Origin of the sequence: Qaidamihabitans albus (genome assembly GCF_016464705.1) — a bacterium.
In the GTDB taxonomy this organism is placed as follows: Bacteria; Actinomycetota; Actinomycetes; order Mycobacteriales; family Pseudonocardiaceae; genus Qaidamihabitans; species Qaidamihabitans albus.
Window position 1 is genome coordinate 225,153 of the sequence record NZ_JAEHOB010000003.1, and the last position, 221,854, is coordinate 447,006.

Sequence of the window (221,854 nt, forward strand, 5' to 3'; positions counted from 1 at the left end):
TCGTGGTTCGGCGTCGGCTCGCTCATCACGCGGCCTCCCTCTCCGCCTCGGCCACCTCGGTAGGTGCCTCGGCAAGCTCGGTGGTCGGTGTGGGCAGTGAGGCGGTCACCGGCTCACCGGCGGCCTGGTCTGCCTCGGTGAGGTGGTGCTCGGCGCGCAGCGCGTCGGCCACGCCCTTGCTGGTGCCGCGCCCGCAGTCGGTGACCGAGCGCACCCACGCCGGGGAGATCTCCACGTCGGGTGTCCACGCGGCGCGGGCCTCGGCCACGTAGTCGGCGAGCAGCTTGCGCCGTACCGGGCCCCGTTGCGCGGGCTTGCTGGCCGGTGTGCGGCGAGCAGAACGGGTCTCCCGCGCCGGTACCGAGGCGGTGGCGGCGGTGTTCGCGGCCTCCTTGTTGGCAGGCGCCTCGCCCGTGTCCGCAGCGGTGTTCGTCGGATGCTCGGCGGGCGCCGTCGCCGGGGTGGTGTGCGTGGTGCCGGTGAACGCCTCGGTGGCGGCGGCGTGAACGGCCTCGGTGAGCCGGTCCCGTAGCCACGGCGCGGTCTCGGCCAGGCACAGCACCGCGAACGGCGGCACCGAGTGCAGCACGATCCCCGCCGCATCCCACGCGGCCCAGGACTGCCAGGTGTTCATCGTGTAGGTGGCGGCGAAGGTGAACCACTTCGTGCGCGCCGCCCACGGCACCGGTGCCACCTGGTAGCGGGCGGTGATTTGCTCGGCCCGCAGCACCGCAATCAACGCGAGGCTGACCATCGGGTCGAGCAGCCACGCGGCCAGCCACGGCAGCGACCACACGGCCGCCCCGGCGGCGGCGAAGGTCTGGACGTTGACCATCGTGAACGCCAACCCCAGCAGGATTGCCGCCCACACGGCCGCATCGACCTGCGTGCGCACCTTTTCCACGCGCAGGGCGATCACATCCGGGTGGTTCGATAACGCGCGGACCTCGGCCGCCTGCTCGGCGTCCTGCCGCAGCCGGTCGGCCCGCGACAGCGGGACATGCGTGGCGTCCGTGCTCATCGGAGGCCTCCTTCGCGGCCGGTGGTGCCGTAGAGGAACTGGAACAACGCCTGCCGCAGCTCCACGAGGTCGACCCCGGTGGCCTCGGCCATCGGGTAGCCGTGCCGGGCGAGCACGTCGACCAGCAGGCCGAAGGTGAACCGGGCATCGGATTCCGGCGGTGGCAGGGGAAACACCCGCTCGCTCATGCCGCCACCCCCGTCGTGTCGGCGGTCTCGGCGTCGAAGCAGTCCCAGCACTGCCGCGTCGAGGTCGGCACGCAATAGGACATCTCCCGCGCGCAGTCCACACACACCCGCCGGGCGCGCAGCGCGAACGACAGCGCCCGCCGCTGCGCAGGCGTAGGTGTGCGGCGCGGAGCCGCACGCTCCACCGAGAACAGCTCGGCCACCGTCTCCCGCCGATACGGGCGGTGGTGTCGGAACACCAGCAGCGCCACCGGGTCCTGTCCGTTGGGCCGCATATCGACTGCGCGAAGCTGGGAGCGGGTCAGCAGCGTCGGCGGAGCCTCGCCCCACCCGAACACCGGCAGCCTCTCCCGATAGCCCCGGCACAACGCCACGAGGTAGCTACGGCCGTCGAACACGGTCACCACGGATTGCTTGCGGTTGCGCGGGTTCATCGGCCCTCACCCGCCTCGATCGCGGCGGCACGGGACGCGAATCGGCCCTCCTCGCCGCCGAGCGCGGCATAGATTCGCAGGGCGTCGTTGTAGGCGGGATCGCATACCACGTCGTCGGCCTCAGCGCTGCCGACTCGCTTCTCGGCGCCCTGGCGAATTAGGTCGAGCCAGTCACCGACGGCGTGTGAGGCCATGCGCCACTCCCGCAGCGCGCGCTGCCGCACTTCCGCGACCTCGGGTACGTGAGTGTCGCCTACCATGAGATTCCTTCCTGACTGGTCAGCTGGCTGGTCGGGTCGGCCCGCACCGGCGGCGACGTTCTTGGCGGAAGGTGCCGCCGGTGCGGGAGCCTCGGACTCGTCGATGTGCAGGCGGGCGGTCATCGGCGACCACTCCCCACGAGCACCGGCGCACCGTTGCCCTGGCCGGGCATCCCGGCGAGCAACGCGGCGGCGTGCCGTCGAGCGACCTCGGCATGACCGGCCGCCTTGCGGCTGCCCTCGGCGGCCAGGTGCGCCAGCACCTCAGCCTTGCGCTCGTACCAGGCCGCCACCGTCGCCACCGGCGCATCCGGCGCCGGGTGCATGAGCCGGAGGTCTTGCAGCTCGGAAACCGTGTTCGGCGCGGCCATCACGCGGCCTCCCCGCCCAGCTCGGCGGCCTCGGCCACGTCCAGCCGCGTCGGCAGCGCCCGCAGCACCTCACGCCCAGCTCGCCGCGAGGCGCGACGCGCCCTGCGCTGATCGGTGAACTCCCGCGACAGCCGCCACGCCTCCGTGCGCGCCTCGGCCGCCAACTCGCGGTCCACCTCAGCGATGATCTGATCGATCTCGGCGCGTTCCGCGTGCATCTCTTCCTCCCTCTGAACTGCGGAAATGTCGGGGTCGGTGGCCAGGTCCAGCAGTTCGCGCGCCTGGCGGCCGGTCGTCGTTTCGGTCCTCATAACTTCCTTCCTGCTACGATAACGCAGCTTAACGTAAGTCAGGTTGAGTCAACGTGTCGTTCCGCTGTCCGGGTGAACTAAGTCAGTAGTGGTCATCCCCGGCTATGCTCGGCTTCGTGATGAGCGAAGAGCCGGGCCTTGCGCGCTACGAACAGGTAGCCGAGTCCATCCGTCGAGCTGTCCGCAGTGGCAAGCTCAAGCCGGGGGAGCAGCTGCCGCCCAGCAGGGAGCTGGCGAAGGAATACGACGTCGCAATCAACACCGCACAGCGAGCCGTGAGCACCCTTCGCGACGAGGGCTGGCTCGTCGTCCGGCCGACCGTCGGTGCCTTCGTCAGCAACACCATTCCTGACCCGCCACACAACCTTCGTGAGACAGTCGCGGGGCTACAGGAAACCGTCGATGAGCTGCAGCGTCGGCTCTCCAATGTCGAAGCGGCCATCGGAACTAGAATGCCTGACGAATGAAGCTGACGAATCCGTCGATGATGTCCGAGCCGGTACCCACGAGCGCCCTCACCCAAGTTGCTGCGTCGCTCGGAAACTTCACAACGATCACCACCAATGCGATCGCGACCGCGATTCCAACGAGCTTCCGCACGGTGCCACCGCCGTTGCCGACAAGGGCCTGCAGCGGGTCCTCTTACCCATCCGTGCCTCCTCCTCTGATCCTGTCGTTCGGCTTGTTGCCGTTGAGTTCAAGAGTCGTCGGAAGCGAGCACGCCAGGTAGATGAGCCGGGGGTGAGCCGGTCGCGTACCTATCGGCTCACCCCTAGCTGACCAGGCAATATGCAGCATCGGAGGTGCTGTGGGCGAGGAAGAGCAGACGAAGCTCAGGCGTGCCCGTGCGGCCAAGGGTTGGTCGCAGAACGACGTGTGCGCGCGCCTGGCGCGTGCTCGGAGAGCGCGCGGTCAGATGCCGCCGAAGCCCGAGAGCGTGCTACGCCAGTATCGGTGGTGGGAGCAGGGGAAGAAGAAGGCGACCGAGTGGCAAGACGAGCTGTGTGAAGTCTTCGAGATGTCACCGCGGGCCCTCGGCCTGACCGAGGCGCCAGCGCCGTCACCGCTGATTGTGCCGACTGCCCCGCCAGTGGCCATCGAGTACGGCAATACCTCGTATCTTGAGTCAGCACAGGCCTATCTCAGACACCTGGTCGCGCTGGACAATCGTTTCGGTGCCGCCGACATCGTGCGAATGTCGGTCCGGTTCTTCAAGTCGCTACAGAACCTACTCGGGACTGGAGCATACGAGCCAGCTATAGAGCACGACCTCAATGCGATTACGGGCGAGGTAGCTGAGCTGTCCGGTTGGCTGGCCTACGATGCTGAGAAGCATGATCTGGTTCGCAGGATGAATCAGGAATCGCTCTACTACACGCGCTTGGCAGGCGATCGGAACATCGAACTACTCACGCTGCAGAACGCAAGTATGCATGCGGGAGCGATGGGTAGGCCCAACGAAGCCTTGCAGATCGCCAGGTCGGTACTTGAAGGCAACTACGAACTTTCCCCACGGATCCGAGCGCTTTTCCTGACAAGGAAGGCCAGGGCCCTCGCGCAGGGCGGCGATGAGTCCGCCACTTCCTTGTTCGGAGAGATTGAGTCTCTGTATCTCGAAGGTGTGTGGTCCGATGATCCGGACTGGGCTTGGTGGATAGACGAGCGTGAACTGGCTTGGCATAAGGCGATGGCTACCCAATCCTTGCAACGAGATAGCCTCGCGATAGCCGAGTTCGAACACTCGGTGGAAGCTACTGCGCCGACTGAGACGCGAAGCCAGTACCTGCATCGTGCCTACCTGCTTCAAGCTCAGATTGACCTTGGAACGTGGAACGACGCGGAGGCGACCTTAAAGTCGCTCCTGCCGCTGATTCCCGAGGTCGAATCAACCCGCACCAAGGTTCTGCTGCGTAACGCCATAGCTAAGGTCGCGATACGCCAGCAGGTCCCAGCCAATATCGAGAGCGGAATTGCTCAGCTTGGTATAGCGTTGGACGATGCAGACATGACGGAGGCCTGGTGAACAACGACGAACTGAGCGTGCTGGCGGATCCGATGTTCGAGCAGTACTTCCTGATTTCCCGTGAGAAGCTGACGCTACTTTTCGAAGCGGCAGGGATCCGGCCCGACGACACTGTGCTCGAAGTCGGCGCAGGGGCGGGCACGGTCGCTCGCAACATGCCGCCCTGTAAGAGCCTGACCGTGGCCGAACTCGATACGCGGCTGATCGACACGCTGCGCCGCCAGGTGCCCCACGCGACGGTCGTCCAGGGCGACGCGCTGCGGTTGGTTAAGGAGCTTCCGTACGACGTGCTGATCGGCAACCTACCGAACGTTGTCACGGAAGAGCTGGTCGACGTGCTGCCGGAGCTGACCTTCCGGACTGCAGTGCTCGCAGCAGGACAGCACACGGACTTCGACCGTCTGCGCGACACGTTCGACATCACTGAGGTCACGACCATCACTGGCAGCGACTTCGCGCCACCGCAGCCAAGCGTGTCGCGGATCGTGAGGCTTGTCCGCCGCAATGCTGGCTGTTCTGGACGCCGGATGAGGGAGCGCAACTCGTAAGGAGGAGCCCACAGTAGGCCGCGTCGGGTCCCTTGAACCGGCTCAGTCCAACCGAGGGCGTGACTGCGCCTGGCCACCCGGCAACGCGTCGTCCTGGTCGTGTTCCAGCAGTGGCATCGCCTTGGTAGCGTCGGTCTCCTCGCCGTCGACCGCGACCAGGCGCGGGCGGTCGAGAAAGCGCTGCGGATCGGGGCAGTTCTGTTCGAACCACTTGGTCAAGTATGCCTCTTCAGGGGTTGCCCACCAAGCCAAGTGCCATTGGCTATCTCGATAGAAGAATGCCACAAGCCGAACCTCCTCCTCTTCGGATGGGCCGCCGGACTCACTCATCCAGCCAGCGAAACTTGCTACGCGTCCAAGGCCTTCAAGACCTTCACGGAGCGAGTTCACATTGTCGCTCGAGTCTTGGTCGAGTGGCACGAATGCAGAAACAGTAATGAGATCACCGACCTCGAAATTGACTTGAACTAGCGCATCGCGATCGTTGCCACGGGCACGGGCTGTCCGTTCCTTAATCCATGAAATCAAACTGCTAGCGGCCTCCTCGCCCAAGCGCTTCAGGAAGCTTCCCGAGAACGCAGCAGCACCCCACGCCACAGGTACAGACAGAAGCCAGATCAGCGGGGGAAGGCTGGAACGAGCCGCTCGCTCGGTCAATGGCAGAGGCGCGTCCTCGTGAAGCGTAGCCCACTCTGCCGGCTCGAAGTTCCGCGGCTCAATGCCAATTGACGCGTCCGAAATGGTCGACGGTCCCTCGGGAGCGTCATCGGGAGCGTTCTGCAAAACGCTATCCTGGGCGCGTCGGAGTTCGAGGTAGTGTCCGTACATGACTAGTTCGGAGTGTCCTTCAGCGTCGTCTTCCACTTCGGCGCGATGCCAGAGGCCGATCGGAGGCAAGAAGGACAAGTGCTCAACGTTCATTACGATGAATCCGTCGCGAACCTCCTGGGCCGCTCCAACCAGCGCTTCGCGCGTGAAGCGTTCGAGGTGTCCTGCGCCTCGGACTCTCTGAGGGCGCGTTGATAAGCCTCCGCGAGCAACGAACTCATCTCTGACGTTCACCATGATTGGGGCCTCCGTTCTGAGGGGATGCGGTATTAGCTCGGTTCAACGTAGCCGCCAATGTCTTTGACGACGCCATTCGGATCTATGACCAATCGCTGAACATGGAGAACTCCTGCCAATGGCAGGCGGATGGGCAGACCAGTGACAGCGTGTGACTTCCCATCATGTCCAGGTAACCATCGTAGGTACCCTAGATGCCCGTGGGCGTCTCGCACGACCCATCGATCACCGTCGCGCTCAGCCTGAAGCCGATCACCAATCCGGACATCGGCAACACGGGCAGACGGAGCGGGCTTCTTGGCAAGGCCGTGCACGGGTGGAGTACCGGCGGCATATAAGTCTTGAGCCAGCGGACCCGCGATGCCGATCAGCCGATCACCGTTCTTGCGTCGTGAGATTACTGGGTACGTCTCGCTCACGGGCATGTGATCGCAGGTTGGGCGGCGAACGTAACAGTGTTGGAGGTCGACGCGCTGCCCGTGGGGACGGTCTACGTATGCTCCCGCTTGAGCCTGGCCGACAGGCTGCTCAGGTCGAGTTCTCCGTGCTCACGTGGTCTCATTCCTGGTCTCATTCGCCGCCGTACGCGACTGTCCGGGGAGGTTCGCCAGCGTGGTCAGGACGGTCGCGGACGTTGCGAGAGATGGCTACGCACGGCTTGAAAGCGAGCGTCCCGCGAGGGACCGGGGGTTCAAATCCCTCCGCTTCCGCGCCTCTGACCGGGGCGAACCGCGTAGCAACGGTTTGCCCTGGTCTCATTTGGTCTCGCTAGCTCGCGTCCGGCGGCTCCTCCGGCCGGTCCTTGGCCTCCGCTGCTCCTACGGACGGGCCTCTATGGACCCGGGGCCATCGCGAGTCGATCAGGATTCAAGAAGCCCCGGCGCTGGAAAGGCTTAACGTCACAAGCACCACACACTGATCAACGAAGGGGGAGGAACAGCGATGAGTGCCAGGTCCGACCATAAGACCAGCGGCTTCTCCGAGCAGGAGCGTGCAGCCATGAAGCAACGCGCTGCCGAGGTGAGGAAGGAGGCAAGCCGTGGTCGGGGCAACAAGGCAGCCGCCAACGAAGCCGACGTGCTGTCGAAGATCGAACAGATGGCCGAACCCGACCGTGCGGTAGCCGAACGCATCCACGCGATCGTCACCGGTAACGCCCCGGAGCTCTCGCCGAAGCTGTGGTACGGCCAGCCCGCGTACGCGAGGAAAGGAAAGGTCGTGTGCTTCTTCCGCAGCGGTCACGATGACAAAGAGCGCTACTCGACCTCGGGTTCAGCCCCGAAGCCGACCTCGACGACGACAGCGGTTTCTGGCCGACCTCGTACGCCGTGACCGAGCTGAGCGACAAGGCTGGGGAAACCATCGCCGCGCTCGTCAAGAAAGCCGTGCGCTGACAACATTCTCTGCCTACGGGCTGGGCAGCCGTTCTGTGGTGCCCCTGGTCAGCGAACGGCCGAGCTTGCGGCGTTGACCGGCAGGCTGAGCACGCACGGCGGCTGCGTCGCGTTCGCCGGGTCGAGCGCGTTGACGACGTACTGCTCGGCGCGCCGATCGAACGAGATGCCCAGGTGGTCGGTGGCGTTGAGCTTGCAGCCGTCCTGCAACAGCACGTTCGTGACGTCGGGGCCTTCCAGGAACGCCGAGGTGTAGGGCGTGACGACCTCGTCGTACTTCGTCTGGATGACGGTGTACTCCACGCCCGGCACGGTGTCGCCGCCCGCGTTGAGGTCGGTCAGGAAATCCGAGCCCCGAATCTGGTCGCGCACCGAATCGCCGAGCCCGGCGCTCAGCAGTTCGGGCACCCCGGGCAGCCGTGCCAGACCGTGGACATCGGTGCCGTGGTTGGAAGGTGACAACGCCACCAGGTGGTTCACCTCGTCCGCGCCGCCGAGGTTCTTCAGGTAGTAGCGCGGCATCATCCCGCCCTGCGAGTGTCCGACGATGTCGACCTCGTCGCTGCCGGTGGCTTCGAGCACCCTGTCCACGAACCGCGCGAGCTCCGCCGCCGACTTCGGCACCGCGGCCGAGCCTCCGGTGGGGTAGGCGCCGGGCAGTCCGACCCCGAGCCCCGAGTCCTGGCCGTAGTTCAGCGCGAAGACGCAGTAGCCCTCGTTGGCCAGGCGCGGCGACATCGAGAACCAGTTGTAGGTCATGTTCTCGACGGTGCCGTGCACGAGGACGACGGGTCGCGGGTGTTCGGCGGAGGGCCGGCAGGAGAAGTCGTTGGCGCCCGCGGGCGCCGTTCCGGGGCGCACGGTGGCGTTGGCCAGCGCCGCGACCCCCGAGTTGATCACCGGATACGTGCCCGTGTCCGCCGCCTCCGCGTTCGCCGGTGTCACCGCACCCGTGGTCAGCGCGGCAGCGGCGGCCACCGCGGCGGCGAGCCCCTTGCGCCGTGCTCGCTTCGTTCGCGCGGGATCGCTGCCTTCCTGGTTCACCATCGAACCCACCACCTCTTCCGGCGACGTCGCACAGATTCGGTGGACTCTATCGGCACCGGACCTCGTGCCGCATCCGCCACGGACGGCAGTCTCGGAACCTGGCGCCGGGCCTGCACGTGTCGAGCGGGCGATCGAGACCGGGCTCGCCCAGCGGTAGCCGGCCCGCTATCCGCCCGTGTGGGCCACCTGCCGCCGCCACTTGTTCGTGCAGCGGCGCACGACGGTGCGGGAGCCGGTGGCGTTCATGCGCCAGCGCGCCATGCGCTCGCTGACGCGGAAGTACCGTGCCACGGAGACGTCCGTCCAGCGCCGGAACGCGGCCATGCGCGCGGCCTGACAGGGAATCAGGAGCTCACCGGACAGCTCCGCCGCCTCGTGCTCGACGGTGGCGGACGACGTGCGGCAGCCGTGATCGTCGGTGAACAGCAGGCCGAACTCGTGTTCAAGCAGGACGTGGGCCATCTCGTGCGCGATGGTCGAGCGGCGCCGCGCCGGGTCGTGCACGTGGTTCTCGATGATCACGCTGCCGGTGCCGACGGCGACCAGCGCGGCGGAGAACGAGTCGGGCCGTTCGCCGGTGAAGTGCCGCACTGCCTCCGTCGGCAGCGACGGGTCACGCAGGTCGTGCACCTCGATGCCGTAGAGCTCGGCCAGCGCGTAGGGATCCAGCGGAGTGAAGACCCCGATCCCCAGCTCGTCCCGGACTTCCAGTGCCAGCCTTCTCGCCTCTGCCTTGAAACCGTGCCGTAAGGACACTCATCTCTCCCGCCGGTCCGCCCTGATCCTTCGCATCGTCGCCTCGACTATGTCGAGTAGGTACTCCTTGTCGGCATCCCCGAGATCGGTACGCGCCCTGAGCAGGAGCGCGAGCTGCGCCTCCAGCGTCGGCTCGGCCCGCTCACGCGGCCGCTCGCCGGGCCACACCATGAACTCCTCCGCAGGCGAGCCGAGCCACTGCACCAGCGCGATGAAGCCGTCGAGATCCGGCCGCTGGTCGTTTCCCATCCGGCTGAGCAAGGACGGGCTGACCCCGGCCTCGTGCGCAAGCTGTCGCCAGGAAAGCCCCCGTGCCCGTCGCTGGGCCTCGAGCGCGTCGTAGAGCCGGCGCGCGTCCATCCGGCCGTTCATGTGCTGCCTCCGGTAGTCGCGGGTATTTCACTATCACAGGGGTGTGTCAATCCTGCCACCGGTCGCGGTGCTGCTACGTTGTTGCAGTATTGGAACGCCGGTGCTGGGGAGGAATCGATCGTGATCCGCAGGCGCTACCTCGTACGTTTCCTGGTTTCGCCGGACTCGCTCACGTGGCTGGTCGAGCACGAGGGCCACCTGCTGTCCCGGCACTGCCGCAAGCGCGACGCCGTGCGGGAGGGCGCACGTCAGGCGCGGACGGGCGCCCCGAGCATCCTCGTGGTCGAGCGGATGGACGGCACCCGGCAGAGTGCGCGGAGGTACGGTCGTGAACCGAGGGGCCGGTAGTTGCTTTCAGGCGGGCTAGCGGACGGTGGTGCTCTGGCGCGCGAGTCGTTCGCTGAGCGGAGTCACCGGGAACGACCGCAGACCACGCTTCAGTTCGGCGAAGCCGGGCCAGTGGGCCAGCGTCACGATCGAGTCCCACAGGCGCAAGGCGTCGTCGCCGGCCGGCGCGGCGTCGATCACGGGGCCGAAGAAGGCGGGGCCGTCCGGCGGGGAGAAGGACAGGATCGGCGTGCCGACCTCGCCGCCGGCCCGCTCGACCGCGCCCGTCGTCTCGGCCCGTAGCGCCTCGTCCCGGCTGTCGTCCGCGGCGGCGTCCGCGAGCGCGCGGTCCAGCCCGGCCCGCTCCAGGATCGGTCCGAGGTCACGGCCCCGCCCCGTGCTGGCCAGAATCGCCTCGAAACTCGCCTCCGCGGGCGCGGGCTCGTGCCACACGGCCTCGCCCATCGCCGCGTACAGGTCGCCGAGCACCGCGTCGCCGTCTGCCTGCCTGGCCGCGTCCACCACGCGCAGCATCTCCAGCCCGCGCTGATGTGCCTCCGGGTAGCCGGGCGGGCGGTGGTCGTAGCCGATCGGCTCGTTGAGCAGCCGCAGCGACAGTGGCCGCCACGTGACCTCGACCGGCCGGTGCCGCTGGACCTCGCGCACCCACTGCGAGGTCACCCAGCAGAACGGGCATACCGGGTCGAAGTAGAACTCGAGCTCGACGGTGCTCATCACGATTTCCCGACGGCGTACGGTTGGCTCCCGATGAACCGCTTGCTGCTGACGATCACGCTCGCCTCCCTGCTGGTGGCCTGTAGCGCGCCCGCCGAACCGGGCAACGAGCCCGGGAACGAGGCCGACGCTTCCTCAACGATGCCAGCACCGTCCACCACGGCGCCGACCACCACGCCGCCTGCGACGGCGGCTGGTGATCCGTCCTGCGAATCTGTCGTGGCCGACCTCAGCACCCGCGAACAGCTCGCGCAACTGGTGGTCGTCGGCGTCGAAGGGGGCGACCCGACGGCCACCGCCGCACTCGTGCGCGACGAGCGGATCGGCGGCATCTTCATCGGTGGCAACGAGACCGCGCTGCTCACCGGCGACGCCCTCGACCAGGTGCAGCAGGCGGCGGACGTGCCGGTGTCGGTGGCGGTGGACGACGAGGGTGGCCGGGTCCAGCGGCTCGACATGCTCGACGGTGACCTGCCCAGCGCGCGCGAGATGGCGCGCACCATGACTCCCGAGCAGGTGCGCGCGCTCGCCGAGAAGCGCGGGCAGCAGCTCCGCGCGCGGGGAGTCACCGTCGACTACGCGCCCATCCTCGATGTCACCGAAGGGCCGGCGGACGGCGTGATCGGCGACCGTTCCTTCAGCGGTGACCCGGCCGTGGCCAGGGAGTACGCCCTCGCGTTCGCGAACGGACTCACCGGCGCGGGGGTGCAGCCCGTGCTGAAACACTTCCCCGGGCACGGCCGCGCGGCAGGCGACTCGCACGCCTCGCTCGTGCGGACCCCGCCCTTGGCCGAGCTGCGGGAGCACGACCTGGTGCCCTACGACCGGATCGAGGAGTACGGCGACGCCGCCGTGATGATCGGGCATCTGGACGTGCCGGGGCTGACCGGCGGCGAGGCGGCGTCGCTGTCCCCGGCCACGTACCGGCTGCTGCGCGAGGACTTCGGGTTCGCCGGTCCGGCCGTCACCGACGACCTCGGTGCGATGCGTGCCGTCACCGATCGCTACCCGTTGCCCGAGGCCGTGCTGGCGGCGCTGCGGGCAGGCGCCGACCAGGCGCTGTGGTCCTCTGGCGGGCCGGTCGGCCCGGTGCTCGATCGGCTGGAAGAGGCCGTGGCATCCGGCGAGCTCCCGGCGGAGCGTGTCCGGGAGTCCCTCGACCGGGTACTGCTCGCCAAGGGCGTCTGCGACTAGGAGCCGCTCACCGGGTGCCTATGGTGTCGCCGTGGTGAGCACCGCGATGACGGTGTCCAGGTCGAGATGGTCGCTCTCCGTGCCGGGCGGGACCAGCTCGAGGGTCGCGCCGACGAAACGCAGCACGTCGCTGCGGCGCAGCTCGACCACGGCATAGCCGTCCGGTGACTCGAGTTCGAGCACGAGGATGTCGTCGTCGAGGGAGAGGTCCGGACGTACCCGGATGTCACCGATGCCTGCGGCCTCGTGCAGTCCGCGGACGAGCAGGTCGCGGGCGAACTCCCATTCCACCCATTCCCCCGGCTCGACCCGGAACGCGAGCGCCACCGTGAACGGCTCGCTCGTCACATAGGAAAGGCGGGACAGCACGCGTGATCCGCTGCCGTTCAGGGACACGAACTGACTCTGGTGTACGGCGTCGTCGCTCACCGGCCCACTCCTGTCTGTCCTCGCTGCCGCCCGCTTTGGCGCGTGCGACCTCTTCGTAGGAGAGACGCGCGTCCGGCATCGTCGTGATGCGCCATTCGGGCGAATCGTGGCCCCCAAGGTCGTAGGTCAACTCGGAGTAGAGCCCGCATCCTGGTCTACGCCCGGACGGGTGGCCCGGGTTCGGCGAGACTTTGCGGTGAATCGTTCAACGAGCTGGTGCGCGTTTTTGGTTCACTCCATCGAGTCGTTTCGCCCGTAAAGCCGGTGTGGGCTAGTGACAAGGGTGTGCCGGACCGGTAAACAGCCAGGTGGTTCGGCCGCACCTGCGGCCGATGATTCTGGGGAAACTTCGAAACACCGGTGCAGGGCGGAGTTCGCCGTTCGCCGGCGCGTTGTTCGTCGATGGAGGGACCTGATGGCGCCCACGGTTCTGCGTAGCACGCCGCACGATGCCGAGCTGCTCGACCGTACCGGCATCATCGCCGCCAGCCTTTCCGACGAGCGCGTGCCCCACCAGCGCCGCTGGGATACGGCGGCGGACGCCACGGGGCTGTCCGCGGGGAGTGATCCCGAGGCCGTCGAGCCGCCGGTCCGCCGCGGGTTGCACCGTTCGGGCGTCGCGAGTGCGGCTGCCGCGGTACTGATGCTGGTCGTCGCCTTCGGCGGCGTGCTGAGTGCTCAGCGCGAGGCCGCGCCGCCGATGGACGTGGCGGGTGGCGTCGTCGAGCGGCAAGCGCCGCCGGAGCCCCCCAAGATGCCCGCGCCGAAGCCGCCTGCCGAGCCACGACCGGAGCCCGAGCCCCGACCTCGGCCCGAACCGGCGCCGGAGCCTGAACCGGAGCCCGAACCCGTCGTCGTCGCGGCCCCGGAAACGGAACCGGAGCCCGTGTCCGTGCCGGAGGCCGGCGGGGTCCCGGAGCCGATCGAGACTCCAGAGGCACGGATGGACCTGCCCGAGCCGGATCCGGCCACCGACCTGCGGGAGCAGGTGCGGCGACTGGTCGAGCCGATGCTCGAGCGCTACGAGGAGTCCAAGCCCGCCGGTTCGCACGGGTACCGCTGGTCCGACCTCGAAGATCAGTACTCCGTGCAGTTCGGGGACTGGTAGCGACCGCCAAAGTATGTGAAACTGACTCGCGTTTCCGGTCTCGACGGAAGGCGGGTCCATGCGGCGCGGCCTGGCTTTGCTCGGTGTCACGACTCTGACGCTTGCGGCCGTCGTCGGTGGCCCCGCGCGAGCCCAGGAGCCCCCGTCGCCGGACTGTCCCTGGGTCGGCTCCGACGCGCCGGTGGCGGACCGCGTCAGCCAGGTCCTGGAGCGGATGACGCGGGACGAGAAGCTGAGCATGGTGCACGGCTCGGCCGGCGCGTTCGAGTTCGTCGGTCCCGTCTACGCCGGGCTCGTCCCCGCCATTCCGCGCCTTTGCATCCCTCAACTCGGGCTCTCCGACGGCCCCGCCGGTGTCGGCAACGGGCAGACCGGGGTCACGCAGCTTCCCGCGCCGCTCGCCCTCGCCGCCGGCTGGAGCCGCGACCTGTCGGCCAGGTACGGGGACGTCCTCGCCGCCGAGGTTCGCGGGAAGGGCGCCGACGTCGCGCTCTCGCCGAGTGTCGACCTGCTCCGCGATCCGCGGGCAGGCCGGGGCTTCGAGACCTTCGGGGAGGACCCGCACCTGATCGGCGCGCTGGCCGGCGCCCAGATCGAGGCGATCCAGGCCCGTGGGGTGCTGGCGCAGGCCAAGCACCTCGCGGCGTACAACCAGGAGACCTTCCGCAACACCGCGCTCGACAACGCCGTCGTCGACGAGCGCACGTTGCAGGAGATCTACCTGGCTCCGTTCGAGGACGCCGTCAGGGCCGGGGTGGCGTCGGTGATGTGCGGCTACAACTACGTCAACGGCGTGCACGCCTGCAACAACACCTACCTGCTCAGCCAGGTCCTGAAAGGACAGTTCGGCTTCGAGGGGTTCACCACCTCCGACTGGTTCGCGCTGCACGCGAGCCATGCCGCAGCCAACGCCGGGCTGGACATGCAGATGCCCGGCGGCTGCCACTTCGGGCCACGGTTGCGTGCGGGCCTCGACTCCGGTGCGGTGGCCGGTTCCCGGCTCGACGACATGGTCGGCCGCATCCTGGGGCAGATGTTCCGGCACGGGCTGTTCGAAAGTTCCGGCACCGGCTCGCCGGACCAGGTGGTGACCACGCCGGAGCACGTCGCGGCGGCGAGGCAGGTCGCCGAGCAGGGAACCGTGCTGCTGAAGAACGACCGCTCGGTGCTGCCGCTGGCCGCCACCGGCTCGGTCGCCGTGATCGGCGAGGCCGCGGGCGCCGGTGTGCTCGGCTCCGGTGGTGGCAGCGCGCACGTGATCGCGCCGTCGATCGTGACGCCCTACGACGGCATCGCGCAGCGCGCCGCCGAGTCCGGGGCCGAGGTGCGCTTCGACGACGGCGGTGACCGGGCACGCGCGGCGCGGGTGGCGGAGAACGCCGACACCGCCGTGGTGTTCGTGAGCCAGTGGTCGACGGAGTCCAAGGACCACACCGGTATCGCGCTGTCCGATGCGGACAACCGGCTGATCGCCGACGTCGCCGCCGCGAACCCGCGGACGGTGGTCGTGCTGAACACCGGCGGACCGGTCACGATGCCGTGGCTCGACGACGTCGCGGGCGTGCTGGCCGCCTGGTACCCGGGGCAGGAGTACGGGAACGCGATCGCCGGGCTGCTGTTCGGAGACGTCAACCCCTCCGGCAAGCTTCCGGTCACGTTCCCGAAAGGGCTCGACCAGGTGCCGGCGAGCGACCTGGCCCGCTTCCCGGGCGGGAAGTACGGCGAAGGGCTCGGCGTCGGCTACCGCTGGTACGACCGGCAGGGCATCGAGCCGCTGTTCCCGTTCGGGTTCGGCCTGTCCTACAGCACGTTCTCCTATGCCGGCCTCGAGGTCGTGGGCGAGGACGGCACGGTCACCGTCACGGCGAACGTGACCAACACCGGCGACCGTGGCGGCGCGGAGGTGGCCCAGCTGTACCTGACCCACCCGGAGGCGGACGAGGAGCCGCCGCGCGTGCTGAAGGGCTTCGCCAAGGTCGAGCTGGAACCGGGCGAGACCCGGCAGGTGGAGTTCGTCCTCGACGCGCGGTCGTTCTCGCACTGGGACGCCGAGCGGCACCAGTGGATCCGCAGCGCGGGCGACTACACCGTCGCGGTGGGTGGCTCCTCGCGTGACCTGCCGCTCACGGCGGAGGTGCGGGTGCCCAGCACGATCGCCACGAGTGAGCCCACCCCCGCACCACCGCCGGACGCGCCCGAGGGCGGGGACGACGCGCTGACCAGGCTGGCGAACCTGGTGACCTGCCCGGCGGAGGCGCTGTTCGCCGGGGCGATCGGGGCTGTCTCAGTGACCGGGCTGCCCGCCGCCGACCAGGCCGAGACGCCGCCGCGGAACCCGCCCACGGAGGGCTGAGCGCCCGGTGCGGGCGGACCTGCCACGCGTTCAGGAACCGGTGGTGAATCGGATCTCGCCATCGGGCAACTCGGCGAACCGCAGCAACCGCCCGCCCTCGGCGGTCAGCGCTGATATGTCCTTTCTGGACAGCTTGCCGAACGGCGTGATCTCCAGCATCGCCCGGTTGCCGCTGCGGTCGATCCTCCACCGCCCGCTCACGACGCCGTCGACCAGGATCACCGCAGGCTGGATCCCGTTCGGCGTCGTCATTCGCCTGCGGTCGGCGTCGTCGATCACCCGCGTTCGGTCGGCGTGGGAGAGCAGCAGGTTGTCGTACTCCGGCAGGAACCGGGCAGGCGCCGGGATGTCCGGGTCCGGTCGCGGCGCGTCCGGCAGGTCGAACAGCTCCCTGCCCTGTTTGGAGCGGAAGGTGCGCAGCCGTGGCCGCAGCCGTTCGACGAGCTCGCCGAGCCGGGTCAGCCCGCACCAGGTCTGCACGTCCTGCACCGTGGCGGGGCCGAAGGCCGCGAGGTAGCGCAGGATCATCCGCTCGGGATCGGGCTGTCCGAGCGGCCTGCCGAGCCAGTCCTCGACGGTGGCGTAGGTGGGCCGGCCGCTGCGGCCCCATACCGCGCGGGGCGGCACCTGCACGAGTGGCAGGAGGTTGCGGGCCGCGTAGACGAGCGCCTTGGGGTCCCGCTCGGGCCAGCGTTCACCGAGGAGCCTGGCGAACTCGGTGTTGCCGCGCGGTCGCTCGGTGAGGAGCGCCCGCGCCGCCTCCGCCACCTCGTCCAGGTCCATGCCGGCGAGTTTCGGGCTGTTGGTGGTGTTACCGCGCAGGTCGCGGTCCATGATCGGCTGCGTGAGCGGCCGCAGCAGGGTGGCGTCGGCCGCGGACACCAGATGGACGGTGCCGCGCATGACGACGATGCGGACCACCTCGCGGTCGAGCAGCAGCCTGGAGAGCTCACCGGGCTCGAACCCACGCAGGCGCGTCCAGAGTCCGTAGTAGGGCGGGAACGGTGCCTGCGCCTGCATACCGACCAGGTGCTCGATCATCTCGATCGCGGGCCCGGCCTGCCTGCTCAGCAGGGACTGACGGGCGAGCAGGGCGCGGTTGAGCGCACGACCGCTGAGAGCACTCATACGTGATTCATACCCGAGAAAGCGGTCAGGATACGTCCGGATTAGCACAGTTGATTACTCTCATTGAGACGTAGCTCACATGCCGGGGGCTTACCGATTGGTAGGCCATAAGAGTGGGTGCCGGGTCGGTTCAACGTCTCTCCGCTTCCCCTTTCGCTGGCCCGCTGGAGGAAAAGCAAGTGGCCACGCTCGATTCGCGCGAAGTGGCCGTGGTCGCCGGTCTCGGCGGCTGGTTGCCCCCGCGCGTGGTGGACAACAGCGAACTCTCCCGGCGGCTGGACACGACCGACGAGTGGATCCGCAGCAGGACCGGGATCGGCCGGCGGCATGTCGTCGACCCTGGCATGTCCACAGTGGACATGGCGGTGGAGGCAGGCAGGCGGGCGCTGAGCTCGGCGGGGTCGACCGGGGCCGACGCGGTGGTGCTCGCCACCTCGACGCCCGACCAGGTGTGTCCCGCGAGCGCGCCGCAGGTCGCGAGCCGCCTCGGGCTCGGCGGCGCGGCGGCGTTCGACGTCAACGCCGTGTGCAGCGGTTTCGTCTACGCACTGGCGACCGCGGCCGGGCTGATCTCGGCGGGAGCGTCGCGCGAGGTACTGCTCGTCGGCGCCGACGCGTTCAGCACGCTGGTCGACCCGGAGGACCGGGGCACGGTGCCGATCTTCGGCGACGGCGCGGGCGCGGTCGTGCTCCGCGCAGGGCACCCCGGGGAGGCCGGCGCGCTTGGCCCGTTCGACCTGCACAGCGACGGCGAGCTCGCGGACCTGCTGGTGGTGCCCGCGGGCGGTTCCCGGAAGCGTATGTCGGACGAGCCCGGCGACTACTACCTGTCCATGCGGGGGCCCGCGGTCTTCCGGCACGCCACCGCGCGGATGGCCGAGTCGTCACGGGCGGTGCTGGAGCGGGCGGGCTGGACGGTCGGCGACGTCGACCGGTTCGTCGGGCACCAGGCCAACGTGCGGATCCTGCAGACGGTCGCCAAGCAGCTCGGTCTGCCCGTGGACAGCCTCGTGCTCAACATCGAGCACACCGGCAACACCAGCGCCGCCTCGATCCCGCTGGCGCTGGCCGACGCGGCCACCGACGGCACGTTGCACGCGGGTGACCGGGTGTTGATCAGCGCGTTCGGCGCGGGTCTCACCTGGGGCTCGACCGTGCTCCGCTGGCCGGCCGTCACACCCGGCTGACTCAGAACGCCGGCTCAGGACTCGTGAGTGCCTACACGAGTTAGAACTCGCGTAGCCACTCACGAGTCATTCGGCCAGGTCGGCCCAGGTGCTGGTCGGCAGCTCCCTGCCGCGCAGGTGCACGGTCTCGTGGCGGCACCAGCGCTCCCGCTCCGAAGGCGCGCACGCGGCCAGCACCGCCTCGCTGGCCAGGACGCGGCCCTCGACGTGCTTGGCGTGCTCGGTGAGCCGGGCAGCCTCGTTCACCGCGTCGCCGATCACCGTGTACTCGAACCGGCTGCTCGTGCCGAGCTGCCCGGCGAACGCGGGCCCGCGCGCGACGCCGATGCCGAGGTCGAGCTCGCCGGTGGAGGTCACCGCGTCGCGGATCGTCCGCGCCACCCGCAGTGCCGAGGTCGCCGGGTCGGCATGCCGCGTCGGCGCGCCGAAGATGCACAGCGCGGCGTCGCCCTGGAACTTGTTCACCAGGCCACCGTGGGTGCTCACCGCGTCCACCACGCTGGTGAACAGGCGGTTCAGCTTGCGCACCAGTTCCTCCGGCGGCAGCCGGGCGGCGAGGGCGGTCGAGTCCACCACGTCGACGAACAGCGCGGTCACCTCACGTACGTCACCCGAGAGCGACGCTCCGAACTCCAGGGCGTGCCTGGCGACGTCCGCGCCGACGTGCCTGCCGAAGAGGTCCCGCATCCGCTCCTGCTCACGCAGGCCGGTCGCCAGGTCGTTGACCGACGCCTGGAGGGTGCCGATCTCGCTGGAGTCGTCCACCCCCACCGAGACGTCGGTGCGCCCTCTGGCGATGTCGTCGAGCGCGAGCCGGAGCCGGTGCAGCGGTGCCGCGACCGCGCGGGCGAGCAGCGCCGTCGCGAGGGCGCCGACGACGAGACCGATGACCGACAGCGAGACCAGCGCGTACCGTGGGTCCGCGTCACCGAGGTCCGGTGGCAGCACGACCAACAGCACTCCCAGCAACGGCACGCCGCTGGCCAGCGTCCAGGTCAGCACCAGCCGGGTCAGCACGGTCGTGGGCAGCCTGCCGCGTGGCGGGGCGACGTCCAGCGCGGCCTTCATCACCGGCCGCGACACCCACTCGGCGGCCAGGTAGGTGAGCCCGACGGTGGTCAGCCCGCCGAGCAGGATGGTCAGCGCGACGCCGAACGCGTCCGCGACCGAGCCGAGGGCCGCCGCGAGCACCCCGAGCACCACGGTGCCGCCGGCCCAGAGAGTGCCGCTGACCACCGCGAGGTCGACCGGCAGCCGTAGTGCCAGGCTCGCCTCGGCGGGCGTCGGCGCGCGGCCGAGGACGAACCAGACGACCGTGCGGCGCTGCAGCAACCCGGCCCACACGGTGCCGATGAGCAGCGACAACGCCACGTACCCCGCGGCGCACACCGCGAGAATCCACTCCCGGCCCGCCATGTGCTGCGGGATGCCCTGCAGGGTGAGCAGCAGGAAGACCACGCCGGCGCCGCAGAAGCTCGAGCCGAAGCCCAGCGCGGCGAAACCGAGGCTGGTGCGCAGGACGGTCCGGAACCTCGTCGACAGGCCCGGAGCTGGCATCCCGTGATCGTATTGCCGCCGGTATGTCTCGTGAGTGCGTACCCGAGTTCTAACTCGTCTGCGCACTCACGAGGCTCGCCTGCGCTCCGGCTCCCTCGCCTCACGGACCGCCTCCTCCAGCTGCGCCCGCGTCATCTTCGAACGGCCCTTGATGTCCAGCTCACGGGCCATCTTGTCCAGATCGCCCTTGCTGAGCTCGGAGAGGTCCGGCTCGGTGCGCCGCCGCTCCTGCCGGCCGCCGCGTTTGCGCTTGCGGCCCTCGACACTGCGGGAGAGCGCGTCGAAGAGATCCACCACCCTGGTGGCCTCCGGCGGCTCCTCCGCAGGCGAGATCGTGCGCCCGGCCCGCTTGTCCTCGATGAGTTGCTTCACCCTTTCGGTGTAGGTGTCGCGGTACTCCTCGGGCTGCCATTCGTCGGTCATGGAGTCGATCAGGCTCACCGCCATGTCGACCTCCTTCCCGCGGACCTTCGTCTCCGCGGGGAGCTTGCGGATCTCCTTGGCCGGATCACGGACGTCTTCGGCGAAGTGCAGCGTCTCCAGCGCCAGCACGCCGCCGCCCGCCCGGACCGCCGCGATGTACTCCTTGCCGCGCATCACGAATCGGGCGATCCCGGCGCGGTTCGTCTTGCTCATCGCCTCGATCAGGAGGCTGTACGCTCGTGCGAACTCCTCCTTGGAGGGCGCGAGCCAGTACGTCTTCTGGAAGTAGATCGGATCGATCTCGTCCAGGTCGACGAATGCGTCGATGTCGATCGTCCGGGAGCGACCGGGGGCGATCTGCTCCAGCTCCTCGGGCTCGATCAGGACGTACTCGCCGTCCTCCAGCTCGTAGCCCTTGACGATCTCCTCGTAGGGCACCTCCTCGCCGGTGCGCTCGTTGACGCGCCGGTACCGGATGCGGTCCGAGGTGTCCCGCTGAAACTGCCGGAAGTGGATCGTATGGTCCTCGGTCGCGCTGTAGAGCTCGACGGGCACCGTCACCAGGCCGAAGTTGAGGGCCCCGCTCCAGATCGCTCGTGCCATGGCCTCCCCTAACGCGTCTCCCGTACCACCTCGGTCGCCGGTTTGTCGTTGCGCAGCCCCGTGAACCGAGGGTGACGCAGCTTCCCGTCGCCCGTCCACTCGGAGAAGCGCACCTGCACGACGAGCTCCGGGCGGACCCAGTGGGCCCCCGGTTCCCGCACCCGTTCGGCGAACGGCGACGACGGCTGCTCCAGCCGGTCCATCCGCTCGCGCAGCAGGCGCAGCATCGCCTGGTCGTAGCCGGTGCCAACTTTGCCCGCGTAGCGGAGTCCGCCGCCGTCGTCGTGGTAGCCGAGCAGCAGCGCCCGGAACCCGGCACGGGAACCGGGCGGATCGGAGAATCCGCCGATCACGAACTCCTGCTCCTTGACGCACTTGAACTTCAGCCAGTCGCGCGTACGGCCGCGGCCGTACGGGGCGTCCGCGCGCTTGGCGATCAGGCCCTCCCAGCCTCGCTCGCACGCGTGCCGGAGGAAGCGCTCGCCCTCGGTGTTGCGGTGGGTGGAGAGCCGGAGCGGGTCGTCGAAGTCGAAAGCCCGCCGCAGCAGGTCCTTGCGCCGGCGCAGCGGCAGCCGGGTGGCGTCCGTGCCGCCGTACTCCAGCAGGTCGAACAGGTAGTAGAAGACCGGGATGCCGGTGGCTCGGGCGCGCTGCGGGTCCCCGAGGTGGATGCGCGGCTGGAGCCTGGCGAAACTGGTCTGGTTGCCGTCGAAGGCGACGATCTCGCCGTCCACGACGAAGCTGTCACCACCCTGGGCGGCCACCGCCTCGGCGATCTCCGGATAGCTGCTGTCCATGAGCCTGCGGTTGCGCGACCACAGCCGCGGCCGCTGCCCGTCCTCGCGGACGCACACGCACCGCACGCCGTCGAGCTTGCGTTCGAACAGCCAGTTCTCGTCGGAGAAGTAGCGGTCGGTGAGCGTGGCGAGCATGGGTTCGTGCCACCTCGGGCCAGGCTCACCGGACATACCGCCTCGGCTACCCGCGGCGGAACGAACTGAAACGATCGTGCCGCCGAACGCTCAGGCGTCCTTCGCGTCCTCGACCAGCCCTTCGCGCAACGCGTCCAGCGTGCGCGCCAGCAGGCGGGAGACGTGCATCTGGGAGATGCCGATCCGCTCCGCGATCTGGGTCTGCGTCATGTTGTGCACGAAGCGCAGCGCGAGGATCCTGCGCTCCCGCTCCGGCAACTCCTTCACCAGCGGCTGCAGCGTCTCGTGGTTCTCCACGCCCTCGAGGGCCGCGTCGTCCTCGCCGAGAGTGTCCCCGAGCGCCAGGTTCTCGGTGTCACCGGAGAGCACCTCGTCCAGCGACATCGAGTGGTAGGCGTTGCCCGCTTCCAGGCCCTCGTAGACCTCCTCGGGGCTCAGACCCAGGTGCGCGGCGATCTCGCTCGGTGTGGGCGCGCGGCCAAGTCGCTGGGAGAGCTGTGTGCTCGCGTTGTTGATCGACAGATGCAGTTCCTTGAGCCTGCGCGGCACGCGGATCACCCAGCCGGTGTCCCGGAAGTGCCGCCGGACCTCGCCCATCACCGTGGGCACCGCGAACGAGAGGAAGTCCGAACCGCGCGCCGGATCGAACCGGTCCACGGCGTTGATCAGGCCCACCCTGGCGACCTGGACCAGGTCCTCCTTCGCCACGCCGCGGCCGGAGAAGCGCTGCGCGATGTGCTCGGCCAGCGGCAGGTGGCCGGTGACCAGCTCATCGCGCAGCTCGGTGCGGCGCGGGTCGTCCTCCTCGAGCGTCGCGAACTCCTCGAAAAGGGGGCCGAGGTGCTCGTAATCGTCCGAGGTGTTGCGCGATCCTTTGGTTCTGGATTCGGTCACGTAGGCGTTGGCTTCCGCTTCGTCAGCTCGATGTGGATCAGGTTGGCGTGCCCGTTCATCGTGCTCGGTTCCACCCAGGAGTCGGCCGCGTCGGCCAGCGTCGTGAGCACTCGCCAGCCGAACGAGCCGGTGCTCGGAGCCTCGTCGCCGTCCGACGTGACGGTACCGGTGAACCGCAGCTCGTGGGCGTTGATCGTGAACCGGCAGACCATCGTGCTCTCCGGTGCCGAGCGGGTGATCAGCGTGGAGCACGCCTCATCCACGGCAAGCCGCAGATCGGCGATCGCGTCCAGGTCGAAGTCGGCTCTGATCGCGATGTTGGCGGCCACGGAGCGGATGATGGGCAAGTGGACCAGGCTCGCGCCCAGTCGCAGCTCGATGTCGTCCTGTACACCCACGTCGTGTGACGGCGGGTCGTTCTCGGTCACGTTCACCTCAGTGTCTTGCCAGCCATTCAACGGGTCCCGCCTACAGTAGACACCAATGCCGCCGCCTTCTCAGTCGTGGCGAAGAATCGCGCCGAACCCCTCGGCGAGGTCGAGTTCGTCACCGGTGTGGACGATCGTCGCCCTGGCGGCGATCGCAGCCAGCGCCAGCGCCTCGTCGGCCCGCCGACTGTTGGGCTGCTCGACACCATAGGCCTTCAGCTCGGCTTCCTGCATGCTCAGTTGTGTGGGTTCGGGGCCGGTGAAGACGTCCGCGTCGCCCGGGCGGCCCGCGAGCAACGTCTCGACATTGGCGTCCTGCAGCGCGGTGGTGGTGGCCTCCAGGCCCTGCACTGCGAGGCCGGTCCGCTGGCCGAGCGAACCGCGGAAGCGCTCGATCTCCCGGGCGCGGCGCTGCCGCTTGAACTCCACCAGCAGGTCGCCGACCTGCTGCTGGAGCTCGTCGTTCGCGGCGCCCTGATGACGGCCGCCGCTGTTCAGCTCGACCACGTACTGCTGGACCTGCTCCGGAAGCGCCTCGTAGAGCGCCTTGCGGGCCTGCATCTCGCCCGCGACCACCACCAGCGTCGCGCCGTTGCCCTTGGCGGACTTGGCGACGTCCTCGGCCACCTGGTCGATGTTGTGCCGGACGGTCTCCTCGGTGTGCGCCTGCATGTCGCGGTGCGCGAAGCCGCCGCCGCGAACCTTGTGCACGGGGTGTTCGGCGCCCTCGGTGGTGTGCTCGTCGACGACCCGGCCGCGAGCGTCGACGACGGTGAGGTCGGCGCCGACGTGATCGACGATCACGATGACGTGCGGCGGCGGCAGCTCGCCGTACTCCGCCAGCGGGAGCACGTAGGGCAGGTCGGACACCCTGGCCACGGAGGTGGCAGGCGGTTCGTCGAGCCGGTGGTCCACCAGCACCCGGTCGCCCGCCGCGATCAGGCCGCGGCCGCTGCGGCCCACCGGCGGTGCGCTGTCCCGGACGGCGGTCTCCAGCGCGTCCAGCGTCGGCTGAGGCGCACCCTGTCCGGCCAGGTCCTCGCGAAGCTCGCGCCACGTGAGGTCGAGGATCTTCGCGGCGTCGGCGGTGGCGTGCGTGTCCTCGAAGTAGACCGAGGCGAACGGGCCGTCGGTGGTGACCAGCTCGCGCAACCTCGTGGTGTCCACTCGTAACCTCCCTCGTACGGTTTCGGTCGTGGCTACCCCGTGCGGCAGCGGTGAAACGTCGTACGCGGCAGCGTGATACTGAACACTGTATACGCGCCTCGGCGCGTGCGCTGGTTTGCCGTTACCTAGGGTCCGACTCGTGAACGCTCAACGAGTGCTGGTGTAGCGGCCGATGGTCTGGTGGCACGCCGTCCTGATCGCCGCCACCGGTATCTGGGCGGGCATGATCAACACGGTGGTCGGCTCGGGGACGCTCGTCACCTTCCCGACCCTGGTGGCGCTCGGCTACCCGCCGTTGACGGCGACCACGTCGAACGCCATCGGCCTGGCGCCAGGCACCATCAGCGGTGCGATCGGCTACCGGCACGAAATCCGCGGCCAGGCGCGGCGGTTGCTGACCTTCGGTATCGCCTCCTTCGCAGGCGCGCTCGGCGGCACCGCGCTGCTGCTGTCGCTGCCGCCGGACGCGTTCGAGACGGTGGTCCCCGGCCTGGTCGGGCTCGCCGTGGTGCTGGTGCTGGTGCAGCCGAGGGTGTCGACCTGGGTGCTCAGCCGTCGCGAGATCAAGGAGCAGAAGGGCAAGCGGACCCACCGGAGCGGGCCGCTGCTGTTCTTCCTGGTCTTCCTGGTGGGCGTGTACGGCGGCTACTTCACCGCGGCGCAGGGCGTGCTGCTGATGGCGATCATGGGCATGCTGCTGAGCGAGCCGATCCAGCGCCTCAACGGCATCAAGAACGTGCTGGCGGCCGTGGTCAACGTCGTCGCGGGCACGGTGTACGCGTTCATCGCCCCGATCAGCTGGCCGGTGGTCGGCCTGCTTGCGGGTGGCTCGGTGCTGGGCGGCCTGCTCGGCGCCCGCATCGGCCGCAAGCTGAGCCCGCTGGTCCTGCGCATCGTCATCGTGGTGGTCGGTGTCGCGGCGATCGTCCAGCTGATCGTGCGCCAGCTCTGACTCACGCCGCGGGGAAGCTGCGCGCGGCCTCCAGGAACACGTCGTTCTCCTCCGGTGTGCCGATCGTGACCCGCACGCCCTCACCCGCGAACGGCCGCACCACCACCTTGTGCTCCATCGCGTGCTCGGCGAACAGCGTGCTCTGCTCGCCGAGTGGCAGCCACACGAAGTTCGCCTGCGTCTCCGGCACGGCGTAGCCTGCCGCCAGCAGCGCGTCGTACACCCTCGTCCGTTCGAGCGCGATGTCGGCGCACCGGGCGAGCAGCTCGTCGGCGACGTCGAGCGAGGCCATCGCCGCCGCCTGCGCCACCGAGTTGACGCTGAACGCCACGTACACCTTGCGCACGGCGCGGGTCACCTCCTCCGGCGCGACCCCGTACCCCACCCGCAGGCCGGCCAGCCCGTACGCCTTGGAGAACGTGCGCAGCACGGCCACGTTCGGCCGGGTGCGGGCGAATTCGAGGCCGTCCGGCACGTTGGCGTCGGTGACGAACTCGCGGTAGGCCTCGTCGAGCACCACGAGCACGTCCGGCGGCACCGCGTCGAGGAAGCGGGCCAGCTCCTCGCGGCGCACGGCGGTGCCCGTCGGGTTGTTCGGGTTGCACACGAACACCAGCCGTGTCCTCGGCGTGATGGCGGCGAGCATGGCGTCCAGGTCGTGCCGGTGGTCCTTGTCCAGCGGCACCGTGATGTGCCGCGCGTTGGCCACCTGCGTGATGATCGGGTAGGCCTCGAACGAACGCCACGCGAAGAGCACCTCGTCGCCCGGCTCGCACAGCCCTTGGACGAGCTGCTGGCACAGCGACACCGAGCCGCAACCGACGGATACCCGGTCGGCGGGCACGTCCAGCTCCTGGGCGAGCCGGTCGACCAGCGCCCATGCGCCCATGTCCGGATAGCGGTTCGCGTCGGCGGCCGCCCGCGCGATCGCGTCGGCGACACTCGGCAGGGGGCCACCCGGAACCTCGTTGCTGGCGAGCTTGATCGCGCCGGGCACCGTGCGCCCCGGCACGTAGGACGGCAGCGACTCGAGATCGGCCCGCGTCGGGATGGCGGAGGACATGGCTGGCGCTCCTCGTCGGTCGGAAGAACTTCTGCTCGCCCAACCTATCTCGCGAAATATCTTCCAGCTCACGTTGACTCGGGTCGCGTACCCAGTGGTTGAGTAGGTCTATGACGAAGACGTACACCCAGGACTACCACCGGTCCGACGGGCGTGCACTCCGGGTCACATTCGCCGAGCCGGAGAACGTCGTGCGCGGAGGGCTCGTCGTGCTGCACGAGGCCGAGGGCGTGACCGATGGGGTGCGGCTGCTCGTCTCCAGTCTCGCGGACGAGGGCTGGCTTGCCGTCGCGCCGCACATCTACGAGATCCGTGGACGGCTCAGCGGCGAGGACGTGCTCACGGCCACCGACATCACGCTCGCCTGGCTGGTCGACCGTGGGATACGGGGTGACCTGCTCGGCGTGGTGGGCTTCGACCTCGGTGGCACGGCGGCGCTCGTCGTGGCCTCCAGCCGCAAGCTCGGCGCCGCGGTGAGCGTCGGTGGCCAGGGCATCAGCGAGCCGGTGTCCGACGACCTGCCCGCGCTTGTCGACATCGCGGGCAGGCTGACCAGCCCGTGGCTCGGGATCTACGGCGACGCGGGTGACGAGGCAGGCGGTACCGAGGTCGAGCGGCTGCGGGAGGCTGCTTCGGCGGCGGACGTGGCGACCAACGTGGTCCGCTACCCCGGCGCCAACCATCGCTTCGACGCCGATCCCGGTGCCGCGGAGGAGGCGTGGCAGCGCACGTTGAGTTGGTTCGACGCGCACCTGCGCTGATCCGGTGGATCTGGAACGAAACGGTCATGCTCGGCGTCCCAGCGCAGTACAGTGCTGGGCTGCAAGTCGCTGACCGGGTGGGGTGATCGTCGTGGCCGACGTCGGGGAACCGGCGCTGTCTCCTGGCGCGGCCTTCGCGGCAGGCGCCGCCGCCGCGCTGGCGCCGGTGGCCAAGGAGCTGGAGGTCGTGCACGAGCGCGTGCGGACGGGTGACCTGCGGCTGGACGAGGACGCGGCCCGCAGGCTGCTCGCCTCGATCGCCGCCGTCCAGGCTAGGGTGCACAACCTGATCGCAGACAGCGGCGAGGGCATCGACCGGCCGTTGCGCCTCGGGGACAACTTCGTCGCGCAGGCCATGAGCGAGCGGTTGCGCGCCGCGGCCTCCGGCGGCCCGGACGCGGCCATTCCGGTGCTCGAGGAGTTCAGTGACCAGCTGGAGATGTTCGAGTCGATCGTGCGCAGGGCCGCCGGCATCCTCGCCGACACGGACGAGGAGGCAGGCGAGCTGATCGCCCGCGCGGGCGAAGGCGGGGAGGACCGATGACAGCGCAGCGGCCGTATCCGACCCACTGCCTGCCCTATCCCTGGCCGCAGCCGGAACCCGAACCGGAGGACATCGGCGAGGACGTCGACTGGATGACCTACTCGCACCGCGAGCTGTACCAGATGGCCACCAGCGGCCTCGATCTCGAAGGCGCGACGGACGTCGCCGCGGGGTGGTCGAGGCTGGGCAACGAGCTGGAGGACGTCGGTCGGGAGCTGCGGCAGGCGATCGAGGCGGCCGCGGACGGCTGGCAGGGGGCGGCCGCGGACCAGGCACGGGACACGGTGAACCGGCTTGCCGGCTGGACGGAGGAGACCGCGGACGGCAGCAACGCCGTCTCCGGCTGTGTCAGCGAGCAGGCGGCGCTGGCGAGCCGGGCGCAGCGCGGCATGCCGGAACCGCCACTGGTGTTCCAGCCGGCGGCGCCGGGGTCCGACTCGCGCCCGGGGCCGTCGGAGGGCACGACGCCGATGTCGGCGGGCGGCTTCTGGACCGGGCCCGAGCTTCTGGTCGATCCCGAGCAGGACCGTCAGCGCGTGCGGGAGCTGCACCGGCAGGCAGCCGAGGTGATGGAGCAGTACCAGCGCGAGTCCCGTGACCTGCACGGCAGGGTGCCCAGCTTCACCAGCCCGGTGCGGCGGCCACTGCTCGTCCCGGACGAGCCGCCGTCCGAGCCTCCCGGCGAGGAGCCGCCGGACGACGAGACCTCGGCGAGCGGCGTCACCCCGGGTGGGCCGGGTGCTCCCGGCGCGCCGGGAGGCGCGGGCGTGCCCGGCGGGGCCGCGACCGGGGCCGGGCAGCCGGCGATGCCACCGTCCGGCGCCGCCGCCGGTGAGCAGTACGGAGCGGGCGCCCGCACGGGAGTCGGCCCCGGCCAGGCGGGGATGCCCGCGGCGAGCGGTCCCGCGGCCGCGTCCGGTGCCGCTCGCGGCATGGGCGGACCGGCCGGAATGCCCATGGGTGGCGCCGCCGCGGCGCGGCCGGGAGGTGACGACACGGAGCACGCGACGCCGAGCTACCTGCAGGAGGACGACGACGTGTGGGGCTCGCAGGTGCCCGTGGTGCCGCCGGTGCTCGGGGCGGACGACCCGCGCGGGGGCCACTAGTGCGCGACGGCGAGTCCGGGTGGATCATGTTGCATCCCGGCGAGCTCTACTTCGTCTGGTCGGCGCTCGGACTCGGGGATCTCCCGGCGGTACTGGAGATCCCGCATGCCGGGCGGACGGCCGCCGCACGGGCCGAGCTCATCGGTGTCGCCGACCGGGCATTGGCCGAACGTGGCCTCGGGACGGTCGCGGAGCCCGCCGCGGACCTGGCGGCGATGCTGCGGGCGCTCGCCGCGCCGGAACTGCGGCTCGACCTGCAAACCAGCAGTGTGGACGGGTCCTTCCGGGCGATCGGTGCGGCCGGGCCCGGTGGAGTCGTCGCGGCCGGGGTCGCGGACGCCGACGTGCGCCTCGGTCCGCTGCGGCGGCCCCAGCTCGTACCCGCCATGTTCGACGCACTCGCCCCGTTGCCCGCGGGCGTCGGGAGTCCGGGCAACGTGCGGTCGGCCGACTACACGCGGGCGTGCCGCCACGGTGAGGTCGACGGGGCGGCCGGCTTCCTCGGTGTGCTGCGGAACGCCGGCGTGCGCCCGCCGGAGGCGAACACGCTGCTACGGGCGCTGACGAAGCGATCGGGCGGCGGGTGGTTCGGGGCGAGCGTGGCCGGCCGGAACGGGCAGTGGCTGCGCGCGCCGAGCACGGTGAACTGGGTGGATACCGACGAGGGGCGGTACGCGCTGCGGCGGGGCGGTGACTGGGTGACGGTCACGCCGGTCGATCCACCGCGGCTGCTGTCGATGGCCGAGGAAATGGTTGCCTCGCTGGCCTAGGCTCGCGCCATGACTGCTGACGCTCCCGAAGTCCTGTGGCGCCCGGACGCAGGCCGGATCGCCGACACCAAGATCGAAGGTTTCCGCCAGTGGCTGCGCAGTGAACGGGATGTGCACGTCACCGACTACGCCGAGCTGTGGGAGTTCTCGACCCGTTCGCTGCCGGAGTTCTGGTCCGCCGTCACCGAGTACCTCGGTGTGCGCTGGCACGACCGGCCCGGCCAGGTCCTTTCGGGCACCGAGATGCCGGGCGCGCGGTGGTTCGAGGGCGGGACGCTGAACTACGCCGAGCACGCGCTGACCGGTGGGGTCGCCGGTGCGGCCAAGGCCGACGACGATCCCGCGGTGATCTTCCAGCGCGAGGACGGGCTCACCGAGGAGCTGACGTACGGGCGGCTGCGCTCGCAGGTGGCGGCCGCGCGGGCCACGCTGCGCGCACTCGGTGTCGAGAAGGGCGACCGGGTGGTGGCGCTCGCGCCGAACTGCCCGCAGACGCTGGTGGCCTTCCTCGCCGCGGCGAGCCTCGGTGCGACCTGGTCGTCGTGTTCGCCTGACTTCGGTGTGCGCGCGGTTGCCGACCGGTTCGTCCAGATCGAGCCGAAGGTGCTCATCGCCGTCAACGGTTATGTCTACAACGGGCGCTCGTTCGACACGCGGCCGACCGTGGAGGAGTTGCGTTCGACGTTGCCGGGGCTGGCGGCGACCCTGCTGGTCGACTACGCGGGCGGCGGCACCGTGCCGGGCGCGCTCGACTGGGACACGGTGCTGGCGGAACACGCCGGTGCGCCGCTGGAGTTCGACCCGGTGGAGTTCGACCACCCGCTGTGGGTGCTGTACTCGTCGGGGACGACTGGGTTGCCGAAGGGCATCGTGCAGGGGCACGGCGGGATCACCGTGGAGCATCTCAAGGCGCTCGCGTTGCAGAGCGACCTCGGGCCGGGGGAGCGGTTCTTCTGGTTCACCACGACCGGCTGGATGATGTGGAACTTCCTGGTCTCCGGCCTGCTGGTCGGATCGGCGATCGTGCTGTTCGACGGCAGCCCCGGCTACCCGGACCTGAACGTGCTGTGGCGGCTGGCGGAGAAGCACCGGGTCACCTACTTCGGCACGTCGGCGCCGTTCGTGCAGACCTGCCTGAAGGCGCATCTGCGGCCGGCGGCGGAATACGACCTGTCCGCGATGCGGGCGCTCGGCTCCACCGGGGCGCCGCTGAGCGTGGAGGGGTTCCGCTGGATCGCCGACGAGGTCGGCGAGCACGTGCAGATCTGTTCCGTTTCCGGCGGGACGGACCTGTGCACGGCGTTCGTCGGCTCGGCGCCGGACGTGCCGGTGTGGCTGGGGGAGCTGTCGTGCCGGTGTCTCGGTGCGGCCGTGGAGGCCTACGACGAGGCCGGGAATCCGGTGATCGACCAGGTCGGCGAGCTGATGATCACCAAGCCGATGCCCTCGATGCCGGTGTTCTTCTGGAACGACCCGGAAGGCTCGCGGCTGCGGGAGGCATACTTCGAGGACTATCCGGGCAAGTGGCGGCACGGTGACTGGATCAAGATCACGGAGCGCGGCTCGGCGATCATCTACGGGCGCAGCGACTCGACGCTCAACCGCGGTGGCGTGCGGATGGGTACGGCGGAGTTCTACCGGGTCGTCGAGGCGCACGACGAGATCGCCGACTCGCTGGTGATCGACACCTCCTCGCAGGAGGAGGGCGAGCTCCTGTGCTTCCTGGTGCTCGCGCCGGGGACGAAGCTGGAGGAGCTGGAGCCGACGCTGCGCAAGGAGCTGCGGAGCGCGCTGTCGCCGCGGCACGTGCCGGACCGGTTCATCGTGGTCGACGAGGTGCCGCGAACGCTGAACGGGAAGAAGTGCGAGGTGCCGGTCAAGAAGATCCTGACCGGGGTCGCCCCCGAGCGTGCGGTCAGCCGCGACGCGCTGGCGAACCCGGAGTCGCTGACGCCGTTCGTGCGGTTCGCCACGGCGGAGTGAGGTCGACGCGGCCGCGCCCCGGTCCGTCGTCGCTGCTCAGCGGACGGACCGGGGGGTGCTTTGCCCGGGATCGAGCGGGCTGTGTACGCTATCTCAGCAGTGGTCGCGACCTGGGAGGCTTCGCCTAGTCTGGTCTATGGCGCCGCACTGCTAATGCGGTTGGGGGTAACCCCCCCTCCCGGGTTCAAATCCCGGAGCCTCCGCTGGGGCTCGGTCCGCCGAGCACCAACCGACTACGGTCGGAACAACTGAACACTGCGCCCGTAGCTCAACGGATAGAGCATCTGACTACGGATCAGAAGGTTAGGGGTTCGAATCCCTTCGGGCGCGCGTCTGGTTGAGACGGCGGAAACCCCCAGCTGAGCTGGGGGTTTCTTCTTTGCCCGGCTGGAGCTGACCCGACTGTTCGTGGCGAAGCCGGGCATCAGCGTGCCACGCGATCCGAGCTCGCTCACACGCCGTTACAGCTGTCTGGTCGCGGATCTGTGGTTCAGACGCAGCTGACGGAGTTGCGGTGTTACTCGGCGACCGTGCGGTTGGTGTCCCGTAGATGGCTGGGTCGGCGCCCGCTTCAGGGACGGCGAACGGTCCGAACCACCGCCGGTCTGTTCAGCCTTCATTCTTGATCCGGCTTCGTGACCAAGCACTGGCTCCTCGGGTGTAGGCAGTGATGACGACGCTGAGCAGGCACGCTGTGCCGGCGGCCAGCCAGTGCGGATCTGGGGCTTCGATTCGTCCCAGCGGGATGATGACTTGTGCGGCCGCAGGCGCGAGATTCTGGACGAGGCAGGCGCCGAGGAACACCAGCAGGGTGAGCACCGCGCCCGTGGTGGCGCCGAGCAGCGAGGCCAGTGCAAAGGCGACTGCCGTGATGGTCACGACGTTGGCGGGCACGAATTCCCAGGGCACGCGGTCGGGCAGACGAGTGGTGGCAAGGAGAACGGGAAGTACTGCTATGGCTGTGGTGGTGAATGTCAGCATTCCGCACAGCAGGCCCACCCGACGGATGGCCAAGCGCTCCCACTCGTACATGCGTGGCCGGAGCAGACCCGCCACGATGCACGCGATGACGATGGGAACGAACTCGATGATCGGAATGTCTCGAGCCTCGTCGAACCGTGCATAGTCCACCGGAATGGCGCGTCGGGCGAACAGCAGCGAGACGAGAGTCGCCAGCACCCATAGGGCGCTGATCGGTAGTGCCGCCCGCGCGCTGAGGAAGAGCCGCAACCCGCCCACTACACGGTCCCCTGCAGCGGCTCACAGTCTGCGAGTTGCTGTCGATGGGCGGCGAGCCAGGACCGTACTTGGGCGGTGTCCGCTCCGTCGAAAAACTCACCTGCTGACGCTGGAACCGGTTCACCGGCCACCACGCGGGCACGCTGGCGCAGCCAGGTCGCAAGCGCGTAGCGCTCGGCGGAGCGCACTTCGTACTCGTGGACGCTGATTCTGCCGGAACTCAATGCCGTACGACACGGCCCGAGCCCTGCGAGATGACCCGACACGCTCAACGCTATCGATCTTTCCAGTGGCCCTGTGGTGTACGGCGTGAACTCCGCCGTCGTTTTGTTATCCGGCGCATTCAGGCTGGACTCATAAGCAGCGGCCAGGTATTCGGGGCGGCTACCGTATGCTTCAACGAGCGTGCGCACGATGGGCACGGCGGTCTCCAGCATCTGTTGGTGTCCTTGGTGCAGGCAGACCTCCACGCCTTCCACTGACCGGCAAGCTTTGGGTGGGGCGTCTTCGGCGAGGACAGCACGAGGTGGATTGGCCAGCGGCACTGCGAGCAGGAGGACGACAGCACACAGTGCACCCGCAGTGCGCCAGCTGACAAACTCGCTCGGCTGGGTTCGTCGCGCCACCAGGCCTGCCAGGCCGAGGGCGAACGCGGTGAGCACCAGCATGGCCACGAGTCGGTACGCAACAAGAACCGGGTTCTCAGTGTGTCCCAACGCCATGGGATGGCCGAGCGTCGGCACGAACGCTGCCGCTGCGGGGTCGGCCACGTTCGGCAGCTGGAAGAGCAAGAACACCAGCACGGCGGCCGCCGGGGCCAGTACGGGATATGGCAGCACCGTTCCCAGGGCACAACCCAGCGCGACAGCTAAGCCCATGCCTGTCGGGCCGGCGAGCGCGGCAAAAACATCGATGCTTCCGTAGGTCGCTGTCGCGGTCATGTACACGAACAGCGGAACGAACGGCAGCAGATACGCCGAGAGCATCCATGTCAACAGGAGCGTGAAGCTGCGCAGCACTGATACGTACCCAACGCGCGGTGCAGTGGGCAGCGCCAGCAACGCCCTGCGTCCGGCCAAGTTCGAGCAGTAGAAGTAGGACGCCATGGCGGCGATCGGTCCGGCCAAAAGTAGTTGCTCGTGCACGGCCGCCGACACGCGTGGCCACTCAACCGGTCTGTCGAACAGCCCCACCAGCCCGAATGCCACCACCGCCGTAATCGCGATGGCCGGTAACACCACACTCAGCAGCGGCATCGGCCACGCGGCGCCTCCACGGCCCCGTCTCATCCTTCGGGCCACCCGTGCCGGAGGAAGTGATCGTAGGCACGTTCCAGCTTCGACCCGCGAGCGCTGTCACTGGGAGCGTTGTCGATCATCGATGTCAGTTTGTGTGCCGGACCGGAGAACTGCATCTGTCCGTCATCGATAATTGCCACCTCATCGCACAGGTGTGCCACGTCCTCAACCAGATGCGTGGACAGCACCACGGTACGGTCACGACTGATCTCGTGGATCATCTCGCGCAACTGGAGGCGTTGGCTCGGATCGAGACCGACGGTCGGCTCGTCCATGATCACGACAGCTGGATCGTGTGCCAACGCCGCCGCGATCCCGAGTCGTTGGCGCATACCACCGGACAACGCGCAAACTCTGGAACGTTCGCGTTCGGCGAGCCCGACGCGAGCAAGGGTACACCGCGCGACATGGAAAAACTCCGCGTACGGCACGCCGTTGAGCCAGGCCGCATACGCCACCGTGTCGCACACTCGCATGCCGGCAACCAACGAGAACCGCTCGGGCAGGTAGCCGATGACCCGACGCGCCGCCTGACGCCCCGCGGGGCTGCTCAAGTCACTGTCGCCAACCAGCACCGTCCCCGTGCGCACCGGTTCATCGTGACGAGCAGCGACAACAGAGTTGTCTTGCCCGCCCCGTTCGGCCCCAGCAGACCTGTGATGCCCGGGCGCACATGCCACGTCAAACCTGACAGGACCTGCCGTGTCCCGTACGAGTAGCTAACACGCTCTACCCGGATATCCACGCGTGTTCCTCCAGCGCGGGCCGAGCTGACCGCAGATCAGCGGAGACCATACCGTCCTGACTCGTCATACTGGTTCGTTGACGACGTCGCCGCCGCAAGGCCGCTTCAGGGTCGGTCGATGGCTGCGAGGCCCATCTGCCCCAGCCAGGTGGGGACCTGACTGCACACTGATTTCGGCCCGGTCACGGTGAGCAGGTCGCCCTTCAGCGCCTGCGACCAGGAGCGGTCGCCGCGCCAGATTTCGATGAGGGTGCGCAGGCTGGTGGCCACGGTCGCGGTGACGTCGAAACCCGGGTCGTAGTCGCAGACGTCGGCGTCGTCGCCGGCCACGCAGAGCCACCACCGGGCAGCGCGGGGTGCCACGTCGTTGAACTCGAAGGCGACGACGGTCCGGCCACGCGGCCAGGCAGCGATGGAGATCGTGCGGCGGATGTCCCACATCAGCAGGTGCGGGTCGAGGTCCTCGTCCCCGAGTTGGGCGATCCAACGCACACTCCAGGCTCCGAGGCCGTTGACGATGCCGCGGAGTTCTTCACCGCAGGGCGTCAACGTATAGCGGCTGCGGCCGTCGTCGACGGTGCGGCGGACGACACCGGCCCGTTCCAGGGTGCGCAGCCGCTTGGCCAGCAGCGCCGGCGACATTTTCGGGTTGCCGCGGCGGAGGTCGTTGAAGCGCACGCTGCCGGCGAGCAGTTCGCGAACAACGAGCAGGGTCCAGCGCTCGTCCAGTAACTCCATCGCCTTGGCGACCGGGCAGAACTGACCGTAGGACGACATGGGCGCGCCTCCTTGACCAGCCCCTTCAGTCAGTAGACACCCCGGCCACACGCGCGCGCCAGTACAGATCCTGAACCGCAGGCGGTTCAGATCCATGACTGGAGCAGGCCACCCGGACCAGGCGACCCTGGACGGACCAGCCAGCAAGGAGATCATCATGACCGCTCACGCGATTGATCCCACAGACATCAAGGCCAAGCACCGCGCCATGTGGGCTCTGGGCGACTACCCGTCGGTGGCCGCGGACGTCATCCCCGCGCTCGGCCCGGCCCTGGTCGAGGCCTGCCGGATCAAACCGGGCGACCGGGTCCTCGATGTCGCGGCAGGCTCCGGCAACGCGGCCATCCCCGCCGCCATTGCCGGTGCCGAGGTCGTCGCCTCGGACCTGACTCCGGAGCTGCTCACATCCGGGCGACGGTTGGCCGAGAACCTGGGCCTTTCGCTTGACTGGCGTGCGGCCGACGCCGAGGCGCTACCCTTCGCCGACGACGAGTTCGACGCCGTGATCTCCTGTGTCGGCGTGATGTTCGCGCCGCACCACCAAGCCAGCGCCGACGAACTCGTTCGTGTCGTACGCCCAGGCGGCCGGATCGGCCTGATCAACTGGACCCCCGAGGGATTCATCGGCCAGATGTTCGCGACGATGAAGCCCTACGCTCCGCCGCCCCCGGTTGGTGCACAGCCCCCGCCGCTGTGGGGTCGCGAGGACCACGTGCGTTTACTGCTGGGCGACCGCGTCACCGATATCGTCGCTCGCCGCGAGCAACTCACCGTCGACTGCTTCGGCACCCCGGAGGAGTTCCGCGACTTCTTCAAAGCCTGCTACGGCCCGACCATCGCCGTCTACCGGGCGATCGCCGACACCCCGGACCACGTGCAGGAGCTGGACCGCGAACTCGTCGAGCTGGCCCGTCGCCACGGCCACGGCAACGGGACGATGGAGTGGGAGTACCTGCTGTTCTCGGCCAGCAAGCGTCGATGAGCGAAGGCCGTGCCGTCGTGCTACCGGGTGTCTTGCCGGCGCTCAGTACAGCGGCGCCTCCTCGGCAGGGATGCCGCGCTGGTGGGCTTCGCGGGTGAGGTGGCATCCCGTGCTGAGGCTGAGCGTGGTGTTGACGGCGGTGCCGAAGAGCAGCTCGGCGCCGTACTCGTCCTTGAGGGAGACTTCGTGGTCGCCGGGGCGGTCGACGACGACCTGGGGCTCGCCGAATCCATGCCTGCCGGCCAGGTCGGCGACGACTTCCACCGCGCGTGGCCAGTCAGCGTCGGCGATGTTGCCGGGCGACGTGCCCGAGCTGTAGCGACGGATCTCGCCGTCGGCGCCGAGTTTCGCGTACTGGCCGACGCAGGCCGACCCGCTGACGGGTTCGCCGTCTTGCGTCCAGCGTTCGATACCGATGTCCGCGACAAGCTTGTCCCTGATCCTGGCGAGCAGGTCCTGATAGTCGGCCTCGGCCGTCTGGATGTCCGGTCGTTGCATCAACTCGGTGAACAAGGTGTTCATGTTGGCATCCTTCGACGGGTCGGAGCCGCAGCCGGCCACGGTGAGTGCCAGGGCGACCATCAAGGTCGCCATCGCTTGTCGCAAGGTCATCAGTAGGTTCCCGGGATCGGCCAGCTGAGCACGTCGGTCACGCCACGGTCGTTGCCGCTGACCATCTTGTCCGACATACCGCCGATGGTCACACTCATGTTGTACTGACTGGTACTGCCGTCCCGCAGGTATGCGCTGTGCCCCGTGACGCCCGCGAGCGTCCGGCCGCTGTCCGCCGGATGTTGCGCCTCGGCCGACGATCCGTGCTGCATCCCGTCAAGGTGGCTCGGGTCGATACCGAAGTGGCCGAGATCGCCGACTCCGTCCCACTTCGCTTCGATGTAGGTGGCATGGCCGTCGGGCACGTTGATCTCGTTCAGGTGATCGGTGCCCAGACCGGGCGAGCCGAAGAACACGGCATCATCGACGCCGGTGTTTTGCTGCAGCGCCAAGCCGGTGGTGGTGGAACCGTAGGAGTGCCCGAGGGCGGTCAGGTGCGCGTCGGTGTCGCGAGCGGTGTCGATGCCCTGCAGGAAGGGGGCCAGTTTCTCGGCGCCTTTCCTGGCGGCGTGGTCCTCGGTTACGGAGTTCTCATCGATGATCGTTTCGCTCCATTGTGGCGCCTGGTAGCCGATCCAGGTGACCGTGGCGACCGATGGGTCCTCGCCGTATCGACGGAGTTCTTCCTCGGTACGGAACTGCAACTGGTCCATGTTGCCGTCATAGCCCTGCATGCTGTCGGGCACGTTCGAGGTGAGGCCCGGCGTGAAGACCGCGACATGGTCGGCGGTGTCGACGTTGCCGTTGGAGATGGCCGCCTCGGCGCGTTCGTTGGTCAGGTCGAGCAGCAGAAGCTGGCGCTCGCCCGGCTTCGCGAGCGTCCCTTCGATGGTGCGAATTGCTTCGAGCTTCTCTCTGACCTGGTCGAGTCGGGCGTCGTCGTTGGTGAACAGGCCGCCGAACATGTTGTCGTCGAGGTCGGCCTCCAGCCGGCGGGCTTCCTCCTGCAGCCGAGCCCTCTCGGTGCCCAGCAAGGCGCGGTTAGCGTGGTCGCGCGCCGTATAGGGGACGCCGTCCCGGTTGCCGATCCACTCGGGATTCTCGTTGATGATGCGTCTCTGTTCGGCTTTCGACAGGGTGTCCCACCAGCCGGCGTTGTCCCCGGGCGTTCCCCTACCGCTGGGTGGCTCGAGCACCGACAGATCACCCTGGCCGGCGCCGGCGGTCGCGGCGCTGGCCAGGTCCGTAGCGCCGTCGTCACCGATCTCTCCGTTCGCGACCCTGCCGAGGACGGTGGCAAGGTCGTTGTCGATATCGGCGGCTCGCCGCATGATCTGTTCCACCCGGTCGGAGAGCTCGGCCTGGATTCGTGCCCGCTCTCGGCTGACGTCGTCGGCATGCTCGGCCGGCACGTCCGACGGCGGAGCCACATCCCGGATCGCGCCGTCGGCGTCGATGGCGAAACCCTGTGAGGCGGCCAGGCCATCGGCCTCCGCGACGCCGTGCTTGAGCCCGACGATCGCGTCCGCGGCATTCCGCAGCGCGGAGCGCGCCGCCGCTACGCCTGCGACGATGTGCTCCATCCGATCGCTGACCCGCGTGCGGCGCCGGCGGGCGAACTCGGCCGCGTCACCCGCCCAGCAAGCGGGCGTCCCCATCGCCGCGAACTCATCCGCCAACCCGAGCAGCTTCTCCGACCGGCCCTTGAGTTGGTGCTCGGCCTGGTCCAGCGGCTCCGGCTGCCACCGGCGAACCTTCGCGAAATCGACCATTACCCGACCCGTGGAGTCTCGTCGCCATGGGCAGGCAGGGCGCGCTCGGCAGCATCGTCGTTGACTTCGTAGTTGTGGGCAGCGGTGGAGAGCGCGTCGGCATACCCGTCAGCTCGTGCGACCCAGCTGGCGAGGTCCCTACGCCACGCCTCGCCCAAGGTCGACAGCGAGCCGACGCTGCGGGCGCCAGGTATACCGGCACCTGCGCCCGCGACCGCCCCCGCGAGGTCGATCTCCGACACCTGCTCGCTCGCCGAACGTGCCGCCTTTGCCGCCGCCCGCAGAGCGTCGATTCGTGCTTCGTATCCGCTCATGCGATCCCCTCGCCGACGTGCGGAACTACCGACTGTGATCGGCCTGCGACGAGATCATGACATGTTCGGCCGGGAATCGCAGAGACATCGTGAAAATGGACCGTCGGCGGGCGTCGGCTTCGTACCCGAACAGGGGTCTTTCCGGCTCTGCCGGAACCACTCGGCCCACGGCTCGTGTCAGACTCCGGTCGTGTGTAGTCGCGTGCCTACCGGATGTTCGAGGTTGGCGCGGCTCCCGCTCATCGCGGCCGTCCTGGGAATTCTCGCCGCCTGCAACGGTCCTTCGGGAGGGGACGCGGGCGAACGGCTTCGGCGTCTTCGCCGACAAACCGGATGCGGTGTTCGCCGAGCACAGGAAGAACGGCTACCGGATAAGCATGAACGCGGATGTGAATGGCGTCCTGTTCCTTGGCGTCAGCTCACCCTGTGTCTGGCCGAACGGGACACCTGAGCCGCAGTGAACCTCAGGGCGCTATCTCCTTCCGGCCCTGGCCAGCTCCGGATATCTTTGCGAGAAAGACGAACGGAGCGAGCGATGCCGGACGACGAACAGTTTCTCCGCAGGGCGATCAAGCTGGCCGGCTCGGCGCGGGAGGACGGGAACCCACCGTTCGGATCGCTGCTGGTGGGACCGGACGGCGGCGTGCTCGTCGAGGCCCGCAACAGCTCCATCACCGACGCCGACATCACCGCTCATCCCGAGCTGAAGCTGGCCAGGTGGGCGGCCCGCGAGCTCGAAGCCGCGACCGCGGCCGCCACCACCATGTACACGAGCTGCCAGCCCTGCCCCATGTGCACGGGCGCCATCGAACGCTCGGGGCTCGGGCGCGTCGTCTTCGCCCTCTCCACCGAACAGCTCGCGACCCTCAAACCACCCAACGGCCTGCCGGGCGTGCAGCTCGACGGTCCGGCGCTGTTCGAGGAGGCACGCGTCCCGGTGGACGGCTACTACGTCTGACCAGTCGCACTGTTTCCGCAGGTCACCGCTCGTGAGTGAGGAGCCGTGTTCTAACTCGGCTGCGCACTCACGAGAGGTGTTCAGTCCGGCCCGGAGAGGCGCACCGGCGGCAGCGCGGTCAGCCGGCCGTCACGCGCCTGCTCCAGGAACGCGACCGCCTCCGAACCGCGCACGTCGATGGTCGCGATCGCATTGCCGAAATGCGGTCCGGAGACGCGCCGCCAGCGCACCGGCAGCCGCGGCACGCCCGCCCAGGTCGCCCACCGCCTGCTCACCGCCGCCATCGGCCGCCACCAGCCGATGGTGAACGCCAACCTCGACAGGCGGGAGGCCGAGTTGTGCACCGGCGAGCAGGTGACCTGGTGCACGCGCGAGCGAAGCTGTTCCGGATACGCGGCCTCGGCGACGTAGGCGTGGTGCACGTCCCCGGAAAGCACCGCGATCGTGGTCGGCGCATCCTCGCTTGCCGCCACGGACCGGACCAGCCGCGCCAGCCGGTCGAATGACGAACGGAACGCGGCCCAGTGTCCGAGGTCGAGCCACTGGCGGAGCCACTCGGCCAACCAGCCTCGGAGGCCGCGACGGCGGCACGCGCGTTCGTTCACCGATTCCATGTGCGAGATCGCCTCCGGAAGCAGCCAGGGCAGAGTCGAGGCGATCAGCAGGTGGTCCTGCTCGCCCCGAGCGTGGCCCTCGATCCACTCGAACTCCGCTTCGCTGACCATCGACCGCCTGCCGCCGGCGAGTATCCGGCCTGCCCTGGTGTCGACCGCCAGCAGCCGCACCCGGCCGAAGTTGCGGCAGTACGACCAGCGCGCGGACTTGTGCCCGTCCGCCTCGTCGTCGGCGATGTCGGCGAACTCGCGCAACGTGTCCGCGTTGTCCACACCGGACCGCGTGACTCGCTGGAAGAGTGGGTCCCGAGCGAGTTCGTCCGGCCCAAGGTTGCCGATGTGCTGGTAGATCCAGTACGAGATGAACCCGCCCCGCAGCCGTTCGCGCCACCAGCTCTTGCGTCGCATCTTTTCCTGCCAGGCTCGGGAGATGTTCCAGTCGTCGCGCACATCGTGGTCGTCGAACAGCATCGACACCGGAACGGTCGACATCAGCCAGCGCAGCAACGGGTCCGACCAGGACTCGTAGTAGAGATGGCAGTACTCCTCGAAGTCCGCCACCTCGGTCCCCGGGGGCAGGCGGATGTCGCGGCGGGTGGCGAGCCACCGCTGGATCTCCGTGGTGGTCTCGTCGGCGTAGACCTGGTCTCCCGCCAGCAGCAGGGACTGCGGCCAGTGGCTTTCCGGCTGCTTCACGAGCCTGCCGGCGTAGACGGCGAGCGCGTCCGTGCCGTGCGCGCGGTCGTGCCGCGGCTGATGGCACGACCCGAACACCAGCCGGAACGGCGCATCCGGGGCGAGCGTGCGGATCCGGCTGGGCGGCAGGTCGGAGCCCGGTTCCGGCCACACTGTGCGGCCGTCGAGGCGCACGTCGTACTCCGTGCTCGTACCCGGTGCCAGGCCGGTCAGCACCACCAGCGCGTAGTGGTGGCCCGCCACCTCGAAGGTCCGCGCCGACCGGCCCGCGACGGTGACCTCACAGGCACGGCTGGTCTCCACCCACACCGTCGCGGACGTCTCGCCGACGTGACGGAGCAGAGGCCCGAGCAGCAACTGGGTCATCGCCGTGCCGAAGACTGCACCCCGGGGATCTCGCCGTTGCGGAAGGCGTTGACGAACAGCCGGTGGTCTTCCCTTGTCTGCACGGCGTAGCGCATCCCGAACTCCACCAGTGAGCGCACGAACTCGGTCTCGTCGGGGCCGATCGCGGCGACGATCGCGTCCTCGCTCTGGAACTCCACCAGCGTCTGCTCGGAGTCCGCGTCGGCGACGCAGTGCATCTTCGCGGTCGCCCTGCCGAGGTACTCCAGCACCGGCGCCATGTCCGCGGGTTCGGTCAGGTCCGTCCAGTCCAGGTCGCTGACGTAGGGGGACAGCTCCGAGACCACGAACCCGGTGCCGTTCATCTCCGTGTGACCGAGCCACGGGTCGGCGTGCGCCTGTAGCGCGCGCTGCGACACCGCGGTCCGGTGTCCGTGGTGCAGGAAGTACTGGTGGATCCGCTCGTCGTGCACGACGCGGCTCGGCGCGGCGACGTTGCCCTGCTTCATCGACAGCACGACATCGTTCTCCAGAGCCTGCGTCCGCCCCTCGACGAGGACGTTGTACGCGGGCAGCCCGGCCGATCCGATGCCGAACCCCTTCCGGCCGACGATGCTCTTCACGACGTAGGTGATGCTCTCGAAGCGCTTGTTGGCGGGGATGGTTTCCAGGTAGCGCTCGAACGCCGCGCGCGCGGCGGCGTGTTCCCGGTCGTCGAGCTCCCGCACGCCGGGGCCGAGCCGGAACCGGCGCTCGTAGTCCTGGATGGACGTTGTCTTGTCGAGCAGCTCCACCCTGGTGTTCATCCTGGCGCGCAGCAGGACGTCGTGGATCAGTCCGTCGGTGGTGTCGAGTTGCAGCCTGAACTTCTCGTCGCCGGGATGGTCGGCGAAATGGCGCACCTGCCGGACGTACGCGCGGACGTAGGTCTCGATCAGCTGCTCGATGTCCGCGTCGGAGATCGCCTTGGTCCACGCGATCAGGGCGACACTGGCCACCAGCCGCTTGAGGTCCCAGGTGAAGCTGCCGAGGTAGGCCTCGTCGAAGTCGTTGACGTCGAACACCAGCACACCGGAGGAGTCCATGTAGGTGCCGAAGTTCTCCGCGTGCAGGTCTCCCTGGATCCACACCCGGCTGGTGCGCTCGTCGGCCCAGGGATCGTCCGTGCCGGCCATGTCGTTGTAGAACAGGCAGGCCGCGCCCCGGTAGAAGCGGAACGGGTCGGCGGCCATCTTGCGGAACTTCTTGCGGAATGCGGACGCGTCCGCGCGCATCAGCTCGTCGAAGGCGTCCACCAGCACGTCGACGATCTCGGCCCGCCGCTGCTCACCGCTGCGTTCGCGGACCTGCGTCATCGGATCGCTCATCGGGTCGACCTCGTTTCCGCGCTCCGGCTCAGCGGTAGCGCTTGCTCGGCGCTGGACGGTCGCGGCGGACCGTCGCTTTCTTTCCCTTGATGTGGCTGCGTTGCAGGGCGCTGATCACGTCGTCGGCGGCCGACTGCGGCACCTCGACCAGCGAGAACTTGTCGGTGATCTCGATCGCCCCGATGTTGCCACCGCTGAGGCCCGCCTCGCCGGCGATCGCGCCCACCAGGTCCTGCGGCCGGATGCCGGCCCGGCGCCCGACGCTGAAGAACAGCCGCGTCATCCCGCTCGCGGTCGTCCGGCTCCGCCGGTCACCGCCGTGGCCCTCGCCCGTCCGGGCCGCGGCGACCTGCGGGATCTCCTGCTCGTCGGTCGTGCCGCCGGTGGCCTCGTGTGCCAGCTTCACCGCGGCGAGGGCCATGTCCATGACGTCGAACTCCTCGGCGAGCGACTCGGCCACCGCGCGGTAGGGCTCCAGGTCGTCGGTGAGCAGGGTCTCCCGCAGCGTCGCGCGGGCGAGTTCGAGGCGGCGCTCGTGCAGGTCCGCGACGGTCGGCACCTTCTCGACCGCGATCCGCTGCCCGGTGACCCGCTCGATCGCCTTGAGCATCCGGTGCTCGCGCGGCTCGGCAAGGGTGATCGCCACGCCCTCGCGGCCGGCCCGGCCGACCCGGCCGATGCGGTGCACGTACGACTCCGGTGCCGACGGCACGTCGTAGTTGACGACGTGGGTGAGCTGCTCGATGTCCAGCCCGCGGGCGGCGACGTCGGTGGCGACCAGCAGCTCCGCGGTACCGCCGCGCAGCCGCGCCATCACCCGGTCGCGCTGTTCCTGGTTCATCCCGCCGTGCAGCGCCTCGGCGCGGTAGCCGCGCCCGTTCAGCGTCTCGGTGAGCTGGTCGACCTCCTGCCGCGTGCGGCAGAAGACGAGGGCAGCCGAGGGCGCCTCCACGTCGAGCACCCGGCCGAGCGCCGCGGGCTTGTGCGCGCGGGCGACCAGGTAGGCGTTCTGCCGCACCAGCGGCGCCTCGCCGGGTGCCGGTGCCTCACGGCCGATCTCGATCTTGACCGCGTCGCGGAGGTGGCGGCGGGCGATGGCGTCGATGCGCGCCGGGATGGTGGCCGAGAACAGCAGCGTCTGCCGGTCACCGGGCGTCTTCTCCAGCACCGCCTCGATGTCCTCGGCGAAGCCCATGTCGAGCATCTCGTCCGCCTCGTCGAGCACGACCGTCGCCACCTCGTGCAGCTTGAGCGTGCCGCGGCTGAGGTGGTCGAGCGCGCGGCCGGGGGTTGCGACCACGACGTCCACCCCGCGTTGCAGCGCCTGCAGCTGCCGCCCGATCGGCGCGCCGCCGTAGATGGGCAGCACCCGGGTGCCCAGCTCTCGGCCGTAGCGATGGAACGCCTCCGAGACCTGCACGGCGAGCTCGCGCGTCGGTACGAGCACGAGCGCCACCGGTGCGGTCCCGCCCGAGCGGGCCGTGCGCTGCAGCACGGGCAGGGCGAACGCCGCGGTCTTGCCCGTGCCGGTCGCCGCCTGCCCGCGCAGATCGCGGCCGGCCAGCAGCGGCGGGATCGCCTCCCGCTGGATCGGCGTCGGCTCCTCGTAACCGAGACCGGACAGCGCGCGCAGCAGCTCGGGCCGGAGCTCCAGGTCGGCGAAGGTGCCCGCACCGTCGGGTTCGTTGAGGGTCATTCGTCGGCTCCTTGTCCCAGGACTTACTGCCTCCGGGCGAACCAGGGCAAGAACGTCACGGTATCCGACTACCCCTCGGCCTGCGGAGTCACGCCGAAGCGGCGAGCGCGATCCGCTCGACCACCTGCGCAATGTGCTCGACGAACCGGCCGACCGGGACATCGAGCCCCCGTTCGAGCCACGCCTGGTACAGGTAGGCTAGTGAGCCGAACACCGCCAGTGCGTTGAGCTCGATGTCGGTGTCGTCCGCCTCGCCAGGGCCGAGCAGGCCCTCCCGCAGCGTCCGGGCGATGGGCCGGGTGAACTCCCCGACCAGTTCCGCGCCCCGCCGGGTGAGCTCGGGAGCGGCCAGGGACTCGACGAACATGATCCGGCCTCGCCGCGGATCGGCCACGACGAACTCGGTGAACGCGCGCACCACGTGCCGGACCAGGCGAGCGGGCTCGGCCGGGGCGCTCTCCAGCGCGGCGAGCACCTCGTCGCGCGCCGCCAGCGCCACCGACTCCAGCACGGCCACCAGCAGGGCCTCCCGGTTGGGAAAACTCTCGTAGAAGTAGCGCTCGGTCAGCCCGGCCTGCCGGGAGATGCCGCGCATCGAGACCGCCGCGGCTCCGTCCGTGCCCATCAGCTCCGTCCCGGCTTCGATGAGCCGGCTACGGCGCCGTGCCCGGCGGTCGTCCGGTTCCTGTCCGCGCCAGCGGCGCTGTGGGGTCTCCGGGGTCTCGGCGCTGCTCACCACCCCATCCTGGCATGCACCGACAAGTTGACATCAGCTGATGTTGACAGCATGTGATGTCTAAATTAGCTTCCGAACCATGACGCCGCCCCCACTGGGACCCGAATCGCTCACCTGGCGCCGCTTCGGCGACCTGCGCACGGCCCTGCTGATCGGCTGGGCCGGCACGCTGCAGGCCATGCATCCGGTGATCAGCACGGCACTGGTGCAGCACTCCGACGTCTTCGGCAACCCGGTCAACCGGCTGCTGCGCTCGGCGGGCCCGATCGTCGAGGTCGTCTACCGGGGCCGCCCGGCGGGAACCCGGGTGCGCGACCTGCACCACGGGATCGAGGGCAGCCACGCCGACGGCCGCCGCTACCACGCGCTCAACCCGGAGCCGTACTTCTGGGCCCACGCCACGTTCCTCGCCACGCAGTACGTCGTCGCGGAACGCTTCGGCGATCCGCTCTCCGAGGCCGAGAAGGAACGGCTCTACCAGGAGTCGATCCGGTGGTACGCCCACTACGGCATGTCGACGCGCGTGGCGCCGCCGGACTACCGCGCCTTCCGCGCGTACTGGGAGCGCATGGTGTCCGAGGTGCTGGTCCGCTCGGCGGCGATCGAGCGCTCGCCGCTGCATCGTGGAGAGCGCACGCCGTCGCCCTTTCCCTGGCTGCCCGCACCCGTCTGGGCCGTGCTCGGTCCGGTCTTCTCCGGACTGCAGATGTGGCTGGCGCGCGGGCTGCTTCCCCCGGCGGCCCGCGAGACCCTCGGGTGGGACTGGTCCGCCGGCGACGAACGCCGCCTGCGCGTCTTCGCGTTCGCCGTCCGCACCGTCTTCCGGCTGGTGCCCGCGCCCTACCGTCTCGCACCCGCCGCGCGCCGCGCCTACCGCGAGGCCGCGCGCCGCGAGATCTGATCTAGCGGCGGCTCGCCGACATCTCGCGCCTCCCGGGTGAGCGAGAGGAGGCCGCCCGATGACACCCGACGAATCCCCGTTGCGAATCGCGGTGCTCATCGGCAGCACCCGGGAGGGCCGTGCCGGGCTAGAGGTGGGCGAGTGGTTCACCGAGCGGGCGAGTCGGCGGGCGGATGTCGAAGCGAGCGTGCTCGACCTCGCGGGATACGGCTTTCCCGACCGCTACCCCGGTACGGCGACCGCGGAGATGACGGACTTCACCGCCCGCATCGGGGCGGCCGAGGGCTTCGTCGTGGTGACCCCGGAGTACAACCGCAGCTTCCCGGCCTCGCTCAAGCAGGCGATCGACTACGCCTACGACGAGTGGCACGCGAAGCCGGTCGGCTTCGTCTCCTACGGCTGCCGGTCGGCGGGGCTGTTCGCGGTCGAGCAACTGCGCGTGGTCTTCACCGAACTGCACACCGTGACCGTGCGCGACACCGTCAGCTTCAACCTGTTCGACGAGCGTGGCACGGACGCGGTCGCCCTGTCCGTCGACAACATGCTCGACCAGCTCACCTGGTGGGGCCGGGCGCTGCGGGTCGCCCGCGCGAGCCACCCCTACGTCTCCTGAAAGGAAGCGGAACATGACCGAATCGACAGATCTGGCGATCGAGACTTCCGGGCTCGTGAAGGTCTTCGGCAAGACCCGCGCGGTGGACGGGGTCGACCTCGCCGTACCCGCGGGCACCGTCTACGGCGTGCTCGGCCCCAACGGCGCGGGCAAGACCACCGCCGTCAAGATGCTGGCCACCCTGCTGCGCCCGGACGGCGGCGAGGCCCGTGTCTTCGGCCACGACGTGCTGCGCGAGGCCGACGCCGTGCGCAGCCGGGTCAGCCTCACCGGGCAGTACGCCTCGATCGACGACGACCTGACCGGGATGGAGAACCTGGTCCTGCTCGGCAGGCTGCTCGGCCACCGCAAACCCGCCGCGAGGGACCGCGCCGCGCGGCTGCTGGACGCCTTCGGGCTCAGCGATGCCGCCGACCGCTCGGTCAAGGGCTACTCGGGCGGTATGCGCCGGCGCATCGACATCGCCGCCAGCATCATCAAGACCCCGGACGTGCTCTTCCTGGACGAGCCGACCACGGGCCTGGACCCGCGCAGTCGCAACCAGGTCTGGGACATCGTGCGGATCATCGTCGCCCAGGGCACGACGGTCATGCTGACCACGCAGTACCTGGACGAGGCCGATCACCTCGCATCCCGGATCGCCGTGATCGACCAGGGCAAGGTGATCGCCGAGGGCACGCCGGGAGAGCTGAAGGCCTCGGTCGGCGCGGGGTCGATCCACGTGCGGCTGCGGGACGCGAACCAGCGGGCGGATGCTCAGCGGGTGATGGCGCGCGCGCTGGGCGGCGAGGTGCAGCTGGATGCCGACCCGGTGGCGCTGACCGCCCGCATCTCCGGCGACGAGTCGGACGCCGGTGCCGCCGACCGGGCCGCCACCGCACTCGCCGAGCTGGCCGGGGCCCGGATCACCGTCGACGACTTCTCCCTCGGCCAGCCCAGCCTGGACGAGGTCTTCCTCGCTCTCACCGACCACCCGACCGAACAGGAGGCCGCGGCATGAGCACCGCGACGACAAGCGAGACAAGACCGTCCACTTCGTACACACCGGCCGCCGACAGCCTCGGTGCCGTCCTCGCTTCGGGGGAGCAGCCGTCCCGGCCCAGCGCGCTGTCCGCATCCGTCACCTTCGGCTGGCGGGCGATGCTGAAGATCAAGCACGTGCCGGAGCAACTCTTCGACGTGACCGCGTTCCCGATCATGATGACGCTGATGTTCACCTACCTGTTCGGCGGCGCGCTCGCCGGATCGACTGGGGACTACCTGCAGTTCCTGCTCCCGGGCATCCTGGTGATGAGCGTCGTGATGATCACGATGTACACCGGCGTCGGGGTGAACACCGACATCGAGAAGGGCGTGTTCGACCGCTTCCGCACGCTGCCGATCTGGCGGCCGGCCGCGCTGGTCGGCGCCGTGCTCGGGGACGTCTTCCGCTACGCGATGGCCTCGACGGTCATCCTGGTGCTCGGCCTGATCCTGGGCTTCCGGCCCGGTGGCGGGCTCGCCGGAGTGCTGACGGCCGTGCTGTTGCTGATGGCGTTCTCCTTCGCCTTCTCCTGGATCTGGACCATGTTCGGTCTGCTGCTGCGCACCGAGAAGTCGGTGATGGGCGTCAGCATGCTGGTGCTGTTCCCGATGACGTTCCTCAGCAACGTCTTCGTCAACCCGGAGACCATGCCCGGCTGGCTGCAGGCCTTCGTGGACGTCAACCCGATCGCGCACCTCGTCGCCGCCGTGCGCGGGCTGATGGAGGGAAACCCGGAAGCCGGTGAGATCACCTGGACCCTGGTGTCCGGCGGGGTGATCCTCGCGGTCTTCGGAACGCTGACCATGCGGTTGTACAACCGCAAATGACTGGGGGTCGGGATCTCCTGGCGTGCTGTGTCATCTTCGAAACGACCTTCCCAGGTCACAGTCGCCAGGAGGTCCCGCGTTCGGGCTGGTATCGGCAGCTGGAACCGGTGGACACGCTCGCCCGCAGGTGGGCTGCCAGCTCAGGATGCCGCTCGTCCAGCTTGCGCAGCGTGTCCCGGATCCGGGCGGTCACCGTCTTGCGGGCGCGCTCGGCCTCGTCGCCCAGCCTGCGGGTGCGCCCGCCGAGACCGGCGGCGGTCCGCAGCTCGGTCAGCAGCGCGGCCCGTTCGCGGTCGAGTTCCGCGGCCCGGCCGTCGGAGCCGCGTTCGACGGCCGTGTCGATCTCCTCGTCCAGCTCGGCGAGGCGGGTCCGGTAGCGGGCCTTGGCCTCGTCGTCGAGGACATCGTCACCGCCCATCGCCCTGGCGGCGACCACCACCTCGCCGCCCTCGGGATCGAGCAGCCGCACGGCGGGAACGTCCGTGCCCGGCCTGCTGAGCAGGTAGTGCAGATCGCGCAGTCCCTTGGCTGCGGGTACGTGCACCGTGCGGCCGGCCATCGTGAGCCGCCACACGCCGTCGGTGAACCGGAACTCGTTGGTGGCCGCGGTGGATACCTGCGTCGTGGTGGAGCCTGCCACCCGTACCCGCTCGGCGATGTGCGCCATCCCGAGCTCGTCGGCCTCCCGCTCCACCTCGGACAGCAGCGTGCGTGCCGTGGCCGTGTCACCGGCCGCGCCGCGGGAGAGCAGTGCCTCGGCCAGCCCGGCGCGTGCCTGCACCGACCACGGCCGGGCGCCGAGCAGGTCGGCCGACCGGCGTGCGGCGGTGAACCGCTCGATCGCCTCGTCCCAGCGGCCCTGTGCCGCGTCGAGCCCGGCCAGCCACAGTGCCGCGGGCCCGCTGATGTCGCAGCCGAACAGCGCCACCATCCACTGGTCGGCGTACGGCGCCAGCTCCTTTCGTGCGCGCTCGCACAGCTCCGGGTCGCGGGAAGCCGCCGCGGCCTGTGCCTGGAACCGCAGCCACAGCGGGGCGAACATCCGGGGGAACTGCTCGCCGGTGGCGTGCACGGCGGCGAGGTATCGCAGCGCGGGGTCCCGGTCGCCCCGCAGCAGCGCCGTGCTGGCCGCGAGCATGCGGTGGTACGGGTGCCCGCACTCGTCGAGTTTCCGGTGCAGCTCCGCCAGCTCGTCGAACCGCCCCTGTAGTTGCAGCATCGTCCAGCGCACGTGCTGGGCCATGAACGAGAAGTGCGGGTGTTCGTCGGCGGGCACGCTCATCGCCTCGTCGAACCGTGCCGCGGCCTCGGCGAAGCGGCCCTGGAACGCGGCGATGATGCTCTGGTCGACCAGCGCGCCGATCCGCATCCGGGTGCGGCCGTCACCCTCGGTCAGCGCGACGAAGGCGTGCAGCGGCTCCACATAGCGGGGATCGCCCTGTTCCAGCAGCGCCACCCAGCGCAGCGAGGTCGCGTACTGCTCCATCTCGACGTCCGCCGTGCGGCGGGCCACGTGCACCATCTCCTCGGTGAGTGCGACCCGCTCGTCCGCCGTGCCGAGACCCCAGATGGTGTCGTGCAGGGTCCACAGGCTGAAGCCGAGGGCCTCGTCGTCGCCGCCGCGCCGGGCGAGCATGCCGATGTGGACGGTGAGCTCCCTGGCGAGCTGGTCGAGGGACGGGTGCTCACCCGAGCCGGTGCCCACGCCCAGCTCACGGTGGGCCTCGGCGACCAGCTCCGCCTTCACCTCGCGGTGCTCCTCGGGCGGGCCGGTGCGGTAGACGGTGAGCGCCACGCGTGCCAGCAGCTCGGGGTTGTCGAGCCTGCGAGCCAGGGTGGCGGCACCGGAGAGCACCGCCCAGCCCTCTTCGTCGGACTCACCGCAGTGGTGGTGCAGCTCCCGGCCCAGTTCCAGGGCGAGCACGACGCGTTTGCGCGGTTCGTCCCGCTCGGCGAGCTCGAGGGCACGGCGGTAGTGCCCGATAGCCTCCTCGAACGCCATCCGGGTGCTTGCCTCCCGCGCGGCGGTGCGCAGCAGCCCCACCGCGCGGCCGGGATCGAGGTCCTCGCCTGCCAGGTAGGCGTGGCGGGCCAGCTCGCCGGGCACCATCCGGTCCGCGAGCGAGGCCGAGCCGTCGAGTGCCCGGACGACGTCCGCGTGCCGCGTGCGGCGCTCGCTGTCGGCGAGCGCGTCGTAGAGCGTCTCGCGGACCAGGTCGTGCACGAAGGCGAACCGGCCCGCACCTCGCGACACCACGAGCCGGGCGGCCGCGGCCTGCGCCAGCAGCCGGTCGACCTCGGGAACCGGAGCGGCCACCGTGGCGGCGAGCACCTGCCGGTGGAACTCCCGGCCGAGCACGGAGGCGCCGGAGAGCAGCTCGGCTACCGCCGCGGGCAGCAGCGCGAGCCTGCGCCGGACGGCGTCACGCACTCCGGGGGCGATCGCGCTGACCGCCCCGCCGCCGTGCCACAGCCGGGCGGTCTGCTCGACGAAGAACGGGTTGCCGCCGGTGCGCCGGTGCACCTCGGTGACCAGGTCCTCGTCCGGTTCCTCGCCCACGGTCCTGGCCAGCAGCCTGCCGACCTCGCCCGGATCGAGGCCGGTCAGGGTCACCGTGCGCGCACGGGCGAGCAGCGGCGTGAGGAGGGGGCGCAGCGGGTGCTCCACGGTCTCCACCTCGGCGTCCCGGTAGGTACCCACCAGCAGCACCCGCTCGAACCAGGTGTGCTGCGTGGCGAACTCCAGCAGCCTGAGTGAAGCCGGGTCGGCCCAGTGCAGGTCGTCCAGCACGAGCACGACGGGACGGCTCTGCGAGACCGACACCAGCGCGGTGGTGACGGCGTCGTACAGCCGGAACGCCTCGTCCCCCTCGTCCGCGGGCGTCTCGCCGAGCAGCACCGCCAGGCCGTTGCCCGAGGCCTGCTCGGCAGCCGACCACTCCCCGGGCGTCGCGCTCCGGCGCAGCGCGCGGACCAGTTGTACCCATGGCCAGTAGCCCGGCGCGTTGTCGGAGTGCCAGCACGAGCCGCCGAGGACGAGCGCCCCGCGCTGCCTCGCCTCCTCCGCCGCGCCGGTCACGAGGGTGGTCTTGCCGATCCCCGCCTCGCCGGTGACGAGCACGAGGCCGCCGTGACTCTCCACCACTCGGTCGATCTCGGCGCGCAGGATTCCGGCAGGGTGATCTCGCCCGATGACGACCGGAGCCGTGCCGGGCGCGCTGCTGATGACCTGTGCGCTCATGACACCGTGAAAATACGGCAAACCACCGACAGTGGGTCGCCGTTCGCCGCTAGAGCGCCCTGGCGACCGCGTCGGCCCGGCGTTCGAGCAGGACGGTGTCGTGCCACGTGCCGTGCAGTTCGGCGATGCGCTCCCGGATGCCCACGGTGCGGTAACCCGCCGAATGGTGCAGCCCGATGCTCGCCCGGTTCTCGGTGAACACCGACGTCTGCAACGTCCACAGCCCTGCCCGGTCGGCCTCGCAGACCTGCGCGCGGATCAGTGCCTTGCCGACGCCGCGCCCGCGGAAGTCCTCGCCGACGTAAATCGAGCTCTCGGCGACGCCGGAGTAGCACTCGCGGGAGGATACCGGGCTGAGCGCGGCCCAGCCCGCCACCTTCCCGCCGATCTCGGCGACCCAGCGGTGGCCGGGCAGCCACCGGGCATCGAGGGTGGCGCGGCCGGGCACCACCGTCTCGAAGGTCGCGACACCGGTGGCGATGCCCTCGCCGTAGATGCGGCGGACGGCGGGCCAGTCCTCCTCCCGCAGCGCGCGGACACGGACCTCGGCGGGCGGTTCCTCCGGGCAGCACGGGGCCGGCGCGAGCATGCCCATCACCACGTCGGCGGCGTGCGGCAGGCCGGTGCAGCACGCCGCGTTGATCCGCACGCGCGTCGCGGTGCCCTCCTTGTGCAGGTTCAGGAACCCGACCTCCGCGAGCTTGCGCACGTGATGCGAGCAGGTGGACTGGCTGATCCCGAGCTGCTCGGTGAGCGCGCCGACGGTGATGTCGCCCGACGTCGCCACCGCGTGCAGCAGCCGCACCCGGGTTGGTTCGGCCAGGCAGGCGAACCACTCGGCGTAGGTGGTGGCCTCCTGGTCGGGCAGGAGCCGTGCGTCGGCCGATGCGGTCGTCATCGCCCCATTATCGACAGAAATCGATGGTTGCGTCAATCGACTGCGATCGATACATTCGGCGCCAGACTCAATCGAAATGGATCGATGAAAGGTGGTCGGGCGATGAACGAGTGGCCTGTTGTCGTGGTCGGTGCGGGACCGGTGGGGCTGGCCGCGGCGGCCGAGCTGGTGGAGCGGGGGATCGAGCCGCTGGTGCTGGAACGCGGCAGCGGGGCCGGTGCGGGGGTGGCGGAGTGGAACCACGTTCGCCTGTTCTCGCAGTGGTCGGAGCTGGTGGCCCCGGCCGCGCGCCGCCTGCTGGAGCCGACCGGCTGGCAGCCGCCTGCCGCGGAGTCGTACCCGACCGGGCAGGAGTGGGTGCGCGGCTACCTGCGGCCACTCGCGGCGGCGCTGGGCGAGCGGGTGCGGTTCGGTGCCGAGGTGGTGGGTGTCGCGCGGCGGGGCCGTGACCGCGTGGTGGACGCGCGCCGGGAGGACGAGCCGCTGACCGTGCACGTCCGGCACGCCGGAGGCGAGGAGCGGATCACCGCCCGCGCCCTGATCGACGCCTCGGGAACCTGGGGCACGCCGAACCCGCTCGGTGGTGACGGCCTGCCCGCGCTGGGCGAGCACGCCGCGGCCGACCGCATCACCTACCGCGTGCCGGACCTGGCCGACCCGGCGGTGCGTGCCAGGTATGCGGGCAGGCACTTGGCGGTGGCCGGCAGCGGGCACTCCGCGCTGACCGCGCTGGTGGCGCTCGCCGGGCTCGCCGAAGAGGACCCCGCGACGCGGATCAGCTGGGTGCTGCGCCGCGGCGCGGTGGGTGACGCCTTCGGCGGCGGGGAGGCCGACCAGCTTCCGGCAAGGGGCGCGCTCGGCCTGCGCGCCCAGCAGGCAGTCGCCGCCGGTGCCGTCCGGGTGGTGCCGGGCTTCCGGACCGAGGCCGTCGAGCGCGCGCCGGACGGTCTGCTGACGCTGGTGTCGTCGGCGGGCGGCCGGGTGGATGCCGTCGACGAGGTGGTCACGCTCACCGGTTTCCGGCCGGACCTGTCCTGGCTCTCGGAGCTGCGCCTGGAACTGGACAGCACGGTGCAGGCGCCGGTCGCGCTGGCCCCGCTGATCGACCCGAACGTGCACTCGTGCGGCACGGTGTACCCGCACGGGGTGAAGGAGCTCACGCATCCCGAGCCGGCCGTGTTCCTCGCCGGGATGAAGAGCTACGGCCGGGCGCCGACGTTCCTCGCGATGACCGGCTTCGAGCAGGTGCGCAGTATCGCCGCCGAGCTGGCGGGTGACCATGCCGCCGCCGGGCGGGTGGAGCTCTCGCTGCCGGAGACCGGCGTGTGCGGGGGTGCGGGACTGTTCGACGAAGCGGACGAGGCACCGGTGGGCGGCTGTTGTGCCGCTCCGGCCACTCCGGCCGTGCGGCCCGGGCCGGAGGCGATCACGCTCTCGGTGACCGGGAGCTGATGACCGGCACCACGGCGCCGCCCGCCGTGACGGCTGCCTTCTGCTGCGGTCTGCTCGTGGTCAGGCCGCAGGACGGCGGGTGGGGCCGCCGGCCTCTGCCTTCGCGTCGGCCCCGGTCATGCCTGCGGCGACGAAGAGCACCAGCGCGCCCGGCAGCAGATAGGTGCCCACGCCCAGCCCGAGAAGCAGGGCCAGGCCGACGAGCACCAGAGCGCAAGCCCAGGTGATGGGCACGGCGGCTCGCCGGTGGGCGACCAGCAGCGGAAGCGCAGCCAGGACGACCGGCACGACGAGCACCAGCACCGTGAACAGCGCCGGGTTACCGTCGCCCAGCAGGCGCGGCATGGAAACCCCCGCACCGGCGAGGACGAAGACCAAAGCGGTCCATCGCAACGCCGAGGCAGCGACGCGCGAACCGCGGGTCGAGCCCGTCCTGGTCAGCACACCCACCATGACGGCGAGCGCGAGCACCGTCAGGACGAGCAGAGCCACCATGGGTCTGCCTCCCTTCGGCGGTCAACCCGACGGGCAGACCATACGTCGCGCCGGCTCACGAGGGGTCGAGCAGCTCCGCGACCAGTTGCCGGACGCGGCGGTCGATGTCGTCCCGGATCGGGCGCACGGCCTCGACCGACCGGCCCGCCGGGTCGTCGAGCTGCCAGTCCAGGTAACGCTTGCCGGGGAAGATCGGGCAGGCGTCGCCGCAGCCCATCGTGATGACGACGTCGGCGGCCTCGACGTCCTCGGTGGACAGCTTCGTGGGCACTTCGGCGGTGATGTCGAGGCCCCACTCGGCCAGTGCCTGCGCGGCGGCGGGGTTGACCTTCTCCGCGGGCTCGGAGCCGGCCGACCGCACCGCGATCCGGCCGAGGCCGTAGTGCTGCAACAGCGCGGCGGCCAGTTGCGAGCGGCCGGCGTTGTGCACGCAGACGAACAGGACCTCGGGGACGTCGCTCACGGTTTCTCCCTCATCGGTGCGGCTCCTGGTTCGATAATGCCCGATCCAGTTGAACGGCAGGTGACCGCGTGCCGGGTATCCGTCCCCAGAACGCCTCGATCGAGTTTTGTCAATCCAGGGTTCGGTGTCATCATGGGCCGGCGATCCGGAAACCGGGAGAGGGGCGAGGTGGTACCGCTGAGTCTGCCGACTCCGCCGACTCTGCTGTCTGCGGGGCACGACACGCTGGGTCCCGCCGCCGCGGCGGCCGCCGCGAGCCTTTTCAAGGCACTGGGTGATCCGGTCCGCGTGCGGTTGCTCACCCTGGTGCGCCAGGCGTCGAACGGTGAGACCTGCTTCTGCGATCTCGCCGACGAGTTCGACATGCCGCAGTCGTCGCTGTCGCACCACCTCAAGATCCTCGTCCGGGCGGGCGTGCTCTCCCGTGAGCGCCGGGGAACCTGGAGCTGGTACCGCGTCGAGCCCGGGCCGCTCGCGGCCATGGAGTCACTGCTGCGGCCCGGCGGGCCCTTCCGGGACCGCTCCGCGGTGGATCGCTGCGAATAGATCACACCTCGTCCGCTGTCCACGGCGCCCCGCGTTGACTTATCATCCCGGCATGATGTCAGTGCGCAGTGATGTGTTGCGCGTGCTCGCCGACCCGCTGCGCGCACGGATCGTGGAGTTGCTGGCGCGTGAGTCGCTGTGCACGTGCCACCTGGTCGAGGAGACCGGCGCGAGCCAGACGAACGTCTCCAACCATCTCCGTTCGCTGCGTGAGGCGGGGCTGGTCAGCGCCGAGCCCGCCGGTCGCTACACGTACTACCGGCTCAACGCGGAGGCGGTGCGGACGCTCGCCGCGAGCCTGTCCGCCCTCGCCGACATCGCCGACGTGCAAGCCGAGACCAGGAGGCCGTGCCAGTGAGCCAGACCGCGGAGACCACCGACCCGGCCGAGGCCGATGTCCTGCATCGGCTGTCCTTTCTCGACCGGTTCCTGCCACTGTGGATCATCACCGCGATGGCGGGCGGGCTGGTGCTCGGCACGGTGCTGCCGGGGCTGCAGGGCGTGCTGGAGGCGGTGAAGATCGGGCAGGTCTCGCTGCCGATCGCACTCGGCCTGCTGTTGATGATGTATCCGGTGCTGGCGAAGGTGCGCTACGACCGGCTCGACACCGTGACGCGGGACCGGCGCACGCTGGTGCTCTCGCTGGTGCTGAACTGGGTGCTCGGCCCGGCCCTGATGTTCGCGCTGGCCTGGCTGATGCTGCCCGACCTGCCCGAGTACCGGACGGGGCTGATCATCGTCGGCCTGGCCCGGTGTATCGCCATGGTGATCATCTGGAACGACCTGGCGTGCGGGGACCGGGAGGCCGCCGCGGTGCTGGTGGCACTCAACTCGGTGTTCCAGGTGCTGATGTTCGGTGTGCTGGGCTGGTTCTACCTCGACCTGCTGCCCGGCTGGCTGGGCCTGGACACCACGAGCGTGGCGTTCTCGCCCTGGGAGATCGCGTTCAGCGTGGTGATCTTCCTGGGCATCCCGCTGGCGGCGGGCTACCTCTCGCGCCGGATCGGGGAGCGCACGAAGGGCCGTGCCTGGTACGAGAACCGCTTCCTGCCCCGGATCGGGCCGGTCGCGCTCTACGGCCTGCTGTTCACGATCGTGCTGCTGTTCGCGCTGCAGGGGGAGACGATCACCGCGCGTCCGTTCGACGTCGCGCGGATCGCGCTGCCGCTGCTGGCCTACTTCGCGATCATGTGGGCGGGTTCCTACGCCGTCGGCAGGGCCGCCGGGCTGAGCTATCCGCGGACCACCACGCTGGCGTTCACCGCGGCGGGCAACAACTTCGAGCTGGCCATCGCCGTCGCGATCGGCGTGTTCGGGGTGACCTCCGGGCAGGCACTGGCCGGCGTGGTCGGTCCGCTGATCGAGGTCCCGGTGCTGGTCGCGCTCGTCTACGTCAGCTTGTGGCTGCGCCGCCGCTGGACCGCCGTGCAGAGGTAGCAGCCCGCGGTGGCGCTGCGGACGTGCACGTAGTCGACCTCGGGGCGGCCGAGCAGCTCGTCGAGTGCCGCGGGGATCTCCGGCTTCGCCACGCGACGCTCCACGAGCAGGCGCCTTCCGTGCCGGTAGGCGTCGAGTACCACCCCGCTCCTGCCGAGCGCGGCCGGGAACTCGCCGGTCCGCCGGTAGGGCACGCATTCCCGCTCGTGCAGGAAGACGGGCCCCGGCAGTGGCAGCTCCTCGCGCCCGTGGAAGGCGTCGTAGGTGAACGCGACCAGCCGCTCGCGGCCCGGCTCGATGTGGTCAAGGCACAGGCGGCACGGAGCCGGGCCCTCGGGCACCTCGGTCCACACCGGGTGCCCGTAGCCGGGAGAGCGCAGGGTGCCGCGCACCTCCTTGGCGATCATCTCGTCGATCGGCACGATCTCGAAGCTCATGCCGTCGATCCTCCTCCGGCGGGTGCCGCGAGCACCGGCGGTTATCCGACGGCGCGTTCTACCGCCTGCGCTCGACGATCCCCCGGACGAAGGCGGCCTGGCCCACGTGCTGCATGTCGTCGCCGACGACGCTGACCAGGCGCACCCCGAGGGTCACCGGCGGGTCCCAGCTCTCGTCGATCACCTGGTCGAGGTCGGCGTCGGTCAGGCTTCGCACGTACTCGACCGTCCGCTCGTACACGGCGTCGTGGTAGCCGGTGAGCAGCTCGGCGTCCGCGCGCACGGCGGCCACGTCCTTGCTGCGGTGCCCGAAGCCGATCGAGCCCTCGTCGAACGGCAGGCCGAAGCGCTGTGACCAGCCCTGCGACGTCCACACCTGTTCGGTGCCGGCCACCCCGGCGAGATGATCGTCCTGCACGCGCGTCAGGTGCCACACCAGCCAGGCGATCGAGTTCGCTTCGCGGTCCACGCGGAACGCGAGGTCCTCGGCCGAAAGGCCACCGACGGTCTCGTGCACGATCTCCTGGATCCGGCCGAACGCGTCGGTCAGCACATCCGCACTGTTCACAAGAGTCCTCCCAGTTCACGAGTCACCGCCCGGCTAGCCGGGCGCAGGCTCGGCCAAACGCGATACGACGACGAGTTTCCGTAGGTCAGAGCCTTGTCAGGTCGAGCGCGATCCGCGGCGCCTCCCGGGGGCGCAGGGCGGACAGCCGGGCGAGGAGCACCGGCCAGGAGAACGGCTTCGCGAGGAAGTCGTCGGCGCCGAGGCCGCGGACGAGCCGCGCGTCGTCCACCCCGTCCCTGGCCGTCGACACGAGCACCGGTGTCCACACCCCCTTTTCCCGCATCCGGCGCAGCACTTCGAGGCCCGGCAGCCCGGGCAGTACGAGGTCCAGCAGCACGACATCGGCATCCCCGCGCAGGGCGTGCGCGAGGCCGGAGATCCCGTCGTAGGCCGTGGTCACGGAGTGTCCCTCGCCCTCGATGGCGAACCGGACGATCTCGGCGAGTGCCGGTGCGTCCTCGATGAGCAGGATTTTCATGGCGTTCCCCGCCGTCGCTCGAAACAGGTCCTGTGTGGAGGAGTCGGAGTCCCGCCCACTGCCGTTACGATTCCCCAGCGAACGTCTCACCGCCAGGGACTTTCGGCTCTGTGTCCGTTTCCGCTTCCTGCGGCATCCTGGCGGGGACCTCGAACGGGAGGAGCTCGCATGGGACTGAGGAACGTCTGGATTCGCACGCTCGGCGACGGCCTGGTTCGCGCCGACCAGGTCACGGGCATCGACAGCCACCGCACGCCCGCCCTCACCGGCAAGCCCTCACGCTGGCTGCTGGACGTCACGCTCACCGTGCCCGCGGGCAGCGGCAACGCCGACGGCTGGGACGTCGCCGAGCTGCACCGCACCCTCGCGCAGACCGACTGGCAGCCGACCAGGGCACCGGAGGAGCTCGCGGGCCTGCTGCACCGGCTGCGGCGGGCCAAGGTCGCCGGAGTGGTGCGCGTGGTGCCGCGGGACGGGCACATCCAGTTCGACTTCACCCCGTTCGATGCGGCCGAACAGGACACCGGTGACACGCTCCCGTCCGCCGAGCAGGTGCGCAGCGGCTCGTGAGTGCGCACACGAGTTAGAACTCGCGTGCGCACTCACGACCTGACCGGCACCGGGCTTCCCTCAGCGGTGGAGGATGCAGGTGGTCGTGGCGTGGGCGACGAGCTTGCCGTTGTCGTCGACGACCCTGCCCTCCGCCGTCGCGGTGCTGCGGCCCACGTGGATGGTCGTTCCCGTCGCCGTCAGGCGCCGCTCGTCGGTGGGCACCGGCCGGATGTAGTTCACCTTCAGCTCCAGCGTGCCGTAGCCGACGCCGGGGTCGAGCGTGGTGTGCACGGCGCAGCCCATCGCGGAGTCGAGCAGCGTGGCGCAGATGCCGCCGTGCAGTGTGCCGAGCGGGTTCGCGAAATCCGGCCGCGTCACCAGGCTGAACACCACCCTGCCGTACTCCAGCTCGTCGATCTCCATGCCGAGCAGCTGTCCGATGAACGGCGGCCGGTCCGGCAGCGCCGAGAGCGCCCGGAGCGCGTCGAGGCCCGACAGGCGGGAGATCCTGCTCGCGACATCCTGCATCGACTCCGTGCTCATCCTCGGCCTCCAGTAGATCGATCGGTCTATGTGGAAGCATTCCAGCACGGATAGACTGATCGGTCTAGGGTGACGTCCGGAAAGGAGATCTCCATGACAGCGGGGCCGCGCGAACGCCTCGTCGACAGCGCGATCACGCTGATCCGCGAACGCGGGGTGCACGCGACCGGGCTCACCGACCTGCTCGAACACAGCCGGACCGCGCGGGCCTCGATCTACCAGCACTTCCCCGGCGGCAAGGCCGACCTCATCGCGGAGGCGACCCACGCCGCCGGGCGGCAGATGGACACCTTCGTCGCCGGAGTCCTGGAGTCGGGGGCGCCGCTCGACGCCATCGACGCCCTGCTCCGCTGGTTGCGCAGGACGCTGCGGGACACCGACTTCGCCGTCGGCTGCCCGGTCGTGGCCGCCGCGCTTTCCGGCGCCGACACAACGGCCGCCCGCGAGGCGGCCGCGAGTGCGTTCCGGGGCTGGCAGCGGACCCTTGCCGCCGCCTTCACCCGCGAGGGGCTGCCCGAGGCGACCGCGGTGTCGCTTGCCGGCTTCGTGGTGAGCGGTATCGAGGGTGCGCTCGTCCAGGCACGCGCGATGCGGTCGGTCCAGCCGCTCGACGACGCCCGCGTGCAGCTCGCCGCCCTGCTGCGCGGATACCTCGGCGAAACAGGGTCAGACGACCAGTGACGTGAGCGTCGCCGAGCCGCCCTTCGCCGGGGTGTAGTCGCGCCACGCCTCCGCGAGACGGCGGACGGCCTCGGTCAGCTTGCCGGGGTCCGCCAGGAACGGGACCCGCAGGTGGTCGTCGCTGTGCCCGGACACGTCGAGCGAGCCGCCGGGCAGCACGGCGACACCGTGCCGCAGGGCGCGCTGCGCGAACGAGACACCGTCGCCGTAGGGCAACCGCACCCACAGGGTCTGGCCACCGCTCGCCGGGCGGAACTCCCAGCCGGGCAGCAGCGCCGCCAGGTCCGCGCAGAGCCGGTCGTGGTTCTCGCCGAGCGCGGCCACCCGCTCCTTGCGCAACGCGTCGAGGTCGCCGACGAGCTCGGCCGCGGCGAGCTGGGCGAAGACGTTGCTGCCGAGGTCGTGCACCGCCTTGAGCCGGGCCAGCCGCAGCACGAGCGACGCGGACGCACGGACCCAGCCGACGCGCAGCCCGCCCCACACGCTCTTGCTCAGCGAACCGGCCGTGGCGACGACGGCGCCGTCCGGTGCGAAGGCCGCGAGTGGCGGCGCCACCTCGCCCGCGAAGCCCAGGTCCGCGAGCACCTCGTCGTCGATCAGTGGCACCCCGGCAGCGGCGGCCGCCTCGGCGATCCGGCGGCGAGCCAGGTTGGAAAGCACGTTCCCGGTGGGGTTGTGGTGGGTGGGCACGAGGTAGGCGGCCCTCGGCCGCTCGCGCAGCGCGTGCACGAGCGCGTCGACGTCCAGCCCGGCCGCGCCGCTCGGCACCGAGCGCAGCACCGCCGCCGACTCCCGGAACACCTCGATCGCGCCGGGATACGTCGGTGCCTCGACGAGCATCCGGTCACCGGGACCGAGGAACAGCCGGGCCAGCAGGGACAGCCCCTGCTGGGCGCCGGAGGTGACGAGGATCTGGCCGGGCTCGGTCGGCAGGCCGCGCCGCGTGTAGCGCTCGGCGAGTGCCCGCCGCAGCGCCGGATGGCCCGCGGGGTGGTAGCCGATGTCGCCGGCGATCGGGTACGTGAGCGCCGTGGCGTAGGCCTCGGTCACCGCCGCCGGTGCGGTACTGACCGCCGCGCAGGCGAGCTGGATGACCCCGTCCGGCGGCTCGAGCAGGTGGAGGAACAGCGGGCTCGCCGTGTCGCCTGCCGGGCCCGGCTCGGGCTTCAGCGCCGCGGGCGCCACGCGCGTCCCGCTGCCCTGCCTGCGGACGATCCTGCCGTCCTGGCACAGCGCGTCGTAGGCCGCCACCACGGTGCTGCGCCCGACCGTCAGCGCGGCCGCGAGCGTGCGATCCGCGGGCAGTGCAGTGCCGGGCGGCAGCTCACCGTCGTTGATCATCCGGCGCAGCCGCGCGGCCAGCAGGACGTACAGCGGGCCCCGTCCGGCCGACCAGCGGCCGAGCCGGGCGAGGAGATCGTCGAGACCCATTGGTCTGTTCACCAGACCAATCTAGCCGTATTGGCTCTGTGCCCGGAACGGGTTTTCTCGAAGACTGCGCACATGACCTACCACCGCGAGACCCGGGCCGTGCGGATGCCCGCCCTCGATCCGGTACGGGGCACCCCGGTCGCCGTGCCCCTCTACCAGACCTCGATCTTCGCCTTCGACGACGCGGCCTCGCTCGGCGCCGCGATGAACGGCCCCGACGGCGCCTTCGCCTACAGCGGCTACGGCAACCCGACCGTGCGGGCCCTGGAGGACGCGCTGACCGGCCTGGAGGGCGGTGCGGCCGCGCTCGCCACCTCGTCCGGGATGGCGGCGGCCAGCTCGGTCCTGCACGCGGCCCTGCGGCGCGGCGACCACGTGATCGCCCAGCAGGCGCTCTACGGCGGCACGTTCGCCGCGCTGCGCGACCTCACCGACCGCTGGGGCGTCGAGGTCACCTACCTCCGCGGCGACGACCGCGCCGAGCTGCGCGCGGCGCTGCGGCCGGAGTCCCGGATGCTGTGGCTGGAGACGATCGCCAACCCCACCGGCTTCGTCCCCGACCTGCCCGCGCTGGCCGCCGAGGCGAAGGCCGCCGGGCTGACCACCGTCGTCGACAACACGTTCGCCACGCCCCTGCTGTGCCGCCCGATCGAGCACGGTGCCGACGTGGTCGTCCACTCCGCGACCAAGTACCTCGGCGGGCACCACGACGTCGTGGGCGGCGTCGCCGTCTTCGCCGACGCCGACGAGCACCGCCGGACCTGGGTGCAGGCCATCGAACTCGGCACGCTCGCCGATCCGTTCGCCGCCTGGCTGCTCCTGCGGGGGCTCAAGACGCTGCCGCTGCGGGTCGGCAGGCAGTGCGCCAACGCGGCCTTCCTCGCGGCGCGGCTGGTCGAGCACCCCGCGGTCGCGGCCGTGCACTACCCGGGGCTGCCCGGCCACGGCAGCCACGAGCGGGCGAGCCGCCTCCTCGACGGCGGGTACGGCGGCACCGTGGCCTTCGACCTCGACGGCGCCGACGCGGCGCACGCCTTCATGGGGGGCCTGCGGCTGGTGCTGAACGCGGGCTCGCTCGGCGGCACCGAGTCGGTCACCATGCATCCCGCCACGACCTCACACCGGCACCTCGACGCCGACGCGCTGCACGCGGCCGGGGTCGGCCGGGGCCAGGTCCGCATCGCGCTCGGCGTCGAGCATCCCGACGACCTGTGGGCCGATGTGGAGCAGGCACTGAAGCCCGTCTGACCGTCACCGACAGGGCGTGGGCAGATCGCCGGAGGTCTCCACGATCCTGCCCGCCTCGGTACTCGCCAGCTCGGCCGCGGCCACGGAGTCCTCACCGCGCAGGGTGGCCGCGAGAAACCCGCCGAGGAAGGCGTCGCCCGCACCCACCGGATCCACCACCTCGCGAGCCCTGGCCGGCACGTGCACGACCCGGTCGCCGTCCAGCACCCACGCGCCGTCGGCGCCACCCTTGACCACCGCCTGCCCGCAGCCCGCGGCGCGCGCGGCGGTCAGCGCCTCGCCCGGGTCGTCGGTGCCGAGGATCGCCGGTGCCTCGTCGAGTCCGAGCACGAGGAGGTCGGTCCGGTCCAGCAGCGAGCGCACGAGGGAGGCCACCAGGTCGAGATCACCGAGCGCGGGCCGCAGGTTGGGGTCCACGACCAGCAGCGCGCCCGCGGCCGCCGCGCCCGCCGCGGCGGCGCGCACGCATTCCCGGGGGCCCGTTCCCAGCGCCGCGGTCAGCCCGGAGACGACGATCGCCGACGGCCGCGCCGCGAGGCCGCGCTCCGCGTCGGTGATGTCCATTGTGGACGCGGCAGAGCCGTGTCGGTAGTAGTACGCCCGGCGCTGCCCGTCGGCCAGCGCCTCACGGAGGAAGAAGCCCGTCGGTGCGCCGGGCTCGTCCGCCATCAGCGCGTCGTCGACGCCCTGCTCCCGCAGGATCCTGCGCACGCGGCGGCCGAGCGGGTCGGCGCCGAGCCTGCTCACCAGCGCGGAGCGCAGCCCGAGCCGGGCCACGGTGGCGCACACGTTGAACTCCGCACCGGCGGCGCCGAGCGTGAGCGAGCCGGTGTCCTCGATCGAGGTGCCCCGCTCCGGCATGGCCAGCGCCATCACCTCGCCGAACCCGGCGACGTCGAGCGTGCGGCCGCCGTTCGGAGGCGGTGCGGGAATGGTGACACCATGCGGTGATGGCGTACTTCGAGGATCGGCGGAAGACACAGGGCGATGGTGGCATGACGGCGCTCGACCGGGCCGTCGGCGTGGCGCCGATCGTCGCGATCGTGCGGCTGCCCGGGGCGGACGGCCTCGTGTCCGCCGCGCGGGCAGTGCTCGCCGGTGGTGTGCGGGCGCTGGAGATCACCCTCACGACGCCCGGCGCCGCGGCGGCGGTGACCGAACTACGGGGCACCGTGGACGGCGACGTGGTCGTGGGCGCGGGCTCCGTCCGTACTCCCGCCGACGTCACCCGCGCCGTCGACGCGGGAGCGCAGTTCCTCGTCACCCCCACGACGCGGCCCGCCGTGCTCGACGCGGCCGCGGGCGTTGGCGTCCCGGCGGTCGCAGGCGGGTTCACCCCGTCCGAGCTCGACCTGGCCCGCGAACACGGGGCCGCGTACCAGAAGCTGTTCCCGGCGAGCGCCGTCTTCGCCGCGTACGTGCGGGAGGTACTGGCCCCCATGCCGGACCTGCGGATCGTGCCCACCGGCGGGATCACCGTCGAGCGGGTCGGCGAGTACCGGGACGCCGGGGCCGCCGCGGTCGCGGTCGGCTCGGCACTCGTCGACGCGCGCACCACCGCGGAACGGGACTGGGGCACGCTGACGCGGCGCGCGGAGGCGTTTGTCGCCGCGTGGGAGGACCGCTGACCGGTCAGCGGGCCCCTGGGATCTCACCCGTCTTGTTGATCAGGCGGGCGACCTCGCGCAGCTTGACGTTGCGGACCTGCGAGGACTTCCGGAGGATGCCGAACGCCTCGTCCTCCGACACCTTGTGCCGCTCCATGACGATGCCCATCGCCTCCCCGATGTCCTGCCGGGTGGCGATCGCGTCACGGAGCTGGGCGTCCCGCCTGGCGTTGGCGAGTCCGACCGCCGCGTGCGAGGCCAGCACCCAGCCGACCTGCTCGGAGTTTCCGGTGAACGCGGACGGCCTGCGCGAGTACAGGTCCAGCGCGCCGAGGTTCTCCTCGCCGGTGAACAACATGAAACCCATCATGCTGCCGATGCCGAGCTCGCGCGCTCGCGGCGTGTACCGCGGCCAGCGGTGCGCCGTGGCGTTCAGATCGGCGATGCGGTAGACCTCTTCCTCGTCCCTGGCGGCGTCGAAGCACGGCCCCTCGCGCAGCTCGCCCTGGATCGTGTTGGAGTCGCGGGCCAGCCGCGAGGTCGCCGCCACGCTCTCGTACTCGTCTCCACGCACGACGAGAATGCTCGCGTCGTCGCAGCCTTCGATCACTCGCGTCGCGTGGTAGGCGATGCGGTCGAGGGTGCTCTGCACAGAAGCCTGGGCGAGCAGGTCCCTGGCCATCTCGGCCAGCGTGACCGCCAGCTTGTCCGAGTCCTCCTCGCCAGGCATGTAAGGCGTCTTCCCCGGCCGCGCGGTCGGCAAACCGCGCGGCCGGGAAGTGGTCAGGACGGCAACCGCTCGCCGGACTCCGGGTTGAACAGGTGTGCCTCGTCCGGGTTGGCGACGGTGATGTTGACGACCTCGCCGAGCCGGGGTGGCTTGCGGCTCTCGGCCCGCACGATGACCCGCGTCGACCGGTCACCGATCTGCACCGAACCGTGCACGTAGGCGTCGGCGCCGAGCTCCTCGACCAGCTCTACGTTCAGCTTCATCGCGGACTCGCCGGAACCGGCCAGCTGCAGGGCCTCCGGGCGCAGCCCGAGGGTGACGCTGTCCAAGCCGGCCCGCTCCGCCGCGGTTCGGGTGGCGCGCGGGATCGGCACCGTCAGGCCGTCGAGCTTGGCGCCCTCGGCCGTGAGCGGCACGGTCTCCAGGTTCATGCTGGGGGAGCCCATGAAGCCGGCGACGAAGGCGTTGGCGGGCGTGTCGTAGAGCGCGCGCGGCGTGTCGCACTGCTGCAGCAGACCGTCCTTGAGCACCGCGACCCGGTGCCCCATCGTCATGGCCTCGACCTGGTCGTGGGTCACGTAGATGGTGGTGGTGCCGAGCCGCTTCTGCAGTGCGGCGATGTTGGCGCGGGTCTCCACGCGGAGCTTGGCGTCCAGGTTGGACAGTGGCTCGTCCATGAGGAACACCGCGGGCTCGCGCACGATCGCGCGGCCCATCGCCACGCGCTGGCGCTGACCGCCGGAGAGTGCCTTGGGCTTGCGGTCGAGGTAGTTGGTGAGGTCCAGCAGTTCCGCGGCCTGCTTGACGCGGGCGGCGATCTCGGCCTTGCCCACCCGCTTGAGCTTCAGCGCGAAGCCCATGTTCTCGGCCACGGTCATGTGCGGGTAGAGCGCGTAGGACTGGAACACCATCGCGATGTCGCGGTCCTTGGGCGGCATGTCGGTGACGTCGCGGTCGTCGATGAAGATCGCGCCCTCGTCGACGTCCTCCAGTCCGGCCAGCATGCGCAGCGCGGTCGACTTGCCGGAACCGGAAGGGCCGACCAGCACGAGGAACTCGCCGTTGGTCACCTCGAGGCTCAGCGTGTCCACCGCGCGTACCGGGGGAGTGGAGGGGAAGACGCGGGACGCCTCCCGGTAAGAGACCTCGGCCATGTCGCTCGCACCTTTCGTCGCTTCGTCGCGGGCGGACGACCTGTCTACCGGTCCCGGCGCTGCTTCTGCTATAGATAATAAAGACATCATCTTTACTATTGCCGCGGAGAGTGCCTGTGACCGGCGCCGGAGGACAGACCGTCCGCCAGCACAACCTGGCCCTGCTGATGCGGCTGATCTGCGATTTCGCGCCGGCAACCAGGGTCGAGCTGGCCGAGCGCGCCGGGCTGACGAAGGTGACGGTCACCAACCTGGTCGCCGAGCTGGTGGACGCCGGGCTCGTGCACGACCTCGGCGTGACACAGCGCGGCGGTCCCGGGCGGCCGGCGAGCCGCGTCGCGCCCGATCCGCTCGGCCCCGTGGGCATCGGCCTCCAGGTGGAGGTCGACCACGTCGCCGGATGCGTGGTCGACCTGTCCGGGCGGGTGCGCCGCCGCGAGCTGCGGCGGGCGGACATCCGGCGGCTGTCCCCGGCCGAGGGCGTTCGCGCGGCGCGTCCGGTGCTGCGCCGCCTGTTCGATCACGCGACGACCGCGGGGCAGCTCGTGGCCGGGATCGGCGTCTCGGTTCCGGCGCTGTTCACGCGGGACCGGGACGGCCAGCCGCTGGTGCGTGCCGTGCCCGCGCTCGGCTGGGGCGACGTCGACGTGCGCGGGCTCGTCGCGGCGGAACTCGACGCGATCGGCGCGCTCGGTGTCGGCGTCCGGGTGGGCGGCTCGGTGCGGTTCGCGGCGCAGGCGGAGTGCGGCGGGGACGGTGCCGTGCTGTACGTGGGCGGGGAGGCGGAGGTCGGTGCGGTGCTCGCAGGCGGCGGCGCCGGGCACCGCGGCGAGCCGGGCTCGCTCGGGCACGTGCCGGTGCGTCCCGGCGGCAGGGGGTGCCCGTGCGGCCGCACCGGCTGCCTCGACCGTTACGCGGGGCGGGCGGCGATGGCGGAGGCCGCGAGGCTGCCGGAGACAGCCCTGCCGCGGTTGCTGTCCGGCACCGAGCCCTTCGCCGAGCGGGTGTTCGAGGGCGACGCGGCCGCCGGGCGAGCCGCGGCCGAGGCGGCGCGGACGCTGGCGGACGCCCTGGCCGCGCCGCTCGCCGTGCTCGATCCCGCGGCGATCGTGCTCGGCGGAAGGCTGGCCGCGCTGGGGGAGGTGGTGCTGGAACCGCTCGGCGACCGGCTCGCCGAGCAGCACACCTGCCCGCCGCTGCACGCAGGCAGGCTGGGCCCCGACGCCGCGCTGCGCGGAGCGGCGTGGAGCGTGCTGGCCGATGTCGTCGCCGATCCGCTGGGCTGGTTCGAGAAGCCCTGAGTGCCGCGAGTCCCCCGTCCAAGCACGCGAGTTCCGCGTTCGCGATGCCGCGAGTGCGCAACTCGCGGGCCTGAGTGCGGGACTCGCGGCCGGTCGTGTTTGCCCGCGCCGATCCCGGGTAACTCCGGCGCCGCGGTTCTGGACGAGTGCGAGCGGTCCGCCGAGAGGGGACGCGATGACGTTGCTGATGGGTGGCGTGGCCTATGACCCGAAGGTCGTCACCATCTGGGCCGGGTTCCGCGACTGGCTGCGGGCCCACGATCTGGACTACGACTTCGTGCTCTACTCGAACTACGAGCGGCAGGCGGAGGACCTGGTGGCAGGCCGGCTCGACGCCGCCTGGAACTCGCCGCTCGCGTGGCTGCGCTGCGAAAGGCTGGCCGCGGCCGCGGGCCGCCGGGTCGACCCGCTCGTCATGCGGGACACCGACCGCGACCTCACGTCCGTGCTGCTCGTGCGCGCCGACTCCGGCTGCGCGACGGTGGCGGACCTCAAGGGCCGCACGGTCGCGCTCGGCGCCGTCGACTCGCCGCAGGCCACGCTGATCCCGGCAACGTTCCTCCGCCGGGAGGGCCTCGTCCCCGGCGAGGACGTCACGATCCGCCGGTTCGACGTGGGCGTCGGCCTGCACGGCGACCACATCGGCGGTGAGCGCGACGCCGTGCGGGCGCTGCTGGCCGGCGAGGTCGACGCGGCCGCCGTCGTCGACGCCAACCACCTGCTGTTCGGTCAGGAGGGCACCCTGCCGCCCGGCAGCACCCGCGTGCTCGCGCAGACGCCGCCCTACGACCACTGCAACATGACCGTCGTCGACACCGCGCCCGAGGAACCGGTGCGGCGCTTCGGTGAGCTGCTGCTCTCCATGTCGTACGCGGACCCCGCGATGCGTCCACTGCTGGACCTCGAAGGGCTGTCGCGCTGGGAGGACGGGCGCACCGGCGGGTACGGCGCGCTGGCGGTGGCCGTCGACGAAACCGGCTTCTACGACGCCGAGGGCCGCGTCACCGCGCCGGAGTACGTGCCGTGATGGCGCCGCGCGTGCTCGACCTGCGAGGTCTGTCCTTCGAAAGTGGCGCGCACCTGCTGGTTCAGCGTGCGCTGCGCGATCTCGCGCCCGGCCAGCGGCTCGGCGTGACCGGCGCCGATCCGGCGCTCGAGGTGCACCTGCGCGCATGGTGCCGCAGGCACGGGCACCGCGTCCGGTCGCCAGAGACCGAGGGCGAGCGGGACGCGCGGGCCTGGATCGAGCGGGGCAGCGCCGACCTCGACCGGTGGGCGGATGCCGAGCGGGCCGGAGGGCCGTCCGCCGCGGACACGGTCGCCACCCCGCCGGGGCACTGGGGGCTCGCGGCGCGCGGCGCGCTGGTGGAGTCCGGCGGGCCGGAGCCGCCGTTCGACCTCAACCACCGCGACCTGGTGTGGGCGGAGATCGCGCCGTCGCTGTACCGGCACGCCGCGTCCGCGCAGTGGGATCCGGAGACGGCCGTCGACTGGGGCAGCGAGTTCGCGCTGCCCGACGAGATCGAGCGGGCCGTGGTGCAGGTGATGACCTATCTCGTGGAGAATGAGCAGGCTGCCCTGGTCGTACCGGCGAGGCTGCTCGCCCGGATCCATCCGCACTTTCGTGAGGTGATGCAACTGCTCGCCGTGCAGGCCGCCGACGAGGCGCGGCACGTCGACGTGTTCACCCGGAGGGCCCTGCTCAGCGGCGGTGAGCTGGGCACGTCGTCGGTGAGCGGCAGGGAGTCGCTGGAGACGCTGCTCACCGAACCGGACTTCTCGCTGGCGTCCTTCCTGCTCTCCGTGCTGGGCGAGGGCAGCTTCCTCAACCTGCTGGAGTTCCTGGACACCAACGCGCCCGACCCGGTGACCCGCCAGGTGACCGCCCTCGCGCGCCGGGACGAGGCGCGGCATGTCGCGTTCGGCGTCGCCCATCTGCACCATCAGTCCACGCTCGACCCCGCGCTGCGCTCGCGGCTGCGGGCCGCGGTGGAGCGGCGGCACGACTCGTTGCAGGACACCGCGGGCCTCAACCAGGACGTGTTCGACTCGCTGGTGGTCCTCGCCGCGGGTGAATGGACTCCGGACGCGATCGCGCGTGGCTGGGAGAAGGTGCGGAAACTGCAGGAGGAGATGGACGACGGCAGGCAGCGGCGGCTGGTGCACCTCGGCTTCCCCGGCGACGAGGCCGCCGAGCTGTCCCGGCTGCACACCCGCAACTTCATGTAGCCCGCCGCCCTCGTGAGTGCGTAACAGTGTTCTAACTCGCGTAGCCACTCACGAGGGGAGGTGGCGCATGTCATCCAACGCTGTATTGTTTTGCATGTGCTGACCTATGAGACACGCGAGTCGGCGCTGGCCAGGCTCGGCCGCGCGCTGGCCGACCCCACCCGGTGCCGGATCCTCGTCGCGCTGCTGGACGGGCAGCGCTACCCGGGCAAGCTGGCGGCTCAGCTCGGTCTGAGCCGGTCGAACGTCTCCAACCACCTGTCGTGCCTGCGCGGCTGCGGCCTCGTGGTCGCCTCCTACGAGGGCAGGCAGGTGCGCTACGAGCTGGCCGACCCGCACCTTGAGCGGGCGCTCGGCGAGCTGTTGCAGGTGGTGCTCGCGGTGGACCCGGTCGAGGACTGCGTCGACGATCTGCCGCCCGTCCCGGCGGAGGCCCCGTGACAGCCATCTCGCCGGATCGCCGCGCACTGCTCTCTCGGCGGGTGCGGTGGCTGGTCGCGGCCACGATCACCTACAACGTCGTGGAGGCGATCGTCGCGATCTCCGCGGGCGCGCTGGCATCCTCGGCCGCGCTGATCGGCTTCGGCCTCGATTCGGTGATCGAGGTCGCGTCCGCGGCGGCGGTCGCCTGGCAGTTCGCCGGCGCTGATCCCGAGGCCAGGGAACGCATCGCGCTGCGGGTGATCGCGGTGTCCTTCTTCGTGCTGGCCGCCTACGTCGCCGTGGAGTCCGTGCGCTCGCTGTTCGGTGGTGCCGCGGCCGAGGCGTCCCCGGTGGGGATCGGGCTCGCGGCGTTGTCGCTGGCGATCATGCCCGTGCTGTCCTACACCCAGCGCAGGGCAGGCCGGGAGCTGGGCTCGGCGAGCGCGGTCGCCGATTCCAAGCAGACCCTGCTCTGCACCTACCTGTCCGCGGTGCTGCTCGTCGGGCTGCTGCTCAACGCCCTGTTCGGCTGGGCGTGGGCCGACCCGATCGCCGCGCTGGTCATCGGCGCGGTCGCGCTCAAGGAGGGCCGCGAGGCCTGGCGCGGCGAGCACTGCTGCACGCCGATCCCCACGGCGGCCGCGAGGGAGTCCGGCGACGGCTGCCGCGACGACTGCTGCGACGAGGACCGGTGACCGTCCGCCGCTGCCAGGTCGTGGTCGCCGGTGCCGGGCTGGCCGGGCTGACCGCCGCCGATGCCCTGACCGGCGCCGGTGCCGATGTGCGCGTGCTCGAAGCCGCTCCGGCGGTCGGCGGGCGCGTGCGCGGTGCGGCCGTGTCTTCCGGACCGGTCGTGGACACCGGCGCCGAGTTCGTGGGGCACAACCATCGACGGCTGCGGGCACTGCTGGCGGAACTCGGGCTGCGCACCGAACCGTCCGGCCTCGGCCGGGCGCCGGTGCTGTGGCGGCTGCCCGGGGGTTCGCGGGTCTCCCGGGTACCGCCGGTGCCCGTGGCCGAACTGGCCCGGCTCGGGCGCGGCTGGTGGCGGCTGCGCCGCGGGGCCCTTGCGCTGGATCCCGGCAGTCCCTGGCGCTCACCCGAGGCCGCCGGGCTCGACGAGTCGAGCCTGACCGAGTGGCTCGCCGCGCGGGGCGTCGGCCGGGCCGGTCTCGACGTCACCGAGGCGGTGCTCGGAGGGTTCGCCACGGTTCCCGCGGACCGGCTGTCCGCGGCACATGCCGCCTGGTGGATCGCGGCCGCGCGCGGCCTGCTCGCCGCACTCCGCTCCGGCCAGGAGCGGATCGTCACGGGCGGCGCTCACCGGCTTCCGCCGTCGCTCGCCGGGCGGCTGCGGCACGGCGTGCGGACGGGTAACCCGGTGCACGCCTTGCTGGAGCACGCACGTGGCGTCGAGGTGCGTACCGCCGAGGAGACCTGGGCCGCCGATGCCGCGATCGTGGCACTGCCGGTGCCCGCCCTGCGTGCGGTCGAGCTGGACCCTGCTCCGCCCGCGCCGTGGCGGGCGGCGGTCGAGGCGCTGCGCTACGGCAGCGCTGTCAAGATCGCAGCGGTGAGCACGGTGCCACCACCCGTGACGCACCGCGCCGTGCTCGGCGGGCATCCGCTGGCCGTCGCGTGGCGGCACGGTCGCACGCTGGCCGGGATGGGCACGACCGGCGCGCCCACCGCCGCCGACCTGGCGGCCGCGTTCGGCCTGCGGGCCGGTGACCTCGCCGGTGTCGTGTGCACCGACTGGACCAGGGAGCCGCACATCGGTGGCAGCTACCTCGCCTGCGCGCCCGGCCAGCTCACCGGCCACGTCGCCGCGCTGGCCGGCGGTGACACCCGGCGGATCCGGTTCGCCGGCACCGAGCGCGGCGGCTGGCCCAACTCGATGGAGGGGGCGGTCCGGTCCGGCCAGGCCGCCGCGCGCCAGGTCCTCGGTGGTGCGTACGGTTATTGGTCCGACTTTTCCTGACACGAAGGGAGCAGGGCAGTTGACCGAGTTCGACGGTGAACGGGTGCTCCGGGAGCCGCTGATGCCCGGGCTGTCACAACTGTGGGAACTCGACGACGTGTTGTGGGAGGGCGACACGGCCTACCAGCACGTGGCGTTCGCGAAGACGGCCCAGGGCGTGTCGATGTTCTGCGACAACGACCCGCAGAGCACCGAACTCGCCCAGCTGCACTACCACGAGGCGCTGCTGGTGCCCGCGCTGCTGCTCGCCGAACAGGTCGACCGGGTGCTCGTCGTGGGCTCCAGCGAAGGCGTGATCAGCCAGATCGCCGTGCGGGCCGGGGCGAAGCAGGTCGATCACGTGGACATCGACCGCGAGGCCGTGCGGCTGTGCGCCGAACTGCTGCCCTACGGCTACACCCCGGACGAGCTGGCCAGGGCCGAGCGCGGTGAAGGGCCGGTCCGGATGCACTACGCCGATGGCTGGGAGTTCGTCCGGCTGGCCGCGGAATCCAGTGTGGACAAGTACGACATCGTTGTCGCCGACCTGCCCGGCGAGCGCGAGGACGACGCGCAGCACAACCGGCTGTTCGGCACGGACTTCCTCGGCCTGTGCCGCTCCGCGCTCACCGAGGGCGGCGTGGTGTGCTCCCAGGTCGGCTGCCCGACATTGTGGCTGAACACCATGCTGCGACGGTCCTGGCAGCGGTTCAACGACGTGTTCGGCACGGTCGCCTACTACGGCTCCGACGAGTTCGACTGGGGATTCCTGTGCGGCCGCGGGGACGAGATCGCCGATCCGACCGCCCTGATGGTCGAACGGCTGCCCGCCTGCGGCTACCGCCCGGCGACGCTGGATGCCAAGGCGCTGGTCGGCGGCAGTGTCCTGCCGTACAGCGTGCGGCACGCGCGCTGACGTCACCCCCGCCTCGTGAGTGCGTACCCGAGTTCTAACTCGGCTGCGCACTCACGAGCCGGGCAGCACCCGCTCGGCCCACAGGTCGAGGAGGTCGGTGGCGAGCCGGTCGCGCTCGCGCAGCACGCTGGTGAGGGCCAGCCCTCGGAGCAGCATCAGCAGCGACTCGTAGGCCAGCCGCGCCTGCTCGCGGTCATCCGGCACCGCCTCGGCGAACACCTCACGCAGCGCGCTGCCGAGCCTGCGCTCCGCGGGCAGCAGCGCCCGGCGCAGCGACTCGTCGGTGCGGGCGGCCATCCACAGCTCCAGCCCGGCGAGGAACAGCGGCCCGGACATCACCGCGTGCAGCGCGTCGACCAGGTCGCGCACCGCCCGCGGGCCGGGTTCGACGGCCGCCGCGACCACTCTGAGCCGGTCGAGTTGCCGCTCGGCGATGTGCTGGATCGCGGCGACGAACAGGTCCGCCTTGGCGCCGAAGTGGTGCAGCAGCGCGCCGCGCGACACCCGTGCGCGGTCCTGGATGCGCTGCGTCGTCGTACCGGCGTAGCCGTGCTCCACCAGGCACGCCACGGTTGCGTCGAGCAGGCGCAGCCGGGTCTGGTCGCGCTGCTGGCTGCGGCTCAGTGTGGACACGGCGGGAAGCCTACGAGTCCATTCCGTTGACAGTCTGGACGGACTGCGAAGTGATCACTAACGTGCCCCCGGTGCGCACAGTTGATCTGATCCGGCGAGGTGCCCGGCGGTACCAGGACCGGACCGCGGTGGTGGTCGGTGATCGCGAGCTCAGCTTCCGCGACGTGGACGAGCTGTCCAACCGCGTCGCCAACGTGCTGATCGGTCTCGGTTACGGGCGCGGGTCCCGGGTCGGGCTGCTGCTGAACAACGAGCTGTGGTCGGTGCCGGTCGACTTCGCCTGCGTCAAGGCGGGCATCGCCAGGGTGCCGCTCAACGCGCGGCTCTCCCTCGCCGAGCAGGCGAAGATGCTCACCGACGCGGACGTGAGCCTGCTCGTCCACGGCGCCGACCTCACCGAGCGGGCACTCGCCCTCGCCGACGAACTCGACGGCCTGCGGCTGGCCGGCCTCGGGCCACGCAACCGCGCGGGCGATCTCGACCTGGCAACGGAGACCGAGCGGGCCGCCGCGGCCGACCCGCTCGCCCCGGTAGAGCCGGACGACGTGCTGCTCGTCCTCTACACCTCGGGCACCACGGGAACGCTGAAGGCCGCCAAGCACACCCAGGCCAGCTACGCCGCCATCAGCACGAACATCCTGGCCAACCTCGTGTCCCCCGGCCGCGACGACGCGATGCTGCACGCCGCGTCGCTCATCCACGCCAGTGGCACGTTCCTGCTGCCCTACTGGTTGCGCGGTGCCCGCTCGGTGGTGCTGCCCGGCTTCGACCCGGACACCTACGTGCGGGCCATCGGCGAGCACCGGATCACCGGGGTGAATCTCGTGCCGACCATGCTCGGGATGCTGTTCACCAGCGGCGTGCTCGACGGGGCCGACGTGTCCACCGTGGACACCATCGTCTACGGGGCGAGCCCGATGCCCCGCCCGCTGCTGGAGCAGGGCCTGGAGTTCTTCGGCAACCGGTTCGTCCAGTACTACGGCCAGACGGAGGCGCCGCTTTGCCAGACCGTGCTGGACAAGGCGGACCATGCCGAGGGCGGCGCACTGCTGGGCTCGTGCGGGCAGCCCGCGGTCGACGCGGAGATCATGCTCGCCGACGCGGACGGCGCGCCGGTCGCACCCGGTGAGATCGGCGAGATCCGGGTGCGGGCGCCGTTCACGATGGCCGGTTACCACCGGGCGCCGGAACTCGACCGCGAGACCTTTGCGGGCGAAGGGTGGCTCCGGACCCGCGACCTCGCGCGCGCCGACGAACGCGGCTACCTGTACCTGGTCGACCGGGCCAGCGACATGATCGTCACCGGCGGCTACAACGTCTACCCGCGCGAGGTGGAGGACGCCCTGCTGGCACACCCCGCGGTCGCCGAATGCGCCGTCGTGAGCGCCCCGGACCCCACCTGGGTGGAGGCCGTCACGGCGTTCGTCGTCCTCCGGCGCGGCGCCGGGCCGTCCGCCGACGAGTTGCGGGACGTGGTGCGCGAGCGCCTCGCCCGGTACAAGGTGCCAAGGCAGATTCACTTCGTGGACACGATCCCGAAGTCACCGGTGGGCAAGATCCTGCGCCGCGCCCTGCGCGATCCCCTCTGGACCGGTCAGGACTGAGGAGCCCGTTCGCGCGGGCTACCAGCCCAGCCGCTCGACGATCTTCTCGGCGGTGCCGGCCACCGTGTCGCAGAATTTCCGCCCCGGCTCGGCCGTGTCGGCGGTGCGGACCTCCAGCTGCACGTATGCCCGCGTCGCGTCGATGTCCAGCTGGCACTTGATCGATGTCTCCCCCGTGACATGGGCGGTCTTGCCCGCCACCGTGATCGTGCGTTTCGCGTCGTCGGTGACGATCTCCGGCGCGGGCGGCTGCCAGAGCAGTACCGAGACCGTGCTCCGTTCCGGGCCCTCCCACTCGCACCGCGGCCTGCCCTGATCGTCGGTCCTGGCCGGCTCGCCGGGCGTGCCGCCCAGGTAGGCGGCGGTCTCCTCGGCCGTGAGCAGCTCGCACGGATCCTGGTCCCGCCAGCCCTGTGCCGTCGTCGTGCTGGGATCGGTGCCGGGATCGGCTTCGGGGGGCGTCTCCTCGCCGCAGCCGCCCAGGACCAGCAGTCCGGCAGCCGCCGCCGTCGTCAGTACCCGTCGAGCCAGGCGGTTCGGCACCTCGTGCTCCATTCCTTCGAATGAGTTTCGGTGAACCGGCAGTGGCCGGCCGACCGGTCTTGTACGGTTCCAACCTAACCAAAGTGGATAGAGACTGGGGGAAAGGGTGGGCGAAGGTTTCGCGGTAGAGGAAGGGCACCTGGCCGGTTTCTCGGTGCTCTCGGGCGAGTTGTCCGGGCAGGTCGCCTCGCTGATGGGGCATGTGAGCAGGGAGGCGCGTCCGGATACCGGATACACCGGGCTCATGGAGCTTCTCAAGCCCCCGGTCGAGGCATACGCGCAGGCCACGACGGTGCGGCTGGCCAATCGTGTCGACCGGTTCAACGGTATGGCCAAGGAACTGAACCGCGCGGCGTGGATGTACACGGGGCAGGACGAGGAGGCCTACCAGACCTTCGACGACCCTCGGATGCCCTGGGAACCGACCGGCTACAAGGACTTTCCCGATCCGGTCTCCTACTCGCCCGGCGAGGAACCCGCGCTGGACGCCCCACCCCATGAGGATGCCGACGTCCGTGGCCTCCTGGACGAGGTGGGCGGGCTGATCAACACGGTGGACGACGCGATCGCGTTCATCACCGGGTGGAGCCCGGTGAGCGCGCTCGTCGAGCCGATGTCCGGCAACTGGACCGAGCTGTCCAGGGCGGGAACAGTGCTCACCCAGACCGGCGACGGCGCCGAGGTCGTCGCGCACAACCTCACATCCCAGCTGGCTACTTTGGACGGCCACTGGGACGGCGGCGCCGCGATGGCGTTCTCCGAGTACGCGGGCAAGATCGCTGCCGCGATCGAGATGGAGGGTCCGCTCAACCGGATCGTCGCGCACGTCTACACCGCCGTGGCCGGAGAGGTCGAGAACGTCGCCCAGTTCATGGTCGGCACCCTCAAGACCGCGGTGGACAAGATCGTCCAGGCCGCGGCGACCGCCTGGATCCCGGGCGCAGGCTGGGTGAAGATCATCGATGCCGTGCGGACGGCGATCGACATCATCCAGGAGGCGAAGGCGCTCATCGAGTCCCTTGAGGAAGTGATCAGCCAGGTGCAGACCGTGGTCGACGCCGCGGAGGACCCGATCGGCTTCATCGAGGGCAAGGTCGAGGAGAAGATCGCCCCGATCCTCGAGAAGGTCGAGCAGGTGGAGACCGGGGTGAGCATCGCGGAGGACGTGGCCGCGCTGGCCGATGCCGATGCGCTCAGCGATATGCCGGAGGACAACTACTCCGTCGGCGAGGACGCGAGGAGGCCGGGTGCCTGACTACGTTCCGGCGCATCTGCGGGCGCCGCTCGCGTCCTTCGAGACGGCGCTCGCCGACTTCCGCACCCAGCGGATCCGGCTGGAGCAGCGCGAGGTTCCCGACACACCGGCGGTCGACGCGGAGAAACTCGCGGAGGCGGCCGAGCGGCCCGACGCACCCGAGAAGCTCAAGGCCGTGGCGCGCGCCGTCGCGGAGGGTAGAGCCACCTGGGACGATGTCGCCGAAGGGCGCGTCGAGGCCGCACCCGAGGTGCGGGAGCTGTTCGCCGCGAGCGGCCCCGGGATCGTGCGCGGGATGGCCGAGGCCGAGGAGGAGGAAGCACGGCTCGCGGACGCCGAGGCGGACCGTCAGCGTGCCGCGCGCCGTGCCGATGAGGACGAGGAGGAGGACTTCAGCCAGCGCGACTTCCTGAACGGAGGCTGGTGAGTCCTCGCCGTGCCGGGGCTCAGGCCCTGGCCCGGCGCCATGCGTTGTCCAGCGCCCACGAGCCCGGGCCGAGCACCGCGATCAGCAGGAAGATCCAGCTGAACAGCGCGGCCTGCTCGCCCTGGTTCTCCAGTGGGAACAGGCCGAGCGGCAGGTGCACGACGAAGTAGGCGTACGCCATCGCGCCCGAGCACAGCAGCGCCGCCGGCCGGGTGAGCAGCCCGAGCAGCACCAGCCCGCCGCCGGCCAGGCAGATCACGCTCGCCCACCAGCCGGGCCACATTCCGGCTGGCACGGCGGTGCCGTTGCCGTCGATCCCGCCGAACGCGCCGAAGATTCCCTGCAGGCCGTGGCAGATGAAGAGGAACGACACCACGACCCGTACGGCGGCCAGTGTCCCGCCGCTCAGTCGGGCCGGTGCCGCCGTCGTGCTCGAAGTACCGGACGTGGTGCTCGAAGTACCGGACGTGGTGCTCGAAGGACCGGACGTGGTGCTCGAAGTACCGGTCGTGGTGCTCGAAGTACCGGACGTGGTGCTCGAAGGACCGGACGTGGTGCTCGAAGTACCGGTCGTGGTGCTCGAAGTACCGGACGTGGTGCTCGTGGTGCCGATCATGGTGGGAGTCCTTCCGCTGGTGCCGGTTTTGCCTTTCACCGACACGTCGAACGGGCGGAGCCCCGATCGACACCCGCGCGGAACTTTTTCGCCTGGCGCATGTTTGTAGGTAGCTCTACGCCGCCGCGGCAGGCAGGGTTGCGTGGCCGCGCACCGGCGAGTTGCTCATTCCGCCCGGTCGGCGGGTTTTCGTGCCCGGTCAGGGAGTCCCCGCCGGCCCCGCCTGGCGTCCCAGTAGGGACATCACGAGGGCGGGAGGTCCTGATGCGAAGACCGGATGCCGGGAAGAAGCCGTTCCGGCAGGTGAGCACCCCGGATCGTGCGGCGCTCGGTGAGCTGGTCGTCCGGTTCGCGCCGCGAACGCGCGCGGCCGTGCGCCGCTACCGGCTCTGCCGCGACGATCAGCTGGACGTGCTGCAGAACGTCTGGGTGCTGCTGTTGCTGAACCGGCATCGGGTCCGCGAACCGGAACGGATCTCGGCCTGGTTGTGCACGACCGCGGGCCGCGAGGCGCTACGCGTGGTGCGCAGGGCAGGGCGGGAGCTCCTCCGCGATCCGAGCACTGTGGACGGTGCGGAAGTGTGTTCGTGCGAGGAAACCGTGCTCCGGGACGAACGGGACGGCGTGCTGTGGCGGCTGGTTGCCCGCCTGCCGGAGCCGGAGCGCCGCCTCGCCGAGATCCTCGCGCACGAACCGCGGCTCAGCCGCGAACGGCTGGCGGAGCGGATCGGTGTGCCGGAGCGCGCCGTCGCACCGATCCGCTCCCGCTCTCTCCGGCGGCTGCGCCGGATGCTCGCCGCCGAAGGGATCACCGGGACGTGTCACTGAAGGTGCCTGCGCCTGCTGTCGTCCCACCGGCGCGCCGCCACCAGACCGCTCAGCACCGCCAAGATCGCCAGCACGGCCGCGACCACGACCGGCCACCACTCGGCCATGGAACTCGCGACGATCGCCTGGGCGACGGCACTCGCGGCGAAGGCGAGTGCGATGAGCAGCCAGACGATTCGCTGATGAAAGGCCGGCTTCCCGGCACGTTCGAGCATCGGCGCCGGCCCTCCCTCATGTGGATACTCACTGGTATCGCCGCGGCGGCCCGGTAAGTTACCGACGGGGCCGGAAGCCTCAGGCGACGTCGAACTGGTCCGGGTGCGGCCCGACCCGGCTGCCGTTCTCCAGCTTGGCGAGCACGGCCAGGTCCTCCTCGTCGAGTGTGAAGCCGAACACGTCGATGTTCTCGGCGATCCGGGCGGGGGTCACCGACTTCGGGATCACGATGTTGCCGAGCTGGATGTGCCAGCGCAGCACCACCTGCGCGGGGGTCCTGCCGTGCTTGCGTGCCACCTCGCCGAGTGCCGGGTCACCGAGCAGGCCGCCCTGCGCGAGCGGGCTCCACGCCTCGGTCGCGATGCCGTGCTCGGCGTGGAACTCGCGGAGCTCGGCCTGCGGCAGGTTGGGGTGCAACTCGATCTGGTTCACCGCAGGCACGGTGTCCGTCTCGTCGAACAGCCGCCGCAGGTGGTCGATCTGGAAGTTGGACACGCCGATCGCCCGGATCCGGCCGTCGGCGTACAGCTTCTCGAAGGCCCGCCAGGTGGCGACGTAGTTGTCGCGCTTCGGCAGCGGCCAGTGGATCAGGTAGAGGTCGAGCTGGTCCAGCCCGAGCTTGCGCATGCTCTCGTCGAACGCCCGCAGGGTGGCGTCGTAGCCCTGGTCGGCGTTCCACAGCTTCGTGGTGATGAACAGCTCGTCCCGGGCTATGTCCGCGTCGCGGATCGCCGCGCCGACGCCCTCCTCGTTGCGGTAGGCCGCGGCGGTGTCGATGCTGCGGTAGCCGGTGCGCAGGGCGTGCCGCACGGCCTCCGCCGTCTCCTCCGGTGGCACCTGGAAGACGCCGAAGCCGAGCTGCGGAATCCGCACGCCGTTGTTCAGGGTGATCGTCGGGACCTCGCCCATAGCGGTACTGCCTCCCGTGTCTTGACCGATTCTGTCCATGGACTGCAACGCGAGCGCCCTGATGGGCGATTCCCTCTCGTGTGCAACCACCCGAACGTGTAACAGAGGTGACTATGAGTCGATAAATCGATCGTCATGTAGCCTATCCGGGCGTGCCGGAGCCCGGTCCTGCTCAACGGCGTAGTGGGTCGCATCACTCTGGGCAGACTTGGGCCGGACGGAGTAGTGAAGTTGACTCATGTTTGCCCTGCTGCATAACCTCCTGCTGCCAAGCAGGAGCCCCAACGGCTGTTCCGGCGGAAGCAACAACTCGGGTGCGGGGACCCATACCGATCACAACGAGTCGCTGGAAGGGCCAGATTCGCGGTGAAGAAGATTTTCCGGACGCGTGCTCGCCGCTCGTCGATCCGGTTGCGAGTGCTCGTGATCGCGTTCGTGCCGAGCGTCGTCCTGCTGCTGGCCGGTATCGCACTGGCCGGCTACCTCGTCTACGACGCGGCCAAGGCACGTGACTTCGCGACCAAGGTCCACGAGGCCGCCGAACCCGGCGCCCGGTTCTTCGGTGCCGTCCGCGAGGAGCGGCGGCTGACCCTGCAGGACCTCGCCAGCGGCGGCGCGAACCGGGCCGAACTGGTCGAGCAGCGCGGGGCCACCGACCAGGCGGCCGCGGCCATCAGTGCCGAGCTGCAGGGCATGGTCGGCCAGGCTCCGCAGAACGTCCTGCAGAGCATCAACGCGACCGCACAGCAGCTCGGCAGGCTGCCCCAGTTCCGCCAGCAGGTCGATGCCGGGCAGCCGTCGCTGCAGGAGGCGTACACCTTCTACAACCGGATCATCGACCAGTTCGCCGAGGGCCTCAACGGGGTCGCCCAGGAGGCGCCCGACGCCGAGACCGCCTACCTGCGCGTGACGGCGATGCCGCTGTTCATCAGTGCGGACGCGATGTCCCGTGGTGACGCGCTCGCCGCGGCGGGCGTGGTCGGCGGTGGCCTCACCGAGCAGGAGTTCCGCACCTACGTCGGCCAGATCGGCGCGTACCACGCGGGCCTCGAGGGCGCGGTCTCGCAGATGATCCCCGAGGTCCGGCAGCAGTACGAGCAGCTCATCGAGAGTGAGGCGTGGCAGACCCTCACCACCGTCGAGAACGCGTTCCTGCGGGGCAACCAGACCGAGCTGCCGGTACCGGAGGAGCAGTGGCGCCGGGCGGCGTCCGAGGTCGGGCAGACCCTGATGGGTCTCTACATCCAGCAGAGCTCCAACGCCACCGACATCGCGCTCGACGACGGCGAGCAGACGCTGATCAGCTCCATCATCGCGGGCGCGGTCGTGCTGCTGCTGTCCGTCGGTGTCTTCCTCCTCGCCTGGCGGTTGTCCAACCGCCTCGTGCGCAGGCTGGCACGGCTGCGTGAGGAGACCCTGGACATCGCGGACCAGCAGATGCCGGAGCTGGTCAGGCGGGTCCGGGCAGGCGAGGACGTCGACCTGGACAGCGAGGTGTCGTTCCTCGACCACGGCGAGGACGAGATCGGCCAGGTCGCCGACGCGTTCAACAAGGCGCAGCAGACCGCCGTCTCCGCCGCCGTCGAGGAGGCCAGGACCCGGGAGGGCACCCGGAACGTCTTCCTCAACATCGCGCACCGCAGCCAGGTGATCGTGCACCGGCAGCTCCAGGCGCTGGACCAGGCGGAGCGCAAGCAGGAGGACCCGGACCAGCTCGACATGCTGTTCAAGCTGGACCACCTGTCCACGCGGGCGCGGCGCAACGCCGAGAACCTCATCATTCTCGGCGGCGAGCAGCCCGGCAGGCAGTGGCGCAACCCGGTCGCGCTCGCCGACCTCGTGCGGGGCGCCACCGCCGAGACCGAGGACTACAAGCGGGTCAGCGTCGGCAGGCTGCCCGCGCTGGCGGTGGCCGGCCCTGCGGTCGGCGACCTCGTGCACCTGCTCGCCGAACTGATCGACAACGCCACCGCGTTCTCGCCGCCGCAGTCGCGTGTCGAGATCCGGGGCGACGTGGTGGGCCGGGGCATCGTGGTCGAGGTCGAGGACCAGGGCCTCGGTATCGAGTCCGAGCACAAGGAGGAGCTCAACGAGCTGCTGCGGGACCCGCCCGACTTCGGCATCATGGCGCTGTCCGAGGAGCCGCGGCTCGGCCTGTTCGTGGTGGCGCGGCTGGCCGCGAAGCACGGCATCACGGTGTCCCTGCGCGATTCCGCCTACGGCGGCACGCGGGCCATCGTGCTCGTGCGTTCCGAGTTGCTCAGCCAGTTGCCGGACGAGGACGACAGCGCGGAGATCGAGGACGCCGTTCCCGCGCAGCAGAGCCCGGGGTTGCGGCGCAGGCCGGACCCGGTGGGCGCGCCACCCGAGGCGCCCGCTCCGCCCGGACCGCAGGGCAGGCCCGAGCTGCCCACGCGCAACGGCTCCTCGGCGGAGGGCCGCCAGCGGGTGGACATGTTCCGGCCGCCGCCGCAGCAGGGCACCCGGCCGCCACGCCAGCACGGTCCGCAGCACGAGGCCCGTCCGCCGCAGGACGCCCGGCCACCGGCACGGGAGCCGAGGCCGCCGCAGCCGAGCGGGCCGCCGCAGCAGGGCGGGCCACCACCGGCGGGCGGAGTGCTGACGCCGAACCGGCCCCCGTTGCCCCGGCGGCGGCGTCAGCAGAACATCGCGGCGCCGTTGAAGGACGACGGCCCTGCCACCGAACAGACGGAGCTGCTCACGGCGGACGATCCCGAAGAGGCCCGCAACCGGCTGGCCGCCTTCCAGCGCGGTACCTGGCGGGCACGAGAGCAGGACCCCGGCCACCACGACCATTCTGGAGACTGAGAGCCATGGCCAACGCGGCAGTCAACGAACTCGACTGGTTGCTCGACGATCTGATCAAGCAGGTCGCGGGCGCAGACCGCGCCGTCGTGCTGTCGGCCGACGGGCTGCTCATCGGCCGGTCGAGCAATCTGTCCGAAGACGATGGTGAGCACCTTTCCGCCGTGGCGTCCGCCTTCCAGAGTCTCGCCAGGGGAACCGGGCGGCACTTCGGTGGCGGTCCGGTGCGGCAGACGGTCGTCGAGATGGAGCGTGCGTTCCTGTTCGTCACCGCGGCGGGCAACGGGGCGTGCCTCGCGCTGCTCACCGCCGACGACGCCGACATGGGTATGGTCGCTTATGCGATGAACATGTTGGTCAAGCGCGTCGGTGCGGTGCTGAGTGCGGCGCCCCGCGCGGCGGGACCGGAGAACTACGACCTGCGTGAGGTGAGACAGTGAGCGCGGCCGTATGCCCCCGGGAGCGCGAGGGGCGTCCCTCGCCATGAGTGGGCAGGACGAGGCGTGGTTCGACGACGCGGCCGGCCCGCTGGTCCGGCCCTACGCGGTGACGGGTGGCCGCACCCGCACCGACAACTTCGGCCTCGACCTGATCACGCTCGTGGTGGCGCTGCCTTCCGTGGCCGAGGCCGCGGGTATGGCCCCGGAGTATGCGAAGATCGTGCGCCTTTGCCAGCGGCCGATGTCGGTGGCCGAGGTCGCCGCTCGAATCGATCTGCCCCTGCCGGTGGTCAAGGTGCTGCTGAGTGATTTGATCGAACAGAATTACGTCATCTTCCGAACGGCGGCACCTGCCACCGACACCCCCAACAAACACGTACTGCAGGCGGTTCTTGATGGCATCCGGAAACTCTGAACACCGGCGGAGCCTGACCGCGACAGCGGTGAAGCTCCTCGTCGCGGGTGGGTTCGGAGTAGGGAAGACGACGATGGTCGGCTCGGTCAGTGAGGTTCCGCCGCTGCGGACCGAGGAGGTGCTGACCTCGGCCTCGGAGGGCGTGGACGACCTCTCCGGCGTCGAGCGGAAGACCACCACCACCGTGGCCCTCGACTTCGGCCGAATCACGATCAACCCCGAGCTGATCCTCTACCTGTTCGGCACACCCGGGCAGGACCGGTTCTGGTTCATGTGGGACGAGCTCGCGCAGGGCGCGCTCGGCGCCGTCGTGCTCGCCGATACCCGCAGGCTGGAGAGCTGCTTCCCGGCCGTGGACTTCTTCGAGCGCCGCGGCCTCCCGTTCGTCGTCGGCGTGAACTGCTTCGACGGCGCGTACCGGTACGGCACGGAGGAGGTGCGGGCGGCGCTGGACGTCGACATGGCCGTGCCGCTGCTGCTGTGCGACGCACGCGACCGGGACTCGACGAAGCAGGTACTGGTCACGCTGATCCAGCACGTCATGGCGCACGCCGAACTGGCGACCAGCGGCTAGCGCGGCCGCGCCCCGATGTGGCATCCGGTGCGAATGCCACATCGGGGGTGGCGGTCAGCCCTCGCCGAGCAGGTGGTTCATCATGTCGATCTCCGCCTGTTGCGCGTCGACGATCGCCCTGGCGAGCTCCTTGGCGCCGGGGTGCGCGCCCTCGGCCAGCTCGGTACGGGACATGTCGATCGCACCGCGGTGGTGCTCGATCATCATCCGCAGCCACATCCGGTCGAACGCGGGGCCTTTGGCGCCGGTGAGCTCTTCGAGGTCGGTGTCGGCCATCATGCCGGGCATGTCACCGTGACCGGCGCCGTGCGCCTCGGCGGCCGGTGCGTCCCACTCCGCCAGCCACGCCGTCATCCGCTCGATCTCCGGGGCCTGCGCGCGCTGGACCCGTTCGGCGAGCTCGGCGACCCGCCGATCGCTCGTGCGCTCCCGCACGAGGCCCGCCATCTCCACCGCCTGCTGGTGGTGCGGAATCATGTCGCGGGCGAACGTCACGTCCGCCTCGTTGCCGGTGCTGCCGGTGCCTTCGGTACCGCCGCCGGCACAGCCGGCCGCGAGCGCGCCCGCGGCGACCGCGGACAGCACGAAGCCCATCGTCTTCTTCAACATCGAATTTCCTTGCCTGTCAGGGTGTCGGAGGTGAATGAGCGCGGAACGCGGCCCATCACACCCGCAGCACGCAGGCAAGGTGCAGGATCGCGCGCCCGCTCCGGGGCGGTGGCGCGCGGGCAGGAGCCTTGACGGTCCGGCCCCGCGCTACCGGAGCCGGACCTTCGGCGCGGGCGAGCAGCCACCACGTCAGGACGAGCCCGGCAGCGGCGAAGAGCACGGCGAGGCAGAGATGCAGCAGGTCCCCGGCGTGGCCGGGTGCCGGATGTCCGTCGGCGGGCGGCTCGGCCTGCGCGGTGGAGACGGCGGCGCTGACAGCGCTGACGGCATGCCCGGTGGAGCCGTCGTGGCCGGGGGAACCGGTCCCGGTGTGGTGCATCAGGATCACGCCGAGGACGAGGGCGCACAGCAACAGCCACCTGCCGCACACGTTCATCCCGCCCCGGCCCACGCCGCAACGATAGCCCGCCGCCCTCGTGAGTGCGTAGGCGAGTTAGAACTCGCGCCGCCACTCACGAGGCGGGTAGGTGTGCTCGTAGTTCACGGTGCACACGAGCGCGTCACGGCGGGCGGCGCCGTCCGGAGCGGGCTCCAGCGGCGTGACGTTGTGCCAGAACCGGTTGTCCTCGAACACCAGCAGGTCGCCCGGTTCCAGCGTGCTCCGGCACACCGGGACGGCCGCCTCCGCGGTCTCGTAGAGCCTGGTCTCGGCACCACTGCCGACCTTGTCGAGGACGTAGATGAAGATGATCCGCTCGCCGTCCTGGTGCGGCTTCGTGACGACGTTGGTGAACGTCCGGAAGAGGTTCACCCCGAACGTGCCGCGCCGGTCGCGCCACGGCACGGGCACCAGCGCGAGCACCGACCTGATCCACTGCTCGAAGACCGGATCGGCGAGCACCCGCACCCGTCCGTACTCGCGGGGTTCGGGCCGCTCGCCGCGGTTCTCGATGGTGATCGTGTCGTGCTCGTCGAGGCGGACGTCGTCACCGTGCCATTCGAACCGGACGACATCGCGTGCCCTTTTCCGGTCCGCGGGGAGGTCGCCCAGGTAGGACCTCAGCACCCCGTCGTGGAAGAACTTTCGCCGCAGGTGTTCCCGGCCTTCCAGGGAGAAACCGAACTCCTTCTCGTTGAGGACGGCGTAGCCCGTGTTCAGCAGCCTGCGCCGGTCCTCGGCCAGAGACTCGTCTGTCATGAATTGGTCCAAAGTGTCGAAAATGCGCGGGGAATTGGTTGTCCTGCTAGGAGAAATGCTGCTGCTTCACCGTGTTGATGAGCGCGCGCGACTCGTCGGGCGTCAGCGAGTGGCCGCGAAGGTCCTCGTGATAACGCCGGTACTCCGCTGTTTCCTCGGGTGAGCCGAGGCCGCGGAAGCCCGCGTGGTTCTCGATGTGCACGAGCCCGCTGTCGGAATCCTCCTCGAACTCGAAGATGGCGTACATGCACGTGAACGTCATCAGCGGCGGAGCGCTGAACGGAAAGATCCGCAACTCGATGTTGGGGGCCGTCGACCGCTCGACGAGGTGGTCGAGCTGTGCGCGCATGATCTCCGGCGAGCCGACCAGTTGCCGGATGCTGGACTCGTGGGTCACCGCGATCAGGTGCAGCGGTGCCTGCCCTTCCCGCCGGCTCAGCGCGCGCTGCCGCTTCATGCGCAGTTCGACGAGCTTGTCGATCTCCGCGGCGGGGTGCCACTGTTCGGTACTCCGGTAGTAGGCGCGCGCGTAGTCGGCCGTCTGCAGGAGAACCGGGAGCGCCGGGATGGTGTAGACGCGGGCGACCGATGCCTCGGCCTCGTAGTCGACGTGCTCGCCGAGTTCGTCGGGGATCTCCCGGCTGTAGGCGGTCCACCAGGGCTCTTCCTGGGCAGCTCTGGTCCACCGCCGCAACTGGTCGGCGAGTTTCGTGCCCTCGATGCCGTAGAGCCGGATCAGATCGCGGACGTCTCGCTGCTGCGGGCGGCCCTGGGCGTTCTCCAGTCGGGACAGCTTCGACGTGGAGACCATCAGCTCCGCGGCCACGTTCTCCAGCGTCCTGTCGGCCTGCTCGCGCAGGCGGCGCAGCTCGTCGCCGAGACGCTTGCGTGGGACCACGCGGCCGTAGGCAGCCATCGGACCTCGTTCGGGGTGAAGAACCGCCGGATATCTCGCAGTGGGAAATCCTCGTGGGAATCCCATTGCGGGATCCTAGAGCACGACCGGTCCGAAGCATACTGGAGGCCAGGGGCTGAACGAGTGAAAAATCGCTGCGATGTCGCCGTCGGCCCGGACCACCTGTCATCAGCGCTGGGCCGGTCGGGTGATGCCTGCTGGGATGCTCGCTATGGGAATTGCATGGCGGGCATGCAGTACGGGACACTGGATCTGCGGTTCCCAGGCAAGATCCCAGCGGTGTCCACGGTCGAGGAGGCAGCGAGTACGAACACAGGCGATCAGCTCGGGGACTCGCTCCTAGCCCGTCGAGCGGAGGAGGACCAGCCATGTTCGTGTCGTTGCGACTGGGATTGTTCGTCCGCGTGGTGCTGGTCGCCGCGTTCATCGCCGGTGCGCTGATGTTGGTGCTCAGCGCCCGGACGCAGCCGGAGGCCACCCAGCCGGGGCCCTCCGCCCCGACGTCCGAGAACGTCCGTGGCTCCGAACGGCCCGCGGTGGAGGTCGGCTACCGCGTTTCGGGCACCGGCGGCGCGGGCCTGAACCTGCGTGCCTGCCCCGATGTCGACTGCGTGAAGGTCGGCAGGCTGGACGAGGGAGCGGCGTTCGTCGCCACCTGCTGGCAGCCGGGCAGCGACGTCTCCGGCAACACGATGTGGCTGAGCGGCGAGGTGGACGGCCGCGCCGGTTTCGCCGCGGCCCACTACCTCCGGCCGGACACCGCCGCGGGCGCCCCGGCCTGCCCGGACCCCGCAGCCACCCTCGCCCGCTGAACTGCCATGAAAGACTCGTTACTGGCACTTTTCGCCAGTAACGAGTCGTTCATGGCAGCTGACGGCCCTGGAGGGCGGCGTCGAGGAGCTGGACCGGGTGCAGCATCGGGACACCATCCAGGTAGCGGGCGATCTGGAGCAGGCAGCCCGGGTTGGCGGTGACGAGCAGGTCGGGCCGCGCGGCCCGGATGTTGGCCGCCTTGCGCTCGCCGAGCTCGGCGGCGGGCTCCGGCTGCACCATGTTGTAGATCCCCGCCGAGCCGCAGCAGATCTCCGCCTCGGGCAGGTCCACCACCTCCAGCTCGGGGATCGTGCGCAGCACCGCCCTCGGCTCGTCGCGGATGCCCTGCGCGTGCCCGAGGTGGCATGCGTCGTGATAGGCGACCCTGGCCCGCACCGGGTGCCGTGGCGCGCGTGGCCCCAGCTCGGCGAGCAGCTCGCTGACGTCGCGGACCTTCGCACTGAACCGCCGCGCGCGCTCCGCCCACTCGGGGTCGTCGGCGAGCAGGTGGCCGTACTCCTTCATCGACGAGCCGCAGCCGGCGACGTTGACCACGATGTGGTCCACGGGCAGCGAGTCGAACGTCTCGATCGTGCGCTTCGCGTGCTTGACGGCGTGTGGTTCGCGCCCGGCATGCAATCCGAGCGCACCGCAGCAGCCCTGCTCGCGCGGGGTCAGCACCTCGCAGCCCTCCGCCGCGAGCACCCGCTGCGTGGCCACGTTGACCTCGTGGAAGAACACGTCCTGCACACAGCCGGACAGCATCGCGACCCGCGCCCGCGCAGGCCCCTCCGGTCGCACCCGCCTTGGCAGCTTGGCGAAGGCGTTCCGCAGCGTCACCGGCGGCATCAGCGCCTGCGCCGCTCGCAGCCGCGGCGGCAGCACGCGCTCGGCCAGCCGCGCGAGGCCCAGCTTCTGGTAGGCGGCCCCGAAGACCGAGGCCGCGCGCAGCCGCCGCCGGTACGGGAACAGCGCGAAGATGCCGTCACGGAACAGCCGGTCCGCCCTCGTGCGGCGCACGTTGCGCTCGATCTGCGGCCGGGTGGCCTCCAGCAGCCGGTCGTACTGCACTCCGGACGGGCACGAGGTCACGCATGCCATGCACCCGAGGCACGCGTCGATGTGCTCGGTGAACGCGCCCTCCAGCTCGATCTCACCGCGCTCGGCCAGGTCCATCAGGTAGATCCGGCCGCGCGGCGAGTCCATCTCCTCGCCCCACAGCTGGTAGGTCGGGCACGTGGGCAGGCAGAACCCGCAGTGCACGCAGTCGTCGAGCAGCTCCCGCGACGGCGGGTGCAGCGCGTCGAAGCTGGAGTCGGCCGGATTGGTCAAGAGAGTGCCTTCCCGCTGGTGAACCACAACTCGAAGCGGCCGGGGCACAGCCGCCCTTGCGGGTCCAGCTCGTCCTTCAACGCCGTCAGCACCCGCACCGCCGACGGGGCCTGTCCCCACGCGCGCAATGCCCCGGCCGGGCGCTGCCGCAGCACCGACGTGCCGCCCGCGGCGGTCACCGCGTCGTGCGTCCGTTCGACGTCGCCGGGTGCGACGGTCACCGTGCCGATACCGGTGCCGAGACCGCCGGTGCCACCGGTGCCGGCCGGGTCGCCCAGCAGGCCCGGCAGCCTGCTCGGCCGGCAGCCGATCCGTGCCACCGCCCGGTCCTCCGGCGGTGAGTCCACGAGTTCGGCATGGCGTGCCCATGCGGCCTCGGCGGCGTCCTCGGACAGCACGGAGCCGCGGGTCAGCTCGGCAAGTTGCCGCGCCCTGACCTCGGTGCCCTCGGGGGTGCCCTCCACCCGGACCAGCAGCGAGCCGTCGGCCCATTCCAGCGCGACCGGCTCCAGCGCGCTGCCCAGCACCGCGGCGGCCCGCTCGGCGGCGGTGCTCAGCGGGCAGTCGAGCCGGACGGAGCGCTGCGCGGCCGGGATCGGGTGCAGCCGGAGCACGACCTCGGCGAGCAGGCCGAACGCGCCGTACGAGCCGTGCAGCAGCTTGGTCAGGTCGTACCCGGCGACGTTCTTGATGACGTGCCCGCCGCTGCGCGCGACCGTACCGTCGGCGAGCACCGTCGTGGCGCCGATCATCAGGTCGCGCAGCGAGCCGTAGCCGAGCGCGAGCGGGCCCGAGTCGGCGGTGGCCACCAGCCCGCCGACGGTGGCGCCGCGGGCGACCCTGGCCGCGTCGAACGCGAGGCGCTGACCGTGGCCCGCGAGCTCCTCCTGCAGCTCACGCACCGGCGTGCCCGCGCGCACCCCGACGGTCATGTCGGCCGGGTTGTAGGCGAGCACGCCGGTCAGCCCGGTGGTGTCGAGCACGGTCGGCGCGGGTTCCGGGCTGCCCGCCCAGCCTGCCGCCGTGCCGGTGCCGCGGATCCGTACCGCGCCCGCGGTGTCGGCCAGCGCGTCGCGGGCACCGCGCAGGTCGGTGGGGGTGAGCACGGCCGGTGTCGTCGTGGTCATAGCCGCTCGATCACTCCCGCCTCCTCCAGCGGATGCGGCCGGTAGACGCCGGGCCGCTCGCCGCACAGCCGGGGGGTCGGCAGCAGCTTGCCCGGGTTGCACAGGTGGCGGGGGTCGAACGCCGAGCGCACCCGGTCCATCGTCGCCAGGTCGTCCACGCCGAACATGCGGGGCATCGAGCACGCCTTGTCGGTGCCGATCCCGTGCTCGCCGGAGAGTGACCCGCCGAGCTCGACGCACAGCTCCGCGATGTCCTTCGACAGCTCTTCGGCGCGCTCCAGCTCACCGGCGTCGGCGTCGAACAGCACGAGCGGATGCAGGTTGCCGTCGCCGGCGTGGAAGACGTTGGCGACGCGCAGCCCGGCGGCGTCGCCCATCTCGGCGATGCGGTCGAGCACCTCGGCCAGCCGGGTCCTCGGCACGACGCCGTCCTGCACGATGTAGTCGGCGCTGATCCGGCCGACCGCCGCGAACGCGGCCTTGCGGCCCTTCCAGATCTTCGCGCGTTCCGCGGCGTCGCCCGCGATGTGCAGCCGGGTGCAGCCGTGCCGATCGCAGATCTCCTTGACCTGCTCGAACTGCTCGCCGCATTCGGCGGCGGGGCCGTCCAGCTCGACGACGAGCGCGGCCGGGGTGTCCAGGGTGTAGCCGGCGCCGACGGCCTTCTCCGCCGCCTGGATGGCGAGGTTGTCCATCATCTCGACGGCGGCGGGCACGATCCCGGCGGCGACGATGTCGCTGACCACCTCGCCCGCAGCCGGAACCGAGGGGAAGTCGGCGAGCAGGGTGCGTACGGTCTCCGGGACCCGCAGCAGCCGCACGGTGATCTCGCAGACGACGCCGAGGGTGCCCTCCGAGCCGAGGAAGACGCCCCGCAGGTCCGGGCCGAGCTGCTCGCCGCTGTCCCCGCCGAGCGTGACGATCTCGCCGTCCGGCAGGACGACGGTCATGGCGAGGACGTGGTTGGTGGTGAAGCCGTACTTGAGGCAGTGCGCACCACCGGAGTTCTCCGCGACGTTGCCGCCGATGGTGCAGACCTGCTGGCTGGAAGGGTCGGGGGCGTAGTAGAGGCCGTGCGGCGCCGCGGCCTTGGTGATGTCGAGGTTGGTGACGCCGGGCTCCAGCACGGCGCGCCGGTCGACGGGGTCGACGTCGAGCACGCGGCGCAGCCGTTGCAGGGAGATCACCACACCGTCGGCCACCGGCATGGCCCCGCCGGAGAGGCCGGTCCCTGCGCCGCGGGCGACGAAGGGCACGCCGTGCTCGTGGCAGACCCGCACGGCCGCGGCGACACTCTGGGTGTCGAGCGGGAGGACGACGAGCGCGGGCACCTGCCGGAACCCGGTCAGCCCGTCACATTCGTAGCTGCGCAGGCCGACCGGGTCCGAGATGACGTTGCCCGGCCCGACCGCGGACACCAGGGCCTGCCGGACAGCCTCGTCGAGCATCAGGAAAAGGTACCTCCGTCTTGCAGGAGGTAGTCAAGGGCTCATGAGTGCGCAGGCGAGTTAGAACTCGCGTGCGCACTCACGAGGTGCCAGCGGCGCGGCGGTCAGGCGTTGATCTCCTTGCGGCTGTTGTCCGTGCCCTCGATGGCGATCTTGCGCGGCTTGGCCTGCTCGGCGACCGGGATGCGCACCGTCAGCACCCCCGCGTCGTAGCTCGCGTGGATGTTGTCGGTGTCGAGCGACTCGCCGAGGAAGAGCTGCCGCGAGAACGCGCCGAGCGGGCGCTCGGACACCTGCATCTCGACGTTGTCGCCGGTCGCCAGCGGCCGCCGCTCCGCCTTCACCGTCAGCACGTTGCGCTCGACGTCGAGCTCGATCGCGTCGGGCGATACGCCGGGCAGGTCGAACGCCACGACGAACTCGTCGCCGGAGCGGTAGGCGTCGATCGGCATCGTGCTCGGCCGCGACCAGGTAGCGGCCGTGTTTCCGAAGACCTGCTGGGCCAGGCGGTCCAGCTCACGGAACGGGTCGGTGCGCATCAACATCGGTCCCACCTCCTGCTGATTCTGTTGTTCATGTCGACGCGCGATGTCGGCGATTCCGTTTGTAGCACGTCGTCGTTCCGTTGACAAGTGAGTCTGTCGTCGCGATGATGACAACATGACGAACGGCAGCGGTGGCAGCGACTACGAGCGGTTGCGCACGGTGGTGGTGGGGGCGGAGGCCGGCGAGCGGCTGGAGGCCGACCAGGTGCTCGCCGCGCTCGTGCTGCTGCGCCGGCTGCGCGACGACCTCACCGGCTGGGAGCCACAGCTGATCGCGGCCGCCCGTGAGCTGGGCACGAGCTGGGCGGACCTCGCGCCCGCGCTCGGCGTGGCGAGCAGGCAGGCCGCCGAGCGCCGCTACCTGCGCCTGCGCCCGGGGGACCCCGGGCTGCCGACGGCCGACGCCCGCGTGCAGGCCGCGCGGGACCGGCGGGCGGGCGACCGCGCGGTGGCGGTGTGGGCCAGGGAGAACTCCGCGGCGCTGCGCAGGCTCGCCGGTCAGGTGGGTGCCCTGGAGGATCTCGGTGCGCCCGCGCAGGCGCACGTCGATCGCGTGCAGGACGCGCTCGACGAGGGTGACGCCGCCGCCCTGCTGCCGCCGCTGGCCGGTGCGTCCCCGCACCTTGCGGCCAGCCATCCCGCGCTGGCCGAGCGGATCGACGACGTCACCGAGCGCACCGAACGCCTCCGCCGCGACACCCAGGACCGCCGCGACCGGCCTCGCTGACCCGTCCGCGCGAGCAGCTGAGGAGGTATCGCTGAGCTGCGATAACGCGTACCTTTTCGCATATGCGGGCAATGTGGAAGGGTGCGGTGTCGTTCGGGCTCGTCACGATCCCGATCCATCTCTACGCGGCTACGGAGAGCAAGAACGTCTCGTTGCGCCAGGTGCACGAGTCCGACGGTGGCCGTATCCAGTACAAGCGGTTCTGCACGGTCGAGGGCACCGAGGTGCCGTACGCCGAGATCGCCAAGGGCTACGAGCTGGCCGACGGCGGGATGGTCGTGCTCACCGACTCCGAGCTCGCCGAGTTGCCGCTGCCGACATCGAAGAGCATCGACGTCCAGGAGTTCGTGCCGCTCGAGGCCATCGACCCGATCTACTACGACAAGAGCTACTACCTGGAACCCCAGAAGGCGGCGCTCAAACCGTACGTGCTGCTGCGCGACGCGCTGGCCAAGTCCGGCCAGGTCGCCATCGCCAAGATCGCCATCCGGCAGCGCGAGTCGCTCGCCGTGCTGCGGGTGCTCTCCGACGTGCTCGTGCTCACCACCGTGCTGTGGCCGGACGAGGTCCGCACCCCGGACTTCGCCTTCCTCAAGGAAGAGGTGCCGCAGGCGCGCCCGCAGGAGCTGACGATGGCCGGCTCGCTGATCGACTCCCTTTCCGACTCGGTCTTCGAGCCGTCCAAGTACCAGGACAGCTACCGCGAGGCGCTGATGTCACTCATCGAGTCGAAGATCGCCGGTGCCGAGACCACCGCGCCGCAGACGGAGACCGCGAAGGCCGAGGTCACCGACCTGATGGCCGCGCTGGAGGCCAGCGTCTCGGCGGCCAAGAAGTCGCGGCGGCCCGCCAGGTCCAACAGCCCGGGCAAGTCCGACAAGCCGGCCAAGCCCGCGGCGCGCAAGTCACCCCGGAAACCGGCCAAGGGAGCCTGAGCGGCGCATCGGCGAACGCGACACACCCGCCCGTCCTCCACCGTTCGGTCGTAGCAGGGTGGTACCAAAGTCGCATGACCTGTGCGAGCTGCGAAACCGGCCTCGACCACTGCCACGGCACGCTGGTGTGGCACGGTGACGGCGCAGCCGAGTGCACCGATCACGGTTGCGCCGGTCTCGACTCGATGCGCCACGCCCTGGTGATCGACTGCGAGGCCGTGGACGGCGGCTGCGGCTGCACGGAGCCGGTCTACGCCGGTGAGCTGCTGTGGGCCTCCTGAACCGCGAACCGTAGCCCGAAGTTGTCGAAGGTCGCCGGGATGGGCCGCCGCGGGCTCAGCGTCCGGGGCGCCAGCAGCTCGTATTCCCGGTTCTCCACCAGCGCCGCGAGCATGGTGCTCGCCACGAACAGCGCCAGGTTCTGCCCGGGGCATTCGCCCGGCCCGTCACTGAACGGGACCAGTGCGGGATCCTCCTGCGCCCGCCCGTCGAGCCAGACGTCCGGGGCGAACCGGTCGGCGTAGGGCACCCGCTCGCGGTCGCGGTGGAAGAACGGGCTGAAGACGAAGAACAACGTCGCGGCCGGAAGCCGCTCGCCGCGCCATTCGGTGGACGCCGTGCTCTCCCGCAGCACGGCCGGGGTGGTCGGCCACAGCCGCACCGCATCCAGCGCGCACGCCCGCAGGTACGGCAGCCGCCGGGGCCCCTCACCCTCGCGCGCCTCCTCCCTGGCGCGGGCGGCCTGATGGGAATGCGTCGCCAGCAGCGCCAGCGTCCGCATCGTGGTCATGCCCACCGCGTCGAACGCGAACAGCCAGTGCGGAACCTGACCGTACGGGTCGACGCCGGGTTCGGCGACCGTGTCCGCTATCTTGCCCGCGAGGCTGCCGCTCTCGGCGCGGTCGAGGTGCCCGGCCAGCCGCTGGCGGAACCGCTCGCGCGAGTGCCGGTCCTTCGGCCGAAGGTAGGCCCAGTTGCCGTGGTAGCGCAGCGTGGCCAGGAGGTCGGTCAGCTCGCTGTCGCCGGCCGCGCCGTCGCCGAGGACGATGCGGCGCACGATCCGCCACCACGTGACGTTGAATCTGTCCCAGTCCAGCCGCGCGCCCGCGCCGGCGAGCAGCCGGGCGGTCTCCTCGCGCACCACGTCGTGCGCCCGGCCGGTGGCCGAGTGCAGCGCCTGCGTCCATTCGAGCGTCGCCTCGTTGAACCGGCGCCGCGGCTCACGTTCGCCACCGCCGGTGGTCAGCACCGCATGCGGCTGGAAGTGGCTCAGTGCCGCCGTCTTCTCCATCGCGGCGGGGTGGAAGGGGGAGGGCGAGCGCTCCAGCACCCGGCCGACGTCCTGACCTTCGAGCACCAGCGCGATCGAGCGGCGGGGCACCCGCAGCAGCAGCGGCCCCGGACCGTATCGCTCGCGCAGCCGCCGCAGCAGCCGTATCGCGTGGCGGTCCGCGTCGAGCCGCCCCGTCAGTGCCATCACCTTCGGCCGCCGCTTCAGCACACCTCCCGCCAGTGTCGGCAGGACGACCTGCCCGGCGACGCGGAGGGTGTCCGCCGCGTTCGCCCGGTTCGTCATCGGTCCCGCTGGGCGGGCACGAGCTTGCCGTCCTCGGGCCGCAGACCGAGGGCCGCGAGCAGCTCCGCGCACTCCTCGGCATCCGCCGCCGCGGACGCCACCGCACGCGCCGCGCGGTAGCGCTTGCGGGCGTCCGGCTCCTCGCTCTGCGGCAGTACCGGCTTCGGGTTCTTGCTGGGCGCTTGTGGCTTCACGAAAGACTCCCGCGGTCGGAGATCACTGTGGTAGAGGCAGTTACCCGCTCGTCGTGTTCACTACACGTGCGGTCTCGTACGCGAGCTGCAGTTCCTCCCTGGCCTCCACGATCAGCAGCGGCACCCGTTCCCCGACGCCAAGCACGCCGAGACCGGCGCACAGCGCCTCCGCGACCTCGGGCTGGTTGTTGCTGATGTCGCCGGTGAGCACGAGCGCGTCGAGCCGGTCGAGGCTCGCGGCCACGGCACCCAGCTCGCGGCGAACCCGGTGGTTGAACACGTCCATCGCCAGCTGTGCGCTCTCGTCGCCTGCCCGCGCCGCCCGCACCAGGTCGCGGGTGTCGCCCGACCGGCCACCGGAGAGCCCGAGCAGGCCGGACCGCCGGTGCAGGCCCTCGTCGAGCTCGTCGAGCGAGAGCCGGTCGTCCTGGAGCAGCCAGAGCAGCATTCCGGGGTCGACCGTGCCGGACCGGGTGGACATCGCGGGCCCTTCCAGCGGGGTGAAGCCCATCGACGTGTCGACGCTGTGCCCGTCGCGCACGGCGCACACCGAGCAGCCGCCGCTGAGGTGGGCGATCAGCAGGTTCAGCTCCCAGGACGGCCGTTCGAGCAGCTCGGTGGCCCGGCGCAGTGCCCACGCGTAGGACAGCCCGTGGAAGCCGAAGCGGCGCAGCCCCCAGCGCTCGGTCCACTCCCGGGGCAGCGCGTACCGGCGGGCGTGCTCGGGCAGGTCGGCGTGGAAAGCCGTGTCCGGACAGACCACGTGCGGCACCCCGGGCAGCCGGTCGCGCAGGAAGTCCAGCAGTGCCAGCGAGTTCGGCACGTGCAATGGCGCGATCGAGGCCACCTCGCGCAGGGCGGCGACGACGTCGTCGTCCACAAGGGACGGGGCGACGACACTCGCCCCGCCGTGCACCAGCCGGTGCCCGACCGCGACCGGCTCGGTCATGCGCTCCAGCAGCGCCCCGAGTGCCTCGCGGGCCTCGGGCGAGTCGGCGGGATGCTCGACGTGCTCCTCGTCCAGCACCCGGAGGCCGCCAGGGTCGACGACGTGCGCGCGCAGGCTGGAGGAGCCCGCGTTCACCGTGAGGATCGCGTTCATGACCACCGCCAGTCGGTGAACTCGGCGGGATCCCTGCCGTCCCGGTACGCCCGTTGCCGCAGGTCGTCGCGGGTGCGGCGCAGCTTCCCGGCGACCTCGCCTGCCTCCGACGACCAGCCCGCGGCGTGGGAGATCGCCGAGGCCGCCAGGTCGTAGCGGCTCATCCGGTTGCTCACCAGCAGGTCGAACGGCGTGGTCGTGGTGCCCTCCTCGAGGTAGCCGTGCACGTGGAACCGGTTCGGCTCGCGCCTGCCGTGCAGCACCTCGTGTACCGCCGACGGGTAGCCGTGGAAGCCGAACACCACCGGCGCGTCGGCGCCGAACACCGCCTCGAAGTCCGGTTCCGCCATGCCGTGCGGATGCCGTTCGGCGGGGGCGAGCGTGAGCAGGTCCACGACGTTGACCACGCGTACCCGGAGCTCGGGTGCCTCCCGGCGGAGCAGCCAGGCCGCCGCCAGTGTCTCGGTCGTCGGAGTGGTGCCCGCGCAGGCGAGCACGACGTCCGGGGCGTGGCCGTCGTCGTTGCTCGCCCACCGCCACACGCCGGCACCGGCGCGGCAGTGCTCGCGGGCGGCGTCGAGGTCGAGCCACTGCGCTGTGGACTGTTTCGTGGCCACCACGACGTTGATCTGGTCGGTGGAGGCGAGGCAGCGGTGCAGGGTGTGCAGCAGCGTGTTCGCGTCCGGCGGCAGGTAGACCCGGGCCACCGTGGACTTCTTGGTGAGCATGTTGTTGATGAAGCCGGGACCCTGGTGGCTGTAGCCGTTGTGCTCCTGCCGCCAGCCCTCGCTGGTGAGCAGGTAGTTCAGGCTGGCGACCGGCTCCCGCCAGGCGACCTCGCGCGACATCTTGAGGAACTTCGCGTACTGGTTCACCATGCTGTCCACAATGGACGCGAATGCCTCGTAGCACGGGAACAACCCGTGCCTGCCGGTCAGCAGGTAGCCCTCCAGCCAGCCCTGGCAGAGATGTTCGGACAGCACCTCGAGGACGCGGCCGCCCGCGCCGAGGTGCTCGGCGTATCCGGGAAAGGGCCTGCCGAACGCCCGCGGGGTGGCTTCGAGCAGCGCGCCGAGCTTGTTGGACTCCAGCTCGTCGGGGCACACGACGCGGAAGTCGCGGCGGTCCTCGGTGCGGCGCACCAGCTCCGCGAGCCAGTCCGCGGCCGTCTCGGTGGCTCCCGCGTGGCGCGAGCCGGGCGCACCGGTGTCCACCGCGAACCCGGCCACGTCCGGCAGCGGCAGGTCGCGGCGCAGCAGGCCACCGTTGGCCTGCGGGACCTTGCCCAGCCGCAGCTCTCCCTCGGGCGGGAGGGCCAGGATGTCCTCGGCGGGCCTGCCGTCGGCGTCGAACAGTTCCTCCGGCCGGTACGAGCGCAGCCACGACTCCAGCAGTGCCAGCTCCTCCGGGTCGTCGTGGGCGTTGTCGAGGGGTACCTGGTGGGCACGGAAGGTGCCGGCCAGCGGGGTCCCGTCCGGGGTCCGATCGGGCGCACCCATGCCCTTCGGGCTGCGCAGCACGATCATCGGCTGGGTATCGAGGGCACGGTGCGCGGCGTCGAGCGCGGAGCCGAGCTCACGGTCGGGATCCGCCGCCTCGGTCACGTCCACGAGTCGCGGCGCCCAGCCGCTGCCGCGGAAGTAGTCGATGAGCTCGCCGTCGGACATCGACGCGTAGATCGACGGCGAGGCGATCTTGTAGCCGTTCAGGTGCAGGATCGGCAGCACCGCGCCGTCCGTCGCGTGATCGAGGAACTTGGGGCTGTGCCAGGACGCCGCGGTTGGGCCGGTCTCCGCCTCGCCGTCGCCGACCACGCAGGCGACGAGCAGGCCGGGGTCGTCGAGCGCCGCGCCGAACGCGGTGGCGAGGGCGTAACCGAGCTCGCCGCCCTCGTGGATCACGCCGGGGACCTCGGGGGAGAGGTGGCTGGGGAAGCCGCCGGGCCAGGAGAACCGGCGGACCAGCTCGGCCATGCCCTTGCCGTCGAGGGAAAGTCCGGCGTCGTACTCGGCGTGCGTGCCCTCCAGCCACAGGTTCGCGTGGATCGCGGGCGCGCCGTGCCCCGGACCGGTGACCAGCAGCGTGCGCCGGCCGGTGCGCCGGATCAGCCGGTTGAGCGCGCTGTGGACGAGCGTCAGACCCGGGCACGTGCCCCAGTGGCCGAGCGGGCGCGGCTTGAGGTGTTCCGGCCGTAGCGGCTCGCGGAGCAGCACGTTGTCCTGCAGGTAAATCATGGCCGCGGCCAGGTAGTCGCACGCGCGGCGATAGCGGCTCGGCTCGACCGTCATCGGTTCCGACTACCCGCTGTTGTGCCGCGGAAACGTGTCGTTTCCCAGCGAAGCCGTCCGGGTACCCGCGGTACGTGGCGCTCTGCCACACGGAAAGGAGGCTACGGTGGCTACCGACCTTTACCTGATCTTTCTCGCCATCGGCGTGCTGATGATCGTGGCGGATGGCGTGCTCATCTACCGCAGTGGCCGGCGCTACCTGAGCTCCGCGGACGGTGACACGACTGCGGGCGGTTCACTTGGCCGGCTCGTCGTGGTGCTCTTCCACCTGGTGATGTTCGGGTTCCTCGCGTTGCTGTCGGTGTTCGACTTCGATTTCGGTGACGGCAACTCGGTGCGGGCCGTGGTCGGCAACCTCGGCGTACTGCTGCTGGTGCTCGCCATCGTGCACGCGGTGATGATCGCGGTGCTCTCGAATCTCCACGACAACCAGGCCGTCGAGGACCGGATGGCAAACCGCGGCGGCGTGCCCGGCAGCACGAACGCCGACATCCAGCGCGGTCCGGTCGTCGCGCCGGTGCCCGGGCAGAAGGGCAGGGACCCGCGCGTCAGCCCGTCCATAGAGAATGAGAGGTACTGACCCCGCTGAGCCGCGGCCGCGGCCCTTTCGGTTCCCGCGACGCGAGGTCGTAGCAGGCGAGCAGGCGCAGGCCGTACCACTCCTCGTGATCCCAGGCCGCAGCCGTCCGGGGCGGCTGCCATCCCTGCCGCAGGGCCTGTGCCCGGATTTCGTAGGCACGGCCCGCGAGCAGGACCAGCCGGGTCACGGGCACGGCGCGCTCGAACTCGGCCTCCTCGGCGCGGATCTCCTCGGTCACCGAGGTGCGGTGCCGGTCGAACGGTCCGCGCAGGGAGGGCTGGGCGGCGAGTGCCGCCCAGCCCGCCTGCAGCTCCTCGGCCATCCGGCTCAGCCAGCGGCGCGCCGAGCGGTCGGTCGCCGCATCCAACCAGCCCACTCACTGATAATGACCGCCGGTGCATCTGGACGCTACCCAGCGGCACCAATGGGGGAACCGATGCGCGTGCCCCTCGTGAGTGTGAAACCGAGTTCTAACTCGGTTTCACACTCACGAGGGCGTCAGCGCGCCGGATCGACGCCGAACTGCTTCGCGAGGTCGTCGAGCATGACGTGCGCGCCCTGCAGGCTCACCGACACGTACCAGGTGTCGTCGTCGACGTCGGTGATCTCGCCCTCGAGGGTGCCCCAGAGCGGGTTCGACTGGAACTTGGCCTTGGGGTCCTCGGCCTGCTGTGTCTCGTCGGCGTAGTTGGACACGAAGATCCGGTCCGCGTCCAGGTCGGCGATCTTCTCCTGGCTGAGGTCCACCGCGATCTGGTCGGTGGTGTCCGGCTGGCTCTCCGGGCGGCGGAGCCCGACGTCGGACATCACGATGCCCGGGAACGACTTGCTGCTGTAGAGCCGGACCGTCGGCTCACCCTCGATGAAGCGCACCAGCGAGTACGTCGGCATCGTGCCGTGCTCGGCCTTGATGGCCTCCCCGATCTTCTGCGCGCGCTGCTCGTAGGCGCCGATCTTCTGCTCGGCGAGGTCCTCCTTGCCGAGCGCCCTGGCCAGCAGGCGGATGTTCTCCTTCCACGTCGCGCCGGTGGTCTCGCTGAACACCGTCGGGGCGACGTTCGACAGCTCGCCGTACAGCTCCTCGTGCCGCACCTTCGCCGAGACGATCAGGTCCGGCTGGATGTCGTAGAGCTGCTCGACGTCCGGGCTCGACAGCTGCCCGATCATCCGCGCGTCCTGCCCGTACTTCGCGTCCTCGCCGAGGTAGTCGGGCAGCCCTTCGTAGGTTGGGTACTTGGTGTAGGCCACCACCTCGGTCTCCAGCGCCAGTGCCGCGTCGACGTAGCTGGAGTCGAGCGCGGCGACCGTCTGCGGCCGGTTCTCGATCGTCGTCTCACCCATCGCGTGCTGGATGTTGAGCGGATAGCCGCCGTCGCCCGCGGCGGCGGACGGATCGGCGGCCTCCTCGTCGGGCGAGCACGCGGTCAGGGCGAGGCAGGCGACGGCGGCCGCGGCGAGACCGGCGCGCCACGACCGGCGTGGGCGGGACAGACGGGTCATCTGCGATCCTTTGCGTTCGGTTAGGCTTTCCTAACGGTCTGGGTCACCGGACCATAAGCGCACACCGGCGCTGTGCAAAAGGGTTCGTAACGTGGACGACAGGAGCTGGCGATGGGCGTCACCCTCGCCGCGCGGCCGGCGACCGTGCGCGACGGCTCCGGCCGCCGACGGCTCCGGGTGCGGCGGCTGGTGGCCCTGTTCGCGCTGCTGCTCGCCCTGCTCGCGGCCGTCACGCTGAGCATCGTCTACGGCGCCAGGTCCATCCCCTTCCACGCCGTGTGGCAGGCGCTGGCGAACCCGGCCGGTGGCGAGGCGGACATCATCGTCCGGTCGTTGCGCGGTCCCCGCACGCTGGTCGGCGTGCTGGTCGGGCTCGCGCTCGGCGCGGGCGGCGCGCTGATGCAGGGGCACACCCGCAACCCCATCGCCGACCCCGGCCTGCTCGGCGTCAACCAGGGCGCGGCGTTCGCGATCGTGCTCGCCGTCGTGGTCTTCGGCGTGCACAGCCTGTACGGCTTCATCTGGTTCGGCTTCGCGGGAGCGCTGCTCGCCGCCGTGGTGGTGTTCCTGCTCGGCGCCGTCGGCGGCCGGGGCGCCACCCCGGTTACGCTCGCGCTGGCCGGCGCCGCCGTCAGCGCGCTGCTCTACGGGCTGATCTCGGCGATCGTGCTCGGCAACCGGCAGGGCATGGAGATCTACCGGTTCTGGCACGTCGGCTCGATCGCAGGCCGCGACTTCGCGGTCGCCGGCCAGATCGCTCCGTTCCTGCTGGTCGGGCTCGTCCTGGCGGTCGCCAACACGCCCGGGCTGAACACGCTCGCGCTGGGCACGGACGTGGCGACCTCGCTCGGCCAGAACATCCGCCGCACCAGAATCGTGGGCGTCCTCGCGATCACGCTGCTGGTCGGGACCGCCGTCTCCGCCTGCGGGCCGATCGCGTTCCTCGGCCTGATCGTGCCGCACCTCGCCCGCGCGATCACCGGGCCGGACTACCGCTGGCTGGTTCCATTCGCGGCGCTGCTCGGCGCGATCCTGCTGCTCGTCGCCGACGTGGCCGGGCGGCTCGTCTCCGGTGACCGGCTGGAGGTCGGCATCATGCTCGCCCTCGTCGGCGCGCCCGTGTTCATCCATCTGGTGCGGCGGAGGGGCCTGGTGCGCATATGAGGGGCGTGCGGGAGGTGCCCGCGCTACCCGGTCGCAAGGAGCTGCGGGCCGGGCCCGCGGCATGGACGTTCCGGCCGCGCGTGGTCGCGGTGCCGATCGCCGGTGCGGCGTTGCTCGTGCTGGTGGCCGCGCTGAACATCGGCAAGGGCAGCTCGCACATCGAGGTGCTCGACGTCCTGCGCACGCTGCTCGGCGGAGGCGACCGCAGGGAGAGCGGGATCATCTTCGACCTGCGGCTGCCGCGCACGCTGGCGGGGGTGCTCGTCGGGGCCGCGTTCGGCCTCGCCGGCGCGATCTTCCAGACCATCGCGCGCAACCCGCTGGCCAGCCCGGACATCCTGGGCGTCACCTGGGGCGCGGGGGTCGGCGCGGTCGCGGTGATCGTGGTCGGCGGGTACCGCGGCCAGGTGAGCGGCGCCGCCGCGGAGATCGGGGTGCCGCTCGCCGCGCTGATCGGTGGTCTCGTGGCCGGGCTGCTGCTCTACGGCCTCTCCTGGCGGCGCGGCATCGACGGGTACCGGATGGTGCTGGTCGGCATCGGGCTGTCGGCGATCGGCTACAACGTCGTCTACTGGCTGCTCACCGTCGGTGACGTGGACGACGCGGCGCGCGCCACCACGTGGATCGTCGGCAACCTCGCCGACGTGGGCTGGGAGTCGGTCGGGCCGGTGGCCCTCGCGCTGGCGCTGCTGGCGCCGGTGACGCTGGGTTGCGCCCACCTGATGGACGGGCTCCAGTTCGGCGACGAGACCGCGCGTGGCCTCGGCATCCGCGTCGACGCCGCGCGGGGCACGCTGCTGCTGCTCGCCGCGGCCCTGGCCGCCGTGGCGACCGCGGCGGCCGGGCCGATCACGTTCGTCGCGCTGGCCACCCCGCAGATCGCCATGCGGCTCGCCCGCACGGCCCGGCCACCGCTGGCCGGGTCGATGGTCGTCGGTGCGCTGCTGATCGTTGGCGCGGACCTCACCGTCCGGATGGTGGCCCCGGACCTGCCGGTCGGCGTGCTGACCGCGATCCTCGGCGCGCCGTACCTGATCTATCTCTTCGCCCGGAGCCGTCGTTCGGAGGTGCGTGCGTGACCGAAGCCCGGTTGAAGGCCGACGGGATCCGGCTCGGCTACGGCGAGCGGGTCGTGGTCGACGATCTCGACCTCGACGTGCTCGACGGGTCCGTGACCGTGATCATCGGGCCGAACGGCTGCGGGAAATCCACCCTGCTGCGGGCGCTCGGGCGGCTGCTGCGCCCACGCGAGGGCGCCGTGCTGCTCGACGGCAAGCGGATCGACAAGCTGGCGACCAGGGAGGTCGCCAAGGTCGTCGGGCTGCTGCCACAGGCGCCCAGCGCCCCCGAGGGGCTGACCGTGGCCGACCTCGTCTCGCGGGGCAGGCATCCGCACCAGAGCTGGTACCGGCAGTGGTCGGCCGCCGACGAAGAGGCGGTCACCAGGGCGTTGTCGCTGACCGGAATGGCGGTGCACGCCGAGCGGATCGTCGACGAGCTCTCCGGTGGGCAGCGGCAGCGCGCGTGGATCTCGATGACGCTCGCGCAGGACACGTCGCTGCTCCTGCTCGACGAGCCGATCACCCACCTGGACCTGGCCCACCAGATCGACGTGCTCGACCTCGTGCACCGGCTGCACACCGAGCGCGGCACGACCGTGGTGATGGTGCTGCACGACCTGAACCTCGCCGCCCGTTACGCCGACACGCTCGTCGCCATGCGGGAGGGCCGGATCGTGGCCAGGGGCGAGCCGGGGGACGTGCTGTCCGAGCAGTTGCTGTCGGAGGTGTTCGACCTCGACGCCAAGGTCCTGCCCGACCCGGTCGCGGGCACCCCGCTCGTCGTACCGATCAGCGCGCACCTGCGGCCCGAACCCTCGTGAGTGCCTACGCGAGTTAGAACTCGCGTGCGCACTCACGAGTGGTCAGGCGTGGAGGCCGCGGCGGCGGCGCAGCCACACGTTGAGCTTGCCGACACCGCGCACGTGCGCCGACCGCAGCGGCACCGGGACCATCGCGCCGAGGACGCGCAGCGCGCAGCACAGCCGCTCGAACCGGCGCTGCCTGCGCGCGGTCCAGCGCAGCCCGAGGCGCTCGCGCAGGACGGGCGGCAGCGTGGCCGCGATCAGGAACATCTGCAGCTCGTACTGCCTGGTGCGCAGGGGAAGCCAGAGGCGGTCGGGCAGCGCCCGCACCGGCTTGGCCACCGTGCGGATGGTCTCGAAGAGGGTGCTGATCGTCTCGTTCGGGCCGAACGAGGTCACCATCGCGGCGTAGTAGCGCTCGAAGGCAGGCCAGTCCGGCGGCAGGTGCCGCTCCCGCAGGCCGAGTCTGCGACCGACCTCGCGCAGCTGCGCGTAGTACTCGTCCAGCTCGGCCCGTGACAGCGGCCTGCCGAAGAAGCGCTGCGTGTCGACGGCCTGCATGACCAGCGTCGCGTGCACCCAGGCGTAGGCGTGCGGATCGAGCGCGTGGTAGCGGCGGCCCTCGGCGTCCACGCCGGTGAAGCGCTTGTGCAGCTCCCACAGCCGGTCGGCTTCGTACCGCGCGCCGACCGGGTCGCCGTAGACGTAGATCGCGAGCGACCCGGCCGTGCGCAGCAGCCGCGTCCACGGATCGGCCTGGTAGCCGGAGTGGTCACGCACGCCCGCCGCGACGACCGGGTGCGCGACCTGGAGCACGAGCACCTGCCCGGCGAGCACGCTCGCCCGGAAATCGCCGAAGTAGCGCCATGCGGCGGTCCCGCGCACGATGGGTGCCGCCATGGGAGCAGGCTACCGGCCCGCGCCCCGCACGAGCATGGTCAGCGCGTCGGCGGCCGGGGTCGCCGGGGCGGCACCGGTGGCCAGCCTGCGCAGTTGCAGGCCCATGACCAGGGCGACGACCGGACCGGTCAGCCGCTCGGGAGCGTTCACCCCGAGCGTGCGCAGGATGGTCACCGCCAGCTCGTCGTAGGCGGCGAAGCAGCGGGTGGTGGCGTCGCGCAGCGCGGGATCGCGCCCCGCCTGGAGGAACAGTTCGAGTGAGGCGATCTCGTCCACGCGCAGCGGCATCCGCTCCAGCACGGCATCGACGGCGACCGCCGCCCGTTCGACGGTCATCTCCCCGGCCCGGTGCTCCTCGGCCAGCGCGGCCAGCCGCCGGGTCTCGTCCTCCGCGAACAGCAGCATGGCCTGCCGCAACAGCTCGGTCTGGCTGGGGAAGTGGTAGGTCAGCGAGCCGAGTGCGACACCGGCCTCGGCGCAGATCCGGCGGTTGGTCAGGCCGGCGACGCCCTGCTCGCCGATCACCCGCAGCGCGGCGCGCAGGATCGCCTCACGAGTGTTCACGGTCGCCGATCGTGCCAGCGTTCGGCCTTCTCCAGTTGCGCGGCCAGCGAGATCAGCAGGCCCTCCGAACCGGCAGGTCCGAGTAGCTGCGCGCCGAGCGGCAGCCCGTCGTCCGTCGGCCCGGCCGGGACGTTCATCGCGGGCCAGCCGAGCACGTTCCACGGCCACGCGTACGGGCAGGCGGCGATCATCGCCTCGTCGGTGTGCCAGTTCGACAGCGCGTCGAAGGCGCCGATCCGCGGTGGCGGTGTCGCGGTCGTCGGCGCGAGCAGCACGTCGACCTGCTCGAACACCGCGCCGACCTGCCGGTGCAGCAGCGGCTCGGCGCGCCGGGCGAGGCTCGCGAGCGGACCGAGCCGGGAGCCGGTGCGCCGGTTGGCGCGGGTGCGCGGATCGAGCAGGCCGGGTTCCGGAGCGCGGGCGGCCCAGTCGTGCACGCCGGCGAGGGAGCGTGGGAGGAAGTCGAGCCCGATGAGTCCGTAGCGCGGTTCGGCGTGGTCGACCTCGTGCCCGAGTCCCGCCAGCACGCCCGCGAGCCGCGTCACCGCGGCGTGGACTCGCTCGTCCAGCCGGGTGCGCGTGGCGGTGAACGGGATGCGGAACGAGAGCCCGACGCGCAGCCGCCCTGGCTCGGTGCGGACGGCGGCCAGGAAGGTGCCGTCCGTGCCGGCGGTGACGTCGAGCAGCAGTGCCGCGTCGGCGACCGTCCGCGCCAGCGGACCGTGCACGGTCAGCCCGTGGAACAGTTCCGGCTCGGGCGCGGTGGGGATGCGGCCGCGCTGCGTCTTGATGCCGACCAGGTTGTTCCAGGCGGCGGGTATCCGGACCGACCCGGCGCCGTCCGAGCCGAGCGCGGCGGGCACCAGGCCCGCGGCGACGGCGGCCGCGGAGCCACCGGAGGAGCCGCCCGGCGAGTAGCCGGTGTGCCACGGGTTGCGCGTGACCCCGAACGCACCGCCCTCGGTGAACGGCCACTGCCCGATCTCCGGGGTGTTGGTCTTGCCGACGATCACCGCGCCCGCCCGCTTCAGCCGGGCGACAACCTCGGCGTCGGTGTCGCGGACCGGGAAGTCGCCCGCGCAGCCGAACGCTGTGGGCAGGCCCGCGATGTCGGTGTCGTCCTTGATCGCCACCGGCACCCCGAGCAGCGGCGCGCGCTCACCCGCGGCGAGGCGGCGATCGGCGTCCGCGGCCTCCCGTTCCGCGTCGGCCGCCCGTACGTGCCGGAAGGCGTTGAGCGTCGGCTGTGTCTCGTCGATCCGCTTCAGTGCGGCGGCGGTGAGTTCGGCCGAGGTGAGCCGCCCCTCGGTGAGCAGACCGGCCTGCCGGGCCAGGCCGGCGAAGGCGAGATCACTCCCGATGTCGTCGGTCATGGCGGGCCCCGTTCCTCGTTCGTTCGAACGAACGATATCATTCCTGGGTGGCCTGCCGCAGGCGCGCGGTGCGGGCGGCGAGTACCACCAGCACCATGAGCAGGGCGAAGTCGGCGACGAACGTGAGCCGCTGGGTGAAGCCGACCGGCAGCGCCTCGGCGATGGTGGCCGCCATCGGATAGCCGGGCAGCGCCGCGGCGACGTAGCTGACGCCGAACAGGGCGAGGCTGCTCCAGCAGAGGAACAGCACCCGGATCAGCATCGCCCGGCTCGCCGCCGGTGCGGGGATCTCGCGCAGCCCGTCGAGCAGCGTGAGGCCGATCGCGGGCAGGCTGAGGAACGCGATGAGGCTCGCGTACTGGTGGACCCTTCCGGTGACCGGGTCGATGTCGGAGGTGAAGCTCGCGGGGAACAGCGCCGCCATGACCAGGCCGAGCGCGGCACAGGCGAACAGCACGGACGTGGTGCGACCGAACGGGACCCCGGCGCCCAGCAGCGCGCCACGCACGGCGACGACACCGACCGCGAAGGAGAGCAGGCTCGCTTCGAGCATGCCGCTGCCCTGGTCGGTGAAGGCGTAGCGGCTCAGGGCGTCCAGCACGGGGTCGAACGAGCTGACGGCGTGCAGGATCACGAGAGTGAACAGGGACCAGCCGATGGCCGCCGAGGCCGCGATCGTCCACGGCCGGACCCGGGCGACCGTGTCGAGCTCGGTCCTCGTCCCCAGTTTCTGCATACTTCCAGCTTGGCTTCGCGCGCGCGGGTTGTGATCGGGGAACGCCCTGAATCCACCCTTACTTTCGGGTGAAGTCGATCAGGGCGAACGCCTGGTCGTCGTGGCGTTTCGAGCGCGGCCAGCGGGCACCGTCCGGGTCGTCGTGCTCGGCGGCCCTGACCGTGTCGAGCACGGCGGCGGCCCCCTTCTCCCGCGCGAGGCAGAGCACGTCCGGCCAGCCGAGGATCCGGTACTCGTCGACGCCGATCGCGACGCCGTCGGTGGCGAGCAGCACCGCGTCGACGTCCGCCCGCGGCAGACTCCGGTGCAGGGCGTGCCCGGCGGCGGCCGGGTCGGCCTCGGCCACCCAGAACCCGCCCTCGGCGTTGCGCAGCCTGCTGACGTCGGCGCGGGTGCGCAACGCTCCGCCCTTGCGCAGCGCCAGCAGCCGGTCGTCGGCGAGTACGTCCATCCTCCCGGACCGGTGGAACACGACGACCGGGCTGTCGGCGAGCACGAGCGTGTCGATCCGGTGCTCGGTCCAGCGCAGCATCGCCACGGTGCTCGAAGGCGAGTGTCCCGGCCTCAGGTCGTGCTCCGTGGTGACGCCGGTGATGGCGTCGGCCAGCAGCGCGCTCAGGTCGTCGTCCGGCCGCTCGCGCAGCCGGACGTCGAGCTGCTCGGCCAGCCGTGCCGCGTACCAGCCGCCGCTGGGCAGGTCGTCGCGGAACTCGGTGGCGCCGTCGAGCAGCACCACGGCATTGCCGGTGGTGACCACCTTGTCCTCGGTGGGGCGAGGCCGGCCGTGCACACCGACGCCGGCCTGTTCGGCGATGTCGATCCGGGGCACGTCCAGACAGTAGCGCCGAAGTCCTGTCAACTGACATTGACACAATGGCACTGTCAACGTAGATTGACGGCATGACAGAGGCAACGGATCTGGCCGCCAGGGCAGGCGACCGCGACCCCCGGGTGGGGCTGCGGGCCGTCGCCGCCCTGTGCCGGCTGCTGGAACAGCTCGAGGCCGTGCAGGTGCGCAGCGCGCGGACGCACGGCTGGTCATGGCAGGAGATCGCCGACGAGCTCGGGGTCAGCCGTCAGGCGGTACACAAGAAGCACGGGAGGCGCTGATGTTCGAGAGGTTCACCAAGGAGGCCCGGGTCGCCGTGATCGAGGCGCAGGACTGGGCGATCGAGCAGCAGGTCGCCGAGATCGACGTGCCGCACCTGCTGCTCGCCCTGCTCGGCGCTTCGGACACCGCCGCCGTGCGGTTGCTGGTGGAGTCCGGGCTGTCCATCGACCTGGTCGTCGAGGAGCTCAACGCGATCCGGCGGCGCGGCGGGCTCAGCGACGCCGACGCCGAGGCACTCGAGCAGCTGGGCATCGACCTGGAGCGGGTCGTGGAGCGCGTCGAGCAGGCGCACGGCGAGTACGCGCTCGCCGACCGTGCCGAGGGGTCGCGGCGCGGCCGGTTCGCGGGTCGTCAGCACCGGCCGTTCACGCACGGTGCCAAGCGCGTGCTGGAGCATTCGTTGCGGGAGGCGCAGGACCTCGGCGACAAGGACATCGGAACCGAGCACATCCTGCTGGCCGTGGTCACGCAGCCAGGCCCCACCGCCGACATGCTGGCCACCTACGGCATCGACCACGTGACCCTCCGCCGGGCCCTCACCCGCCGCCGCGCCTCGTGAGTGCGCAGACGAGTTAGAACTCGTGTGCGCACTCACGAGCCGGGGCGCTCGTACCGCCACACCACGAAGGGCAGGAAGGCCTGGGTGAGCGGGCCGATGGCGAGCGCGTACAGCACCGTGCCGAGACCGACCGTGCCGCCGAGCAGCCAGCCGGCGGCGAGCACGGTCACCTCGATCCCGGTGCGCACGAGGCGTACCGACCACCCGGTCCGCGTGGAGAGCCCGGTCATCAGGCCGTCGCGCGGGCCGGGACCGAGCCGGGCGCCCACGTAGGCGGCCGTCGCGAGCCCGTTGAGCACGACGCCGCCCAGCAGCAGCGGGATCTGCGCGCCGAGGGCGTGCTGGTCGGGCAGCACCAGCCGGACCAGGTCGACGGTCACCGAGATGACGAGCACGTTCAGCACCGTGCCGATGCCCGGCCGCTGCCGCAGCGGGATCCACAGTGCCAACACCGCGACCGACGAGATGCCGATGACCATGCCGAACGTCAGCCCCGTCCGTTTGGTCACGCCCTCGTGCAGCACGTCCCAGGGGGAGAGGCCGAGCCCGGCCCTGGTCATCATCGCCAGGCTGGTGCCGTACAGGGCGAGCCCGCCGACTAGTTGCAGCAGCCTGCGGACGGGGCTGACGGTGACGGTGACCGGATGGAGTTCGACAGCATGAGCCACATCGACGACTATCCGGCGGATTGGCTGGAAATACCATAGCCAATCGGCAAGAATTGGCCTGATGAACGGCCAGGTTCCACCAGGTGGACACGTATCTGGCGCGCGAATGGCCGCTGTGCTGGGTGATTGGCGTCGCAGCGGCTCTCGGCGTGGGGCGGCCGACCTCGCCGCGGCGGTGGAACTGCACGTGTTGGACGGCAGGCTGACCCCGGGGACACGGCTGCCCGCCGAGCGCGAGCTGGCCGGCGCGCTCGGGGTCAGCCGCACGCTCATCGGTGCCGCGCTCGATCGGCTGCGCGAGGCCGGCCTGGTGGAGAGCAGGCGCGGCGCGGGCTCGTGGATCGCCGTGCCGCGTCGCCGCGGGCTCGAACCGGCGCCGCCCGAGGCCCCGAACCTGATCGACTTCACACGCGCCGCGCTGCCCGCGGTCCCCGGTGTCCTCGCCGCGCTCGACGCGGCCAGGCAGAAGTTCGCCGGGGAACTGCTCGACCACGGCTACAGCGTGCTCGGCCTGCCTGCGCTGCGGGAACGGGTCGCCGCCCGCTACACCGAGCGCGGGCTGCCGACGACACCGGCACAGGTGATGATCACCAACGGCGGGCAGCATTCGTTCGCCCTCGCACTGCGCACGCTGGCCGGGCCGGGTGACCGGGTACTGGTCGAACAGCCCTGCTATCCCAACACGCCGGAGGCCGTCCGCTCGGCGCACGCGGTTCCGGTGCCGATCGCGGTCGACCCGGACGAGGGCTGGGACATCCCGGGCATCGAGGCCGCACTGCGCCAGGTGGCGCCTCGGCTGGCCAACTTCGTCGTCGACTTCCAGAACCCCACCGGCCTGCGGCTCGACGCGGCGGGGCGGGAGCGGCTCGGTGCCGCGCTCGCGCGCACCCGGACTCCGGTCGTGGTGGACGAGACGCTGGCCGAACTGGATCTCGACGGCGACCCTGGCGCCGCCCCGCCGCCGCTGGCCGCCTTCGCGGGGGACTCGGCGATAACCGTCGGTTCGGCGGCGAAGTCGCACTGGGGCGGGCTGCGCCTCGGCTGGATCCGGGCGTCGGAGGAGCTGATCGGCGGATTCCTCTCCGCGCGGCACGCCCTGGATCTCGGATCACCGGTCCTCGAACAGCTGGTGCTGGCCGAGCTGCTCGAGGATCCGGGGGCGTCGGCGCGGCGGCGCCGGGAGGACGTCCGTGCGATGCGGGACGCACTCGTCGGCGCGGTGCGCTGGCACTTCCCCGACTGGGCCTTCCGGGTTCCGGCGGGCGGGCTGTCACTGTGGTGCCGGTTGCCCGAGCCGATGAGTACCCGGCTCAGCGTGGCAGCGATCGGTTACGGCGTGCAGGTGGCACCCGGTTCGCGGTTCGGCGTGCACGGTGGCCTCGAAAGCCGGCTCCGGCTGCCCTTCGCCCAGCCACCCGAACGGCTGCACGAGGCGGTGCGCAGGCTCGCCGCGGCCGCCGCCTCCGTCGGCCCCGCCGCCGGGAGCGGGGCCGAGGTGCCCGTGACATGAGAGAGCCGGTGCACCGGATGAGAAATTCCGTCACTCCAGGGATGCGGGACGGTTTGGTCATCCGGTACACCGGCTCTCGCCGTGCCCGGGGGTGGGCACGGGTGCCGCGGGCGCTTCCCGGCATCGCCCCTCGCCATGCCGGGAAGCCCCATCGGCTCAGGCGCGCATCGGCCGGATGTTCCCGCTCGGCGCGGTGAGCGGGAACGGCCGGTGCGCGCCCGGGGCAGGCCCCGGCGCCACGGGGGCAACGTGGCGCCGGGACCGGGACCCGTCACGGCCTGGCGCGGTAGGCCGAGCGGGAAGTTGGGTATGCACGCAAAAACCCCGGGATAAACGAAAGAAACGGCTGAACGGGCGCGTGGCCGTGGAGAACGCAAGAAGTTGATCTTGGTTTGGACGCGCCTCTCCCCGGCGGGCGGCCGGGTCAGTCGGGCGAAGCGGCCGGGAGTGCGGCTTCCCTGCCCGCGCCGTCGGCGTCGTGGTCGCGGCTGGTGCCGATGAGCCGAAGCTGGGTGCGGGTGTCTTCCGAGTTGAGCGTGCCATGCACGTGGCGGCCACCGGAGCTGTCCTGCGGGGCGACGACGCTCGCGATGGAGCCGGCAGCGGTCACCGGTGCCATCGGCGGAGGCGCACCGTGCCCGCCGCCGCCGGAACCGCCGCCCGGCCGGATGCTGGCGGAGCTGTCGGAGCTGTCGGAGGCCGTGCCGTTCACCGGGGCGGCGACCTGCCGCAGCTCGCCGGGCAGCGGCGGACCGGCGGGCGCCGCCCGCGTGCCGGGTGCCGGATCGGACGCCGGAACCTGCCGGGCGGGTGCCTGCTCGGGCGCCGGTGCGGGATCGGCTGCCGGTGCGGTGCCGGTGCCGCTCGGCGCGGACTCGGCGGGCGGGACGGGCTGGGTCAGGTTCGGCAGGTCGGGCACGGTGGCACCGAGATCGGGCAGCACGCTGGGCACGTCGACGATCGGCGCGAGTTCGCCGACGGAGCCGGTCAAGCCGTCCACGGTGCCGCTCACCCGGTCCAGCACGGTGCCCAGGGTCCTGGTGACCGTGCCGAGCAGGCTGGTGGCCGGCTGTGCCGCCGGTTCGCTGAGCTGCGTCGTCTCCCGCAGCACCGGTTCGGTGACCTGGGACAGCGTCGCGAGCGAGCCGGTCTCGCGTTCGGGCTCCGCCGGCTGTTCGTGGTCGGCGGGCTGTGTCGTCGCTGTTGTCGCTGTTGTCGCTGTCGTCGCTGTAGTCGCTGTCGTCTCGCTTGTCTCTGTTGCCTCTGCCGGCCGCGTCGGCTCGGCCTCGGCCTCGGCCGAGGGACGGGTCTCCGGCGAGGGCTCGGGGGCCGCCTCCGGTCCGGAGGGCTGGGCGGGTTCGGCCGGTTGTGCGGGCTCGCCGGGTTCGGTGGGCTCGGCTGGTTCCGCGGGTTCGCTCTTGCCGGCCGGGGTCGATTCGGCGGCGACCGTGCTCGTCTCGCCACTGCCCGCGGACCCCTCGTCGGCGAGCGCGGCGGAGCCCAGCGCCGAGGCCAGCAACCAACCCGTCAGGGCGAATCCGGCGGTGACCAGCAGGCGCACGACGGGGCCGGGCAGCGGCCTGCCGGCGCGGCGCACCGCACGGGTGCTGCTCACCGCCACCACCACCGTCCGTGCTCCGTGCCCGAGAGGGGCGCCAGTCGATCTTGCTCAGTGCTGTCCGGCCAGGTCGCGGGTACCCCGGCCAGCCATTTCTAACATCGCCGGGAAGTCTTTCACCTCGTGAGCGTCCGATCCACCCCGGACGGCGCAATCGTGGCCAGGTTGTGCATTCGGGCGATCGCCTCGTCGAGGATCTCGTCGCGCTTGCAGAACGCGAATCGAAGTACATGACTCCACTCGTCCGGGTGATCGGTGAACACCTTGACCGGAACGGCGGCCACGCCGGCGCGTTCGGGCAGCTGCCAGGCGAGCTCGGCGGCGTCGGTGAAGCCGAGCGGGCGCACGTCGGCGCAGACGAAGTAGGTGCCCGCGCTCGGCCGGACGGCGAAACCGGCTTCGGCGAGCCCGGCTGAGAGCCGGTCGCGTTTGGCCTCCAGCGACCGGCGCAGGTCCTCGACCCAGTCCAGTTCGTGTTCGAGCGCGTGGGCGACCGCGGGTTGCAGTGGGCCGCCGGAGACGAACGTCATGAACTGCTTGGCGGCCTTCACCGCGGCGACGAGCTCCGGCGTCGAGCACACCCAGCCGATCTTCCAGCCCGTGCAGTTGAACGTCTTGCCCGCGCTGGAGATCGACACCGTGCGTTCCCGCATCCCCGGCAGGGTCGCGAGCGGGATGTGCTCGGCGTCGTCGAACACGAGGTGCTCGTACACCTCGTCGGTGACGGCGATCAGGTCGTGTTCGACGCAGACGGCCGCCAGCGCCTCCAGTTCGGCGCGGGTGAACACGGTGCCGGTGGGGTTGTGCGGCGAGTTGACGAGGATCGCGCGCGTGTTGGCGGTGACCGCCGCCCGCACGGCGTCGACGTCCAGCGCGAAACGGTCGCCGTCGGTGGCCAGCGACACCACTCGCCGGGCGGCACCCGCCATCGCCACCGACGCCGCGTAGGAGTCGTAGTACGGCTCGATGACCAGCACCTCGTCGCCGGGCCCGGTGAGGGCGAGCAGGCTCGCCGCGACCGCCTCCGTGGCGCCCGCGGTGACGAGGATCTCGCCGTCCGGGTCGTAGTGCACGCCGTAGCGCTGCCGGTGGGCCGCGATCGCCGCTCGCAGCTCGGGCCTGCCGGGGCCGGGCGGGTACTGGTTCGCTCCGCCGAACAGGGCGTTCTTCGCCGCGTCGAGCATTCCGGCGGGGCCGTCGGTGTCGGGGAAGCCCTGGCCGAGGTTGACCGCGCCGGTCCGCGTGGCGAGTGCCGTCATCTCGGCGAAGATGGTCGAGGTGAAGGGCCGTAGCCGGGGGACGAGAACTGGTTCGCGCACGATCGCCAATCCTCACGGACAATGGCGCTGTGGAGCAACTGACGTCCGCCGGGGCGGTCCCGGCCGATCCGCCGGGTGGCCTGGCCGGCGAGGAGAGCAAACGGCGGGGCCTGCGCAGGATGAAGCTGGTCGCGCTGTCGTTCCTGATCGGCGCGGCGGTCGTCTTCCTGCTGATGAGCTGGGCGCAGGCGGCCGGCTGGCCGGGCTGGGTCGGCTACGTGCGCGCGGCCGCCGAGGCGGGCATGGTCGGTGCGCTCGCCGACTGGTTCGCCGTCACCGCGCTGTTCCGGCATCCGCTGGGCATCAAGATCCCGCACACCGCGATCATTCCGAACAAGAAGAACGTGCTCGGCAGCAGCCTTGGCGACTTCGTGGGCGCCAACTTCCTCTCCGAGCCGGTGGTGCGGGACAAGCTGCGCCGGGTGGAGACGTCGAAGCGGCTCGGGGCCTGGCTCGCCCGGCCGGAGAACGCCGAGCGGGTGACCGCGGAGCTCGCCAGCGTGGTGCGGGGCGCGGTGACCGTGCTGCGGGACGAGGACGTGCAGGCCGTGCTGGAGCAGGCGGTGGTGCGCCGGGTCGTCGACCGGCCGTGGGGGCCGCCCACCGGAAAGCTGCTGGAGCAGGTGTTCACCGACGGTGCGCACTACAAGCTCGTGGACCTGATCTGTGACCGGGCCTACGAATGGGTGCGGGACAACCACGACACCGTGCTGCGGGTGGTCTCGGACCGCGCGCCGAGCTGGTCGCCGAGGTTCGTCGACGACCTGCTCGCGGACAAGGTCTACGGCGAGGTGCTGGCATTCGCCTGGGCGGTGAAGACCGACGTCAACCACCCGATGCGGCTGGCCGTCGACAGGTTCCTCGGCGAGTTCGCGCAGGATCTGCAGAAGGATCCCGAGACGATGGCCCGCGCGGACCAGGTCAAGCAGCAGCTGGTCGAGCACCCTGAGGTGCAGCGGCTCATCGGCTCGGCGTGGACGACGGCCAAGGACATGCTGCTCACCGCGGCCGAGGACCCGTCGAGCGAGCTGCGCAGGCGCGTCCGGGCGGGGCTGTGCACGCTGGGTGAGCGGCTGGTGGCCGACGCGTCGCTCGCGGCGAAGGTGGACGGCTGGGTCGAGGGCGCCGCGGCGCACGTCGTCACCAACTACTCCACCGAGATCACCACGATCATCACCGACACGGTCGAGCGCTGGGACGCGGCGGAGACATCGCGCAAGGTCGAGCTCCAGGTGGGCCGCGACCTCCAGTTCATCCGTATCAACGGCACCGTGGTCGGCGCGCTGGCCGGGCTGGCGATCTACGCGGTCGCGCAGCTGCTGTTCCACGGGTAACCCGCACGGGTCGCACCCGCGCGTGTCCACCCGTACGGGGGAGTTGTCCACAGTTCGGCCGGTTATCCACCGGGTTGTCCACAGGCTGCCGGTCCCGCGAACAGGTGGCTACCGCTCCGGCGGTTCGGCCGCAGTGCGCTCGCGGAAGGCGCGCGCCTTCTCCCGGTTGCCGCACACCTTCATCGAGCACCACGTCCGGGACCGGTTGCGCGACCGGTCGTAGAACGCCCAGTGGCAGTTGTCCGCCGGGCAGATCTTCACGCGCTCCCACTCGCCCAGTACCGCGAGGCGGGCCGCCGCCGCCAGCACCGCGCCCACCGCGCTCGACGTCACCAGCTCCGGGCCTCGCTCGGTCAGCGCCACCTCGACCGCCGCGCGCGCCGGACCGGGTCGCGCGGCCGGATCGCCCACAGCCGCCCGGAGGGCGTCGCGCACCGGCCGCACCTCGTCCGGTGGGTCGGCGGGCAGCTCCCGCTCATGGGTCCAGGCGTGCCACCTCCCCGCCGAGGCGAGCGTGTCGACGTCTTCCTCCACGTCGAGCGTATTGAGGAAGTCGAGCACGAGTGAGACGTCCGGCGGCACGTCACCAGTCTAGTTCCTATGGTGGTTGCCACCTGGCGTGGTAACCACCATACTGATTTTGTCAGTTATGCAGATATCTGGAGGTGGCCATGAATTCGGCGAGTTCGGCGAAGAACTCGATCACGTTCGGCTGTGTGGCGCTGGACTGCCCTGATCCGTGGGCGCTCGCCCAGTTCTACGGCGAGCTGCTCGGCTGGCAGGTCGATCCACGGGACAAGAAGGGGGACAACTGGATCACCCTGCTCAATCCCGCGGGCGGGGCGAACATCGCCTTCCAGGAGGACCCCGCGTTCGCGCCACCGACCTGGCCGTCCAACGAGCGGGCGCAGATGCTGCACATCGACTTCGACGTGCCGGACATCGACGCCGAGCACGAGCGGGTGCTCCGGCTCGGTGCCAGGCTGCTCGACGACAAGCCGGAGACGTTCCGGGTCTACGCCGATCCGGCCGGGCACCCGTTCTGCCTCTGCGCCTGCTGATCGCCTCGCCCGGTCACCTATGCGTAGGGTGTGATCTGTGATTTGTCCCAAGTGCCAGAACTTGCTGAAGACGGTCGACAAGAGCGGCATCCACATCGAGCAGTGCGAGGGGTGCCGGGGCATCTTCCTCGACCGCGGTGAGCTGGAGCAGATCGTCAACGCGGAGAACGCCTACTACGCGCAGGCGGCCCCCGCCGCGCCGCCGCCGTACCAGCCCGCGGCGCCGCCGCCGCCGGGCTACCAGGGCGGACCACCACCCCCGCCCCCGCCGGCACAGCAGCAGCCCTACGGCGGGTACGGCTACAAGGACTCCCCGCGCCCCTACCGCGGGGGCGGCTACAAGGACTCGCCCCGGCCGTACCGGCACCAGGGCCAGCACGGTCAGCACGGTTACCGGGGCAACCGCAAGCGCAGCTTCCTCGAGAACCTGTTCGACTGAGGCTGTCTTGCTGGATCTGAGGATCTGCGCGGACTGTGGTGAGAACGCGGAGGTTCCGCTGGTCGAGGAAGGCCGGCTGGTGTGTGCGCGATGCGGGCACCGCCGGACCTTCCACCGGCTGCCGCTGTTCGCGCTGACCGGGCCGAGTGCCGCAGGCAAGTCCACGGTCGGACCGGCGCTGGCGCGCCTGCTCGGTGGTCGGGTGGTGCCGCTCGAACAGGACGTCCTGTGGACCGGCGGCCTGCGCGACGACATCGACGGGCACCCGGCGTTTCGCTCGACGTGGCTGCGGATGGCCGCGATGATCCACCAGAGCGGGCGGCCGGTGGTGCTGTGCGGAACGGTGGTGCCGCCCGAGCTGGAGCCGCTTCCGGAACGGGTGTTCTTCTCGGCGATCCACTATCTCGCACTCGTCGCGGAGCCCGAGGTGCTCGCGAAGCGGCTGCGAGCGCGTCCCGAGTGGCGGGGCTGGGACGAGCCGCGGATCGAGGAGATGCTGGAGTTCAACGACTGGCTTCGTGCCGCCGCGGCGACCCTCGACCCGCCCGTGCGCCTGCTCGACACCACCGACGCCCCGTTCGAGGACACCGTGGAAGCGGCCTGCGCCTGGGTAGGTGCCCACCTGCCCTCGTGAGTGCGTAACAGTGTTCTAACTCGTGTGCGCACTCACGAGGGGGCGAGGGGCCAGCGGTGCGGGCTGTCCGGATCGCGCAGCCAGAACTCCTGGCCTTCGGCCGTGACGGTCACGCCGAAGGCGTCGCGGCCTGGCTTGCCGAGCCCGTGCCACCGGTCGTAGGCCTCCTCGGCGAGGTCCCACAACCGGCGCGGGCCGCCCTGCTCGACCACGTAGCGGCCGTCGTCCTCCTCGCGCTGGCGCGCCCACGAACCGTCGGCGTGTACGAGGCAGCTGCTCGCCGGATCTTCCGGATCGGGCGTCGTCGTTACCCCCTCCAGCGCGAGCCCGGCGAAGAACTCGAACCGGCTCGCGGCGCTCACCACCGTCGTCAACGGCAACTCCGTCGTCCTCGCCTGCCCCGAGCGGGCACCGGGCACGGCGGCGGTGCCGTTGGCGCCGTTGTCGCGGAGCCGGTGCGCTCGCAGGGGCATGAAGCGGCCGTCCCTGGCGAGCACCCTGCCCTGGCCGGTCGCGTCCCGGCCGGCGACGATGCGCACCAGCCCGGCACCGATCGGCCGGTTCAGGGTCGTGACGATCAGCCCGCCCGGCCGGGACTGTTCGAGCCACGTGAGCGGGATGCGCGACACCGCGCAGGTGCACAGCACCCGGTCGTAGGGGGCGCCGGCCGGAAAGCCCCGCTCCCCGTCGGCGACCTCGCACACCGGTGCGTGGCCGAGCTGTCCCAACGCGGTACGGGCCGAGGCCACCAGCACCGGATCGATATCCACGGTGCACACGTTCTCGTCGCCGAGCCGGGTGCACAGCAGTGCCGTGTTGTAGCCGGTGCCGCTGCCGATCTCCAGCACCCGGTGGCCGTCGGCGACGAGCAGCTCTTCGAGCATGACGGCCATGATCCCGGGCATGCTCGACGAGCACGTCGGGACGCCGTCCACCGGGCCCTCGCGGCGGGCGATCGCCCAGCGGTGCGGGTCGTCGTCGAGCTGGGTCACCAGGACGCTGTCGGAGTAGACGGTCGGCAGCCAGCCGGGGTCGCTCCGGTCGACCGCGACCCAGCGGCCGCGTTCGGGGAGGAAGAACCGGGGGACGAACACGTGCCGTGGCACGCGCCGGAACGCGGCCACCCAGCGGGCGTCGGTCAGGGTGCCGTCCCGGCGAAGGTTCTCCGCGAGGCGCCTGCGGGCGCGCGCGGCGAGGCTCATCCCTCAACAGTAGCGGGGTGTCCGAACCCACACCCGGCGGTGCAAGCAGAGTGCTTGCAATAGCTAGCACTCCGGCGTAACTTTGATGGTGTCGCGAGGAGGTGGCGAGAAGTGACGGAGACACCGGTGCCGGAGGAGAACGGTGCCGTGGCCGGCCCGATCGACAAGGTCGCCGACATCGGCCGCGATATCGGCCGGGACATCGGCGAGTACATCCGTCAGCAACGCAGCACCGCGAAGATCTCCTTGCGGCAGCTGTCGAAGCTGGCCGGCGTCTCCAACCCGTATCTGAGTCAGATCGAGCGCGGCGTGCGTAAGCCCAGCGCGGAGATCCTGCAGCAGATCGCCAAGGGGTTGCGAATCTCGGCGGAAGCGCTCTACGTGCAGGCAGGGATTCTCGACCTTCCCCTCGGCGGGCCGGTGCCCGACGCGATTCGCTCGGACAGCGAGCTCTCCGAGCGGCAGAAGCAGGTTCTGCTGGACGTCTACGAGTCGTTCCGGCGAGAGAACCGCGCCGCACCAACATCCGAACAGTCCACAGCCGAGTCCGAACCCGAGGAGTGATCCACATGGCGACCAACAAGTCCGAGGACACCCAGAAGCCCAGTTTCGACCCGATCCGCACACCGCTGCTCGCCGCGCTCGGCGCAGGCAACCTGGTCAGCCAGGCCGTGGCGGACGCCATGAACAAGGCCAGGGAGCGGGTGACCGAGAGCAGCGAGAGCGCTCGCAAGAACATCGAGGAGCTGCCCACCGACGTGGAGCAGCTGCGCGATCGCCTCGACCCGGCCGAGCTGCGCAAGCTGCTCGACGAGTACACCGACGCCGCGCTGAAGCTGTACCACAAGCTCGCCGAGTCCGGTGAGCAGGCATGGGACAACCTGGTCGCGCAGCCGCAGGTCAGGCGCAGCATCGAGCAGCTGGAAGAGGCGCTGCAGGCCGCGCAGGAGCGGGTCGGCGAGCTGTCCACCGATGCCCGCGAGCGGGTCGACGAGGTGCTCGCACTGGTCACCAAGCGCACCCGGTCGGTGGGGGAGAAGACCGCCACCACGGTCAGCGAGAGCAGCCGGGACGTGGCCGAGGCCGTCGAGGAGGCCGGGGCCGAGGTCGCGCACGAGACCCGCAGCGCCAGCCGCAAGGCCGCGAACAAGACCTCCCCGAGCACCGCTCGCCGCGGTGACGACGCTTCGAGCGGCACCAGCAGCACGAGCAGCACGAGTGGCACGAGCAGCACCGCCAGGAAGAGCACCGGCGGCACGTCCAAGACGAACAAGTAAGAGCGGTCGTACGGCCCGGCCCCGGCACCTCCCGAGGTGCCGGGGCCGCGTCCTTTGCGCGTGCTGAAGTACGCTGATGAGGTGCCGCTCATCGCGCAATGGATCGTCTGGGTCATCGACTGGGCAGGGACCCTGGTCGGCGTATTCGCGTTCGTGCACGCACTGACGCAGCGTGCCGATGCCTACGCGGCCGCCGACCGGCTCACCAAGCCGGTGTGGATGGCCATCACCGGTGGTTCCACCGTCGCCCTCGCGCTGTTCGGCTACTACGGCGCGGGCATGATCTTCTGGCTCGCCGGCCTGGTCGCGGTGCTCGTCTACATCGTCGACGTGCGCCCGAAGCTGATCGAGGTGCAGCGGGGCGGTTGACGCCGAGCCTGCCCACTAGGGTGATGCCGTGACCACCTGGACCATCGCCGGAACCCTGAACGTCGCCCCGGTCGCGCAGCACCCCGAGCTGGTCGCCGAACCGGTCGCCAAGGCACTGTCCGAGGTGCCCGGGCCGGTCGGCGTGGCCCGGATCGATCCGGAGCTGGCCGACACGGCCGAGTTCTGCGCCGCCTACTCCTCACCTCTCTCCGCGTCGGCGAACTGTGTCGTCGTGGCGGGCAAGCGGTCCGGTGAGGTCCGCTACGCGGCGGCGATGATCCTCGCCACCACACGAGCCGACGTCAACGGCGTGATCCGGCGCAGGCTCGACGTGCGCAAGGCGTCGTTCGCGCCGATGGCCGAGGCCGTCGAGCTCACCGGCATGGAGTACGGCGGCATCACGCCCATCGGGCTTCCCGCCGACTGGCCGATCCTCGTCGACAAGGCCGTGGCCGACTCGCCGGAACTCGTCATCGGCAGCGGCATTCGTGGTAGCAAGCTCCTGGTCACCGGAAGCCTGCTGGCCTCGCTGCCCGGTGCCGAGGTGGTCGAGGGACTCGCCAACCCCGTCTGAACAAGCCTGCCGGAGCACGACCGAAGAGGAGTTTCATGGGACAGGTCACGGCCACCGCGGAGCGCACGATCGACGCGCCGCCGGAGAAGGTGCGCGCACTCGTCGCGGACTACACCGAGACCAGGCCGAAGATCCTCACCGAGCACTACCGCGACTACGAGGTGACCGAGGGCGGCACCGGCGCGGGCACCGTCGCGCGCTGGAAGCTGCAGGCGACGTCCAAGCGCGTGCGCGACGTCGCGGCCACCGTGACCGAGCCGGAGCCGGGCACGCTGGTGGAGACCGACGGCAACTCCAGCATGGTCACCACCTGGACCGTGCGCGAGGCCGGTTCCGGCAGCCTCGTGCAGTTGCGGACGAGCTGGGAGGGCGCAGGCGGCATCGGCGGGTTCTTCGAGAAGACGTTCGCGCCGGGTGGGCTGAAGCGCATCTACGAAGGTGTGCTCGCCAACCTCGACGCGCAGGCCGGGCGGTCCTGATGGGCGCCACGGAGATCCGCCTCGCCGCGCGCCCGCACGGCGCTCCCACGCTCGACAACTTCTCCGTTGTGGACGTCGATGTCCCGGGCCCGGGGCCCGGTCAGCTGCTGGTGCGCAACCAGTGGCTTTCCGTCGACCCGTACATGCGGGGCCGGATGAGCTCGGCGAAGTCCTACGCCGAGCCGTACGAGGTGGGCAAGGTGATGCACGGCGGCGCGCTCGGCGAGGTTGTCGAGTCCACGGTGGACGAGTTCGCACCCGGTGACCTGGTGCTGCACGGGCTCGGCTGGCGCACGCACGCGGTGGTCGAGGCCAGGCACGTGGCCAGGGTCGATCCGGAGGCCGCGCCGGTCACCACCTACCTCGGTGTGCTCGGCATGACCGGGCTGACCGCGTACGCGGGCCTGTTCGAGGTCGCGAAGTTCACCGAGGGCGACACCGTGTTCGTCTCCGGCGCCGCGGGCGCGGTCGGGTCGGTGGTCGGCCAGCTCGCGAAGCTCAGGGGAGCCGCACGGGTGATCGGCAGCGCGGGGTCGGCCGAGAAGGTGCGTTGGCTGCGGGACGACCTGGGTTTCGACGCTGCGTTCGACTACAAGGACGCGCCCGTGGCCGAGCAGCTCGCCGAAGCCGCGCCGGACGGTGTCGACGTTTACTTCGACAACGTCGGCGGCGAGCACCTTGAGGCCGCGATCGGTGCGCTGAACCTGCACGGCCGGATCGCCGTCTGCGGCATGATCTCGCAGTACAACGCGACCGAGCCGACGCCGGCGCCGCGCAACCTCCCGCAGATCATCGCGAAGCGGTTCACGATGCGCGGTTTCCTGGTGACCGACCACCAGGACCTGCGGCCGCGGTTCGTCGAGGAGGTCGCGCCGCTGGTCCGCGACGGCAGGCTGAAGTACTCGGAGACCGTGGTGGAGGGGATCCGCAACGCCCCGCAAGCGTTTCTCGACCTGCTCGCCGGAGCCAACACCGGCAAGATGCTCGTGCGAGTCTAGCGGCGCCGGCCGGGGTGGCCGAGGTGGATGATGACCCCGCGGGCAAGGTGTGCGAGACCGTGGTGACCCTTGCCGAGCAGGACCGGCGCCGGGACGGCACCCTTGCCGGTTCGCCCGCTGGGCCGGAATCCGCGTCCAGGACCGGGCATGATTGCCCTGTGCGCATCCCGCCGCTCGATGTGGTCGTCCGGGTCGTAGCGGCCCTGCGGGAACAGGGACTGACTCCGGCGATCGGCGGCTCCGGGCTGCTGGTCGCCCTCGGGCTCGCCGACGTGGCCCATGACTGGGACGTCACCGTCGACTCGGGCGGCACCGCCGGAGCCGCCGCGGTGACCGCGGCGCTGGACGGCGCCGGGATCCGCTACCGCGAGGACAGCGAGCGCGGCGGGATCTACGCCACCGGCCGGCGCTACGTCCTCGACGGCGGCGACCACACGCTGGATCTCCTGCTCGACTTCGCGATGTACGGGCCGGACGGCGCGGAACGGCTGCCCACCCGGGTGAGCGGCCACTGGCGGGGCCTGCCGCTCGCCGACCCCGCCGTGTGGGCGAGGGCCTACCGCCTGCTCGACCGGCCCGCCAAGGCGGATGCGCTCGAACGCTGGCTCACGGCCAGCTCGTGAGTGCGCAGCCGAGTTAGAACGCCGGTAGCCACTCACGAGGGTCGTGAGTGGCTGGCCGAGTTAGAACTCGCGTAGGCACTCACGAGGGGTGAGTGGTGAGGTAGCCGCCCATCGTGCGGAAGTAGTCGGTGGCCGCGTACTCGGTGCCGTCGTCGGTGCGCACACGCTCGATCGCGAGCCCGTGGTTCTGCCCGTACCGCGCGTCGGCGCCGGCCACGATCACCACGCCGTCGCCCTCGCGGATGAAGATCCGCCCTGGCGTGCCGCCGTAGCGACCCTCCGACACCGACGCCCGGACCACGTGGACGCGCTGTCCCTTGTGGAAGGTGTACGCGTTCGGGTAGGGATCGGACTGCGCGCGGACAAGACGTTCGATGTCCTCGGCAGGCCACGTCCAGTCGATCCGGCTGTCCTCTATGGACCGTTTGTGGAAGAAGCTGGCCTTCGTCCGGTCCTGCGGGGTCCAGTCGGTGCGCCCGGAAGCGATCAGCCCGAGCGCCTCCCCGACCAGCGGTTCGATCAGCTCGACCGTCTTGTGGAACAGGTCCGTCGCGGTGTCCCGCGGCCCCACCTCCACCGCCCGCTGCCGGACGATCGGGCCCGCGTCGAGCTCCCCGTCCATCATGTGCGCGGTCACGCCGACCTCCTTCTCACCGTTGATCAGTGCCCAGATCAGCGGCGAGAAGCCCGCGTAGGCGGGCAGCAGCGAGTCGTGCACGTTCAGCGTGCCGTACCGGGGCAGCGTGAAGATCTCCGGCGGAATCCAGGTGCGCCAGTTGTTCGCCACGATCAGGTCCGGCCCGATCTCGTGCAGCCGCGCCGCGAGCGCCTCGTCCGGCCGGTTGCGCAGCGCCACCTCGACGCCGTGCTCCTCGGCGAGATCGGCGACGGAGTCCGCCCAGATCCGCTCGTACGCGTGGTCGGACTTGGGGTGCGTGACGACCAGCGCCACCTCGTGCTCGGAGTCCAGCAGCGCACGCAGGGTCCGGTGCCCCCACGTCTGGTAGCCGAACATGACGACCCTCATCGACGATCCTCCGGATCCTTCGGCGGCAAACGCGGCCTAGTGAAGCAAGCCTTACCTAATTCCGCAACCCGTGGGCCGGGGGATGAGCATCACCCTCGAATGTACTAACTGAGGTAAGGCTAACTTAGGTTAGGGTTGCCTCCGTCCGGGTGGATTCACGGCGATGGGACAGGACATGTCACAGGCACGGCGCAAGGACGAGACACCGGTCTACGACCTGGTCGGAGTTGGTTTCGGCCCCTCGAACCTGGCACTGGCCATCGCGGTGACCGAGCACAACGCGGCCACGAACGACACCGTCACCGCGCACTTCCTGGAGCGGCAGGAACGCTTCGGCTGGCATCGCGGCATGCTCATCGACGACGCGACCATGCAGGTGTCCTTCCTCAAGGACCTGGTCACGCTGCGCAACCCCGCCAGCGAGTTCAGCTTCCTGTCCTACCTGCACGCGCAGGGCAGGCTGGTCGACTTCGTCAACCACAAGAACCTCTTCCCGCTGCGGGTCGAGTTCCACGACTACTTCGAGTGGGCGGCCGCTCGGGTCGACGACATGGTGTCGTACTCGCACGAGGTGGTCGCCGTGCGGCCCGTGCTCGACGGCGGCGCGGTCGCCTACTTCGACGTCGAGTCGGCGACCGGCGAGACCTACCGGGCGCGCAACCTGGTGCTGGCCACCGGGTTGCGGCCGTACCTGCCCGAGGGTGTGACGCCGTCGGACCGGGTGTGGCACAACCGCGACCTGCTGCATCGCATCCACAATGTCGATCCGGACATGGCGCGTCGCTTCGTCGTGGTCGGCGCGGGCCAGAGCGCCGCCGAGGTGACGGCCTTCCTGCACGAACGGTTCCCGCGCGCCGAGGTGTGCTCGGTGTTCTCCCGCTTCGGCTACAGCCCGTCCGACGACAGCGCGTTCGCCAACCGGATCTTCGATCCCGAGTCCGTGGACCGTTTCTACTCCGCGCCGGAGGACGTCAAGCGCCGGATTATGGACTACCACGCCAACACGAACTACTCGGTGGTCGACCTCGAACTGATCGACGACCTCTACCGGCGACTCTACCGGGAGAAGGTCCTCGGCATCGAACGGCTGCGGATCTTCAACGTCTGCCGCGCGGTCAAGGCCGACGAGACCGGCGACGGCGTGCGCGTGACGATCGAGTCGCTCGCCAACGGTGAGCGAAGTGCGCTGGACGCCGACATCGTCGTCTACTCCACCGGCTACCGGCCGGACGACCAGCCCGTACTGCTCGGCGAGCTCGCCGGCTACTGCCGGCGCGACGAGCAGGGCCGGCTGTGCGTCGAGCGCGACTACCGCGTGGGCACCGGGTCCGAGGTCGCGGGCGGCATCTACCTGCAGGGTGGCGGTACCGAGCACACGCACGGCATCACGTCGTCGCTGCTGTCCAACAACGCCATGCGCTCGGCGGAGATCCTGCGGTCGGTCCTCGACCGGCGCGCATCGGGGGGAGACACCAGGCCTGCCGCGGAGTACGCGGTCAGTGGAAGGTCCGTTTGACGGAGAAGAGAGAGGTAACCCCGATGTCCCCCATGTCCCTGAAGCCGGCGAAGGCGCTTACGCGCCTGCCAGCGGCGCTGCTGGCGCTGGTGCTGGCCGTGGTGCTCGCGGCGTGCGGCAGCTCCGGTGACGACGCGGGCGGCGATCCATCCGCCGCCGCGAACGCCGGCGCGTTCCCGGTCACCATCGAGCACAAGTACGGCAGCACGGAGATCAGCGAGAAGCCGGAGAAGGTGGTCACGCTCGGACTGTCCGATCAGGACGCGGCGCTGGCGCTGGGGGTCAAGCCGGTCGGCGCGGTCGACTGGTTCAAGGAACGCCCGTACGGCAGCTGGTCGTGGGCGAAGGAGCACTGGGGCGGCACCCAGCCCGAGATCGTCGGTGAGCGCGACGAGTACAACATGGAGAAGATCGCCGGGCTGGAGCCCGACCTGATCATCGCCCAGTACTCGGGGATGGCCAAGGAGCAGTACGACAAGCTCTCGCAGATCGCCCCGGTGGTCGCGCAGCCGAAGGAGTACCCCGACTACGCCGCGCCGTGGCAGGACATGTCCCGCCGCATCGGCAAGGCGCTCGGTCAGGAGGACCAGATGAACCAGCTGATCGAGCAGCTGGATCAGCGCTTCGCCGAGGTGCGCGAGAACCACCCCCAGTGGGCGGAGCAGACGATGATCGTCGCGGACAGCTTCGAGCCGGGCGCCTACTCGGCGTTCACCAGCACCGACCCCAAGGCGATCTTCTTCCGGGAGATGGGCTTCAAGCTCTCCGAGGAGGTGGACCGGACCGCGGAGGAGGGCATGAACGTCGCCGAGCTCAGCTCCGAGCAGCTCGGCATGCTGGACGCCGACCGGCTCGTGTGGGTCACCTCAGGCGAGGAGGCCAACAACCGCATCAAGGCCGAGCCGCTCTACCAGCGGCTGAAGGTGCACCAGGACGGCCGTGACCTGTTCGTGCCGTACGAGAACCCGGACGTCGGCGCCGCGTTCTCCTTCAACACGGTGCTCTCCATCCCTTACGCCATCGATCAGATGGTGCCGATGCTGGAAGAAAAGTAACCGGAGGGCCGCTTCCCGATGTCGGATGCCCCGCTCACCCGTGCACAGTCCGGGATCTGGCTTGCCCAGCAGATCGCCCCGGACGATCCGGTCTACAACATCGCCTGGTACCTGGAGATCAGCGGCGGTCCCGACCTCGGTCGGCTGATCGCCGCGATCCGGCAGGCGGTGGCTGAGGCCGAGAGCGTGCACGTGCGGTTCACCGGCATCGGGCAGCGGCCGCGCCAGGTCCCGGCGCCCGCCGACCCCGCTCCGGCGGTGCTCGACCTCTCCGCCGAGGCCGACCCGGAGGCGGCCGCCACCGAGTGGATGCGGGCCGTTCTGGGCACCCCCGCCGACCTGGCCCGCGGCCCGCTGTTCACGCAGGCACTGCTGCTGCTCGGCGGCGGACGCGTGTGGTGGTACCAGCGCTACCACCACCTCGTCATGGACGCCTACGGCTGCCTGCTGGTGACCCAGCGCGCGGGCCGGCTGTACGCGGGTGAGGACGGTCCCCCGCTCGGCCCGCTCGCACAGCTCACCGCGGCCGACGACGCCTACCGGGAGTCCGGGCGGTACGCGAGGGACCGCGACTACTGGCACACCCGCTTCGCCGACCGGCCCGAGCCCGCCCGGCTGGTCGAGCCACGGCGCACCGTCGAGGAATCCGTCCGGCGCCGCAGCCACGAGTTCGGGCCCGACCGAACCGAGTCGGTGCGCGACCTCGCCACCCGCTGCGGCACCCGGCTCTCCCGGGTCGTGCTCGCCGCGGTGGCCGCCTACACCCACCGTGCCACGGGTGCTCGCGACATCGTGCTCAACGTGCCGGTCACCGCACGGGCCGACGCCGCGACGCGTGCGGTACCGGGCATGGTTTCCAACGTCTTGCCGCTGCGGATGACCGTGCGCCCGGACAGCACCCCCGCCGAGCTCGTCGCGGTCGCCGACGAGGCGACCGGCGAACTGGTCGAGCACGGCGGGTACCGCGGTGAGGACCTCGCCCGCGAGCTGGGGCACTCCGAAGGGCTGGCACAGCTCGGCGGGCCCGGTGTCAACGTCATCAACTTCGGCAGGCACCTGCGCTTCGGCGGTCACGCGGTCGACTTCCGCGACCTCTCCCTCGGCCCGGTGACCGACCTGTCGATCACCTGTTACGAACGCTGGGCGGGCCACGGCCTGCTGTTCGAGTTCGACGCCGCGTGCGACGAGGCGGCGCTCACCGAACACGAGCGCCGGTTCCGCGGTGTGCTCGACGCCTTCCTCGACCACCCCGACCGGCCGATCGGCGCGATCGAACTGGTGACCGCGGCGCAGCGCGAGCGGCTGCTCACCGAGTTCGGCACCGATGAGCGGCCGGTCGAGGAGCTGAGCTGGCCCGCGGCGTTCGAGCGGCAGGTGGAGCGCGCCCCGGACGCGGTGGCCGTGGTCTGCGAGGACGCGCTGCTCACCTACGCCGAGCTCAACGCCGCGGCCAACCGGCTCGCCCGGCTGCTGCGGGCGCGGGGCGTCGGGCGGGAGGACGTGGTGGCCGTCGCGCTGCCCCGGTCCACCGATCTGGTGGTCGCGCTGCTGGCCGTGCTGAAGGCGGGTGCGGCCTACCTGCCGCTCGATCCCGACCAGCCACCCGAGAGGCTGGACCTGCTGACCGCGGACGCGGGCGCCGCGTACACCGTGTCCGAAGTGGACCACGAGGAGCTGCGCGCGTTCGAAGGCACGAACCTCGGTGTGGAGATCGATCCGCACCAGGCGGCCTACGTCATCTACACCTCCGGCTCCACCGGCCGCCCGAAAGGTGTCGTGGTCTCCCACGAGGGCATCGGCAGCCTCGTGCGGACGGCGATCGACCGGCTCGGCGTGGACACCACCAGCCGGGTCGCGCAGTTCGCCTCCGCCGGGTTCGACGTCGCCGTGTGGGACCTGACGATGTCGCTGTGCGTCGGCGGCCGCAGCGTCATCGTGCCCACCGAGCGCCGCGTGCCCGGCCCCGAGCTGACCGGCTACCTGGCCGAGCACGGCGTCACGCACATGATCCTGCCGCCCTCGCTCGTTGCCGCGCTGCCGCCCGAGTGCGAGCTGCCCGAGGACGGCGTCCTGGTCGTCGGCACGGAGACAGTCCCGCCCGAGCTGGTCGCCAGGTGGGCGAAGCGGATGCGGGTCGTCGCCGCCTATGGCCTCACCGAGGCGACCGTCAACTCGACGCTGTGGCCCGCCGAGCAGGACTGGCAGTCGGCGCGGCCGGTGCCGATCGGCAGGCCGGACCCGAACACGCGGGTGTACGCGCTGGACTCGGCGCTGCGCCCGGTCGGCATCGGCGAGGTGGGTGAGCTCTACGTCGGCGGGCGTGGCCTCGCCCGCGGCTATCTCGGCAGGCACGCGCTGACGGCCGAGCGGTTCGTGGCCGACCGGTTCGGCCCGCCCGGTGCCAGGATGTATCGCACCGGGGACCGGGTCAGGTGGGGAGCCGACGGGAACCTGGAGTTCCTCGGGCGGCTGGACGACCAGGTCAAGATCCGCGGCCACCGGGTCGAGCCGGGCGAGGTCGAGGGCACGCTGATGGCCCATCCGGAGGTCGCGCAGGCCGCGGTCGTGGCGCGCGAGGATCACCGCGGCGTGCGCAGGCTCGTCGCCTACGTGACCGGCACCGCCGAGCCGGGTGCGCTGCGCCCTTTCGTGGCCGCGACGCTGCCGGAGTACCTGGTGCCGTCGGTGTTCGTCGTTCTGGACGGGCCGATGCCGCTCTCGCCGAGCGGCAAGGTCGACAAGCGGGCGCTGCCCGACCCGGACTGGACGGCGCTGGCCGGCGACGCGGAACCGGCGACGCCGAGCGAGCGCACGCTCGCCGCCCTGTTCGCCGACGTGCTCGACCTGCCCGGCGTCGGCGTGCACGACAGCTTCTTCGAACTCGGCGGCGACAGCATCGTCGCGATCCAGCTCGTCGGCCGGGCCCGCGAGGCCGGGCTCGCGCTCACCCCCGGCGAGGTGTTCCGGCTGCGCACCGTCGCGGAGCTGGCCAGGGCAGCCGGGGTCCCGGACACCGCCCGGCACGCCGAGCTGGACGAGGACGCGCTGCCGGTGTCGCCGCTGCAGGAAGGGTTCTTCTTCCACTCCGCCTTCGACGACACGGACTCCTACCTCGTGCAGGAGGTCATCGAGCTCGCCGAGGGCGTCGACCCGGCGGCGCTGCGCCGCGCGCTGGAGGGCGTGCTGCGGCGGCATCCGCTGCTGCGGGCCGGTTTTCGGCAGCTGCCGGACGGCCGCGTCGTGCAACGCATCGCCGAGCACGCCGAGCTGCCGTGGCGGGAGGCGGCCGATGTCGGCGAGGCGCTGGAGGAGGACCGTGCCGCGGGCTTCGACCTCGCGCGCCCGCCGTTGCTGCGCGCGACGCTGGTCCGGGGCCGTGAGCTGGTGCTGACCCTGCACCACATCGTCGCCGACGGCTGGTCGGTGGCGCTCGTCCTGCGTGACCTGCTGGCCGGGTACGCGGGCGCGGAGCTGCCGCCGGCACCGGACCCGCGCGGCTACCTCGCCTGGCTGGCGGGCCGGGACCGCGCCGCCGCACGTGCCGCCTGGAGCGAGGCACTGTCCGATGTGGAGCCCACGGCGCTGTTCGAAGGGGCCTCCCGCGAGCCGGGGGACGTCGACATCCGGCTCTCCGAACGGCTCACCGCCGGGTTGTCCGCCCTGGGCAGGTCCCGCGGGCTGACGCTGAGCACGATCCTGCACGGCGCGTGGGGCCTGCTGCTGAGCGGGCTCACCGGCCGGACCGACGTGGTGTTCGGCAGCACCGTTTCCGGCCGCGGCATCGACGTCGAGGGCATCGAGTCGGCGGTCGGGCTGTTCATCAACACCGTGCCCGCGCGGCTGCGCCTGCGGCCGGACGACACGCTCGGCACGGCGCTGGCCACGTGGCAGCGGGAGCAGACCGCGCTGCTGGAACACCAGCACCTCGGCCTGGCCGACATCCAGCGCGGCACCGGCGAACTGTTCGACACGCTGGTGGTGGTCGAGAACCAGCCGGTGCCCGAGGACACCGGCGTGCTCACCGGGATCGACGTGCGCGACGCCGTGCACTACCCGCTCGCGCTCGTCGCGCACCCCGGCGAGCGGCTCCGGTTGCGGTTCAAGCACCGCTTCGGCGAGGAAGCCGTCCGCGAGCTGGCCGAACGGTTCGTGCGGCTGCTCGAAACGGCTGTCGCCGAGCCCGACCGCCCGCTGTCCAGGCTGGACCTGCTGCTGCGTGCCGAACACGACCGCCTCCGCGAGCTGAACGCGACCGAGCGGCCGGTGCCGGAGCGGACGCTCGTCTCTGCCTTCGCCGAGCAGGTGGCCCGCACCCCCGAGGCGACGGCCGTGGTGTTCGAGCGGACCCGGCTGTCCTACCGGGAGCTCGACCGGCGCGCAGAGAACCTGGCCCGCAGACTCCGGGCTCGCGGCGCCGGGCCGGAACGGGTCGTCGCGGTCGCGGTACCGCGCTCGGCGGAGCTGATGGTCGCGCTGCTGGGCGTGCTCAAGTCGGGCGCGGCCTACCTGCCGGTCGACCTCGACTACCCGGCCGAGCGCATCGAGTTCATGCTCGCCGACTCGGGCGCGCGCCTGGCCGTGACCACCGGTGCGGAGCTTCCCGGCGAGCTGGAGCACGTCCGGGTCGGGGAGGACATCGGGGAGGACACCGGGGAGAACGCCGACGTGCCGGACGTCCCCGTGCGGGAGGCCACGCCGGCGGAGCCCGCGTACCTCATCTACACCTCCGGCTCCACCGGGCGGCCCAAGGGCGTGCTGGTCACCCACCGCGCGATCGGCAACCGGCTCGCCTGGATGCAGGGGCGGTACGAGCTCGCCGCCGACGACCGCGTGCTGCAGAAGACCCCGTCGAGCTTCGACGTGTCGGTGTGGGAGTTCTTCTGGCCGCTGCTCGAAGGAGCCGCGGTGGTGCTCGCCCGGCCGGACGGTCACCGCGACCCGGCCTACCTGGCGGAGCTGGTGCGTGCCGAGGGCATCACCACGATGCACTTCGTGCCGTCGATGCTGGCCGCGTTCCTCCAGGCTGTCCGCGACGGCGAGTGGGCGGCGAGCCTGCGCCGCGTGTTCTCCAGCGGGGAGGCGCTGCCCGCCGAGGCCGCGGCGCGCTGGACCACGCTGACCGGGGTGCCGCTGCACAACCTCTACGGCCCGACCGAGGCGGCGGTGGACGTCACCTGGTTCCCCTGCGCGGACGGCGACGCGGTGTCGGTGCCGATCGGGTGGCCGGTGTGGAACGCGCGGCTGTACGTGCTCGACCGGTTCCTGCGGCCGGTGCCGGACGGGGTGCCCGGCGAGCTGTATCTGGCCGGGCCGCAGCTCGCGCGCGGCTACCACGGCAGGCCGGGGCTGACGGCGTCCCGGTTCGTGGCCGATCCGTTCGGCCAGGGCCGGATGTACCGCACCGGTGACCTCGTGCGGCGGCGCAGGGAGGACTCCGCGCTCGAGTACCTCGGCCGCACCGATCGGCAGGTGAAGCTGCGCGGCAACCGGGTGGAGCTTGGCGAGATCGAGGCCGCGCTCGCGCGGCAGCCGGGGGTGGCGCGGGCGGCGGTGACCGTCCGCGACGGCGCGCTGGTGGCCTACGTCGTGCCCTCCGGCACCGCCCCGGCGGAGGAGTCGCTGCGCGAAGGGCTCGCCGACGTGCTGCCTGCCGGCATGGTGCCCGGTGCCTTCGTGCTGCTCGACGACCTGCCGCTGACCCCGAGCGGCAAGCTCGACGAGCGCGCGCTGCCCGCGCCCACGGTGCGGCGCACGCCGTCGCGGGCGGCGCGCGACGAACGCGAGCGGCTGCTGTGCGAGCTCGTCGCCGCCGTCCTGGACCTGCCCGAGGTGGGCGTGGACGACGACTTCTTCGTGCTCGGCGGCGACAGCATCACCTCGATCGCCGTCGCCACCCAGGCCCGTGAACGCGGACTCGACCTCAGCCCACGGGACGTCTTCGAACGGCGCACACCCGCCGCGCTGGCGGCGGCCGCGGGGACCGGCCCGGCCGCCGTGTCCGCCGACCTCGCCAGGGTCGAGCTCTCCGCCGACGAGCTGCGGCGTGTCCAGGAGCTGGCGCCGGGGGACGTCGAGGACGTCTGGCCGCTCTCCCCCCTACAGGAGGGTCTCTACTTCCACTCGACCTACGACGAGTCCGCGCTCGACGTCTACGTGTCCCAGGAGACGCTGGACTTCGATCACGCGCTCGACGCGCAGCGGCTGCGCGCGGCGTGCGCGGCGCTGCTGGCCCGCAATCCCAGCCTGCGTGCGGGGTTCACCAGCGATGGCCTGCCCCGGCCGGTGCAGTTCATCGCGGCCGGTCCGGAGGTGCCGCTGACCGAGGTGGACCTCTCCGGGATGTCGGGCGACGAGCAGGGCGAGCGCGTCGAGCGGCTGCTCGCCGCCGACCGCAGGCAGCGCTTCGACCTGGCCAGGCCACCGCTGTGCCGCGTGCTGCTGATCCGGCTGCCGGACGGCCGGGACCGGCTGGTGCTCACGCACCACCTGGTGCTGTGGGACGGCTGGTCGGCGTGGCTGTTCCTGGAGCAGCTGTTCACGCTATACGAGCGCGGCGGGGACGACAGCGGGCTGCCGGAGCCCGGCTCGTACCTCGACTATCTGGCCTGGTTGGCGGCGCAGGACACCGAGGCCGCGACCGGCGCGTGGCGGGCGGCGCTGTCCGGGCTGGCCGAGCCGACCCTCGTCGCGTCCGCGGACCGGACCGGGGAGCCGGTGATCCCGGCCGACTACGACGCCGTGCTGTCCCCGGGGAGCAGCGACCGGCTGCGGGAGGCGGCGCGGGCCCACGGCCTGACGCTGAACACGCTGCTCAACGCGGCCTGGGGGCTGGTGCTGTCGAGCATGGTCGGACGCGACGACGTCGTGTTCGGCGCGGCCGTGGCGGGCAGGCCGGTGCAGGTGCCGAACGTGGCCAGCGTGATCGGGATGTTCCTCAACACCATCCCGACGCGCATCACGCTCGATCCACGGGAACCCGTGCTCGACCTGCTGCGGCGGATCCAGGCCGAGCGGGCGGCGCTGATGCCGTACGAGTACGTCGGCCTCGGCGTGCTCCAGCGCGAGGCCGGGCACCGGCAGCTGTTCGACACGCTTTTCGTGCTCCGCACGGCCGACGGCGACGAGCGGGCGGCCGAGCTGCGCGACCGCCACGGCATCACCGAGATGTCCAATGTGGATGGCACGCACTTCCCGCTGACGCTGATCGTGACGCCGGAGGCGCGGCTGCGGGTCACCCTCGCCGCACGGCCCGATCTGTTCGACGAGCGGGCGGCCACGGCGGTGCTCGACCGGTTCACGGCCGTGCTGGAGCGCCTCGCCGCCGACCTGTCGCGGCCGGTGGGCAAGCTCGACCTGCTCACCGGGGCCGAGCGGCGGGACCTGGCCGTGCGGTGCGCGGGTCCCGAGCGGCCGGTCGGCGACGAGACGGTGGCCGAACTGCTCGCCGCGCAGGCGGCCCGCACGCCGGACGCGGTGGCGCTCGTGTTCGGCGAGCGCTCGCTGACCTACGCGGAGCTGGACGGGCGGATCAACCGGCTGGCGCGGTTCCTGCTCGCCCGTGGCGCGGCACCGGAGCGCGTCGTGGCGCTGGAGCTGCCGCGCTCGATCGACATGGTGGTGGCTCTCTTCGCCGTGCTCCGCGCCGGTGCCGCGTACCTGCCGCTGGACCTCGACCATCCGCCGGAGCGCAGGCAGGCCATGATCGACGACAGCGCCCCGCTGTGCGTGCTCTCGGCCGAGCTGCTTGCCCGCCCGGAGGTCGCGGCGGAGCTGGCAGGCTACCCGGCGGCCGCGATCGCCGACGGCGAGCGGCCCGCGTTCGCGCCAGGCACGCCGAACCGGCTTGAGCACCCGGCCTACGTCATCTACACCTCCGGTTCCACCGGCAGGCCGAAGGGCGTGCTGACCCCGTACCGCGGGCTGACGAACATGCAGCTCAACCACCGCGAGGCGATCTTCGGCCCGGCCATCGACGCCGCCGGAGGACGCAGGCTGCGGATCGCGCACACCGTGTCGTTCGCCTTCGACATGTCGTGGGAGGAGCTGCTGTGGCTCGTCGAGGGTCACGAGGTGCACGTCTGCGACGAGGAGCTGCGCCGCGACGCGGAGGCACTGGTCGCCTACTGCGACGAGCACCGCATCGACGTGGTCAACGTGACGCCGACGTACGCGCAGCTGCTGATCGAGCAGGGGCTGCTCTCCGGCCACGTGCCGCCGCTGGTGCTGCTCGGCGGCGAGGCGGTGTCCGACGCGGTGTGGAACCGGCTCGCCGACACGGAGGGGACCTACGGCTACAACCTCTACGGGCCGACCGAGTACACGATCAACACCCTCGGCGCGTCCACTATGGACAGCTCGACTCCCGCCGTGGGACGGCCGATCTGGAACACCAGAGCCTACGTGCTGGACGCGCATCTGCGGCCCGTGCCTCCCGGCAGTCCCGGGGAGCTCTACATCGCCGGGATCGGCCTCGCGCGGGGATACCACGGCAGGCCCGGCCTGACGGCGGAGCGGTTCGTGGCGTGCCCGTGGGGCGACCCGGCGGCGGGTGAGCGGATGTACCGCACGGGCGACCTCGTACGGCGCAGGCCGGACGGGATCATCGACTTCCTCGGCCGGACCGACGACCAGGTGAAGATCCGCGGTTACCGGGTCGAGCTGGGTGAGGTCGAGGCCGCGCTCGCCGCGCATCCGGACGTCACCCATGCCGCGGTGGTCGCCGACTCGTCGACGGCCGTCAGGCGGCTCGTCGGCTACGTGGTCGCCGAGCGCGAGTTCGACTGGCGCGCACACCTCAAGGCCCGGCTGCCCGGTTACATGGTGCCGTCGGCGGTGGTGACCGTGGACCGGCTGCCGCTGACCATGAACGGCAAGCTGGACGTGCGGGCCCTGCCCGCGCCGGACATCGAGGGCTCGGGAGAGAGCAGGCCGCCGCGCGACCACACGGAGGAGGTGCTGTGCGGGCTCTTCGCCGAGCTGCTCGGCGTGCGCGGGGTCGGCATCGACGACAGCTTCTTCGATCTCGGCGGGCACTCGCTGCTGGCCACCCGCCTGGTCAGCAAGGCCCGCACCGCGCTGCACGCCGAGCTGGCGATCCGGGACCTGTTCGAGGCGCCGACCGTCGCCGAGCTGGCCACCCGCGCGGGCCGTCCCGCGCGCCCCGCGCTCGTCCCCGCCGAACGGCCTGCCGAACTGCCGCTCTCGCCCGCACAGCAACGGCTGTGGGTGATCCAGAACATGGAGTCGAGCGCGGCCGCCTACAACTTCCCGCTCGTGGTACGGCTGCGCGGCAGGCTCGACATCGGCGCGTGGCGGGCCGCGCTCGGGGACGTGCTCGACCGGCACGAGGCGCTGCGCACGGTCTTCACCCAGCGCGACGGCGTGCCGTACCAGCGGGTGGTCCCCGGCGCCGAACCGGTGGTCGAGTTGCGTGCGGCGACCGGGTCCGAGGTCGACGATCTCGTGCGGGAGGCCGTCTCGCGGCCGTTCGACCTCGGTTCCGAGCTGCCGCTGCGCTGCACGGTGCTCCGGCTCGCCGACGACGAGCATGTGGTGGTGCTGTTGCTGCACCACATCACGACCGACGAGTGGTCCGACCGCCCGTTCCTGCGCGACCTCTCGACGGCCTACGCGGCGCGACTGCGCGGCACGGCGCCGGAGTGGGCGCCGCTGCCGGTGCAGTACGCCGACTACGCGCTCTGGCAGCAGCGCCTGCTCGACGCGGTCGGTGAGGAACAGCTCGCCCACTGGGAGTCCACACTGGACGGTGTTCCGGAGGAGATCGAGCTGCCTGCCGACCGGGTGCGGCCGGGCAGTCCGAGCTTCCGGGGCGCGGAGACCGGGTTCGACCTCGATCCCGTCACCTGCGAACGGCTGCGCGCGCTGGCACAGGACACCGGCGCCAGCATGTTCATGGTGCTGCACGCCGCCGTGGCGGCACTGCTGCACCGGCTGGGCGCGGGGGACGACATCCCGCTCGGCGCACCCATCGCGGGCCGCACCGACGAGTCGCTCGACGAGCTGGTCGGGTTCTTCGTCAACACGCTGGTGCTGCGCACCGACCTTTCCGGGGCGCCCGGCTTCACGGAGCTGGTGCGGCGCGTGCGGGAGACCGATCTCGCGGCGTTCTCCAACGCGGACGTGCCGTTCGAGGCCGTGGTCGAGCGCCTGAACCCGGCACGCTCGCTCGCCCGCAACCCGCTGTTCCAGGTGATGGTCGGCTACCACAGCCGCTCCGGCGAGACGCTGGAACTGCCGGGACTGCGCGCGGAGTTCGTGCCGCACCGGGCGAGCACGGCGAAGTTCGACCTGGTGTTCAGCTTCACCGAGTGGACGGACTCCGGGCGGGTGAGCTGCCGCATCGAGTACAGCACCGAACTGTTCGACCCGGAGACGGCCGAGCGGCTCGGCGACCGGCTGGCCGTGCTGGTGGATGCCGCCGCCGCCCGGCCGGACGACCCGGTGACCGGCATCGACGTGCTCACCGGGGACGAGCGGCGGCTCGTGCTCGCCGACTTCAACGCTACCGGGCGGGCCGCGCCGGGGGCGTCGCTGCCGGAGCTGTTCCTGCGGTGCGTCGCCGAGCGGCCGGACGCGGTCGCCGTCGTGGACGGAGCCCGGTCGGTGACCTACACGGAGCTCGATGCCCGCGCGAACCGCATCGCGCGGCTGCTCGCCGGGCACGGTGCCGGGCCGGAGGACGTCGTGGGCGTCGCCGTGCCGCGCTCGGCCGACACCATCGCCACGGTGCTCGCGGTGCTCAAGCTCGGCGCCGCGTTCCTGCCGCTGGACCTCGGTCACCCGGGCGACCGGCTCGCGTACATGATCGCCGACTCGGGTGCGCGGCTGGTGGTCACCACCGAGGCGGTACGGGAAAGGGTGCCGGACGGTGCCCCGGTCGTGCTGCTGCCGGACGACGGCGTGGACGACTCCGATGTGGGCATCGCGGTCACGTCGCTGCACCAGGCCGCGTACGTGATCTACACGTCCGGCTCCACCGGCAGGCCCAAGGGCGCCGTGCTGCCGCACGAGGGCATCGCGAGCCTCGTCGCCACCGCCGTCGACCGGATGGGCCTGCGACCGGACTCGCGCGTGCTCCAGTTCGCCTCGGTCGGGTTCGACGTGTTCGTCTTCGAGCTGTCGATGGCGCTGTGTCACGGCGGGCGGCTGGTGCTGACCCCGGACGAGGCCAGGGTGCCGGGCGCGGCGCTCACCGACTTCCTCGATGAGCAGGCCGTGACGCACATGATCCTGCCGCCGTCGCTGGTGTCCGCGCTGCCCGCCGGATGTGAGCTGCCGCGCGGCTCGACGATCCTCGTCGGCACCGAGACCGTGCCACCGGACCTGATCGAGCGCTGGGCGGGCAGGCTGAACCTGCTCGCCGCGTACGGGCTGACCGAGGCCACGGTGAACTCGACGCTGTGGGCGGCCGAATCGGGCAGGCCGGGTCCCGTGCCGATCGGGCGGCCGGACCCGAACACCGTTTGCTACGTGCTGGACGAGCGCCTGCGGCCGGTGCCGCCGGGCGTGGCGGGGGAGCTCTACGTCGGTGGGCGCGGGCTCGCCAGGGGCTACCTCGGCAGGCCGGGGCTGACGGCCGAACGGTTCGTGGCCGACCCGTTCGGGCCACCCGGCGCCCGGATCTACCGGACCGGCGACCGGGCCAGGTGGCGGCGGGCCGACCCGGGCACCCTGGACTTCCTCGGCCGGGTGGACGACCAGGTGAAGGTCCGCGGCTTCCGGATCGAGCTCGGCGAGGTGCAGGCTGCGCTCACGGCGCATCCCGACGTGCGGCAGGCGGCGGTGGTGGCCGACCGCAGGGGTGACGTCACCCGGCTCGTCGGCTACGTCGTCGCGGACGGACCCGTCGAGTGGCGGGAGCACGTCCGGTCGCTGCTGCCCGACTACATGGTTCCGGCGCTGGTCGTGCCGCTCGACGGGCCGCTGCCGCTCACCCCGAACGGCAAGCTCGACCGGCGCGCGCTGCCCGCCCCGGACTGGAGCGAGCTGACCGGCGAGGCGCGGCCGGTCACTCCGGAGCAGCGCACGCTGGCCCGGCTGTTCGGCGAGCTCCTCGAACTCGACGACGTGGGCGTGCACGACAACTTCTTCGAGCTGGGCGGGCACTCGATGTCGTCCATGCGGCTGCTCGGCCGGATCAGGACGGAGCTCGGGGTCGATCTGACGATCCGGGACGTGTTCGACGCGCCGACGGTTGCCGGGATCGCGGCGAAGCTCGCCGGGGCGTCGGCGCACCGGCCGCCGCTGGAGCACCGGGACCGGCCCGAGCGGGTTCCGCTGGCGCCCGCGCAGCGCTGGCAGTGGTCGCTGCACCGGGAACGTCCCGGGTTCGACCACGCGCTCGCGCTGCGTTCGGAGACCGGGTTCGACACCGACGCGCTGGCGGCCGCGCTGCGGGACGTCGCCGGGCGGCACGAGCCGCTGCGCACCCGGTTCGCCGAGCGCGACGGTGAGCTGTGGCAGGAGCTCGGCGAGCCGCCGTCGCTCACCGTGGAGTCCACCGGGGACCTCGACGGTGCCCTCGTGGAGCGGGCCGGCCAGCTGCCGGACCTGACGCGGGAGCCGCCGCTGCGGGCACGGCTGCTGGTGGGGCGGCGGGAACAGGCGCTGCTGCTCGGCCTGCACTACCTGGGCGTGGACGAGTGGTCGGTGGTGCCGCTGCTGCGGGACCTCACCGCGGCCTACGCGGCCCGGCGCCGTGGTGCGGCGCCGGAATGGGCACCGTTGCCGGTGAGCTACGCCGACTACACACGCTGGTCCGCGGAGCTGGCGGGCGAGGCGCGGCAGCGGCAGCTCGGCTACTGGCTGGAGGTGTTGCGGGAGCTGCCGGAGATCCCGCTGCCCGGCGAACGGCCGCGCGAGGGGAATGCGGGTGACGTGGTCGCCTTCGTCCTCGGCGCGGATCTGCACGCCGCGCTGGACGAGGTGGCCCGCCGCGGTGGCGCGAGCCTGTTCATGGTGCTGCAGGCGGCGCTGGCGCGGGTGCTGGGGGCGAACGGGGCCGGGACCGACCTGCCGATCGGCACCGCGGTGGCCGGGCGTACCGAGGAGGCGCTGGCCGGCCTGGTCGGCTGCTTCGTCAACACCGTCGTGCTGCGCACCGACGTCTCCGGCGACCCGTCGTTCGCCGAGCTGCTGAGCCGGGTGCGGGCGACGAACCTGGCGGCGCTGGACCGGCAGGACGTGCCGTTCGACGAGGTGGTGCGTGCGGTCGGCCGCCGGCCCCGGGTGTTCATGGTGCACCACGAGCAGGCGCGGCTCGCCGATCTCGAAGGTGGGCACGGCTCCCTGGTGGCGGTGCCGACCGGGGTGGCGAAGGCGGACCTGACGCTGAGTTTCTACGAACCGCGCGGTGGCGGCGACGTGCACTGTTACCTGAGCTACGCGACCGGGGTGCTCGACCGGTCCACTGTGGAGCGGCTCGCCGGGCAGTTGCGGGCGGAACTGGACGAAGTCACGAGGAGGCAGGCATGACCAACCCTTTCGAGGATCCGGACGGCCGTTACTACGTGCTCGTCAACGACGAGGAGCAGCACTCGCTGTGGCCCTCGTTCGTCGACGTGCCCGCGGGCTGGCGGATCGTGTTCGGCGAGGACACGCGCGAAGCCTGTCTCGGCTACGTCGAGGAGGACTGGACCGACCTCCGCCCGGCGAGCCTGCGCTCCGCCTGAGTGCGCACCCGAGCTGTCACGCACTCACGAGCAGGTGGGCGGCCAGGACCGTGATGAGGACGCTCGACGCGAGCGCCGTGGCGAGGCGGCCGCGCGGACCGGTGACGGCCCGGCCGAGCAGCGCGCCGCCACCGGCCAGCAGGAGCTGCCAGCTCGCGGAAGCGGCGAAGGCGGCGGCGACGAACACCGCGGCCGTCGCACCGCTGCGGGCGACCGTGGCGTGATCGCCGATCACCAGTGCCGCGAAGTAGACCACCGTGGCCGGGTTGAGCAGCGTGATGCCGAGCAGCGCGGCGAAGGCCCGCGGCGCCGACACGCGGTCGGCCGGGATACCACCGTCGGCGGGTGTGCGGTGCTGCCGGATCGCCCTGGCCGCGGTCAGGGCGGCCAGCGTGACCAGTACCGCCGCGGCGGCCCAGCGCAGCGGGACGGCGGCCGGTGCGATCAGCCCGGCGAGCGCGGAACCGCCCAGCACGGCCACCAGCGCGTACAACCCGTCGGCGACCGCGACGCCGAGCGCGGCGCAGGCGCCGACCCGTAGCGAGGTGCGGGCGGTGAGCGCGACCAGGTAGGCCCCGACGGCGCCGACCGGGATGGCGATGCCGTACCCGGCGAGCAGTCCCGCCAGCAGCGCGGCGGTCACGGTCGTTGGATGGCAGACCTCCGGCACGGCCCGCGCTTCTGCTGCCCCGCCGGCGCGAGGACGGCGGCGAGCAGTGTGCGGGCGAGGCGGTCGGCGGTCATGCGCGAAGGATCGCGGGATACACGCCACCTGCGCAACCGGATATCCCACGCGTGTCCGCGGCCACGAACACGCCCGGCGTCCCCTCGGCACTGCGCGTGCTCACCGCGGTCCGCGCCTGCTTGACGAGCGAACGCCGGCGAGTCGAAGGCAGTGGCGCGTCGCGGAGACCCGTGCTAACTTCGCACTTCGGTATACCCCCTACAGGTATGGAGTACACAATGTCCACAGTTTCCTCCCCTTCGCGTCGCCGGTGGTGGGGGCTTGCTCTCATCGCCGCCGCGCAATTCATGGTGATCATGGACACGTCGATAATCGGGGTCGCCCTGCCGCGAATACAGGCAGATCTCGGGTTCTCGCCGGAGAGCCTGTCCTGGGTGTTCAACGCCTACGTGATCGCCTTCGGCGGCCTGCTGCTGCTCGGCGGCAGGCTCTCCGACCTACTGGGCGCGCGCCGCGTCTTCGCGGCAGGTTGGGTGATCCTGCTCGCGGGTTCGGCCGTCGCGGGCGCCGCGGGTGAGGTCTGGTTGGAGCTGACCGGTCGCGCAGTCCAGGGCGTGGGCGCGGCGCTGATCGCGCCATCCGCGCTGACCCTGCTGATGATGTTGTTCGGCGGTGAGCCAAGGGAACTGACCAGGGCACTCGCGCTGTACGGGGCGGCCGCGCCGGCCGGTGGCACGGCGGGCGTGTTCCTCGGTGGCCTGCTCACCGAGTACGCCGACTGGCCCTGGGTGTTCTACCTCAACATCCCGATCGCGCTGATCGCGCTGGCGGCCACCCCCGCGCTGATGCCTGCCGGGGGTATCCGCCGGGGTTCGCCCGACCTCCTCGGCGCCGGCACCGTCACGGCCGGACTCGCCGTCGCCGTGTACGCGATCGTTCGGGCGCCCGAGGCGGGCTGGGCCTCGGCGGAGAGCCTCCTCGGCTTCGCCGTCGCGGCCGCACTGCTGGGTTCGTTCCTGGTCATTCAGGCCAGGCGGCGCAACCCGCTGATCCGGCTCGGCATCTTCCGCACGCCGAACCTGGGTGCGGCCAACATCGCTCAACTGCTGCTGGGTGCGGCCTGGATCCCGATGTGGTTCTTCCTCAACCTCTACCTGCAGCAGGTACTCGGGCTCGGTGAGTTCGCCGCCGGTGCGGCGCTGCTGCCGATGACCGTCGCCATCATGCTGATCATGATCGCGGTGGCGCCGCGACTGATGGCGCGTTTCGGGGCCAAGTCACTGGTGGTCGCCGGTCTTGGCACGCTCGCGCTCGGCCTGTTCTGGCTGGCGCTGGTGCGGGCGGACGGGACCTTCCTGGCGGACGTGCTTCCGGCTTCCCTGGTCGCCGCGACCGGTATGGCGCTCGCCTTCATACCGTCGCTCGGCACGGCGATCTCGAGCGCACGTCCCGAGGAGGGCGGACTCGCCTCCGGCATCGTGAACACCAGCTATCAGGTGGGTTCCGCGCTGGGCCTGGCGGCGATGACCGCGCTGGCGAGCTCGTTCGGTGCGAGCCGCACGCACGACGTGGGCGCGCTGACCGAAGGACTGTCCGCGGCGTTCCTGGGCGCGGCCGGTATCGCCGTCGCGGGTGCCCTCGTGACGGGCGCGGCCCTTCGCGGGAGGCGGGCCGAGCGGGGCTCCGGTGCGGCCGCGGACAACGTGGCCGCATGAGGCCGGGGAAGACGGAGGAGACCGTGCGAAACCTCGAACCGCTCGAACCGGCCGACGCCCCCGCTAGGTCTCGGGAGCTGCTGGCGGACATCGTCACCCGGCATGGCTCGGCGGGCGAGATGGTGCGCACCATGGCACACTCGCCTGCCCTGCTGGCGGGCTACCTCGACCTCTCCCGGGCGCTGAAGCGGGTCAAGCTTTCCCGGGCGCTGAGCGAGAAAATCTCGCTCGCGGCGCAGGAGTGGATAGGATGCGCCCATTGCCTCGCCGCGCACGCGCAGGCAGGCCGCGCGGCAGGGTTGAGTGAGGCAGACATCGAGCTGGCCCGCCAGGGCACCGCCGCCGACGCCCGAGAAGCGGCGTTGGTTGCCTTCGCCGTCCAGGTACTGGCCGAGCCGTCCGGGATCACCGGCGCCGACCTGGCCGGTTTGCGTGGCCACGGCTGGAGTGACCGGATCATCGCCGAGGTCGTTGGCCTGGTCACGCTCAACCTGCTGACCGGCTCCTTCAACCTCGTCGCCGGAACCGGGTGACCAGCCGGTCCGCCCAGCCGCCGCCCCTCGTGAGTGCCTACACGAGTTAGAACACTGTTACGCACTCACGAGGGGGAGTGGCGGGTGTCGGACCAGGCCGCCCACAGCGTGGCGTAGCGGCCGCCCCTGGCCACCAGCTCCTCGTGCGTCCCGGTCTCCACGACCCGGCCCGCGTCGAGCACCACCACCCGGTCGGCGGCGGCCGCCTGGGTCAGCCGGTGCGCCACGACCAGGCCGGTCCGTCCCTCCAGCGCACGCCCGGCCGCCACCTCCAGCACGCGCGCCCCGGCGCTGCCCGCCTCGGCGGTCGCCTCGTCGAGAATCGCGATCGGCGGATCGGCCAGCACCAGCCGTACGAGCGCGAGCTGCTGCGCCTGTGTCACGGTCAGCCGGTGCGCACCCTCGCCGACCACAGTGGACAGTCCAGTCGGGAGTGCGTCGACCCAGTGCAGCGCGCCGACCCGGTCCAGCGCCGCGCGCAGTTCGGCGTCGGTCGCCTCCGGCGAGGACAGCCGCAGGTCGTCCGCGAGCGTGCCGGCGAAGACGTGCACCTCCTGGCTGATCAGCGCCACCGTCCGCCGCGTCCCCGCGGGGCCGAGCTCGTCCAGCCCCACCCCGCCGAGCACGATCGAACCCCGCGCGGGCCGGTGGATGCCCGCGATCAGCTTGGCCAGCGTGGTCTTGCCCGCGCCGCTCGCGCCGACCAGCGCGACCCGCTCCGCGCCGCTGATCTCCAGGTCCACGTCGCGGAGCACGTCGTGCCCCGGCACGTACGCGTGCCCGACCGCGGCGGCCTTGACCGAGGAGTCGACCGGCGCCGCGGGCCGCTCCGGCTCCCGCTCGCCGGGCAGGTCGGCCACCCCGACCAGGCGCGCCAGGCTCGCCGTGGCCGCCAGCGCGTCGTCGACCAGCGCGAGCGCGGCGTTGATCGGGTTGAACAGGCTGTGGAAGTACAGCGCCGCCGCGGTCGCGACGCCGATCGTGGCCGCGCCTGCGCCGACCAGCCAGAAACCGGCGGCGAGCACGGCGGACAGCCCGACGAACTCGGCGAGGTTGAGCCGGGAGAAGAACCGCGTCATCAGCCGGATACCGCGCAGCGAGAGGTCGACGGCCTCCTGCGAACGCCGCCGCCCCCGTTCCACGTGCTCGGCGGAGAGCCGGAACGCCCGCACCGTCCGCGCGCCGCCCACCGTGTCCAGGAGCTGGTGTTGCAGCGCGCCGCCCGCCACCCGCTGCGCCGCGTACAGCGGGATCGCGCGGCGCACGTACCAGCGCACCGTGTGCAGCTGGATCGGCGCGGCCAGCAGCGCCGCGAGCAGGAAACGCCAGTCGAGAATGGCCAGCGCGCCCAGCGTGAGCACGATCGTCAGCACCGAGCGACCCAGCTCCGGCAGCGCCTCGCGCACCGACTTCGCGATCACCGCCACATCGCTGGTGACCCGCGACGTCAGGTCGCCTGAGCCCGCGTGCTCGATCCGCTCCAGCGGCAGCCCGAGCGCTCGCTCGACGAAGCGCTCACGCAGGTCGGCGAGCATGCCCTCGCCGAGCCGGGAGATGAGCGAGAGCCCCCACGCGTTGGCCGCGCCGCGCACCACCGCGACGCCGGCCAGCGCGAGCACCGGCAGCGTGAACGAGCTGCTGCCGCCCGCCACGAGGTCGACGATGTGGCCGAGCAGCGGGGCGGTCAGCAGCCCGACGGCGGTCGCGCCGATCAGCACGGTCAGCCCGCCCAGTGCCAGCGCCCGGCGCGGGCGCAGCAGCTCGCGCACCGCGGCCCGCGTGCGCTTGCCGGTCGCGGTCGGCAGGAGTTCCCGTTCGCTCACGTCAGCACCGCCGTCCGGTAGTCCTCGTCGGCGTGGACCAGCTCGGCATGGGTGCCCTCGGCGGACACCGTGCCGCCGCCGAGCAGCACGACGCGGTCGGTCACCGCCAGCAGCGCCGGGCTCGTCGTGACGAGGATCGTCGTGCGCCCCTGCCGGATCTCTCGCAGCTCGCCGGCGATCCGGGCCTCGGTCACGGCGTCGACCGCCGTCGTCGGGTCGTGCACCGCCAGCACCGGAGGGTTGGCGGCGAGCGCACGAGCCAGCGCCACCCGCTGCCGCTGCCCGCCCGACAGTGACCGGCCCCGCTCGGCGAGGACGGTCCGCGTTCCCTGCGGCAGCGTCTCGGCGACCTCGTCGGCGGCCGAGGCGACCAGCGCCCGGTCGACGTTCGCCCGCGCGGCCCCGGCCACCACGTTGTCCAGCAGGCTGCCCTCGAAAAGGTCGGCGTCGTGGGCCGCGACGAGCACGGCGCCGCGCAGGTCGTCGAGCGCGAGTTCGGGCAGCGGGATGCCGTCCAGCTCCACCGAGCCCTCCGCGGGATCGGCCTCGCGGCCGAGGCATTCGAGCAGCTGGGTCGCGGCGGCCGGGTCGGTGGTGACCACGCCGAGCAGCTCACCGGCCGCGACGTCCAGGTCGAGGCCGCGGAGGCTGCCGTGCGTGACGCCGCGCAGCCTGATTCGCCCGGCGGCCGGCGCGGGCAGGGTCGCCGAGCCGGGGACGACCGCGGGTGCAGCCGCGAGCACCGAGGCAATCCGCTCCGCCGACGCCCGGCCCTGGGCGATCTGGCCGTTCACCCACGCGAAGATCTGGAACGGCGTGAGCAGGAACTGCGCCAGGCCGACCGCCGCCACGAGCTGGCCCACCGTGATGTCGCCGGAGGCGGCGAGGTTCGCGCCGACGAGCGCGACGAGTGCGATGAAGATGCCGGTCAGCGCGAGGATCGCACCGTCGTGCCCGGCATGCGCGCGAGCCGCGCGCAGAGTCGCCGCGAGCGAGTCACGGCTGGTGCGCCGGTAGCGGGCGACGGCGGCGGCCTCGGCGCCGATGCCCTTGAGCACGCGCAGCCCGGACACCAGGTCGGCCGCGACCCCGGACGCGTGGGCCACGCGCTCCTGCTCGACACCGCTGCGCCGCTCCAGCGGCCTGCCGACCACGTGTGTCAGCCACAGCAGCGGAGGCGTGCCGAGCAGCACGAGCAGGCCGAGCGGCACCGAGATCCGCAGCAGCGCGACCGCGCTCACCAGCAGCCCGGCCAGGCCCGCGACCGCGAACGGCAGCACCCCGTTGACCGCGCCGACCCGCTTGGCGTCGCCGGTGGCGATGTTCACCAGCGCGCCCGGCAGCCGGCCCGCCTCGGTGCCGCCGCGGGGGTCGAGCACCCGTTCGGTGACGTCCAGCCGCAGCCGGTGCGCCGCCTGCTCGGATGCCCGCTCCGCGGCGCGGGAGGCGAACCGGTAGCTGAACGACAGCGCGATGAACACGGCGGCGAGCACCGCCAGCCAGCGCAGCAGCGCATCGGCCGCCCCGGTCGTCACCGCCTGGTCGATCACCAGGCCGATGATCACCGGTACCAGCGCCTCGCCGCCCTGGTGCGCCGAGGCCAGCAGGGAGGCGCCGCCCACGTGCCGTTTCTGTCCCACGACCGCGCCCCGGAGCACGCTCCGGCCCGTTGGCATCTCTCGACCACCCTCTCGCGTCCGCAAGCCCGTCCGCGGCTCGGCCAGAGGTTAGGCTATCTTAAGTTTGTAGCCCGGTCACTCGTTCGGTTAGCCTCACCTTATGTCGCTCGCCACGGTCTCCCCGCCCCGTCCGGGCGGCGTGGCTCCGAAGTCACGGGGACCGTACGCGTTGCGGGCGGCCGGCCTGGTGGTGGCCGTCGCCGCGCTCGCCCTCGTCGCCCTGCTCAGCATCTGGCTCGGCTCGAAGGACATCCCGTTCAGCGCGACGTGGAGCGTCCTCTGGCACAACGACGGCACCAACGACGCGCTGATCATCCACCAGTACCGCATCCCGCGGACGTTGCTCGGCATGCTGGTCGGCGCCGCGCTCGGGCTCTCCGGTGCGCTCATGCAGGCGCTCACCCGCAACCCGCTCGCCGAACCCGGGCTGCTCGGCGTGAACATGGGTGCCGCGACCGGAGTGGTGCTCGCGCTCGTGTTCCTCGGCGTGCCCTCGGTGCTCGGTTACGTCTGGTTCGCCTTCCTCGGCGCCGCGCTCGCGTCCGTGGTGGTCTACGTGCTCGGCTCCGCGGGCGGCGGCCTCGCCACGCCCGCACGGCTCGTGCTCGCCGGTGCCGCGCTGACCGCCGTGCTCTACGCCTTCAACGTCGCCGTGCTGCTGTCGGACCCGGAGGCGTTCGACGAGTACCGGTTCTGGAACGTCGGCTCGCTCGCCGGCCGCTACGCCGACGTGCTCCTGTCCGTGCTGCCGTTCATCGCGGTGGGCATCGTCGCCGCGCTGCTGCTCGCCAGGTCGCTCAACGCGCTGGCGATGGGCGAGGACGTCGGCCGCGCGCTCGGCGCCCACCCCACGCGCACCCGCGTGCTGGGTGCGGTCGTGGTGACCCTGCTGTGCGGCGCGGCGACCGCGGCGGTCGGCCCGATCGCATTCGTCGGGCTCGCCGTGCCCCACATGGCGCGCCTGCTCGTCGGCCCCGACCAGCGGTGGGTCCTGCCGTACTCGCTCGTGCTCGCGCCGATCCTTCTGGTCGGTGCCGACATCGTGGGCCGCGTGGTCGACCCGCCCGGCGAGGTGCAGGTCGGCATTGTCACCGCCGTCATCGGCGTGCCCGTGTTCATCGCGCTGTGCCGGCGCAGGAAGCCGGCGGCACTGTGAGCGCACCGGTGACCGGCCGGGTGATGCGCACCCGGCGTGAGCGGCTCTCGCTGCGGGTGCACGGGCGCAGCGTGGTGGTGTGCGCGGGTCTGGCGGCCGTGCTGTTCGCGGTGGTGGTCGGCACGCTCACCAGCGGCGACTTCGAGCTGTCCGTACCCGAGGTGCTCGGCGCGCTCGCCGGCCAGGGGGAGGGCGGCGCCGACTTCATCATCTTCACGCTGCGTCTGCCGCGCCTGCTGACCGCGCTGTTCGTCGGCGCCGCGCTCGCGGTGAGCGGCGCGATCCTGCAGAGCCTTTCCGGCAACCCGCTCGGCAGCCCGGACGTCATCGGCTTCACCAACGGCTCGGCCACCGGCGCGCTGATCGTGATCATCGCGCTCGGCGGCGGCATGATCGAGACGGCGCTCGGCGCGCTCGCCGGGGGCGTCGTCGCCGCGCTGCTGATCTACCTGCTGGCCTTCACCGGCGGCGTGCAGGGCTTCCGGTTCATCCTTGTGGGCATCGGGATCAGCGCGCTCGCGCTGTCGGTCAACTCCTACCTCATCACGCGGGCCAGCCTGCACGACGCGGTCAGCGCGCAGGCGTGGCTCATCGGCAGCGTCAACGGGCGCGGCTGGGAGCAGGTGACGGCGGTCGGGGCGGCGCTCGCGATCCTGCTGCCGCTGGGACTGGTCTACGCGCGGCGGCTGTCGATGCTGGAACTCGGCGACGACACCGCCACGGCGCTCGGCGTGGGGGTGGAGCGCAGCCGCTTCGTGCTGATCGTGGTGAGCGTGCTGCTGGCCGCGATCGCCACCGCCGCGGCCGGTCCGATCTGGTTCGTCGCGCTCGCCGCGCCCCAGCTGGCCCGCAGGCTCACCCACGGGACGGGGCCGGGCCTGGTGCCTTCGGCGCTGATGGGCGCGCTGCTGCTGGCCGCGGGCGACCTCGCCGTGCAGCGGTTGTTCCCGACGTCGCAGCTGCCGGTGGGCACCGCGACCGGCTGCCTCGGCGGGCTGTACCTGATCTGGCTGCTGGCCTCGGAATGGCGCGGGAAGGGGAGCTACACATGAGCAGGCTTCGTGCGGACAACGTGACGCTGGCCTACGACCAGCGGACGGTGGCCACCGATCTGGACGTGGCCATCCCCGACGGCTCGTTCACCGTGGTCGTCGGGCCGAACGCCTGCGGGAAGTCGACGCTGCTCAAGGCGCTCGCGCGGATGCTGAAGCCGGCGACCGGCGGGGTGTACCTGGACGGCAGGCTGATCTCGTCCTACCGCTCGCGGGAGGTCGCCAGGCGGCTCGGGCTGCTGCCGCAGACCTCGATCGCGCCGAGTGGCATCACCGTGGGCGACCTGGTGGCCCGTGGCCGGTACCCGCACCAGCGGATGCTGCGGCAGTGGTCGTCGGAGGACGAGGCGGTGGTCACCGAGTCGATGCGGCGGACCGGCGTGCTGGAGCTGTCGGGGCGGCTGGTGGACGAGCTTTCCGGCGGGCAGCGGCAGCGGGTGTGGCTGGCGATGGTGCTCGCCCAGCAGACGTCGATCCTGCTGCTCGACGAGCCGACGACGTTCCTCGACATCGCGCACCAGATCGAGGTGCTGGACCTGTGCGCCGGCCTGCACGAGGACGAGGGGCACACGCTGGTCGCCGTGCTGCACGACCTGAACCAGGCGTGCCGCTATGCCACGCACCTGATCGTGCTGCGGCCGGGCGGGGAGATCGCCGCGCAGGGCGATCCCTCGGAGATCGTCACGGCCGCGCTGGTGGAGGACGTCTTCGGTCTGCCGTGCCGGATCATCGACGACCCGGAGTCGGGCACACCGCTGATCGTGCCCGCGCGCCGCGACCGGGGACGACCGACGCGCCACCCGGTCGTGAGTGCGCACGCGAGTTAGAACTCGCGTGCGCACTCACGAGTGGTCGCCGGGGTCAGGTCATCCGGGAGAGGAAGGCCCGCGTCCGCTCCTGCGTCGGCCGGGTCAGCACCTCGTGCGCCGTGCCCTCCTCGACCACCACACCGCCGTCCAGGAAGACGGCCCGGTCGGCGACCTCGCGGGCGAACGCCGTCTCGTGGGTCACCACCACCATCGTCATACCGGAGGCCGCCAGGTCGCGCATGACGTTCAGCACCTCGCCGACCAGCTCGGGATCGAGCGCGGACGTGGGCTCGTCGAACAGCATCAGTTCCGGCCGCATCGCCAGCGCACGGGCGATCGCGACGCGCTGTTGCTGCCCACCGGAAAGCCGCCGCGGGTAGGCGTCGACCTTGTCGCCGAGGCCCACCTTGTCCAGCAGCTCCCGCGCGTAGCGTTCCGCATCCCGGCGGGGTTCGCGGTTGACGCCGATCGGCGCCTCGACGATGTTGCCCAGCGCGGTCATGTGCGGGAACAGGTTGAACTGCTGGAAGACCATGCCGATCCGCCTGCGCTGCGCGGCGATCGCACGCTCCGGCAGGCGCCGGATCCGGTCGCCTTCCACCCGGTGGCCGATCAGGTCGCCGCCGACGAGGATCGATCCCGAGTCGATCTCCTCCAGGTAGTTCAGGCACCGCAGCAGGGTGGACTTGCCCGACCCGCTCGGCCCCATGATCACGACGACCTCGCCCTCGGCGACCGTGAGGTCTACTCCCTTCAGAACCTCGTTGTCCCCGAACCGCTTGCGCACGTTGCGTGCCGTTACCAGCGGCGCCACGGTCGTGCTCGTCATGGCTGCCCCTCTCCGATCGCGCTGCCGGGTGTGTTTCGCGGGCGGCGGCTGCGGAACAGCTCGCGCAGTGAGGGCCTGCTGCCGCCCACGCTGCCGCGCGAGTAGTACCGCTCGATCGCACCCTGGACGACGAACAGGATCGAGTTCAGGATCAGGTACCAGCCGCAGGCCACGATCAGCAGCGGGATCGTCTCGAACGTGCGGTTGTAGACGACCTGCACCGAGTAGAGAAGGTCGGCCAGCGCGATGACGCTCACCAGTGAGGTGCCCTTCACCATCCGGATCACCTGGCTCCCGGTCGGCGGCACGATGAAACGCATCGCCTGCGGCAGCACGATGCGCCGCAGGCTGCGGGCCGATCCCATGCCCAGCGCCTTGGCCGCCTCGACCTGACCGTGGTCCACCGAGAGCAGGCCGCCGCGCACGATCTCCGCCATGTAGGCCGCTTCGAGCAGACCGAGACCGAGGATCGCGGCCATCAGGGGCGTGATCAGCGAGTTGGTGTTCCAGGACGCGAACTCCGGGCCGAACGGGATGCCGACGGACAGCCGCGGCAGCAGCGCCGCGAGGTTGAACCAGAACAGCAGCTGCACCAGTTCGGGAATCGCCCGGAAAAGCCAGATGTAGCCGCTGGCCACCGCGCTCAGCAGCGGGTTGCCGGACATCCGCGCCACCGCGATCAGGATGCCGAGGCCGACGCCGATCACCATCGCGATCGCGGTCAGCATCAGCGTCATCCCGAGCCCGCGCATGATCGTCTCGGCGGTGAACCACGACGCGACGACGTCCCACTGGAAGTTGCGGTTGGTCACGAGCATGTGCCCGAGCATCGCCGCCAGCACGACCACACCGACGGTCGCCAGTAGCCGCAGCGGGTGCCGCACCGGAGCGGCACCCGCCACGTCGAGCTCGGGCCGCCCGCGCTGTTCAGTCGAGGTGGTGGTCATGGACATACCTCACGCTCACAGGTCCGCGCCGAGGTTGATCCCCGGTTCGGGCAGGATCTCGGTCTCCAGGCCGGCTTCGGTCATGATCCGCTCGTAGGTGCCGTTCTCGTAGAGCCGCTGCAGTGCTTCCAGCAGGACGGTCCCGAGCTCGGAGTCCTTCGGTACGACCATGCCCTGGCGCAGGTCGTCGAAGCCGTTCGACTGGCCACCGGCGGCGACCTCGAGCTGGTCCGGCGCCTGCTGCGCGAAGTAGGTCAGCGGCGCCTGCGAGGAGAAGAACGCGTCGGTGCGTCCGGATCGGACAGACAGGATCGCCGCGTTCTGGTCCTGGAAGGCCTTCACGTCAGCCGCCGGGCTGCCCTCCGAGACGCACCGCTCGGACTGCTCGCGGGCGACCTCCTCCGCCGAGCCGCCCGCCTGCACGGCCACTCGGATGCCGCAGATGTCCTGCAGGCCCTGGATGTTCTCCGGGTTGCCGTGCTGCACGGCGAACGCGACGAACTCCTGGATGTAGTCGACGAAGTCCACCGACTTCTGCCGCTCGGCGAAGTCCCCGATCGGCCCGATGGAGAAGTCGTAGCGACCCGCCTCGATACCGCTGAGCACACCGGGCAGCGACTGGACGGTGACGGTCTCGAAGTCGACGCCGAGGATGTCGGCGAGGGCCTCCCCGAGCTGGATCGAGGAGCCCACATCCTTCTTGTTCGCGTCGAGGTAGTGATACGGCGGGAACTGGCCGGCCTGCGCGGAAACCAGCTTGCCGGAATCCCTGATCTTCGCGGGCAGGCGGTCGTGCAGCTCCTGCACCATCTCCTGCTCGTTGCCCGCCGCGCTCTCGTTCCCGGCCGAGACGTCCACCGGGTCGGAACAGCCACTCAGCACCAGGGCCAGCAGGCCGATGGGCACCATGCCCCGGGAGAACCGCGTGATCGACATCATCTCTCCTCTCCGCGCGTTGCCGCGCGTCAATCGCTGTCGATGGCTGTGCTCGTGCGGGCCGCCGGGTCGACACCGAAGCGGCGATTGGCCAGCACGGGAAGGTGGGCGCGAGCGTCGCGCAGGCGCGCGGGGTCGATGTCGGCCCAGACCGTTCCGGGCCGTTCGCCGAGCCTGGCGACCGCGACGCCGAGGGGGTCCACGACGAGGCTGCCCCCGATGTTGCGCGGGCCGCACTCGCCCGAGGCGGCCACGTAGTACGTGTTCTCCAGGGCGCGCGCGGTGACCATGGTGTCCCAGTGGTGCTCCTTGAGCGGGCCGCGCACCCAGGCGGCGGGCAGTGCGACGACATCCGCGCCCTGGTCGGCGAGCAGGCGCGCGACCTCGGGAAAGCGCACGTCGTAGCAGGTCATCACGCCGACCCGGTGCCCGCCGCAGGCGAAGACAGGGGGTGGCCGGTCGCCCGCGGTGACGAACTCCGACTCGCGGGTGCTGAAGGCGTCGTAGAGGTGCAGCTTCCGGTAGACGGTGACGAGCTCGCCGTCGCGGGCGACGACCAGGGTGTTGAAGACCTTGTCCGCGACATGCGCCTCGTGCACGCCCGCGACCACCGTGACCCGCCGTCCCCTGGTGTGGTCGAGCAGCCCGGTGACGAACGGCCCGTCCAGCGGCTGGGCGGCGGCGGTGATCCGGGACAGGTCGTCGGTGAACCGGGCCAGCACTCCCTCGGGCAGGACCAGCAGGTCCGCACCGCCCGCCTCGGCCTCGCCGACGAGGTCGCCTGCCACGGCGAGGTTGTCCTGCCACTGGGCGGACGCGGCGAATCCGGAGACCGCGATCTTCATGCCCTCTCCTCCGTGGTCGCTGCCGCGAGCTCCCGTTCCGGGGCGAAAAGGGAGTGCGGGTCGATGGCACCGTCCGAGAGCCCCTGGGCCGCCAGCTCGGCGCAGAAGGCCGCGAGCATCGCCTCGTTGGGTTCGCGGCCGTAGGGCATCCAGTCCGCCCCGAGCAGCCGCCTGCTGGCGTCGATGTCGGCCAGCATCCACGGGCTGTCGTCGGCCAGCTTGGCCCGGTCGCGCAGCCAGATCCGCTTCGACTCGTCGAGGGCGGCGTAGAGGGCTTCCGGCAGCCACGGCCATCGCCGCGCGGCGGCACCGCGGACCGCGAACGCGTGGATGGCGGGGCAGAAGCCGGTCCGCCGGTAGTAGCCGGCCTCGGCGGCGGGGTAGTCCGTGATCAGGTGCCGCAGCGGGGAGTCGGCGGCGTGGAAGCCGGGTGGCATGAACGGCGTCATGATCGCGTCGAGCCGGCCCGCCAGCAGCTCGTCGACGAGGCCGGTGCCCGGCGGGGCGGTACCGACGTTGGCCGGTGCGTTCACCGGCCCGGTCCGGTCGGTGGCGGGCGCGTCCCGGGTGAGTGGGCCCACTGTCCAGGCGATTTCGGTGAGATCGACACCGGCCTGCCGCACCAGGGCCCTGGTCCACGTGTTGCCGGTGTCGGCCCAGCCGGTGAGCCCGACCGCACGCCCGCCGAGCTGACCGGGATCGGTCAGGGTGCTGCTCCGGCGCACCAGGATGCACCGGTGGCGGAACCCGCGCATGAGGAACGCGGGGATGCCGACGAGCCCGTCCCGGTCGCCCTGTTCACGGCGCAGGGCATAGCGACTCATCGACACCTCGGCGCCGTCGTACTCGCCGGCGCTCGCGAGCTCGGGCAGCCGGTCCAGCATGTCCACCCGCACGTCGAAGCCCGGCGTCTCGACCGCACCGGCGGCCAGCGGCCACAGGTGTCCCCACCGGCGGGTGGCGATGGTGATGGTCGGCCGGTGAGACATGCGGCTCCTTTTCGGCAAGGCCGTGACGAGGGGAAACGACGAGGGGAAACGCTGACAATGCCCGAGACACTATGGTTCAATCAGGATTCTGAACAAGAGGGTTTTTGTTACTGAACAAAAGGACCGATGGAAATCGACGACGTTTCCTCGGCGTGGCTCGCCGAGCAGGTGCCCGAACGCAGTGCCCGGGCCATCGCCGCTCACGTCGGCGCGCTGATCCGCAGCGGTGAGCTGCCTGCCGGCGCCCGGCTGCCCACGGTGCGTGCCTTCGCCGCCGCCATGCAGGTGAGCCCGGGAACGATCGCCGAGGCATGGGCGGCGCTGCGCCGGTCGCGGGCGATCGCCTCGCACGGACGCCGGGGCACGGTGGTCGCAGGCCCGCCCGCGCCGCCGCGCCCGTCCAGGTTCGAACGGGTGGGCCTCTTCGGCAGCAGGCTCAGCGTCGACCTGAGCCTGATGGCGCCCGACCACGACCTCCTGCCCGGTATGGCGGGTGCACTCACGGCCGCGCTGGGAGGTGAGGCACTCAACGAGTACGCGCGCGTCGCCATCACGCCGGAGCTGGCGGAGGCCGTGCGACCGGGCTGGCCCTTCCCGCCCGCGCGGATGGTCGCGGTGAGCGGGGGCTTCGACGGCTTGCAGCTGCTGTCCACCGCGGCCGTGCGTCCAGGCGACCGGGTCGCCGTCGAGGACCCGACGACTCCGCGGCTGTTCGACATCCTCAGCCTCGTCGGAGCGGAGGCGATCCCGGTGGCGTGTGACGAGGCCGGGCCGGTTCCCGAAGCCCTGCACGAGGCTCTGCGCCGCACCTGCGCCGCGTTCGTCTACCAGCCGCGCGCGCAGTCACCGTGTGGCCACGCGCTCCGTCCCGGCCGTGCCGAGCGGCTGGCCCGGCTGCTCGCTCCGACGTCCACGCTCGTGATCGAGAACGACAGCATGGCCGAGCTGTCCACCGAGCCGCCGGTCAGCATCGGGGCGTGGCTGCCGGAACAGACGGCGCTCGTCCGTTCGTTCTCCAAATCGCACGGCCCGGACCTGCGCATCGCCGTGGTCGGCGGCCCGGCGGAGATCATCGACCAGACCCATCGGCTGCAGATGTTCGGCGCGGGCTGGGTCAGCCGGGTGCTGCAGAACGCGCTCGGTCACCTGCTGCGCCATCCGGCCGCCGTCGAGACGGTGTCCCGCGCTCGCCGCGAGTACGCCGCGCGGCGGGACACGCTCATCCGGGAGCTGGGTGAGCGGGACGTACGGGTGCACAACCGGGACGGGCTGAGCCTGTGGATCCCGGTGGCCGACGAGCAGGAGGCGCTGGTGACCCTCGCGGCACACGGGATCGCCGCCGGGCCCGGGTCGCGCTTCTGGCTCAGGTCCGACCGCCGTGACCACATCCGGGTCTCGATCAGCCGGGTCCGTGGTGACTTCGCGCCGCTGGCCGAGTCGCTCGCCGTCGCGGCCTCCGCCGGAAACCAGCGACCCTGAGCGGCACCGGGAACGGTCAGAAGACCACGGTGCGGTTGCCGTGCACGAGCACCCGGCTCTCCAGGTGCCAGCGCAGGCCCCTGGCGAGGGTGACCTTCTCGACGTCGCGGCCCTTGCGCACCATGTCCGCCACCGAGTCGGCGTGGTCGACCCGCATCACGTCCTGCTCGATGATCGGCCCGGCGTCCAGGTCCGCCGTGACGTAGTGGCAGGTGGCACCGACCAGCTTCACGCCCCGCGTGTGCGCCTGGTGGTACGGCCGTGCCCCGACGAACGAAGGCAGGAAGCTGTGGTGGATGTTGACGGCCCGGCCCGCCCACGCCTCGCACAGCTCGGGCGGCAGGATCTGCATGAACCTGGCGAGCACCACGGCGTGCGGGTCGTGCTCGTCGACGAGCTTGCGCACCTGTCCGAACGCCTCCGCCTTGTCCTCCCTGGGGAACGGCACATGGTGGAACGGGATGCCGTGCGCGCGCGTGATGTCGCCGAGCACCTCGTGGTTGCCGATCACCGCGCGCACGTCGACGTCCAGCTCGCCGGAGGCGACCCTGCCGAGCAGGTCGTAGAGGCAGTGCCCCTCCTTGGAGACCAGCAGCACCACCCGGCGGCGCTCGGCGGTGTCGTCGATCCGCCAGTCCGACTCCGCGCCGAGCGATCGCGCCACCCCGGCGAAGCGGGCGCGCAGCTCCTCGACGTCGAACGGCAGCGAGTCCGCGCGCACCTCCTGGCGGGTGAAGAACCAGCCGGAGTCCAGGTCGGAGTGGTACGCGGCCTCGACGATCAGCCCGCCCGCCTCGGCGAGGAACGAGGAGATCCGGGCGATGATGCCCGTCCGGTCGGGGCAGCCGAAGGTGATGACGTAGCGGTGTTCAGGCAGTTCGGGCACGCTGGCATTCTCGCCGCCCGCGGTCACGGCGCCGCAAGCGGCTCCAGGAGCTGGGCGTCGCCGGTGACCTTCGCCTCGCTCGGCCTGCGCCACACCGACCGGTACACGGCGTCGGCGGGGCCCTCGATCGTCACATCCGGTTCGAACGGCTGCTCGGTGTCCTCCAGCCGGGGCGCCTTGCCGGGGACGAGCCGCACCGACCACAGCCTGCCGACGTCCTCAGCGTGCACCAGCACGGTGCCGTCGGCGTCGAACCCGCTCCAGTCGCCGCGCCGGGGCACGAGCATGGTCAGCAGCTCGTCCACCCCGTCGGCGGCGAACTCGGGGTCGAAGGTGCCCGTGCCGCCGCCCCGCGCGAGCTCGGCGTCCAGCCGGTGGATGGCGGCCTCGTGCGCCTGCCGCCGCGCCCAGGAGCCGACGGTGCGCGTGTAGCGCGGGAACGGCAGCCAGGCCGGGGCGTCCGCGCCGCGCTCGAACACGGCACGCAGGGCACGGCGCCGCTCGTCCCACCACGCCAGCAGCCCGTCCCAGTCCTCGGGCGGCGTGCCGGGCCGGACGCTCTCACCGCTCGGGTCGTCCGCCGCGGCGATCGTCGAGGAGTGCACCCTCGCGATGTGCCGCACGAGTCTGCTGACAGTCCATTTGGGACATGACGGCACCGGAGCCGCCGGCCCGGCCTCGACCGCGGCCTTGCGGAGCGCGTCGCAATGGGTCTCGATCGCTTGCACGAACGTCGCGTAGTCCACGCCGCGACACTAGCCCGTGCCGAGCGGGGCGCGCGAGTAGCCTGCGGCCGGTCTCGACACAGCCGAGCACGAGCAGGCCGAGCGCGAAGGCCAGCAGCAGGCCCTTCACCGGCTCACCGGCGAACCGGGCGCCGCTGAAGTGGCCGATCGCGACGCTGTAGGTGGCCCAGATGCCGACCCCCACGGCGTCCAGCGCGGCGAAGCGGCCTGCCGGGTAACGCATGCTCCCGGTCGCCAGCGCCGAGGCGACGCGGCCGCCCGGCAGGTAGCGCCCGGCGATGATCAGCACGGTGGCGTGCCGGTGCACCCTGCTCCGGGCCCACTCGTAGCGACGCCTGCTCCGCTCGTCGCGCTGCCACCTGCGTAGCGTGCGCGGACCAGCCATGCGCCCGATCCCGTGGCCCAGGCAGTCGCCCGCGAGCGCACCCGCCGCCGCCAGCACGGCGAGCAGCACGAGGCCGCCGGGATCGGGGCCGAGCAGGACGGCGACCGTGACCACGGTCGTCTCGCTCGGCATGAACGGCAGCAGCGCGTCCAGCCCGGACACCACGAAGACGACGACCCAGAGCCACGGCGAGCCGAGCGTGCCGCGCAGCAGTTCGGTGAGGTCGGTCAGAACCTCAAACACGGGCGGGCTCCGCGGCGAGCACCGCCCGCCGCGCCCGCTCCGCGAGCGAACGCCGGTCGCCCTCGGGCGGCAGTTCCGGATGTGCGCGCAGCCGCACGGTCAGCTCCCGCGCCCGCGCCACCCGGCCGAGCGACCGGGCGAGGTTGTCCTCGCCCACGAACGCGGCGACCGTGCTCGGCGCGCCGTCCTGCCGGTAGTCGAGCGTCACCGGCCGCACGGGCGCGCCCGCGTCCAGCGCCGCCTGGAACACCGCCCGCCGGAACACGCCGCCCGGCGCGGAGCACCAGGTGGTCGCCTCGGGGAACACGGCGACCGGCCGCCCCGAGCGCAGCCGGGCGGCGATCTCCGCCACGGTGCCAGGCAGCTTGCGCAGCGCCCACCGGTCGACGAAGAGGGTGCCCGCCTCCCTCGCCATGGGGCCGAGCAGCGGCCAGCCCGCCACCTCACGCTTGGCCAGCAGCGCGGCCGGTTCGACCGCAAGCAGCGCGACGATGTCCAGCCACGAGACGTGGTTGGCGACGATCAGCGTGCCGTGCTCGCCCGGCACGGCGAGCCGGTCGGTGTCCGCGTCGAGCCGGACGTCGAGCGCGGCCAGCACCCGCCGGGCACGCACGTCCACCGGCTCGGTCCGGGTGAGGGAGGACGCCAACGCCGCACATCGCCGCACGGCCTCCATCGTGGCCACCGGAGGTCGACCGTGGGTGACGCAGCGGGGAGTGCAAGGTGAACTCGCGCGGTAGTCGTTCACCGCCGCTCCCCGAGGAGGTGGCGGGCGTAGCGCTCGTTCATCCGGTCCAGCCGCAGCAGCACGAAGAAGTCGGCGACGCCGAACGCGGGATCGTGCGCGGGCGGGCCGCAGACCCAGGCGCCGAGCCGGAGATAGCCGCGCAGCAGTGGCGGCAGGTGCGCGTAGCTCGCCCGCTCCCGGAGCGGCCGCGCCGGTATCCACGGCAGGTGCGGGCGTACCCGCAGGCCGGAGGGGGAGCTGTGCCTGGTGTCGGCGATCTGCCACGTGCTCGACGCCGCGCGGCCGCCGTCCGCGAGCGGAACGGACCCGCAGCCCGCGACGTAGCGGTGCCCGCCGAGCAGCGCGTAGCGGGCCAGCGCCGACCACATCAGGTTGATCACCGCGCCGCCGCGGTGGTCCGGATGCACGCAGGAGCGGCCGGTCTCGACCAGATCGGCGCGCAGCGGCGTGAGCGCGGAGATGTCGAACTCGCCCGCCGAGTACAGCCGGTCGGTGCGGCCCGGCGGCAGCAGCCGGTAGGTGCCGACGACCTCGCCGGTCGGCTCGTGCTCGACGATCAGGTGGTCGCACAGCTCGTCGAACGCGTCGACATCGGCCTCGCCGGTGATCGTGGCGCCGAGCTCACCCGCGAACACGTTGCGCCGCAAGCGTTGTGCGGCACGGACCTGTGCCGGGGTGTCTGCGATGGAGGCCGTGTAGGTGCGCGTGGGCACCGTGGACAGCGCTGACATGGTGGCTCCGTTCGTCGTGGTTCGTCGTGGTCGCGAAGTGCGGTCGCAGTACCCGGGTACGACGAGACTCGCAGGGCGCGATCACGTGTGGCCACCGTCGAAGGGCAATACCCGGGAGAAGTCAGGGAAGCCCCTACCGGCGGTCCCTACCAGGCGCGAGGGGCTCGTGAGTGCCTACGCGAGTTCTAACTCGCGTAGGCACTCACGAGCCGGACGGGGCCACCGAGTGCCAGGGAACGGTCAGCTCGCCGAGCCGCCAGCGGTCGCGGCGTCCCCGGATCGGCCAGCCGCGCTCGGCGAGCAGGCGGATCGACTCCGTCCAGCGCGCCTTCCGCCCGTAGGCGCCGAACGGGGCGGCCACCGCCCAGCAGTCGTCCAGAGTGGACAGGAACTCGTGCACCCGCTCGCCACCGACGTTGCGATGGATCAGCGCCTTGGGCAGGCGCTCGGCCACAGTGGAGGGACGGTCGAGCGTCGATACCCGGCAGGACAGGGTGAGCGTGCGCGGGCCGTCGTGGCCGACCGTCACCCACGAGCACAGCCTGCCGAGCTCGTCGCAGGTGCCCTCGACGAGCAGCCCGCCAGGGGCGATGCCACTGAGCATCACCGCCCAGGACGGCGCCACGTCCGCCTCGGCGTACTGGCGCAGCACGTTGAACGCGCGCACGAGCAGCGGCCGGGTACCGGCCAGCTCGAAGCCACCCCGCCGGAAGTCCAGCCGAGGCGGGTCCGCGGCGCCCGCCGCCGCGGCGACCCGCTCGGGATCCAGCTCCAGACCCAGCACCCGCACGCCCGGGTAACGCGCGCCCAGCCGCCGCGCGAGCTCCACAGTGGTCACCGGCGACGCGCCGTAGCCGAGGTCGACCACGAGCGGGTCGGCCGCGCTCGACAGCACTCCGCTCACCTCGTATGACGTGGTGAGCCAGCGGTCGATCCGGCGCAGCCGGTTGGGGTTGGTGGTGCCGCGGGTGGGCGCGCCGATCAGCCGCGCGCGAGCCACTTCGCCGTGAAGTCGGCCTCGCGCTCGAGCAGGTCGCTCACCTGCTCGGCGATGAAGCCCTCGAGCCTGCCCCCGACGAGGGGAATCCTGACCTTGGCCTCACCCCGGGTGCGCTGCACGGTGGCCGTGCCCTCGGCGGTGAGCTCGGTGCGCGCGGTGATCTCCCCTGGCACGCCGCTCACGCGGGCCGCGATGGTGCCGGTGTAGCGGTCCCCGGCTCCGGACCAGGTGTGCTCCCGGCGCACCACGAGGTCGCCCTTGTGCACCGTCCGCACGACCTGCGGGAGCTTCTCGGCCGGGACGCCCTGCAACAGCACGTACCGGACACCGTCCGGCGTCGCCGCGTGCTCCTCGAGCGTGGCGTTCACGCCGCCGATCTCCGCCAGCCGCGCCCGCAGCGCGGACTCGTCGGTCTGGGCCGCCAGCACGTCCGCGACGCCGTGCGGGAACGTCGCGTGGTGCTCGATACGGGATGCCATGCCGAGGACAGTACCGTTGCCTTTCGTGAGCACTGTCGAAACGCCCACCCAGGAGGCCCTGCGCGCGTACACGACGCTGCGGCTCGGTGGCCCGGCACGCCGTTTCCTCGTCGCGGAGACCACCGGCGAGCTGGTGTCGGCCGTGCGCGAGCTCGACGCGGCGGGTGAGCCGGTCCTGCTGCTCGGTGGCGGCTCGAACCTCGTGGTCGCCGACGCCGGGTTCGACGGCACGGTGGTGCGTATCGGGACCACCGGCCGCGAGGGCTGGGAGGTCGCCGCCGGGCAGAACTGGGACGACTTCGTCGCCGAGACCGTCGCCGCCGGCGCCGGCGGCGTCGAGTGCCTCTCCGGCATCCCCGGCTCGGTGGGCGCGACACCGATCCAGAACGTCGGCGCGTACGGCTGTGAGATCAGCGAGGTGCTGCACTCGATCCGGTTCTACGACCGCGGCAGCGGCGAGGTCCGCACGATGACCGCGGCGGACCTCGGTTTCGCCTACCGCACGAGCGTGCTCAAGGGCACCGACGCGGGGGTCGTGCTGAGCGTGCGGTTCACGTTGCGCGAGGACGGCCTTTCCGCGCCGATCCGCTACGCCGAGCTGGCGCGGGCCCTCGGCGTCGAGGTCGGTGCCCGGGTGCCGGTCGCCGACGCCCGGGAGGCCGTGCTGGCGCTGCGCCGGGGCAAGGGCATGGTGCTCGACCCGGCCGACCACGACACGTGGAGCGCGGGCTCGTTCTTCACGAACCCGATCGTCACCGAGGGCGACCTGCCCGACGTGCTCGCCCGGATCGCCGGCGTGGTTGGCGCCGACGTGGCCGTGCCGCAGTACGCCGCGCCGGGCGGGGTGAAGCTGTCGGCGGCGTGGCTCATCGAGCGGGCCGGTTTCGGCAGGGGACACCCGGGGCCGGGCGGCCGGGTGTCGCTGTCCACCAAGCACACCCTCGCGCTGACCAACCGCGGCGAGGCGTCCACCGGCGACCTGCTCGCGCTGGCGCGCGAGGTCCGCGACGGCGTGCGCGCCCGCTTCGGCGTCACCCTCGCGCCCGAACCCCTGCTCATCAACTGCACCCTGTAGCTGTCACTCCCGGTGGATGCGGCTGCCGTTGTACTGGGCGCGCGGCTTGAGCACGATCTGGTCGAGGTTCACGTGCTCCGGGCGGGTCGCGGCGAACGCGATCACCTCGGCGACGTCCTCCGGGGTCAGCGGCTGCAGGCCCTGGTACACCTTCTCCGCCCGCTCGGTGTCCCCGCCGAAGCGGTTCAGCGAGAAGTCGGTCTCCACCATTCCCGGGATGATCTCGGTCACCCGCAGCGGATCGCCGAGGTGCTCCGAGCGCAGCGTCTGGTGCAGCGCCGCCTGCGCGTGCTTGGCCGAGGTGTAGCCCGAGCCGTTGTCGTAGACCTCGTGCCCGGCGATGGAGGTCACGGTGATCACATGGCCGTCACCGGAGGCGATGAGCTTCGGCAGCAGCGCCTTCGTCATGCGCAGCGTGCCGAGCACGTTGGCCTCCCACATCCAGCGCCAGTTGTCCTCGTCGGCGTGCTCCACCCGCTCCAGGCCGCGCGCGCCACCGGCGTTGTTGACGAGGACGTGGCAATCTGGAACTCGCTGCACGAACGAGGCAACGGACGCCGCGTCCGTGACGTCCAGTTGTAGTGCGGTACCGGAAAGCTCGTCGGCCAGTGCCTGCAGCCGGTCGAGCCGCCGCGCGCCGAGCACGACGTGGAAACCGGCCTTGGCGAGAGCCCTGGCGGTCGCGGCGCCGATTCCGGCGCTGGCTCCGGTGATGACAGCGGTACGAGTGCTCATGGCTGCATGTTGCCAGGTAATGTCGAGCTGCTCACGATGTTTCGGCGTGGGTTCTATGGGAGGTTGACGGGTGATCGAGCGGCGCACGGTATTCAGAGTCGCGCTGGGGGCGGGTTCCGCGGGGTTGCTGGCCGCATGCTCCGGCGGTAGCACCGGGGGCACGCCGCATCCCAACGAGGCGCAGCTGCCGCCGAAGGCATCGATCACCGCCGAGCCCGCCGTGGACGCCGCCGACGTCTCCGTGCTGGAACCGGTCACCGTCAAGGCGGCCGACGGCACGTTCACCGAGGTCAAGGTCGTCAACTCGGACGGCGGCGAGGTCGCGGGCGAGCTGAACGCCGAGAAGACCGTCTGGACCAGCTCCGAGCCACTGGGCTACGGCAAGACCTACACCTACTCCGCGAAGGCCAAGGGCAGCGACGACAAGGTCGCGGAGTTCACCGGCAGCTTCGCCACGGTGACCCCGGCAAAGGAGATCCGCGCCACCCTCAACCCGGTCGACGACGCCGAGGTGGGCGTCGCCATGCCGATCAGCGTCAAGTTCGCCGAGGCGATCAGCGACCGCGCCGCCGCCGAGCGCGCGCTCACCGTGGAGACGTCGACCGAGGTCGAGGGAGCCTGGGCATGGCTGTCCGACCGGCAGGTCGACTGGCGCCCTAAGGAGTACTGGCCCGCGGGCACCGAGGTCAGCGTCGCCGCGAAGCTCTACGGCGTGCACTACGGCGGTGGCGCCTACGGCAAGGCCGACGTCACCACGAAGTTCACCATCGGCCGCAACCAGGTCGTGAAGATCCACACACCGGACCACCGGATGCGGGTCTACCGCGACGGCGCCGAGCACGCGAACTACCCTTGCAGCAACGGCAAGGACGCCGATCCGGCGCTCAACACGCCCAACGGCACCGTGATCGTGATGACCAGGGAGCCGACCTCGATCTTCGACAACGAGCGCTACGGCTACACCGACCTGAAGAAGAAGTGGTGCTGCCGGATCTCCAACCACGGCGAGTACATCCACGAGAACGAGGAGAACCGCGCCAACATCGGCAAGAAGAACACCTCGCACGGCTGCGTGAACCTGCTGGAGGCCGACGCCAAGGCGTACTTCGACTCCGCCCTGATCGGCGACCCGGTGGAGGTGACCGGCTCGAAGGTCGGCTTCCCCACCACGTCCGACGTGATGGACTGGCTGCTGGACTGGGAGACCTGGAAGTCGAAGTCGGCGCTGTAGGGCACGGGAGACATGCGGACTGAGGTCGTCGGCGCCGGTGGCGCCCGGATCGGGGTGCGGGTCGAGGGCAACGAGGCCGCGCCCGCCATCGTCTTCGTCCACGGCTGGGCGCAGTCGGCCCGTGCCTGGGACCACCAGTTCGCCGATCCGGAGCTGCGCAGCCGCTTCCGGCTCGTCGCGCTGGACCTGCGCGGGCACGGCGCTTCGGACGTGCCGGCCGGGGGCTACGACGACCCGGTGTCCTGGGCCGGTGATCTCGCGGCCGTGCTCGGGCTCGCCGGTGAGCCCGCCGTCGTGGTCGGCTGGTCCTACGGCGGCCTGGTGATCGCCGACTACCTGCGGGTGCGCGGGACGGCGGGACTGGCCGGGATCGTGCTGGTCGGCGCCATCACCGAGATCGGAAGGGGCCACCCGGGCGGCCGGGTCGGCCCGGCCATGCGGGAGGCGCTGCCGGATGCGCTCGCCGAGGATCCCGACGTCGCACTGCCCGCGCTGGTGCGCCTGCGCACGGGCATGGCCGCAAGCGAGGTGCCGGGGCCGCTCGCCCAGTCGCTGCTCGGTACCAGCCTGGCGGTGCCGCCCGCGGTACGCGGCGCCCTGTTCCGCCGCGAGGTCTCCAGCGCCGAAGTGCTGGCCACGGTGGACGTTCCGGCCCTCGTGCTGCACGGCACCGACGACGCGGTCGTCGACGTGCGGGCCGGTGAGTACGCGGCGGGGAAGATTCCCGGGTGCGATGCGCGTTGGTGGGAGGGTGTAGGCCACTTGCCGTTCGTCGAGAACGCGGCGGAGTTCAACGCGACGCTGCTGCGGTTCGCCGGGGAACGGGCTACCGGCGCGCGAACAGAAAGGTGATTCGGTGACGGTCCCTTTGCACCGGCGGGCGAGGCAGCCGCGCCGGGTGGCTGTGATGTCCGTGCACACCTCGCCCCTGGAGCAACCGGGCACCGGCGACGCAGGCGGGATGAACGTCTACATCACCCAGACCGCGATGGAGATGGCCCGTCGCGGCATCAGCGTCGAGGTGTTCACCCGCGCCACCTCCTCCGACCAGCCGCCGGTGGCCGAGCTCGCTCCCGGTGTGCTGGTCCGGCACCTGCCCGCGGGCCCTTTCGAGCCGCTCGGCCGCGACGAGCTGCCCGCGCAGCTTTGCGCGTTCACCTCCGGCGTGCTGCGGACCGAGGCGTTCCACGAGCCGGGTTACTACGACCTGATCCACTCGCACTACTGGCTGTCCGGGCAGGTCGGCTGGCTGGCCAGGGACCGCTGGGGCGTGCCGCTGGTGCACACCGCGCACACGCTGGCCAAGGTCAAGAACGCCGCGCTGGCGGAGGGTGACAGCCCGGAGCCGCGTACCCGGGTCATCGGCGAGGAGCAGGTGGTCGCCGAGGCCGACCGGCTGGTCGCCAACACCGAGGTGGAGGCGGGTGAGCTGGTCGGCCTCTACGACGCCGACCCGCAGGCGGTGCAGACCGTCTCACCCGGCGTGGACCTGAGCCGGTTCACGCCAGGGCCGCGGGCGGCTGCGCGGGCGGAGCTGGGCCTGCCCTCCGACGCGGTGGTGCTGGCCTTCGCCGGTCGCATCCAGCCGCTCAAGGCGCCGGACGTGCTGCTGCGGGCTGCCGCGCAGCTGCTGCGGCGGGATCCGGGCCTCCGGGAACGGCTCGTCGTGCTGGTCGCGGGCGGACCGTCCGGCAGCGGCATGGAGCAGCCGCAGGCACTGCGCGAGCTGGCGGCCTCGCTCGGCATCGCGGACCGCACGCGGTTCCTGCCGCCCCAGTCGGGCGAGGCGCTGGTGAGCGTCTACCGAGCTGCCGATGTGGTGGCTGTGCCGAGCTACAACGAGTCGTTCGGCCTGGTCGCGCTGGAAGCGCAGGCGTGCGGGACGCCGGTGGTGGCCGCGGAGGTCGGCGGCCTGCCGGTGGCGGTTTCGCACGGTGTGTCCGGCCTGCTGGTGCCGTCCCACCGGGCCGAGGACTGGGCGGGGGCGCTGGGAGCGGTCGCGCTGGACCCGCGCCGGCGGGCCGGGCTCGCGGAGAACGCGCTGCGGCACGCGAGCAGGTTCTCCTGGCAGCGCACGACCGACGCGCTGCTGGCCGCGTACGCCGAGGCGATGCGGGACTTCCGGAACGCTGCGCTGGAGGTAGCGGTGTGAGCAAGCCGGAGCAGCCGGCGGCCGACGACGGCGAGGAGGGGGCGAGCACCTTGCACGCGGAGCGGAGCGAGGCCGGTGGGCAGGGTGTGAGCAAGCCAGGGCAGCCTGCGGCCGACGACATCGACCACGTGCTGAGGTCCGCACTGGACTCGGCTGAGCTGAAGTACGACCGCAAGGGCGAGGGTGTGTACTTCGTCACTCTGCCCGGCACGAAGAAGCTGCAGACCAACTGCTGGCTCGTCGCGCGGGAGCATTCCCTCGCGATCGAGGCATTCGTCTGCAGGCGTCCCGACGAGGCGCACGAGGACGTCTACCGCTTCCTGCTGCGGCGCAACGCCAAGCTCTACGGAGTGCACTACACGATCGACGCGGCGGGTGACATCTATCTCGTCGGCCGGTCGGGCCTCGGCACGGTGACTGAGGCCGAACTGGACAAGCTGCTCGGGCAGGTGCTCGAGGCGGCCGACGGCGACTTCAACACGCTGCTGGAGCTCGGTTTCTCCAGTTCGATCAAACGCGAGTGGGACTGGCGGGTTTCGCGGGGCGAGTCGCTGGCAAACCTGGAGGCGTTCCGGCATCTGGTCGAGCCACGGGAGGGCCACCGGCCAGGTTCGCTGACCGGCGAATGATCGCGTTCTGTGCCGGAACGTCGCGGAGCGGCTCGAGGGAGGGGGGAGTCGCGAACTCGAGCCGCCCCGCTGACGTTCCCGCCGCATGGACCCGGTGGCGAGGGGGGTGCCAACGGGGCCGGCGGGTCGCAGCTCGGCAGGGGGGAGACGAGCTGCGCCTACGCCCGCATTCGACCGGGGAGTGCGTGGTTACCGGCCGAGCGGGTTGGTAGCCAACTTGTCAGACTCGGGTCTGTAATCACAAGACTACTCCTTACTCCTTTCGAGTGAAATCTCGTCCAATCGTTAACACAACGCGACCTCGTTAATCCGGCCGCAATCTTGTTGACCGAGCGCCTAGCGATCGAGTGACGGCCGTGGCCTCCCCCGATGCACTCTCAGTAGAGCGTTGGCCGGGCGTATCACACCAGTGGACCTCTGGCAGGCTGGACAGCATGGCGGAACTTGGGACCCTGGTGCTGCTGCGACACGGGCAGAGCACGTGGAACGCGGAAAACCTGTTCACCGGCTGGGTGGACGTCCCGCTGTCCGAGCTGGGCGAGGCCGAGGCACGCCGGGGTGGCGAGCTGCTCGCCGAAGCCGGGCTGCTGCCGGACGTCGCGCACACGTCGCTGCTGCGGCGCGCGATCTCCACCGCGAACCTCGCGCTGGACGTCGCCGACCGGCACTGGATCGACGTGCGCCGGGACTGGCGGCTCAACGAGCGGCACTACGGCGCGTTGCAGGGCAAGGACAAGAAGCAGACGCTGGAGCAGTTCGGCGAGGAGCAGTTCATGCTCTGGCGCCGCTCCTACGACACCCCGCCGCCGCCGATCGAGCCCGGTAGCGAGTTCAGCCAGGACGCCGACGTGCGCTACGCCGGGCTCGGTGACGAGATGCCGCTGACCGAATGCCTCAAGGACGTCGTGGCTCGGCTGCTGCCGTACTGGGAGTCGGCGATCGTGCCGGAGCTGCGCGCGGGCAGGACCGTGCTGGTCGCGGCGCACGGCAACTCGTTGCGCGCGCTCGTCAAGCACCTCGACGGCATCTCCGACGACGCGATCGCCGGGCTGAACATCCCGACCGGCATCCCGCTGCGCTACGACCTCGACGAGAACCTCACCCCGCTGAACCCCGGTGGCACCTACCTGGACCCGGACGCCGCCGAGGACGCCGCGGCGGCGGTCGCCAAGCAGGGCCGCTGACCCGCTCGTGAGTGCGTAGCCGCGTTAGAACGCCGGTAGCCACTCACGAGTCAGACGAAGCCCCGCCCACCTCGAGGAGAACGTGGCCGCCGCGGTCTTACGACTCTCCGAACAGGAGCCGGCCGAACTCGACTCGATCGAATGAGGCGTTCTTGCTGGTGAATCGACGGAGAGCGACGAAGAAGTAAACTGGTCCTGAAGCAGCGGCGAACAACGGGCCCGAAGGTGTCACGGCCATCACGAGAACGCTGCCAGGACTAGGCCAATGGGCTACCTCGATGCTTACGATTCCCCCGTGACCGCGCCCGCAGCACTCGCACTGGCCATCGGCGCGTTGGCGGTCGGCGTGGTCGGCGGCCTGCTGCTCGGCCGCGGCCGGCACGGCAGGGCCGGTGAGCGCGGGCCGACCGGTCCCACCGTCGCCGAGCTGCTGGAGCGGATCGTCCGCTCCTCGCACAACGGCCTCGTCGTGCTCAACCGCTTCGGGGACATGGTCCTGCACAACCGCCGCGCCGAGGTGCTCGGCCTGGTGCAGCACAACCAGGCCGAGGCCCGTGCCCGCAAGGCCGCCGAGCAGGTCGTCGAGACCGACGAGCCGCTGGAGATCGACCTTTCGCCGCTCGCGGTGCGCGGCAGGCAGCCCGAGGCCGTGCTCGCCGAGGTACGCCCGCTCGGTGACGGCTTCACCGTGGTCGAGGCGGTGGACCACTCCGAGACCGTGCGGCTGGAGGCCACCCGGCGGGACTTCGTCGCCAACGTCAGCCACGAGCTCAAGACCCCGGTCGGCGCCATCGCGCTGCTCGCCGAGGCCGTGCTCGACGCCGCAGAGGACACCGAGGAGGTCCGCCGCTTCGGCGAGAAGATCCTGCGCGAGTCGACCCGCCTCGGGAAGCTGGTCACCGAGCTCATCGCGCTCTCGCGGCTACAGGGCGCCGAACGCCTGCCCGAGCTGAACGTGGTCGAGGTGGACGCCGTCGTGCGGGAGGCGCTCGGCCGCACGAAGCTCGCCGCGGAGTCGGCGGAGATCACGGTGACCACCGACGGGCCGAGCGGGCTGCTCGTGCAGGGCGACCGGACGCTGCTGGTCACCGCGCTGTCGAACCTCCTGGAGAACGCGGTCGCCTACTCGTCGGCCGGCAGCCCGGTTTCGATCAGCAGGCGGCTCGTGGACTCGTACGTGGAGATCGCCGTGACCGACCGGGGCATCGGCATCGCCAAGGACGAGCAGCAGCGGGTGTTCGAGCGCTTCTACCGGGTCGACAAGGCCCGTTCGCGGGTCACCGGAGGCACCGGCCTCGGCCTCGCCATCGTCAAGCACGTCGCCGCCAACCACGGCGGCGACGTGCGGTTGTGGAGCAGCCCGGGAACCGGCTCCACGTTCACGTTGCGCATACCCGCGCATGCCGGTCCCGACAGCGCGCCGGCCTCCGCCCCGAGGCAGGAGGAGCCGCCCGCGCCGCTGGTGGCGACCGGGAACGAGAGTTCCGAACAGGGAGGAACGCTGTGACGAGGGTGTTGATCGTCGAGGACGAGGAGTCGTTCGCCGACCCACTGGCCTTCCTGCTCCGCAAGGAGGGCTTCACCACCGCCGTGGCCACAGACGGCCAGCAGGCGCTGGAGGAGTTCGACCGCAACGGCGCCGACATCGTGCTGCTCGACCTCATGCTGCCGGGGATGAGCGGCACCGACGTGTGCAAGCAGCTGCGGCAGCGGGCGACCGTGCCCGTGATCATGGTGACGGCCAGGGACAGCGAGATCGACAAGGTCGTCGGCCTCGAACTCGGCGCCGACGACTACGTGACCAAGCCGTACTCGGCGCGCGAGCTCATCGCCAGGGTCCGCGCGGTGTTGCGGCGGGGCGGCGAGAACGGCACGGAGGGCGAGCCGAGCTCGCTCGCGCTGGCGGCGGGACCGGTGCGGATGGACGTCGAACGGCACGTCGTCACCGTGGACGGAACCGAGGTGTCGCTGCCGCTCAAGGAGTTCGACCTGCTCGAGTACCTGCTGCGCAACGTGGGCCGCGTGCTCACCCGTGCCCAGCTCATCGACCGGGTTTGGGGCGCGGACTACGTCGGCGACACCAAGACCCTCGACGTGCACGTCAAGCGGCTGCGGTCGAAGATCGAACCTGATCCCGGCTCGCCGCGGCACCTGGTGACCGTGCGTGGCCTGGGCTACAAGTTCGAAAGCTGAATCCCGGGCCGGGTACCGTAGGGTTTCGTGCGCCTAGGGGTACTCGACGTCGGGTCGAACACCGTCCACCTGCTCGTGGTGGACGCGCATCGGGGTGCCCATCCGACCCCGATGCACTCCGAGAAGACCGTGTTGCGGCTCGCCGAGCAGCTCACGCCGAGCGGGGAGCTGAGCAAGGCGGGCGCGGAGGGCCTGGTCCGGGCGGTCGACTCCGCGAAGACCTCCGCCGCCCGGCTCGGCTGCGAGGACGTCATGGCGTTCGCCACCTCCGCCGTGCGGGAGGCGGACAACTCGGGCAAGGTGCTGCGGAAGGTCGCCGAGGAGACCGGTGTCGAGCTGCAGGTGCTGACCGGTGTCGACGAGGCGAGGCTGACGTTCCTCGCCGTCCGCCGCTGGTTCGGCTGGTCCGCGGGCAAGCTGCTCGTCCTGGACATCGGCGGCGGCTCGCTCGAGGTGGCCATGGGCATCGACGAGGAGCCCGCACTCGCCGAGTCGTTGCCGCTCGGTGCGGGCCGGATCACGCGCACCCGGTTCGAGCACGACCCGCCCACCCGCTCGGAACTCGTCGCGACGACGGCGTGGCTGGAGGACCAGGTGAGCGGCCTGGCCAAGAAGGTGGGGCAGCTCGGTGAGCCCGACCGCGTGGTCGCCACCTCCAAGACCTTCCGCTCGCTGGCCCGGCTGACGGGTGCGGCGCCGTCCTCGGCGGGGCCGCGCGCCAGGCGCACGCTGACCGACACGGCGTTGCGGCAGCTCATCGCGTTCATCTCGCGGATGCCCGCGGCGGACCTGGCCGAGCTGGAGGGCGTCGGTTCCAGCCGGGCGCACCAGCTCGTCGCCGGCGCGCTCGTGGCGCAGGCCACGATGCGAGCGCTGTCGCTCAGTGAGCTGGAGATCTGCCCGTGGGCGCTGCGGGAAGGCGTGATCCTGCGGCGGCTGGACCATTCGAACGGCGCGGACCAGACTGCACTGTTGACCGGCCAGGGTCGGCGCGCATGAAGCCTGGGTTCACACTAGACGCAGACAACGGGCGACGGGCACGGTGAAGGGGATGACTCGAGACAGCGAAGGCGAGCAGCGGGCACAGAAGACTGTGGCCGAGCTGCTCGCCCAACACGGCGGACAGGTCGGCGGCCCGCGCCGCCGACGGCGTCGCGCTGCCGAGGATGACGACGCGCCGGGGGGCCGTCAGCCGGAGATGGGCGACACGGCGCCGCAGGCGATCATCAACCGGATCCGCGGGGAGGAGGACTCCGCGCCACCGGCGCGGCGCAACGGCCGTCCGGCCGCCGCCCCGCCGGAAACGCCGGAGGAGCCGCCCCCGCCGCCGAGGTTCCCGCCGCGCGGCGCACCCGCGCCGCTGCAGGGCACCGGTGGCTACCCCGTACCGCCGCCGGACGAGGGCGGCAGGCCACCACTGCCGCCACCGGGACCGCCACCACCTCGCAACGCCGCCGCGCCGCCGCAGGCCGACCCGCGGGCTCGCGGCGCCGCCCGGCCCGCGCCGCCACAGCCACCCGCCGCGGACGGCTCGCTCTCCGCCCGTCTCGACGGGCTGGGCGGCGTGACCGAACCGGAGACGGCCGAGCCGCCGCCACCCGCGCCGCCGCAGGTGAACGGGGCATACCCGGCGCCCCCGCGGCGCCGCAGGCCGCTGCGCGGCGCGCCGCCGCCACCGGAACCGAACACCGAGCAGTTCCCGGTCGTCGAGGACACCCCCGCGCCACCGGAGCCGGCTCCCGACCCGAACGAGCCGCCCGCCGGACTGGCCGGCTGGCGGCAGCGCAGGCGCAAGGCCGCGCCGCCACCCGAGCCGGTGGACCGGATCGCGCAGGAGGACACCGAGGTCGGCGTGATGCCGGTCGTGCCCCCGGTCGGGCCGGGCGAGGACCAGTTGCCCGATGCGGGGCCTGCGACCGGTCACTTCGTGCCGGACTTCGACGACGCGGACGCCGACGAGGCGGAACCCGGCGGCTACGGGACCGGCCGCACGGGCGTCCTCGACGACGACCCGCTCGGCGAGGGCCGTGCCCTCCGCGACCTTCGCGACCCCCACGACCCCCTTGACCCCCGCGACTACGCGGACGAGGACTACGAACAGGAGTCCTACGACCGCGACTACGAGCGTGACTACGAGGACGAGTACGAGGACTCCGAGTACTCCGAATACACCGAGTACGACGACGCCGACGAGCCCTCCCCGGCCCGGCAGTGGCTGGCCCTGGCCGGGCAGCTCACGCTGGGCGTGCTCGGCGGAGCGGGCGTGTGGCTCGGGTTCAACTGGCTGTGGGTGCAGCTGCCCGCCGCCGCCCTGATCGCGGCGCTGGTCGTGACGGTGGGCCTGGTGTGGATCGTGCGCCGTGTCCGGCGCGCCGAGGACCTGCAGACCACCGTGCTCGCGTTGCTCGTCGGGCTGGTGGTCACCGTTTCGCCTGCCGCGCTGCTGCTCGTGTCGAGGTAGCGCCGGGTGGTCGCCGCGATCCCCGTCGGGATGTCGACGGCGTCGGTGTGGCCGCTACGGGCCGGCAGCGCGTTCGAGCTCGCGGCAGCGCTGGGTTACGACGGCGTCGAGGTGATGGTCTGGGCGGACCCGGTGAGCCAGGACGTCCCCGCGCTGCGAAGGCTGAGCCAGGGCACCGGCGTGCCCGTGCTCTCGGTGCACTCGCCTTCGCTGCTGATCACCCAGCGGGTGTGGTCGCCCGACCCCGTGGTGCGGCTCAAGCGCAGCGTGGAGGCCGCGCTGGAGCTGGAGGCCCGCACCGTGGTGGTGCACCCGCCGTTTCGCTGGCAGCGCCGCTACGGCGACTACTTCGCCGACCTGGTGGCCGAGCTGGAGGAACGCAGCGGCGTCGCGATCGCTGTCGAGAACATGTTCAAGGTCCGCCCGCCGGGCGGCGGGCGGAACAGCCGCGTCTCGGCGTTCCGCCCCTCGATCGACCCGACGGACGTCGGCTACCGCAACTACACCCTCGACCTCTCGCACACCGCCGCCGCGCACATGGACGCGCTGGAGCTGGCCGACCGGATGGGCGCCGGGCTCACCCATCTGCACCTGGCGGACGGCACCGGGGCGCCCAAGGACGAGCACCTGGTGCCGGGGCGCGGCACGCAACCGTGCGCCGAGATGCTGGAGCGGCTGGCCACCCGCGGCTTCGGCGGCCAGGTGGTGCTTGAGGTGAACACCCGCGGCGCACGGCGGACCGCCCAGCGCGCGAAGGATCTCGCCGAAGCGCTGCTGTTCGCCCGGTTCCACCTCGGCCAGTAGTGAGCGGTCCCACCCGCCAGGGGGATATGGCCTGCGCCGATCCCATCTACTCACACGTACAGTTTTGCTGTGAACCCGCTGCGTTCGTTGATCCTCGCCGCCGCCGGCAACGACACGATCCGGCGTCTCGCCGCCACCGCACCGGGCACCAGGAGCGTCGTCTCCCGGTTCGTGGCCGGCGAGACCCTGGACGACGCCATCGACGCGGTCCGCGGGCTCGCGGCCGACGGCCGGTACGCGACGCTCGACTACCTCGGCGAGGACACCAGTGACCCCGCCGTGACCGAGCGCATCGTGCGCAGCTACCTCCGGCTGCTCGATGAGCTGCACGGCCAGGGCCTCGCCGGCCGTGCGGAGGTGAGCGTCAAGCTCTCGGCGATCAGCGTCCGGGACGACTCCGGTGCGGTCGACGAGAAGCTGGCCCTGGACAATATGACCCGGGTCTGCGCGGCCGCCGAGCAGTGCGGCACCACCGTGACCATCGACATGGAGGACCACACGACCACCGACGCGACCCTGCGTGTGCTCGCGGAGCTGCGGCACCACTGGCCGTGGGTCGGCGCCGTGCTCCAGTCCTACCTGCGCCGTACCGAGGCCGACGCCGCGGCGCTGGCCGGCCCGGGCTCGCGGGTGCGGCTGTGCAAGGGCGCCTACGCCGAGCCCCCTGACGTCGCGTTCGGCTCTGCCCACGACGTCGACCTCAGCTTCGTGCGGTGCGCGAACACCCTGCTCGCCGGGGAGGGCTACCCGATGTTCGCCACCCACGATCCGCGGTTGATCGCTGTGCTGGCGGAGCGGATCCGCTGGTACGGCCGCAAGCAGGACAGCTACGAGTACCAGATGCTGTATGGGGTCCGGCCGGACGAGCAGCGCCGGCTGGCGTCGGAAGGGGAAACCGTGCGCGTGTACGTGCCGTTCGGTGAGCAGTGGTACGGCTACCTGATGCGGCGGCTGGCCGAGCGGCCCGCCAACACGGCGTTCTTCCTCCGAGCACTGGCCAGCCGTTCGTGAGCACCGTCGAGTTCGACCCGGCGTCCTTCGCCGCGGCCTGTGTCACGCGATCGCTCGGCGACGGGACCTTCACCGCCGACCTGCGTCAGGACTGGTCCATCGGCGGGCACCCGCACGGCGGCTTCCTGATGGCGCTGGTCGCCAAGGCGGCCGTCGGCGCGCTCGGCGAGCGCGGGGAGCCGCCGACGGACCCGATGGTGGTCAGCGCCGAGTTCCTGCGCCCGCCCGCGGTCGGGCCGGTGCTGTTGCGCACCGACATCCGCAAGGTCGGCAGGCGCGCAACCGTCGTCGCGGTGGGCATCGAACAGCGGGGCCGCAGCTGCGTCGAGGCGCGTGTCACGGCGGGCAGGCTGCCGTCGAGGCCGCCCATGTGGAACGACGCTCCCGCGCTGCCGCCGGAGCCGCCGCCCGGGGCCCTCGTGCTCTCCGGCGAGACGTCCGAGGGCGTGTTCAACCTGGCCAAGGGCTGCGACGTGCGGATCGACCCGGCCACGGCCGGCTACCTGACGGGACGCACCGGCGACCCGCCACGGCTGCGGCTGTGGGTGCGGCCGCGCGATGGTGACCCCGACCCGTACTTCGCGCTGCTGGCCGGCGACATCAACCCGCCGGTCGTGTTCAACCTCGGCCGCTTCGGCTGGGCGCCGACGGCGCAGCTGACCGCGCTCGTGCGTGCCCGGCCCGCGCCGGGGTGGCTGCGGGTACAGGTGGAGTCGCGGTCGGTCCAGGAGGCCTGGTTCGACTCCGACGCCACGGTCGTCGACGCGCACGGCCGAATCGTGTGCCAGGCCCGCCAGCTCGCCCTGGCACCGGCGCTCTGAGGCAGCTGTCGCCGAACCCGCTGGAACGTGCACTGTTTCCGCAGCTCACCGGTCGTGAGTGCGTAACCGCGTTCTAACTCGGCTGAACACTCACGAGAGGTGCGCGCCGCCCGCGCGGATCGGCCCGGGGTGGCTTGCCTAGTCTCTCCGCATGGGAACGATCGCCGTACTCGGAGCTGGGAAGATCGGAGAGGCGCTGCTGTCCGGGCTGTTGCACGGTGGCCGGGACGCCGCTGAGCTGCTGTTCACCGAACGGCACCCGGAACGGGCCGCGGAGCTGACGCAGCGCTACGGCGTCGCCAGCGCCGAGGTGGCCGAGGCGGCCAAGCGGGCCGACGTGCTCGTGGTGGCCGTCAAGCCGCAGGACATCGAGCCACTGCTGACCGAGCTGGCTCCGCTGGTCGGCCCGGGCTCCCTGGTGGTGTCCCTCTGCGCGGGGCTGCCCACCGCGCTCTACGAGCGGAGGCTGCCCGAGGGCACCCCGGTCGTGCGGGTCATGCCGAACACCCCGATGGTCGTCAACGAGGCCATGAGCGCCGTCTCCCCCGGCCGGAACGCCACCGCCCGGCACGTGGAGATCGTCGAGGAGATGCTCTCCTGCGTCGGCAGGGTCGTCGAGGTGCCGGAGTCGCAGCAGGACGCCGTCACCGCGCTGTCCGGGTCCGGGCCCGCGTACTTCTTCTACCTGGTCGAAGCCATGATCGACGCGGGCATCCTGCTGGGGCTGCCGCGCGCGGTGGCCGGTCAGCTGATCGTGCAGTCCGCGGTCGGCGCGGCGAAGATGCTGGCAGGCAGCGACGAGCACCCGGTGATCCTGCGCGAGAACGTGACCTCCCCGGCCGGGACGACGATCAACGCGATCCGGGAGCTCGAGAAGCACGGTGTGCGTGCCGCGCTGCTCGCCGCGATCGAGGCCGCCCGCGACCGTTCGGTCGAACTCGGACGAGCGCACGAGGACCACTGAGCTGGGCCGATCGTCCCGGCGACCGGCCATCCTCGTGACAGGCGTCGCACTGGCCCCATATGTCCCGCTACCCTCGGTGGTAGAACGTGCGTGCCTGCACCGTCGGTGGGGAAGCCGAGCGGCGCGGCACGTGGATGGGACATGGTGAAAAGATGCCGCCGGACAGAAAGGAAGACCTACCGGGACCCCGGCAGGTTCAGTTCCTGACGGTCGCCGAGGTGGCCTCGCTGATGCGAGTCTCCAAGATGACCGTCTACCGCCTGGTGCATTCGGGCGAGCTGCCGGCCGTGCGCGTCGGCAAGTCGTTCCGGGTACCGGAGAAGGCGGTCCACGACTACCTCGACAACGCGTATTTCGACGTCGGATAGGCCCAAGGGCAGAGCGCGGGTGGCCGCCGGGTAACCTGATAGGCCGTTCGTGGCAGACGCGCTCGGCGTGGTACGCCGTGCTGCCCCACGTGAACCAATGACCGACGTTAAGGAGCACCTGTGGGCTCGGTGATCAAGAAGCGCCGCAAGCGCATGTCCAAGAAGAAGCACCGCAAGTTGCTTCGCCGCACGCGAGTGCAGCGTCGCAAGCAGGGCAAGTAGGTGCCGTAGGACACCGCGCGAACCGCTGCTCCCGATGGCCCGCCCGGCTCTCCGGGCGGGCCATCGCCTGCGTTCGGGTGACTTCCGGTGGACGATCCGCGTGGCCGGGGGTAAACAGCAGGTTAGCGGCGCCCCCGGCGCACCTCCCACGGAGTAGAGTCCGGGGCGCCACCGCAGCTGAAGCACTTTCCGCCTTCGCAGAAGGGGCCCCCGATGCCTGCCAACATCGTGCTCGTCACCGGAGTCGGTGGTGAGCTGGGCGGGCGGCTGCTGGCCAGGCTCGGCAACGACGCGGACCTGGAACGGGTCATCGGTGTCGACACATCGCCACCGAGCAGGGCCGTGCAGCAGCGGATGGGCCATGCCGAGTTCGTCCGCGCGGACATCCGGAACCCGCTGATCGCGAAGATCATCACATCCGCCCGGGTGGACACGGTGGTGCATGCGTCGACGACCTGCCATCCGGCCGGGCCGGGCAGGCGGATGGCGATCAAGGAAGTCAACGTCATCGGCACCATGCGGTTGCTCGCCGCGTGCCAGCGTTCGCCGCTCGTGCGCAAGCTCGTCGTCAAGTCCACCGCCGCCGTGTACGGCGCGAGCTCCCGTTCACCCGCGGTGTTGACCGAGGACTCCGAGCTCATCCCCGCCTCGGCCAACGGCTACGCCAAGGACGCCGTCGAGATGGAGGGCTACGTGCGGGGCCTGTCCCGCCGCCGCCCGGACATCACGGTGACCATGGCCCGACTGGTCAACGTCATCGGCCCCGACGTCGACACCGTGCTCGCGCGGTACTTCGCGCTGCCGGTGGTGCCCACGGTGCTCGGCTTCGACGCCCGCATACAGCTGTTGCACTCCGCCGACGCGCTCGCCGTGCTCGAACGCGCGACGCTGCACGACCGGCCCGGCGTGTTCAACGTCGGGGCCGACGGCGTGCTGACGCTCTCGCAGGCCATCCGGCGGGCCGGCCGGGTGGAGCTGCCGGTGCCGCGGGCGGCGATGCCCTCGATCGGCAGGGTGCTGCGCGGTGCCCGTGTGGTGGACTTCTCGTCCGACCAGGTACGGCTGCTGAACTTCGGCCGCGTGGTGGACAACACCAGGCTCAAGGAGACGTTCGGCTACACGCCCCGGTGGAGCACCCGGGAGGCGTTCGACGACTTCGTACAGGGGCGTGGACTGCGCCCGCTGGTGGACGGCGACCGCGCGGCCGGGCTGGCGAGTGCGGTGCTCACAGCCGCCGCGACCGGCCAGACCACCCGACGATGACATGCTCCGGAAGGCACGCTTGGAGGCGGAAGTTGTGACGACCAGCACAACGGCGCAGGTCATCCCGCTCCACCGGGTCCGGGAACGAGCCACGGAGCCGGTCCGCCGGGCCATCCCCGTCGAGGCTCCGGCGCCACCGGCCGCGGACGAGGCGCCGGTGCTGCCGCCTCCGGACCGCGCCGGATCCGCCGCCCCCTCCGGTGCGGAGGACGAGTCGCTGCCCGCGGCGCTCGGCCGGCTGCTCGGCTTCCTCCGGCACCGGCTGACCGGCGACTACTCGGTCGACGAGTTCGGCTTCGACGCCGAGCTCACCGAAACGCTCCTGCTGCCCCCGTTGCGGGTGCTGTACGACAAGTGGTTCCGGGTCAGCACCCACGGCGTGCCGAATCTTCCCGCCGAGGGTGGTGCTCTGCTGGTCTGCAACCACTCCGGCGTCCTGCCGCTGGACTCGGTCATGACGGCGGTCGCGGTGCACGACGAGCACCCGGCGCACCGGCACCTGCGGATGCTCGGCGCGGACCTGCTGTTCCGGACACCGGTGCTGGGCACGTTGGCCCGCAGGTCCGGGCAGACGCTCGCGTGCAACCCGGACGCGGAGCGCCTGCTGCGGGCCGGTGAGCTGGTCGGCGTGTGGCCGGAGGGCTTCAAGGGCGTCGGCAAGCCTTACTCGGCGCGGTACAAGCTGCAGCGCTTCGGTCGCGGCGGGTTCGTCTCGGCGGCGCTGCGCACGGGCGTGCCGATCATCCCTTGCGCGATCGTCGGCGCGGAGGAGATCTATCCCAAGCTCGGCGACATCAGGCCGCTCGCCCGGCTGCTCGGCCTCCCGTACTTCCCGGTGACGCCGTTCTTCCCGCTGCTCGGCCCGCTGGGCACCGTTCCGTTGCCGACCAAGTGGCACATCGAGTTCGGCGAGCCGATCAGCACCGGGACCTACGAGGCCGAGGCCGAGGAGGACCCGATGCTGGTCTTCAACCTCACCGACCAGGTCAGGGAGTCCATCCAGCAGATGCTCTACCGCAGGCTCGCCCAGCGCCGCGACGTCTTCCGCGGCTGAGCCGGGCGACCCGGGTCAGGCGGCGCGCCTGCGGTACGCGAGGCCGGCCGCGACGGCACCGGCCACGGCACCCGCGCCGAGCACGGACGGCACCCCGATCTTCGCCGCCTTGCGCCCGGTCCGGAAGTCGCGGATCTCCCACTGCCGGGCCCTGGCGATCTCGCGCAGCCCCGCGTCCGGGTTGACCGCCACCGCGGTGCCCACCACCGACAGCATCGGCACGTCGTTCTGCGAGTCCGAGTACGCCGTGCACCGCCGCAGGTTCAGCCCCTCCCGCGCGGCGAGCGCCCGCACCGCGTGCGCCTTCGCCCTGCCGTGCAGCAGATCGCCGACCAGTCGCCCGGTGAACACCCCGTCGACGCTCTCGGCCACCGTGCCGAGCGCGCCGTTGAGGCCGAGACGCCGCGCGATGATCGCCGCCAGCTCGACGGGGGTGGCGGTGACCAGCCAGACGCGCTGCCCGGCATCGAGATGCATCTGGGCGAGCGCGCGCGTGCCCGCCCAGATCTTGTCTGCCATGAGCTCGTCGTAGATCTCCTCGCCGACGGCCACCATCTCATCGACCGTCCGGCCGGCCACAAAGGACAGCGCCTGCTCGCGGCTGGACTGCACGCCGTCCCTGCTCTCCCGCCCGCCGACCCGGAACTTCATCTGCTGCCAGGCGAAACCGGCGAGGTCGGAGGTCGTGAAGTACTTGCGGGCGGCGAGGCCGCGGGCGAAGTGGAAGATCGACGCGCCCATCATCATCGTGTTGTCCACGTCGAAGAACGCGGCCGCGGTCAGGTCCGGCGGCGCCTGTGGGGGAGCGGGCTCCTCCGCCCGCTCGGGCTGGATCGCTTCGGCCGTCTCCCCGGCGAGGTCCGCCTGGGTCGCGGCCTCCATCGCGACAGCGGCGTCGGCCGAGGCCTCGCCGGCCAGCGCCGCGAGACGCTCGCGTTCGTGGCCCTTACCGCGGACCCGCCAACGTGACACGCACACCGCCTCCACGCTCGACTCCACACCGGTGCTCCTAGACAGAGTAGCGATGGGACCACCCAGGGGTACGCTCGCCCGCGCGACGTGCGGCGGGCCGGCGAGACCGGGCTAGCCGAGCCCGAGCTCGGGCAGGCCGGGCAGTGGCAGCGGGATCGACACGACCGGGTCGCGCGGCAGGCCCGAATCCGGCAGCCGCGGCCCCGGGACGGTGCTGGGAATGGGCGCCTCGACGATCGGCGGCGGCGTGGTCGTGGTGGTCGGCGGCGGAGGTCGCGGCGACGTCGGTCCGGCGCCGGCGGCCGTCCGTGGTGCCGGGGTGGCGCTCGACGGTGGCGGCGGCGCGACGGCGAGCGGTTCCCTGACGCCGGTCCCCGGATCGCCGGTGAACGGGCCCGGCAGGGTCGGCACACCGCCCGCCGGGCCGCCACGGTTCGGGCGGCAGTCGCCGCGCGCGGGCAGCGCGCCCAGGTCGTCGGAGTCGCCGGAGGTGATCTGGTAGCAGCCCATCCGCTCGGCCAGTGCGGCGGCGCGCTCCTCGATCCTGACCAGCAGGGCCGCCGGTTCGGCGGTGGCGGCGGCCAGCACCGGGCGCAACGCCGTGAGCTCGCCGGTCCGCGCGGTCGCCCAGGACCGCAACGTACCGAGGTGGTGCCCGTCGGAGCCGGTGGCCAGCGCGGTGAGCTGCGCGGTTCCGGCTCTGGCCTCGCCGGTGAAGTCCTCGAGCGCGACGGTGTGGCCGGGTCCGCCCGCGGGCTCGCGCCCCGCCAGTATCGTCAGCTCGTCGAGCCGCCGGGCGGCGTACTCCAGATGCCGCAGCGCCCTGGCCTCGTCGTCGAAGGTCAGCTGGAGCACGGCGGCCTCGCGGGCCCGCTTGAGGTCGTACAGCGGCTCACCCGGCAGCGCGTCCCCGGACAGCAGCGTCGTCAGGCCGCCGAGTGCGATGAGCACGGCGATCGCGGCGGCCAGCACCGGTGCCCGCCGCCTCCTGCGCCGGGCCGGTTCGGGCGTGGTGGCCACGCGGTGGGCGATCCGCTCGCGGGACTCCTCGTCGACTGCCGCGGTGGCGCCGAGCCTGCGGAGCGCGTCGACGACCGCCAGTTCGTCGCCGAACTCCGGGTCGCGGCCGGTCCGCTCGTCGACCGCCCGAGCGAACCGCTCGTGTTCGTGCCCGCGTCCCGCCGGCCAGGGAGGCCTCTTCACCGCCGCCTACGCCTCCATGCCGTCCTCGCCCGAATCCTTCGGAGCAGCAACGACCGGTGGCGGTGTCCGGTTACGGGCTCGCCCTCAGCGCACGCCGGCGGGCAGGAGCTGGGCGAGCCTGCGGACGGCGCGGTGCTGCAGCGCCTTGATCGCTCCCTCGTTGCGGTTCATGATCGCGGCGGTCTCGGCGACCGAATGGCCCTGCATGAAGCGGAGGATGATGCACTCCCGCTGGTCGTCGCCGAGATCGGCGACGCAGCGGAGCAGTTCGGCGTTCGTCGTCTTGCTGATGACCTGCTGCTCGGGCCCCGGCGCGTTGCGCGAGCCCGACCCGCCGAAGGGCGGTGCGCCCGACTCGGTGACCTCGTCGGTGACCACCTCGAGGCGGAACCTGCTCGACTTCACGTGGTCGAGCACGAGGTTGCGGGCGATCGTGATGAACCAGGCGCCGACGTCGCGGCCCTGGTAGCTGACGGAGGTGATCCGGCGCAGCGCGCGCAGGAAGGTCTCGCTGGTCACGTCCTCGGCGAGGTGCCGGTCACCGAGGCGGAACAGCGCGTACCGGTACACCGAGTCGACGTAGCGGTCGTAGAGCCGGCCGAACGCGGTGCTGTCGCCGTCCTGGGCATCGCGCACGAGGGCCCACGTCTCGGTCATCGCGGCGTCGGCGGGATCGGGCACGGCCCGCTCCACGGGTGCGGTCCGTTCCGCGGGCCGGAACGGGGTCAGCGTCGGACCAGCCGCAACAGCGATCGGCAGGCTCATCTGTCGCACCTCCTCCGGGCTGGTTCCCGGATCCCACGTGATCATCGCCACTGACGTTCTGACGGAGCATACGCGTTGTTACCGCGAAGTAGGTAGTGCTGTTTCGATTGCGAAAAGGAGACGGCACGACTTCCTCCCCACGACGGGGGAGGCGGCTGGCAGACTGTGCGGGCCCGAGTCCGAGGTCGAGAGGGGTGGTCGTGTCGGTGCAGGAGGACCCTGGTGGCAACGTCGCCGATCTGGTGTCCGAGGCCGCGCGTACCCGGCCGGGCGCGCCCGCGCTGATCGACACCGCCACGGGTACGACGCTGACCTGGGCGGACGTCGATGCCGCGGTCAGCGCTGCGGCGCGGCGGCTGACCGAGGCCGGGCTGGCGCCGGGCGACCGGGCGGCGATCCGGCTGCCGACGTCCACCGCGTTCGCCGTCTCCTTCTTCGCCGTGGCGCGTGCGGGCGGCATCGCGCTGCCGCTCTCGCCACAGGCCCCCACCGCCGAAGTGCGCCCGCTGCTCGAACACAGTGGAGCGAGGCTGCTGATCACCGAGGACGGTGGCGCGGATCCCGACGGCGACGTGCCCGTGCTGGCGTCCTCGATCGAGACCACCGGTGAGCCCTCCGCGCCGGTCGGTGGCGGCGAGGACATCGCCGTACTGCTCTACACCTCGGGCACCAACGGCCCTTCGCGCGGCGCGATGCTGTCCCACCGGGCGCTGCTGGCCAACGTCGCCCAGATCCGCGAGCTGAGGCCGCCGGTCACCGAGCCCGGAGACCGGGTGCTCATCACCATCCCGCTGTTCCACATCTACGGCCTCGGGCCCGGGCTGCTGACCACGGCGGCGGCCGGCGCGACGGCGGTGCTGTCCCCGCGCTTCGACGCGCATGCGGCGCTGGCCGACTGCGCTGCCCACCGGGTGACCGCAATCGTCGGCGTGCCCACGATGTACGCCGAGTTCGCCGCGCTGCCCGCCGACCAGCTGGGCGAGGGGCTGGCGACCGTGCGGATGCTCACCTCCGGCGCCGCGCCGCTGCACCCGAGGACGCTCGCGGCCATCCGCGGGGCCACCGGGCTCAACGTCTTCGAGGGCTACGGGCTCACCGAGGCCGCACCCGTGGTGACCACCACACTGGTCACGGGTTACCCGAAGCCCGGCTCGGTGGGCCGCCCGCTGCCCGGCGTGGAACTGCGGCTGGTGGACAGTGACGGCACTCCCGGCCCGGTGCCGCTGGACGCCGACGACCCGGACGACACGTTCCCCGACGACCCCGGCGGCACCGGGCTCGTGGCCATCCGGGGCGCGAACCTGTTCTCCGGGTACTGGCCGGACCGCGCGCACGGGCCCGACGCCGACGGCTGGTTCCGCACCGGCGACGTGGGCTACCTCGACAGCGACGGCGACCTGCACCTCGTGGACCGGGCCAACGACCTGGTCATCGTCAACGGCTTCAACGTGTTCCCGCGCGAGGTGGAGGAGGTCGTCGCGGGGCTGCCCGGTGTCGCCGAGGTGGCGGTGGTCGGGGTGCTCGACCAGCGCACCGGCGAGGCGGTGCAGGCGGTCGTGGTGCCGGAGGCGGGTGCTTCGCTTTCCGAGCAGCAGGTCGTCGACCGGTGCGCCGAGCGGCTGGCCGGTTACAAGGTGCCTGCCACCGTCCGGTTCGTCACCGAGTTGCCGCACACGGCCACCGGCAAGCTGCGCCGCGACCGGTTGCGGGGATGATGGGGTCATGCACCAGGTGACCGTGATGACCAGGGACGGCTGCTCGGCGTGTGTGCGCGCGGAGCAGGACGTCGAGCGGATCTGCGCCGAGCTGGGGGTGGAGTGGTCGACGGCGGATGTCGACTCCGATCCGGAGTGGCGGGCCGAGTACGGCGACCGGGTGCCGGTGATCCTGGTGGACGGCGCGGAGCACGGCTACTGGTCGGTTGACGAGGACCGCCTCCGCCGCGCCCTCGTGAGTGCGTAACAGTGTTCTGACTCGCGTGCGCACTCACGAGCACGCGTAATCCGACCGTAAGCGCTCGGGGACCAATCGATTCGCCCGGCGGCGCCGAAGATAGGGGTATGAGCGACGCCAGCGATGCCCCAGCCCGTACCGACGCCGGACCGCGGCTGCCGGTTCCCGTGGCCGCCCTTACCGGGCTGCTCGGTCTCCTCGCCGCGCTGGCCGCGGGCCATCTGGTCGCGGCGTTCGTCGGGCCGACCGCGTCCCCGTACCTGGCCGTGGGCAACTCCGCGATCGACCTGACGCCGGTCGAGGTCAAGGACTGGGCGGTCCAGACGTTCGGCACCTACGACAAGGTCGTGCTGCTCGGCGGCATGGCGCTGGTCATGGTGCTGGTATCGGTGGTCGCGGGCCTGCTGTCCCGGCGCTCGGCCCTGCCGGGCACGATCGTGATCACCCTGTTCGGCCTGGTCGGTGGCGTGGCGGTCTACACCAGGCCGGACCTGGGGCAGCTCGCCCTCGTCGCGCCGCTGGTGAGCCTGGGCGCCGGGCTGGCGGCGTTCCGCTGGCTGCACGCGCTGGGCCTGCGCAACGTGTCCGCGCCACAGGGACACGTGCCGGCGACGCAGGACGCGGACACGGCGTCGCTGAGCGCGGACACGGCGTCGCCCCGGCGGCGGTTCCTGGTCGGTGCCTCGGGCGTCGCGGTCGGTGCCGGGGTGCTGGGCCTCGGCGGCCAGCTGATCGGGCGGTCCAGGAGCGCGCAGGGCTCCCGCGCCGCGCTCGGCACACTGGAGGTCGCCGAGAAGGCTCCGCCGCTGCCGCCGGGAGCGGACTTCGCCAAGGCGGGCACGCCGACGTTCATCACCCCGAACAAGGACTTCTACCGGGTCGACACCGCGCTCGTCGTGCCGCAGGTGCGCGCCGAGGACTGGTCGCTGCGCGTGCACGGCATGGTCGACAACGAGCTCGTGCTGGACTACGACGACATCCGCGGCCGCCCGCTGGTCGAGCGGACCATCACGATGTGCTGCGTGTCCAATGAGGTCGGTGGTCCGTACATCTCGACGGCGAACTTCATCGGCATCGAGCTCGCCGGCGTGCTGGAGCAGGCCGGGGTGCGCCAGGGCGCGCAGCAACTGTTCTCCACCAGCGTGGACGGCTGGACCTGCGGCACCCCGGTCGAGGCCGCGCTCGACCGGGAGCGGGGCGCGCTGCTGGCCATCGGGATGAACGGCGAGCCGCTGCCGCTCGAACACGGCTTCCCCGTGCGGATGGTGGTCCCCGGCCTCTACGGCTACGTGTCCGCGACGAAGTGGCTGACCGACATCGAGATCACGACCTGGGACGCGCGCAGGGCGTACTGGCTCGACCGCAGCTGGGCCAGGGAGGCGCCGATCAAGACGCAGTCCCGCATCGACTCGCCGCAGGGCTTCGAGAAGGTGCCCGCGGGCAACGTCACCGTCGCCGGGATCGCGTGGGCGCAGACCATCGGCATCGAGAAGGTCGAGGTACGCCTCGACGACGGGCCGTGGCGGGAGGCCGAACTGTCCACTTCCGTCAACGAGGACACCTGGCGGATGTGGCGGCTGGAGCTGGACCCGGCGCCCGGCCAGCACCGGGTGACCACCCGCGCCACGGACAAGTCCGGCTACACGCAGACCGGGGAGCGCCAGGGCACCATCCCGGACGGCGCCACCGGCAGGCACACCGTGCTGTTCGAGGTCACCTGACCCCGCGAGTCCCCCACTCCAGCCCGCGAGTCCCCCGTTGACCGTGCCGCGAGTGCGGAACTCGTGGGCCTGGACGGAGACTCGCGAAAAATCTCCGGTCGCACCAATCCGGTCGGCCGGCAGCCCCGAATCCCTTTGGAAACACGGAGTCCGGGCGCGGTCCGGCACCAGAAATTGGAGTGATCTTTGTGAGGAAAATCCGACGTATCGCCGGCGCCGGCATCGCGGCAGCGGCCATCCTGTCCCTCGCCGCCTGTGGCGGTACCGAGGGCGGCGAGAGCGCCGAGGACGCGGAGTCGCCGCCCGCACAGTCAAGCGCTCCGGAGAGCTCCCCGGCGACCGAGTCGGCGGGAGGTGGCGAGGGTGTCACCACCGCGATGGACGTCTACGGCCCGGGCTGCGCCCAGGTGCCCACCGAGGGTGAGGGCTCGGTGCAGGGCATGATCGACGACCCGGTGGCCACGGCCGCGAGCAACAACCCGCTGCTGACCAAGCTGGTGGCCGCGGTGGGCGCCGTCGACGGGCTCGCCGACACGCTGAACAGCACCGACAACCTGACCGTCTTCGCGCCCGCCGATCCGGCCTTCGAAGCGCTGGGCGAGGAGAAGTTCAACGAGCTCGCCGGCAATCCCGACCAGCTCGCCCCGATCCTGCAGTACCACGTGATCCCGCAGCGCTACGACGCCGAGGGCCTGGCCGGTGCCGGTGAGGTCGAGTCGCTGAACGCCGACGGCGGCCCGCTCGAGATCGAGGGCTCCGGCGAGGACATGACCGTGAACGGCGCCAAGGTGCTCTGCGGCAACGTTCCGACCGCGAACGCCACGGTGTTCGTGATCGACACGGTGCTCACCCCGGGCGCCAACAGCTGACCCACCGCCGATTGCTCACCGGGTGTGCACCCGCCACAACGGCGGGTGCACACTTCGTCGTGGGGGCCACGACGGCGCCGGCGTATCCTGTATCAGCCCTGCGACCAGCCACTTTGTGCCTGCGTTCACAAATGGCTACCGTTATCCCATCACCCGGGCGGTGCCGCATCGAACACCTTCATGGCCGCCGGGTCAAGGGTTGATCTCGCAGAACTTCGGCGACAGGAGAGCCAGCGTGGTGGCACAGCGGGGCCGGCGCAACGGGGCCGCGGCCAAGCGCACGCGGACGCCGGCCGCCCCGGACGCCGACAACGCACCCACCGCCGAGATGCCGGCCGTCGCCGAGGCCGCCGGTGCCGACCCGGAGGCCCGCGCCAAGTCGATCCCGGAGGCCGCGGTGGCGCGGTTGGCCGTCTACCTGCGCGTGCTCTCCGGCATGGCCGACCAGGGGTCGACCACGGTGTCCAGCGAAGAGCTGTCCAACGCCGCCGGGGTCAACTCGGCGAAGCTGCGCAAGGACCTGTCCTACCTCGGCTCCTACGGCACCCGCGGCGTCGGCTACGACGTCGCCGTGCTCATCGGCCACATCGAGCGCACGCTCGGCCTCACCCGTCAGCACAAGGTCGCGGTCGTGGGAATCGGTAACCTCGGCCATGCGTTGGCAAACTATGGCGGTTTTCCCGGCCGGGGCTTTCCGGTCGAAGCTCTGTTCGACATCGATCCGGACCTGATCGGGGTGCCGGTGGGCGGTCTGCCCGTCTCGCACATCGAGGACATCCCCGCGGTGTGCACCGAGCGGCAGATCTCCATCGGTGTCGTGGCGACGCCGCCCACCGCGGCTCAATCGGTGTGCGACCGGCTCGTCGCCGGCGGGGTGCAGTGCATCCTGAACTTCGCACCGGTGGTGCTGCAGGTGCCCGAACACGTCGAGGTGCGGAAGGTCGACTTGGCAGTGGAGCTGCAGATCCTGTCGTTTCACGTCGCCCGAAGGGCGGACAGTGAGATGAACGGCTCGGTGACGGGCAACGGAGTGGTGGTGCCGTGATGAGCATCCTGGCGATCGGGCTGTCCCACCGGACCGCCGACCTGCGGACCCTGGAGCGGGTCGCGGTGCCTGCCGCCGAGCTGGACAAGGTGCTGCACGAGCTCCAGCAGACCGAGCACGTCTCCGAGGTGATGCTGCTCTCGACGTGCAACCGGGTCGAGGTCTACGCCGTCGTCGAGACCTTCCACGGCGGGCTCGGCGACGTCTCCGAGGTGCTCGCCCGCCAGGCCGGCCTCGAGCCGGCCGCGTTGTACGACAACTTCTACGTGCACTACGCCGGCGCCGCGGTCGAGCACGTGTTCTCCGTCGCCGCCGGGCTGGACTCGATGGTCGTCGGCGAGACCCAGATCCTCGGCCAGGTGCGGGCCGCCTACGCCACCGCGCGCGACGCAGGCACGGTCGGCCGTGTGCTGCACGAGCTGGTGCAGACGACGCTGCGGGTCGGCAAGCGGGTGCACACCGAGACCGGGCTCGACCAGCTCGGCGCGTCGGTGGTCTCCGAGGCCCTTGCCGCGGCGGGCGACCTGGCCGGCAAGCAGGCGCTGGTCGTCGGTGCCGGCTCGATGGGCGCGCTCGCGGCCGCGCAGCTGCGCAAGGGCGGCATCGGTGGCGTGACGGTGGCCAACCGGACGCCGGAGAACGCCGCGCGGCTCGCCGAGTCGATCGCGGAACAGGGCGTCGCCGCCCGCGCCGTGCCGATGAACGAGCTGGCGATGGCGGTCGCGCAGGCCGACATCGTGGTCTCCTGCACCGGCGCCAAGGGTGCCGTGCTGGTCGCCGAGCACGTCGAGGCCCGCAGCACCCCGCTCGTGGTGTGCGACCTCGGCCTGCCGAGGGACGTCGACGTGGCGGTCGCGCGGATGCCCGGCGTCGAGCTGGTGGACCTGGAGACGGTGCGCCGCCGGATGGACGAGTCGGGCAGCAGCACCACCGCGAAGCAGACCGCACGGGCCTCGGGGATCATCCTGGACGAGGTCCGCGCCTACCTGGCCGGCCAGCGCAGCGCCGAGGTCACCCCGACGGTGACGGCCCTGCGCAAGCGGGCGGCCGAAGTGGTCGACGCCGAGCTGCTCCGCCTGGACAAGCGGCTGCCCGAGCTCGACGGAGACGTCCGCGAGGAGCTGGGCCGGACGGTCCGCCGCGTCGTGGACAAACTGCTGCACGCCCCGACCGTGCGCGTCAAGCAACTCGCCGCAGAGACGGCGGACACCGACTACGCGGACGCACTGCGCGAGCTGTTCGAGCTCGACCCGCAGGCGCCCAGCGTCGTGTCCAGCCCCTCGGCCGGCTCGAAGCACGAACAGATCGACGGTGACAAGAGTGGGTAACCGCACCATCCGCATCGGCACGCGGGGCAGCAAGCTCGCCCTCGCGCAGACCGGCACCATCGCGGCGAAGCTGGAGGAGGCCGGCCAGGACGTGGAGGTCGTCACGGTCTCCACGCCCGGCGACCGCTCCAGCGCGCCGATCGCCGAGATCGGCGTCGGGGTGTTCACCTCCGCCCTGCGGGAGGCGCTGCTGAACGGTGACGTGGACGTCGCCGTGCACTCCTACAAGGACCTCCCGACGGCGGCCGAGCCCGGCATCGTGCTCGCCGCCGTGCCGTCGCGCGCCGACCCGAGGGACGCGCTCATCGCCAGGGACGGGCTGACGCTCGGCGAGCTGCCGCCCGGCTCCGTCGTCGGCACCGGATCGCCGCGCCGGATGGCACAGCTGCGCGCGCTCGGGCTGGGGCTCGAGGTCGTGCCGATCCGCGGCAACATCGACACCCGGATCGGCAAGGTGACCTCGGGGGAGCTGGACGCGGTGGTGCTGGCCCGCGCCGGGCTGGCCCGGGTCGGCAGGCTCGACGAGATCACCGAGACGCTCGACCCGATCCAGATGCTGCCCGCCCCCGCGCAGGGTGCGCTGGCCGTGGAGACGCGGGTCGACGACGTGGACACCGAACACCTGCTTCGGTCCATTGTGGAGGACGAGGCGACACGGGTCGCGGTGGCGGCCGAGCGGGCCATGCTGGCCGCGCTCGAAGCAGGCTGCAGTGCGCCCGTCGGAGCGCTGGCCGATGTGGTGGAGGACCTCGACAGTGACGGGGCCGTCGTCGAGCGGCTGTCGCTGCGCGGGGTCGCCGCCGCCGGGATCGAGGGCGACTCCGTCGAGATCCTGCGGGCCTCGGCCATCGCGGAGAAGCACGACGCGGACGGGCTCGGTCGCGCGGTGGCCGCCGAGCTGCTCGACCTCGGTGCCGGTGCGTTGCCCGGTACCGGCCGCACGTCGCGCTGAGAACCAGACCGTACGAGGAGATAAGTCCGGCCGGTAGTGGTGAACGGCCGTTTACGAGGAGAGACGAATAGATGACCCGCGCACGAAAGACCACGGGGCGCATCGCCTTCGTGGGCTCGGGCCCCGGCGACGCCGGACTGCTGACCGTCCGCGCTCAGGAGCTGCTCGCGAAGGCCGAACTGGTGGTGACGGATCCGGACGTACCCGCCGGTGTGCTGGCCTATGCCGGTGCCGAGGCGGAGGTGCGGCCCGCCGTCGGTGAACCCGGCGACGTGGCCAAGGACCTGACCGCCGAGGCGAAGGCGGGCCGGCTCGTGCTGCGGCTCGTCGCGGGCGACCCGCTCACCCAGTCCGCCGTCGTGGCGGAGGTGCAGGCGGTTTCCCGCACCAGCGCCGTGTTCGACATCGTGCCCGGGGTCGGGCCGGGCACCGCGGTGCCCGCCTACGCCGGGGTCGCGCTCGGCGGCACGCACACCGAGGTGGACGTGCGCACCGACGTCGACTGGGCGGGGCTCGCGGGCACCCCGGGGCCGCTCGTGCTGCACGCGACGTCCAGTCACCTCGCCGAGGCCGCCTCCGCGCTGGTCGAGCACGGGCAGGCGGCGCAGACCCCGGTGGCCGTGACGGCCAACGGCACGATCAACACGCAGCGCACCGTGGACTCCACGCTGGCCTCCCTCTCGGCCGATGCCGGTGAGCTCGTCGGCCCGCTCGTCGTGAGCATCGGCGCCGCGGCGGGCAACCGGTCGAAGCTGTCGTGGTGGGAGTCCCGCTCGCTCTACGGCTGGAAGGTGCTCGTCCCGCGCACGAAGGAGCAGGCGGGCGACATGGCCGACCGGTTGCGCAGCCACGGCGCCACCTCGCACGAGGTGCCGACGATCTCCGTCGAGCCGCCGCGCAGCCCCGCCCAGATGGAGCGCGCGGTGAAGGGCCTCGTGGACGGCCGCTACCAGTGGATCGTGTTCACCTCCACCAACGCGGTGCGCGCCGTGTGGGAGAAGTTCGCCGAGTTCGGGCTCGACGCCCGCGCGTTCTCCGGCGTGAAGATCGCCTGTGTCGGTGAGTCGACGGCGGAGAAGGTCCGCTCGTTCGGGATCATCCCGGAGCTGGTGCCCTCCGGTGAGCAGTCGAGCGAGGGGCTGCTCGAGGAGTTCCCGCCCTACGACGACGTGCTCGACCCGGTGGACCGGGTGCTGCTGCCCCGCGCCGACATCGCCACCGAGACGCTGTCCGCGGGCCTGCGCGACCGCGGCTGGGAGATCGACGACGTGACGGCGTACCGCACGGTGCGGGCCGCGCCGCCGCCTGCCGAGACCCGCGAGATGATCAAGACCGGCGGGTTCGACGCGGTGTGCTTCACCTCCTCGTCCACGGTCCGCAACCTGGTGGGCATCGCGGGCAAGCCGCACACCCGCACGCTGGTCGCCTGCATCGGGCCGAAGACGGCGGAGACGGCGGCGGAGTTCGGGCTGCGCGTGGACGTGCAGCCGGAGACGCCGAACGTGGTCACGCTGGTGGACGCGCTCGCCGAGCACGCCGCCCGGCTGCGCGCCGAGGGCGCGCTGCCCCCGCCGCGCAAGGCGAAGCGGGCCCGCCGCTCCTGAAGCCATGCCCTGAAGGCCACCCGCGCGGCGCGGGTGGCCTTCCTTCGCCCGGTTTCGTGACGCTGTTTTAGAACAGTGTTATCGTGACGGCATGACATCGCTTCACGGACCCGTCCAGGTGTTCGCGGTCATCGCGCTGGTCTCGCTGCCAACCGTGATGTACGGCGGCTACGCGCTGCTGAGCCTGCTGCACCGGGGCAAGCTCACCGACTCCCAGCGCACGTTCTTCCGGGCCGGGCACGCGCACGCCGGGGTGCTGCTCGTGCTCGCGCTGGCGACGCTGTCCTTCCTCGGCGCGAGCGGGCTCGGCGAACCGGCCCGCTGGGTGGCCTGCTTCCTTTTGCTGTCCGGCATTCTCGCCCAGTCCGGCGGGTTCTTCCTGCACATGGTGCTGGACAGGCCGGGGAAGTGGACGGCGGGCAACACCGTCACGGTCGCCGGTGCGATCCTGCTCGCCGCGGCGATGCTGCTGACCGCGTACGGCGTCGCGATCGCCTGACCGGGCGGAGTACCGTGCCCAGGGTGTTCCCCGAGCATCGTCCGCGCCGGCTGCGTGGTACCGCCGCCCTGCGGCGGCTGGTCAGTGAGACGACACTGCGGCCGCGCCAGCTGATCCTGCCCATGTTCGTCGCCGAGGGTGCCGACGCGCCGCGCCCGATCGGCAGCATGCCCGGTGTCGTACAGCACAGCCGGGACTCGCTGCGCAAGGCCGCCGTCGAGGCTGTCCGCGCGGGGGTCGGCGGGCTGATGATCTTCGGCGTGCCGAGCGAGCGCGACGCGGTCGGCTCCGGTGCCACGGACGAGCAGGGAATCCTCAACGTCGCACTGCGCGACCTGCGTGCCGAACTCGGCGACGACACCGTGCTGATGGCCGACACGTGCCTCGACGAGTTCACCGACCACGGTCACTGCGGCGTCGTGGACGCGAGCGGTGCCGTGGACAACGACGCGACGCTCGAACGCTACGCCGAGATGGCGCTCGCGCAGGCGAGCGCGGGGGCCCACCTGCTCGGCCCAAGCGGGATGATGGACGGCCAGGTCGGCGTCATCCGCCGCGCGCTGGACGACGCCGGGTACAGCGACATCGGCATCCTCGCCTACTCGGCCAAGTACGCCAGCGCCTTCTACGGTCCCTTCCGCGAGGCCGTCGACTCCCAGCTCAAGGGCGACCGCAAGACCTACCAGCAGGATCCGGGCAACGCCCGCGAGGCGCTGCGGGAGGTGGAGCTGGACATCGCCGAGGGTGCCGACACCGTGATGATCAAACCCGCACTGTCCTATCTGGACGTACTGCGGGAGGTGGCCGAGATGTCGCCGGTGCCGGTCGCGGCGTACAACATCTCCGGCGAGTACGCGATGGTGGAGGCGGCCGCCGCCAACGGCTGGCTCGACCGGCAGCGCACGGTGCTGGAGGTGCTGACCTCCATCCGCCGCGCGGGTGCCGACATGATCCTCACCTACTGGGCGGCCGAGGCCGCGCGCTGGCTGGACTAAGGTCTCTCACCGTGACTGACTCAGACGAATCGGACGACCAGCGGCGCGCTCGGGGCCTGCCGCCCGAACCCCGCCCCGCCGGGCAGGAACGGCCGCCGGTGAACCCGCCGACACCGGTGAAGGTGTCGTTCGTGCTGTGGATCCTGTCCGGGCTCGTGCTGATGGCGGGTTTCGGCTTCACGCTCACCGCCAGGCAGGAGATCGTCGACACCCTCATCGACATGAACACCGATCCGCGGGTCACCGACGAGCAGATCGCCTCCGGCACCACGTCGCTGCTGTGGGTCCTGTTCATCGGTGCGGTCGTGTTCGCGGCCCTGTTCGCGCTGTTCGCCTACAAGGCCCGCGAGGGCACCCGCTCGGCACGGACCGTGCTGACGGTGCTCGCCGCGATCGTGCTGATCTTCCAGATGATCCTGTTCTCCAACCTGATCACGCTGGCCGCGGCCTTCCTCGCGATCGTGGCGACGGTGCTGATGTACCTGCCGGGCGTCGCGCACTACTTTCCGAAGGTCTCCAAGTCGCTGCGATGAGCACGCTCTACCACGAACCGGGCGCGAGCGGCTGGCCGCTGCTGTGGGGGCCGCTGTTCGCGGTGGCCGGTTTCCTGCTGGAGCTGCTCGCCGGCGACCGGCCGCACACCCCGGTCTGGCTGGCCACCGGGGCCGCGCTCCTGCTGCTCACCACCGTCTGGGTGTACGCGCGGCGGCGGTTCCTCGCCGTCACCGTGACCGGCACGGAGCTGCGCCAGGGCGGCGAGAGCCTGCCCGTCGAGCGGATCGCCGAGGTCACCGACGTTTCCGCGCCGATGGGCACCCGGGTGCTCGGCGGTGGCTGGTCGGTGCCGCGCAAGTACGAGGAGCTTCCGCTGCGGCTCGATGACGGCACCGTGGTGCTCGCCTGGGCCCGCGACGCCGGGGGCCTGCGCACCGCGCTGGAACGGGCAAGGGGCGCGTGAGAAACTACCGGTCGTGACTGACGTCGTGTGGCCCGCGGAGCCCGAGTACCACGGTGAAAGGCTGCACCAGCCGTGGCGGCTCGCGGTCGCGCTCGTCGAGCTGCTCCTCACGGGCGGGGCCCTGTGGGCGGCGTTCGCCTGCTGGGGCAACGCGGTGAGCACGGTCACCGTTCGGCTCGACGACGGCACCGAGCTCGTCTCCCGGCAGCTCTCGGGTGACTGGGTCACCGGCGCCGTCGCCCTCGGCGCGGTGGCCGGGTTCCTCGTTCTCGACGCCGTGCGCCAGCTGCTGCTCGGCGTGCGCGCCCGGCGGCGGCGCTACCGCAAGTCGCGTGAGCGGCGGGAGAACTCGCAGCTCGCCCACACCTGAGTCGGTGCCGCACACCCGGCTTTGCGAGACTGGCAGCCGTGACACACGCAGCCGATCAGTCCAAGGCATGGTTCGAAAGGGCGGCCGCGGCGACCCCCGGCGGGGTGAACTCCCCGGTGCGGGCCTTCAGCGCGGTCGGCGGCACGCCCCGCTTCATGGTGCGCGGCGAGGGGCCCCATCTCTGGGACGCCGACGGCAGCCGCTACATCGACCTCGTGTCGTCGTGGGGGCCGATGATCCTGGGCCACGCCCACCCCGGCGTCGTGGCGGCGGCCCGCGAGGCGGCGGCCTCCGGCCTTTCGTTCGGCACGCCGACCACCGGTGAGGTGGAACTCGCCGAGGAGATCATCCGGCGGGTCGAACCGGTCGAGCAGGTGCGCCTGGTCAACTCCGGCACGGAGGCGACGATGAGCGCCATCCGGCTCGCCCGCGGGTTCACCGGCCGCGGCAAGATCATCAAGTTCGCCGGCTGCTACCACGGGCACGTGGACGCGCTGCTCGCGCAGGCGGGCTCCGGGGTGGCCACACTCGGCCTGCCGACCTCGCCCGGCGTCACCGGAGCGCAGGCCGCCGACACGATCGTGGTGCCGTACAACGACATTGAGGCCGTGCGGCGGTCCTTCGCGGAGAATCCGGACTCGGTCGCCGCGATCATCACCGAGGCCGCGGCCGGGAACATGGGCGCGGTGGCTCCGGACGAGGGGTTCAACGCGGCGCTGCGGGAGATCGCGCACTCCCACGGCGCGCTGCTGATCATGGACGAGGTGATGACCGGGTTCCGGGCGTCCGCCGCGGGCTGGTTCGGGCTCGAAGGGGTGCCGGGCGACCTCTACACCTTCGGCAAGGTCATGTCCGGCGGCCTGCCCGCCGCCGCGTTCGGCGGCAGGCCGGACGTGATGGCGCGGCTTGCCCCGACCGGGCCGGTGTACCAGGCGGGCACGCTGGCGGGTAACCCCGTGGCGGTGGCCGCCGGACTGGCCACGCTGCGCGCAGCCGACGAGAGCGTGTACCGGGCGCTGGACGCCAACGCGCGGCGGCTCGGCACCCTGCTCGGCGAGGCGCTGAAGGCGGCGGGGGTCGCGCACACGGTGGCCTACGCGGGCAACCTGGTGAGCGTGTTCTTCACCGATCAGCCGGTGCGCGACTACGCAGGCGCCGCGGCGGCCGAGTCGTGGCGGTTCCCGCCGTTCTTCCATGCCCTGCTGGAGCGGGGCGTGTACGCGCCGCCGAGCGCCTTCGAGGCGTGGTTCGTCAATGCGGCGATGGGCGATGCCGAGTTCGAGGCGATCGAGGCCGCGCTGACGCCGGCCGCCCAGGCCGCTGCCGCGGCCTCGAAGCCGGAGCGACCATGACGACCGTCGTGCACCTGCTGCGGCACGGCGAGGTGGAGAACCCCGGTGGCGTGCTCTACGGCAGGCTGCCCGGCTTCCGGCTCTCCGAGCGGGGCAGGCAGCAGGCGCTGACGGTCGCCGAGGCGCTGGCCGGGCACAACCTCGTGCACGTGGTCGCCTCGCCGCTGGACCGGGCCCGCGAGACGGCCGCGCCGATCGCGGCCGCGCATCGGCTCGACGTCACGACCGACGAGCGGCTGATCGAGGCGGCGAACCTGTTCGAGGGCGAGCGGGTCGGTGTCGGCGATGGCGCGCTGCGGCAGCCCAAGCACTGGGCGAAGCTGCGCAACCCGCTGCTGCCCTCGTGGGGCGAGCCGTACGTCGAGATCGCGCACCGGATGCTGGGCGCGGTGTACGCGGCGCGCGCGGCGGCGGAGGGCTACGAGGCGCTGTGCGTATCGCACCAGCTGCCGATCTGGACGTTGCGCCGGTTCCTCGAGGGCAGGCGACTGTGGCACGACCCCCGGCGGCGGCAGTGCTCGCTGGCCTCGCTGACCAGCCTGGTCTTCGACGGCGAGGCGCTCGTGGACATCGTCTACAGCGAGCCCGCCGGCAGCTCGGACGCCCTGGTGACCGGCGCATGAGCACCGCGAGGAAGTGGCGGCGGGCGCCTGCGGCGTTGCTGTGCGCGGTGGCGGTGCTCGCGGGCTGCTCGTCCGGCGACGACGCGGTGTCGCAGGGAAGCAACTTCTCGTTCGTCTCGCCCGGCGGCAAGACCGACATCTTCTACGCCGAAGCGGAGCGGCAGTCCCCGATCGAGCTCTCCGGGGATGACCTCTTCGACGAGAACAAGCGGATCTCGACCGCGGACTTCTCCGGAAAGGTCGTCGTCGTGAACATCTGGGGCCAGTGGTGCGGGCCGTGCCGCGTCGAGGCGCCCGAGATGCAGAAGGTGTACGAGCGGACCAGGGACAAGGGCGTCCAGGTCCTCGGCATCGACGTGCGCGACTACGACCGCAAACCGCCGCAGGACTTCATGCGCGACCGCGGCCTGACCTACCCGTCGATCTACGACCCGCCGGGCCGCTCCCTGTTGCAGCTCAAGGGCTATCCGCGCAGTGTCGTGCCTTCGACGATCATCCTCGACAAGCAGCACCGGGTCGCGGCGATCTTCCTCCGCGACCTGCTCGCCTCGGACATCCAGCCGGTCGTGGAGCGCCTCGCCGCCGAATGAGGTGGCCCGTCCGCTTCACAGAAAGCCCATTCCTTACGCTGAACGCCGTGGATGCGGTGACCGAGCTGGCGATGTCGGGGCCGTTGCTGCTCGCCGCCGGCGTCGCACTGCTGGCCGGGGCGATCTCGTTCGCCTCGCCGTGCGTTGTGCCCCTCGTCCCCGGCTACCTCGCCTACCTGGCCGCGCTCGTCGGTGCCGACGCCCCCGCGGTCGGCGCGGACGAGGGCCCCAAGCGGGGCCGGTTCGCGGTCGTCGGCGCCGCCGGGCTGTTCGTGCTCGGCTTCACCGTGATCTTCACCGCGGGCGTCGGCGGCATCGTCTGGCTCGCCGACGCGCTGCTGCTCAACCAGGACGTCCTGCAACGGGTGGGGGGCGTGGTCACCATCGCGATGGCCCTGGTGTTCCTCGGCTTCGTCCCGGCCCTCCAGCGCAACGTCCGTTCGCACCACGTGCCGCGCACCGGCCTCTGGGGTGCCCCCGTGCTCGGCGCCGTCTTCGGTCTCGGCTGGACCCCGTGCATCGGCCCGACGCTGTCCGGGGTGCTTGCCATCGCCGCCGCCAGCGGCGGCACCGGTGCGCGCGGCTTCCTGCTGGTGCTCGTCTACTGCGTCGGCCTCGGGCTGCCGTTCGTGCTCATCGCGGCAGGTGCGGGCTGGGCCGTGCGCGCCACCGACTGGCTGCGCCGCAACGGCCGCCGGGTGCAGGTCTTCGGCGGCGTGCTGCTCCTCGTCGTCGGCCTGATGCTGGTCACCGGCCTGTGGGGCGAGCTGGTGGGCTGGATGCGCGACGCGTTCATCGCCGACACCAGGCTGCCGCTGTGATCACGCGGGAGAAGCAGCGGCAGCCCTACCGCGCGACGCCCGCCCGCCGCGCGCTCGGTTTCGTGCGCAACACCTGGCGCGGGCTGACGTCGATGCGCACGGCGCTGATCCTGCTGTTCCTGCTGGCGCTGGCCGCGATGCCCGGCGCCCTGCTGCCGCAGCGCAACCTCAACGCACCGAAGACGGCCGAGTACATCGCCGAGTACGGCTGGTGGGGGCGGCTGCTGGACCGGCTGCAGTTCTTCGACGTCTACTCCAGCGTCTGGTTCTCGGCGATCTACCTGCTGCTGATGGTCTCGCTCGTCGGCTGCCTGCTGCCGCGCAGCCTCGACTACGTGCGCTCGATGCGCGCCAGGCCGGTGCTGACGCCGCGCAACCTGGCCCGGATGCCGCACTACCGGCGGGCCGAGCTGCCGGGCGGGGCCGACGACGTGCTCGCCACGGCGAAGTCCCGGCTGCGCGGCTGGCGGACGAGCGAGCGCACGGAGGCCGAGGGCACCCGCACGATCAGCGCCGAGCGTGGCTACCTGCGGGAGACCGGCAACCTCGTCTTCCACTTCGGGATGCTCGGCCTCATCGTGGCGTTCGCGCTCGGCAAGATGTTCTCCTACGAGGGCCAGGTCATCGTGCACGCCGACGGCAGCCAGTTCTGCAACTCCGGGATCTTCGCCTACGACTCGTTCAATCCCGGCCTTCGGGTGGACGGCACCGGACTCAACCCGTTCTGCGTGAAGGTCGACAGCTTCGAGGCCGAGTACACCGATGTGGGCCAGCCGGTCAGTTACGAGGCCGACCTCGGCTACCAGTCCGGCGAAGATCTGGAGTCGGGCACGTGGCGGCCCTATCACCTGGAGGTCAACGAGCCGCTGCGCACCGCCGGTGACCGGGTCTACCTGCTCGGCCACGGCTTCGCGCCGACGTTCACCGTCACCTTCCCCGACGGCAGCGTCCGGACGCAGAGCGTCCAGTGGCGGCCCGTCGACCAGCAGACGCTGCTCTCCGAGGGCGCCACCAAGTTCGACCCGCCCGGCGTCACCGACACGGCGCAGCGCCGTGAGCGGCAGCTCGCGATCACCGGCCTGTTCGCGCCGACCGCCGCGCTGCAGGGCAAGGTGCTCACGTCGGTCGACCCGAGGCTGACCAATCCGGCCGTCGCGGTGGACGTGCTGCGCGGCGACCTGAACTCCGACCGCAGCCAGTCGATCTTCGAGGTCGACCGGTCGATGGTTGACAGCGGCAGGCTGGAGCGCGTCGCGCGGGAGAATCTCGACGTCGGCGAGACGATCACCCTCGACGACGGCACCACGGTGCGCTTCGACGGGGTGCGGAACTGGGTGTCGTTGCAGGTCTCGCACGACCCGACGCAGGGCTGGGTGCTGGGCTTCGCCGTCGCGATGCTGCTCGGCCTCGCCGCCTCGCTGCTGATCAAGCGGCGCAGGCTGTGGATCCGCGTGGCCCCCGCTGCGGAGAGCGACGGAGAACGACATACTGTAGTAGAGGTGGGCGGCCTCGCCCGCACCGATCAGGCCGGGTACGGGGAGGAGTTCACCAGGATCGCCGGTGATCTCCTTTCCCGGGACAGAAAGGCACGCTAATGCCGGTGAACGAGACGTTGTCGCAGTACAGCGACTGGTCCTACACCACAGCGGTCGCCGTGTACGTGCTGGCGATGGTCTTCTTCCTCGTCGAGCAGTCGTTCGGCCGCAAGGGCAGGCAGGCCGCCGCGCGAACCAGGGAACGGGCTCGCGAGCTCGTCGGCGCGGGCGCGCCCGCCGACACCGGCACCGCCCCGCCGCCGGTCGAGCACACCGGGCAGCGTCCCCGCAGGGACCGCTCCGAGCGCCTTGGCCGGATGGGTGTCGCGCTCACCGTGCTCGGCGTCCTGCTGCACGCCGCGGCGCTGCTGCTACGCGGCCTGGCGACCAGCCGGGTGCCCTGGGGCAACATGTACGAGTACATCATGATCGTGTGCCTGATCACGGTCGTGACCTGGCTCGTGGTGGCTCGGAAGTTCCCGGTGCGGCACCTGTCGGCGTTCGTGCTGCTGCCGGTCGTGATCCTGATGTTCGTGGGCGGCACAATGCTCTACGCCGTCGCCGCGCCGGTGCAGCCCGCGCTCCAGTCGTACTGGCTTGTCATCCATGTCTCGGCGGCCGCGGCGTCTTCCGGGGTGTTCCTGGTTCCCGGCGTGGCCAGCCTGCTCTACCTGGTCCGCGAGCGGCACGACCGCGACCCGGCCGCCTTCGCGCGCTTCGGGCCCCGGCTGCCCGCCGCCGACGTGCTCGACCGCATCGCCTACCGGACCACGGTGTTCGCGTTCCCGGTGTTCACCTTCGGCGTGCTCTGCGGGGCGGTCTGGGCGGAGGCCGCCTGGGGCCGCTTCTGGGGCTGGGACCCCAAGGAGACCGTCGCGTTCGTGGCATGGGTGGTCTACGCCGCCTACCTGCACTCCCGTGCGACCGCGGGCTGGCGGGGCCGGCGTGCCGCGATCATCAACATCGTCGGGTTCTCGGTGACCGTGTTCAACCTGTTCTTCGTCAACCTGGTGACCACCGGTCTTCACTCGTATGCCGGAGTGAGCTGACGGAGCGCGTCGTCTGCGGCTACCGTCGCAGGTGAAACAGGGGGATTGCACAGCAGACAAGCGGAGGATTGACGCGGTGACCGGACCCAACGAGTCGGTGCCTGGACACCCGGAAGGCTCGGACAGCCCCACCCGGTGGCAGAACCCGCCCGGGGCACAGCAGGGGCGGCAACCGGCGCAGCCGGATGCCAACGGGCAGGAACCGGCCTACTCCGAGGAGCGCACGGACTCCACGCCGCATCCGGCCGTGCCCGCCTCGCAGCAGGCGCCGCAGCAGCCGTACCCGCCGCAGCAGGCCCACGACCCGAACCTGCCGCCGCTGACGCCCCAGCAGTACCACGAGGCCCAGTACCAGCACGCGCAGCAGCCACCGCCGCCGCCGTTGCCGCAGCCGCAGCGCGGCAGGCATTCGCTGGCCAACGGCACCGACCTGACCAGCGCACACCTGGTCCGGCGCACGAAGCGGCGCCCGCAGTCCGGCTGGCGCAAGGCCGTTTACGTCGGGACCGGCAAGCTCATCAACCCGGGGGAGAGCCCGGCCGACCGCAGGCGGCGCGAGCTGATCGCGCGGGTGAACCAGCCGCTCCGTGGCTGCTTCAAGATCGGCATGCTCAGCCTCAAGGGCGGGGTCGGCAAGACCACCACCACGACCACGCTCGGCGCGACGTTCGCGTCGCTGCGTGGCGACCGGGTGATCGCCGTGGACGCGAACCCGGACCGCGGGACGCTGTCGCAGAAGATCCCGATCGAGACCACGGCTACCGTGCGGCACCTGTTGCGCGACGCCGCCCGGATCACGCGCTACAGCGACGTGCGGTCCTACACCTCACAGGGGTCGAGCCGGCTGGAGATCCTCGCCAGCGAGCAGGATCCGGCGGTGTCGGAGGCGTTCTCCGAGAACGACTACCGGCGCACGGTCGACCTGCTGGAACACTTCTACAACATCGTGCTCACCGACTGCGGCACCGGCCTGATGCATTCCGCCATGAAGGGTGTGCTCGACGCGGCCGACTCGCTCGTGATCGTGTCGTCCGGCTCCGTCGACGGGGCGCGCAGCGCCTCGGCCACGCTCGACTGGCTGGACGCGCACGGCTACGGCGACCTGGTGAAACGGTCGGTCGCCGTGATCAACTCGGTGCGGCCGAAGGGCGGCTCCGTGGATCTGGACAAGCTCGCGGCACACTTCGCGGCGCGCACCCGCGGCGTCTGCCGGATTCCGTTCGACCCGCATCTCGAAGAGGGCGCGGAGATCGAGCTGGACCGGCTGCAGGGCGAGACGAGGCTCGCCCTACTGGAACTCGCGGCGACGGTCGCCGATGGCTTCGCCGGCGACCGCCTGCCGCGATAGCGCCTGCTAGCTCTTGCCTTCTTCGTCGCCCGGCTTGGGCTTCTGCTCACCGAGCTTGCGGAGAAAGTCCGGGTCGTCATCCGGAGCCACAGTCGGCTGACGCGAGGCCACCCCGACGCGTTCGGCGCCGAACGCTCGCCACATCAGTACGGCGATGGTTAGCGCGCCGATCGCCGCGAGCAGGTAGATCATGCTCGCTCCCTTCCGGAGGTGCTGCGCGAGTGAGTCAACTACTGCCCCGAGATTAGCCCTTTTGTCAGGAATTCGGGGCTGGGTGCCCCGTGACCTTGAACGGCGCCCCAGCCCGCGCGGTCGTCACGGGCGCGTGATCGCCGTTTCGTCGGCCTGTCCCGGTTCGTTCGCGTCGGTGGTCAGCCGGGCCAGCAGCTCGTTGACCTCAGCCTCCCGGAACCGGCGATGCCCGCCGGGGGTGCGGATGGATCCGATCCGGCCCGCCGTGGCCCAGCGGGTCACGGTCTTCGGGTCGACCCGGAACAACGCGGCGACTTCACCGGGGGTGAGCAGCCGTCCTCCCATCGTCGCGGTCACTTTCCGCCTCCTTCACGCGCTGAGTGTTATACCGGGAGCGCGTCGAGCTTCATGTGCCGTCCGTGCCCGGTGCTCCAACTCCACGATCGTTGCACTTCACCCGGCAGGTACTCGAACGGTTGTCAGAGGGTAAAGAGGTAGTAAGGGACAAAACGACCGGTTCGGACAGTGCGTGTCCGTGCAGTTCAGGCCGTTACAGTGGGTTCGTGGACCAGCTCGACCGCAAGATCATCGCTGAGCTCCGGCTCAACGGCAGGGCCACCTACGCCGAGCTCGGCCGCACCGTGGGGCTGTCCCCTTCGTCGGTGCACGAACGGGTCGGCAAGCTGGAGGCGGCCGGGATCATCACCGGCTACCACGCGGTCGTCGATCCGCGTGCCGTCGGCCTCGGCGTCACCGCGCTCGTCGGGATCCAGCCGACGGACACCGCCTCCGACGACGACGTCGCCGTCTCGCTCGGCGAGCTCGCCGAGGTGGAGAGCTGTTACGCGGTCGCGGGCGACCAGGCGTTCGTCGTGAAGGTGCGGGTGGAGACCGTGGACGAGCTGGAGCGCACGCTCGGCAGGCTCCGCCGGATCGGTGGCGTGGCCCGCACGCACACGACGGTCGTGCTCTCCACGCGGTTCGAGGGCAGGCCCAACAACACCGGCCTGGACCTGCCCGGAGACCGTCCGGACGGCGGCGTAGCCTCGTAGAACGTGAGCGAACGTCCAGGTGAGCATCTCGTCCGCGACCTGATCCTCTACGTGCTCGCGCGCTTCGCGCTGGTCGCGGTCGTCGCGACCGTGCTGGTGTTGTTCAACGTCCCGCTGCTCGTCGCGCTCGCCGTCGGGCTCGTCGTCGGCCTCCCGCTCGGCCTGCTGCTGCTGCGGCCGCTCAACGCCCGGGTGACGGCCGGGCTCGCGGCCCGCAACGAGCACCGGGCGCGCGAGCGTGCGCGGCTGCGGGCGCAGCTGCGCGGTGACGAGCCGGAGGCCGAGTGAACCGCGCGTGGGTCAGCGAGGCCATCCGGATCATCGAGGCCGACGCCAACCGCAGTGCCGACACCCACCTGCACGTCTTCCCGCTGCCCGCCGACTGGGGCATCGACCTTTACCTCAAGGACGAGTCGGTGCACCCCACCGGTTCGCTCAAGCACCGGCTGGCCCGCTCGCTGCTGCTCTACGGCCTGGTCAACGGCCAGATCGGCCCGGAAACCGTGCTGATCGAGGCGTCGAGTGGTTCCACCGCCGTGTCCGAGGCGTACTTCGCCCGGATGCTCGGCCTCGAGTTCGTCACGGTCATGCCACGCAAGACCAGCCAGGAGAAGATCGACCTCATCCAGTTCTACGGCGGCCGCTGCCACTTCGTGGACGTGCCCCCGGACATGTACTCGGAGGCCGAGCGCCTCGCCGCTGACTGCGGCGGGCACTACCTCGACCAGTTCACCTACGCCGAGCGGGCCACCGACTGGCGGGGCAACAACAACATCGCCGAGTCGGTGTTCACGCAGATGCGCTCGGAACGGCACCCGGTGCCGGCGTGGATCGTCGTCGGCGCGGGCACCGGCGGCACGAGCGCGACGTTCGGCCGCTACGTCCGCTACCGCAGGCACCCGACGAAGATCGCGGTCGTCGACCCGGAGAACTCCGCTTTCTACGGCGCCTGGCAGACGCGCGCGCTCGACTACACGACCGGCATGCCGTCCCGCATCGAGGGCATCGGCCGCCCCCGCGTCGAGCCTTCGTTCGTGCCCGAGGTGATCGACGAGATGTTCCGGGTGCCCGACGCCGCCTCGCTCGCCGCGATCCGCTTCCTGCGGGAGCGCACCGGCTACTGGGCGGGCGGCTCCACCGGCACGAACCTGCACGGCGCGTTCCGGCTGATCTCGCGGATGCTCGCCGAGGGGCAGACCGGCAGCGTGGTGACGTTGCTGTGCGACGGCGGCGATCGCTACGCGAACACCTACTACAGCGACCGGTGGATCGCCGAGCACGGTCTCGACCTCGGCCCGCACCTCACGGCACTGGCGGACTTCTTCGAGACCGGCGCCTTCCCCGCCCCGCCCTCGTGAGTGCGCACGCGAGTTAGAACTCGCGTGGCCACTCACGAGCCCTAGGCGAGCACCAGGGCCAGCGCCGTCAACGCCGACCACGCGAGCATCGCCAGGCCGGTGTCGCGCAGGACGTGGATCAGCCCGAGGCCCTCGCCACCGCTGACGACCGTGCGCACCGGCTTGACCAGCAGCAGCGCCGCGGCCAGCCCGATCAGGGTCACCGGATGGCCGAGCCCCATCGCCACCGTGATCACGAACGGCACGGTCACCAAGGCAAGGTAAAGAGCTCGTGTTCCCGCGTCACCCAGCAGCACCGCCAGCGTGCGCTTGCCCGCGCCGCGGTCGGTGGGGATGTCGCGGAGGTTGTTGGCGCTCAGCACGGCCGTCGACAGTGACCCGACCGCCACCGCGCAGCCGAGCGCCTCCCAGCTCACCGTCTTCGCCTGGACGTAGACGGTGCCGAGCACGGCGGCCAGGCCGAAGAACACGAACACCGCGAGCTCGCCCAACCCGGCGTAGCCGTACGGCCGCCTGCCGCCCGTGTAGAACCAGGCGCCGCCGATGCACAGCGCGCCGAGCGCGAGCAGCCACCACGTCCCGGTCAGCGCGACCAGCACGAGCCCGAGTACCCCCGCGATCCCGAGTGAGGTGAGGGCGGCGGCGAGGACCGCCTTCGGCCTGGCCGCGCCGGAGCCGACCAGCCGCATCGGCCCCACCCGGTCGGTGTCGGTGCCGCGGACGCCGTCGGAGTAGTCGTTCGCGTAGTTGACGCCGACGATGAGCGCGAGCGCGACCAGCAGCGCCAGCAGCGACTGCCACCACGAGAACGCGCCGAGCTGCGCCGCCGCCCCCGCGCCCGCCAGCACCGGGGCGATGGCGTTGGGCAACGTCCGCGGCCGCGCCCCCTCGATCCACTCCGCAACAGTCGCCATGGGCGATCATTCTTCACCTGCGCTCAACGCACCCAATGCGGCACCCGTTGCGTTCAACGCACCGGATGCCACATTGGGGCGCTCTGTCAGCAGGGGGTGGGAGGCACCGCGACATCGATGTAGGCGGCGGCCACGTGCTTGCCCCTGGCGAGGCGGTACCAGGTGTCGGAGCTGCCCTGGGTGCCGTTCGCGACGTCGCCGGTCACCGAGCAGACGAGCCGGACCCTGGCGTGCCGCGCGGCGTAGCCGACCTGCGGCGTCGAGGCCGACGTCCCCGCGCGGACATTGAGGTGCACGCCCGCGGGGGTCACGACCGTGCCCCACGGTCCGGACGCGGTCCACTCGTAGGTCACGTTCACCCACGCGTTGGTCTTCAGCCGCAGCCCGTCCCAGAACGTGCCGTCGGCGAGGTCGATGCCAGCCGGGTTCGCGACCTTGCGACCGAACTGGTCGCGGCCGCCGTTGTGCCCGTCCTCGTAGGCGGCCTGCGCCTGCGGCTTGCCGTGCGGCAGGTCGGGCCATGACTCGCGGCCGGGGTTCCAGTGGTCGTCGCGGGTGTTCCAGGGCCCCACGTCCCACACCGGCGCCCACTCGCACCGCGCGTTGCCGATCGTGCACACCCGCACCGTGTAGTCGCCCTTGCCGCGCGCCGCGAGCCCCCGCCGCGACGGCAGCGCGACGAAGTGGTCCCGCCGCACGATCCGGTGCCCGTTCGCGGTAGTGCCGCCGACCAGGCCCTCCCGGGTGGCGAAGACGCGGAACGTCATCGGCCCGGCGGCCCGGTCCGCCTGCTCGGTCCCCTCAGCCTGCGGGCCGTGCCCGGCCAGCCGCCCGGTCAGCTCGACGGGCCCGACCCGCTCCGGCGCGGTCTGCACCAGGCGAGCCTGCACGGACGTGGCGGGCTCCGGCAGCACGGCAGGCGCCCCTGGGGTTACCGGAGTCCACTCGCTCCATGTGCCGTCCGCCCTGAGGCCGCGCACGTCGAGGGTGCTCGCGCGGCCGTGCGCGGACTCGGCGCCGACGGTGTCGACCGGGGTGGCCAGATCCTTCGGTGGGAAGACCCGGGTGCCGATCCGCTGCGGGCCCGCGGTGGTCGAGAACGTGGTGCGCACGTCGTCGCCGCCGCGGCCGGGGTGCAGCGTCCAGGTCACCGTGTCGGCCGCCGTCACGGGAACGGGCGCGAGCCCGAGTGCGGCGCAGGCCAGGGCCAGGACCAGGGCGGGGTAACGTCTTCGCTGCGCCATGCGTCGAGCCAAAACTCCAGGTCAGCGCGTGTCAACGCGGGCGCGCGACCGCGCCGGGTGGAGTAATCTTCCGAGTTAACCCGAGAGGGTGGCCCGGACCGCGGTCCGGTCGACCTTGCCCGGGCCTGCGACCGGCAGTTCGTCGACGAACCGCCAGCGCTTCGGCACCGCGGGCGCGCCGAGGGCCGTGCGGATCGCCGCGCGCAGCTCCTCGACCGGTGGTGGCGGGCCTGCCGGGACCACCGCGGCCGCGACCAGCTGTCCCCACTCCTCGTCCGGCAGCGCGACGACGCACGCGTCGGCGACCGCCGGATGGGCGGTGAGGGCGCGTTCGACGTCGGCCGCGGAGACCTTCACGCCACCGGTGTTGATCACGTCGTCGGCGCGGCCGAGTACCTCGAGCCTGCCGTCGGCGGCGAACCGGCCGAGGTCGCTGGTGCGGAACCAGCCCCCGGTGAACGCCGCCGCCGTGAGGTCCGGACGCCGCCGGTAGCCGTGCGCCAGCACCGTCCCGGCGATCTCGATCCGGTCGCCCTCCCCGAGCCGCACCCGGACGCCGTCGAGCGGGACGCCGTCGTAGACACAGCCGCTGGCCGTCTCGCTCATCCCGTAGGCCGAGATCACGTGCACCCCGGCGGCCGCGGCGCGGGCCCGCAGCCGTTCGTCGAGGGCGGCCCCGCCGAGCACGACGGCGGTGAAGCGGTCCAGGCCCGCGCCGCCCGCGTCGAGCAGCCGTGCGAGCTGGGTGGGGACGAGGGCCGAGTAGTGCGGACCCGGCCTGGCGAAAAGTGTCCGCGCCGCTTCCGCAAACGCTTGTGGGTCGAAACCGGCCGACGTGTCGAGCACCACGGGTGATCCGCCCGCGAGGTGGGCCCGGACTAGCACCTGCAGCCCGCCGATGTAGTGCGCGGGCGTTGCCAGCAGCCAGCCGCCCGCGCCGCCGAGCCGGTCGTGGGTGGCGCGGGCGGAGGCGAGCAGCGCCGACGCCGAGAGCAGCACACCCTTCGGCGCGCCGGTGGAGCCGGAGGTGGGGACGATCACCGCGGTGTCCGGCTCGACCGGCTCGTCAGGGGCCATCGCGGTGCGCAGTTCGCCTGCCGCGGGGCTGCGCGGGTCGAGCGGCAGTACGGCGGGACCGCCGTCGAGCGCGTCGAGCACGGCCCGGCGCAGCCGCTCGACGGTCGCGGGGCCGCCGTCCGTCCAGACCGTTCGCATCAGCGTCGAGCGTACGGCGCGGCCCGCTCGTGAGTGCGCACGCGAGTTAGAACTCGTGTGCGCACTCACGAGTCAGTAGTAGTTCAGTAGTAGTTCAGTAGTAGTACGGGTAGGGCGACCAGTCGGGCTCGCGCCTGCCGAGGAAGGCGTCGCGGCCCTCCACGGCCTCGTCCTGCATGTACGCCAGCCGGGTCGCCTCGCCCGCGAAGATCTGCTGGCCGACGAGGCCGTCGTCGATCAGGTTGAACGAGTACTTGAGCATCCGCTGCGCGGTCGGTGACTTGCCCAGCACCTCCCAGCCCCACTGCAGTGCCTCGGCCTCCAGCCGCTCGTGCGGCACGGCCGCGTTCACCGCGCCCATCGAGTGGGCCTGCTCGGCGGTGTACTCGCGGCCGAGGAAGAAGATCTCCCTGGCGAACTTCTGCCCCGTCTGCCGCGCCAGGTACGCCGAGCCGAAGCCGCCGTCGAACGAGCCGACGTCGGCGTCGGTCTGCTTGAACCGGGCGTGCTCCGCCGAGGCGAGCGTGAGATCGCACACCACGTGCAGCGAGTGCCCGCCGCCCGCCGCCCAGCCGGGAACGACCGCGATGACCACTTTCGGCATGAACCTGATCATGCGCTGCACCTCGAGGATGTGCAGCCGGCCCGCCCGCGCCGGATCCACCGTGTCCGAAGTCTCCCCGCTCGCGTACTGATAGCCGGAGCGACCACGAATACGCTGGTCACCACCGGAGCAGAACGCCCAGCCGCCGTCCTTGGGCGACGGTCCGTTACCGGTGAGCAGGACGCAGCCGACGTCCGGGCTCGTCCGGGCGTGATCGAGGGCGCGGTAGAGCTCGTCCACGGTGTGCGGCCGGAACGCATTGCGCACCTCCGGCCGGTCGAACGCGACCCGCACGACGCGCTTGCCGGACCGGGAATCCGTGGAACGGTGGTAGGTGATGTCGGTGAAGTCGGTGATGTCAGAGCCCTCGACCTCGGTCCACGCGGCCGGGTCGAACAGTTCGGATACCTGCGCGTCATCCACGTTTGGGAGAATAGGCCGTGTGCTCATGACCACCGTGACAGCGTGGGGGTTTCGCCGGTGAACCCGTCCACCGCGCAGGCGAGGGTGATCGTCGACGAGCTCGTTCGCAACACCGTTTCCCACGTGGTGCTCAGCCCCGGCTCCCGTAACGCACCGCTCTCGCTGGCGCTGTACGACGCCGCGGCGGCAGGGAAGCTGAGCCTGCACGTCCGGATCGACGAGCGGGGTGCCGCCTTCCTGGCGCTGGGCATCGCCGCGCGCACCGGTCGCCCGGTCGCCGTCGTCTGCACCTCGGGCACGGCCGCCGCCAACTTCCACCCCGCCGTGCTGGAGGCCGACCGGGCCGGGGTGCCGCTGATCGTCCTCACCGCGGACCGGCCGCCCGAGCTGCGGGCCGCGGGTGCCAACCAGGTCATCGACCAGCAGCGCCTCTACGGCGGCGCCGTACGCTACTTCGACGAGCTGGCCGTGGCCGAGCGCAGAGCCGGGCAGAACGCGTACTGGCGCAGCCAGATCTGCCGGGCCTGGAACGCCGCGTACGGCGAGTGGCGATGCGGGCCCGTGCACCTCAACGTGCCGTTCCGCGAGCCGCTGGTGCCCGACGGCGACGAGCACTGGTACGAGTCGCTCGAAGGCCGCCCCCGCGGGGCCCGCTGGACCGAGCTGCGTGACTTCGGCGCGCTGCCGTCGTTCGTGGTCCCCTCGACGCGGCACGGCCTGGTGATCGCCTGCGACGCCGGGGTGCGTGCCGCCAGCGAATGGGCCGAGCAGCACGGCTGGCCCGTCGTCTCCGAGACCGGCGGCCTCGGCCTGGGTGGCGGCACTGCCATCTCGTCCGGGACGTGGCTGCTCGGCGTCGAGGGATTCCTCGCCGAGCACAAGCCGGAGCAGGTGCTCTGCATCGGACGGCCGACGGTGTTCCGCCCGGTCCAGGAGCTGCTGTCCGATCCGGATGTCGAGGTCCTGCTGGTGCGCCCCGACTCCGACTGGCCCGCACCCGCGCACAACGTCCGGCAGGTCGGGCAGTGGTTCGACGAGCCGACCAAGCCGGCCGACGCGGAGTGGCTCGGGCGCTGGCAGCGCGCCGACGTCGCCGCGGCCACGGCGGTGCGCGGGGCACTCGCCGAGGAGTCCTGGCCGAGCGGCCTGCGGCTGGCGACCGAACTCGTCGACGGGCTTCCGCCCGACGCGCTGCTCGTCGTCGGCTCGTCCAACCCGGCGCGCGACGTCGCACTGGCCGGCGGGCGGCGGCCGGACGTGCTGGTGCACCGCAACCGTGGCGTCGCCGGGATCGACGGCACGGTGTCCACCGCCATCGGTGCCGCCACCGTCCACCACGGACCGTCCTACGCCCTGCTCGGTGACCTGACGTTCCTGCACGACATCAACGGCCTGCTCACCGGGCCCGCCGAGGCGCGCCCCGACCTCACGATCGTCGTGCTCAACGACGACGGCGGCGGCATCTTCTCCCTGCTCGAACAGGGCGCGCCCGAGCACGGCCAGGGTTTCGAACGGGTCTTCGGCACCCCGCACGACGCCGATCTCGGTGCCCTGTGCGCCGGTTACCGCGTGCCGTACACGCTGGCCGAGACGCTGACCGAGTTCCGGGCCGCGCTGCGTCCCGAACCCGGCCTGCGGGTGGTGGAGGTGCGGGTGGACCGCACCCGGCACCGAGACCTGCACGCCCGGGTGCGCGCCGCCGTCTCCGCGGCCGTCTCCGGCGAATGACCCCACGATCGGCCGTGTCGCGGCAGCCGGTTCCTCGCTAGGTTCCCCGCATGGGGTTCACAGCTCGCGCCGGCACCGGCGCTGTCGCGGCAGCACTCGTCGCCGTCCTGTTCACCACCTCGGCCAGTGCCGTGCCCGACCCGGGCGCGCCCGGCCTCGGTGACCCGTACTACCCGGGCGCGGGCAACGGCGGCTACGACGTCGCCCACTACGACATCCGGCTGACCTACCGGCCCGAGGCCGACCGGCTGGCGGGCACCACGACGATCCTCGCCACCACGAGGCAGGAGCTGTCCAGGTTCAACCTGGACTTCGGGCTGAAGGTGCGCTCGGTGCGCGTCAACAACCAGCCCGCGCGGTTCGCCACCGACCCGGACGACCCGAGCGAGCTGGTGGTCACCCCGCACACGCCGCTCGCGGAGAACCAGCCGGTGACGGTGGTCGTCAACTACGCCGACACGCCGTCGAAGGTCGCCATCGACGGCTTCACCGCGTGGAAGCGGACCGACACCGGCGCGCTCGCGGTCGACGAGCCGCACATCGCGGAGTGGTGGTTCCCGTCCAACGACCATCCCACCGACAAGGCCACCTACGACGTGTCGGTGGAGGTGCCCGACGACGTGTCGGCGTTGTCCAACGGCAGCCTCGTGCGCAAGACCAAGCAGCGGGCGGGCTGGACGCGCTGGAACTGGCGCAGCACCGAGCCGCAGACGACGTACCTGGCGTTTCTCGCGATCGGTGACTACGAGGTGCTGCAGTCCACGACGCCGAGCGGGCAGCCGTTCATCACCGCCTACGACCCGGCCCTCGGCGCGAGCCTGCCCGCCGCGAAGGCGAGTATCGAGCGCAGCCCCGAGGTCGTGGAGTTCCTGGAGCCCTACTTCGGCCCGTACCCGTTCGAGGCGCAGGGCGGGATCGCGACCACCGGGCTCGGCTTCGCGCTGGAGAACCAGACGCGGTCGGTGTACGACCAGGCCTTCTTCCGGGCGGGTACCAACATGTCGGTGGTCGTGCACGAGAGCGCGCACCAGTGGTTCGGCGACTCCGTCGCGCTGGCCGAGTGGAGCGACATCTGGCTCAACGAGGGCTTCGCCAGCTACGCGGAGTTCCTGTGGTCCGAGCACGTCGGCGAGGGCACGGCGGACGAGCTGGCCCGCTACCTCTACGACTCCTACCCGGCCGACGACGAGTTCTGGCAGGTGCTGCCGGGCGATCCCGGCCCGGAGAACCAGTTCCACTCCGCGGTGTACGACCGGGGCGCGCTCACCGTTCACGCGCTGCGCGAGGCCGTCGGCGACGAGGCGTTCTTCACGATCCTGCGGACGTGGCTGGAGCGGAAGAAGGGCAGCCACGGCACCACCGAGGAGTTCGTCGCGCTGGCCGAGGAGATCTCCGGCGAGCAGCTGGACGAGCTGTTCCGGACCTGGCTGTTCACGCCCGGCAAGCCGGCGGCGGCACCCGGTGCGGCGGCCGCGCGGACGGCCGCGGTGGCGGAACCGCCCTCGTACCGGGAGATCCGGCGCACGCACGACCAGCTGGCCACGCGGAGGTGACGGCGGCGGCTATGCTCGCCGCGTGATGGCGGGCAACGAGCGAGCGTGGCGGATCGGCGCCCGCGCGCTGTTCGGTGTCGCCGCTGTCATCACCCTGCTGTGCGTGCTGCTGGTCTTCGCGGCTATCCGCAACGACGACGCGATCTCCGACAACCACGGCACGGCGACCGCGCAGGTCGAGCAGGTGCTGTTCGACCGGACCATCATCCGGTTCGAGACCCCGGACGGGGTCGCGCACAGCCCCGCGAACGGCGTGCTCTACCCGGACGGCCTTGTCGAGGGGCAGCTCGTCCGGATCGAGTACGACACGACGGATCCCGAACTGGCGCGGGTCGCCGGGCGCAGCTGGCTGCTGACCCTGTTGCCGGTGGGCACGACGATCCTGTTCACGTGGCTGGTGGCCGGGCCGCTGCTGTGGTGGATCCGCTCCCGCCTGCGCGCCCCGGTCGTGAGTGCGCACACGAGTTAGAACTCGTGTAGCCACTCACGAGGGGTCGGGAGCCAGCCACCAGGACAGGACCTCCTCGGCCGCACCGGGCGCCGCCACCAGCAGGCCGTCCGCGGGCAGGACGGAGTCCTCGCCGCGGCGGTCGAGCACCACGGCGCCGGCCTCGATCGCCAGCGCGATCGCGCCCGCGACGTCCCACTCGTGGTAGCGGTGCAGCACGGCCGCGGTGGCATGGCCCAGCGCCACCTGCGCGATCGACAGCGCCGCCGAGCCGAGCACCCGGACACCGGCATGCTCGGCGGCGGCGCGCTCGATGAACCCGCCGAGTCCCGGCCACGAACCCTGGCGGGTGAGCTCGGTGCACACGATCGCGCCAACCGTGCCGCGCTGCCCGGTGAGCTCGACCGGCCGCCCGTTGGCCCGCGTGCCACGGCCGCGCGCGGCGGCGTAGATCTGCCCGCGGTAGGGGTCGGCGACCACGCCGACCACCGGCCCCGACGCGTCGACGAGCGCGAGGCTGTAGGCACACCACGGGATCCCCGCGACATAGTTGGCGGTGCCGTCGACCGGATCGACCAGCCAGCGGTACTCCGCCGCGTCGGCGGTGGGCTCGGCACCGAACTCCGCGCCGATCACCGGCATACCGGGGAACTCGGCGGTCAGCACGCGGCGGGTGTGGCGTTCGAGCGTGCGATCGGTGTCGGTGACCCAGTCGAACGGTGACTCCTCGGTACCCGGGCGCGCGCCACGGCCCGCGGTCGCCGTGATCACGTCGGTGGCGTCGTTGGCGAGACGCCCGGCGACCTCGAGCGCTCTGGACAGCAGACCGGGCTCGACCGGCTGCCAGGTGCGGGACGACAGGAGTGCCATACGTCTCTAGCCTGGCCACGCCGAGTGACCGGAATGCGACATCGAGGTGACGTTCGGCCCGCCATTGCCCGACGAACCGGCCGGGCGCGCTACCGACCGAAGAGTTCCGCTGCCGTTGACCCGGCGGTCACGCGGCTGTGGCCAGGACGGACCGGATCGGCTGCGACAGTGCGCATCGTGCGAGTCGCCATTGTCACCGAGAGCTTCCTACCGCAGGTGAACGGCGTGACCAACTCCGTGCTCCGCGTCGTGGAGCACCTGCGCGAGCGCGCGCACGACGTGCTGGTGATCGCGCCGGGTGCCGGGCCCGAGTCCTACCGCGGCGCACCGGTCGTGCGGGTCCCGGCTGTCGGGCTGCCGGTCGTGAACTCGCTGCCGATCGGCGTGCCCACCCGGACGGTGCTCACCGCGCTGGCCGAGTTCCGGCCGGACGTGGTGCACCTGGCCTCGCCGTTCGTGGTCGGCGCGCGCGGGCTGGCCGCGGCCAGGCGGCTCGGCGTGCCGTCGGTGGCCGTCTACCAGACCGACATCGCCGGCTTCGCCGCCGCCTACGGCCTCGGCCTCGGTGCCCGCGCCGCATGGCGCTGGGTGCGCCGCCTGCACGGCAGGGCGGACCGGACGCTGGCCCCGTCCACCCACTCGGTGCGCGAGCTGCGGCTGCACGGCGTGCCCAGGGTGCACCGCTGGGGGCGGGGCGTGGACCTCGGCCGGTTCGACCCGGACCACGCCGACAGCGCGCTACGCGCCGAGCTGGCCCCTGACGGTGAGCTGCTGGTCGGCTTCGTCGGCAGGCTCGCCCCGGAGAAGGAGGTCGAGCGCCTGGTCCCGCTGGCCGGTGTGCCGGGAGTGCGGGTCGTGGTGGTCGGCGACGGCCCCGGCCTGCCGGGCCTGCGTGAGCGGATGCCCGGCGCCGCGTTCCTCGGCGCCCGCTACGGGGCCGAGCTGGCGACGATCTACGCGAGCTTCGACGTGTTCGTGCACACCGGCCCGCACGAGACGTTCTGCCAGGCGGTGCAGGAGGCGATGGCCTCCGGGCTTCCGGTGCTCGCCCCGGCCGCGGGCGGTCCCCGCGACCTGGTGCGCTCCGGCCGCACGGGGTACCTGCTGCCGGTCGAGCCCGCCGCGTTCACGGCGGAACTGCTGGCCCGCGTGGACGAGCTGCGCGATGCCGGCGTGCGCACGCGGATGGGCAGGCTGGCGCGACGGAGCGTGCTCGGGCGCGGCTGGCCCGAGGTGTGCCAGGAGCTGATGGGCCACTACGAGGCCGTGCTCGGCGGGGTCGCGAGGGCGGCGTGACGTGCACATCGTCCAGCTGGCGAACTTCTACGGGCCACGCTCGGGCGGCCTGCGCACGGCGCTGCACCACCTGGGCGCCGGGTACGTCGCGAGCGGGCACCGGGTCACGCTCGTCGTGCCCGGCCCGCGGCACGCCGACGAGGAGCTGGCCACCGGCGTCCGGCGCTACTCGCTGCCCGCGCCGAGGATCCCCGGCACCGGCGGCTATCGCGCCGTCGACCCGCACCGGGTGCGCGCGGTGCTGCGCGAGCTGCGGCCGGATCGGCTGGAGGTCTCGGACCGGCTGACGTTGCGCGGGATGGGCCGGTGGGCCCGCGACCGGGGCATACCGAGCACGGTGATCTCCCATGAGCGGCTCGACCGCCTGCTGGAGCAGTTCCTGCTGCCCGCGCCGCTCGCCCGCCGGGTCGCCGACGCCGCCAACCGCCGCCTGGCGGGCGGCTACGACACGGTGGTGTGCACCACGTCGTTCGCGCGTGCCGAGTTCGATCGGATCGCCGCGCCGAACGTGCGCCGGGTGCCGCTCGGCGTGGACCTGCGCGCGTTCACGCCGACCTTGCGCGACGACGGCTGGCGGCACGCGCTGTCCCGCGGCGCCGACGCGTTGCTCGTCCACTGTGGCCGGCTCTCGCCGGAGAAACACGTGGAGCGCAGTGTGGACGCCGTCGCCGAGCTGACCGAGTCCGGCGTCAGTGCACGGCTGGTGGTGGCGGGCGACGGGCCGCGCCGTCATGCGCTGGAGCGCCGTGCCCGCGGGCTGCCGGTCACCTTCCTCGGCTTCGTGTCCGATCGCCCCGCGGTCGCCAGGCTGCTTGCCAGTGCGGACATCTCGCTCGCGCCGGGCCCGCACGAGACGTTCGGGCTCGCGGCGCTGGAGGCGCTGGCCTCCGGAACGCCCGTGGTGGTGTCGGCCTCATCGGCGTTGCGCGAGATCGTGGGCCCCGCCTGCGGTGCCGCGGTCGCCGATCACGCACCGGCGTTCGCGACGGCGGTCACCGCGCTGCTGGCGCGCCCGGAGAGCGCGCGCCGTGCCGCGGCCCGTGCCAGGGCAGAGGACTTCGCCTGGCCCGTGTCTGTGCGCGGGATGCTCGCCGCGCTCGGCTGACCTCGTGTCCGCGCCCGGCGTACACGTGTCGGCCGTCTGTGCACGCCGGTCCGTACGCGGAGCGCGGACACATGTGCCGGAACCGCTGACACCGGTGCATGGCACGCGGACACGCCGGGGGCGGCTAGGGTCGGGGCATGTCCCGAGCGAGCCTGGACAAGGATCCGCGCGAAGTCGCCGCCATGTTCGACGATGTCGCCGCCGGCTACGACCGCGCGAACTCGGTGATGACGTTCGGCTTCGACCGCCGCTGGCGCATCACCACCTCCCGGGTGCTGGACGCGCGCGAAGGCGAGAAGGTCCTCGACCTCGCGGCCGGTACGGGCGTGTCGACCCAGGAGTACACACATGCCGGCGCGTGGTGTGTGGCGGCGGACTTCTCACTCGGCATGCTCCGCAACGGCAGGCACCGCGGCGTGCCGATGGTCGCCGCCGACGCGTTGCGCCTGCCCTTCGCCGACGAGAGCTTCGACGCCGCGACGATCACCTTCGGCGTCCGCAACTTCGTCGACACCTCCGCGGCACTCACCGAGATCGCCCGGGTCGTGCGGCCCGGCGGCAGGCTGGTCATCTGTGAGATATCCACGCCGACGAACGCCCTGATCCGGTTCGCCTACCGCAGGTTCGTGCTGCGCGCGATGACGTGGCTCGGCCGCCGCTCCTCGACCAACCCCGACGCCTACGCCTACCTGGCCGAGTCCATGCTGAACTGGCCCGACCAGCGCGGGCTCGCCGAGATCATCGCGGCCGCGGGCTGGCGGAAGGTCGAGTGGATGAACCTCACATTCGGCGTCGTCGCGATCCACCGGGCGAGGAAACCGGCTTCCGTAGACTCGGCCGCATGACTCACGACGCCGAGGTCATCGTCGTCGGTGCCGGTCCAGCCGGTTCCACCGTCGCCACCTACCTCGCCCGCGCGGGCGTGGACGTGCTCCTGCTGGAGAAGACCGCCTTCCCGCGCGAGAAGGTCTGCGGTGACGGACTCACACCGCGCGGCGTCAAGCAGCTCATCGACCTCGGCCTGGACACCAGCCAGGAGGCGGGCTGGGTGCACAGCAGGGGACTGCGCATTCTCACCGGCGAGCTCACCCTCGAACTCGACTGGCCGGACCTCGCCAGCTACCCGGCCTACGGCGTCTCCCGCACCCGGCACGACTTCGACGACCTGCTCGCCAGAACCGCGATGAAGGCGGGCGCGCGGCTGCACGAGCGCACCACGGTCACCGGCGCGATCACCGACGAGCGCACCGGCCGGGTCGTCGGCGTGCAGGGCAAGGCGGGTGAGGACAAGCGCCCGGTCGCCTATCGCGCGCCGCTGGTGCTGGCCTGCGACGGCGTGTCCGCGCGGCTGGCGCTGTCCGTCGGCATCGACAAAGACGAGAAGCGGCCGATGGGCGTCGCCGTGCGGCGCTACTACCGGAGCCCGCGCCACGACGACCCGTTCATCGAGGGCCACCTCGAACTGTGGGACCGCAGCGACCCGGCCCGGCCGCGGCTGCTGCCCGGCTACGGCTGGGCGTTCCCGCTCGGCGACGGCACCGTGAACGTCGGGCTCGGCATCCTGTCCACCTCGAAGGCCTTCCGCAACACCGACTATCGCGCGCTGCTGCGGTCGTGGCTGGACTCCACCCCGGAGGAGTGGGGCTACCGCGAGGAGAACGCGGTCGGCCGCATTGGCGGTGCGGGCCTGCCGATGGGCTTCAACCGCACCCCGCACTACCGCGACGGGCTGCTGCTGCTCGGCGACGCGGGCGGGATGGTGAGCCCGTTCAACGGGGAGGGCATCTCCGCGGCGATGGAGTCCGCCCAGCTCGCCGCCGAGCACGTGGTGCAGGCGCTCGCGCGCCCGGAGGGTCCCTCCCGGGAGCGGGTGTTGCGTCGTTACCCGGAGGCGCTCGCCGAGGAGATGGGCGGCTACTACCGGCTCGGCAACGCCTTCGCCAGGGCCATCGGCAAGCCGGCCGTGATGCGGGCTGCGACGAAGTACGGGCTGCGCGTCAACCCGCTCATCCCGCTCGTCTACAAGGGCCTCTCCGGCTGCTTCGACGCCAAGGGCGGCGACCTCGTCGACCGGCTCATCTCCGCGGCGTCCCGGCTCACCCCTGCTCCGCGCTGACGTGGGATACCTCACAGTACGCGCGTACTCCAGGGCGGTGCCGAGTACGACCCGTCCTTTTTGTGCTGGTCGGCAGCGCTACGGCGATTGGACTCCGCGGTTCGGTGTCCGAGAGCTTAGGTAAGCCTTATACCACGGGGCTAGCGACAAGCCTGTGAGTCGCGTCCTACACTGACCCCATGCCTTGTGAACGGCTTCACAACTTCGACCGGAAGCTTGTGAACTATTTCACAAGCAGGTGTGATTCATCGGTTGCGACAGGGGTGGTCGGGCACGCCGAGTAAGGGTGGCCTAACCCTCGGCCGTGTGATGCAGGTCCCTTAGGGTGCCGCCGAGGTAGTTGCACAAGACCACGTCCAACGCAGCGGCGCGGAAAGGATTGGTGCCGGAGTGTTGCTGTCGGAAGCCGCGGTAGGGGTGGTGCAGGCGCAGGAGAGTGCGGGGCCCGGCCTGGACATGTACCTGCCGTTGGTGTTGCTCTTCGCGCTCGCCGTCGCGTTCGGCGTCTTCTCCGTGCTGCTCGGACCACTCCTCGGGCCCAGCAGGTACAACAAGGCCAAGTTCTCCGCGTACGAGTGCGGCATCGAGCCGTCGCCGCAGCCGGTGGTGGGTGGTGGCCGGATGCCGGTCGCCTACTACGTCACGGCGATGCTGTTCATTCTTTTCGACATCGAGATGGTGTTCCTGTTCCCGTACGCCGTTTCGGCCGACGCTCTCGGCCTGTGGGGTGTCGTGGCGGTCACGCTGTTCATCTCGACGTTCTTCATCGCCGACATCTACGTGTGGCGGCGCGGCGGGCTGGATTGGAATTAGCGAATCATGGGTCTCGAAGAGAAGCTACCCAACGGAATCCTGTTGGCCAGCCTGGAAGGCCTGGTCAACTGGGCACGCAAGAACTCGCTGTGGCCTGCGACCTTCGGGCTCGCCTGCTGCGCGATCGAGATGATGACCACCGGCGGCTCCCGCTACGACATCGCGCGCTTCGGCATGGAGCGGTTCAGCGCGACGCCGCGGCAGGCCGACCTGATGATCGTCGCCGGCCGGGTGACGCAGAAGATGGCCCCGGTCCTGCGCCAGATCTACGACCAGATGGCCGAGCCGCGCTGGGTGCTCGCGATGGGCGTGTGCGCCTCCTCCGGCGGGATGTTCAACAACTACGCCGTCGTGCAGGGCGTGGACCACATCGTGCCGGTCGACATGTACCTGCCCGGCTGCCCGCCGCGGCCGGAGATGCTGCTCGACGCGATCCTCAAGCTGCACGCCAAGATCCAGGACGAGCCGATGGGGCCGCGCCGCGCGGCGCTGCGTGCCGCAAGCGGTGAGACCACCGAGATCGTCCCGTCGTCGATCAAGTACGCGAAGAAGTGAGCCCGATGCCCGAGGAGAAGCCAGAGCCCGGTGGCGAGCAGTCGAGCGCCGAACGCGCCGAGACCGGGCTGGAGCCCCGCGGCTCCGAACCCGCCCAGCCTGCGGAGCCGGTCGTCGCCGGACGGGAGCGCAAGGGCATGTTCGGTGTCTCCGGGACCGGTGACACGTCCGGTTACGGCGGCCTGCGGCTGCCCGCGTACTCGCCGCCGCCCGCCGAACGTCCCTACGGCGGCTGGTTCGACGACTTCGCCGACGAGTTCTACGCGGCCATGTCCGACAACGGCATTCCCGCCGAGGCGATCCAGCAGGTGACCGTCGACCGCGGCGAGATCACCTTCTACGTCGACCGTGAGCACCTCGTCGCGATCTGCCGGACGCTGCGCAACGACGCGGGCCTGCGGTTCGAGCTGTGCAGCTCGGTGTCCGGTGTGGACTACGGCGAGGACGTGCCGCAGCGGCTGCACTCGGTGTACCACCTGACCTCGCTGACCTACCGGCGCCGGATCCGGCTGGAGGTCACCCTCGACATCGAGGATGCACACGTTCCGTCCATCGTGGACGTCTACCCGACGGCCGACTGGCACGAGCGCGAGGCTTACGACATGTTCGGGATCGTCTACGACGGGCATCCCGCGCTGACCCGCATCCTGATGCCGGACGACTGGGACGGCTTTCCGCAGCGCAAGGACTACCCGCTCGGCGGGATCCCGGTGGAGTACAAGGGCGCGGAGATCCCGCCGCCCGACACGCGGAGGTCTTACTCATGACCACGAGCGATCGCATCGCCGAGAAGAGCACCGGCACCGACACGACGCCGGAGGGTTCGGACAGCGCTCCCTACGCCGAGTCCCGGGAGACCACCGAGGGCCGCGTCTACATGGTCAGCGGCGGGGACTGGGACGACGTCCTCTCCGACGCCACGCACGACGAGCGCATGGTCATCAACATGGGCCCGCAGCACCCGTCCACCCACGGCGTGCTCCGGCTCGTGCTGGAGATGGAGGGCGAGACCGTCACGCAGCTGCGCTCGGTCATCGGCTACCTGCACACCGGCATCGAGAAGAACTGCGAGTACCGCACCTGGACCCAGGGCGTCACGTTCGTGACGCGGATGGACTACCTCGCGCCGCTGTCCAACGAGATGGGCTACTGCCTCGCGGTGGAGAAGCTGCTCGGGGTCGAGGTCCCGCGCCGCGCGCAGCTGCTGCGCGTGCTGCTGCTGGAGATCAACCGGATCGCCTCGCACTTCGTCTACATCGCCACCGGCGGCATGGAACTCGGCGCCACCACCGCGATGACGCTCGGCTTCCGCGAGCGCGAGGAGGTACTGCACCTCCTCGAGTACCTCACCGGCCTGCGGATGAACCACGCGTTCATCCGGCCCGGCGGTCTCGCGCAGGACATGCCGGACGACTTCGAAGAGGTCGTCACCG

Annotated in this window: 228 protein-coding genes, 2 tRNA genes and 2 pseudogenes (1 of these 232 running past the window's edge); 131 read left to right on the plus strand and 101 right to left on the minus strand. The window is 71.4% G+C overall.

Features of this window, described 5'->3' with window-relative positions:
* Positions 1–25: 25 nt before the first annotated feature.
* The 6 genes from JAP66_RS07325 to JAP66_RS07350 form a co-directional block, all read right to left on the minus strand.
* On the minus strand, positions 26–1,021 hold the full coding sequence (locus JAP66_RS07325; protein ID WP_199430837.1) for a hypothetical protein: 996 nt from the start codon (positions 1,019–1,021) through the stop codon (positions 26–28).
* Positions 1,018–1,209 carry a hypothetical protein gene (locus JAP66_RS07330; RefSeq protein ID WP_199431158.1) on the minus strand — a complete coding sequence of 64 codons (192 nt, stop codon included), beginning with the start codon at positions 1,207–1,209 and terminating at the stop codon, positions 1,018–1,020. Before JAP66_RS07330 ends, JAP66_RS07325 begins: the two co-directional genes overlap by 4 nt.
* Entirely contained in the window at positions 1,206–1,643 is a 438-nt protein-coding gene (locus JAP66_RS07335) for an RRQRL motif-containing zinc-binding protein (RefSeq protein ID WP_199430838.1), read from the minus strand. Before JAP66_RS07335 ends, JAP66_RS07330 begins: the two co-directional genes overlap by 4 nt.
* On the minus strand, positions 1,640–1,903 hold the full coding sequence (locus tag JAP66_RS07340; protein WP_199430839.1) for a hypothetical protein: 264 nt from the start codon (positions 1,901–1,903) through the stop codon (positions 1,640–1,642). The genes JAP66_RS07335 and JAP66_RS07340 overlap by 4 nt, the downstream gene beginning before the upstream one ends.
* A gap of 119 nt (positions 1,904–2,022) precedes the next feature.
* The gene (locus JAP66_RS07345; RefSeq protein ID WP_199430840.1) at positions 2,023–2,274 is read right to left on the minus strand and encodes a hypothetical protein; all 252 of its coding nucleotides are present in this window, start codon (positions 2,272–2,274) and stop codon (positions 2,023–2,025) included.
* Positions 2,274–2,585, minus strand: coding sequence for a hypothetical protein (locus JAP66_RS07350; RefSeq protein ID WP_199430841.1), 312 nt, complete (start codon positions 2,583–2,585; stop codon positions 2,274–2,276). The genes JAP66_RS07345 and JAP66_RS07350 overlap by 1 nt, the downstream gene beginning before the upstream one ends.
* A gap of 119 nt (positions 2,586–2,704) precedes the next feature.
* Between JAP66_RS07350 and JAP66_RS07355 the strand changes: the two genes are divergently transcribed.
* Complete coding sequence (locus JAP66_RS07355) at positions 2,705–3,052, plus strand: GntR family transcriptional regulator (RefSeq protein ID WP_235998863.1); 348 nt, start codon at positions 2,705–2,707, stop codon at positions 3,050–3,052.
* Here the strand turns inward: JAP66_RS07355 and JAP66_RS07360 are convergent.
* A complete protein-coding gene (locus JAP66_RS07360; RefSeq protein ID WP_199430843.1) occupies positions 3,033–3,185 on the minus strand; it encodes a hypothetical protein in 153 nt (50 codons plus the stop codon). The two genes, JAP66_RS07355 and JAP66_RS07360, sit on opposite strands and share 20 nt — an antisense overlap.
* Positions 3,186–3,393: 208 nt before the next feature.
* On the opposite strand from JAP66_RS07360, the gene JAP66_RS07365 reads away from it, so the two are divergent.
* Both JAP66_RS07365 and JAP66_RS07370 read left to right on the plus strand, forming a co-directional pair.
* Positions 3,394–4,608: an NsdA family TPR-like regulatory protein gene (locus JAP66_RS07365; RefSeq protein WP_199430844.1), complete on the plus strand. Its 1,215-nt coding sequence runs from the start codon at positions 3,394–3,396 to the stop codon at positions 4,606–4,608.
* Positions 4,605–5,156 carry an rRNA adenine N-6-methyltransferase family protein gene (locus JAP66_RS07370; protein WP_199430845.1) on the plus strand — a complete coding sequence of 184 codons (552 nt, stop codon included), beginning with the start codon at positions 4,605–4,607 and terminating at the stop codon, positions 5,154–5,156. Before JAP66_RS07365 ends, JAP66_RS07370 begins: the two co-directional genes overlap by 4 nt.
* A 42-nt stretch (positions 5,157–5,198) precedes the next feature.
* Here JAP66_RS07370 and JAP66_RS07375 read toward each other — a convergent pair whose 3' ends face one another.
* A complete protein-coding gene (locus tag JAP66_RS07375) occupies positions 5,199–6,077 on the minus strand; it encodes a hypothetical protein (protein WP_199430846.1) in 879 nt (292 codons plus the stop codon).
* Positions 6,078–7,163: 1,086 nt separating this feature from the next.
* On the opposite strand from JAP66_RS07375, the gene JAP66_RS07380 reads away from it, so the two are divergent.
* Entirely contained in the window at positions 7,164–7,553 is a 390-nt protein-coding gene (locus tag JAP66_RS07380; protein WP_307849473.1) for a DUF1801 domain-containing protein, read from the plus strand.
* A gap of 110 nt (positions 7,554–7,663) precedes the next feature.
* On the opposite strand, the gene JAP66_RS07385 is transcribed toward JAP66_RS07380, so the two are convergent.
* The 3 genes from JAP66_RS07385 to JAP66_RS07395 form a co-directional block, all read right to left on the minus strand.
* A complete protein-coding gene (locus JAP66_RS07385; protein ID WP_199430847.1) occupies positions 7,664–8,662 on the minus strand; it encodes an esterase/lipase family protein in 999 nt (332 codons plus the stop codon).
* 165 nt (positions 8,663–8,827) lie between these two features.
* Positions 8,828–9,418: an ImmA/IrrE family metallo-endopeptidase gene (locus JAP66_RS07390; protein ID WP_199430848.1), complete on the minus strand. Its 591-nt coding sequence runs from the start codon at positions 9,416–9,418 to the stop codon at positions 8,828–8,830.
* Positions 9,419–9,790 carry a helix-turn-helix domain-containing protein gene (locus tag JAP66_RS07395; RefSeq protein WP_199430849.1) on the minus strand — a complete coding sequence of 124 codons (372 nt, stop codon included), beginning with the start codon at positions 9,788–9,790 and terminating at the stop codon, positions 9,419–9,421.
* A gap of 120 nt (positions 9,791–9,910) precedes the next feature.
* Between JAP66_RS07395 and JAP66_RS07400 the strand changes: the two genes are divergently transcribed.
* Positions 9,911–10,138 carry a DUF2188 domain-containing protein gene (locus JAP66_RS07400; protein ID WP_372448943.1) on the plus strand — a complete coding sequence of 76 codons (228 nt, stop codon included), beginning with the start codon at positions 9,911–9,913 and terminating at the stop codon, positions 10,136–10,138.
* Between the two features lie 15 nt (positions 10,139–10,153).
* Here the strand turns inward: JAP66_RS07400 and JAP66_RS07405 are convergent, their stop codons facing one another.
* Entirely contained in the window at positions 10,154–10,852 is a 699-nt protein-coding gene (locus tag JAP66_RS07405; protein ID WP_199430850.1) for a mycothiol-dependent nitroreductase Rv2466c family protein, read from the minus strand.
* A gap of 33 nt (positions 10,853–10,885) precedes the next feature.
* On the opposite strand from JAP66_RS07405, the gene JAP66_RS07410 reads away from it, so the two are divergent.
* On the plus strand, positions 10,886–12,046 hold the full coding sequence (locus JAP66_RS07410; protein WP_199430851.1) for a glycoside hydrolase family 3 N-terminal domain-containing protein: 1,161 nt from the start codon (positions 10,886–10,888) through the stop codon (positions 12,044–12,046).
* Between the two features lie 18 nt (positions 12,047–12,064).
* Here JAP66_RS07410 and JAP66_RS07415 read toward each other — a convergent pair whose 3' ends face one another.
* Entirely contained in the window at positions 12,065–12,475 is a 411-nt protein-coding gene (locus JAP66_RS07415; protein WP_199430852.1) for an SsgA family sporulation/cell division regulator, read from the minus strand.
* 415 nt (positions 12,476–12,890) lie between these two features.
* Between JAP66_RS07415 and JAP66_RS07420 the strand changes: the two genes are divergently transcribed.
* Together JAP66_RS07420 and JAP66_RS07425 are read left to right on the plus strand one after the other, a co-directional pair.
* Entirely contained in the window at positions 12,891–13,583 is a 693-nt protein-coding gene (locus JAP66_RS07420; RefSeq protein ID WP_199430853.1) for a hypothetical protein, read from the plus strand.
* A 58-nt stretch (positions 13,584–13,641) separates the two neighbouring features.
* Positions 13,642–15,936, plus strand: coding sequence for a beta-glucosidase family protein (locus JAP66_RS07425; protein ID WP_199430854.1), 2,295 nt, complete (start codon positions 13,642–13,644; stop codon positions 15,934–15,936).
* 30 nt (positions 15,937–15,966) lie between these two features.
* On the opposite strand, the gene JAP66_RS07430 is transcribed toward JAP66_RS07425, so the two are convergent.
* Positions 15,967–17,064, minus strand: coding sequence for a winged helix DNA-binding domain-containing protein (locus tag JAP66_RS07430; protein WP_199430855.1), 1,098 nt, complete (start codon positions 17,062–17,064; stop codon positions 15,967–15,969).
* Positions 17,065–17,243: 179 nt separating this feature from the next.
* Here JAP66_RS07430 and JAP66_RS07435 point away from each other — a divergent pair, with 179 nt between their 5' ends.
* Positions 17,244–18,251 carry a beta-ketoacyl-ACP synthase III gene (locus JAP66_RS07435; protein ID WP_199430856.1) on the plus strand — a complete coding sequence of 336 codons (1,008 nt, stop codon included), beginning with the start codon at positions 17,244–17,246 and terminating at the stop codon, positions 18,249–18,251.
* Between the two features lie 66 nt (positions 18,252–18,317).
* On the opposite strand, the gene JAP66_RS07440 is transcribed toward JAP66_RS07435, so the two are convergent.
* The 6 genes from JAP66_RS07440 to JAP66_RS07465 form a co-directional block, all read right to left on the minus strand.
* Positions 18,318–19,808, minus strand: a complete 1,491-nt coding sequence (locus tag JAP66_RS07440; protein ID WP_199430857.1) for an adenylate/guanylate cyclase domain-containing protein — start codon at positions 19,806–19,808, stop codon at positions 18,318–18,320.
* A gap of 66 nt (positions 19,809–19,874) precedes the next feature.
* Positions 19,875–20,834, minus strand: a complete 960-nt coding sequence (ku, locus tag JAP66_RS07445) for a non-homologous end joining protein Ku (RefSeq protein WP_199430858.1) — start codon at positions 20,832–20,834, stop codon at positions 19,875–19,877.
* A gap of 8 nt (positions 20,835–20,842) precedes the next feature.
* The gene (gene ligD, locus JAP66_RS07450) at positions 20,843–21,766 is read right to left on the minus strand and encodes a non-homologous end-joining DNA ligase (RefSeq protein WP_199430859.1); all 924 of its coding nucleotides are present in this window, start codon (positions 21,764–21,766) and stop codon (positions 20,843–20,845) included.
* A gap of 90 nt (positions 21,767–21,856) precedes the next feature.
* The gene (locus JAP66_RS07455; protein WP_199430860.1) at positions 21,857–22,660 is read right to left on the minus strand and encodes a SigB/SigF/SigG family RNA polymerase sigma factor; all 804 of its coding nucleotides are present in this window, start codon (positions 22,658–22,660) and stop codon (positions 21,857–21,859) included.
* Positions 22,657–23,088, minus strand: coding sequence for an ATP-binding protein (locus JAP66_RS07460; protein ID WP_199430861.1), 432 nt, complete (start codon positions 23,086–23,088; stop codon positions 22,657–22,659). The genes JAP66_RS07455 and JAP66_RS07460 overlap by 4 nt, the downstream gene beginning before the upstream one ends.
* Before the next feature lie 69 nt (positions 23,089–23,157).
* Positions 23,158–24,255 carry an Rv2629 family ribosome hibernation factor gene (locus JAP66_RS07465; RefSeq protein ID WP_199430862.1) on the minus strand — a complete coding sequence of 366 codons (1,098 nt, stop codon included), beginning with the start codon at positions 24,253–24,255 and terminating at the stop codon, positions 23,158–23,160.
* Between the two features lie 172 nt (positions 24,256–24,427).
* Here JAP66_RS07465 and JAP66_RS07470 point away from each other — a divergent pair, with 172 nt between their 5' ends.
* Complete coding sequence (locus JAP66_RS07470) at positions 24,428–25,207, plus strand: sulfite exporter TauE/SafE family protein (protein ID WP_199430863.1); 780 nt, start codon at positions 24,428–24,430, stop codon at positions 25,205–25,207.
* A gap of 1 nt (position 25,208) precedes the next feature.
* Here the strand turns inward: JAP66_RS07470 and hisC are convergent, their stop codons facing one another.
* Positions 25,209–26,270: a histidinol-phosphate transaminase gene (gene hisC / locus JAP66_RS07475; RefSeq protein WP_199430864.1), complete on the minus strand. Its 1,062-nt coding sequence runs from the start codon at positions 26,268–26,270 to the stop codon at positions 25,209–25,211.
* Between the two features lie 110 nt (positions 26,271–26,380).
* Between hisC and JAP66_RS07480 the strand changes: the two genes are divergently transcribed.
* The 7 genes from JAP66_RS07480 (at position 26,381) to JAP66_RS07510 (ending at position 31,764) form a co-directional block, all read left to right on the plus strand.
* Positions 26,381–27,031, plus strand: a complete 651-nt coding sequence (locus tag JAP66_RS07480; protein ID WP_199430865.1) for a dienelactone hydrolase family protein — start codon at positions 26,381–26,383, stop codon at positions 27,029–27,031.
* 91 nt (positions 27,032–27,122) lie between these two features.
* Entirely contained in the window at positions 27,123–27,575 is a 453-nt protein-coding gene (locus tag JAP66_RS07485; RefSeq protein ID WP_199430866.1) for a hypothetical protein, read from the plus strand.
* A complete protein-coding gene (locus JAP66_RS07490; protein WP_199430867.1) occupies positions 27,572–28,681 on the plus strand; it encodes a PPE domain-containing protein in 1,110 nt (369 codons plus the stop codon). Before JAP66_RS07485 ends, JAP66_RS07490 begins: the two co-directional genes overlap by 4 nt.
* A 26-nt stretch (positions 28,682–28,707) precedes the next feature.
* Positions 28,708–29,451 carry an ESX secretion-associated protein EspG gene (locus JAP66_RS07495; RefSeq protein ID WP_199430868.1) on the plus strand — a complete coding sequence of 248 codons (744 nt, stop codon included), beginning with the start codon at positions 28,708–28,710 and terminating at the stop codon, positions 29,449–29,451.
* Between the two features lie 9 nt (positions 29,452–29,460).
* On the plus strand, positions 29,461–31,434 hold the full coding sequence (locus tag JAP66_RS07500; RefSeq protein ID WP_199430869.1) for an acetoacetate--CoA ligase: 1,974 nt from the start codon (positions 29,461–29,463) through the stop codon (positions 31,432–31,434).
* A gap of 113 nt (positions 31,435–31,547) precedes the next feature.
* A tRNA-Ser gene (locus JAP66_RS07505) sits at positions 31,548–31,637 on the plus strand.
* A gap of 54 nt (positions 31,638–31,691) precedes the next feature.
* Positions 31,692–31,764, plus strand: a tRNA-Arg gene (locus tag JAP66_RS07510).
* A gap of 279 nt (positions 31,765–32,043) precedes the next feature.
* Here JAP66_RS07510 and JAP66_RS07515 read toward each other — a convergent pair.
* The 5 genes and pseudogenes from JAP66_RS07515 to JAP66_RS07530 all read right to left on the minus strand — a co-directional run bounded on the left by JAP66_RS07515 (position 32,044) and on the right by JAP66_RS07530 (position 35,589).
* A complete protein-coding gene (locus JAP66_RS07515; RefSeq protein WP_199430870.1) occupies positions 32,044–32,673 on the minus strand; it encodes a hypothetical protein in 630 nt (209 codons plus the stop codon).
* A complete protein-coding gene (locus JAP66_RS07520; protein ID WP_199430871.1) occupies positions 32,673–33,929 on the minus strand; it encodes a hypothetical protein in 1,257 nt (418 codons plus the stop codon). The genes JAP66_RS07515 and JAP66_RS07520 overlap by 1 nt, the downstream gene beginning before the upstream one ends.
* A 29-nt stretch (positions 33,930–33,958) precedes the next feature.
* On the minus strand, positions 33,959–34,303 hold the full coding sequence (locus JAP66_RS33150; RefSeq protein ID WP_372448948.1) for an AAA family ATPase: 345 nt from the start codon (positions 34,301–34,303) through the stop codon (positions 33,959–33,961).
* Positions 34,292–34,716 (minus strand): annotated as a pseudogene (locus tag JAP66_RS33155) (ATP-binding cassette domain-containing protein); the annotation flags it as partial. The pseudogene JAP66_RS33155 and the gene JAP66_RS33150, both read right to left, overlap by 12 nt.
* 105 nt (positions 34,717–34,821) lie before the next feature.
* On the minus strand, positions 34,822–35,589 hold the full coding sequence (locus JAP66_RS07530; RefSeq protein WP_199430872.1) for a winged helix-turn-helix transcriptional regulator: 768 nt from the start codon (positions 35,587–35,589) through the stop codon (positions 34,822–34,824).
* Positions 35,590–35,650: 61 nt separating this feature from the next.
* On the opposite strand from JAP66_RS07530, the gene JAP66_RS07535 reads away from it, so the two are divergent.
* Positions 35,651–36,475 (plus strand): class I SAM-dependent methyltransferase, encoded by an 825-nt coding sequence (locus JAP66_RS07535; protein WP_199430873.1) that lies wholly within the window; start codon positions 35,651–35,653, stop codon positions 36,473–36,475.
* Positions 36,476–36,517: 42 nt separating this feature from the next.
* On the opposite strand, the gene JAP66_RS07540 is transcribed toward JAP66_RS07535, so the two are convergent.
* Genes JAP66_RS07540 through JAP66_RS07550 form a run of 3 tightly spaced genes read right to left on the minus strand, consistent with a single transcriptional unit; the run spans position 36,518 to position 39,113 of the window.
* The gene (locus JAP66_RS07540; protein ID WP_235998833.1) at positions 36,518–37,087 is read right to left on the minus strand and encodes an LppA family lipoprotein; all 570 of its coding nucleotides are present in this window, start codon (positions 37,085–37,087) and stop codon (positions 36,518–36,520) included.
* Complete coding sequence (locus tag JAP66_RS07545; protein WP_199430874.1) at positions 37,087–38,799, minus strand: alpha/beta hydrolase; 1,713 nt, start codon at positions 38,797–38,799, stop codon at positions 37,087–37,089. Before JAP66_RS07545 ends, JAP66_RS07540 begins: the two co-directional genes overlap by 1 nt.
* Complete coding sequence (locus tag JAP66_RS07550) at positions 38,799–39,113, minus strand: hypothetical protein (protein ID WP_199430875.1); 315 nt, start codon at positions 39,111–39,113, stop codon at positions 38,799–38,801. The genes JAP66_RS07545 and JAP66_RS07550 overlap by 1 nt, the downstream gene beginning before the upstream one ends.
* Positions 39,114–39,648: 535 nt before the next feature.
* Between JAP66_RS07550 and JAP66_RS07555 the strand changes: the two genes are divergently transcribed.
* Positions 39,649–40,071 carry a nucleoside deaminase gene (locus tag JAP66_RS07555; RefSeq protein ID WP_199430876.1) on the plus strand — a complete coding sequence of 141 codons (423 nt, stop codon included), beginning with the start codon at positions 39,649–39,651 and terminating at the stop codon, positions 40,069–40,071.
* An 80-nt stretch (positions 40,072–40,151) separates the two neighbouring features.
* On the opposite strand, the gene JAP66_RS07560 is transcribed toward JAP66_RS07555, so the two are convergent.
* The 4 genes from JAP66_RS07560 to JAP66_RS07575 all read right to left on the minus strand — a co-directional run bounded on the left by JAP66_RS07560 (position 40,152) and on the right by JAP66_RS07575 (position 45,525).
* Positions 40,152–41,747, minus strand: coding sequence for an alkaline phosphatase D family protein (locus JAP66_RS07560; protein ID WP_199430877.1), 1,596 nt, complete (start codon positions 41,745–41,747; stop codon positions 40,152–40,154).
* Positions 41,744–43,093 carry a DUF2252 domain-containing protein gene (locus JAP66_RS07565; RefSeq protein ID WP_199430878.1) on the minus strand — a complete coding sequence of 450 codons (1,350 nt, stop codon included), beginning with the start codon at positions 43,091–43,093 and terminating at the stop codon, positions 41,744–41,746. The genes JAP66_RS07560 and JAP66_RS07565 overlap by 4 nt, the downstream gene beginning before the upstream one ends.
* 28 nt (positions 43,094–43,121) lie before the next feature.
* Positions 43,122–44,789, minus strand: coding sequence for a DEAD/DEAH box helicase (locus JAP66_RS07570; protein WP_199430879.1), 1,668 nt, complete (start codon positions 44,787–44,789; stop codon positions 43,122–43,124).
* 88 nt (positions 44,790–44,877) lie between these two features.
* Complete coding sequence (locus tag JAP66_RS07575; protein WP_307849476.1) at positions 44,878–45,525, minus strand: TetR/AcrR family transcriptional regulator; 648 nt, start codon at positions 45,523–45,525, stop codon at positions 44,878–44,880.
* Between the two features lie 79 nt (positions 45,526–45,604).
* Between JAP66_RS07575 and JAP66_RS07580 the strand changes: the two genes are divergently transcribed.
* From JAP66_RS07580 to JAP66_RS07595, 4 genes are read left to right on the plus strand one after another with little or no spacing between them, the layout of a single operon-like run.
* On the plus strand, positions 45,605–46,426 hold the full coding sequence (locus tag JAP66_RS07580; RefSeq protein ID WP_199430880.1) for an oxygenase MpaB family protein: 822 nt from the start codon (positions 45,605–45,607) through the stop codon (positions 46,424–46,426).
* A gap of 58 nt (positions 46,427–46,484) precedes the next feature.
* Positions 46,485–47,039, plus strand: coding sequence for an NADPH-dependent FMN reductase (locus tag JAP66_RS07585; protein ID WP_199430881.1), 555 nt, complete (start codon positions 46,485–46,487; stop codon positions 47,037–47,039).
* 13 nt (positions 47,040–47,052) lie between these two features.
* Positions 47,053–48,039, plus strand: a complete 987-nt coding sequence (locus JAP66_RS07590; protein WP_199430882.1) for an ATP-binding cassette domain-containing protein — start codon at positions 47,053–47,055, stop codon at positions 48,037–48,039.
* Positions 48,036–48,890, plus strand: coding sequence for an ABC transporter permease (locus JAP66_RS07595; protein ID WP_199430883.1), 855 nt, complete (start codon positions 48,036–48,038; stop codon positions 48,888–48,890). Before JAP66_RS07590 ends, JAP66_RS07595 begins: the two co-directional genes overlap by 4 nt.
* Before the next feature lie 55 nt (positions 48,891–48,945).
* Here the strand turns inward: JAP66_RS07595 and JAP66_RS07600 are convergent, their stop codons facing one another.
* Both JAP66_RS07600 and JAP66_RS07605 read right to left on the minus strand, forming a co-directional pair.
* Positions 48,946–52,131, minus strand: a complete 3,186-nt coding sequence (locus JAP66_RS07600; protein ID WP_199430884.1) for an ATP-binding protein — start codon at positions 52,129–52,131, stop codon at positions 48,946–48,948.
* Between the two features lie 49 nt (positions 52,132–52,180).
* A complete protein-coding gene (locus JAP66_RS07605) occupies positions 52,181–53,029 on the minus strand; it encodes a helix-turn-helix domain-containing GNAT family N-acetyltransferase (protein ID WP_199430885.1) in 849 nt (282 codons plus the stop codon).
* Positions 53,030–53,131: 102 nt separating this feature from the next.
* On the opposite strand from JAP66_RS07605, the gene JAP66_RS07610 reads away from it, so the two are divergent.
* Positions 53,132–54,481, plus strand: a complete 1,350-nt coding sequence (locus tag JAP66_RS07610) for an FAD-dependent oxidoreductase (RefSeq protein WP_199430886.1) — start codon at positions 53,132–53,134, stop codon at positions 54,479–54,481.
* A gap of 60 nt (positions 54,482–54,541) precedes the next feature.
* Here the strand turns inward: JAP66_RS07610 and JAP66_RS07615 are convergent, their stop codons facing one another.
* On the minus strand, positions 54,542–54,976 hold the full coding sequence (locus JAP66_RS07615) for a hypothetical protein (protein WP_199430887.1): 435 nt from the start codon (positions 54,974–54,976) through the stop codon (positions 54,542–54,544).
* 55 nt (positions 54,977–55,031) lie between these two features.
* Positions 55,032–55,439 carry an arsenate reductase ArsC gene (locus tag JAP66_RS07620; protein ID WP_199430888.1) on the minus strand — a complete coding sequence of 136 codons (408 nt, stop codon included), beginning with the start codon at positions 55,437–55,439 and terminating at the stop codon, positions 55,032–55,034.
* Between the two features lie 132 nt (positions 55,440–55,571).
* On the opposite strand from JAP66_RS07620, the gene JAP66_RS07625 reads away from it, so the two are divergent.
* The 3 genes from JAP66_RS07625 to arsB are packed head-to-tail and all read left to right on the plus strand — an operon-like array spanning position 55,572 to position 57,422.
* On the plus strand, positions 55,572–55,985 hold the full coding sequence (locus JAP66_RS07625; protein WP_199430889.1) for an ArsR/SmtB family transcription factor: 414 nt from the start codon (positions 55,572–55,574) through the stop codon (positions 55,983–55,985).
* A 52-nt stretch (positions 55,986–56,037) separates the two neighbouring features.
* Positions 56,038–56,343, plus strand: a complete 306-nt coding sequence (locus JAP66_RS07630) for an ArsR/SmtB family transcription factor (RefSeq protein ID WP_199430890.1) — start codon at positions 56,038–56,040, stop codon at positions 56,341–56,343.
* On the plus strand, positions 56,340–57,422 hold the full coding sequence (arsB, locus tag JAP66_RS07635) for an ACR3 family arsenite efflux transporter (RefSeq protein ID WP_307849477.1): 1,083 nt from the start codon (positions 56,340–56,342) through the stop codon (positions 57,420–57,422). Before JAP66_RS07630 ends, arsB begins: the two co-directional genes overlap by 4 nt.
* On the opposite strand, the gene JAP66_RS07640 is transcribed toward arsB, so the two are convergent.
* From JAP66_RS07640 to JAP66_RS07650, 3 genes are all read right to left on the minus strand, one after another.
* Positions 57,374–57,859, minus strand: a complete 486-nt coding sequence (locus JAP66_RS07640; RefSeq protein WP_199430891.1) for a DUF1203 domain-containing protein — start codon at positions 57,857–57,859, stop codon at positions 57,374–57,376. The genes arsB and JAP66_RS07640 overlap by 49 nt on opposite strands.
* Positions 57,860–57,917: 58 nt before the next feature.
* Positions 57,918–58,427, minus strand: a complete 510-nt coding sequence (locus JAP66_RS07645) for a mycothiol transferase (protein WP_199430892.1) — start codon at positions 58,425–58,427, stop codon at positions 57,918–57,920.
* 85 nt (positions 58,428–58,512) lie between these two features.
* A complete protein-coding gene (locus tag JAP66_RS07650) occupies positions 58,513–58,905 on the minus strand; it encodes a response regulator transcription factor (RefSeq protein ID WP_199430893.1) in 393 nt (130 codons plus the stop codon).
* 168 nt (positions 58,906–59,073) lie between these two features.
* Between JAP66_RS07650 and JAP66_RS07655 the strand changes: the two genes are divergently transcribed.
* Positions 59,074–59,475: a hypothetical protein gene (locus JAP66_RS07655; RefSeq protein ID WP_199430894.1), complete on the plus strand. Its 402-nt coding sequence runs from the start codon at positions 59,074–59,076 to the stop codon at positions 59,473–59,475.
* A 60-nt stretch (positions 59,476–59,535) separates the two neighbouring features.
* On the opposite strand, the gene JAP66_RS07660 is transcribed toward JAP66_RS07655, so the two are convergent.
* Complete coding sequence (locus JAP66_RS07660) at positions 59,536–60,000, minus strand: PaaI family thioesterase (protein WP_199430895.1); 465 nt, start codon at positions 59,998–60,000, stop codon at positions 59,536–59,538.
* A gap of 93 nt (positions 60,001–60,093) precedes the next feature.
* On the opposite strand from JAP66_RS07660, the gene JAP66_RS07665 reads away from it, so the two are divergent.
* Entirely contained in the window at positions 60,094–60,681 is a 588-nt protein-coding gene (locus tag JAP66_RS07665) for a TetR/AcrR family transcriptional regulator (RefSeq protein ID WP_199430896.1), read from the plus strand.
* Here JAP66_RS07665 and JAP66_RS07670 read toward each other — a convergent pair.
* Positions 60,667–62,124, minus strand: coding sequence for an aminotransferase-like domain-containing protein (locus JAP66_RS07670; RefSeq protein ID WP_307849478.1), 1,458 nt, complete (start codon positions 62,122–62,124; stop codon positions 60,667–60,669). The genes JAP66_RS07665 and JAP66_RS07670 overlap by 15 nt on opposite strands.
* Before the next feature lie 60 nt (positions 62,125–62,184).
* Between JAP66_RS07670 and JAP66_RS07675 the strand changes: the two genes are divergently transcribed.
* Complete coding sequence (locus tag JAP66_RS07675; RefSeq protein ID WP_199430897.1) at positions 62,185–63,360, plus strand: trans-sulfuration enzyme family protein; 1,176 nt, start codon at positions 62,185–62,187, stop codon at positions 63,358–63,360.
* Positions 63,361–63,363: 3 nt separating this feature from the next.
* Here JAP66_RS07675 and JAP66_RS07680 read toward each other — a convergent pair whose 3' ends face one another.
* A complete protein-coding gene (locus JAP66_RS07680; RefSeq protein ID WP_199430898.1) occupies positions 63,364–64,341 on the minus strand; it encodes a sugar kinase in 978 nt (325 codons plus the stop codon).
* Here JAP66_RS07680 and JAP66_RS07685 point away from each other — a divergent pair.
* Positions 64,311–64,988 carry a bifunctional 4-hydroxy-2-oxoglutarate aldolase/2-dehydro-3-deoxy-phosphogluconate aldolase gene (locus tag JAP66_RS07685; protein WP_199430899.1) on the plus strand — a complete coding sequence of 226 codons (678 nt, stop codon included), beginning with the start codon at positions 64,311–64,313 and terminating at the stop codon, positions 64,986–64,988. The two genes, JAP66_RS07680 and JAP66_RS07685, sit on opposite strands and share 31 nt — an antisense overlap.
* Before the next feature lie 4 nt (positions 64,989–64,992).
* Here the strand turns inward: JAP66_RS07685 and JAP66_RS07690 are convergent, their stop codons facing one another.
* The gene (locus JAP66_RS07690) at positions 64,993–65,697 is read right to left on the minus strand and encodes a GAF and ANTAR domain-containing protein (RefSeq protein ID WP_199430900.1); all 705 of its coding nucleotides are present in this window, start codon (positions 65,695–65,697) and stop codon (positions 64,993–64,995) included.
* 53 nt (positions 65,698–65,750) lie between these two features.
* A complete protein-coding gene (locus JAP66_RS07695) occupies positions 65,751–66,851 on the minus strand; it encodes an ABC transporter ATP-binding protein (protein ID WP_199430901.1) in 1,101 nt (366 codons plus the stop codon).
* 116 nt (positions 66,852–66,967) lie between these two features.
* Here JAP66_RS07695 and JAP66_RS07700 point away from each other — a divergent pair, with 116 nt between their 5' ends.
* The 7 genes from JAP66_RS07700 to JAP66_RS07730 all read left to right on the plus strand — a co-directional run bounded on the left by JAP66_RS07700 (position 66,968) and on the right by JAP66_RS07730 (position 73,680).
* Positions 66,968–68,152 (plus strand): ROK family protein, encoded by a 1,185-nt coding sequence (locus tag JAP66_RS07700; protein ID WP_307849479.1) that lies wholly within the window; start codon positions 66,968–66,970, stop codon positions 68,150–68,152.
* A 175-nt stretch (positions 68,153–68,327) separates the two neighbouring features.
* Positions 68,328–69,179, plus strand: coding sequence for a phosphate/phosphite/phosphonate ABC transporter substrate-binding protein (locus JAP66_RS07705; protein ID WP_199430902.1), 852 nt, complete (start codon positions 68,328–68,330; stop codon positions 69,177–69,179).
* Positions 69,179–70,381, plus strand: coding sequence for a sulfurtransferase TusA family protein (locus tag JAP66_RS07710; RefSeq protein WP_199431121.1), 1,203 nt, complete (start codon positions 69,179–69,181; stop codon positions 70,379–70,381). Before JAP66_RS07705 ends, JAP66_RS07710 begins: the two co-directional genes overlap by 1 nt.
* Before the next feature lie 96 nt (positions 70,382–70,477).
* Positions 70,478–70,822: a Cd(II)/Pb(II)-sensing metalloregulatory transcriptional regulator CmtR gene (cmtR, locus tag JAP66_RS07715; RefSeq protein WP_199430903.1), complete on the plus strand. Its 345-nt coding sequence runs from the start codon at positions 70,478–70,480 to the stop codon at positions 70,820–70,822.
* Positions 70,819–71,499 (plus strand): cation efflux transmembrane domain-containing protein, encoded by a 681-nt coding sequence (locus tag JAP66_RS07720; protein ID WP_307849480.1) that lies wholly within the window; start codon positions 70,819–70,821, stop codon positions 71,497–71,499. The genes cmtR and JAP66_RS07720 overlap by 4 nt, the downstream gene beginning before the upstream one ends.
* Entirely contained in the window at positions 71,496–72,785 is a 1,290-nt protein-coding gene (locus tag JAP66_RS07725; RefSeq protein ID WP_199430904.1) for a flavin monoamine oxidase family protein, read from the plus strand. Before JAP66_RS07720 ends, JAP66_RS07725 begins: the two co-directional genes overlap by 4 nt.
* A gap of 61 nt (positions 72,786–72,846) precedes the next feature.
* On the plus strand, positions 72,847–73,680 hold the full coding sequence (locus JAP66_RS07730) for a spermidine synthase (RefSeq protein ID WP_199431123.1): 834 nt from the start codon (positions 72,847–72,849) through the stop codon (positions 73,678–73,680).
* Between the two features lie 51 nt (positions 73,681–73,731).
* Here the strand turns inward: JAP66_RS07730 and JAP66_RS07735 are convergent, their stop codons facing one another.
* Positions 73,732–74,313 carry a TetR/AcrR family transcriptional regulator gene (locus JAP66_RS07735; RefSeq protein ID WP_199430905.1) on the minus strand — a complete coding sequence of 194 codons (582 nt, stop codon included), beginning with the start codon at positions 74,311–74,313 and terminating at the stop codon, positions 73,732–73,734.
* A 71-nt stretch (positions 74,314–74,384) separates the two neighbouring features.
* On the opposite strand from JAP66_RS07735, the gene JAP66_RS07740 reads away from it, so the two are divergent.
* Positions 74,385–75,917 carry a class I adenylate-forming enzyme family protein gene (locus JAP66_RS07740; RefSeq protein WP_199430906.1) on the plus strand — a complete coding sequence of 511 codons (1,533 nt, stop codon included), beginning with the start codon at positions 74,385–74,387 and terminating at the stop codon, positions 75,915–75,917.
* Between the two features lie 18 nt (positions 75,918–75,935).
* On the opposite strand, the gene JAP66_RS07745 is transcribed toward JAP66_RS07740, so the two are convergent.
* Positions 75,936–76,460 carry a DUF3558 family protein gene (locus tag JAP66_RS07745; RefSeq protein WP_199430907.1) on the minus strand — a complete coding sequence of 175 codons (525 nt, stop codon included), beginning with the start codon at positions 76,458–76,460 and terminating at the stop codon, positions 75,936–75,938.
* Positions 76,461–76,566: 106 nt separating this feature from the next.
* Here JAP66_RS07745 and JAP66_RS07750 point away from each other — a divergent pair, with 106 nt between their 5' ends.
* Both JAP66_RS07750 and JAP66_RS07755 read left to right on the plus strand, forming a co-directional pair.
* Positions 76,567–77,715: a hypothetical protein gene (locus JAP66_RS07750; protein WP_199430908.1), complete on the plus strand. Its 1,149-nt coding sequence runs from the start codon at positions 76,567–76,569 to the stop codon at positions 77,713–77,715.
* On the plus strand, positions 77,708–78,142 hold the full coding sequence (locus JAP66_RS07755; RefSeq protein WP_199430909.1) for a hypothetical protein: 435 nt from the start codon (positions 77,708–77,710) through the stop codon (positions 78,140–78,142). The genes JAP66_RS07750 and JAP66_RS07755 overlap by 8 nt, the downstream gene beginning before the upstream one ends.
* 19 nt (positions 78,143–78,161) lie before the next feature.
* Here JAP66_RS07755 and JAP66_RS07760 read toward each other — a convergent pair whose 3' ends face one another.
* Positions 78,162–78,551, minus strand: a complete 390-nt coding sequence (locus tag JAP66_RS07760; RefSeq protein WP_235998876.1) for a DoxX family protein — start codon at positions 78,549–78,551, stop codon at positions 78,162–78,164.
* Here JAP66_RS07760 and JAP66_RS32030 point away from each other — a divergent pair.
* Positions 78,499–78,867: a hypothetical protein gene (locus JAP66_RS32030; RefSeq protein ID WP_235998896.1), complete on the plus strand. Its 369-nt coding sequence runs from the start codon at positions 78,499–78,501 to the stop codon at positions 78,865–78,867. The genes JAP66_RS07760 and JAP66_RS32030 overlap by 53 nt on opposite strands.
* Positions 78,868–79,022: 155 nt before the next feature.
* Complete coding sequence (locus JAP66_RS07765; RefSeq protein WP_199430911.1) at positions 79,023–79,586, plus strand: RNA polymerase sigma factor; 564 nt, start codon at positions 79,023–79,025, stop codon at positions 79,584–79,586.
* On the opposite strand, the gene JAP66_RS07770 is transcribed toward JAP66_RS07765, so the two are convergent.
* Positions 79,580–79,801: a hypothetical protein gene (locus JAP66_RS07770; protein WP_199430912.1), complete on the minus strand. Its 222-nt coding sequence runs from the start codon at positions 79,799–79,801 to the stop codon at positions 79,580–79,582. The two genes, JAP66_RS07765 and JAP66_RS07770, sit on opposite strands and share 7 nt — an antisense overlap.
* 79 nt (positions 79,802–79,880) lie before the next feature.
* Positions 79,881–80,711: an aldo/keto reductase gene (locus JAP66_RS07775; RefSeq protein WP_199430913.1), complete on the minus strand. Its 831-nt coding sequence runs from the start codon at positions 80,709–80,711 to the stop codon at positions 79,881–79,883.
* Between the two features lie 366 nt (positions 80,712–81,077).
* Between JAP66_RS07775 and JAP66_RS07780 the strand changes: the two genes are divergently transcribed.
* Genes JAP66_RS07780 through JAP66_RS07795 form a run of 4 tightly spaced genes read left to right on the plus strand, consistent with a single transcriptional unit; the run spans position 81,078 to position 84,966 of the window.
* A complete protein-coding gene (locus JAP66_RS07780) occupies positions 81,078–83,540 on the plus strand; it encodes a sensor histidine kinase (RefSeq protein ID WP_199430914.1) in 2,463 nt (820 codons plus the stop codon).
* Positions 83,541–83,545: 5 nt separating this feature from the next.
* Entirely contained in the window at positions 83,546–83,977 is a 432-nt protein-coding gene (locus tag JAP66_RS07785) for a roadblock/LC7 domain-containing protein (RefSeq protein ID WP_199430915.1), read from the plus strand.
* Between the two features lie 43 nt (positions 83,978–84,020).
* Positions 84,021–84,392 carry a DUF742 domain-containing protein gene (locus JAP66_RS07790; RefSeq protein ID WP_199430916.1) on the plus strand — a complete coding sequence of 124 codons (372 nt, stop codon included), beginning with the start codon at positions 84,021–84,023 and terminating at the stop codon, positions 84,390–84,392.
* Entirely contained in the window at positions 84,373–84,966 is a 594-nt protein-coding gene (locus JAP66_RS07795; protein WP_199430917.1) for a GTP-binding protein, read from the plus strand. Before JAP66_RS07790 ends, JAP66_RS07795 begins: the two co-directional genes overlap by 20 nt.
* Positions 84,967–85,020: 54 nt before the next feature.
* Here the strand turns inward: JAP66_RS07795 and JAP66_RS07800 are convergent, their stop codons facing one another.
* The 4 genes from JAP66_RS07800 to JAP66_RS07815 are packed head-to-tail and all read right to left on the minus strand — an operon-like array spanning position 85,021 to position 87,689.
* A complete protein-coding gene (locus tag JAP66_RS07800; RefSeq protein WP_199430918.1) occupies positions 85,021–85,575 on the minus strand; it encodes a DUF305 domain-containing protein in 555 nt (184 codons plus the stop codon).
* Positions 85,576–85,630: 55 nt separating this feature from the next.
* The gene (locus JAP66_RS07805) at positions 85,631–86,026 is read right to left on the minus strand and encodes a hypothetical protein (RefSeq protein ID WP_307849481.1); all 396 of its coding nucleotides are present in this window, start codon (positions 86,024–86,026) and stop codon (positions 85,631–85,633) included.
* Between the two features lie 42 nt (positions 86,027–86,068).
* Positions 86,069–86,773, minus strand: a complete 705-nt coding sequence (locus tag JAP66_RS07810) for a 2OG-Fe dioxygenase family protein (RefSeq protein WP_199430919.1) — start codon at positions 86,771–86,773, stop codon at positions 86,069–86,071.
* A 46-nt stretch (positions 86,774–86,819) separates the two neighbouring features.
* Complete coding sequence (locus tag JAP66_RS07815; protein WP_199430920.1) at positions 86,820–87,689, minus strand: helix-turn-helix domain-containing protein; 870 nt, start codon at positions 87,687–87,689, stop codon at positions 86,820–86,822.
* A 368-nt stretch (positions 87,690–88,057) separates the two neighbouring features.
* On the opposite strand from JAP66_RS07815, the gene JAP66_RS07820 reads away from it, so the two are divergent.
* Positions 88,058–88,501 (plus strand): SH3 domain-containing protein, encoded by a 444-nt coding sequence (locus JAP66_RS07820; protein ID WP_199430921.1) that lies wholly within the window; start codon positions 88,058–88,060, stop codon positions 88,499–88,501.
* Between the two features lie 49 nt (positions 88,502–88,550).
* Here JAP66_RS07820 and JAP66_RS07825 read toward each other — a convergent pair whose 3' ends face one another.
* The 4 genes from JAP66_RS07825 to JAP66_RS07840 all read right to left on the minus strand — a co-directional run bounded on the left by JAP66_RS07825 (position 88,551) and on the right by JAP66_RS07840 (position 92,954).
* Positions 88,551–89,834 carry a (Fe-S)-binding protein gene (locus JAP66_RS07825; protein WP_199430922.1) on the minus strand — a complete coding sequence of 428 codons (1,284 nt, stop codon included), beginning with the start codon at positions 89,832–89,834 and terminating at the stop codon, positions 88,551–88,553.
* Complete coding sequence (locus JAP66_RS07830) at positions 89,831–90,961, minus strand: FAD-binding oxidoreductase (RefSeq protein ID WP_199430923.1); 1,131 nt, start codon at positions 90,959–90,961, stop codon at positions 89,831–89,833. The genes JAP66_RS07825 and JAP66_RS07830 overlap by 4 nt, the downstream gene beginning before the upstream one ends.
* The gene (locus JAP66_RS07835) at positions 90,958–92,409 is read right to left on the minus strand and encodes an FAD-linked oxidase C-terminal domain-containing protein (protein WP_199430924.1); all 1,452 of its coding nucleotides are present in this window, start codon (positions 92,407–92,409) and stop codon (positions 90,958–90,960) included. The genes JAP66_RS07830 and JAP66_RS07835 overlap by 4 nt, the downstream gene beginning before the upstream one ends.
* A gap of 104 nt (positions 92,410–92,513) precedes the next feature.
* Complete coding sequence (locus JAP66_RS07840; RefSeq protein ID WP_199430925.1) at positions 92,514–92,954, minus strand: Hsp20/alpha crystallin family protein; 441 nt, start codon at positions 92,952–92,954, stop codon at positions 92,514–92,516.
* A gap of 115 nt (positions 92,955–93,069) precedes the next feature.
* Here JAP66_RS07840 and JAP66_RS07845 point away from each other — a divergent pair, with 115 nt between their 5' ends.
* From JAP66_RS07845 to JAP66_RS07855, 3 genes are all read left to right on the plus strand, one after another.
* Positions 93,070–93,681, plus strand: coding sequence for an HSP18 transcriptional regulator (locus JAP66_RS07845; protein ID WP_199430926.1), 612 nt, complete (start codon positions 93,070–93,072; stop codon positions 93,679–93,681).
* A 62-nt stretch (positions 93,682–93,743) separates the two neighbouring features.
* The gene (ku, locus tag JAP66_RS07850; RefSeq protein ID WP_199430927.1) at positions 93,744–94,616 is read left to right on the plus strand and encodes a non-homologous end joining protein Ku; all 873 of its coding nucleotides are present in this window, start codon (positions 93,744–93,746) and stop codon (positions 94,614–94,616) included.
* A 74-nt stretch (positions 94,617–94,690) separates the two neighbouring features.
* Complete coding sequence (locus tag JAP66_RS07855; RefSeq protein ID WP_199430928.1) at positions 94,691–94,897, plus strand: hypothetical protein; 207 nt, start codon at positions 94,691–94,693, stop codon at positions 94,895–94,897.
* On the opposite strand, the gene JAP66_RS07860 is transcribed toward JAP66_RS07855, so the two are convergent.
* From JAP66_RS07860 to JAP66_RS07875, 4 genes are read right to left on the minus strand one after another with little or no spacing between them, the layout of a single operon-like run.
* Positions 94,867–96,192: a cytochrome P450 gene (locus JAP66_RS07860; protein WP_199430929.1), complete on the minus strand. Its 1,326-nt coding sequence runs from the start codon at positions 96,190–96,192 to the stop codon at positions 94,867–94,869. The two genes, JAP66_RS07855 and JAP66_RS07860, sit on opposite strands and share 31 nt — an antisense overlap.
* Positions 96,189–96,386, minus strand: coding sequence for a hypothetical protein (locus tag JAP66_RS07865; RefSeq protein WP_199430930.1), 198 nt, complete (start codon positions 96,384–96,386; stop codon positions 96,189–96,191). The genes JAP66_RS07860 and JAP66_RS07865 overlap by 4 nt, the downstream gene beginning before the upstream one ends.
* A gap of 40 nt (positions 96,387–96,426) precedes the next feature.
* A complete protein-coding gene (locus tag JAP66_RS07870) occupies positions 96,427–97,488 on the minus strand; it encodes an acetate/propionate family kinase (RefSeq protein WP_199430931.1) in 1,062 nt (353 codons plus the stop codon).
* Positions 97,485–99,776, minus strand: coding sequence for a phosphoketolase family protein (locus JAP66_RS07875; RefSeq protein ID WP_199430932.1), 2,292 nt, complete (start codon positions 99,774–99,776; stop codon positions 97,485–97,487). Before JAP66_RS07875 ends, JAP66_RS07870 begins: the two co-directional genes overlap by 4 nt.
* Before the next feature lie 106 nt (positions 99,777–99,882).
* On the opposite strand from JAP66_RS07875, the gene JAP66_RS07880 reads away from it, so the two are divergent.
* Positions 99,883–100,356, plus strand: coding sequence for a hypothetical protein (locus JAP66_RS07880; RefSeq protein WP_199430933.1), 474 nt, complete (start codon positions 99,883–99,885; stop codon positions 100,354–100,356).
* On the opposite strand, the gene JAP66_RS07885 is transcribed toward JAP66_RS07880, so the two are convergent.
* Both JAP66_RS07885 and JAP66_RS07890 read right to left on the minus strand, forming a co-directional pair.
* Entirely contained in the window at positions 100,325–100,732 is a 408-nt protein-coding gene (locus tag JAP66_RS07885; RefSeq protein ID WP_307849482.1) for a DUF6401 family natural product biosynthesis protein, read from the minus strand. The genes JAP66_RS07880 and JAP66_RS07885 overlap by 32 nt on opposite strands.
* Positions 100,733–100,854: 122 nt before the next feature.
* A complete protein-coding gene (locus tag JAP66_RS07890) occupies positions 100,855–101,856 on the minus strand; it encodes an ABC transporter substrate-binding protein (RefSeq protein WP_199430934.1) in 1,002 nt (333 codons plus the stop codon).
* Positions 101,857–101,967: 111 nt separating this feature from the next.
* Here JAP66_RS07890 and JAP66_RS07895 point away from each other — a divergent pair, with 111 nt between their 5' ends.
* Genes JAP66_RS07895 through JAP66_RS07905 form a run of 3 tightly spaced genes read left to right on the plus strand, consistent with a single transcriptional unit; the run spans position 101,968 to position 104,902 of the window.
* Positions 101,968–103,020: a FecCD family ABC transporter permease gene (locus tag JAP66_RS07895; RefSeq protein WP_199430935.1), complete on the plus strand. Its 1,053-nt coding sequence runs from the start codon at positions 101,968–101,970 to the stop codon at positions 103,018–103,020.
* Complete coding sequence (locus JAP66_RS07900; protein WP_199430936.1) at positions 103,017–104,099, plus strand: FecCD family ABC transporter permease; 1,083 nt, start codon at positions 103,017–103,019, stop codon at positions 104,097–104,099. Before JAP66_RS07895 ends, JAP66_RS07900 begins: the two co-directional genes overlap by 4 nt.
* Positions 104,096–104,902 (plus strand): ABC transporter ATP-binding protein, encoded by an 807-nt coding sequence (locus tag JAP66_RS07905; RefSeq protein ID WP_199430937.1) that lies wholly within the window; start codon positions 104,096–104,098, stop codon positions 104,900–104,902. The genes JAP66_RS07900 and JAP66_RS07905 overlap by 4 nt, the downstream gene beginning before the upstream one ends.
* A gap of 42 nt (positions 104,903–104,944) precedes the next feature.
* Here JAP66_RS07905 and JAP66_RS07910 read toward each other — a convergent pair whose 3' ends face one another.
* The 5 genes from JAP66_RS07910 to JAP66_RS07930 are packed head-to-tail and all read right to left on the minus strand — an operon-like array spanning position 104,945 to position 109,286.
* Positions 104,945–105,784, minus strand: coding sequence for an oxygenase MpaB family protein (locus JAP66_RS07910; protein WP_199430938.1), 840 nt, complete (start codon positions 105,782–105,784; stop codon positions 104,945–104,947).
* Positions 105,785–105,793: 9 nt separating this feature from the next.
* Positions 105,794–106,348, minus strand: a complete 555-nt coding sequence (locus JAP66_RS07915; RefSeq protein ID WP_199430939.1) for a TetR/AcrR family transcriptional regulator — start codon at positions 106,346–106,348, stop codon at positions 105,794–105,796.
* Positions 106,345–107,721, minus strand: a complete 1,377-nt coding sequence (locus JAP66_RS07920; protein ID WP_199430940.1) for an amidase — start codon at positions 107,719–107,721, stop codon at positions 106,345–106,347. The genes JAP66_RS07915 and JAP66_RS07920 overlap by 4 nt, the downstream gene beginning before the upstream one ends.
* A 37-nt stretch (positions 107,722–107,758) precedes the next feature.
* Entirely contained in the window at positions 107,759–108,457 is a 699-nt protein-coding gene (locus tag JAP66_RS07925; RefSeq protein ID WP_199430941.1) for a DUF998 domain-containing protein, read from the minus strand.
* 58 nt (positions 108,458–108,515) lie between these two features.
* Positions 108,516–109,286 (minus strand): PP2C family serine/threonine-protein phosphatase, encoded by a 771-nt coding sequence (locus JAP66_RS07930; RefSeq protein WP_199430942.1) that lies wholly within the window; start codon positions 109,284–109,286, stop codon positions 108,516–108,518.
* 71 nt (positions 109,287–109,357) lie between these two features.
* Between JAP66_RS07930 and JAP66_RS07935 the strand changes: the two genes are divergently transcribed.
* Positions 109,358–109,567: an HTH domain-containing protein gene (locus tag JAP66_RS07935; RefSeq protein WP_199430943.1), complete on the plus strand. Its 210-nt coding sequence runs from the start codon at positions 109,358–109,360 to the stop codon at positions 109,565–109,567.
* Complete coding sequence (locus tag JAP66_RS07940; protein WP_199430944.1) at positions 109,567–110,127, plus strand: Clp protease N-terminal domain-containing protein; 561 nt, start codon at positions 109,567–109,569, stop codon at positions 110,125–110,127. Before JAP66_RS07935 ends, JAP66_RS07940 begins: the two co-directional genes overlap by 1 nt.
* Before the next feature lie 32 nt (positions 110,128–110,159).
* Here JAP66_RS07940 and yczE read toward each other — a convergent pair whose 3' ends face one another.
* The gene (gene yczE, locus JAP66_RS07945; protein ID WP_199430945.1) at positions 110,160–110,795 is read right to left on the minus strand and encodes a membrane protein YczE; all 636 of its coding nucleotides are present in this window, start codon (positions 110,793–110,795) and stop codon (positions 110,160–110,162) included.
* A gap of 61 nt (positions 110,796–110,856) precedes the next feature.
* On the opposite strand from yczE, the gene yczR reads away from it, so the two are divergent.
* A complete protein-coding gene (gene yczR, locus JAP66_RS07950) occupies positions 110,857–112,305 on the plus strand; it encodes a MocR-like transcription factor YczR (protein ID WP_443706205.1) in 1,449 nt (482 codons plus the stop codon).
* A 424-nt stretch (positions 112,306–112,729) separates the two neighbouring features.
* Here yczR and JAP66_RS07955 read toward each other — a convergent pair whose 3' ends face one another.
* Positions 112,730–113,920, minus strand: coding sequence for a hypothetical protein (locus tag JAP66_RS07955; RefSeq protein ID WP_199430947.1), 1,191 nt, complete (start codon positions 113,918–113,920; stop codon positions 112,730–112,732).
* 119 nt (positions 113,921–114,039) lie between these two features.
* A complete protein-coding gene (locus JAP66_RS07960; protein ID WP_199430948.1) occupies positions 114,040–115,242 on the minus strand; it encodes a pyridoxal phosphate-dependent aminotransferase in 1,203 nt (400 codons plus the stop codon).
* 29 nt (positions 115,243–115,271) lie between these two features.
* Here JAP66_RS07960 and JAP66_RS07965 point away from each other — a divergent pair, with 29 nt between their 5' ends.
* On the plus strand, positions 115,272–116,576 hold the full coding sequence (locus tag JAP66_RS07965) for a DUF445 domain-containing protein (protein WP_199430949.1): 1,305 nt from the start codon (positions 115,272–115,274) through the stop codon (positions 116,574–116,576).
* 108 nt (positions 116,577–116,684) lie between these two features.
* Here the strand turns inward: JAP66_RS07965 and JAP66_RS07970 are convergent, their stop codons facing one another.
* Positions 116,685–117,158, minus strand: coding sequence for a CGNR zinc finger domain-containing protein (locus JAP66_RS07970; RefSeq protein ID WP_199430950.1), 474 nt, complete (start codon positions 117,156–117,158; stop codon positions 116,685–116,687).
* Between the two features lie 89 nt (positions 117,159–117,247).
* Between JAP66_RS07970 and JAP66_RS07975 the strand changes: the two genes are divergently transcribed.
* From JAP66_RS07975 to JAP66_RS07985, 3 genes are read left to right on the plus strand one after another with little or no spacing between them, the layout of a single operon-like run.
* A complete protein-coding gene (locus JAP66_RS07975; RefSeq protein ID WP_199430951.1) occupies positions 117,248–117,637 on the plus strand; it encodes a VOC family protein in 390 nt (129 codons plus the stop codon).
* A 37-nt stretch (positions 117,638–117,674) separates the two neighbouring features.
* The gene (locus JAP66_RS07980; RefSeq protein WP_199430952.1) at positions 117,675–118,076 is read left to right on the plus strand and encodes a TFIIB-type zinc ribbon-containing protein; all 402 of its coding nucleotides are present in this window, start codon (positions 117,675–117,677) and stop codon (positions 118,074–118,076) included.
* A 7-nt stretch (positions 118,077–118,083) separates the two neighbouring features.
* Positions 118,084–118,710 (plus strand): ATP-binding protein, encoded by a 627-nt coding sequence (locus tag JAP66_RS07985; protein WP_199430953.1) that lies wholly within the window; start codon positions 118,084–118,086, stop codon positions 118,708–118,710.
* 32 nt (positions 118,711–118,742) lie between these two features.
* On the opposite strand, the gene tgmC is transcribed toward JAP66_RS07985, so the two are convergent.
* Positions 118,743–119,912 (minus strand): ATP-grasp peptide maturase system methyltransferase, encoded by a 1,170-nt coding sequence (gene tgmC / locus JAP66_RS07990; RefSeq protein WP_199430954.1) that lies wholly within the window; start codon positions 119,910–119,912, stop codon positions 118,743–118,745.
* A 159-nt stretch (positions 119,913–120,071) separates the two neighbouring features.
* Between tgmC and JAP66_RS07995 the strand changes: the two genes are divergently transcribed.
* The 7 genes from JAP66_RS07995 to JAP66_RS08025 all read left to right on the plus strand — a co-directional run bounded on the left by JAP66_RS07995 (position 120,072) and on the right by JAP66_RS08025 (position 124,232).
* Positions 120,072–120,476, plus strand: coding sequence for a helix-turn-helix domain-containing protein (locus JAP66_RS07995; protein WP_199431126.1), 405 nt, complete (start codon positions 120,072–120,074; stop codon positions 120,474–120,476).
* 5 nt (positions 120,477–120,481) lie between these two features.
* Complete coding sequence (locus JAP66_RS08000; RefSeq protein WP_199430955.1) at positions 120,482–121,189, plus strand: hypothetical protein; 708 nt, start codon at positions 120,482–120,484, stop codon at positions 121,187–121,189.
* 81 nt (positions 121,190–121,270) lie between these two features.
* Positions 121,271–121,558, plus strand: a complete 288-nt coding sequence (locus tag JAP66_RS08005; protein WP_199431127.1) for a DUF2516 family protein — start codon at positions 121,271–121,273, stop codon at positions 121,556–121,558.
* Between the two features lie 28 nt (positions 121,559–121,586).
* Positions 121,587–122,132: a YbaK/EbsC family protein gene (locus tag JAP66_RS08010; protein WP_199430956.1), complete on the plus strand. Its 546-nt coding sequence runs from the start codon at positions 121,587–121,589 to the stop codon at positions 122,130–122,132.
* A gap of 35 nt (positions 122,133–122,167) precedes the next feature.
* A complete protein-coding gene (locus JAP66_RS08015) occupies positions 122,168–122,611 on the plus strand; it encodes an SRPBCC family protein (protein ID WP_199430957.1) in 444 nt (147 codons plus the stop codon).
* Complete coding sequence (locus tag JAP66_RS08020) at positions 122,611–123,609, plus strand: NADP-dependent oxidoreductase (protein ID WP_199430958.1); 999 nt, start codon at positions 122,611–122,613, stop codon at positions 123,607–123,609. Before JAP66_RS08015 ends, JAP66_RS08020 begins: the two co-directional genes overlap by 1 nt.
* 23 nt (positions 123,610–123,632) lie before the next feature.
* Complete coding sequence (locus JAP66_RS08025; RefSeq protein ID WP_199430959.1) at positions 123,633–124,232, plus strand: hypothetical protein; 600 nt, start codon at positions 123,633–123,635, stop codon at positions 124,230–124,232.
* A 79-nt stretch (positions 124,233–124,311) separates the two neighbouring features.
* Here JAP66_RS08025 and JAP66_RS08030 read toward each other — a convergent pair whose 3' ends face one another.
* A complete protein-coding gene (locus JAP66_RS08030; protein ID WP_199430960.1) occupies positions 124,312–125,259 on the minus strand; it encodes a methionyl-tRNA formyltransferase in 948 nt (315 codons plus the stop codon).
* A gap of 175 nt (positions 125,260–125,434) precedes the next feature.
* Between JAP66_RS08030 and JAP66_RS08035 the strand changes: the two genes are divergently transcribed.
* From JAP66_RS08035 to JAP66_RS08050, 4 genes are read left to right on the plus strand one after another with little or no spacing between them, the layout of a single operon-like run.
* Complete coding sequence (locus tag JAP66_RS08035; protein WP_199430961.1) at positions 125,435–126,775, plus strand: lysine N(6)-hydroxylase/L-ornithine N(5)-oxygenase family protein; 1,341 nt, start codon at positions 125,435–125,437, stop codon at positions 126,773–126,775.
* A 23-nt stretch (positions 126,776–126,798) separates the two neighbouring features.
* Positions 126,799–127,830: an iron-siderophore ABC transporter substrate-binding protein gene (locus JAP66_RS08040; protein WP_235998836.1), complete on the plus strand. Its 1,032-nt coding sequence runs from the start codon at positions 126,799–126,801 to the stop codon at positions 127,828–127,830.
* An 18-nt stretch (positions 127,831–127,848) separates the two neighbouring features.
* Entirely contained in the window at positions 127,849–141,324 is a 13,476-nt protein-coding gene (locus JAP66_RS08045) for a non-ribosomal peptide synthetase (protein ID WP_199430962.1), read from the plus strand.
* Entirely contained in the window at positions 141,321–141,521 is a 201-nt protein-coding gene (locus tag JAP66_RS08050) for an MbtH family protein (protein WP_199430963.1), read from the plus strand. The genes JAP66_RS08045 and JAP66_RS08050 overlap by 4 nt, the downstream gene beginning before the upstream one ends.
* Before the next feature lie 16 nt (positions 141,522–141,537).
* Here JAP66_RS08050 and JAP66_RS08055 read toward each other — a convergent pair whose 3' ends face one another.
* A complete protein-coding gene (locus tag JAP66_RS08055) occupies positions 141,538–142,164 on the minus strand; it encodes a LysE family transporter (RefSeq protein ID WP_199430964.1) in 627 nt (208 codons plus the stop codon).
* A 320-nt stretch (positions 142,165–142,484) separates the two neighbouring features.
* Between JAP66_RS08055 and JAP66_RS08060 the strand changes: the two genes are divergently transcribed.
* On the plus strand, positions 142,485–143,921 hold the full coding sequence (locus JAP66_RS08060; RefSeq protein WP_199430965.1) for an MFS transporter: 1,437 nt from the start codon (positions 142,485–142,487) through the stop codon (positions 143,919–143,921).
* Complete coding sequence (locus JAP66_RS08065) at positions 143,918–144,454, plus strand: carboxymuconolactone decarboxylase family protein (protein WP_210769818.1); 537 nt, start codon at positions 143,918–143,920, stop codon at positions 144,452–144,454. Before JAP66_RS08060 ends, JAP66_RS08065 begins: the two co-directional genes overlap by 4 nt.
* 65 nt (positions 144,455–144,519) lie before the next feature.
* Here JAP66_RS08065 and JAP66_RS08070 read toward each other — a convergent pair whose 3' ends face one another.
* Complete coding sequence (locus tag JAP66_RS08070; protein ID WP_199430966.1) at positions 144,520–146,277, minus strand: ABC transporter ATP-binding protein; 1,758 nt, start codon at positions 146,275–146,277, stop codon at positions 144,520–144,522.
* On the minus strand, positions 146,274–147,953 hold the full coding sequence (locus tag JAP66_RS08075) for an ABC transporter ATP-binding protein (RefSeq protein ID WP_199430967.1): 1,680 nt from the start codon (positions 147,951–147,953) through the stop codon (positions 146,274–146,276). Before JAP66_RS08075 ends, JAP66_RS08070 begins: the two co-directional genes overlap by 4 nt.
* Positions 147,954–148,056: 103 nt before the next feature.
* Here JAP66_RS08075 and JAP66_RS08080 point away from each other — a divergent pair, with 103 nt between their 5' ends.
* From JAP66_RS08080 to JAP66_RS08090, 3 genes are read left to right on the plus strand one after another with little or no spacing between them, the layout of a single operon-like run.
* Positions 148,057–149,112, plus strand: a complete 1,056-nt coding sequence (locus JAP66_RS08080) for a FecCD family ABC transporter permease (protein WP_199430968.1) — start codon at positions 148,057–148,059, stop codon at positions 149,110–149,112.
* Positions 149,113–149,135: 23 nt separating this feature from the next.
* Positions 149,136–150,164, plus strand: a complete 1,029-nt coding sequence (locus tag JAP66_RS08085; RefSeq protein WP_199431130.1) for a FecCD family ABC transporter permease — start codon at positions 149,136–149,138, stop codon at positions 150,162–150,164.
* Positions 150,161–150,991 (plus strand): ABC transporter ATP-binding protein, encoded by an 831-nt coding sequence (locus JAP66_RS08090; RefSeq protein WP_199430969.1) that lies wholly within the window; start codon positions 150,161–150,163, stop codon positions 150,989–150,991. The genes JAP66_RS08085 and JAP66_RS08090 overlap by 4 nt, the downstream gene beginning before the upstream one ends.
* Positions 150,992–151,025: 34 nt before the next feature.
* On the opposite strand, the gene JAP66_RS08095 is transcribed toward JAP66_RS08090, so the two are convergent.
* Genes JAP66_RS08095 through JAP66_RS08115 form a run of 5 tightly spaced genes read right to left on the minus strand, consistent with a single transcriptional unit; the run spans position 151,026 to position 155,519 of the window.
* Positions 151,026–151,802: an amino acid ABC transporter ATP-binding protein gene (locus tag JAP66_RS08095; protein ID WP_235998837.1), complete on the minus strand. Its 777-nt coding sequence runs from the start codon at positions 151,800–151,802 to the stop codon at positions 151,026–151,028.
* A complete protein-coding gene (locus tag JAP66_RS08100) occupies positions 151,799–152,749 on the minus strand; it encodes an amino acid ABC transporter permease (RefSeq protein WP_199430970.1) in 951 nt (316 codons plus the stop codon). The genes JAP66_RS08095 and JAP66_RS08100 overlap by 4 nt, the downstream gene beginning before the upstream one ends.
* A 15-nt stretch (positions 152,750–152,764) precedes the next feature.
* Positions 152,765–153,685, minus strand: a complete 921-nt coding sequence (locus JAP66_RS08105; RefSeq protein ID WP_199430971.1) for an ABC transporter substrate-binding protein — start codon at positions 153,683–153,685, stop codon at positions 152,765–152,767.
* A gap of 29 nt (positions 153,686–153,714) precedes the next feature.
* Positions 153,715–154,530 carry a nitrilase-related carbon-nitrogen hydrolase gene (locus JAP66_RS08110; RefSeq protein ID WP_199430972.1) on the minus strand — a complete coding sequence of 272 codons (816 nt, stop codon included), beginning with the start codon at positions 154,528–154,530 and terminating at the stop codon, positions 153,715–153,717.
* On the minus strand, positions 154,527–155,519 hold the full coding sequence (locus JAP66_RS08115) for a substrate-binding domain-containing protein (protein ID WP_199430973.1): 993 nt from the start codon (positions 155,517–155,519) through the stop codon (positions 154,527–154,529). The genes JAP66_RS08110 and JAP66_RS08115 overlap by 4 nt, the downstream gene beginning before the upstream one ends.
* Before the next feature lie 126 nt (positions 155,520–155,645).
* On the opposite strand from JAP66_RS08115, the gene JAP66_RS08120 reads away from it, so the two are divergent.
* The gene (locus tag JAP66_RS08120) at positions 155,646–156,998 is read left to right on the plus strand and encodes an aminotransferase-like domain-containing protein (RefSeq protein WP_199430974.1); all 1,353 of its coding nucleotides are present in this window, start codon (positions 155,646–155,648) and stop codon (positions 156,996–156,998) included.
* Positions 156,999–157,014: 16 nt separating this feature from the next.
* On the opposite strand, the gene purU is transcribed toward JAP66_RS08120, so the two are convergent.
* The 7 genes and pseudogenes from purU to JAP66_RS08155 all read right to left on the minus strand — a co-directional run bounded on the left by purU (position 157,015) and on the right by JAP66_RS08155 (position 162,216).
* Positions 157,015–157,875, minus strand: coding sequence for a formyltetrahydrofolate deformylase (purU, locus tag JAP66_RS08125; RefSeq protein WP_199431132.1), 861 nt, complete (start codon positions 157,873–157,875; stop codon positions 157,015–157,017).
* Between the two features lie 32 nt (positions 157,876–157,907).
* A pseudogene (locus JAP66_RS08130) lies at positions 157,908–158,546 on the minus strand (maleylpyruvate isomerase family mycothiol-dependent enzyme); the annotation flags it as partial.
* The gene (locus tag JAP66_RS08135; RefSeq protein WP_307849484.1) at positions 158,446–159,258 is read right to left on the minus strand and encodes a DedA family protein; all 813 of its coding nucleotides are present in this window, start codon (positions 159,256–159,258) and stop codon (positions 158,446–158,448) included. The pseudogene JAP66_RS08130 and the gene JAP66_RS08135, both read right to left, overlap by 101 nt.
* On the minus strand, positions 159,251–159,934 hold the full coding sequence (locus JAP66_RS08140) for a lysophospholipid acyltransferase family protein (protein ID WP_199431134.1): 684 nt from the start codon (positions 159,932–159,934) through the stop codon (positions 159,251–159,253). The genes JAP66_RS08135 and JAP66_RS08140 overlap by 8 nt, the downstream gene beginning before the upstream one ends.
* A 68-nt stretch (positions 159,935–160,002) precedes the next feature.
* On the minus strand, positions 160,003–160,737 hold the full coding sequence (locus JAP66_RS08145; RefSeq protein WP_199430975.1) for a GNAT family N-acetyltransferase: 735 nt from the start codon (positions 160,735–160,737) through the stop codon (positions 160,003–160,005).
* Positions 160,738–160,939: 202 nt separating this feature from the next.
* Positions 160,940–161,737, minus strand: coding sequence for an RNA-binding protein (locus JAP66_RS08150; protein ID WP_199430976.1), 798 nt, complete (start codon positions 161,735–161,737; stop codon positions 160,940–160,942).
* On the minus strand, positions 161,719–162,216 hold the full coding sequence (locus JAP66_RS08155; protein WP_199430977.1) for a DUF2505 domain-containing protein: 498 nt from the start codon (positions 162,214–162,216) through the stop codon (positions 161,719–161,721). The genes JAP66_RS08150 and JAP66_RS08155 overlap by 19 nt, the downstream gene beginning before the upstream one ends.
* 25 nt (positions 162,217–162,241) lie before the next feature.
* Between JAP66_RS08155 and JAP66_RS08160 the strand changes: the two genes are divergently transcribed.
* A complete protein-coding gene (locus JAP66_RS08160) occupies positions 162,242–163,291 on the plus strand; it encodes a UDP-N-acetylmuramate dehydrogenase (protein WP_199430978.1) in 1,050 nt (349 codons plus the stop codon).
* Positions 163,292–163,294: 3 nt separating this feature from the next.
* Here the strand turns inward: JAP66_RS08160 and JAP66_RS08165 are convergent, their stop codons facing one another.
* A complete protein-coding gene (locus JAP66_RS08165) occupies positions 163,295–164,026 on the minus strand; it encodes an SDR family NAD(P)-dependent oxidoreductase (RefSeq protein WP_199430979.1) in 732 nt (243 codons plus the stop codon).
* Positions 164,027–164,096: 70 nt separating this feature from the next.
* Between JAP66_RS08165 and JAP66_RS08170 the strand changes: the two genes are divergently transcribed.
* The 17 genes from JAP66_RS08170 (at position 164,097) to JAP66_RS08250 (ending at position 180,383) form a co-directional block, all read left to right on the plus strand.
* Positions 164,097–165,257, plus strand: a complete 1,161-nt coding sequence (locus JAP66_RS08170; protein WP_199430980.1) for a L,D-transpeptidase — start codon at positions 164,097–164,099, stop codon at positions 165,255–165,257.
* Positions 165,258–165,269: 12 nt separating this feature from the next.
* Positions 165,270–166,109 carry an alpha/beta fold hydrolase gene (locus tag JAP66_RS08175; RefSeq protein WP_199430981.1) on the plus strand — a complete coding sequence of 280 codons (840 nt, stop codon included), beginning with the start codon at positions 165,270–165,272 and terminating at the stop codon, positions 166,107–166,109.
* A gap of 4 nt (positions 166,110–166,113) precedes the next feature.
* Positions 166,114–167,409: a D-inositol-3-phosphate glycosyltransferase gene (mshA, locus tag JAP66_RS08180; RefSeq protein ID WP_199430982.1), complete on the plus strand. Its 1,296-nt coding sequence runs from the start codon at positions 166,114–166,116 to the stop codon at positions 167,407–167,409.
* A gap of 119 nt (positions 167,410–167,528) precedes the next feature.
* Entirely contained in the window at positions 167,529–168,038 is a 510-nt protein-coding gene (locus JAP66_RS08185) for a type III secretion system chaperone family protein (RefSeq protein WP_199431135.1), read from the plus strand.
* 434 nt (positions 168,039–168,472) lie between these two features.
* A complete protein-coding gene (locus JAP66_RS08190; protein ID WP_199430983.1) occupies positions 168,473–169,222 on the plus strand; it encodes a phosphoglyceromutase in 750 nt (249 codons plus the stop codon).
* 295 nt (positions 169,223–169,517) lie between these two features.
* The gene (locus JAP66_RS08195; protein WP_199430984.1) at positions 169,518–170,729 is read left to right on the plus strand and encodes a sensor histidine kinase; all 1,212 of its coding nucleotides are present in this window, start codon (positions 169,518–169,520) and stop codon (positions 170,727–170,729) included.
* Complete coding sequence (locus JAP66_RS08200) at positions 170,726–171,415, plus strand: response regulator (protein ID WP_199430985.1); 690 nt, start codon at positions 170,726–170,728, stop codon at positions 171,413–171,415. The genes JAP66_RS08195 and JAP66_RS08200 overlap by 4 nt, the downstream gene beginning before the upstream one ends.
* A gap of 27 nt (positions 171,416–171,442) precedes the next feature.
* Positions 171,443–172,414 (plus strand): Ppx/GppA phosphatase family protein, encoded by a 972-nt coding sequence (locus JAP66_RS08205; protein ID WP_199430986.1) that lies wholly within the window; start codon positions 171,443–171,445, stop codon positions 172,412–172,414.
* 52 nt (positions 172,415–172,466) lie between these two features.
* A complete protein-coding gene (locus JAP66_RS08210; RefSeq protein ID WP_199430987.1) occupies positions 172,467–173,876 on the plus strand; it encodes an Rv0497 family membrane protein in 1,410 nt (469 codons plus the stop codon).
* A gap of 30 nt (positions 173,877–173,906) precedes the next feature.
* Positions 173,907–174,680, plus strand: coding sequence for a sugar phosphate isomerase/epimerase family protein (locus tag JAP66_RS08215; protein WP_199431136.1), 774 nt, complete (start codon positions 173,907–173,909; stop codon positions 174,678–174,680).
* Positions 174,681–174,749: 69 nt separating this feature from the next.
* Complete coding sequence (locus tag JAP66_RS08220) at positions 174,750–175,691, plus strand: proline dehydrogenase family protein (protein WP_199430988.1); 942 nt, start codon at positions 174,750–174,752, stop codon at positions 175,689–175,691.
* On the plus strand, positions 175,688–176,512 hold the full coding sequence (locus JAP66_RS08225; RefSeq protein WP_199430989.1) for a thioesterase family protein: 825 nt from the start codon (positions 175,688–175,690) through the stop codon (positions 176,510–176,512). The genes JAP66_RS08220 and JAP66_RS08225 overlap by 4 nt, the downstream gene beginning before the upstream one ends.
* Before the next feature lie 151 nt (positions 176,513–176,663).
* Positions 176,664–177,476 (plus strand): pyrroline-5-carboxylate reductase, encoded by an 813-nt coding sequence (gene proC / locus JAP66_RS08230; RefSeq protein ID WP_199430990.1) that lies wholly within the window; start codon positions 176,664–176,666, stop codon positions 177,474–177,476.
* Positions 177,477–177,628: 152 nt separating this feature from the next.
* Entirely contained in the window at positions 177,629–177,844 is a 216-nt protein-coding gene (locus tag JAP66_RS08235; protein ID WP_199430991.1) for a helix-turn-helix domain-containing protein, read from the plus strand.
* Positions 177,845–177,964: 120 nt separating this feature from the next.
* Complete coding sequence (locus JAP66_RS08240; protein ID WP_005453035.1) at positions 177,965–178,066, plus strand: 30S ribosomal protein bS22; 102 nt, start codon at positions 177,965–177,967, stop codon at positions 178,064–178,066.
* Positions 178,067–178,279: 213 nt separating this feature from the next.
* Positions 178,280–179,329 (plus strand): NAD-dependent epimerase/dehydratase family protein, encoded by a 1,050-nt coding sequence (locus JAP66_RS08245; protein WP_199430992.1) that lies wholly within the window; start codon positions 178,280–178,282, stop codon positions 179,327–179,329.
* Positions 179,330–179,363: 34 nt separating this feature from the next.
* Entirely contained in the window at positions 179,364–180,383 is a 1,020-nt protein-coding gene (locus JAP66_RS08250) for a lysophospholipid acyltransferase family protein (RefSeq protein ID WP_307849485.1), read from the plus strand.
* A gap of 15 nt (positions 180,384–180,398) precedes the next feature.
* Here JAP66_RS08250 and JAP66_RS08255 read toward each other — a convergent pair whose 3' ends face one another.
* The 3 genes from JAP66_RS08255 to JAP66_RS08265 form a co-directional block, all read right to left on the minus strand.
* Positions 180,399–181,355: an HAD family hydrolase gene (locus JAP66_RS08255; protein WP_372448949.1), complete on the minus strand. Its 957-nt coding sequence runs from the start codon at positions 181,353–181,355 to the stop codon at positions 180,399–180,401.
* Positions 181,356–181,466: 111 nt separating this feature from the next.
* The gene (locus tag JAP66_RS08260; RefSeq protein ID WP_199430994.1) at positions 181,467–182,558 is read right to left on the minus strand and encodes a DUF5667 domain-containing protein; all 1,092 of its coding nucleotides are present in this window, start codon (positions 182,556–182,558) and stop codon (positions 181,467–181,469) included.
* An 84-nt stretch (positions 182,559–182,642) separates the two neighbouring features.
* Complete coding sequence (locus JAP66_RS08265) at positions 182,643–183,323, minus strand: sigma-70 family RNA polymerase sigma factor (RefSeq protein WP_199430995.1); 681 nt, start codon at positions 183,321–183,323, stop codon at positions 182,643–182,645.
* 200 nt (positions 183,324–183,523) lie between these two features.
* Here JAP66_RS08265 and JAP66_RS08270 point away from each other — a divergent pair, with 200 nt between their 5' ends.
* The 20 genes from JAP66_RS08270 to JAP66_RS08365 all read left to right on the plus strand — a co-directional run bounded on the left by JAP66_RS08270 (position 183,524) and on the right by JAP66_RS08365 (position 202,935).
* Positions 183,524–185,038, plus strand: a complete 1,515-nt coding sequence (locus JAP66_RS08270) for an AMP-binding protein (RefSeq protein WP_307849486.1) — start codon at positions 183,524–183,526, stop codon at positions 185,036–185,038.
* Between the two features lie 7 nt (positions 185,039–185,045).
* The gene (locus tag JAP66_RS08275; protein ID WP_199430996.1) at positions 185,046–185,285 is read left to right on the plus strand and encodes a glutaredoxin family protein; all 240 of its coding nucleotides are present in this window, start codon (positions 185,046–185,048) and stop codon (positions 185,283–185,285) included.
* A gap of 98 nt (positions 185,286–185,383) precedes the next feature.
* On the plus strand, positions 185,384–186,997 hold the full coding sequence (locus JAP66_RS08280) for a molybdopterin-dependent oxidoreductase (RefSeq protein WP_199430997.1): 1,614 nt from the start codon (positions 185,384–185,386) through the stop codon (positions 186,995–186,997).
* A 179-nt stretch (positions 186,998–187,176) separates the two neighbouring features.
* Entirely contained in the window at positions 187,177–187,866 is a 690-nt protein-coding gene (locus JAP66_RS08285) for a fasciclin domain-containing protein (protein ID WP_372448944.1), read from the plus strand.
* A gap of 235 nt (positions 187,867–188,101) precedes the next feature.
* Entirely contained in the window at positions 188,102–188,911 is an 810-nt protein-coding gene (locus tag JAP66_RS08290) for a redox-sensing transcriptional repressor Rex (protein ID WP_199430999.1), read from the plus strand.
* On the plus strand, positions 188,911–190,239 hold the full coding sequence (locus JAP66_RS08295) for a glutamyl-tRNA reductase (protein WP_199431000.1): 1,329 nt from the start codon (positions 188,911–188,913) through the stop codon (positions 190,237–190,239). Before JAP66_RS08290 ends, JAP66_RS08295 begins: the two co-directional genes overlap by 1 nt.
* A complete protein-coding gene (hemC, locus tag JAP66_RS08300; protein ID WP_199431001.1) occupies positions 190,223–191,191 on the plus strand; it encodes a hydroxymethylbilane synthase in 969 nt (322 codons plus the stop codon). The genes JAP66_RS08295 and hemC overlap by 17 nt, the downstream gene beginning before the upstream one ends.
* Before the next feature lie 71 nt (positions 191,192–191,262).
* Positions 191,263–192,795 carry a bifunctional uroporphyrinogen-III C-methyltransferase/uroporphyrinogen-III synthase gene (locus tag JAP66_RS08305; protein WP_199431002.1) on the plus strand — a complete coding sequence of 511 codons (1,533 nt, stop codon included), beginning with the start codon at positions 191,263–191,265 and terminating at the stop codon, positions 192,793–192,795.
* A gap of 91 nt (positions 192,796–192,886) precedes the next feature.
* A complete protein-coding gene (locus tag JAP66_RS08310; RefSeq protein ID WP_199431003.1) occupies positions 192,887–193,294 on the plus strand; it encodes a hypothetical protein in 408 nt (135 codons plus the stop codon).
* 23 nt (positions 193,295–193,317) lie between these two features.
* On the plus strand, positions 193,318–194,289 hold the full coding sequence (gene hemB, locus JAP66_RS08315) for a porphobilinogen synthase (protein ID WP_199431004.1): 972 nt from the start codon (positions 193,318–193,320) through the stop codon (positions 194,287–194,289).
* Between the two features lie 11 nt (positions 194,290–194,300).
* Positions 194,301–194,822, plus strand: coding sequence for a hypothetical protein (locus tag JAP66_RS08320; protein ID WP_199431005.1), 522 nt, complete (start codon positions 194,301–194,303; stop codon positions 194,820–194,822).
* Entirely contained in the window at positions 194,819–195,247 is a 429-nt protein-coding gene (gene mce1N, locus JAP66_RS08325) for a transport-regulating membrane protein Mce1N (RefSeq protein WP_199431006.1), read from the plus strand. Before JAP66_RS08320 ends, mce1N begins: the two co-directional genes overlap by 4 nt.
* A 13-nt stretch (positions 195,248–195,260) precedes the next feature.
* Positions 195,261–195,617, plus strand: coding sequence for a hypothetical protein (locus tag JAP66_RS08330; RefSeq protein WP_199431007.1), 357 nt, complete (start codon positions 195,261–195,263; stop codon positions 195,615–195,617).
* 38 nt (positions 195,618–195,655) lie between these two features.
* The gene (hemL, locus tag JAP66_RS08335; protein WP_199431008.1) at positions 195,656–196,969 is read left to right on the plus strand and encodes a glutamate-1-semialdehyde 2,1-aminomutase; all 1,314 of its coding nucleotides are present in this window, start codon (positions 195,656–195,658) and stop codon (positions 196,967–196,969) included.
* Positions 196,966–197,592 (plus strand): histidine phosphatase family protein, encoded by a 627-nt coding sequence (locus JAP66_RS08340; RefSeq protein WP_199431009.1) that lies wholly within the window; start codon positions 196,966–196,968, stop codon positions 197,590–197,592. The genes hemL and JAP66_RS08340 overlap by 4 nt, the downstream gene beginning before the upstream one ends.
* Positions 197,589–198,182: a TlpA disulfide reductase family protein gene (locus tag JAP66_RS08345; RefSeq protein ID WP_199431010.1), complete on the plus strand. Its 594-nt coding sequence runs from the start codon at positions 197,589–197,591 to the stop codon at positions 198,180–198,182. Before JAP66_RS08340 ends, JAP66_RS08345 begins: the two co-directional genes overlap by 4 nt.
* Positions 198,183–198,229: 47 nt before the next feature.
* Complete coding sequence (locus JAP66_RS08350) at positions 198,230–199,003, plus strand: cytochrome c biogenesis CcdA family protein (RefSeq protein ID WP_199431011.1); 774 nt, start codon at positions 198,230–198,232, stop codon at positions 199,001–199,003.
* Between the two features lie 92 nt (positions 199,004–199,095).
* On the plus strand, positions 199,096–200,598 hold the full coding sequence (resB, locus tag JAP66_RS08355; protein WP_199431139.1) for a cytochrome c biogenesis protein ResB: 1,503 nt from the start codon (positions 199,096–199,098) through the stop codon (positions 200,596–200,598).
* Complete coding sequence (gene ccsB, locus JAP66_RS08360; RefSeq protein WP_199431012.1) at positions 200,598–201,587, plus strand: c-type cytochrome biogenesis protein CcsB; 990 nt, start codon at positions 200,598–200,600, stop codon at positions 201,585–201,587. The genes resB and ccsB overlap by 1 nt, the downstream gene beginning before the upstream one ends.
* 76 nt (positions 201,588–201,663) lie before the next feature.
* Positions 201,664–202,935: a MinD/ParA family ATP-binding protein gene (locus JAP66_RS08365; protein ID WP_199431013.1), complete on the plus strand. Its 1,272-nt coding sequence runs from the start codon at positions 201,664–201,666 to the stop codon at positions 202,933–202,935.
* Between the two features lie 6 nt (positions 202,936–202,941).
* Here the strand turns inward: JAP66_RS08365 and JAP66_RS08370 are convergent, their stop codons facing one another.
* Together JAP66_RS08370 and JAP66_RS08375 are read right to left on the minus strand one after the other, a co-directional pair.
* Positions 202,942–203,127: a hypothetical protein gene (locus JAP66_RS08370; RefSeq protein WP_199431014.1), complete on the minus strand. Its 186-nt coding sequence runs from the start codon at positions 203,125–203,127 to the stop codon at positions 202,942–202,944.
* A gap of 123 nt (positions 203,128–203,250) precedes the next feature.
* A complete protein-coding gene (locus tag JAP66_RS08375; protein ID WP_372448945.1) occupies positions 203,251–203,484 on the minus strand; it encodes a BldC family transcriptional regulator in 234 nt (77 codons plus the stop codon).
* 206 nt (positions 203,485–203,690) lie between these two features.
* Between JAP66_RS08375 and JAP66_RS08380 the strand changes: the two genes are divergently transcribed.
* Genes JAP66_RS08380 through cds1 form a run of 3 tightly spaced genes read left to right on the plus strand, consistent with a single transcriptional unit; the run spans position 203,691 to position 205,537 of the window.
* Positions 203,691–204,179 (plus strand): Lrp/AsnC family transcriptional regulator, encoded by a 489-nt coding sequence (locus JAP66_RS08380; protein ID WP_199431015.1) that lies wholly within the window; start codon positions 203,691–203,693, stop codon positions 204,177–204,179.
* A 3-nt stretch (positions 204,180–204,182) separates the two neighbouring features.
* Positions 204,183–204,467 (plus strand): DUF4229 domain-containing protein, encoded by a 285-nt coding sequence (locus JAP66_RS08385; protein WP_199431016.1) that lies wholly within the window; start codon positions 204,183–204,185, stop codon positions 204,465–204,467.
* Positions 204,464–205,537 (plus strand): L-cysteine desulfhydrase Cds1, encoded by a 1,074-nt coding sequence (gene cds1 / locus JAP66_RS08390; protein WP_199431017.1) that lies wholly within the window; start codon positions 204,464–204,466, stop codon positions 205,535–205,537. The genes JAP66_RS08385 and cds1 overlap by 4 nt, the downstream gene beginning before the upstream one ends.
* A 41-nt stretch (positions 205,538–205,578) precedes the next feature.
* On the opposite strand, the gene JAP66_RS08395 is transcribed toward cds1, so the two are convergent.
* The 4 genes from JAP66_RS08395 to JAP66_RS08410 form a co-directional block, all read right to left on the minus strand.
* Complete coding sequence (locus JAP66_RS08395) at positions 205,579–206,451, minus strand: 1,4-dihydroxy-2-naphthoate polyprenyltransferase (protein WP_199431018.1); 873 nt, start codon at positions 206,449–206,451, stop codon at positions 205,579–205,581.
* Positions 206,452–206,537: 86 nt separating this feature from the next.
* Complete coding sequence (locus JAP66_RS08400) at positions 206,538–207,695, minus strand: DUF8814 domain-containing protein (protein ID WP_199431019.1); 1,158 nt, start codon at positions 207,693–207,695, stop codon at positions 206,538–206,540.
* A 75-nt stretch (positions 207,696–207,770) separates the two neighbouring features.
* Entirely contained in the window at positions 207,771–208,910 is a 1,140-nt protein-coding gene (menE, locus tag JAP66_RS08405) for an o-succinylbenzoate--CoA ligase (protein ID WP_199431020.1), read from the minus strand.
* A 94-nt stretch (positions 208,911–209,004) separates the two neighbouring features.
* The gene (locus JAP66_RS08410) at positions 209,005–209,937 is read right to left on the minus strand and encodes a 1,4-dihydroxy-2-naphthoyl-CoA synthase (protein WP_199431021.1); all 933 of its coding nucleotides are present in this window, start codon (positions 209,935–209,937) and stop codon (positions 209,005–209,007) included.
* A 57-nt stretch (positions 209,938–209,994) separates the two neighbouring features.
* Here JAP66_RS08410 and menD point away from each other — a divergent pair, with 57 nt between their 5' ends.
* Genes menD through JAP66_RS08425 form a run of 3 tightly spaced genes read left to right on the plus strand, consistent with a single transcriptional unit; the run spans position 209,995 to position 213,687 of the window.
* Entirely contained in the window at positions 209,995–211,665 is a 1,671-nt protein-coding gene (gene menD, locus JAP66_RS08415) for a 2-succinyl-5-enolpyruvyl-6-hydroxy-3-cyclohexene-1-carboxylic-acid synthase (protein ID WP_199431141.1), read from the plus strand.
* 50 nt (positions 211,666–211,715) lie between these two features.
* Complete coding sequence (locus JAP66_RS08420) at positions 211,716–213,218, plus strand: M1 family metallopeptidase (protein WP_199431022.1); 1,503 nt, start codon at positions 211,716–211,718, stop codon at positions 213,216–213,218.
* Between the two features lie 25 nt (positions 213,219–213,243).
* Entirely contained in the window at positions 213,244–213,687 is a 444-nt protein-coding gene (locus tag JAP66_RS08425; RefSeq protein WP_199431142.1) for a DUF3592 domain-containing protein, read from the plus strand.
* Positions 213,688–213,702: 15 nt separating this feature from the next.
* Here JAP66_RS08425 and JAP66_RS08430 read toward each other — a convergent pair whose 3' ends face one another.
* Entirely contained in the window at positions 213,703–214,536 is an 834-nt protein-coding gene (locus tag JAP66_RS08430; RefSeq protein ID WP_199431023.1) for an inositol monophosphatase family protein, read from the minus strand.
* A gap of 177 nt (positions 214,537–214,713) precedes the next feature.
* On the opposite strand from JAP66_RS08430, the gene JAP66_RS08435 reads away from it, so the two are divergent.
* The 8 genes from JAP66_RS08435 to JAP66_RS08470 all read left to right on the plus strand — a co-directional run.
* A complete protein-coding gene (locus tag JAP66_RS08435) occupies positions 214,714–215,832 on the plus strand; it encodes a glycosyltransferase family 4 protein (RefSeq protein WP_199431024.1) in 1,119 nt (372 codons plus the stop codon).
* 1 nt (position 215,833) lies between these two features.
* Positions 215,834–216,937: a glycosyltransferase gene (locus tag JAP66_RS08440; protein WP_199431025.1), complete on the plus strand. Its 1,104-nt coding sequence runs from the start codon at positions 215,834–215,836 to the stop codon at positions 216,935–216,937.
* Positions 216,938–217,074: 137 nt separating this feature from the next.
* A complete protein-coding gene (locus JAP66_RS08445; protein ID WP_199431026.1) occupies positions 217,075–217,782 on the plus strand; it encodes a demethylmenaquinone methyltransferase in 708 nt (235 codons plus the stop codon).
* Positions 217,779–219,053, plus strand: a complete 1,275-nt coding sequence (locus JAP66_RS08450; protein ID WP_199431027.1) for a geranylgeranyl reductase family protein — start codon at positions 217,779–217,781, stop codon at positions 219,051–219,053. The genes JAP66_RS08445 and JAP66_RS08450 overlap by 4 nt, the downstream gene beginning before the upstream one ends.
* Before the next feature lie 456 nt (positions 219,054–219,509).
* Entirely contained in the window at positions 219,510–219,866 is a 357-nt protein-coding gene (locus JAP66_RS08455) for an NADH-quinone oxidoreductase subunit A (protein WP_199431143.1), read from the plus strand.
* 6 nt (positions 219,867–219,872) lie between these two features.
* The gene (locus JAP66_RS08460; protein WP_199431028.1) at positions 219,873–220,421 is read left to right on the plus strand and encodes a NuoB/complex I 20 kDa subunit family protein; all 549 of its coding nucleotides are present in this window, start codon (positions 219,873–219,875) and stop codon (positions 220,419–220,421) included.
* 5 nt (positions 220,422–220,426) lie between these two features.
* Positions 220,427–221,188, plus strand: coding sequence for an NADH-quinone oxidoreductase subunit C (locus tag JAP66_RS08465; protein ID WP_199431029.1), 762 nt, complete (start codon positions 220,427–220,429; stop codon positions 221,186–221,188).
* On the plus strand, positions 221,185–221,854 hold the 5' end (the start) of the coding sequence (locus JAP66_RS08470) for an NADH-quinone oxidoreductase subunit D (protein WP_199431030.1). The gene runs 704 nt beyond the window's last position; only the first 670 of its 1,374 coding nucleotides appear in the window; the start codon lies at positions 221,185–221,187; its stop codon lies off the right edge, out of view. The genes JAP66_RS08465 and JAP66_RS08470 overlap by 4 nt, the downstream gene beginning before the upstream one ends.

Excerpts from the sequence above, each read along its gene's own strand:
- JAP66_RS08140 (WP_199431134.1), bottom strand. The coding sequence starts at position 159,934 with ATGGAGGCCGTGCGGCGATGTGCGGCGTTGGCGTCCTCCCTCACCCGG.
- JAP66_RS08020 (WP_199430958.1), top strand. The coding sequence starts at position 122,611 with ATGGGCGCCACGGAGATCCGCCTCGCCGCGCGCCCGCACGGCGCTCCC.
- JAP66_RS07480 (WP_199430865.1), top strand. The coding sequence starts at position 26,381 with ATGACGAAGACGTACACCCAGGACTACCACCGGTCCGACGGGCGTGCA.
- JAP66_RS07565 (WP_199430878.1), bottom strand. The coding sequence starts at position 43,093 with ATGAGCGATCCGATGACGCAGGTCCGCGAACGCAGCGGTGAGCAGCGG.
- JAP66_RS07350 (WP_199430841.1), bottom strand. The coding sequence starts at position 2,585 with ATGAGGACCGAAACGACGACCGGCCGCCAGGCGCGCGAACTGCTGGAC.
- JAP66_RS08445 (WP_199431026.1), top strand. The coding sequence starts at position 217,075 with ATGTCCCGAGCGAGCCTGGACAAGGATCCGCGCGAAGTCGCCGCCATG.
- tgmC (WP_199430954.1), bottom strand. The coding sequence starts at position 119,912 with ATGAGCCTCGCCGCGCGCGCCCGCAGGCGCCTCGCGGAGAACCTTCGC.
- JAP66_RS07875 (WP_199430932.1), bottom strand. The coding sequence starts at position 99,776 with ATGACGGTCGAGCCGAGCCGCTATCGCCGCGCGTGCGACTACCTGGCC.
- JAP66_RS08455 (WP_199431143.1), top strand. The coding sequence starts at position 219,510 with ATGTACCTGCCGTTGGTGTTGCTCTTCGCGCTCGCCGTCGCGTTCGGC.
- JAP66_RS07795 (WP_199430917.1), top strand. The coding sequence starts at position 84,373 with ATGGCATCCGGAAACTCTGAACACCGGCGGAGCCTGACCGCGACAGCG.
- JAP66_RS07685 (WP_199430899.1), top strand. The coding sequence starts at position 64,311 with ATGGCGTACTTCGAGGATCGGCGGAAGACACAGGGCGATGGTGGCATG.
- JAP66_RS07650 (WP_199430893.1), bottom strand. The coding sequence starts at position 58,905 with ATGAAAATCCTGCTCATCGAGGACGCACCGGCACTCGCCGAGATCGTC.
- JAP66_RS07405 (WP_199430850.1), bottom strand. The coding sequence starts at position 10,852 with ATGAGCACCGTCGAGCTCGAGTTCTACTTCGACCCGGTATGCCCGTTC.
- JAP66_RS07900 (WP_199430936.1), top strand. The coding sequence starts at position 103,017 with ATGAGGGGCGTGCGGGAGGTGCCCGCGCTACCCGGTCGCAAGGAGCTG.
- JAP66_RS08245 (WP_199430992.1), top strand. The coding sequence starts at position 178,280 with ATGCCTGCCAACATCGTGCTCGTCACCGGAGTCGGTGGTGAGCTGGGC.
- JAP66_RS07935 (WP_199430943.1), top strand. The coding sequence starts at position 109,358 with ATGACAGAGGCAACGGATCTGGCCGCCAGGGCAGGCGACCGCGACCCC.
- JAP66_RS07530 (WP_199430872.1), bottom strand. The coding sequence starts at position 35,589 with ATGGATCTGAACCGCCTGCGGTTCAGGATCTGTACTGGCGCGCGCGTG.
- JAP66_RS07555 (WP_199430876.1), top strand. The coding sequence starts at position 39,649 with ATGCCGGACGACGAACAGTTTCTCCGCAGGGCGATCAAGCTGGCCGGC.
- JAP66_RS07775 (WP_199430913.1), bottom strand. The coding sequence starts at position 80,711 with ATGGGCGAGGTCCCGACGATCACCCTGAACAACGGCGTGCGGATTCCG.
- JAP66_RS07330 (WP_199431158.1), bottom strand. The coding sequence starts at position 1,209 with ATGAGCGAGCGGGTGTTTCCCCTGCCACCGCCGGAATCCGATGCCCGG.
- mce1N (WP_199431006.1), top strand. The coding sequence starts at position 194,819 with ATGAGCACGCTCTACCACGAACCGGGCGCGAGCGGCTGGCCGCTGCTG.
- JAP66_RS07975 (WP_199430951.1), top strand. The coding sequence starts at position 117,248 with ATGAATTCGGCGAGTTCGGCGAAGAACTCGATCACGTTCGGCTGTGTG.
- JAP66_RS07895 (WP_199430935.1), top strand. The coding sequence starts at position 101,968 with ATGGGCGTCACCCTCGCCGCGCGGCCGGCGACCGTGCGCGACGGCTCC.
- hisC (WP_199430864.1), bottom strand. The coding sequence starts at position 26,270 with ATGTCCTCCGCCATCCCGACGCGGGCCGATCTCGAGTCGCTGCCGTCC.
- ku (WP_199430858.1), bottom strand. The coding sequence starts at position 20,834 with ATGGCACGAGCGATCTGGAGCGGGGCCCTCAACTTCGGCCTGGTGACG.
- JAP66_RS07860 (WP_199430929.1), bottom strand. The coding sequence starts at position 96,192 with ATGACGAACCGGGCGAACGCGGCGGACACCCTCCGCGTCGCCGGGCAG.
- JAP66_RS07830 (WP_199430923.1), bottom strand. The coding sequence starts at position 90,961 with ATGACCACGACGACACCGGCCGTGCTCACCCCCACCGACCTGCGCGGT.
- yczR (WP_443706205.1), top strand. The coding sequence starts at position 110,857 with ATGAACGGCCAGGTTCCACCAGGTGGACACGTATCTGGCGCGCGAATG.
- JAP66_RS08000 (WP_199430955.1), top strand. The coding sequence starts at position 120,482 with ATGGCGACCAACAAGTCCGAGGACACCCAGAAGCCCAGTTTCGACCCG.
- JAP66_RS07940 (WP_199430944.1), top strand. The coding sequence starts at position 109,567 with ATGTTCGAGAGGTTCACCAAGGAGGCCCGGGTCGCCGTGATCGAGGCG.
- JAP66_RS07600 (WP_199430884.1), bottom strand. The coding sequence starts at position 52,131 with ATGAGCGCACAGGTCATCAGCAGCGCGCCCGGCACGGCTCCGGTCGTC.
- JAP66_RS08425 (WP_199431142.1), top strand. The coding sequence starts at position 213,244 with ATGGCGGGCAACGAGCGAGCGTGGCGGATCGGCGCCCGCGCGCTGTTC.
- JAP66_RS08100 (WP_199430970.1), bottom strand. The coding sequence starts at position 152,749 with ATGACCACCACCTCGACTGAACAGCGCGGGCGGCCCGAGCTCGACGTG.
- JAP66_RS08420 (WP_199431022.1), top strand. The coding sequence starts at position 211,716 with ATGGGGTTCACAGCTCGCGCCGGCACCGGCGCTGTCGCGGCAGCACTC.
- ku (WP_199430927.1), top strand. The coding sequence starts at position 93,744 with ATGCGGGCAATGTGGAAGGGTGCGGTGTCGTTCGGGCTCGTCACGATC.
- JAP66_RS07810 (WP_199430919.1), bottom strand. The coding sequence starts at position 86,773 with ATGACAGACGAGTCTCTGGCCGAGGACCGGCGCAGGCTGCTGAACACG.
- JAP66_RS07325 (WP_199430837.1), bottom strand. The coding sequence starts at position 1,021 with ATGAGCACGGACGCCACGCATGTCCCGCTGTCGCGGGCCGACCGGCTG.
- JAP66_RS32030 (WP_235998896.1), top strand. The coding sequence starts at position 78,499 with ATGAAGAGGAACGACACCACGACCCGTACGGCGGCCAGTGTCCCGCCG.
- JAP66_RS07890 (WP_199430934.1), bottom strand. The coding sequence starts at position 101,856 with ATGACCCGTCTGTCCCGCCCACGCCGGTCGTGGCGCGCCGGTCTCGCC.
- JAP66_RS07675 (WP_199430897.1), top strand. The coding sequence starts at position 62,185 with ATGACCTACCACCGCGAGACCCGGGCCGTGCGGATGCCCGCCCTCGAT.
- JAP66_RS07585 (WP_199430881.1), top strand. The coding sequence starts at position 46,485 with ATGACACCCGACGAATCCCCGTTGCGAATCGCGGTGCTCATCGGCAGC.
- JAP66_RS07925 (WP_199430941.1), bottom strand. The coding sequence starts at position 108,457 with ATGCAGAAACTGGGGACGAGGACCGAGCTCGACACGGTCGCCCGGGTC.
- JAP66_RS07615 (WP_199430887.1), bottom strand. The coding sequence starts at position 54,976 with ATGGTGGCTCTGCTCGTCCTGACGGTGCTCGCGCTCGCCGTCATGGTG.
- JAP66_RS08295 (WP_199431000.1), top strand. The coding sequence starts at position 188,911 with ATGAGCATCCTGGCGATCGGGCTGTCCCACCGGACCGCCGACCTGCGG.
- JAP66_RS08165 (WP_199430979.1), bottom strand. The coding sequence starts at position 164,026 with ATGAGCACTCGTACCGCTGTCATCACCGGAGCCAGCGCCGGAATCGGC.
- JAP66_RS07710 (WP_199431121.1), top strand. The coding sequence starts at position 69,179 with ATGGCGCCGCGCGTGCTCGACCTGCGAGGTCTGTCCTTCGAAAGTGGC.
- JAP66_RS07545 (WP_199430874.1), bottom strand. The coding sequence starts at position 38,799 with ATGGTCGATTTCGCGAAGGTTCGCCGGTGGCAGCCGGAGCCGCTGGAC.
- JAP66_RS07660 (WP_199430895.1), bottom strand. The coding sequence starts at position 60,000 with ATGAGCACGGAGTCGATGCAGGATGTCGCGAGCAGGATCTCCCGCCTG.
- JAP66_RS07920 (WP_199430940.1), bottom strand. The coding sequence starts at position 107,721 with ATGACCGACGACATCGGGAGTGATCTCGCCTTCGCCGGCCTGGCCCGG.
- proC (WP_199430990.1), top strand. The coding sequence starts at position 176,664 with ATGGGAACGATCGCCGTACTCGGAGCTGGGAAGATCGGAGAGGCGCTG.
- JAP66_RS07625 (WP_199430889.1), top strand. The coding sequence starts at position 55,572 with ATGGGCCGGCGATCCGGAAACCGGGAGAGGGGCGAGGTGGTACCGCTG.
- JAP66_RS08215 (WP_199431136.1), top strand. The coding sequence starts at position 173,907 with ATGTCGACGGCGTCGGTGTGGCCGCTACGGGCCGGCAGCGCGTTCGAG.
- JAP66_RS07560 (WP_199430877.1), bottom strand. The coding sequence starts at position 41,747 with ATGACCCAGTTGCTGCTCGGGCCTCTGCTCCGTCACGTCGGCGAGACG.
- JAP66_RS07495 (WP_199430868.1), top strand. The coding sequence starts at position 28,708 with ATGTTGCATCCCGGCGAGCTCTACTTCGTCTGGTCGGCGCTCGGACTC.
- JAP66_RS08050 (WP_199430963.1), top strand. The coding sequence starts at position 141,321 with ATGACCAACCCTTTCGAGGATCCGGACGGCCGTTACTACGTGCTCGTC.
- JAP66_RS08060 (WP_199430965.1), top strand. The coding sequence starts at position 142,485 with ATGTCCACAGTTTCCTCCCCTTCGCGTCGCCGGTGGTGGGGGCTTGCT.
- JAP66_RS07610 (WP_199430886.1), top strand. The coding sequence starts at position 53,132 with ATGAACGAGTGGCCTGTTGTCGTGGTCGGTGCGGGACCGGTGGGGCTG.
- JAP66_RS08075 (WP_199430967.1), bottom strand. The coding sequence starts at position 147,953 with ATGCCAACGGGCCGGAGCGTGCTCCGGGGCGCGGTCGTGGGACAGAAA.
- JAP66_RS07765 (WP_199430911.1), top strand. The coding sequence starts at position 79,023 with ATGCGAAGACCGGATGCCGGGAAGAAGCCGTTCCGGCAGGTGAGCACC.
- JAP66_RS07855 (WP_199430928.1), top strand. The coding sequence starts at position 94,691 with ATGACCTGTGCGAGCTGCGAAACCGGCCTCGACCACTGCCACGGCACG.
- JAP66_RS07640 (WP_199430891.1), bottom strand. The coding sequence starts at position 57,859 with ATGAGCTTCGAGATCGTGCCGATCGACGAGATGATCGCCAAGGAGGTG.
- JAP66_RS08120 (WP_199430974.1), top strand. The coding sequence starts at position 155,646 with ATGGAAATCGACGACGTTTCCTCGGCGTGGCTCGCCGAGCAGGTGCCC.
- JAP66_RS07410 (WP_199430851.1), top strand. The coding sequence starts at position 10,886 with ATGAACCGCTTGCTGCTGACGATCACGCTCGCCTCCCTGCTGGTGGCC.
- JAP66_RS07790 (WP_199430916.1), top strand. The coding sequence starts at position 84,021 with ATGAGTGGGCAGGACGAGGCGTGGTTCGACGACGCGGCCGGCCCGCTG.
- JAP66_RS07655 (WP_199430894.1), top strand. The coding sequence starts at position 59,074 with ATGGGACTGAGGAACGTCTGGATTCGCACGCTCGGCGACGGCCTGGTT.
- JAP66_RS08280 (WP_199430997.1), top strand. The coding sequence starts at position 185,384 with ATGAGCGACGCCAGCGATGCCCCAGCCCGTACCGACGCCGGACCGCGG.
- JAP66_RS08370 (WP_199431014.1), bottom strand. The coding sequence starts at position 203,127 with ATGATCTACCTGCTCGCGGCGATCGGCGCGCTAACCATCGCCGTACTG.
- JAP66_RS08305 (WP_199431002.1), top strand. The coding sequence starts at position 191,263 with ATGACCCGCGCACGAAAGACCACGGGGCGCATCGCCTTCGTGGGCTCG.
- JAP66_RS08035 (WP_199430961.1), top strand. The coding sequence starts at position 125,435 with ATGTCACAGGCACGGCGCAAGGACGAGACACCGGTCTACGACCTGGTC.
- JAP66_RS07595 (WP_199430883.1), top strand. The coding sequence starts at position 48,036 with ATGAGCACCGCGACGACAAGCGAGACAAGACCGTCCACTTCGTACACA.
- JAP66_RS08105 (WP_199430971.1), bottom strand. The coding sequence starts at position 153,685 with ATGTCGATCACGCGGTTCTCCCGGGGCATGGTGCCCATCGGCCTGCTG.
- JAP66_RS07385 (WP_199430847.1), bottom strand. The coding sequence starts at position 8,662 with ATGGTGAACCAGGAAGGCAGCGATCCCGCGCGAACGAAGCGAGCACGG.
- JAP66_RS08465 (WP_199431029.1), top strand. The coding sequence starts at position 220,427 with ATGCCCGAGGAGAAGCCAGAGCCCGGTGGCGAGCAGTCGAGCGCCGAA.
- JAP66_RS07705 (WP_199430902.1), top strand. The coding sequence starts at position 68,328 with ATGACGTTGCTGATGGGTGGCGTGGCCTATGACCCGAAGGTCGTCACC.
- JAP66_RS08460 (WP_199431028.1), top strand. The coding sequence starts at position 219,873 with ATGGGTCTCGAAGAGAAGCTACCCAACGGAATCCTGTTGGCCAGCCTG.
- JAP66_RS07910 (WP_199430938.1), bottom strand. The coding sequence starts at position 105,784 with ATGGCGGCACCCATCGTGCGCGGGACCGCCGCATGGCGCTACTTCGGC.
- JAP66_RS33150 (WP_372448948.1), bottom strand. The coding sequence starts at position 34,303 with ATGCGCCAACGACTCGGGATCGCGGCGGCGTTGGCACACGATCCAGCT.
- JAP66_RS07590 (WP_199430882.1), top strand. The coding sequence starts at position 47,053 with ATGACCGAATCGACAGATCTGGCGATCGAGACTTCCGGGCTCGTGAAG.
- JAP66_RS07335 (WP_199430838.1), bottom strand. The coding sequence starts at position 1,643 with ATGAACCCGCGCAACCGCAAGCAATCCGTGGTGACCGTGTTCGACGGC.
- resB (WP_199431139.1), top strand. The coding sequence starts at position 199,096 with ATGCGCACGGCGCTGATCCTGCTGTTCCTGCTGGCGCTGGCCGCGATG.
- JAP66_RS07375 (WP_199430846.1), bottom strand. The coding sequence starts at position 6,077 with ATGAACGTTGAGCACTTGTCCTTCTTGCCTCCGATCGGCCTCTGGCAT.
- JAP66_RS07345 (WP_199430840.1), bottom strand. The coding sequence starts at position 2,274 with ATGGCCGCGCCGAACACGGTTTCCGAGCTGCAAGACCTCCGGCTCATG.
- menE (WP_199431020.1), bottom strand. The coding sequence starts at position 208,910 with ATGCGAACGGTCTGGACGGACGGCGGCCCCGCGACCGTCGAGCGGCTG.
- JAP66_RS07845 (WP_199430926.1), top strand. The coding sequence starts at position 93,070 with ATGACGAACGGCAGCGGTGGCAGCGACTACGAGCGGTTGCGCACGGTG.
- JAP66_RS08210 (WP_199430987.1), top strand. The coding sequence starts at position 172,467 with ATGACTCGAGACAGCGAAGGCGAGCAGCGGGCACAGAAGACTGTGGCC.
- JAP66_RS08190 (WP_199430983.1), top strand. The coding sequence starts at position 168,473 with ATGGCGGAACTTGGGACCCTGGTGCTGCTGCGACACGGGCAGAGCACG.
- JAP66_RS07425 (WP_199430854.1), top strand. The coding sequence starts at position 13,642 with ATGCGGCGCGGCCTGGCTTTGCTCGGTGTCACGACTCTGACGCTTGCG.
- JAP66_RS07605 (WP_199430885.1), bottom strand. The coding sequence starts at position 53,029 with ATGACGACCGCATCGGCCGACGCACGGCTCCTGCCCGACCAGGAGGCC.
- JAP66_RS07800 (WP_199430918.1), bottom strand. The coding sequence starts at position 85,575 with ATGTTGAAGAAGACGATGGGCTTCGTGCTGTCCGCGGTCGCCGCGGGC.
- JAP66_RS08085 (WP_199431130.1), top strand. The coding sequence starts at position 149,136 with ATGCGCACCCGGCGTGAGCGGCTCTCGCTGCGGGTGCACGGGCGCAGC.
- JAP66_RS08310 (WP_199431003.1), top strand. The coding sequence starts at position 192,887 with ATGACATCGCTTCACGGACCCGTCCAGGTGTTCGCGGTCATCGCGCTG.
- JAP66_RS08430 (WP_199431023.1), bottom strand. The coding sequence starts at position 214,536 with ATGGCACTCCTGTCGTCCCGCACCTGGCAGCCGGTCGAGCCCGGTCTG.
- JAP66_RS07380 (WP_307849473.1), top strand. The coding sequence starts at position 7,164 with ATGAGTGCCAGGTCCGACCATAAGACCAGCGGCTTCTCCGAGCAGGAG.
- JAP66_RS07815 (WP_199430920.1), bottom strand. The coding sequence starts at position 87,689 with ATGGCTGCCTACGGCCGCGTGGTCCCACGCAAGCGTCTCGGCGACGAG.
- JAP66_RS07490 (WP_199430867.1), top strand. The coding sequence starts at position 27,572 with ATGACAGCGCAGCGGCCGTATCCGACCCACTGCCTGCCCTATCCCTGG.
- JAP66_RS07695 (WP_199430901.1), bottom strand. The coding sequence starts at position 66,851 with ATGGCCGAGGTCTCTTACCGGGAGGCGTCCCGCGTCTTCCCCTCCACT.
- JAP66_RS08175 (WP_199430981.1), top strand. The coding sequence starts at position 165,270 with ATGCGGACTGAGGTCGTCGGCGCCGGTGGCGCCCGGATCGGGGTGCGG.
- JAP66_RS08265 (WP_199430995.1), bottom strand. The coding sequence starts at position 183,323 with ATGAGCCTGCCGATCGCTGTTGCGGCTGGTCCGACGCTGACCCCGTTC.
- JAP66_RS07835 (WP_199430924.1), bottom strand. The coding sequence starts at position 92,409 with ATGCTCGACGAGGCTGTCCGGCAGGCCCTGGTGTCCGCGGTCGGGCCG.
- JAP66_RS08395 (WP_199431018.1), bottom strand. The coding sequence starts at position 206,451 with ATGGCGACTGTTGCGGAGTGGATCGAGGGGGCGCGGCCGCGGACGTTG.
- JAP66_RS08095 (WP_235998837.1), bottom strand. The coding sequence starts at position 151,802 with ATGACGAGCACGACCGTGGCGCCGCTGGTAACGGCACGCAACGTGCGC.
- JAP66_RS08450 (WP_199431027.1), top strand. The coding sequence starts at position 217,779 with ATGACTCACGACGCCGAGGTCATCGTCGTCGGTGCCGGTCCAGCCGGT.
- JAP66_RS07870 (WP_199430931.1), bottom strand. The coding sequence starts at position 97,488 with ATGAACGCGATCCTCACGGTGAACGCGGGCTCCTCCAGCCTGCGCGCG.
- JAP66_RS07470 (WP_199430863.1), top strand. The coding sequence starts at position 24,428 with ATGGTCTGGTGGCACGCCGTCCTGATCGCCGCCACCGGTATCTGGGCG.
- JAP66_RS07395 (WP_199430849.1), bottom strand. The coding sequence starts at position 9,790 with ATGAACGGCCGGATGGACGCGCGCCGGCTCTACGACGCGCTCGAGGCC.
- JAP66_RS08155 (WP_199430977.1), bottom strand. The coding sequence starts at position 162,216 with ATGGCATCCCGTATCGAGCACCACGCGACGTTCCCGCACGGCGTCGCG.
- JAP66_RS08275 (WP_199430996.1), top strand. The coding sequence starts at position 185,046 with ATGCACCAGGTGACCGTGATGACCAGGGACGGCTGCTCGGCGTGTGTG.
- JAP66_RS07570 (WP_199430879.1), bottom strand. The coding sequence starts at position 44,789 with ATGACCCTCAACGAACCCGACGGTGCGGGCACCTTCGCCGACCTGGAG.
- JAP66_RS07420 (WP_199430853.1), top strand. The coding sequence starts at position 12,891 with ATGGCGCCCACGGTTCTGCGTAGCACGCCGCACGATGCCGAGCTGCTC.
- JAP66_RS08030 (WP_199430960.1), bottom strand. The coding sequence starts at position 125,259 with ATGAGGGTCGTCATGTTCGGCTACCAGACGTGGGGGCACCGGACCCTG.
- JAP66_RS07550 (WP_199430875.1), bottom strand. The coding sequence starts at position 39,113 with ATGAGCGGATACGAAGCACGAATCGACGCTCTGCGGGCGGCGGCAAAG.
- JAP66_RS07520 (WP_199430871.1), bottom strand. The coding sequence starts at position 33,929 with ATGCCGCTGCTGAGTGTGGTGTTACCGGCCATCGCGATTACGGCGGTG.
- JAP66_RS08345 (WP_199431010.1), top strand. The coding sequence starts at position 197,589 with ATGAGCACCGCGAGGAAGTGGCGGCGGGCGCCTGCGGCGTTGCTGTGC.
- JAP66_RS08090 (WP_199430969.1), top strand. The coding sequence starts at position 150,161 with ATGAGCAGGCTTCGTGCGGACAACGTGACGCTGGCCTACGACCAGCGG.
- JAP66_RS07355 (WP_235998863.1), top strand. The coding sequence starts at position 2,705 with ATGAGCGAAGAGCCGGGCCTTGCGCGCTACGAACAGGTAGCCGAGTCC.
- ccsB (WP_199431012.1), top strand. The coding sequence starts at position 200,598 with ATGCCGGTGAACGAGACGTTGTCGCAGTACAGCGACTGGTCCTACACC.
- JAP66_RS07770 (WP_199430912.1), bottom strand. The coding sequence starts at position 79,801 with ATGCTCGAACGTGCCGGGAAGCCGGCCTTTCATCAGCGAATCGTCTGG.
- JAP66_RS08115 (WP_199430973.1), bottom strand. The coding sequence starts at position 155,519 with ATGTCTCACCGGCCGACCATCACCATCGCCACCCGCCGGTGGGGACAC.
- JAP66_RS07430 (WP_199430855.1), bottom strand. The coding sequence starts at position 17,064 with ATGAGTGCTCTCAGCGGTCGTGCGCTCAACCGCGCCCTGCTCGCCCGT.
- JAP66_RS07340 (WP_199430839.1), bottom strand. The coding sequence starts at position 1,903 with ATGGTAGGCGACACTCACGTACCCGAGGTCGCGGAAGTGCGGCAGCGC.
- JAP66_RS08015 (WP_199430957.1), top strand. The coding sequence starts at position 122,168 with ATGGGACAGGTCACGGCCACCGCGGAGCGCACGATCGACGCGCCGCCG.
- JAP66_RS08040 (WP_235998836.1), top strand. The coding sequence starts at position 126,799 with ATGTCCCCCATGTCCCTGAAGCCGGCGAAGGCGCTTACGCGCCTGCCA.
- JAP66_RS07665 (WP_199430896.1), top strand. The coding sequence starts at position 60,094 with ATGACAGCGGGGCCGCGCGAACGCCTCGTCGACAGCGCGATCACGCTG.
- JAP66_RS08400 (WP_199431019.1), bottom strand. The coding sequence starts at position 207,695 with ATGGCGCAGCGAAGACGTTACCCCGCCCTGGTCCTGGCCCTGGCCTGC.
- JAP66_RS08065 (WP_210769818.1), top strand. The coding sequence starts at position 143,918 with ATGAGGCCGGGGAAGACGGAGGAGACCGTGCGAAACCTCGAACCGCTC.
- JAP66_RS07820 (WP_199430921.1), top strand. The coding sequence starts at position 88,058 with ATGTTCGTGTCGTTGCGACTGGGATTGTTCGTCCGCGTGGTGCTGGTC.
- JAP66_RS07440 (WP_199430857.1), bottom strand. The coding sequence starts at position 19,808 with ATGCCAGCTCCGGGCCTGTCGACGAGGTTCCGGACCGTCCTGCGCACC.
- JAP66_RS07730 (WP_199431123.1), top strand. The coding sequence starts at position 72,847 with ATGCCCGGGCTGTCACAACTGTGGGAACTCGACGACGTGTTGTGGGAG.
- JAP66_RS08340 (WP_199431009.1), top strand. The coding sequence starts at position 196,966 with ATGACGACCGTCGTGCACCTGCTGCGGCACGGCGAGGTGGAGAACCCC.
- JAP66_RS08145 (WP_199430975.1), bottom strand. The coding sequence starts at position 160,737 with ATGTCAGCGCTGTCCACGGTGCCCACGCGCACCTACACGGCCTCCATC.
- JAP66_RS07535 (WP_199430873.1), top strand. The coding sequence starts at position 35,651 with ATGACCGCTCACGCGATTGATCCCACAGACATCAAGGCCAAGCACCGC.
- JAP66_RS08235 (WP_199430991.1), top strand. The coding sequence starts at position 177,629 with ATGCCGCCGGACAGAAAGGAAGACCTACCGGGACCCCGGCAGGTTCAG.
- JAP66_RS07540 (WP_235998833.1), bottom strand. The coding sequence starts at position 37,087 with ATGACCTTGCGACAAGCGATGGCGACCTTGATGGTCGCCCTGGCACTC.
- JAP66_RS07785 (WP_199430915.1), top strand. The coding sequence starts at position 83,546 with ATGGCCAACGCGGCAGTCAACGAACTCGACTGGTTGCTCGACGATCTG.
- JAP66_RS08045 (WP_199430962.1), top strand. The coding sequence starts at position 127,849 with ATGTCGGATGCCCCGCTCACCCGTGCACAGTCCGGGATCTGGCTTGCC.
- JAP66_RS08080 (WP_199430968.1), top strand. The coding sequence starts at position 148,057 with ATGTCGCTCGCCACGGTCTCCCCGCCCCGTCCGGGCGGCGTGGCTCCG.
- JAP66_RS07840 (WP_199430925.1), bottom strand. The coding sequence starts at position 92,954 with ATGTTGATGCGCACCGACCCGTTCCGTGAGCTGGACCGCCTGGCCCAG.
- JAP66_RS07690 (WP_199430900.1), bottom strand. The coding sequence starts at position 65,697 with ATGCCTGGCGAGGAGGACTCGGACAAGCTGGCGGTCACGCTGGCCGAG.
- JAP66_RS07630 (WP_199430890.1), top strand. The coding sequence starts at position 56,038 with ATGATGTCAGTGCGCAGTGATGTGTTGCGCGTGCTCGCCGACCCGCTG.
- JAP66_RS07500 (WP_199430869.1), top strand. The coding sequence starts at position 29,461 with ATGACTGCTGACGCTCCCGAAGTCCTGTGGCGCCCGGACGCAGGCCGG.
- JAP66_RS07580 (WP_199430880.1), top strand. The coding sequence starts at position 45,605 with ATGACGCCGCCCCCACTGGGACCCGAATCGCTCACCTGGCGCCGCTTC.
- JAP66_RS08110 (WP_199430972.1), bottom strand. The coding sequence starts at position 154,530 with ATGAAGATCGCGGTCTCCGGATTCGCCGCGTCCGCCCAGTGGCAGGAC.
- ligD (WP_199430859.1), bottom strand. The coding sequence starts at position 21,766 with ATGCTCGCCACGCTCACCGACCGCTACTTCTCCGACGAGAACTGGCTG.